Consider the following 225787-nt stretch of genomic DNA (forward strand, 5'->3'; position numbering starts at 1 on the left):
GGATGGCCTTCAATCGACCTGCATGCTTGAGCGACATGGCAGGGAACCCGCGGAAAGCCGGCAGCACATCCTCGGGGGCACGCCGAATCATCCACGCCAACTCATCCCACCAGGGCACGCCACCTTGATCTAGAAAACCCGTGCAAACAAAGAAGGTGGCAGGCAAGCCATGCGATTTCAATATCGGGAAAGCGATGTCGTGGTTATCGCGATAACCATCGTCAAAGGTCACCTGGACGTAGCGTCCCCGCCGATTTTGAATGTCAGGTAAATCTGTCGATCCAATGACATCAAACTCAGATTTGAAAAATCGCATCTGAGCATCAAAGGCTTCTGCCGATGCGCTGAACAAGTCTTTATCCCAGGGCGAGGACACCCAGTCCCCCACGCGGTGGTAATTGAGCACCAGCAGGCCATTCCAGCATCCCCAATGGCGAAGGAGCCCTCCGACACCGGATTGCTGCAATACACGCGCCAACAATTCTTTCTTGCTCATGAGCACTCCCGCCCGGCCTGGTTTGCATACGCAGGTCGGGTTTGTGTATTCAAAGCAATGTCAGATCGTGTTGTGCTGGTCAAGCGTTCCTTTTCCCGTCCCAGTTCCATGCCACGTATTTATTGTTTTGGCGCCGATAACTTGATCGACGCCAGTTTGTCGTTTGTTTATGACATGTTACTGCTCAAACGGGAATCGTTGGGGATCAGCGCCCCCACTGATGCGGGCGCCCCCCTGAAATGGATGAAACAATGGCAAAACGTGTCGGGTGTTTCAAACGGTAAGGCCACCTGAATAGCGGGGGAATTTCACGCCTGTTTCATAGGGGTTGGGGTTACACTTTTCCCACGATGAGCGAATTTCAAACCACTGCAATGCCTTCTGCCTTTGCGCCTACTGGCCCAGGCAGAACGTCGGCCTCCATGGGAGGCATGGGTGCCACGTCAGCGGCGGCCGCTGCACGTCCCAGCGTCATTCAGCTCGTTTTCCGAGAAAAGGGTGCGCTGTATGCGGCATACATGCCAGCATTGACAGATGGCGGCCTGTTCGTTCCCACCACACGTGACTACCTGCTGGGGGACGACATCTATTTGCTCCTGTCTTTGCCAGAAGACAACCAGCGCTACCCGGTTCAGGGCAAGATCGCCTGGATTACTCCGGCCAATGCCTCTGGCGGCCGCACTCAAGGTGTTGGCGTTCGCTTCCCGGCGGACGAGAAAACCCGCCTGTTGCGCTTGAAAATCGAAGAAATCCTGGGCACCGCGATTTCCTCACACAAGCCAACTCAAACACTTTGAGGCAAGATTCGCGGTTCGCTCACGTCCAACCGCGGTTTTGTCCTCATGTTTGTCGATTCGCACTGCCATCTCAATTTCCCCCAATACGCCGATCAACTTGATCAGGTCCGTGCCGAGATGGCACAGGCACAGGTAGACCGCGCCCTGTGCATCAGCACCACACTGGAAGAATTCCCTCAGGTTCACGCCTTGGCCACCCAGTACGACAACTTCTGGGCTACGGTGGGCGTGCACCCCGACAACGAGGGCATTCAGGAACCCACCCTGCAAGACCTGCTGGACCGCGCCAAGCTCCCCAAAGTGGTCGGCATTGGCGAGACCGGTTTGGACTACTACCGCCTGGAAGGCCGCTCAGTAGCTGACATGGAATGGCAGCGCAACCGCTTTCGCGTGCACATTCAGGCTGCGCTTGAGACCAATCTGCCCATGGTGATTCACACTCGCTCGTCCAGCGAAGACACCATCGCCATACTCAAGGAAGCCGGGCAGGGCAAAGCGCGAGGCGTGTTTCACTGCTTCACCGAAACCCAGGCCGTAGCCAAAGCCGCATTGGATCTGGGCTTTCTGATCTCGTTCTCAGGCATTCTCACCTTCAAGAACGCAGCCGACTTGCGCGAGGTCGCCGCCTTCGTTCCGCTCGATCGATGCCTGATCGAAACCGACAGCCCCTACCTGGCTCCCGCCCCATACCGCGGGAAGACCAACAGCCCGGCCTACGTGCCCTTTGTGGCCAAGCAACTGGCCGAGATCAAAAGGGTTTCCCCCGAGGAAATAGGCCGGGCAACCAGCCGCAACTTCGAGCAATTGTTCTCAGTTCCCGCCGCCGCATGATTGGCTAAGCACACTCAAAAACAACACCCTGTCAGACAATTTCTGACAGGCAGTTTGGTTGTGCGGCGACTATTCGCCCCGGCCTGTGAAGCCTACAGTGAACCCATCACGACGTAACTTTTTCACACCGGAGGCAATATGCAGAACCAAGGTCTTTACGCTAACCCGTTTGCTCTGATGATGGACCCCAAGGGTGTCCTGGAAGCCATGGAGCGCTCGGAGCGCCTGAACCGCCTGCAAAGCCGTGTGTGCCGTCCGCTGGACAAGCCCCTGATTCCTCTGGTCAACGGCGAAGCCGCTGATCAGGACCTCGATGACGTGTCTGACTCTGAATGAGTTGACGCAGCAGTTTGCGACAAAGCGTGCTTTTGATGCCCACCGCAAGGTGGGCTTTTTTTATTCCAGCTTTACCCTCGCTGCCAGCGCGCCTCCAGGCGCCGCCCCACCCAGGCCAAGCCCAGGCACAAGCTGGCATACACAGCCGCCACAAACAGGTAAGCCTCCAGATAGAAGGGGCGCCAGACAGGGTCGCCACCCAGGCCGAGAGACAAACCACCGGTCAGCTCGTGCAAGCCGATGACCATGACCAGGGACGTATCCTTGAGCAAGCCAATCGCATGACTGACCAAGGCGGGCAACACTGCGCGCAAGGCTTGTGGCCACACCACACGCCATTGTGTGCCCCAGAAACCCAGCCCCAGCACCTCTGCCGCCTCAATCTGCTCAGCCGGAACCGACTGCAGGCCTGATCGGATGATCTCAGCCAGATACGCCGCCGAGAACAAGCTCAGTGCGATGCCCGCCCGCCAGGCTAAAGGCATTTGCCATTCTGGTGGCAACACAGCGGGCAACAGATAGGCTGCCAGAAAGAGCAGGGCGATCAGAGGCACACCACGCACACATTCGATCCAGGTTCGGCACATGCCCGCCAGCCAGACACGATGCGAGCGGCGCCCATGCGCCAAGGCCAAGGCCAATGGCCACGAGACAATCCAAGCCCCCACTGCCAGCAGCAAAGTCAGAGGCAAACCACCCAGATGGTCTGTCGGATCCAGCCCCAACAGAATCGGCCGAGCTTTCTCGACCACGACACCCCAGCAGGCCCCGGCGTGCCCGACAGCCTGGCATGCCGACGCATCAGGCCTGAACACCGCCTGGAATACCGCCCAATCGAGGAATCGATACAAGACCCATGCGCTTAACAAGCCCATCAGCAACGAAGCGGGCTTGGACACAATGCCCCACAGGGCCGATGACCGGGCCCGCTTCATGGCGCCCCCCTGTCTGCCTGGCGCGCATTGAACCAATTCATCAACGCGGACGTCAGCAAGGAGAGGGTGAGATAGACCGCCATCATCACCAGCACACATTCCAGTGCGCGCCCGGTTTGATTGGCCGCTGTATTGGATACGGAGACGAGATCCGGATACCCCACCGCCACAGCAAGCGAGGAGTTCTTGATCAAGTTCAGATACTGATTCGTGGCGGCGGGAATGATGGTGCGCAAGGCTTGCGGCACCACAACCAGGCGAATGGTTTGCCACTTGGTCGCGCCCAGGGTTTGTGCAACTTCAGCCAGGCTGGCCCCAACGGACTCCAAGCCCCCGCGAATGACCTCAGCCAGAAAGGCCGAGGTATACAGGCTCAAGGCCACGGCCACGGCCAAGTATTCTGGCGTGACAGCGGCACCGCCGCTCACGTTGAAGGCTTCCTGAACGGGCAGGGCCCATTCGCCGGTTGCACTATCCCACCAAGGGAAGGCCAGCCCGCCTTTGCTCAGCCACACGCCGGGCAACAAACGCCACGCAGACGTGGTGTCTGGCAACCATTCAACCAGCAGGAAATACCACAGCAGCAGTTGCACCAACAACGGCACATTGCGAATGGCATCGGTATAGATCAGTGCGGCTCGCTGCCATGCAACCGAGCCTGATCGCCTGGCCAAGGCCACAGCGGCTCCCAACACCGTGGCCACCACGAGCGCAGGCAATGACACGCGCAGGGTGTTGCCTAAGCCCACCCAAAGCGCACGCCACAAGGGTTGCGACGAGTCAAACAGAACCAGCCCGGTTTCACCAATATCGAACCCGGCCGGTTGCCAGAGAAAGTCAGCGAATGGGAGGGGCATACACCAGTCCGCCCTGATTCCACAGCTTGTTCAAGCCTCGGGGCAGTTTGAGCAGAGACTTGGCGCCCACATTGCGCTCGAACACCTCGCCGTAGTTGCCCACGGCTTTGACCGCGCGTTGTGCCCAGGCTTTGTCCAACCCCAACAGCTTGCCGGTGTCTTCACTGGCCCCCACAAATCGCAGTACGGCTGGGTCGGTGCTTCTGGCGCCTTGGTCCACATTGGCTTGCGTCAGGCCCAGCTCCTCGGCTTCCTGCAGCGCAAACACCGTCCACTTGACGATGGCAAACCACTCGTCGTCGCCGCGGCGCACCAATGGTCCAAGCGGCTCTTTGGAAATCAACTCAGGCAGGATCAGATAGTCGTCAGGGTTGGAGGCTTCCTTGTTGCGAACACTGGCCAGCCCGGATGCATCGGTGGTGTAGGCCTGGCAACGGCCGGAAAACAGCGCTTTGAACGCGGCCTCAAAGGTGTCGAACACCACCGGCTTGATACCGAGATTGTTTGCCCGAGAAAAATCGGCCAGGTTCTTTTCGGTGGTGGTGCCGGCCTGCACACAGACCTGAGCGCCTTTGAGTTGCTTGGCCGAGGTCACCTTGAATTTCTTGGGAACCAGAAAACCTTGTCCATCGTAGTAAGTGATGGCGGCAAAGTGGAAACCCAAGGAAGCATCGCGGGTCAAGGTCCACGAAGTATTGCGAGACAACAAATCGACCTGACCTGATTGCAAGGAGGCGAAGCGCTGCTGTGCATTCAGCGGCACGAACTTCACCTTGTCCGGGTCTCCCAGCACGGCTGCGGCCACGGCGCGGCACACATCCACATCGAGCCCGGACCAGCGGCCCTTGCTGTCAGGTGCGGAAAAACCAGCCACCCCCGCGCTGACCCCACATTGAATGGCGCCGCGCTGTTTGATCGTGTCCAGTGTCTTTCCGGCCCAGGCAGATTGTCCCAGCAGGGTCAGCCCTGCCAGCGCCAGACTGCGTAGAACCATGGGTTTGACCAATTGCATGTGTGAACTCGGCTGTGATAGGAGTGGGTGGGGAATAGGGCGATCGCGTGCGCCAGCATAGCGCGAGAGCACATCAGAAAAGGGTATCTGCGTGGTCTGGCGCCCACGGCTCATACTTTTGCATGATGCGCTGGAATAGCGGCGATGCCAGCCATTCATCCAGCCAAGCTTGGACGCGCGGAAGTGGCGCTGACGCAAACCATGCAGCGTCGACCTGAGCGAACTGCCGCACGAACGGCATCAAAGCCACATCGACCAATGATGCGGTAGGCCCCATCAAGTAGCCCGTTTCTTTTAGCTGCAACTCCATGGGCCGCAACAGCGTCTGCGCGCCTTGATCGCGGTACTGCTCAGCTGTTGATTGTGGATGACGCTCAGGATACTTGTAGCGGTCCAGGTATTGCTTGAACGGGCCATCGTTCAAGTTCAGCCAACGCTGCCCAGCCTCGGTTTGGGCTGGACGAAGCCAGGCATCTGGATCGGCCTGATCGCAAGCCCAGCGCATGATGTCCAAGCTTTGGTCAATGACACGACCATCCGGCAAGACCAACACGGGCACGGTGCCTTTGGGCGAAGCTTCGAGCAACTGGGGTGGCTTGGCACGCAGCACGACCTCACGCAGCCGTAGTTAGACACCGGCATAGGCCAGCGCCATGCGTGCGCGCATGGCATATGGACAGCGACGAAATGAATACAAGATCGGCAATTGGGCTGGTGTATTGCTCACAGGTCGTCTTTCTCCTGGCACACATTGTCGGATGAGCGCAAGCATAGAGGGACTACGGGACTTGCGACGGCTGTCTGGCCTGCCCCCGCGCCCAATCATACTTGCCACGATGTATATTATGTCAACTACCATACCTGTCGTGACCCAGCCTCACTTGACCTATTCACAGCATCGATCTCCCACCTGCGTGCTATCTTGACTTCTCAGATCCACTCAAGACCCACGCTCCCATGGTGCTGACTCGCTTTGCGCTGGCCCTCTCTGGGCTGACTCTCTCATCCGTCTTGTGGGCGCAAACCACGCCCGCGGGCTCCTGGCTGACCTACGACGACAAAACCGGCGAACCAACCTCGCATGTTCGGGTCAGCGAAAAGGAAGGATCGTTGATGGGGGCCATCGAGAAAATCCTCGATCCAGCCAAGGCGGACGCCATATGCAACCACTGCGACGATGAGCGCAAAGACCAACCCATCTTGGGCATGGTGATCTTCAGCAACGTCAAGTTGAAAGACGACGCCCCGCTAACCTGGGACGGCGGCGACATCCTTGACCCGAAGAACGGCAAGATCTACAAGGTTCGCATTCGACTCGTGGACGATGGCAAAACCCTCGAGGTGCGTGGCTACAAGGGCTCACCCATGTTTGGGCGCACTCAGCTTTGGCATCGCATCGACACGGCACCAGCTACCGCGACCTCCTCGTCAGCGTCTACCCCGGCGGCTGGCACCAGCCCATAAGGCCTGCAAGGCCGCCTTGCGCCATGCGGGGCGGTCCACATCACTGGAAATGGTGGAGCCCAGATTGCGCAAAATGCCGTCGTGCACACCATAAATCAGTCCGTGTACTGACAGTGCTTGCCCACGACGCCAGGCCTGCAAAACGCTGGTCAAGCGACTGACTTGAACCACCTGCTCGATCACATTGATTTCGCACAGGCGGTCGGCTCGCTGCCTCGGGTCAGCCAGCGAATCGATGCGCTTGGCATGGATGTAGCGCAGGTCCTCCACGTGGCGCAGCCAGCCATCGACCAGGCCGAGTTCTTTGCGATCCAGCACGGCTTGCACGCCACCACAGCCATAGTGCCCTACCACCATGACGTGGCGCACCTTCAGCACATCAACCGCAAACTGAATCACCGACAGGCAGTTCATGTCGGTATGCAGCACGAGGTTGGCTACGTTTCGGTGCACAAAGACCTCTCCAGGGTCCAGGCCAATGATTTCATTGGCGGGCACACGGCTATCAGAACACCCGATCCAGAGATACTGGGGTGACTGCTGTTCAGCCAGGCGATTGAAAAAGTCCGCGTCGCGTTCGCGCATGCGAGCGGCCCAAGCCTGGTTGTTCTTGAAAATCTGGCCCAGACCGGAATCGTCGGTGTCATGAAGAATCATGGGACCGAATTTAGCAAAAATGCCTGCCCCCAATCATGACGGGCATCCAATGCCGTTGGTTTGATGTCTCCCGCCCGCTGCCCAGCCTCAACCAAAGTGCGCTGATAGACCTGCCAGCCATGGCGCACAGGCTGAACTTGTAGCGCCCCCAACTGCCCCAAGCGGCGACACGTTGCATAGTGATGTCCGGTGGCCAAATGCGATTCCAGAACTTGCCCAATGCGGCGCAACTGCCCAGCATTCAGGTCTGCATCCATGTACAACCGGTAGTGGGGTGATGCTCCGTGCACTGGGGCCAGCATGGCAAATCGCCAGTCGAGCCCCAATTGGGCTCGCGCCAGATTCAAGCCGGCCTCCACCTGGTTAGCATGGATTTTTTCACCACACAGGTCGCTGACGCGGTCAAGCTTTCCGGCGAAACGGACTCGAGGGGTGGCCTCTGCAAGCCCCACACACTCGATCACGTCTTTGAGGTGATAGCGATACAAGCCGCCGCCTGTACTGAGGATGGGGCTGTATACCCCCCCTGGCCTCAATTCATGCGCGAAGCGGGGGGTTTTGCCCGGGTGGTCAAGGTCGATGAATTCTAGAAAATGACTGCCGACAGCCAGAGGGCATCCCGCATCGTGTTGAGGCAACAATGGCGTAGAGACCACCCCTTCCGTGGCCAGCAACCCCTTGCCTTGCAATGGCGTATGGGGAAACCAGCGCTTCAATTCAGGAACGAACTGCGCGGCGATGCTGTCTGTCCAGCAAGAGATCAGCTTCAGGCGCGGCCAAATGGCCTCCCCTGTGACGCGGCCCTGCCCTTCGACTCGCTCCCGAATGTTCGCTGCACGGGCCGCCGGCAAAGTAGCCACCAGCACATCGAAATGGGTGGCGATATAGGCCATCAACAGAGACAGATACGTTGGACTCCATACGGAGATGAGCCCCAAATTCTCCGCGGCCAGCAAATGAATGGCCGTCTGCCAGCGCCACGTGTCCATGTCGGCAGCTTGCGCAACCGAGCTTGGCACCGCCATCATGCGGTTCAGAGCCCATCGCATCAACGGACTGAAGTACTCGGTGTCGTCGTCAAAGCCAATCGCGACACCTCCCTCGGTTCGCCGCATACCTTGCTTGGCCAAAGAAATGGACCAATAGCTCTGAGTGCCCTTCAGACCCGGAACCCGGGTATACAGGTCGTGTAGCCAGGGGTTGGTCGCGCGAGAAAAATCAGCAAGCAAGTCATCGGTGTACGGGATGAACTTGTTGGTCGAGGTTGACCCGCCCGATGGCTCGAGCATGCGCACGGGTGCGACGGTCAGGACACCTTGTTCACCTTGAGCAATCCGATCCACCCAGGGGCGAACCGCATCGTAGTCAACCACCGGAACTCGGCTTTGATACTCGGCCATGGTACGAATGCGATCGAACCCATGCTGCCGACCGTAGGCAGACGATGCGTTATCTTGCAATAGCCGCTGGAAGCGCAATTGCTGAGCCAAAGCCGGATTCTGGAAGGCGGACTTCTGGGCCTTTGCTGCTGCCCCCAGCGACCACACATGGGCTGACTGCAAGCCCCAAAGCAAAGCACTCACGCAGCGTGCTCCCGAGTTTGCAAAGGGCCGCGAACTTGGTGCGTCACGGGCCAGGCTTGCTCAACTGGCTGAGGGGGTGCCCACAGGGACAGATAAGTCGACAGATACCCTTGCATCGGCGCACTCTGGGCTACCAATGGCATATACAGCCAAGGCACATTAGGCTGGCGATGATGGCTGAGGTGATAGTTGAAGTTCAGGTAAAGCCACTGCAACGGTGCCCACAACTTGAGGTCATAGGCACCCTCAATCAGATGCCGCGGGGTGCGCACATGGTAGATGTACTGCTGGCTAGACCATGAAAAAGCGAAGGCGCCATAGCAGAACGCCACAGCTTGCCAGTTCAACTGCAGGGCCCACCACACAAGACCCCACAGAACCAGCACACACAAGGTCTCCACACGGACCTTGCTTGCCCCCGCACGCTGAATGAATGCAAGGTACCGCGCCACCGAGGTATTTCCCCCCGAGGCAAATGCCCGGCTCAGCAAGCTCGTCGGGGTCAGACAAATGACCAAGGTAACCACCGGCGCACTCAGCCAAATCAAGCCTGTGATCAAGGCATAAAACTGAACATGCTTGACCCAGGCCGATTCGCCCGGGCGGATGTAATCCACCAGCTCGGCATCCGAACGATTGACTTTGTGGTGATTGAGGTGAGCTACGGTGAGCAGTTGGTAGCTGCCAGGAAACATGGCCGCACAGAAAAAGCCCAACAGATCATTGACCTTGCGGTTGGAATGGAGCTTGCGGTGCTCTGCTTCGTGCAGCAAGGAAAAGCCCGTTTGCATCACAAACGAGAAAGCCAGGACAGCCCCACCCAAACACACCCAGGCCTTTGCGTTCCAGGCCCAGGAGGCTCCCCACAACAAGGCGACAGACGCCAGCAACTGCAGCGAGGTCACCGCAAGATTCAGGCGGTCGGGGATAGCAAAACGCCGCGAGGCCAAGGTCGAACCATGATTCATGCGCCGCCCCCCGACTCACCAGCCCTGCCCCTGCCGTTTGGCCGGGTACAGCTCAGGGTGGTTGTCCAGATACCACTGGCGCAGTTTGGGCAAGTTCTCCAACGCCACCTGAGGATGAAGGTGGTGGACGATGTGAAAGCCAATGTTTCGCGGCGCGAAGAACAGTTGCCCCAACCAGGTCAGGTTGTGGTCTACCGTCGTCTTCATGATGGTTTCCATCTTGCGATCAACCACAGGCTGATAGTTGTGCTCGACCAATACGCGATGCCCAGCAAACAAGGCTGCAACAAAAGCAGGCAAGAAATAGTGGAACCAGGCTGTTTCTGGCTGGAAATAGGTGAAGGTGAACAAGCCCGCATGCACGATGACCTGCCCCAACTCGGCTTTGCAGCAGTCAATCAGCTCCGGCAGGTTCGTCAGGTCCTTGCCTGATTTGTCTTGCAGAAACACTTTTGCATAGCTGTTGCGCATGCCTGGGATGGCGTAGGCCAGCAAACCGTAAGGCCCCCGAATCATCCACAGAGGAATCAGCAAGATGTGGCGCAACCAGATCAGGAAGAAGATGAACGGGCGCCCTGAGACGGTCGGCTTGAAATAGGGGTCTGTAGACATGCCACTGTCGCGATGGTGGCGGATGTGGTGGTAGCGCATGGCATTGAGGGTGGAAGCCATGGGGTAGCCGGCGAAGATCTCAACAAACCGGATTTGCCAACTTTTCTGTCGAATCGACTGATGGGTCGCGTCATGCAAGATGACCCCGAACGAGTGGATGCGCCCGGCAATCAACACCACCCACAGTGGGTAAGTCCAATAGGGGGTATGACTCATCGCCACCCAGCAGGCCACGATCCACAGCCAATCGATCAGGGTGTAGAGGACCAGCCGGTTGTTGTTGGCTCGCCCCAGCAGTTCGGCCGGCACCTTGCGCCGATCCAGACTCTTTTGGCCAGACCCTGCAGCCGCCAGGGCCGACTCCAGGTTATCGACCAGATGCAGGTCGTCGTTGCTGACCGTGGCAGACGATGCGGACATGAGAGACACCCTTCAAACAATCCAAAACGAATCAATACGAAAGAAGCGAATCGCTTACTCGAATGGGTTCGCAGTGTATTGAAACGAAAATAAAAAAGCATCCATCAATCAGCATTTACCCTCATTCAAGGGTTGATGCCTAGCGAGAAGGGCGTGCATCATCCGGTCCGTTGCGTTTCGAGACCGTTCCAATTGCTGAAATGTCTTTTTCGCAATACGCACACATGCGATTCGTGATGCATTCACGGATGTTCGCTTTGTTTGTTTCATGCGCGAAATGGGCGCCAGGAGTTGGGCTGTGCAAGGATTGAAACCCGGTCAAAGCAAGGTAGTGGCAGCGTCCGTAGATAGCCTGCTCCCCGAAACCGGGCGCATGGCGGCCCCCAACGGCAAGCTGGGTGCGCGCCGGGTGGCCGTCGGCGACCTGGAGCCCGACACCATTGCCCAGATGTGGACCGTGTTCCGGCGCTACTACGCGGACATCAGCCGTGATCGCTTCCTGGCCGACCTCAGTGAAAAGCAGTTCGTGATCGTGCTGTTTGATCGTGGCGACCAGACCGTTCAAGGTTTTTCGACCATTCAAGTGCTTCGCCGCACTCACAACGGCCGCCCCTACATTGCGGTGTACTCGGGTGACACCATCATCAACCAGGCCTACTGGGGGCAGACGGCTTTGCAAGGTGGGTTCTATCGATTCCTGATGGGCTTGATGCTCAAGAACCCGATCACGCCGATTTACTGGTTCCTGATTTCCAAGGGATACAAGACCTATCTATTGGTCAGCCGGGGCTGCCCAGATCATTGGCCACGGTATGACCGCCCCACCCCGCCTCGTGTGATGGGCATGATCGACCAGCTTGCCAAAGAGAAGTTTGGCTCCGACTGGAAGCCAGAGCTGGGCGTGCTTCAGTTCTCCACCCCAGCCGGCCGGCTCAAGGAGGGCGTGGCACCGATTGACGCTGCGGCCCTGAAGCACCCCGACATCCGCTTCTTCGCGCAACGCAACCCCGGCCACGAAAAGGGCGATGAGTTGTGCTGCCTGGCCGCCATCAACCTGAAATTGGGGGCGTTCTACATCGCCAAGTTGCTGCGCAAGAGCCTGCGCCGCCAGCTCAACAAATACAAGGCCTGATCCCATGACGACCGAACCCAAAGTCATCACCATCGTGTCTGCAGCCAGTCCATGCGCAGGTGCCCCATCGGTACAAAGCCAGGCTGTGCCCATGCGTGAAAGTTGCGGCGACCTGAAGAACTACTGGTACGCCGCAGCCCAGGCAAAAGACGTGAACGCGAAAAAGCCACTGAGCGTCGTGATCATGGAAACGCGCATCGTGCTGTGGCGCAATGCACAAGGCCAGGCTGTGGCCCTGCGAGACCGCTGCCTGCATCGCAACACCTTTCTTAGCCCTGGTGACATCACCGATCAGGGCATTAAATGCCCGTATCACGGCTGGACATTTGACGAACAGGGCGTTTGTGTGAACGTGCCCTCCGAAGGCGAAAACGGCAAGGCTTACCCCAATCGCAAGGTCGAAAATTTCCCGACCCAAGAGGCTTATGGCTTGATCTGGGTGTGGATGGGGGGCGGTGAGCCCGACCCGGCGCGTCAACCCTTCCCCATGCCGCATTACGACGAGAGTGGCTGGAACACCTATTACATGAAAACCCACTTCGACAACGGCGTGACCTCGCTGGTCGAAAACTTCATGGATGTGCCGCACACCGTGTTCGTTCACAAAGGCTGGTTCCGAGACCGCAAGAAGCTCAAGGTCGACTCCACAGTCGAACGCACCCCCAACAGTGTGCTGGTGACTTATCACGCCCAAGACGCCATCGGGTTCACAGAAAAGGTGCTCAACCCCAAGGGCTTGCCGATGCAGCACACCGACAAGTTCTACATGCCGAACAACACACGAGTCGACTACATCTATGGCGAAGACGAACGCGGCTTTGTCATCACCAGCACCTGCACCCCGATCAACGACCACGAAACCACGGTCTTCACCCTGATCAGCTACAAGTTTGGCTGGGCCAACGCCCTCTTCCGCACCTTTCTGCCTTGGTACACACGCCAGGTCATCCAACAAGATGTGGAAATCATGGCCAACCAGGGCCGCAGCTTCAAGGAGCAAGGGCCCGATTTCAAGAGCACACCGGCCGACACACTGCACGTCTTCATCGAATCGCTGCGAGAACATGCCCAAGCCAACGGGCTCGATGCCGACGGCAAGCCCGTGCCCGCACCTCGCCCCATGACGCGTGAAGTGGTCTTCTGGATATGAGCGCTCTGCTCTCCCCCTCAAGCGAGGTCATTTACCAAGGCAACGGCTGGCGCATGCGACTGGCCACCGAGGCCGACAACCAGCGCCTGTGCACCCTCTTCCGTGAAGTAGACATGTCTGCAGACCTGTGCCTGGCGGAAGAGCGTGACCCCGACTTCTTTGCGCTGCAACGCGCGCAATGCGACCAGGGTTACACCGTGATGCTGGAGGACTTGACCCAACCGGATCGGCCCGCATTTGGCTGCGCATCAATCCTGACCCGCGCGGCATGGGTTCGGGGCCAGGTGCGGCGCATTGGCTACGCTTGCGACCTGCGCATTGAGCCTGACTACCGACGCGGAACGATTTTCCCCACCGTGATTGCTCAGTTCATGGCCTACATGCAGACCCACAAAGGCATGGACATGATGTTCAGCGCCGTGCTCAGCAGCAATGTACGCGGGCGAAATGCATTGCTGAACCAAAGGGGCAAGCGACAAGGTCAACCACAGGCTCAAGTCATGACCGCCTACAACATGACATCGATTCAGTTCATGGGCTCCCGCAAAGCAAATGACCCCAGGGTGCAACGCGCCCAGGAAAGCGACCGCCCTGCGCTGATAGCCTTTCTGGCTGCCCAACAGCGTAAGCGCTTGTTTGGTGAAGTGGTTGACGAGGCCTGGCTCACACGCCGACTGGAGCGATGGCCAGGCCTGAGCCTTCACGACTTCTTCCTGCTCAAAGATGGCGATGGTCAAGTGCTGGCCTGTGCCGCGCCATGGGATACCGAAGCCGAGCTACGTCGGTCGCGGGTGTTGGCCTACCAAGGGAACATGCGCTGGCTGCGCACGCTCTACAACCTGGAAGCCCGCCTTCGCGGCATTCCGCGCCTACCCGACGAAGGACAGTGCTTTCACTTCGTCTACCTGACCCATCTGGAAGTTCTGGAGGACAACCCACAGTGGCTCAACGCCCTGCTGCGATCCATTTACAACCAATTGAATGGGCAAGCTTTTCACTTCATGAGCCTGATGGTGCCTCAAGGTAGCCCACTGGAAGACGGCCTGACAGGCTTTCGCATCCGTCGCATCCCCATGGAGCTGATTGCCTTCACCAACGAACGCTCCAGCCTGCATGGCCATACCTTGCACACACAGCAACCTGGCTTCGAAATGGCGCTGCACTGACCATGACCCCACAGCAATACAAAGACTTGCGCAAACAGTTTGCCCAGGCCGGTCTGCTTCAAGCCCACGATGGCTGGGGCCTGGCCACGGTCGCTCTCGAATCGCTGATTTTTCTGGGCGGCATCTGGCTTCTGACACAAATACAGCCATGGTCCTGGCCCTACGTGGTCGTGCAGATCTTATTGGGCAGTTCCATCTTCCGGTTCTTCGTACTCATGCACGATTGCGGCCACTACAGCCTGTTTCAGACACGCGGCCTCAACAATGTGATCGGGTGGCTTTGCAGCGTGGCCTGTCTGACCCCGTTGCTGGCTTGGCGACAGATCCATTTCGAACACCATCGCTGGGTGGGCATCAAAGATCGTGACCCCACTGCTGCCGGACTGATCACGTTCGAGCAACGCCAGCAGCACTCGCGCCCGACTGTGGCCCTACTGAGGCTGATATGGATATTGCGCCTTCCCGTGCCTGCCATCACCTTCACGGTCAATGTGCTGTGGCTGTACCCCTTGCGACTTTGGAAGCAAGGCCAAGCGCGACAGGCTGCCATCGTTGCCGCCTCTGGCCTGGCTGCAGCCTTGCCCCACGCGCTGGCCATCGGGTACTGGGGGCTAGCGGCCTATGCCAGCATCTACCTGCCCATTTTGCTGGCCTCATTCGTTTGGTATGAAACCATCAACCTGACCCACCATGCAGGCCTGTACAAACTGGAAGCGGCCCACCACCCTGATCCGCTGCCACTGTATGAGCAACAAAGCGTCAGTCGCTCTTGCTACATGCCCACCTGGCTTTCCGCTGTGCTGTGCTATCACTTCAACCTGCACGCCGAGCACCACTTGTTTCCCGCCATTCCGTGGCATCACCTCCCGTCGGTCAGACAGGCGTTGAGCCAGATCGGTGTGAGCAACTACATCGACGTCCCCTTCCCTGACTTCAACAACGCCCTGCGTAAAGAAGATCCGGTAGGGGTGCTGCTCAATCGCTTGTCGCCCCAGCTTGAACAAATGCAAAAGCCCCTGCTACGCTCGTAACAGGGGCCAGTAAGGCGGCGATGCGAATCAGGCGTGACGCGTGCGATGGTGGCTGAGCTTGAAGCGCCCCACCACCTGCGACAGGCGCACAGCCTGCTCGTACAGCGATTCGGCAGCCGCAGCAGATTGCTCCACCAGCGCCGCATTTTGCTGGGTCATCTGATCCAGTTGGCTGACTGCGGTGTTGATCTGGCTGATGCCATCGCGCTGCTCGGATGTGGCCATGGTGATGTCGCGAATGATCGCATTGACCTGCTGCACTGAGTTCACGATGTCATGCATGGTGGTCCCAGCCGATTGCACCAACTGTGAGCCCGACTCGACTTGATCGACTGACGCGTTGATCAACGCCTTGATTTCGCGGGCGGCATTGGCTGAGCGTTGCGCCAGGGTGCGCACCTCTCCAGCCACCACAGCAAAGCCACGGCCTTGCTCGCCCGCACGAGCGGCTTCCACCGCCGCATTCAGCGCCAGGATATTGGTCTGGAAGGCAATGCCGTCGATCACACCAATGATGTCACTGATCTTCTTGGAAGCCTGGTTGATGCCATCCATGGTGGCCACCACTTGCGACACCACCTCACCACCCCGTTCGGCCACACCAGCAGCCGTGTCAACATAGTGATTGGCCTCGCTGGCCGAATCGGCGCTTTGTCGCACTGAACCGGTGAGTTGATCCATGCTGGCTGCGGTTTGCTGCAGGCTCGCTGCAGTCTCTTCTGTTCGACTGCTCAAGTCACCATTGCCAGCGGCAATTTCCTTGCTGGCCTGGGACAAGCTGTCTGCTGCTTCATGCACTTCACGCATGGTCTGGGTCAAGTGCTCCGACATCTTGCGCATGGACTGCAGCAGCTGAGCGATCTCGTCGGTGCCTTTGACATCAATAGGCTGACTGATGTCGCCCTCGGCAATCGAGTCAGCCACACGAACCGCCTTGCGGATGCCGCGCTTGATGATGCGACTGACCAAGCCACCAATGAAGATGGACAAGGCCACGGCTCCGCCGAGCATGCCGCCCATCACCGTCAGGTGCTGAAAGAACTCGGCTTTCAGGTCATCGATGTACACACCGGAACCCACTACCCAGCCCCAAGGCTCGAAACCCGTCACATAAGACACCTTCGCAACGGGCTCGTCCTGACCCGGCTTGGGCCAACGGTAATAGACAAACCCGGCCTTGTTCTGGCGGACCGTGTCAACGAATTGAACGAACACCTTCGTGCCGTCCGGATCGGTCATGTCGCTCAGGTCTTTGCCGTTCAACTCTGGTTTGGTTGGGTGCATGACCATCTTGTGGTTCATGTCGTTCACCCAGAAGTATTCCTTGCCCGAGTAGCGGGCGCGGTTCAATGCCTGAAGCGCCATTTGCTGAGCCTTGTCGCGAGACACTTCCCCCGAGGTTTCCAGGGAATGAGCCCAATCGACAATAGCCAAAGCGGCTTCAACGGTTTGGCGGGTGGCCACTTTGCGGTCTTCGACGCTTTCGGTGTAAAGCCGCCAGACCATGAAGCCAGAAACCAGCACAAGCAGAACCAAGGGCACCAGCGACAGCAAACGCAGCTTGTTGTCGATGGAAATCCGGCGCAAGAGTTCAATCATCTTTTCATCCTTGTAGACATCAATACCCCTTTCCATCAAGGGTATCCAGGTCACTATCGGATAAATCTCCCTGAGCTGAAGGGGAGAAAAGAGATTGTTTGGAAGGATATTCCTACGCGTGTCAGACCGGGTCCAAATGGACCATCACGTCCAGCACAGGCAACTGTTGCATGACACGCTCACGGGCTGCCACAGCAATATCGTGCCCATGTTTAACGGTCAGCGATCCATCTACTTCCAGATGGGCATCGACCATGATCATGTCGCCCATCTTGCGGGTGCGCACATCGTGGACGCCATGCACGCCGGGGGTTTCTTTCAAGAGGACGATGATTTCTTCAATCTGATCCTGAGAGGCGGAGCGATCCATCAAGTCATTGAGTGCATCCCAGCCGAATTCCCAGCCCATCTTGGTCACCATCAGGCCCACGATCAAGGCGGCCACGGGGTCGAGCAGAGGAAACCCCATCAGGTTGCCCACAATGCCCAGAGCCACCACCAGAGATGAAGCTGCATCAGAACGGGCATGCCAGGCATTGGCCACCAGCATGCTGGAGCGGACCCGCTCAGCGGCGGCGAGCATGTAGCGGAACAGCAATTCCTTGGAAGCCAAAGCAATCAGAGCCACCCACAGCGCAACGGGTTTGACCTGGGGGATGACCTCCGGGTCGCTGAGCTTGCCTACGGCACCCCACAGCATCCCAACGCCGACCGTCAACAGCAGCGCCCCCAACACCAGCGACGCTGCGGTCTCATAGCGGTGGTGCCCATAGTGGTGGTCGTCATCAGCCTCCTTGTGGCTGTGTTTGTTGGCCACCAGCACCACGAAGTCGGCAATCAGGTCTGACAGCGAATGGATGCCATCTGCAATCAACGCCTGAGAATGCGCCAGCACACCAACCACCACCTGAACGGTGGTCAAGACCAGATTGACAATGACGCTGACCAAGGTGCTGCGCTGCGCCACCTTGTGGCGCTCGGGCGTATCCTGTTCGGGGTCGTCGTGCGGGGTGAGGTCGAGTTCAGCCATGCGTGCCACTCACAGCCAGTCGATCTGGTGGCCCAGCTTGTGCAACTTGGTTGCCAGGTAGCGTTCGTTTTCTGGCTGCGCATCGCTGCGCACGGGCACGCGCTCGTCCACTTCAATGCCATACGCCTTGAGAGCGGCAATCTTGTCGGGGTTGTTGGTCATCAGGTTGACCGACTTCACGCCCAAGTGCTCCAGCATCTGGCCGGCAATATCGAACTTACGCAGATCAGCCGGGAAACCCAGCTTCAAGTTGGCTTCCACGGTGTCCAGACCCTGATCTTGCAACTCGTAGGCCTTGAGCTTGTTGATCAAGCCAATGCCGCGCCCTTCCTGGCGCAAGTACAGCACGATGCCATTGCCAGCCTGGCCAATTTCCCGCATCGCAAAATCAAGCTGAGGACCACAATCGCAGCGCAACGAGCCGAAGACGTCACCCGTCATGCATTCGGAATGGATCCGAATCAGGGCATGCTCGGTGATGTCGCCCATGACCATGGCCACGTGTTCAACGCCAGAGCCTTGCTCCTGAAACACCTTCATATTGAAGGTACCGTACTTGGTCGGGATGCGAGCCTGCGCAACGAACTGAACCTGAGGCGAAACCTCGCCAGGCTGTTCGGAAGATTGGGCGGTTGGGCGGGTCGATTCCCCATGCATGCTGATGGTCCTTGGTGCCTCAATGATTGGCGCGACCCTCTATTTTGGCAGGAGTACAGGGTTTTTGCCCGGGCAACGGCTTTTTGCGCCCAATTCCGGTGCCAATCTTGCTCAGACCGTGAGCCTGGGCCAACGCGATGCCCCCAGAAGAAACGGGAATTCCCGGTGACAGGGTTGACGGAACGCAAACCGCGCTGTCAAACTGCACCGCATGGCAAAGCACATCAAACCCACCTGGCAACGACTAGCGCTAGCGCGCAAGCTGGCCTCGGTGGGCCGTGCTTGGCTGAGTGACCCCACGCATTAATTCACTCAGCTTCCTTTGCCCCCGAAACGCCAGCTCCACGCTGGCGTTTTGCATGGGGGGTTGTATTTGCTCATGCGGCGCCGGCCAGTTGACCTGGTCCTCTTCATTCTTTTCAGGAAGAAAGACGCCCCATGAGCATGATCGCCAACCCCGCCCAGAAGTACCGCGCTGCCCCATCGGTGGCCCTGAACGACCGCACCTGGCCGAGCAAGACGCTGACTCAGGCGCCCATCTGGATGAGCACCGATCTGCGCGACGGCAACCAATCGTTGTTCGAGCCCATGGACAGCGCAACCAAGTTGCGCTTCTTCAAGATGCTGGTGACCATTGGCTTCAAGGAAATCGAGGTCGCCTTCCCTTCTGCCTCGCAGACGGACTTTGACTTTGTTCGCCAGTTGATTGAAGAGGGCCACATTCCGGACGATGTCACCATCGAAGTCATCACGCAGGCCCGCGAAGATTTGATTCGACGCAGTTTCGAGGCTTTGCGTGGCGCCCCCAAGGCCATCGTTCATCTGTACAACGCCACGGCCCTCGCCTGGCGCGAGGTGGTGTTTGGCATGAGCCAAGCCGAGGTGAAGGACCTGGCCGTGCGCCACGCCGCATTGATGCGCGACTTGGCCGCACAGCAGCCCGAGACACACTGGACCTTTCAATACAGCCCGGAAACCTTCAGCACCACGGAGTTGCCCTTCGCCTTGGAGGTTTGCAATGCCGTGATCGAAACCTGGCAACCGTCTGCAGCCCACCCCGTCATCATCAACCTGCCGGCAACCGTGGAAGCCAGCACGCCCAATGTGTACGCGGACCAGATCGAGTGGATGCATCGTCATCTGGCTCGGCGCGACGCTGTGATCTTGAGCGTTCATCCCCACAACGATCGTGGCTGCGCGGTGGCGGCAGCCGAGTTGGCTTTGATGGCTGGGGCTCAGCGGGTCGAAGGCTGTTTGTTTGGCAACGGTGAGCGCACCGGTAATGTCGACATCGTGACCTTGGCCATGAACCTCTACAGCCAAGGCGTGCACCCTGGTCTCGACTTTTCCAACATGGCGTCGATTGCGCGCACTGTGGAGCAGTGCATTGCCCTGCCGGTTCACCCGCGCCACCCTTACGCAGGTGATCTGGTGTTCACGGCATTCTCTGGTTCGCACCAGGACGCCATTCGCAAAGGCATGGCCGCACAGCGCCCCGATCAACCCTGGCAAGTGCCCTACTTGCCGATTGATCCGCAAGATGTGGGCTGCAGCTACGAAGCCATTGTTCGGGTGAACAGCCAGTCTGGCAAAGGTGGCATCACCTATCTGCTCGAGTCTGCCAAGGGCTGGCACGTCCCGCGCCGAGTGCAAATCGAGTTCAGCCAAGTGGTTCAGGCCGTGGCAGACACCGGTGGCCGCGAGTTGAGCGCAAGCGAATTGACGGCATTGTTCGAATCACATTACTTGCAGCGCCGCACACCTTGGCAGATGGTGGATCACCGCCTCTATGAAGAAAGCGGCTGCACCCACATTGAGATGGTCATGCTCGGCTGTGCTGGCCAGCAGAGATGGCATGGACAGGGCAACGGCCCCTTGGATGCGGCATGGCAGGCCGTGATGGCCCAGCACATCGATGGCATCGACACCTCTGTGCAGCTGCGCGATTACAGCGAGCATGCGGTGAGCCAAGGCTCGGACTCGGCGGCCATGGCTTGGGTTGAGCTGGCACGCGATGGACAGGCCAAGGGCAGCTATGGCGCGGGGGTCCACGTCAACCTGGTCACGGCATCTTTGCAGGCCATGGTCCAGGCGATGAATCGCATGATTGGCGCAGCAGCCAGTGATGGGGGACAAGCACCATGACAGACAACCCCATGCCGCAGCAATGCCCGTTCTGCCAAGGTTCAGGCCCCTTTCGCCGACACGCCCTGAGAGAAACCTGGTGGCGAGATGTGCCCGCCGACAGCCGCCCACGTATTCGGCGAGGGCACATGGTTCGCTGGCGGTGCCTGAACTGCCTGCAGATCCACACGGTGCAGCCGCATTGGGCGGCCTCGCCCCGGCGCATGACCTTGGATCTGGCGCAGTGGATTGCGTCACAACTGGCGCAAGGCTTGCCAGTGAGCCACATTGCTCAGGCAACCGGGCTGGATGACAAAACCGTGAGATCGGTTCGAGCTTGCTTGACAATGCCGGAGCGGTCGCCTTGATCGCATCTGCCCACATGCAAGTCATGACCGTTACTCGCCAAGACCGTTATGCCCTCACGGCCGCGTTGGCCTTGTTAGCCTGCCTGCTGGTATCAGGTTGGCAGCCGTTCGACCGGGGGGTGTGGCTGATGGAGGTGGTGCCGGTCATCATTGCCCTGCTCTTGATGGCCATGAGCTATCGGCGCTACCCGCTCACCCCCTTGCTGTACGCCTGCATTTTTGTGCACAGCGTGGTGTTGCTGGTGGGGGGCGCCTACTCTTATGCCCGGGTGCCACTGGGCTTCGACATTCAGCATTGGCTGGATCTGAGCCGCAACCCTTACGACAAGATCGGTCATTTCATGCAAGGGTTCGGTCCTGCCATTCTGGCGCGCGAAATCTTGTTGCGGGGGCAGCATGTCAAGGGCCGCAAGATGCTCGTGTACGTGATTCTCAGCATCGTGCTGGCCTTCAGCGCGTTCTACGAACTCATCGAGTGGGGGGCTGCAGTGGCTTTGGGCCAAGGTGCCGATGAGTTTCTGGCCACGCAAGGCGATCCTTGGGATACGCAATCTGACATGTTGTTTGCACTCATTGGCGGGGTCTGCGCCCTGGTTTCGCTGAGCGCCTGGCACGACCGGCAGTTGGCGCGCTTACCGGTTCAGCCGATCCAGTCTTGATGGACTCATGGGGCGTCGACACCCCGCAGCAGTCTCAAGCCATTGGCCACGACCAGCAGACTCGCCCCCATGTCGGCAAACACGGCCATCCACATGGAAGCCTGCCCCATCAGGGCCAAAACCAGCACCGCGGCTTTGATACCCAGCGCCAGCGCAATGTTCTGCCAAAGCACGCTGTGCGTCTTGTCTGACAAGGCAATCAACTCAGGAATACGCCGAAGGTCATCATTCATGACCACCACATCAGCGGCTTCCATGGCGGTATCAGTTCCTGCCGCCCCCATGGCAATGCCGATGTCGGCTTGAGCCAGTGCGGGCGCATCGTTGATGCCGTCGCCCACCATGGCCACAGGGCCATGGGCTTGACGCAGGGCCTCCAGCTTGGACAGCTTGTCTTGCGGCAGAAGCTGCCCGTGTGCCTGCTGCATGCCAGCCTGCTGTGCCACACCTTGCGCAACACGCTCGTTGTCACCCGACAGCAGAGCGGTTTGAATGCCCTGGCGGTGCAAAGCCTCGACCGCCTCGCGAGCCTCGGGTCTGAGGGTGTCAGCCACCGCAAAAACACCCAGTACACCTTCATCGGAAGCCAGTACGGTCACGGTATGTCCCGCCTGCTGATGCCCATCGAGCACCGATTCCAGATAAGGGCTGCATTGCCCGCGCGACTCGATCAAGCGGTGGTTGCCCAGGACATAGGCCTGTCCATTGGCCTGTCCCTGAACCCCGTGGCCAGGCAAGGCCTCAAATGACTGCACCTCCAGCGTGTCGCCCCCCAAGCCCAGCGCGATGGCCTGGGAAACGGGGTGATCGGAGCGCGCAGCCAGACTGGCAGCCATTTGTGCCACCACCGGGCGGGCTTCGTCGTCATCAGCGGGCAGAGGATCCCATGCGACCAACTGCGGTTTACCCAAGGTCAGCGTGCCGGTTTTGTCCATGGCCACCGCGCGCAGTTCTCGGGCCTTTTCAAGGTACACCCCGCCCTTGATCAGCACCCCCCTGCGCGCGGCTGCCGCCAGCGCACTGACCACGGTCACTGGGGTGGAAATGACCAATGCACAAGGACAGGCAATCACCAAAAGCACCAGGGCTTTGTAGATGCCCTGCAGCCAGGTCCAGCCCAAAACAGGTGGCGCCAGCAAAGCCACCGCCAAGGCCACGCCAAAAACCGCCGGGGTATAGACGGCGGCAAACTGATCGACGAAACGTTGAGTCGGTGCGCGATTGCCTTGCGCGCGCTCTACCGCTTCGATGATGTGTGCCAGCGTGGTGTCTGCTGCCGTGGTGGTGGTGCGAAACAGCAGTTCTCCGGTTTGGTTGATCGTGCCGGCAAACACTTTGTCGCCCGGCGCTTTGTCAACAGGCATGCTTTCCCCGGTCACAGGGGCCTGGTTCACCGCACTGCGCCCCTCCTGCACCAACCCATCGAGCGGAATGCGCTCGCCAGGGCGAATGCGTACCACCGAATCCAAGGCGATGTCATCCACAGACTGGGTTTGCCAGGTTCCATTGCTTTGGCGAACCATGGCTTGTCGGGGGCTCAAGTCCAGCAAGCTGGAAATGGCGTGTCTGGCTCGATCCACCGACTTGGCCTCAATGAGTTCAGCCACGGCATACAGCGCCATCACCATGGCAGCCTCCGGCCACTGTCCGATGGCAAACGCCCCGGTCACCGCTACGGTCATGAGGGCATTGATGTTGAGCTTGCCCGCCCGCAGGGCCTGCAGCCCCTTTTGATAGGTATCGAATCCAGCCAAGGCAATGGCGACCACAGCAAGGGCCATGCTGGCACCGTGCCAGAGATCGGTGGCGGGAGCCCAGACGTCCAGCACCTCCACAGCGCAAGCCAGAACCAGAGCCCCGAGCAAACGGCCCCACCGGCCGCCCTCTGCAAGACCGTGCGCGTGCGACTCTGAAGGAGCCCCTACACCGGCTTGAGGCGATACAGGCTGTAGCGGCTGCGTTGCAAAACCCGCCTTTTTGATGGCCTGCAAAGCGGCATGGAGTGCCTCGTCTGAAGCCAGGATGGCCAAGGTTCGCGCCTGCAACTGAAAGCGCAGGCCTTCAATGCCAGGGATGGGTTCCAAGGCACGGCGAATTTCCCCCTCTTCCACCGCACAGTCCATGGAAGGAATCAGGAATCGGCTCCATCCAGGCACGGGTGCATCGGACCGGATGGACGGGTATGAGTCAAGCTTCACGCTGGGTGATCCGCATCCGCACGCACCGTCTTTGTCGCAAGCCGCACCTGAGCCCGATTCAGTTGGCGAGGAAGCCATGTTTCCGCTTTCATCTGTCCATTCGTCTGCGCCCATTATCGATGAACCCCTTGGCACGGGGCTGACTGAAGCAGACCCAAATCAACGCACTGCTGGCCGAATGGGGTTTGACGCATGGGCCAGAGGAATAATCGATCGGCAAGTCGGAAAATATCGCCTCGTATTTGTGGATCTATATCAAACGCAGTGAGTGTTGTGGATATATTCAAATGGGGCCATGAAAATGGTTTCCATTCATTCACATAAACTCACAGGGATCTGCCATGAAAAAATCATTTGGCGCTTTGCTACTTTCTTTGGCTTGCGTCGTAGAGGCCCACGCCTCGTCCGTTTTGCTGGATCAACTGACGGGCTATTCCACTGACATCGCCACCGAATCTATTTTGGGTGGTGGCGAATATGCTTCGCTGTTTTCGCTCAGTCAGGCCAGCCACATCGACGCCATCAACTGGGCTGGCCTGTTTGCCCGCACCACGCCACTGACCGCACCCGCATCCCTTGAGTTTGTGGTTCGCATTTATGACGACGCAACCAGTGGCCCCAACGCACTGATCAGCGAACAAGTGATCACCTCGTCGTTTGAACAAGAGCGCATCAACGAAAACTTCGACACCATTTCCTATAGTGGGCTTTTTTCTGGCGCCATGTCGGCCGACTTGAATCCCGGTCGTTACTGGATCTCCGTCTTAGCCAAACTCGACCCAGACACCAAGTGGTATGGCGCAGCCCAAGAGCCCAACGCGGTCGATATTTTTGGCTCTGGTGGCGCACTCAAGATCGACGCCTCATCGCCTTGGCAAGCTGTCAATGACGGCATCAGCCTTTATGAGGGGCGTGGCGTAGCGTTCTCGTTGCAAGGCACCGTCGCGGCTGTCCCTGAACCCAAAACCCAGCTGATGATGTTGCTGGGCTTGGGTCTCGTCGGCTTGGCAACAAGCCACCTGCGCAAAAAGTCAGCTGCGGCCTGAACTCAGGCACGACTTTGGGGCTGAAGAGGCTGGACAAATCCGTCCTCGGCCCCCAGAATACTGTATGTGCATACAGTACAAAAAACCTCTTCTGTCGATTTGCCTGAGCATCTGCGCCCGTCTGTCTGGACAGGCGCAGCGCTGTGCCGCACGCACAGCCTCACACTTTCCAGCGGTCACCCACAGCTAGACCCGCACCTGCCTGGCGGGGGCTGGCCCGTGCAAAGCCTGACAGAAATCCTGCAGGCGCAAGCGGGCCAGGGCGAATGGCGGCTGCTGCTCCCGGCCCTGAGACAACTGACTCGCCAGGGGGGCTCTATCATCCTGATCGGCCCCCCTCAAGTGCCCTACCTGCCTGGGCTGTACCGCGAAGGCATTGCCCCCGACAAGCTGATCTGGGTCGATGCTCAAACGCAAGCCCAGCGCCTGTGGGCCACCGAGCAGGCCCTGCAAGCCGCCTGCCTCACCGCCATCCTGAGTTGGCTGCCCCACGCACGGCCTGATCACATGCGCCGCCTGCAAAGCCATGCGGCCCGTCACCCCGGTTTGCTGTTTGCACTCAGGCCCTTGTCGGCTAGACATGAATCATCGGCCGCTCCCTTGCGCTTGGGGCTGCATCTCGGCCCACCGCAACAGGCGCTGCATGTGAATATCTTCAAACGCAAAGGCCCGCTGCTTGAACACCCGCTGACCCTGCCCATCTGGCATCAGGGTCTGGCCCATTTGATCGCCCCCGCACACCATGCCGCACTGGATGGCCTTGATACCCGGCAAGCCACCGAACTCGCCGTGCACTGAAGCGGCGAGCGAAGGAGTTGGGCTGGATGCCGTGCACCTGGGTTGGTGGGCGCTGCAGTTCACCCCCAGGGTGGCCCTGCTCGATGAAGCCGTGGTGGCCGAGTTGCAAGCCAGCCACCGCCTGTTTGGCGGGGCAGACGCCTTGGCCGCTCGCATCGCGACCGAGTCAGGCGCATTGGGATGCACCTCGACCGCGCGGGCCGACACCGCCGCCGCGGCACTCGCGCAGGCCCGCTATCCGGGGCGGCCTTTGCTGTCCTTGCCGTTGGCGGCGGTATCGGCCTTGCGCCCCCATCAGACCACGCTGTCGCAACTGGGCTGCCGCAACCTGCAAGATGTGATGCGCCTTCCCCGAGCCGGCCTCAGCCGCCGCTTTGGCGCAGGGCTGCTCCAAGCCTTGGATCAACTCAACGGTACGCAAGCGCAAGCCTTTGACTGGCTCAGGCTGCCTGCGGTGTTTGAGTCCCGGCTGGAACTACCCGGGCGGGTGGACACTGCTGCGGCGCTGGGCACAGGGGCATCGATCCTGATCGACCGCCTTTGCGCCTGGCTGGCGGGTCTGCAGGCCGGGGTACACGCCTGGACCTTGCAATGGGAGCACGACGCATTCCGCCAACGCGACGTCAGCAGCCAGGGCGAATGCACCATTCGCCTGGCCTCACCCAGCCGAGATCGCATCCGCCTGCAACGCCTGATGAATGAGCACTTGCAACGCATGACCTTGCCTGGCCCGGTCGATGCGCTCGCCTTGCATGCCCACGAAATCAGCGTACAGCAAAGCGACAACTCGCATCTGTTTCCCGAACTCAGTGGCGAAGCCCTGTCCATTCGACCCGATTCGCTCACATCACCTGCGGCGCAAAAAGCCCAGCGCGAGGCCCTCACTCATTTGATCGAACGTCTGGGCGCACGCCTCGATGCCGAGCGGGTCAAACAAGGGCAACTGCAGGCAGACCACCGGCCTGAACTGGCCTTGTCCTGGCATGCAGCCCCCATCAAGCCATCGGCTTCGGCTCAGGCCTTTCCGGTGCCCGATCTGCCCCTGCCCATCTGGTTGCTGCCCGAGCCCCAAGCGCTCAACACCATCGGATCTGGACCACAACAGCAAGAAGCGCCGTTTTACCAAGGAAGGCTTCAGCTTTTGCTGGGGCCACACCGGGTCGAATCAGGTTGGTGGGATGGCACCCCCGTGACCCGCGATTACTACCTCGCCAGCAGCGAACGCGCCGGTTTGCTGTGGGTGTTCCGCGACCGCCACCCCAACCTTGACGGGCGCAGCCCCTGGTATCTGCACGGGCTGTTTGGCTAAGGCGGACGGCCATGAAACTCCCCAACTACACAGAGCTGCACTGTGTTTCCAACTTTTCTTTCCTCAGAGGCGCATCACACCCTGAAGAACTGATTCGGCGCGCCATCGAGCTGGGCTACAAAGGGCTGGCCTTGACCGATGAATGCTCTGTGGCCGGGGTGGTGCGCGCGCATCAAGCCAGGCAAGACATGGAACTGGAATGCACCGCTGCCGATGATTTCAAACTCATCATCGGCAGCGAATTCCTCGTGCACGACAGCACCCCATTCCGTTTGGTTGTGCTGGCACGCAACCGCGAAGGCTATGGCCACCTGTGCGAGTTCATCACCCGACTGCGACGCGCAGTCGAAGGCAAAGGCCAAGCCCCCCTGACTCGGCAAGGCGTCAAACCCGAAGCCCTGCCGCATTGCCTGTTTCTTTTGCTGCCCGATCGTTCGGCCATTCGCGCTCGCGCCGCCCAGTGGGGGCCAGAACGAGCCGACCTGATCTGGTCTACCGCCTTGCAGCAGGCGCGCTGGCTGCAAGCTCTTTTCCCTCAGCAATGCTGGCTCGGGGTGACCCTGCTCAATGAACTCGACGATGCCTGGTGGCTTGAAGGTCTGCAGCAAATCGGTGAGCAATCAGGAATGCCTTTGGTGGCGGTGGGCGATGTACACATGCACGTCAGATCGCGAAAACCATTGCAAGACGTACTCACCGCCATTCAGTCTGGGCACCCAGTCGCCGAAACCGGGCTGGCTCTGCAGGCCCATGCCGAGCGTCATCTTCGCAGCCGCTTGCGGCTGGCGCAACGCTACCCGGCTGAACTGCTCGAAGCCACGCAAGTCATCGCGCAGCAGTGTCAGTTCTCGCTCAGCGAGTTGCGCTACGAATACCCTGAGGAGGTGGTACCTGAAGGTCAATCGCCTGCGTCGTATCTGGCGCAGCAGGCATGGGCTGGTAGTCAGCGACGCTATCCGAATGGGGTGCCCGACAAAGTACAAACCCAAATTGCGTCGGAACTCGAACTGATTTCCGATTTGAAATACGAAAAGTACTTCCTCACGGTCTATGACATCGTTCGCTTTGCCCGGTCACAAGGCATCTTGTGCCAGGGGCGAGGCAGCGCAGCCAACTCGGCCGTGTGCTACTGCCTGGGTATCACCGAAGTGGATCCGGCGCAGTCGACCCTGCTGTTCGAGCGCTTCATCTCCAAGGAACGCAACGAACCGCCTGACATCGATGTCGACTTCGAGCACGAGCGCCGAGAAGAGGTCATCCAGTATCTGTACAACAAGTATGGACGCGACCGCACCGCACTGACCGCCACCGTCATTTCCTACCGAACCCGCAGCGCACTGCGCGACGTGGGCAAAGCGCTTGGGCTAGCTCCAGATGTGATTGAAGGTGTGGCTCGCCATCACCAGTGGTGGGATGGCCAAGGCATACGCACCAGCAGGCTGGAAGAACTGGGCCTCAACCCGCAAGATCGGGTCATTCAGCAATGGCAAGAGCTGAGCCGAGCCCTGATGGGCTTTCCTCGGCACCTGAGCCAGCACACGGGCGGCTTTGTGATGGCAAAAGGCCCCCTGTGCCGCATGGTGCCGATTGAAAACGCAACCATGCCCCAGCGCAGCGTCATTCAGTGGGACAAGGATGACCTGGATGCGCTGGGCCTGCTCAAGGTCGATGTGCTGGCCTTGGGCATGCTCAGCGCCCTCAAGCGATCTCTGGCGTTCATCAGTCAACTCCAGCAACGGCGATTTCGCATGCAGGACATTCCCAGAGAAGACGCTGATACCTACGACATGATCTGCGCGGCTGACACCGTGGGGGTCTTTCAAATTGAAAGCCGTGCCCAGATGAGCATGCTGCCGCGCCTGCAGCCTCGGCAGTTCTACGACCTGGTGGTGCAGGTCGCCATCGTGCGACCAGGCCCCATTCAGGGCGGCATGGTGCATCCGTATCTGCAGCGGCGCGAAGAACAACGCCAACACCCGCAGCGCGATGTATCGGGCACCTACCCCGCCTTGGCTGCGGCGCTTCAACGCACCCTGGGCATTCCCATCTTCCAGGAACAAGCCATGCAAATTGCCGTGATCGCAGCCGGTTTCAGCCCGGGCGAGGCCGATGCCCTGCGGCGCTCCATGGCAGCCTGGCGTCGCAAGGGCGGTGTAGAGAAATTCGAAGAACGACTCAAGCTGGGCATGAAGGCCCGCGGCTATCCCACAAGCTTTGCTGACCAGGTCTTCGAACAAATGAAGGGCTTCGGCTCTTACGGCTTTCCCGAGTCGCATGCGGCCAGTTTTGCCATCCTGGTCTATCTCAGTGCCTGGATCAAACGCCATTACCCGGCGGTCTTCCTGGCCAGCCTCATCAATTCTCAACCCTTGGGTTTTTATTCACCCAGCCAACTTGTTCAAGATGCCAAGCGGCATGGTGTCGAAGTTCGCCCCCCAGATGTGTCTCACAGCGAATACGACTGCACCTTGGAACCCGCTGATGTCCCGCAGCATTCACCCCGCCACGCTCACCAAGACAAGGCTTGGGCTGTTCGGCTCGGGCTGCGCCTGGTGTCAGGCCTGTCCAGATCGGCCATTGAGCGGCTGGTGCAGGCACGCCAGCAACGCCCCTTCAGCCACACCGAAGACTTGGCCTTGAGAGCCCAACTGGAACAAAGCGATGTCAGGGCCTTGGCCGCGGGCGACGCCTTGCTCAGCCTGGCCGGGCATCGCCGCCAGCAAGTCTGGGACAGCAGCGCCCTGCATCGCGCGCCTCAGTTGCTGCGCGAAGCCCCCGTCAACGAAGACCGCTTGCAATTGCCACCGGCGCCAGAAGGCGAAGAAATCGTATTCGACTACACCTCGCTGGGGCTGACCTTGAGGCGTCACCCACTGGCCTTGTTGCGCCCGCAACTGGCTGCGGAAAGGCTGGTCACCGCCCAGGAACTGGCCACGTATCCCCATGGCCGACTGGCCAGGGCTTGCGGCATCGTCACGGTGCGTCAGCAACCTGAGACGGCGGGCGGGGTGGTTTTCGTCACGCTGGAAGACGAAACCGGCACCGTGAACGTGATCATTTGGAAACATCTTCGTGAGCGCCAACGCAGTGTCTTGCTGCAGTCCCGCTTGCTGGCGGTTTACGGTGTCTGGCAACACCAGAACCAGGTTCGTCACCTGATTGCGCATTACCTCAAAGATTGCACACCGTTACTCGGCCGACTGGCCACCACCAGCCGCGACTTCCACTGATCTTCCTAGAATGAAATAACAACAGATCAGACAAAGAGGACCCATGACCACACACCGCACACTTACCGCAAGGCTGCTGGCCTGTGTGTTACCTGTTGTATTGGTGGCATGTGGAGGTGGCTCCAAACCTGCGCCCCAAACCGATGCACTCAATACCAGCCAGGACACCTTGGTGCCGCCCCCTGGTAGCGACAACCAACAGCAGCAACCCGGCTCGTCAGTGGGCGACACCGACCCCACCGCTTGGCCACCTGCGGCCACGGCATCGCCTGCCACAGCCTGCTCTTCTGCGCTAACGGGATCACATCAAACCTACAACGTGGGCCCCGGGCAAACCTATACCGAACTGACTGATGTGCCCTGGCTGTCCCTTCAAGCGGGCGACGTGGTCAACATTCACTACCGCAACACGCCCTATCGAACCAAATTCGGCTTGCGCGCTCAAGGCACGGCCAATGCCCCCGTCATCATCAATGGCGTCACCGATGCGCAATGCAACCGCCCCGAAATTTCCGGCTTGAACGCCCAAACAGCCACCGATGCCCGTAACGCAGGCTTTGGCAATGGCTTTGAAGACTACACGCTCATTGCCATCAACCGAGGGCCCTCCGACGCGTGGGACACCTATACCCCCAAGTACATCACCATCCAAAACCTGAAGCTCACAGGCGCAAAGCGCGGCAACGCTTTCACCGGCTTGGGCGGCATCAGCCGCAGCTATGACTATTTCGCTGCCGCCATATATGCCGTTCGCGTCCACAACCTGACTGTGGAGAACTGCGAGATCACAGGCAATGGCCTGGGCATTTTCACCAACACCAAAGGCACCTCGGCAGACGACTACAGCGCCAACGTCATCATTCGCCGCAACCGCATCTACCTCAATGGCAACCCTGGCCGCCAGACCGAGCACAACCTCTACGTCCAGGCCAGGCGGGCTCTTTACGAAGGCAACTTCATTGGCCAGGCGTATGGCGGCTCTTCGCTGAAAGACCGCAGCAGCGGCACCGTGATTCGCTACAACAAGATCCTGGCCAGCGCTCGTGCGCTCGATCTGGTTGAAACCGAAGAAGAGAGCTTCAGCAACGTCAAGACCGACCCGCTCTACCCCTATGCCTGGGTCTACGGCAACCTCATCATCAACGACTACCAGGCCCCCGCCGGCTACGCAGTCAACATGGTGCACTGGGGCTTTGACAACAGCCAGGCCCACGCCCGAACCGGCACCCTGTTCTACTACGCCAACACCCTCGTCAACAACATTCCGCAGAACGTGTTCTGGTACGTGTCTCCCTTCCAGATCGGGCAAGATGGCCAAGCTGCCAGCAGCACCACCGTGGAAGCAACGGCCAACATCTTCTGGCAACAAGGCACATCGGAGTGGCGCTTCCTCAGCGCTCCAGCAGGCGTGCTGACCTTCCGCGGCAGTAACTATGTGCCCAGCACCTGGTATGGCACCAACCCCAACTACACCGCAGACGTTCGAACAACGGGTTCCACCTTGATCAGTGGCAGCAACCCCATGCTGGACGGCACGTTTTACCCACAAGCGTCCTCCCCCGTGCTCGATCAAGGCGGACTCGGGCCATCTTTCACCCCCACAGGCGCATCAACTCTGAACCTGACGCTCACGCATCAATACGAGGAAGCCCGCGGCATGGTGCCGCGCACCCCGCAAGGCACTGCAGCCGACCTAGGCGCATTCGAACGACCATGAGGCGCCCATCATGCCGCCGGTGCATGCCCCTCACCCTTGGGCCATCCCCTTCAGTTGCGCCAGTATTTCCGCAAACAAGGGGCGGCTGGGCACATGTTCGGCCATACAGGCATGCATGAGCTGCCGCAAGGTCTGTACCAGCGGCGAGTGGCGTGGATCGGCATCGCAACGGTCGAGCCATTCTTCCAGCATGCAGCCGAAAGCCCGCACCTCCAATCGCTGCAAAGCTTGCGAGACGTCACTGCCGGCTTGCCCATGGAAGGATGCGGCCCCGAAGTCACCCAGCAAGATCTGACCTTCGACGTTTTTGAGCAGGTTGTGGGCATACAGGTCGCCATGCATGATGCCGCGCTCATGTAAATGGGCCGCCGCCGAGGCCACGCCCTGAGCCATTCGAAACACGGTCGCCTCATCAAACCGGGCTTCTGAGGCATAGACGTCTCGCGTGCATGACTCAAAGCTGGGAGGACAGGCCAGATTCTGGTAGCCCGGCTCAATCAATCGCATGACCACGCCCTGCGCCCCATCGGGGTGCCCAGACACACGTCCTAACACCTGGGTGAGATTGGGGTGATCGCCCGCCGCCAGCGCTGCGGCCATCTCGGATGCGGGCAAACCATCACTGGTCACAGCCCCTTTGAACAGTTTCACAGCCACATCCAACTTGCGCGCCCCGTCGCACCACACCGCACGGTGGATGAAGCCCGAAGCCCCCTGCCCCAGTAACTCGCCCAGCTCAAGCGAAGCCCAGGCTATCTCTCGAATGGCGCCCAGGGCATGCAGGGCCTGGGTCTCCCACTCAGCCGCGAAAGGGTTGCCGGAATACGCCAACCAGGACAAGCGAGGCAGCGTCAACAACCACGCAGGCAAACTTGGCAAACGATTGGCGGCCAAGCGGAGCAACTCCAGCCGACTGCATGCAGCCATCGTTTCCGGCAGCGATCTGATCGGGTTGCCTGCCAGCATCAGCTTCTGCAACAGGGGCCGACGTCCCAATTCGTCTGGCAAGGTCTCAATGGCGTTGTCCGTCAGAATCAGCCAACGCAACTTGGCCGGCAGGGACTCGGCTGGCACTGTGGCGATGCGATTGGCTTTGAAGCCCACCATGCTCAACTCGGGGCACCGCCCCACAGCAGGAGGCAACACGGTAAACGGGTTATCTGAGCAAAACAGAATCCGTAGTCGCCGCAACTGTCCCAATTCAACAGGCAGATCCGTCAACTGATTCCCGGACAAGTCCAGGACTTCCAAAGTTTCAGCCAGATCCAGAATTTCGCGAGGAAACTTGGTCAAGCCACAAGACAGTTTCAAGACTCGTGCGCCAGCCAACTGACCGGAACAGAGTTGATCAAGCGTTTGCGATTGAGGTGTCATCAGTGGTGTACGGCCAGGGCATCGAGCACATTCATCAGATGCGGCAGGTCCAGCGGTTTAGGCAGATATGCATGAAAACCTGCCTGAAGCCCACGCTCGACCTGCTCTGGCATGGCATCGGCCGACAGCGCGATCACGGGAATGGATTGAGTCGCTTTATCAGAACGCAAGGCCTGCAAGACCTCGTAGCCATCCATTCCTGGCAGATGGATGTCCAGCAAAATGACATCGAGTGCTCGACTTTTCGCGATATCCAACCCAGCGGACCCCGTCTCGGCGGTATACAAATGCCAGCAGGGCCGCAAGGCAAACAAGCCATTGACAACATTGAGATTGGCTGGGCTGTCTTCGATGTACAGGACCTGCAGAGGATGCATTGGCAGATTGCTCTCGTCCACGCTCGGTGTGGCTCCAGCATCCTCATGCAAATCACGATGAGCCAGAGGCAACTCAAGCCAGAAGGTGCTGCCCACGCCTGGCTGGGAAGTGACCCCAATCTTGCCCCCCATCAACTCGGTCAACTGCTTGGACATGGCCAACCCTATGCCCGTCCCCTGAATGCCTGATCGCTCTGCGCCCAAGCGCTCAAAGGAACGAAACAGGAGTGGGATTTGCTCCGACTGAATGCCGTGCCCTGTGTCGCTGATGGCCAAGCGCAAGCCTTGCTGTTCTGTCGTGGTCGTATCAATGGTGATTCGACCCTGCTCACGATTGTACTTAGCAGCGTTGGTCAACAGATTCACAAGCACTTGCCTGAGGCGAACCGGATCGGCTTGAACACAAATTTCCGATGCGCAATGGTTCTCAACCTCAATGCGCATGCGATCAATGTGATATCTCGCCATGCTCAAGGCATCCCCAACCACATCAGACAATCTCACAGACGTGATTGAAAGCGATACCTTCCCTGATTCAACACGCGTCAGATCCAGCAGGTCATCGATCAGGGCCAGCAAGTGATGCCCAGCCCGCTGTATCTCCAAGATCATGCCCTTCTGTCTATCGGGCAGGTCCTGCATCAGCAGCAATTGAGAAAACCCCAGAATGGCATTCATGGGGGTACGAAGCTCATGGCTCATACCCGAGAGAAAGGTTGACTTGGCTGCACTTGACTTGCGAACCACATCCAGCAGATCCTGCAATTCGGCTGTGCGCTGGGCCACCAACTGCTCTAGTTGCGACGTCATCATCTCCCGGCGCTGAGCCAACTGGCGGCGCTCGGTGATGTCGAGACCCAAAGCACTGATGCCTTCCATTGTGGGCGTCACGGCGAGATCAAACCAGCGGACGCTGCCATCCGGGAAATGGAAGCTCACCTCTTGACGTCGCTGAATTCGCTCATCCATGACCTGACGGTACAGCGCATAGACATCCGACTGTTCGATGCCGGGAAAAACGTCTGTCAGTTTGCGCCCCATCAGATCAGCGCGCTGCTTCTGCGCATGCTGCGCTCCGGCTTGATTGATGTACAGAATGGTCCAATCAAAGCCAAGGAGCATGCAACCTTCCATCATCTCATCCAGCGCTCGGTTGAAGCGCTGCTCCGACTGGCGCAAGGCATCCTCGGCAAGTTTGCGCTGTGTATTCAGCAGCGCCAGATTCTCCTGCGTTGCCGACAGCCAACCCAGCACGCTGTCGGACATACCCCGTTCAACGGGAATAGTCCTGGTGAAGTCCCCTCGCCCAATGAGCTCGATGCTCTTGTACACCTCGGAAACGGAACCACCCAGAATCGCAAGCAAACTGCCGCGCACTCGCCAAATCAGCACCATGGGAATGGTGCCGATTGCGATCAGAAGTATCCGCATCCTGGTGGCGTTTGCCTCCTCATCTCGGACAGCCTGCAGGGTGCGCTGGGCCACCATGCTATTGAACTCGCTGATAGGCCGCATGATCCCAGCCTTGGCCTGTTGATAGGCAGCATTGGTCAACATGTCCAGCGCCCGAGCCCGATCCGCCTCTGAAACTGGCTTGCTAGCTTCCAGCAGAGCCATGGCTGCAAACTCGATTCTGGTCAATGCATCTGAATTGGCCTTGGCTCGCGCCAGTTTCGCGAATTCGGCTTGAGTGCAGCCTGCCTCTTGCAGCAACCTCAGGAAGGATATGGGAGCCCCCATGGGCCGAGGACGCTGGTTGTCTGGCGTAACCAGATCCCAGTAGACATTCTGGTAATCAATTGGGCGAGGTGTCTTGCCATCGCGAATACTCAGAATTTCCTGGTAGTACTGCTTATAGACAGGATTACCGGTTGCCACATAGACGCGCACCATGCGCGTCAGGTCATCAGATGATCTGCGCAGTTCCTCGGAAAGGGCCAATGTCTGGAAACGCACATCATTCGCGCGGTCAATTCGCTTTTCCGCTCCCACGTAAACCGCGAAGCAGACCACAACCACAGCAAACATGGCGATGGTCAGCCACACATACATCGAGAACCGAACAAGATTCGGCCTGGACGCTTGCATAGCCATGGTCATGTCTGCTGATGCCATAGGGCCCAAAAAGGATGGATGAAGCAACTAGCCTATCCGATTTCCCCATACAGTCACAGGCAGCGGTAGAGCCAACAACCCCGTATTGACCCTTTAATATTGACCCTCGAAAAAAAACCCCTCCTGATCAGGAGGGGTCTTCCAATCTAGCAAGGGGACTTCACCCAAGGGTGGCCCATCACTCCCACTCGATGGTGGCAGGCGGCTTGGAGCTCACGTCATACGTGACGCGGTTGATGCCACGCACTTCATTGATGATGCGACCCGAGGTGCGCTTGAGCATGCTGTAAGGCAGCTCGGCCCAGTCGGCGGTCATGAAATCAGACGTTTGCACAGCACGCAGAGCCACGACATAGTCGTAGGTGCGACCGTCGCCCATCACGCCCACGCTCTTGACCGGCAGGAAGACGGTAAAGGCCTGTGAGGTCAGGTCGTACCAGCTCTTACCGGTGGCCGGGTCGATGGTGTTACGCAGTTCTTCGATGAAGATGGCGTCGGCGCGGCGCAGCAAGTCGGCGTATTCCTTCTTCACTTCACCCAAAATGCGCACCCCCAGGCCAGGGCCAGGGAACGGATGGCGATAAACCATCTCGGGCGGCAGACCCAAGGCCACGCCCAGTTCACGCACCTCGTCCTTGAACAGCTCGCGCAGGGGTTCGAGCAGCTTCAAGCCCAGTTGCTCTGGCAAGCCACCCACGTTATGGTGGCTCTTGATGGTGGTGGCCTTCTTGGTCTTGGTGCCGCCAGACTCCACCACGTCAGGGTAAATCGTGCCTTGCGCCAGGAAGGTTGCGCCCTTGTGGCCTTGGCCGCTGGCTTTGAGCTTCTCGGCTTCGGCCTTGAACACGTCCACAAACAGGCCGCCGATGATCTTGCGCTTGCGCTCGGGGTCGGTCACGCCAGCCAATTGACCCAGGAACAGGTCAGAAGCATCGACGCGGATGACCTTCGCGTGCAGCTTGCCTTCGAACATGTCCATGACCATGTCGCCTTCGTTCAGGCGCAACAAACCGTGGTCCACGAACACACAGGTCAGCTGATCGCCAATGGCGCGGTGAATCAAGGCGGCAGCCACAGACGAATCCACACCACCCGACAAGCCCAGGATGACTTCTTCGTCACCCACTTGCTCGCGGATCTTGGCCACGGCTTCTTCGATGTAGTTGCCCATGATCCAGTCGCCCTGGCAACCCGCGATCTCGCGCACGAAGCGGTTGAGCATGGCTTGGCCTTGCACGGTGTGCGTGACCTCTGGGTGGAACTGCACCGCGTAGTAGCCCTTCTCTTCGTTGGCCATGCCAGCGATCGGGCAGCTGGGGGTCGAAGCCATCAGCTTGAAGCCCTCAGGCAGCTTGGTGACCTTGTCACCGTGGCTCATCCAAACCTTCAGCATGCCGTGACCTTCGGCGGTGGTGAAGTCGGCGATGCCGTCAAGCAGCTTGGTGTGACCATGGGCGCGCACTTCGGCGTAACCAAACTCGCGGGTATCCGACCAGCTCACTTCGCCGCCCAGTTGCACCGCCATGGTCTGCATGCCGTAGCAAATGCCCAGCACAGGCACGCCCAGATCCCACACAGCTTGCGGAGCCCGCAGTTGGTGGTCTTCGTAGGTCGAGGCGTGGCTACCCGACAGGATGATGCCCTTGGGGTTATACGACTTGATGAAGTCGTCGGACACATCGTTGGGGTGGATTTCGCAGTAAACGTGCGCTTCGCGCACACGACGTGCAATCAGCTGAGTGACCTGAGAGCCGAAGTCGAGGATGAGGATCTTGTCATGCATGTTGGAATCAGCTCCAGAAGATCAAGCCACGGCACGACGCCGTTGCTGGAAGTAGGAAATACCAATGAAAGCGGCGATGGCCTGCAGCCCCGCGCACAAATAAAACGGCGCCCCAATGCGCCAGTCACCCGCGCCAAAGTGGGACACGGCAGCCAGCACGGGAGCCCCCATCAAGGGCCCCAGAATGGCCGCCACACTGTTGATGGAAGAAATCGCGCCCATGGTTTCACCCTGACGATTGGAATCGACCGAGTTGGACACCACGCTTTGAATGGCCGGGTTAACGGTGTAACCAAACAGATTGGCGACGATCACGGCGTACATCATCCACCCAGCTGGCACAGCGCCATACGCCGCAAAGGCCAAGGTCGAGGAGATCAAACCGATCGTCACCAACCGATGCATCGGCATCGTCTTTTGCAACTGGCGCAACAAGCCACCCTGCACAATGACGGCCATGACGCCGACGGCAAAGAGCGACAGGCCATTGTCCTTGGGCGACCAGCCAAACTTGAACTCGGTGTAGAGCATCCAGCTGGTATGCAAAACGAATTGCGCCAGCGTAGACAGGCCGATGACCCAAAGCAAAGGCTCCAAACCGTTGAGCTGCCGCAAGCGATTCAATGTGGCCAATGGATGCGCCTGGGTCAGCCTGAAGGGACGACGGCGATCGGCAGCCAAAGACTCGGGCAACACCAGCCAGCCATACGCCGCATTCAACAGCGACAACGTGCCCGCCAGGAAGAAGGGCCAACGAACGTCGTGATCGCCTAGCAAACCGCCAGTGATCGGGCCGAGAATGAACCCCAGCCCGAACATGGCACCCAGCATGCCGTAGTTCCGCGCTCGGTCCTTCGGTTGGGTGATATCAGCCACATAGGCGTTGGCCACCGCCACATTCGCGCACAAGGCGCCACCGATCACACGCACGGTGAGCAGCATCCAGAACTCGGTAGCCAGGGCCGTGGCCAAAAAATTGACCGACATGCCCAGCAGCCCCAACAACAGGATGGGACGACGGCCATATCGGTCAGAGAGCGCGCCCAAGATCGGCGCGCTGATGAATTGGGCCAAGGCGAACGCGACCTGCACAGCGCCATACGCCAGCGAGGTGCTGACCCCGGAATCCATGAACCCGCCCACCAGCTTGGGCAGCACAGGCGAGATGATGCCGATCGACATCATGTCGAGCAGCACCGTCACCATGATGAAAGGCATGGCCGCCTGGCGGCCTCGGGACGTGCTCATTGGCGGTTCCTGGCCAGACAGCCCAGGAGTCAATGCCCTCTCGGGCATCACTCCATGCGGTAGTTCGGCGCTTCCTTGGTGATTTGCACGTCGTGGACGTGGCTCTCACGGATGCCTGCGGCCGTGATCTCGACGAACTCGGCCTTGTTGCGCATGTCCTCAATGGTGGCGCAACCGCAGTAACCCATCGACGCCTTCAAGCCACCGGCCATCTGGTACAAGATGGTCAAGACGGAGCCCTTGTAAGGCACACGACCTTCAATACCCTCTGGCACCAACTTGTCGGCGTTCGGGTTGGTGGTTTCGTCGTTTTCCTGGAAGTAGCGGTCAGCCGAACCCGCCTTCATGGCGCCGATCGAGCCCATACCGCGGTAGCTCTTGTAGCTACGGCCTTGATACAGAATGACTTCGCCTGGGGCTTCTTCGGTACCGGCAAACATGCCGCCCATCATCACGGCACTGGCGCCTGCGGCGATGGCCTTGGCAATGTCGCCCGAATAACGAATACCGCCGTCCGCAATCAGAGGCACACCGGTGCCTTGCAGCGCGGTGGCGACGTTATCGATGGCGGTGATCTGAGGCACGCCCACACCGGCAATGATGCGAGTGGTACAGATGGAGCCGGGGCCGATACCGACCTTGACGCCATCGGCACCGGCTTCCACCAAGGCCAGAGCGGCTGCACCGGTGGCAATGTTGCCGCCGATCACGTCCACCTGCGGGAAGTTCTTCTTCACCCAACGCACGCGTTCGATCACACCGTGGCTGTGGCCGTGAGCCGTGTCCACAATCAGGGCGTCCACACCGGCCTTCACCAGCAGTTCGACGCGCTCTTCGGTGCCCTCACCCACACCCACGGCAGCGCCAACGCGCAACTTGCCTTGGGGGTCACGGGCGGCATTGGGGAAATTGGTTTGCTTGTTGATGTCCTTGACGGTCATCAGGCCCTTGAGCTCGTTGGCTTCACTGACCACAACCACGCGCTCAAGCTTGTGGTGGTGCATCAAGGCCTTGGCTTCCGCAGGCGAAGCACCGTCCATGACCGTGATCAAGCGCTCACGAGGCGTCATGATCTCGCGAACTGGGGCATCCAGACGTGTCTCGAAGCGCAGATCGCGACCGGTCACGATACCGACCACCTTGCCATCGTCGACCACAGGGAAGCCGGAAATGCCGTGCTGTTTGGACAGCTCGATCACATCGCGCACTTTCACGCCGGACGAAATGGTGATCGGGTCACGCAAGACGCCCGATTCGTAGCGCTTCACGCGAGCGACTTCAGCCGCTTGCTGCTTCGCAGTCAGGTTCTTGTGGATGATCCCGATGCCGCCTTCCTGAGCGATCGCAATCGCCAGACGGGCTTCCGTGACGGTATCCATGGCAGCGGACACCAGCGGCAGATTCAGTTGAATGTTGCGGGACAGACGGGTGGCCAGCGAAGTGTCGCGAGGCAACACTTGAGAGTACGCGGGCACCAACAACACGTCATCAAACGTGAGGGCTTTACCAAGCAGGCGCATGAACAGGGCTCCAGACGCAAAAGCGGATTATACGCACAGGAAAGCCCTGACGTAAAACCGCCGAGATACGTGGCAGAGTGGACATATTCCCGCAGATCACGATTTATCGACAGGACTAAACTGCCCAGCATGAAATACGCCCGTGTGCTGCCATCCGTGCTTGTGTCCTCGCTCCTTGCTGGCGGGGCCATGCTGACCATCTCGTCGTCTGCTGTCGCAGGCATGCAATGGAAGTGGAAAGACGCTACAGGCGCTGTCCAGTACAGCGACCGTCCGCCGCCTGCAGGCACGCCTGAAAAAGACATTCTGAGCAAGCCAACCGGGGCGCGATCTCAGCCCGTGGCCGCCAAACCGGCTTCGGAGCCTGCCTCGGCGGCAAATCAAGCCAACGACGCGTCCAAGCCCGACGGCAAGGCAGTCGATCCGGAACTCGAAGCCAAGCGCAAGAAGGCTGAAGAGGAAAAGAAGGCCGCCCAAAAGGCAGAAGAAGAAAAAGCTGCCCGCAATCGGGCAGACAACTGCACCCGCGCCCGGAGCTACCAACGCACCCTGAGCGATGGCGTGCGCATCACCCGAAACAATGCCGCCGGCGAGCGGGAATACCTGGATGACAAAGCCAGGGCAGAAGAACAACGCCAGGTGGAAGAGGTCATTCGCAACAACTGCAAATAAGCCACGCCGCCCACCAATACAAGGCCTGATGCCAAAAGCATCAGGCTTGTTTTTTGGGCGACCGGTGAATGCCTTTGGGCAATTTTTCGCCATGCGCCCGGTAGCGGACACGGCGCGCTTCCTTGGGGTCAACCTTCAGCCCGCGGTAAACCTCGACCCGATCACGTTCTCTCAGAACGTGGTCGAGTTCAGCTCGACGCCCCCACACCCCGACGAACCACTGCCCGGTCGAGATGTTCGCCCAATTGGGGCCATTGGGCTGATCCAGCAGTCCGCTCAGTTCGAGTGCCTGCCGAACGGTTCCGCCTGCAGGCAACTGCACGGAATGCCTGGCAACCAGACGCGGCGCCATGCCCACCGCCACCTCGACGTTCAGCCTCAACGGCTGCGTGATGTCAGCGTGCGCCATAGACCTGCTCAGCCCGCTTCACAAAAGCATCCACAAACGTGTTGGCGATGCGGTCAAAAACGGGGCTGACCACCAACTCCAGAGGCCGACTGGAAAACGCATAGCTCAAGGAGAACTCGATCTTGCAAGCGGGTGAATCGGCCGGCGCCACTGCGCTGCCGCCAGCCTGCCCCGGCTTCTGCAAAGGCACAAAGCGCCAGGTGCCGGCCAGATGAGAGAATGGGCCATCGACCAGACTCATGGTCACGCTTTCGTTTTCCACGTTGGTATTGCGCGTGGTGAAAGCATGCTTCACCCCCGCAATGCCAAGGTGAAGACGCGCTGTAACGCCATCATCATGAGTTTGGACCACCTCGGCGCGGTCGCACCAAGGCAAAAACTTGGGATAGTCTTCAAACCCCGTCACCAACGCGTACATTTCGCGAGGTGAATACCAGAGCAAGACTGACTTTTGTACGTGCTTCATAGAATGTCGGTATTTTAAGGAGCACGGCACGTCTCGTACGTGTCATCGGGCACACTCAACAACATGACGATCGCAGAAAACCGGAAAGCCCATTTCAACTATCACATCGAAGAGCGCTTCGAGGCCGGCATTGTGCTGGAGGGCTGGGAAGTCAAGGCCATCCGCGAAGGCCAGGTGCAACTGACCGATGGCTATGTCGTGATCAAGGAAGGCGAGCTGTTTCTGATCGGTCTGCGCATCAATGCGCTGCGGTCGGCGTCCACTCACGTTCGGCCCGAGGCCGATCGCATCAAAAAACTGCTGATGCATCGTGCCCAGATCCGCCGACTGATTGGCAAGACCGAGCAAAAGGGCTACACCCTGGTGCCGCTGAATCTGCACTACAAGGCTGGCTACGTGAAGGTTGAAGTCGCGCTGGCCAAGGGCAAGGCCGAGCACGACAAGCGCAACACCGTCAAAGAACGCGAATGGGAACGTGAAAAGGGCCGACTGATGAGACACAAAGTCTCATCAGGTCCGAAGGACTGAGGCGCGAAGCGCCTGCTCTAAGTCAGCAATCAAATCCTCGGGTCGCTCCAAACCAATGGCGAACCGCACCAGGTTGCCTTGAATGGACGAATCCAGCGAGCGCATGTAGCTGAGCTTGTAGGGCACCACCAAACTCACGGGCCCGCCCCATGAGTAGCCGATCTTGAAAAGCCTCAGGGCATCGATGAAGGCGTCGATCTGAGTCGACGAAAAACGCTCGTCAAACACCACCGATACCAAGCCACCAGCCGCCTCACAGGTTTCCTTCCAATAGGCGTGCCCAGGAGAGTTCGCCAAAGCGGGATGCAAAACGTGGGTGAACTCGCTGCGCTGGCTGAGCCAATGGGCGACCTCACGCGTTGCCGCATCATGCGCGGCGTATCGCAAAGGCAAGCTGGGCAAGCCACGCAGGACGGCCTCAGCATCATTGGCGCCCACCCCTAGCCCCAAACGCATGTGCGCCAGCTTGATCTGCAGGTGCAATGCCTCGTCGCGCGTGACGACCGAACCCATGAGCACATCGGCCCCACCAGAGGGGTACTTGGTCAGCGCATGCACGCTGATGTTCACCCCTTTGGTCAGGCCCTCGCCCGGATCCAACTCGAAAGCGGACAAGGCCAGCCCCGCGCCCCAGGTGTTGTCCAACGCCACCTTGATCTGAGGATGCCGACGAACCACCCGCAGCAACCCCAGCAGATCAGGAAACTCCAGCGTGACCGAGCCTGCGGCCTCCAGCCAGATGAGCTGGGTACGGTCCGAGATCAATGCCGGCAGAAGATCGGCACGCAAGGGGTCGTAAAACCGATGGGTGATGCCCCAGTTGGCCAGCTCTCCGGATGCGAAATCTTTGTTGGGCCCGTAGGCGTTGTCTGGAATCAGGACTTCGTCGCCGGCCTTCAGCAAGGCCATGTCCACCAGCGCAATGGCTGACAGGCCACTGGGTGCCAGCACGGTTTGTAGCCCGCCTTCCAGCGTGGCCAGGCGCTCCTCCAGCACGAACGTGGTGGGGGTGCCATGCAGACCGTAGGTATAGCCGCTCTTGTCCTTCCACTGACGGGCACGCAAGGCCGCCGTGTTTTCGAAGATCACAGTGGAGGCCTTGTGCACCCCCGGCATCACCGCCTTGAAGCCAGCTGGGGCTTCATAGGGATGATGAATCAGCTCGGTCGAGGTGGGGGGCGTTGAGGGATTGAGTGGCTTGCTGTCTGACATGGCCAACCGGTCCACTCCTGGATCAGATCGGCATGCCGATCAGGTCATGCCCCTCAACCGCCACGATGCGCGCCTTGGTGAATTCGCCCACCTTCAGCGTCTTACTGGCTTTTTCTGGAGGCAGCAGGTGCACGGTGCCATCGATTTCAGGCGCATCTGCGTACGTGCGACCCACCCCACCCTTACGGCCCAGGGCCGGCGCGCTGTCTACCAGCACTTGCATGGTGGCGCCTACGCGCTTGGCCAGTTTGTTGATGGACACCTCTTCGGCCACAGCCATGAAGCGAGCACGACGCTCTTCGCGAACCTCGTCAGGCAAGGCGCCTTCCAGTTCATTGGCAGGTGCACCTTCGATCGGTGAGTAGGCAAAGCACCCGGCCCGGTCAATTTGCGCTTCACGCAAGAAGTCCAGCAGGTGCTGAAACTCTTCTTCCGTCTCGCCGGGGAAACCGGCAATGAATGTGCTGCGGATGACGATTTCGGGGCAAATCTCGCGCCACTTGCGGATGCGGTCGAGGTTCTTCTCGCCGTTGGCTGGGCGCTTCATGCGCTTGAGCACATCGGGGTGCGAGTGCTGGAACGGCACATCCAGATAGGGCAAGACCAGACCTTGTGCCATCAGCGGGATGATTTCATCCACGTGCGGATAGGGGTAGACGTAGTGCAGACGCACCCAGGCGCCATGCTCTTGGGCCATCTTGCCCAATTGCTCGACCAGGTCGTACATGCGGGTCTTGACGGGCTTGCCATCCCAGAAACCGGTACGGTACTTCACGTCCACACCATAGGCACTGGTGTCCTGGCTGATGACCAACAGTTCCTTGACCCCAGACTCGAACAGTGCCTTGGCTTCGGACAGCACCTCACCCACATTGCGCGAGACCAGATCGCCACGCATGCTGGGAATGATGCAGAAGCTACAGCGGTGGTTGCAGCCTTCAGAAATTTTCAAGTAGGCAAAGTGCTTTGGCGTGAGCTTGATGCCAGCCACGCCACGTGCCTCGGGCACCAGGTCAATGAAGGGATCATGGGGTTTGGGCACGTGGATGTGCACCGCATCCATCACCTCTTGCGTGGCATGAGGACCGGTCACAGCCAACACCTTGGGGTGCACACCTTTGACCAGGTTGCCACCACCGGCGTCGGCCTTGGCGCCCAGGCAGCCCGTCACGATGACCTTGCCGTTTTCGGCCAGGGCTTCACCGATGGTGTCCAGGCTTTCCTTGACCGCATCGTCAATGAAACCGCAGGTGTTCACGATGACCAGGTCGGCACCATCAAAGGTCTTGGAAGTTTCGTAACCTTCGGCGCGCAGTTGGGTCAGGATCAGTTCGGAATCCGTGAGCGCCTTGGGGCAGCCAAGAGAGACGAAACCGATTTTGGGGGCAACGCCCGCCGTCGTGCCGGCAGGCTGGGTATTCTGTTCAGAGCTCATGGGGCGACATTGTCCGAGAAATCCACGCGTTCGTGGGATTTCTCGCATTTCACAAGGTGATATGTTGTCAGCATGAAAGCCAACCTCTACCGCTTTTGCCCACAATGTTCGCAGCCTCTGGTCGAACGTGACCTGGGTGAGCAAGTTCGCAGGGCCTGTCCTGACCACGCTTGCGGCTACGTTCATTGGAACAATCCGACCCCGGTGGTTGCCGCGGTGGTGGAACATGAGGGCCACCTCATCCTGGCGCGCAACAGCTTATGGAAAGTGCCCTTTTACGCTCTGATCACAGGCTTTCTGGAAGCGTCGGACACCAGCCCTGAGGCAGCCATTGCGCGTGAGGTCGAGGAAGAGTTGGGGCTTCAAGCTCAGGCCACGAATTTCATCGGGCATTACAGCTTCGCCCGCCAGAATCAAATCATCATGGCCTTCCACGTACCGGCTTGCGGCACGGTATCGCTCAGCGAGGAACTGTCCGACATCATTCGGGTGCCGCCGGCTGATGCGAAATATTGGCCTGCCGCAACTGGGCTGGCCTTGCGCGATTGGTTGCTGCGGCAAGGGCATCAGCCAGAGGAAATGGCCATTCCAAAGCTTCAGGGCTGACGCGCCCGCAGTATCAATCCGAGCAGAAGATTCGGCACTTCTCTTTGAGCTTCATCTTCTTGAGAAAGTCTTCGAAGGTGAGCTGGTCACGCGCTGCGTAGTGCAGTTTCGGTGCGAGGTATCGAATCAACCAAAAGTCGCCCTCGTGCACCACGCCAATGGCCTGGCTGCGGTATTCGAGCCCCCAACTGTTGTAGCTGCGTGTTTCCAGTAAGAAGGCATCTTTGCCGTCCAGTTTGTACGGCTTGATGGCGACGCGCTCAGTCGTTCCTGCCAGTGGTTTGGCGTTGTTGACCGGGAACAGCGCCAGAACGCCCTTGGTCTCTGCCTTCTGAACCTGAACGTAGTCAGGCTCCTCTTCGCGCATCTTCTTGTATTGCATCAACGCGAGTTCTTGGGGCGGCGTTTCCGCTGAGACTTTCTTCCCCGGAAAAGCTTCATCGAGGCGCTCTCTGACCACACTGATCTGCTGCAGGAACAAGCCATCTCGGGTGATCAGAAGCACCTCGGGATCGGTCGGTGCACGTTTCCATTCAGAAGGCAAAACAGCCGTGTACGCCCGACTGGGCCCTTTGATGGTTTCCTCTTTCTTGAGGTTTTGCCAGTTTGGCGAGCAAGCTGACACCAGCACAGCCAGGATCAGGCAGAAGTGAATGTTGAGACGCATCATGATTTCTGTACGGCCTGCGCTTTCTTTTTCCGGGCCTGATGCAGGTATTGCTCAATGAATCCTTTTTCGTCCTCGTTCGAGGCCGCGTCCAGGGCCAACTGCAAGAACTCTTCGGCTTTCAGCGCGTCCCCCTTCTTCAAGTGGATCAAGCCGAGCAATTTCAGCCCTCGCGCGTCTTTGTCGTGGGATTGCACATATTCAAGTGCAACCGACTCCCCTTTGGCAACCAGCTTCGGGTCGGGCATGTTCCACAAACTTTCCGCCAGCACCAGTTTGAGCTGTTCGGGCATCGCAATACCATCTCGGGGCCGTTCAAGGCTCTTCACCACACGCGCCAGATGCCCGGCTTCCATCTCGGCCTCGCAAACCGACAAAGAGATGCCCCCCACGAGGTCAGCGTAGGTCTCGGGCTCGCGCCCCAGGACCGAATCCAAAGGACGTCCGCCGTCAGAATCATCCGCGCTCAGTTCGCCCACAACCACAGCTTTCACGGGCCCGGACTCTTCGATCACGATCGAGTCAGAAGCAACCTGCGCGGCCAAGAGGGCTTGAGGCGCAGCCGCTACTTCGGCGGAGACGGTGGGCTTGGCCTGGCTTGAATCTCGATTTCGCCTTTTCTGATCAAAATCAGCCTGGTTTTCCAGACGCGCCTTCATGCGAACTTCGTTGGCGTAGAACGCAGAAAACTTCTTTTCGTCGGCTCCTGCCTCGTCTGCCAGACGCTGCATGACCCGCTTGAAGGCCTCGGTGCGACCATAGATTCGGTCAAGTTGCAGCAAGGCGTATTCATCTGACTCGGACTCCAATGACTCGGAATAACCGAACAACGACGTCTTGACCATGGCTTCGAAACCGGTCGCTGACATGCGGCGCAAAAAGTTGTCGGCCATGGCATCGCGAATTCGACTCAATTGCGACTGCAAGAGAGCTTTGCCCCCGTCGGCCACCAACATCTCAGGCAAAACCTGGAAAGAACTCAGCACACTCACCGTGCTGACAAAGGAACTCGCATTGACCGCCGCCTGAAAAACGGTATTGGCCCCTGCCCCCAGGCGGGCTGCGTACACGGTGCGTACTGCGTGTCGCTTCATGACGTGACCAATCTCTCGCGCCAGGATCGATGCGATCTCCTCGTCGTTGTCCAACCTCATGAACAGGCCGGTACTGAGAATGACATCGCCGTTCGCACTCGAAAATGCGAAGACATCCGAGTTGTCGACAACATCGACCTGAATCTTGTCACTCAAATCAGGCCAATGTCGTTTGAGCAGCTTGCGCGCGTGGACGGCCAGCGCCTGAGCCGCAGGCGATGAAGCGCCTCGCACAAATTGATTCCGAGATACTTCGGCCTCCTGCCAGATTCGCTCCTCTAGCTCATCCACAGGTTTGACACTGGCTCCATTGGGGAAGTCGTCATAAAACAAGGCATGGGCTGTGCTCGCCCACACAAGCGCGCACACACCAACCCATGCAAAGCGCGATTTCATTTACCGCCCTCGCCAGCCAACTCTTGTCGTTTTTTGAGATTCCGTCGGAAATCCGTCAAAACGCTCTCGCCCATCGACTTGACGTCTGACTCGCTGGTCAGGGCCTTTCGGGTGGCCATTTCGTTGTCAAACATCAGGATGTTGCCGGTTTGCAGTTCAACAATGCCGACAGCGACCGCAGCGGGTTGGGCGCTCAAGGACTCCCCGACGGGTAAGACACTGGCAAAGGTGTCCAGAACTTTGCGCGACGTACTGCGCACCTTGTCTTTGCCAACAATGAAGATGGCTGTCTCCGCTCCTGTTTGGCTTGAGATGTCGCTCATGCCGCGCCCCAGGGAGTAATCGAAATATCGAAGCTTGTTGGACCAGACGTCCACGGCCTCCTCTTTAACCAACAGCAGCTGACTGACCATGGTTGCGAACAGCGCACGGTGCTGCAAGATCACATCTTGCTGAGGCTTGCTCAAGGATGCGAAGTCGACCATGGTGAAGGCGCTTTCCGTCTTACCAAGATCAAGAACGTGTTTAGCCAAAGTATCAGATGCTTGGCGCTCAGCAGCGACAACACGCTCTTCCGTTTTGCCGAACGTCACTTCGGTGATGACGAAATCAGCCGGCACAACCAACACTTTGCGAGGGCCGTCATTAGACCTGCCAGCAAACTCGCTACGAACAAGGCCTCGCGGGCCGCAAGCGGTCAGGGCAAGAGCCAAACCAAGAGCAACAGCAATGAAACGCATTTAGCAAGTCTTGAAAAACTTGGCCGGGTGTACGTTTCACGCAGATGCAAGCCATCCAGCTAGCTCGGCAGCGGAGCGCACGCCCAGTTTGGAAAACACCCTCGCTCGATGCACCTCAACTGTACGCACCGCAATGTGGAGTTCGTCGGCAATGACTTTATTCAATTTGCCCGCAGCCACACGTGTCATGACTTCACGCTCTCGGTCACTCAGGCTCGCCAAACGCGCCTTTCGCTCCGAAACCCGTGCATCGTTCACATATGAAGCCGCTTCCACTGCAAGCGCTTGTTCGATGCGATCGACCAATGTGTTGTCACTGTACGGCTTTTCCAAAAAATCGAAAGCCCCTTTTTTCAAAGCTTCGACCACCATTGGAATATCGCCGTGCCCGCTCAGAAACATCACGGGATTTCGGACACCTCTTTGCAGTAATTCGTCGTGCAGACGCAACCCGGACATCGGCTCCATCCGAACGTCAAGCACCAGTACGCCATGCAATCGCACCCCTTGATCAATTTGATCAAGCAATGCTTGTCCGCTTTCATAGGTGCGCACCAAAAGCCCGCGAGAGCCGAGCAAAAATGCGAGCGCGTCGCGCACGACAGCTTCGTCGTCAACCAAGTGAACTTCGCCTACCTGCTGAACGTTCATTCAGATGCCTCCCAAACTGGCAACGAGAACACAAATGCGGCCCCCCCCAGAGGGCTCTCCTCCACATCAAGCACACCGTGATGCAATTCAATGATGGAGCGGCAGATGGCCAAGCCCATTCCCATGCCATCCGGCTTGGTTGAAAAGAACGCGGCGCACAGTTGGTCTATGGTTTTGCCCCCCAATCCCGGACCGCTGTCAGACACCATGACCTTGACGAATCCCTGCTGAGGAATACGTGAAGCCGTGATCAGCAGGCGCCGAGGGCCAGACCGTCCGCTCATGGCATCGCAGGCGTTCCTCACCAGGTTGATCAGTACCTGCTCCACCAGAACTGGATCCGCCCTGACAGGCTCCAGATCTGGCGCCAGGTGAGCCGACCACTCCACATCCTGCTTCAACAACTCCCGTTGCAGCAATGCCATGCCGTCGAACAGAATGCGTCGCAAGTCGCTTCGCTCCAGTTCAGGCTCGCGGCGGGTCAAGAATTCGCGTATGCGTTTGACGATGCGGCCCGCATGGGCGGCCTGTTCCGCCATGCGCTGTAAAGGTTGAATCAGCTGTGACTGTGGCGGCTGAGCGCGCTCAAGCGCATTGAGCAAGCCGGTGTTGTAGCTCATGATCACAGACAGCGGCTGATTGAGTTCGTGAGCCAGAGTCGAGGCCACTTCCCCCAACATCGTCAACCGCGCGTTGTGCGCCATCGACTCCATCTGCCGGCGCTCACGTTCCTCCATTTGTTTGCGCTCCGTGATGTTCACGATAGACGCCATCCAGCCGATCTGTTCGCCACTGGAATCGACCAGAGGTGCCTCGTAGACCATCACATCGACCGCATGCCCATCCCGATGGCACCACTTGGACTCATAGCCCTCGCGCGGTGCCTGACCAGCCATGTTGCGCAAATGCTGAGACATGGTTTGCTCGATCTGGTCGGGCAACCAGTAAGGCATGGGAGGCAATTTGCCGACTAGCTCGTCAGGTGAGTACCCCACCATGTCTGCCAGAGCCTTGTTGACATAGACCAGTCGGCCATCCAGGTCGCGGGCCCGAATGCCAATCGCCAAAGAATCTTCCATGGCTTGCCGCCAGGCTGCTTCGGTTCGCCATGCCTCTTCGGCCAAAGACACACTGCGCATCTGTCGGCGCAGCATGAGTGTGGCCAAGACCACCAGCACCACGAAGACCCCCATGAGCGCAACAGGCAGCGACCGCCACCAAGGCCCGATTACCGTGCGTGCAGTGACTTCCAGCCAGGCATTGGGCATGGTGGCCCCCATTGAAACCCTGTACCAGGCTTGGTTTGGGGCGCGTTCCTTGTCTACCGTGGAGGCAATCACATCGCCCGCCACATCCACCAGGCGAATGTCGTACTTGCTAGCCAACCACCATGGCAATTTCTGGCGCAGGATGGCTGCGGCGGAGTAGCGGGCGATCAAGCTGCCCTTGGTGACACCGTCCTTGCTTGAAACCGGCACCATCAAGTGTCCTGACAGCCCCCCATCGTCGCCGGAACTTCTCACCGCATCGCGCCGTGCGGTGTCCTCCAGTGGCGCTTGCGCCTGAATTTGCCCCGCATCATCCAGCCAGGTCACATCAACCCAGAAGCGACGCAGACCGTCCAGCACCATGGCTTCCCGGGCAAACGAGCGCGGCGTGATGATGGCCTCGCCCATGGCATCGGCGAGGATTTTCAGTCGGGCTGTCTCGGCATCCAGGCGCCCACTGATTTGCGACTCCAGCGTCAGGGCATCGGCGATCATTTCCGCGCGCTGCGCATCGAGGTCCTGACGCTCCATGGCACGGAGCCAGAAAAGGACGCCGCCAGCAAATACCAGCGACAGGATCAAAGGCCAGGCCCAAATGGCAGGCCAAGCCGTTACCCAACGCCCCAACAGGGACATGCGGGGCTGCGGAGGAACGGCCAGGGTTGGACGCGAAGGGTGTGAAACCGGGCTACTCACACGACCAGTCTAGAGCCAAGCGGACCGGACAACGAGTGGCGAATCTGCGAAATGTGGAACTCCACAATTTCGGCCAAACGGCGGGCCACCAACAATCGAACCATAGAAATCGATCTGGAGCGCACGATGAGCCTGCCTATTCACCCCCCCATCCTCCGCCGTGGTCTGCTGGTACTTGCAGCGTCCATGGCCCTGGCATCTTCAGCATTGGCACAGGCCCCCATCATCATCAAGTTCAGCCATGTGGTGGCGGTGGACACGCCAAAGGGCAAAGCCGCCGAATTCTTTGCCAAGCGCGCAGCCGAATTGACGAAGGGGCGCGTGAAGGTCGAGGTCTACCCGAACAGCCAGTTATACAAAGACAAGGAAGAGATGGAAGCCCTGCAATTGGGCTCGGTGCAAATGCTGGCTCCATCTCTTTCCAAGTTCGCACCGCTTGGAGTCAAAGAGTTCGAGGTGTTCGATCTGCCATTCATTTTCGACGACTACAACGACCTGCACAAAGTGACGCAGGGCCCGGTAGGACAAAGCTTGTTGAAGAAACTGGAATCGCGCGGGATCACTGGGTTGGCCTACTGGGACAACGGATTCAAGGTGATGTCGGCCAACAGGCCCCTCAAGGCCGTAGAAGATTACAAAGGGCTGAAGATGCGCATTCAGTCTTCCAAGGTGCTCGACGCAGAAATGCGTGCTCTGGGCGCCCTGCCTCAGGTTCTGGCTTTCTCGGAAACCTACCAAGCGCTGCAGACCGGCGTGGTGGACGGCACTGAAAACCCACCATCCAACCTGTACACACAGAAGATGCACGAAGTTCAGAAGCATCTGAGCGTGACCAACCACGGCTACCTGGGCTACGCCGTCGTGGTCAACAAGAAGTTCTGGGACGGCCTGCCAGCAGACATCCGAACGGCTTTGAGCAAGGCCATGGTCGACTCAACCAAGGTGGCCAACGACGTCGCCTTCCAGGACAACAAGGAAGCGCTTGAAAAGGTCAAGGCATCCGGCAAGACCACGATCTATACGCCATCAATGGCAGAACGCTTCCTGCTCAAGAAGGCACTGGTGCCAGTGCACAAGCAAATGGCTTCTCGCATTGGAGAGGAAGTTCTGCAAGCCATCTACAAAGAAACCAATTTCGATCCCAGCAAGCTGTGAAGCGTGAGGGTTGAACACATCCAGCCCACGCGATGACGTGGGCTTTTTTGTACCGAGGAGAGCGCCATGAAATGGCTTGACCACTTAGAGGAATGGTTGATTGCAGGCTTCATGGGCCTGGCAACCCTGATCATTTTCGTTTCTGTGCTGCACCGCTACATGGTGGGCTTTCAGTCACCCATGCAAGATTGGCTGCTGACCCTGAATTTCGCCTGGGCACAGGAAGCCACCATCTACCTATTCGTGTGGATGGCCAAGTTCGGCGCTGCCTATGGCGTGCGCACTGGCATTCACGTTGGGGTGGATGTCTTGATCAACCAACTCGATGCCCCCAAACGCAAGTTCTTTGTGCTGTTTGGCCTCATGGCCGGTGCATTGTTCACGGGCACGATTGCGACCATGGGTGCCAACTTTGTCTGGCACAACGGCGCGAATTACGCCTACCACCAATTTTTCCATCTGGACATGACCGACCTGATCGAAGGCCCCACCACACCGGATCTCGAGTGGCCCACCTGGATCATCTACCTCGCCATTCCCCTTGGGTCATCCCTGATGTGCTTCCGCTTCCTGCAAGTAGCCTGGAACTTCGCACGCACAGGCGAACTGCCTCACCACGACCACGGCCACGTTGATGGCCTGGACGACGAAACCGCCAAGGCCTGAGGAGTTCCAAATGAACGGCATCATCATTTTCGGCGTGCTGCTGGCACTCATGCTCACGGGCATGCCCGTGTCCATTTCTCTGGGCCTGACAGTCCTGACCTTCATTTTTGGCTTCACCCAAGTCCCACTCGAATCGGTCGCACTCAAGCTTTTCACCGGCATTGAGAAGTTCGAGATCATGGCCATTCCATTTTTCATCCTGGCTGGCAACTTCCTCACGCACGGCGGCGTCGCACGGCGCATGATCAATTTCGCCACATCGATGGTAGGGCACTGGCATGGGGGGTTGGCATTGGCCGGGGTGCTGGCTTGCGCCCTGTTTGCAGCCGTCTCGGGCTCATCACCCGCCACCGTGGTGGCCATCGGCTCCATTTTGTTGCCAGCCATGGCCAAGGCAGGATTTCCCAACAAATTCGGCGCGGGGGTGATCACCACTTCAGGGGCGCTGGGTATTCTGATTCCACCGTCCATCGTGATGGTGATGTACTCGGTCTCAACCAACACCTCGGTCGGTGCACTGTTTCTGGCTGGCGTGATACCTGGGGCCGTACTGGCCCTGATGTTGGGGGTGACCACCTGGTGGCGCGCCAAGAAATTCGGCTACCCGCGCCAACCCAAGGCGACATTCGCTCAGCGACTCAAAGCCTTGAAGGATTCATTCTGGGGCCTTCTGCTGATCGTGGTGGTCATGGGGGGCATCTACACGGGCATCTTCACCCCGACAGAAGCGGCTGCCATGGCCGCGGTGTATGCCTTCGTCATCGCCGTGTTCGTCTACAGGGACATGGGCTTGAAAGACGTGCCACGCGTGCTGCTGAATTCCGCCAACATGAGTGCGATGCTGCTGTACATCATCACCAACGCGGTGCTGTTCAGCTTTGTTCTGGCCAACGAAAACATTCCCCAGCAGCTGGCGGATTGGCTCGTGGGCATGGGACTCGGACAGATCGCCTTCCTGCTTGTGGTCAACGTACTGCTGCTGGTGGCAGGCAACTTCATGGAGCCATCCTCGATCGTGCTGATCATGGCGCCCATTCTGTTCCCTGTGGCAACCAAGTTGGGCATCGACCCGATCCACTTCGGCATCCTGATCGTGGTGAACATGGAAGTAGGCATGTGTCACCCTCCTGTCGGGCTGAACCTGTACGTGGCGTCGGGCATCACCAAGATGGGCATCACGGAACTGACCATTGCTGTTTGGCCATGGCTGTTGACCATGCTTGGCTTCCTGGTTCTGGTCACTTACTGGCCGCCCCTGTCGCTGTGGCTACCGAACTTGCTGATGAAGTAAGTTCAAACCTGTCGAGCAGGACAATGGTGGGGCCGTACAAACTTGCAAGCCCCACCATTTGCAGGCATCAGCCGCCCACGGTGGCCGGGCTGTAACACAAGCGACTGGGTCTGATGCCCATGCGCACCAGCGAAATCAGGTAACTGATACCTGCCTGATTCGGGTCAATCACCGGCACATAGGTCTGCAGGCTCTCACTCAACATCAGCGATAGCTTTTCCGCCACGCCAACAAAGCCGGTACACCCCAGCAGCAAAGACTGCGCCCCGAGATCCTGGATCAAGTGCAGGGCAACAGGCAGCGACTTGGCCACCACCACATCCACGTTCGACAACTGATCAACGGGGCAGTTGATCGGTGCAATGCCAGCGAAGCTGTCCTGTAAGCCGTAGGTCAGCACATGTCCTTGCTGCATGGCCAATGTACTGGACAGAATGGTCAAGATGCCAAAGCGCTGACTCAAGCCCAAAGCAGTAAATGCCGAGGTGGGAAACCCGCCAATGATGGGAATATCGATCACTTCGCGAGCTGCTTCCACTCCGCACATATCAAAGTCGCTCAGCCAGATGCCATCGAAGCCAGCCTCTTGCAACTGTTTTGCCAACTCGACGACCGGGTAGCCGTTTTGCAACCAATCGGTTCGGTTCTGAATACAGTCGTGGCCTTGGGTGAGGTTGTGCACCGACACATCCACATCGGGAGGCAAAACGGGCTTGACCGACTGAAGCAGCAAATCGTTGAATTGCGCAGTATTCACCGGCGCAATGATGGCAATGCGCAATCGGCGGGACGTGTCAACCATGGCGCACCTCCTCCTGGGTCATGCCAACCAGTCTTTCAACTGGAACGTAAAGCCCTCGGTAACCCAGTTGATTGACTTGCTGCATGAAGCTATCGAGGATCAGACCGTCAGGCTGACGCAAATGACGGTCTGCAGCCAGGCCAATCAAGGTCACAGGTCGTCCACTGTATGCCGGGTTCAGACCTCCGCTGGCCAGCACAATGTCACCATTCGAGGCCACTGCATCGCCCTTGCCTTCGAAGAACCAGCAGATGCTGTCTGGCGCCATACACAAGGGCTGGGCCCGGTCACTGGCCCATGCCAGCAACGATTCGTTCTGGTAGAGCACCTCGGCTGTCTCTTCCCCGGCCTTGATCGTCACGGTTCCCAGATCAAATCCGCCAGAGGTATCCACCGCGGCGCCCTGCAACGCCCCCGTGGGCGCGAGGGTAAAACCATGCACATTCCAGCGCTCGCGCAGCGTCTGCAACAAGTCATCGACTGATTTGATCTTCCCCTCAGAGACGGCTCGGCCGAATTCCAACGCACGTGTCAGCGTGCCGGTAATCGGCAGGGCCTCTTTCAACTTGCCGGGGGTCATTACCCACATGGCCAGCCCCCCAAATTGCTTGAACTCAGGATCAGCCACGATGGGACGCATCATCTGCTCGACGATCACCGAGACATCGACTTGATGCTGGCGATCACCATGGGTGCCCTTGGCGGGGGTCACGTCCAACTCCACCGTCAGACCATCCTGACTGACCAGCACAGCAGGACGAGGATCCACATGCCGAGCTGCAAAAGTGAGCATGGGCAAAGAGGGTACCGCACGTCCAGCGCCGTCGCCGTCCACCACCGACAAGCCCAACTTGGCTGCCACCAGGCATGCCACGGTAAAGCCCAAAGCACCGCTTTCCGGTGGCACCACGTAAGCCAGATGGCGCCCTTCCTTTTTCAGCCTGGCTTGAATTTGCTGAACTGCCATCACAGGGCCGATCGGATAAGCAGCGCCATCAATGGCTTCCGGTGACCCCATGTAAGCCACCATCACGGCATCGCCTTCAGTGGCCTCGTCTTTAGAGACCACTCGCACCTTGTCAGTAGGGTAATAGGCCCCCTTTTCAAAGTGCTTGACCAGCCCTCGGGCCGACTCGATGGTGCCCCCACCTCCACTGCCAAAGAAGCAGCCGCCCAACAGCAGGGGCTCCAGGTCGCCCCGAACAAGTGTGTGTGCCATCACCCTCTCCTACACCCCAAGCTCCTGGGGTTGTTGCAAGAGGAGCTATGGTGTCAGTCGTTCCCGCAGCGCCAAGGCTCGATTTAGTCCACCAAAGCCGGTCATCTTGTCGAACGATCGGAGCATCTTGTCGAGCACGTCAAAGGCTGAGCGACGACGCCCAGATTGATCCAACAATTCAGCCAGATGGGTCGTAGCACGGATGCGAGCAGGTACAGCCCCCAGAGCCAAAGCGGTCGACATCGCGCTACGCATAGACTCTTCCGCCCCCTCAAGATCACCGAGAGCTTGGCGGGCACGGCCCTGTACGTCGAGCAGCTCGCCCAGATAGGCCCGATCCTGATGATCCAGGCACACGTCCATCGCTTGACTCATCAGGCGATCGCTATCTGCGGGGTGTCCAGCCTCCAGCAAGACCTCTCCCAACTTCCAAGCGTAGAACGAGTAGAACAACTTGCCGCCATTGCGCAGCATGTGTACTTCGAATCCGTCACGTATGGCGGTCTCTGCCTCGTCGGTGTGCCCCTCGGAGAGCAAATACACCCCACGGAAGATCTGACCTACGCCTCGGTAAAACACGAAGCCATGCCTTGCAGACAAGTTTTCCAATTCCGTGGCCAATGGCCCCAACGCCGCCATGTCTTCAAACAAGCAAGACAGCCAGGCCGCACCTTGCAAGGCAATCGCCTGATTGAAAGGATGCTCCGCGGTCTGCTCGGCCCGTGCGATCAAACGACGACGAGCAAGCTCGGCACGTTCGAAATCGCCCACCTGAAACGCCGCCAAGCCTTCGAAATTCAGGGCCAATCCGACCAAGTCAAAACCTTGGGTACGACAGCGCTCCTGATCCCCCACGGGCACCAAACCTCCGCGCCCGAGGCAAGCCAAGGCTTCGGCACTGTCACCGAGCCAAAACAGCGTATTGGCCATCGCAACATGGGCCTCTGCCACCAGATCAGCATCACCGCTGCCCTGCGCGCGCTGCAGCATCTCTTGAACGGTGCCGCGCGCTTTACCCAAATCCATGGCCATCAACTGGGCCGTCCAAATGCCAAACAGAATCGAACTGAGTTCAGCGTTGTCAACCAAGCCATCGCCGGCACGGAATGCTTCTTCGTATGCTTGCAGGGCATCGGCGCTCAACCACCCTTCCAGCGCGCGCAAACTCACACCCAACAAGCGATACAAGTCGTAACTCAAGCGTTGGGACTCGGGTGCCGGAGGCGCAAGCCGAACACGATCCAGCCCCATGCGAAGCAGGGGTACCGCCTCCTTGAAGGCAGCCGCTTGAATATGGCGCTCGGCTTCCTCCAGGCAATCTTGTGCAGTGCGCTGACGGTCGCTGCGCGCCGCCAGTCTGCGCTCCACCGCTTTGCGACTAACCCCCAACAAACGCGCAGCGGCAGATTTGTTGTCGTCACTGAGCTGCATGGCACGATCAATTAGCAGTTGCTCGGCCACGGCAAGCTTGTCTTCGCCTGGCAGCGCCAAAAGGGCATCGGCCAGAGACACCGGGTCAACATGTTCGGCGATGTGCTGCGGAGCAAGGAAACGCCCCACTTCATCCGCTGTGACGTGAGACTTCTCCGCCAACACGCCCAGTCTGTCGACCACGCTGCGCAACTGCCGGATGTTGCCTGGCCACTGATGGTTCTGTAGCCTCTGCAAGGCCCCATCACTGAAGGTCAGCGAGCGAGGCTGGAGCGACGCGAAATGCTTGACCAAGTCGGGGATGTCTTCCCGTCTTTGATCAAGCCCTGGCACTTCCAGAACAAACACCGCCAGGCGGTAGTACAAGTCTTCACGGAAGGTTCCTGCCTTGACGGCTGCCTCCAGGTTTCTGTGTGAGGCAGCGACCACCCGCCCCGAGAAGCGTTTGACTTCTGTTGACCCGAGCGGACGAAATGAGCGGGTCTCCAATACGCGCAGAAGCTTCGGCTGCAGCGGAAGCGGCAACTCGCCAATTTCGTCCAGAAACAGCGTGCCAGCCCCAACCCGCTCAAAGTATCCGGGGTGACTGGAAACGGCACCCGTGAATGCTCCCTTCGCATAGCCAAACAGCTCCGCCTCGACCAAGTGCTCAGGCAATGCCCCGCAATTGATGTCGAGGAACGGCGCCTCAGGCTGACGACTCCGATGATGGATGAGCTGAGCCATCACCTCCTTGCCCGATCCTGTGGGGCCGGATATGAGTACGGCTCGATCGGTATGAGCCACGCGGTCCAGCACATTCAACAAATGCTGGAAAGCCGGCGAATGGCCAACAACACAGGGTTCGGCAGGGGGATGGACAGAAGTCAGTTCTCGCATACGGCAATCATCTTCTCCAAGAACTGACATCGTACCCAAATCGTCCACAAGATAACCTTCAGATGGACGCTTTCGTCCACATAAAAAGACAATATTGGGAATATCGGCCCTCCAGCCCCGGCAATCAAACCTGGCACGCCAGTTGCAGAGAAAGCGGCAGTGCCAGACCCGGCATCCAGATTTGCTGGCGCGCTTTCTGGACAAACCGAGGTCACATCACAACAAGGCATCTGCTCGGGGAATCTGCGCCAAACCTGAAAAATAAGACCGCTCTGGAGTACCGGCCCAATGCAAAGCGCAACATCAACAGCGAGTCTTGCCAACCCACACGCCTTGGCATCGATCATGAAAGCCAGCGAAAGCTGTCAGATCGTCGCCCACGAGGACATCCTTGACGAAAACGGCGTCAAGCTGTGGGCCAAAAACCAGCCGGTGTCGCACGCTTTGCAGCAAAAGCTGCTGGAGCGCAAGCTCAGCCAACCGATCGAATCGTGCTTGAGAGCGGAAGATGGTGTTACCCATGTCGAGCTGGTCTCCGCCGCTCGGCGTCTGTACGATAGCCGCGCACTGCTCGCTAGTGCCATCAGCCCATGGGTCAAAGAGCTGCTCGACGACATTCCTCGTCTACCGCTTCACCCCGTGGCACAACTGCTACTGACCGCTGCGCGCAGCAGCTCACCACAGGCCTACGAGCACGCCGTCATGTCGATGATGATGGCTGGCGCCATGGCGATCTACTCAGGCTCAGATCGATACCAGCTGCGCATGAGCATGCTGGGAGGCCTGCTGCATGACATTGGTGAGCTCTACATTCAGCCTGATTACCTGACTTGCGAAGGCGCCCTGACACCGGAGGCTTGGCGCCACATCTGCGTCCACCCTCGCGTGGGCGCCATCTTGATTCAACAGCAAACCGACTACCCCGCCGAGTTGTCGCGTGCCATCTGCGAGCACCACGAGCGCGGCAATGGCTTGGGCTACCCAGCACAAACACGCCACCTGACCTCTTTTGGCAGCCGCCTGAGTGCGGTCGAAACGCTGATGGGCATATTGAACACGGACCGCCCCGACGCCTGGGAACAAGCCGCCTTGGCAGTGCGCCTCGTGCCCGGAGAGTTCGACCCCGTCGCTCTGGCGTTTGCCAGCCAGGCAGCCAATCGCCACCAGCAGACCTTACCCGCAGACGTTGAGGACGAAGCCGACGCCATTTGGGAACACGCGTTGAGCTATCAAGGTGGTCTGCAGGTGTCCCTCAGAGAAGCGGCTCGCTTGGCAGTCACGTCAAGCTCAGAGAAAGTACGCAAATTGGCTGGCGGCATTGCCAGTAGCGCAGAACAATTGCTGAAGGCGTGCAACGCCTTGGGGATCTGGGCCCCACGACATCTTGCAGGCAAGCAATTGCACGAACTTCGACTGGCCAACATGGAACTCGACTTCCGAGTGCAAACCATCCAGCGCAACGCGTGCTGGATGGATGACCATTGGCAACCGCAAGAACAGGAAGAGTTGGACCGCCTGTGGACGGCTTTGCGCAACAGCAACCTGTCAACACAAAGCTGATGAGCTTTACCGGACTCGGCCAAAAATCACAGCGCCCTGCGATGGTCACTGCTACACTCCGGGTTTGTCAGGAGAGAGCCACCCACCGTGTGTGAGGCGGCCGCCGAAGGCGCAGGGCCCATCAGCGAGAGTTGACCGCCCGAACGCTCAGGCAAAAGGACTGGCAAACATGGTGATTCGCTCACCATGATCCTCACTGGAGAGAGTCTGGGCGACTGCGCTGAACGGCGCCGTGAGCCAGGCCACCGAAGGGGCAAGCCCACAACGCGCCGGCTGAAGTCAGCGCGAGGGGTCAATCTCTCAGGTAAAGCGGACAGCGAGGGCAGCACCAGATGGTGTGCTCTGCCATGCAGAGACATCGTTTGGGTTCTTCAAGAATGCCCTCTCGCTGGCTTCGCCGCCGGCCGCTTGTCATGTCTGCTGACCAGTCCGCTCCTTTGCTGAAAACGCCCCTGCACGCCCTGCACATCGAACTCGGAGCCAAGATGGTTCCTTTCGGTGGCTACGACATGCCCGTGCAGTACGCCACCGGCATCCTGACCGAACACAAACACACCCGCACTGCAGCCGGTTTGTTTGACGTGTCCCACATGGGGCAGGTCCTGCTCAAGGGCGAAGGCGCTGACGCCGCACTGGAATCCCTGGTGCCTGTTGACATCGTCGATCTGCCCAAGTTCAAGCAACGCTACGCGCTGTTCACCAACGAGCAAGGCGGCATCCTGGACGACCTGATGGTCACCCGCCGCGAAAGCGATTTGTTCGTGGTCGTGAACGCCGCCTGCAAGGTGCAAGACATTGCCCACATGCAACAGCACATTGGCAACCGCTGCACCGTTCAACCCCTGCCAGACCAGGCTTTGCTGGCGCTGCAAGGCCCGCAGGCTGTGACCGCACTGGCCCGCTTGAACGCAGACGTGCAAAAGCTCACCTTCATGACCGGCGGCCACTTCGTGCTCGACGGCATCGACTGCTTCTTGACTCGCTCGGGCTACACCGGCGAAGACGGTTTCGAAATCTCCGTTCCCGCTGACAAGGCAGAGCAACTGGCCCGCGCCCTGCTGGCTCAGCCTGAAGTCAAGCCCATTGGCTTGGGCGCGCGCGACACCCTGCGCCTGGAAGCCGGTCTGTGCCTGTACGGTCACGACATCGACACCACGACCACCCCCGTGGAAGGCAGCATCACCTGGGCGATTCAGAAGGTGCGCCGCGCCGGTGGCGCCCGTGCCGGTGGCTACCCTGGCGCCAGCGTGATCGACGCCCAACTGGCCAATGGCGCAGCGCGCAAGCGCGTGGGCCTGATCAGCACCGAGCGCATGCCCGTACGCGAAGGCGCCAAGGTGGTGGACGCCAATGGCACCGACATCGGTGTGGTCACCAGCGGCTCACCCAGCCCCAGCTTGGGCCAACCGGTCGCTCTCGCTTACGTCACAGCTGATCAAGCAGCCGTGGGCACCCAGGTGTTCGCCATCGTGCGAGACAAACGTGTCGCCATGACCGTGACCACCCTGCCCTTCGTGCCCAACCGCTACTACCGCGGCTGATCTCCATCACGGCTGAGCGATACTCTCGGCCGTTCGGCAAAAACAAACAATTTCAATCATTTAGGACGTCCATCATGACCATCAAGTACACGCCCGACCACGAATGGCTGCAAATCAACGCTGACGGCACCGCCACCGTGGGCATCACTCACCACGCTCAAGATGCTCTGGGCGACGTGGTGTTCGTGGACCTGCCCGCTGTGGGCGCCACTTTCGCCCCCAAGGATGTGGCTGGTGTGGTCGAGTCCGTGAAGGCTGCCGCTGACGTCTACATGCCTGTGACCGGCGAAATCGTTGAAGTCAACGAAGCCCTGCGCGACGACCCTGCCCTGGCCAACAGTGACCCCACCGGTGCTGGCTGGTTCTTCAAGGTCAAGCTGTCCAACCCCGCCGAAATCGATGGCCTGCTGGACAAGACCGCTTACGACGATCTGCTGAAGAACGCCTGATGCGCCAAGCCGGAAGGCACTGGGCCCGAGCCCAAGTGCCGACCGGCTTTTTTCTTGCGCGCCCCTCCTGCTGCCCATCGCTTTGCCGCCGAACACCATGCCGAACACCGTCACGCCCACTCTCGCTGAACTCGAAAACGCGACCGAATTCCATGCCCGCCACCTGGGCCCTTGGGATGCAGAACAAGCCGCCATGCTCTCCGCCATTGGCGTGGCTTCTCGTCAGGCACTGATTGACGGCATCGTGCCGGCCTCCATCAAGCGCGGCAACCCCATGGACTTGCCCGCCCCCTTGACCGAAGCACAAGCTTTGGCTGAACTCAAAGGCATCGCACAGCAAAACAAGCTGATGCGCAACTACATCGGCCAGGGCTACTACGGCACCCTGACGCCCGGCGTCATCCTGCGCAACATCTTGGAAAACCCCGCCTGGTACACCGCCTATACGCCCTACCAGGCTGAAATCTCACAAGGCCGCATGGAAGCCCTGGTCAACTTCCAGACCATGGTGACCGACTTGACCGGCATGGCGATTGCCAACGCCTCCATGCTGGATGAAGCCACGGCCGCCGCCGAGGCCATGACGCTGGCCGCCCGTGGTGGCAAGAGCAAATCCACCCGTTTCGTGGTGTGCCACGACGTGCTGCCGCAGACCCTGGAAGTGATCCAGACCCGCGCCAAGCCACTGGACATCACCGTCGAGGTCGTGCACGCCGCCAAGCTGACCGAAGACCTGCAAACCAAGGACTGCTTTGCCGCTTTGCTGCAATACCCTGGCGTCAATGGCCAAGTCCGTGACCTGAAGCCCCTGATCGACGCCCTGCATGCCAAGGGCGCGATGGCCATCGTGGCCGCTGACCTGCTGGCCTTGACCCTGCTGACACCTCCTGGCGAGCTGGGCGCAGACATCGCGTGCGGCACAACACAACGCTTTGGCATGCCCATGGGCAACGGTGGCCCACACGCAGCTTACCTCGCGACCAAAGACGAGCTCAAGCGCTCCATGCCTGGCCGTCTGGTCGGTGTGAGCGTGGACAGCCATGGCAACCCCGCCTACCGCCTGGCCCTGCAAACACGCGAACAACACATCCGCCGCGAAAAGGCCACGTCCAACATCTGTACCGCCCAGGTGCTGCCCGCTGTGGTGGCCAGCATGTACGCGGTCTACCACGGCCCAGAAGGGCTCAAGCGCATTGCACTGCGCGTGGCCAGCTACACCGCCATCCTGGCTGAAGGCCTGAAGTCGCTGGGCTGCCAGCTGATTCACGACACCTATTTCGACACCATCCAGGTCTTGACACCCAACCGCGACGCCATCGTGGCTGCGGCTGAGCAAGCGGGCATCAACCTACGCTTGGCCAGTGACGACACCGTGTCCATCTCGCTGGACGAGACCGTGACCCGCCAGGACATCACCGACCTGTGGACCGTGTTCGCCAACGGCAAGGCCGTGCCCTCGTTTGCGGCTTTCGAAGCCGGCGTGAAGCTGGGCCTGCCCGAAGCGCTGCGTCGCACCAGCGGCTACATGAGCCACCCCGTGTTCAACACCCACCACTCGGAAACCGAGATGCTGCGCTACCTGCGCGCCTTGGCCGACAAGGATCTGGCGCTGGACCGCACCATGATCCCCCTGGGTTCTTGCACGATGAAGCTCAACGCGACCAGCGAGATGATTCCCATCACCTGGCCGGAGTTCGCGCACATCCACCCCTTCGCGCCCCGCGCGCAACTCAAGGGCTACGACCTACTCAATGATCAACTGTGCGCCTGGCTGTCGCAAGCCACTGGCTATGCCGGCATCAGCCTGCAACCCAACGCCGGTTCCCAAGGTGAATACGCCGGTCTGCTGATCATCAAGGCCTATCACGAAGCCCGAGGCGAAGGCCACCGCGACATCTGCCTGATTCCTGAATCGGCTCACGGCACCAACCCAGCCTCTGCTCAGATGGTGGGCATGAAAGTGGTGGTCACCAAGTGCGATGCCGACGGCAACGTGGACCTGGATGACCTGAAGGCCAAGTGCGAACAGCACAGCGCCAATCTGGCCGCGGTCATGATCACCTACCCGTCCACCTACGGCGTGTTCGAAACCCGCGTCACCGAGCTGTGCAAGCTGGTCCACGCCCACGGCGGCCGCGTCTACGTGGACGGCGCCAACATGAACGCCTTGGTCGGCTTGGCCGCGCCCGGTCAGTTCGGTGGCGACGTCAGTCACTTGAACCTGCACAAGACCTTCTGTATCCCCCACGGCGGTGGCGGCCCAGGCGTGGGTCCTGTCTGCGTAGTGGAAGACCTCGCCCCCTACCTGCCCGCACACCGCTCGGCCCAACGTGGCACGGAGCAACAAGTGGGTGCGGTATCCGCTGCGCCATTGGGTAACGCCGCCGTGCTGCCCATCAGCTGGATGTACATCCGCATGATGGGTGCCGATGGCCTCAAAACCGCCACCGAAGTGGCGATCCTGAACGCCAACTACGTGGCCGCCCGCCTGGCGGACCACTACGACATTCACTTCAGCGGCGGCAGCCAAACCATCAAGGGTGGCGGCGTGGCCCACGAGTGCATTCTCGACCTGCGCCCCCTGAAGGAAACCAGCGGCGTTAGCGCCGAGGACGTCGCCAAGCGACTGATCGACTATGGCTTCCACGCACCTACCCTGAGCTTCCCTGTGGCGGGTACCTTGATGGTCGAGCCGACCGAGAGCGAATCTCAAGCCGAACTGGATCGCTTCTGCGATGCCATGATCGCCATCCGCGAAGAGATTCGCCTGGTCGAACAAGGCAAGCTGCCGCAAGACGACAACCCACTGAAGAATGCGCCACACACCGCCGCCAGCCTGCTCAAGGCAGAGTGGAACCACAGCTATAGTCGCGAAGTGGCGGCCTACCCGGTGGCCAGCCTGCGCAAGCAAAAGTACTGGTCACCCGTGGGCCGGGTTGACAACGTTTATGGCGACCGCAACTTGTTCTGTTCGTGTGTTCCCGTGAGCGATTACGAATCCTGATTGCGTTTGCTCTTCATGCTGCTGCACTGCAGCATGAAAATAGTCTCTGCGCTTTCAATAAAGCCGCCCCCAGTGGGCGGCTTTTTCTTTGCCCAAGATGGCTGCAACCCCTGTAGACGTGACGCATTTAATGAGCTAAAAAGAACTCTCTGCCGGTGCGCGGTGGCCAAAAGCTGATGTTGCGCACACCATCCTGCCCTGAACGACCACGGTCCACGAGGTGCGCGCATGCGAGGTCATCCCGTTATCCCCACGGTTCCCCGCCAGGCGAAAAGCCCGAGCTCGTCAACCAGAGGCATTGCCTTGCCACTGGAGGGGCGCACGGTTCTTGACAACCGATCACTGCGCCTGCTGGATGCACTTCCTTCGGCTACCCTCCTGATACGCTCCGATAGCACCATTGCTGCAGCAAACCCCGCCGCCGCAGCGCTGCTTGGGTATTCGCCTGCTCGAATGACCGGCATGGCCCTGGAATCGGTGCTGCCTGAGGCGGGTTTGGGCCATACCTTGGTTGCGGATCAACTGACCCAAGAAGCCCCCGTTCCAACCTTTCCCCTGGCCCCTCCGAAACCCAAGCGTGCCAAAGCCCGACTCGCCGATGGCTCAGATCGCTTAATTGACCTGACCCTCAGCACCTTCTGGGACGGCCAGGAGTTACTCATGCTCGCCAGCTTGAGTGCGCCCAGCGCGGACCTGACCGGATACAACCAAGCGGCCATCGAAGAGCTTCAAAGTGCACGCGACGCAGCCCAAGCGGCTGTCGAGGCCAAGAGCGCCTTTCTGGCCAACATGAGCCACGAAATCCGCACACCACTCAATGCCATTGTGGGCATGGCCCAAGTCGGCGAGCGCAATGTCGCAGGCTCGCCTTCAGCCAAAACTTTTCATCAGATCCTGGAGTCAGGCCATCACCTCCTGGCACTCATCAATGACATCCTGGACTTTTCCAAGATGGAGGCCGGCAAACTCAGCATTCAAGATGACGTGGTCCAGACTGCGGAGCTGTTACGCCACCTCGTCTCGGTCTGCGCCACACGGGCGCAAGCCAAGGGGCTGACCTTCTCCATTGAAGAGTCGCCTGCCGTTCCGATCTCCTTTGTGGCCGACGAAACACGCTGCGCCCAGGTCCTGATCAATCTGTTGACGAACGCCATCAAGTTCACTTTGCACGGCTGCGTCAAACTCAAACTATCGGTGCGGGACGACCGGTTGGTTTTTGATGTCTCCGATAGCGGCCCCGGTCTGAACGACACCGAGCGGGCCCGACTATTCCAGCCCTTCGAGCAATTTCACACTCACCTGCAGAACATTGGGGGTGGAACAGGCCTGGGACTGGCCATCAGCAAGCGGCTGGCTGAGTTGATGGGGGGCGAGTTGCTGCTCCTGCGCAGCAGTCCACAGGGTTCGGAATTCCGATTCGTCATTCCTTTGCGTGCGGCGCAACCTGCCTGCTGGCATCAGTTGGTGTCCATCCATGCATGGGGTCTGGATCATGAATTGAACAACCTGACACCGGCTCTCGCGGATCGCCAATGTGCCATCCAGGCCATTCGCTCACTGGACGAGGTATCAGCCCATCAGATCCATGTGCTGCTGGCGTCGCCCAAGGCCATTCACCGAGCCGACCAGCCTCACCTCATTGAACTCATTCGCCGCGGAGTCAAAGTCATCATCGTCGGGCCCGAGAGTGACCTAGGACACCTGCCGGAAGACGTCTTGAGCATGGCTACGCAACTGGCACTGCCCGCCAGTCCGTTGCGGCTGCTGCATGTGATCGAACATCACCACACCCCTACACCCAGCGCGGCCATACCGAAGCGCTTGGCCGGCATCCGGGTATTGGCCGCCGAGGACAACCCCGTCAACCGCCTCGTTCTCGAACAAATGCTGCTGCAAGAAGGCGCACAAGTCGCCTTTGGCCATGATGGCGCACAGGCACTGGAACTGGTCCGCACCCACGGCGCGGGCGCCTTTGACATCGTGCTGTGCGACATCCAGATGCCGGTCATGGATGGCTTTGAGACCACGCTGGCACTGGCTCGCATTGCACCAGGCCTTCCCGTCATCGGCCTCACCGCCCATGCCTTCGAAACCGCCAAGGCCCACGCCAGAGAAGTCGGCATGGTCGACTATGTCACCAAGCCCTACATGCTCGACACCCTTGTCGAAGTCATCCTGAAACACGCCATCAAACGAGCGACTCGCCCTGAGATGCTGCTACTCACAAGCGCCAGCAAAGCGTCAACACAGCAAGCGACCGCATCCGTTGGCGATCTGGTCACCTCAGATTGGGAAGCCATGCATGAACACTTCGCGCCACATCCGGCGCTGCTCAACAAGCTCATGCAGACCTTGGCGGAAACCGGACATGAAATCTTGAGCAACCTCGAGCGTGCCGTTGAGTTACGCGACTTTGCCAAACTTCGCAGCGAGGCACACAGCCTCAAAGGGGCGGCCTTGAACCTGCATACCCCCTCACTGGCCAAACAAGCAGCCGAACTACAGAACCTCGCATCACTGCAGGCTCCCGCCGCTTTCAATCAGGCCAAAGAACTGACACAAAGCCTCAGCCGCTTCCTGGCGCACCTCAAATCGGCCACGCCAGCGAACTGACCAGATCACATGCCTGCCCAATCACTTCAGTAGATGAGGCGGTCGGGGCGGATGTCTCGCAAAATCGTCGTGGCGATTTCCTCGATCGACTTGTGCGTCGATGACAGCCAGGCAATCCCCTCTCGCCGCATCATCGATTCAGCCTGATTCACTTCGGCGCGACAACTCTCAAGGCTGGCGTACTTGCTGCCAGGGCGTCGCTCATTGCGAATTTCAGACAAGCGCTTGGGGTCAATCGTCAAGCCGAAACACTTTTTCTTGTACGGCTTGAGCATGCTGGGCAAAAAGCCTCGCTCGAAATCTTCAGGAATCAAAGGCACATTCGCCGCCTTGATGCCATGCTGCATCGCCAGGTACAAGGAAGTGGGTGTCTTTCCGCTGCGACTCACCCCCACTAAGACCACGTCTGCCAGCTCCAGATTCCGAGAAGACTGACCATCATCGTGTTCGAGCGCGAAATTGATCGCCTCGATCCGATCGTTGTATTCCTGATCCACGCTGGGATCGCTGAACCGCCCGACCCGGTGGTTGGACTTCATATTGAATTCCTCCTCCAGGGGCTCCACAAAGGTCTTGATCACATCAAATACCTTGCCCTGGCAGCCCTTGAGGATGTCCAGCACGTCATCGTTGGCCAAAGTGGTGAACACAATCGGGCGCTTGCCTTCGCGCACACCCGCCGCATTGATTTCACGCACAACCTGATGCGCCTTGTCGACCGTGTCGATGAACGGCCGGCGAACGTGCCGGGGCTTGATCGCAAACTGAGCCAGGATGGAATTGCCCATGGTTTCGGCCGTAATGCCGGTGCCATCAGACACAAAAAAGACGCTTCGATCAGACATAAGCTACGTCGGCCCCGCGAGGTTTGCACGCAAACCCCCACATGCAGGCCCAATGATTGGAGGAACGGTAACCCACGATCATAGGCCTGACCCTACAATTCGTCCAACCGATGTGCGCACCGCTCATCCGTCAGGCCCATAACAACCACCAAAGGCCTCCGATTGACGCCGCCCATCCACCCATTTTTTGACCATCCTGGAGCTTTTGATGACCAACCGCTTTGAGCCGACCGATCTGGTCGTGCCCTTCGAGCAATTGCGCATGTCCGACGTTGAAATCGTCGGCGGCAAGAACGCTTCGCTGGGCGAAATGATCTCCCAACTGCCCACCGGCCCTGACGGCGTGCGCGTGCCCACCGGTTTCGCCACCACCGCTCACGCCTTTCGCGAATTCCTGAAGCACGACGGCCTGTCCGAGCGCATCAGCCAACGCCTGGCCACCCTGGACACCGAAGACGTCCGCGCGTTGGCCCAAGCCGGCGCCGAAATCCGCGGCTGGGTGGAAGCCCAACCCTTCCCAGCCGACCTCGAACAAGCCATCCGCACGGCCTACGCCAAACTGGCGGGTGACAACCCCAACGCATCGTTTGCCGTTCGCTCGTCGGCCACCGCAGAAGACCTGCCCGACGCCTCGTTCGCCGGCCAGCAGGAAACCTTCCTGAACGTCGTTGGCATCGAAGACATCCTCCACAAGATGAAGGAAGTGTTCGCCTCGCTGTACAACGACCGAGCCATTTCCTACCGCGTCCACAAGGGCTTCGCCCATGACGTGGTGGCCCTGTCGGCCGGCGTTCAACGCATGGTGCGTTCTGACCTCGGCGCCGCCGGCGTGATGTTCACCATCGACACCGAATCAGGCTTCAACGACGTTGTCTTTATCACCTCCAGCTACGGCCTGGGCGAAACCGTGGTGCAAGGCGCCGTCAACCCCGACGAGTTCTACGTCCACAAGCCTGCCCTGAAGGCCGGCAAGCAAGCCGTTATCCGCCGTAACCTCGGCTCCAAGCTGATCAAGATGGAGTTTGCCTCGGCGGAAGAAAAGGCCGCCAGCGGCAAGCTGGTCAAGACTGTCGACACCACCGTCGAAGCCCGCAACCGCTACAGCCTCACCAACGAAGACGTGATGGAGCTGGCCCGCTACGCCCTCATCATCGAGCAGCACTATGGCCGCCCAATGGACATCGAGTGGGGCAAAGACGGCACAGACGGCCTGCTCTACATCCTGCAAGCTCGACCCGAAACCGTGAAGAGCCAGCAGCAAGGCAAGGCCGAGCAACGCTACAAGCTCAAGAGCACCGGCACCATCCTGGCTGAAGGTCGCGCCATTGGCCAGAAGATCGGCACCGGCCCCGTCCGACTGGTTCACTCCATCACCGAAATGGATCGCGTCCAGCCCGGCGACGTCCTCGTCACCGACATGACCGACCCCAACTGGGAACCCGTGATGAAACGCGCCAGCGCGATCGTCACCAACCGCGGCGGCCGTACCTGCCACGCAGCCATCATTGCCCGTGAACTGGGGATCCCCGCCGTGGTCGGTTGCGGTAACGCCACCGAGCGCCTCAAGGATGGCACCCTGGTCACCGTGGCCTGCTCAGAAGGCGATACCGGCTATATCTACGAAGGCCTGCTGGAAACCGAGGTCACGGAAGTGACCCGCGGCGAAATGCCCCACATCGGCCTGAAAATCATGATGAACGTGGGCAACCCACAACTGGCGTTCGACTTCGCGCAGATGCCCAACAGCGGCGTCGGCTTGGCTCGCCTGGAATTCATCATCAACAACAACATCGGCGTCCACCCCAAAGCCATCCTCGACTACCCCAACGTCGACAGCGACCTCAAGAAAGCCGTTGAGTCGGTGGCCCGCGGCCACGCTTCGCCCCGCGCCTTCTACGTCGACAAACTGGCCGAAGGCATTGCCACCATCGCCGCGGCGTTCTGGCCCAAGCCAGTCATCGTGCGTCTGTCTGACTTCAAGTCCAACGAATACAAGAAGCTGATCGGCGGCTCGCGCTACGAGCCCGAGGAAGAAAACCCCATGCTGGGCTTCCGCGGAGCCTCTCGCTACATCAGCGAAGAATTCGGCGAAGCCTTCGCCATGGAATGCGAAGCGCTCAAGCGTGTGCGCAACGACATGGGCCTGACCAACGTCGAAATCATGGTGCCCTTCGTGCGCACGCTCAAGCAAGCCGAGCGTGTCACCAACATGCTGGCCGACCATGGTCTGGTTCGCGCATCCAAGGGCGGTACCGACGGCCTGCGCATCATCATGATGTGTGAAGTGCCATCTAACGCCATCCTGGCCGAACAATTCCTCGAATATTTTGACGGCATGTCCATCGGCTCAAATGACCTGACCCAACTCACCCTGGGTCTGGACCGCGACTCCGGCCTGGAATTGCTGGCCCACGACTTCGACGAACGCGACCCAGCCGTCAAAGCCATGATTTCGCGTGCCATCGCCGCCTGTCGTGCAACCGGCAAGTACATCGGCATCTGCGGTCAGGGCCCCAGCGACCACCCCGACTTCGCCGATTGGCTCGCCGCAGAGGGCATTGTGTCGATTTCCCTGAACCCCGACACCGTGGTTGAAACCTGGCAGCGACTGGCCGCCCAGTAAGCGCTGGGCCTGGAAATCACCTCAATTGCCGGAAACCCGGTCAATTGAGGCCAGCCAAGGCAACAAACAAACGCCGCCGCCCTATCGCTGGCGGCGTTTTTCTTGCTACAATCGTAGGCTTTCCGTATGTTGCCTGGGTAATTTCTACCCAGTCAGCCCTTGCCGTATGCGGGTTTGACGCTTCGCAACGGCTTCCATCAACTGGAATCCACAAGGAGTTTCCATGCGTCACTACGAAATCGTCGTGCTGATCCACCCGGATCAAAGCGAACAAGTGCCCGCCATGCTCGAGCGCTACAAGACCCTGATCACCACCAACGGTGGCCAGGTTCACCGCGTTGAAGACTGGGGCCGCCGTCAACTGGCTTACCAGATCAACAAGCTGGCCAAGGCTCACTACCTGTGCCTGAACGTCGAAATCAGCAAGGAAACCCTGGCTGAAATCGAAACCGGCTTCAAGTTCAACGACGCCGTTCTGCGTCACCTCACCGTTCAGAAGGACAAGGCTGAAACCGCTCCTTCCGTGATGATGAAGCAAGTTGAGCGTGAAGAGGCCCGCAAGGCCCAGCAAGAGCAAGCCGCTGCCTGATTGATGCCGCAAGGCATTCAGGCGCACCGTCCGAAACCGGCCCACTCTCCATGAATCGCGTGCTGTTATCAGCCCAGATCCTGGAGCGAAAAGCCCTGAGATACACCCCCGCTGGTCTTCCGGCTCTCGATCTCGTGCTTCAGCACGAATCGCAAGTTGTTGAAGCGCAGTTGACCCGAAAGGTTCAACTGGAAGTCAGAGCGGTGGCCATCGGTCCGATTGCCGAGCAATTGAACCGTCAGGCCATCGGCGAACCCATCGCGGTCGCAGGCTTTCTGGGTGCCACTCGAACCGGACGAGGCGTGCTGCTGCACATCACCGAACTCAACGAATCGTTTTAATCAAATCCATCTGGATACTGAGAGGTCAATCATGGCTGCTCCCCGCTCCAAGAACGGCAAGTTCTCCAAAGACCGCAAGGGTAAGCGCAACACGCAATCCCTGCTGTTCCGTCGCAAGCGCTTCTGCCGCTTCACCGTCGCTGGCGTCGAACAAATCGACTACAAGGATGTTGACACCCTGCGTGACTTCATCGCTGAAAACGGCAAGATCATCCCCGCTCGCCTGACCGGCACTCGCGCGATCTACCAACGTCAGCTGACCACCGCCATCAAGCGCGCTCGCTTCCTGGCTCTGCTGCCTTACAGCGACCAACATCGCGTCTAAGGAGTACACGACATGCAAATCATCCTGCTCGAAAAAGTCGCCAACCTGGGTAACCTGGGTGACGTCGTCCGCGTGAAGGACGGTTACGCTCGTAACTTCCTGATCCCTTCCGGCCGCGCTCGTCGCGCCACCGAAAAGGCTGTGGCCGAGTTCGAAGCTCGCCGCGCCGAGCTGGAAAAGGCTCAAGCCGAGAAGCTGGCCGCCGCTCAAGCCCTGGGCGAGAAGATCAACGGCAAGACCATCACCATCAGCCAAAAGGCTGGCGTGGACGGTCGCCTGTTCGGTTCGGTCACCAACTTCGACATCGCCGAAGGCCTGAAGGCTGCTGGCTTCGAAGTGGCCAAGCAACAAGTGCGTCTGCCTAACGGTCCTCTGAAGACCGTCGGCGAACACCCCGTGTCTGTGTCCCTGCACACCGACGTGGTGGTCGACGTCACCATCGCTGTGGTTGGCGAATCCGAGTAATCGGCTTTTCACCACACCGCAAAGCCGACCTGCTGGTCGGCTTTTTTTTTGAAGTTGTCCACGCAAGTCCCCAGGATTTCCCACGGAAACTCACAGAGTTGTCCACAGGGCCTGATGGCGGCTGCTCTTATCATTGACGCATGTCTGCCGTTTTCCCCTCCCCTTTTTCCTCCTCGACCAGCAGCAACGACGAAGTTGCCAAACTGCGTGTCCCCCCCCACTCGATCGAGGCCGAACAGAGCGTGCTGGGCGGCCTGCTGCTCGACAACTCTGCATGGGATCGAGCCGCTGACTTGCTGGTGGACTCCGACTTCTACCGACACGAACACCAGCTCATTTACACCGCCATCCGGCAGTTGATCAACGCATCCAAGCCAGCTGACGTCATCACGGTGTTCGAACAACTCCAAACGCTGGGCAAGGCCAGCGATGTCGGGGGGCTGGCTTATCTGAACTCGTTGGCGCAATCGATGCCGAGTGCTGCCAACATCCGCCGCTACGCCGAAATCGTTCGTGAGCGTGCGGTGCTGCGCAAACTCGTCACAGCCAGCGACGAAATTGCCACCAACGCCTTCAATCCCCAGGGCAAAACGGTTTCCGACATCCTGGACGAAGCCGAAGCCAAGATCATGAAGATCGGCGAAGAAGGCAGCAAGAACAAGCAAGGCTTCTTCGCCATGGACGGGCTGGTCGTGGACTTGCTCGACCGGGTTCAGGAACTGGCCGACAACGGCGCAGAAGACGTGACGGGCGTGCGTACCGGCTTCATCGACATGGACAAGATGACGGCCGGCCTCCAAAAAGGCGACCTGATCATTCTGGCGGCTCGCCCCTCCATGGGTAAGACGGCCTTCGCTCTGAACATCGGCGAAAACGTGGCCGTCAATGAAGGGCTTCCGGTTGCTGTGTTCTCAATGGAAATGGGCGCTTCTCAGTTGGCCTTGCGGATGGTCGGCTCGATTGGCCGCATCAACCAACAGAACCTGCGTACCGGCCGACTGACCGACGACGAATGGAGCCGGCTGAGCGAAACCGTTGAAAAGCTGCGCACCGCCAACGTGTTCATTGACGAAACGCCAGGCCTGTCGCCCAACGAGCTGCGCGCCCGCGCCCGCCGACTGGCGCGCCAATTTGGCGGCACATTGGGTCTGATCATCGTCGACTACCTGCAACTGATGAGCGGCTCAGGCGGTAACGAGGAAAACCGAGCCACCGTGATTGGCGAAATTTCCCGGGGCCTGAAAGCGCTGGCCAAAGAACTGCAATGCCCAGTGATCGCGCTGTCTCAGCTCAACCGCTCTGTGGAAACACGCCCAGACAAGCGCCCCATGATGTCCGACCTTCGCGAATCGGGCGCCATTGAGCAGGATGCTGACGTCATCATGTTCATTTATCGTGACGAGTACTACAACAAGGAATCAAAGGTTCCGGGCACGGCAGAGATCATCATCGGTAAGCAGCGTAACGGCCCGGTGGGCAGCGTGCACCTGGCCTTCCTGAAGTCGAATACGCGCTTCGAAAATCTGGCTCCTGGCACCTATATTGGTGAAGGTGACCAATACTGATGCGTCAAACTCCCTGGCGCCCCAGCCAGGCCTGCAACTGCGGGCCTGACAGCGCGCCTGAGATTCGGTCGATCTCTCGCCCATGATGGAAAAGGGCCAAAGTGGGAATACTGCGAATGGCATAGCGAGAGCCCAAAGCCTGCTCAACCTCGGTATTCACTTTGGCAAAACGAACTCGGGTGGAAAACAAAGCAGCTTGCTGCTCGAAAATGGGCGCAAACATGCGGCAAGGCCCGCACCAGGGCGCCCAGAAGTCCACCAACACCGGTAGCTGATTGCGGCTGACGAACCGATCCATGGTCGAAGACGTCAAGTTGACCGGCGCGCGCGGCAAGACAGCTTGCCCACACTTGCCGCAGGCCGGATCGTCTCCCAAGCGCGCCTGAGGCACTCGGTTGATGGCGCCACAATGTGGACAGACCAACTCCAGGCTGCTAGTTGTCATGCTGAAATCTCCTACAACGGTTTGCCAACCCATTTCCAGCTAAAGCGGTGGCCATTCATTCGGCCATTACTCAAGGCCTTTCAGCCGCTCACAGCAGGTGGGGCTAGCCTCAGAGATTTCAACCCAATAAAAAACGGGGCCCAACTGGCCCCGTTTTCAATCTGGCTTGCTGCGCGCAAATCAAGCCGCGCCGCGCTCCGGGTCACTCACGATCCCCACCAGCAAACGCCATCAGCAACTGCAGCAGCGAACTGAATACGTTGTACACATCCAAGTAGATCGCCAAGGTCGCGGTAACGTAGTTCGTTTCCCCACCATCGATGATCTGCTTGAGGTCATACATGATGAACGCCGAGAACACCAACACGGCCATGGCCGAGATGGCCAGGTGCAAAGCAGGCATTTGCAGCCAGATGTTGGCAACGGCGGCGACCAGGATCACCACAGCGCCCACCATCAACCATTTGCCCATACTGGACACATCACGCTTGGTGGCCTGCGCCCAAGCGGCCATGGCGACGAACACCAGGCCCGTGCCACCAAACGCCAAGGTAATCAGTTGTGCCCCGTTCGACAGGTGCAAGGCCACGCCAAGCAGGCGCGACAACATCAAACCCATGAAAAAGGTGAAGCCCAGCAAAAGCAAAACGCCCACGCCAGAGTTCTTGAACTTTTCAATTCCAAAAAAGAACCCGAACGAGATCGCCAGGAACAGCCCAACTGCAATCAGAGGACTGCCCGCAAAGAAGCTGAAACCCACGCTCAAGCCAAGCCATGCTCCCAACACGGTGGGCACCATCGACAAAGCCAACAAGGCATAGGTATTGCGCAGCACACGTTGGCGGTCCACGCCAATTGCCGAGCCGTACACCACATCCAACGGTTTCAAGGAACGATCCATTGACACTCCATCCACATTGCGGGCCTAGGGCCCGATGAAAATATTCTAGGGCTTTCCACCCGCCTGCGCACACCCGAGCATCACAGGCCGGCTCACAGCCGCCTGCGCAGGGATTCGTAAAGAACCACAGCCGCGGCGGCCGCCACATTCAAGGACTCCTCGCCTCCCGGCTGGGGAATCGACACGGTGTACTGGCACTGCGCCATCACTGAGGCCAATACCCCCTGCCCCTCATGCCCCATCACCCAGGCACAAGGATCAGGCAAAGGCGCTTGGTGGAGCGAAAAGTCAGCATGAGAGCTCGTCGCGATCAAGGGCACCGCCAGCTCACTCAAGGCCTCTGGTTCGAACTGCTCCACCAGATTCAGGGCGAAATGTGCCCCCATGCCCGCCCGCAACACCTTCTGCGACCACAAGGCCGCCGTGCCCTTGAGGGCGACCACTTGCTGCACCCCCAAGGCCGAGGCGCTACGCAAAATGCTGCCCACATTGCCGGCATCCTGAAGGCGGTCCAGTACCACTGTGCGCAAACCGGGTTGAACGGCCATCCGCCCACCAGCGTCACCAGCCAATGCGTCCAGAGACACCAGGAATCCGATTCGCGCAGGTGATTCCAGTCCGGTGAACCCGCTCCACAGCGCCTGGGGCACCGCCACGATCTTTCGGGCCTGCCGAGCCAACTCGCTCAGCCGCACCGCTTCGGGATCGTGCGACGCCCCCTGCCCCCCCTCACCCAGCCAGGCGACATCTGCGATCACGGCCGTCGCCACGGCGACCTTTCGCACCAAAGCCGCAGAGCATAGATGATCCCCTTCCAGCCAGATTTCGCCCAACTTGCGATAAGCCGTGGGGTCCTGGCTCAGCTTGCGCAAGCGCTGGATCAAGGGGTTGTCACGCGAGGTGACGAGGGTTGCTTGAGACATCGTGACTCACGTTCGTGAAAACCGCCTTCAACCACGGCGAGCGCGTAGCTGAACCAGCGTGGGGTCGGGTGCCAAACCCAGAACCACCTTGACCGGGCCAAAACTACGTCGGTGCGCGGGTGTCACGCCATGCTGCTTGAGTGCGGCAACGTGGTCAGCGGTCGGGTAGCCTTTATGGCCGTCAAATCCGTATTGAGGATAAGCCTGGTGCAGCTCGTCGCACAAGCGATCGCGGTGCACCTTCGCCAGAATCGACGCAGCAGAAATCGCCGCCACCTTGGCATCGCCTTTGACAATCGCTTCTGCCGGCACCTTCAGCACGGGCAACCGATTACCGTCGACCTGCACCAAAGAGGGCTTCAGACGCAGCCCCTCGACCGCTCGACGCATCGCCAGCATGGTCGCCTGAAGAATGTTGATCTCGTCGATTTCTTCCACCGAGGCCTCGGCAATGCAACAGCACAGGGCCTTGGCACGAATCTCGTCATACAAGCGTTCGCGCTGTCTGGCTGACAGCTTTTTCGAGTCGGCCAAACCTTCGATCGGCTGCAACTCATCCAGAATGACCGCCGCCGCCACCACCGGACCAGCGAGCGGGCCACGCCCCGCCTCGTCCACCCCAGCAACCAGGCCGGTCACTGGACGGAAAAGCAGGTCGAGTTGTTCGGGCTCTGTCGAAGCCTTAGCGGCCTTCGATGACTTGGGCGATGGCATCGGTAGCGGCCTGCGCGGTATTGCAGCGCAAGACGTGGTGAAGTTCGGTAAAGCGTTGAACCACGGCCTGGGCCCTGGCTGGCTGATCCAGCCAGGCGAGCACATCGGTCGCGAGTTGCTCAGGGGTTGCATCATGCTGCAAGCGCTCAGGCACAACGAAATCGCGCAGCAAGATGTTGGGCAAGCCCACCCAAGGCAGATAGCCCATGCGCTTCATGATCTGCCAACTCAGACCACTGATCTTGTAGCTGATCACCATGGGGCGTTTGAACAGGGCCGCTTCCAGCGTGGCCGTGCCACTGGCAATCAAGGTCACATCACATGCGGCCAAAGCGTCGTGCGACTGCCCATCCAGCACCATCAACGGCGCATCGGGCGCCCATTGAGCCACCATGGGCTCGATCATCTGACGCAACCCTGGCACGACTGGCAACACGAACTTCAGCTCGGGTCGCTGACGTGCCAGCAAGGCCACAGCTTGCAAGAATGCAGGGGCGATGTGCTGAATCTCGCCTCGACGGCTGCCCGGTAACACGGCCACCACCTGAGCCGCCTCCGTCAAGCCCAGGCGTTGGCGGGCGGCTGCACGCGGCACGTCCATGGGAATCGCGTCGGCTAACGGGTGTCCTACATAAGTGGCAGCAATGCCCTTAGCGTGATACAGCTCGGGCTCAAAAGGAAACAGGCACAGAATGTGGTCAGCCGATCGATGAATCTTGTTGATACGCCCCCCTCGCCAAGCCCAGATCGACGGGCTGACAAAGTGAACCGTCTTGATTCCGGCTTCTTTCAGGCGCGACTCCAACCCAAGGTTGAAATCAGGCGCATCGACGCCCACAAACACGTCGGGGCGCTGCGCCAGCAAGCGGTCACCCAACTCGCGGCGAATCCCCCAGATCTCACGGAAGCGACGCAACACTTCCATGTTGAACCCGTGCACCGCCAGCTTCTCATACGGCCACCAGGCCTCGAAACCGTGTGCCGCCATCTTGGGGCCACCAATGCCATGAGAATGAAGGTCGGGCCAGCGAGCCTTCAGCCCGCCCAGAAGCAAGCCGGCCAGCAAGTCCCCTGAGGTCTCGCCGGCCACCATGGCCACGTTCAGTTGCTCAGACATGCTCAGCGAACAATACCGCGAGCGGCCTTCGACAAGAAGGTCACCATGTTGTCGATGTCAGGATCTGCTTCGGGCAACTGACCGCGCAAAGCCTCGATCTCGGCACGAGCCGCATCGAGCGTCAGGCCCTTGCGATACAGCAAGCGATACATCTGCTTGAGCGTGGCCAGACGTTCATTCGAATACCCCTGGCGACGTGGCCCCTCCTGGTGGGCGCTTTGTGCTTCGGCAGGGTTACCTGCGGCCATGACAAACGGCGGCAAATCTTGCGACAGACGCGTCTGGAATCCCAGCATGGCGTAGTCGCCAATGCGCACGAATTGGTGAATCCCGCTGATGCCGCCGATCAACGTGCGGTTACCCACTTCCACGTGTCCCGCGAACTGAACCGAGTTGGCAATCGTGTTGTGGTCGCCAATGACGCAGTCGTGCGCCACGTGCACATAAGCCATGATCCAGTTATCGTTGCCGATACGGGTATAGCCCTTATCCTGCACAGTGCCGGTATTGAAGGTGGTGAACTCGCGAATGGTGTTGCGATCGCCAATGATCAACTGAGTCGGCTCGCCCTTGTACTTCTTGTCTTGTGGGTCAGCACCCAGCGAAGCAAACTGAAAAATGCGGTTGTCGACGCCGATGGTGGTGTGCCCCTCAATCACGCAGTGAGGCCCGATTTCGGTACCTGCGCCAACGCGCACGTTGGGCCCAATTAGGGTGTAGGCGCCCACGATGACATCGTCAGCCAGTTGTGCCTGCGGATCAACAATCGCGGTTGGGTGAATCTTTGCCATGTTGATCTCAAGCCACCTTGCGCTTGGTGCACATCAACTGGGCTTCCACAGCCAGATCGCCATCCACAAAGGCCTGGGCGATGAACTTATAGATGCCGGCCTTCACCCGATCAACCTTCACGTCGAGCACCAACTGGTCACCAGGCTCCACGGGACGCTTGAAGCGTGCGCCATCAATGCCCACGAAGTACACGACAGAGTCGTCTTCCACGGTGGTCCCTTGAGACGAAAAAACCAGCAAGGCAGCGGCCTGGGCCAAGGCCTCAAGCATCAGCACGCCCGGCATGACCGGACGCTTCGGGAAATGGCCCTGAAAAAAGGGCTCATTGATGGACACGTTCTTGACGGCCTTGATCTGCACGTTGTCTTCGATCTCGAGCACGCGATCCACCAACAGGAAGGGATAACGGTGCGGCAGCTTTTCGAGAATCTTGTAGATGTCCATCTTCATTTGTTTTGCTTTTCCAATGCACGGATGCGATCACGCAATGCGTGCAGATGCCGAAGCGTGGCAGCGTTCTTCTCCCAGGACGCGTTATCGTCCAATGGGAAAAAGCCCGTGTACTGCCCCGGCTTGTGAATAGAACTGGAAACCACCGTGGCGGCCGAAATATGCACGCCATCAGCCAAAGTGAGATGCCCCAGCACCATGGCTGCGCCACCCACTGTGCAACCCGAACCGATGCGGGTGCTGCCGGCCACACCGACACAGCCAGCCATGGCGGAGTGGTCACCAATCTGAACGTTGTGTCCGATCTGGATCAGGTTGTCGAGCTTGACCCCGACGCCGATGATGGTGTCATCCAGAGCACCGCGATCCACGCAAGTATTCGCACCGATTTCGACATCGTTACCAATGCGGACCGCGCCCAACTGCTCGATCTTGATCCACTGCCCTTTTGAGGGCGCAAAGCCAAAGCCATCGGCACCAATGACAACCCCACTGTGGAGGATACAGCGCGCGCCAATGTGGCAGTCATAGCCCACGGTGACGTGGGCTGCCAGACGCGTTTGCGCGCCAATAGTTGCCCGAGCCCCGACCACGCAATGAGGCCCAACCACGGCCCCCGCCTCCAAGCGAGCACCGGCCTCCACCACGGCCAGCGGGCCTATGGTCACATCCGGTTCAATGTGCGCGGTTGGATCTACGACCGCGCTGGGGTGCACCCCTTGCGGCGCTTTCGGACGAAAACGAGCAGCCCACCATTGCGTGAGATATGCGAAGTACAGGTAGGGGTCGTCTGTGAGAATGGCGGACGGGCGAACCGCCGCCTCTTCACGCAAACTGCTGTGAACGATCACGCATTGAGCTTGCGTCGTTGCCAGTTGCGCACGGTATTTCGGGTTGCTGAGGAAGGCGATGAAACCCGGTTCATTCGGAGCATCCAGCGGTGCGATCCGGGAGACGACGGTGTCTGTCGCCCCAATCAACTCCCCGCCCAGATCGGCGACGATCTGGGTAACGGGAACAGCCTGCTGAATCACTTCACCGACCCTGAATTCAACGCACGAATGACTTTTTCAGTGATGTCGATGCGCGGGGCCACAAACACAGCCTCTTGCAAGATCAGGTCGTACTTGTCTTGCTCGAAAATCTGCTTCACGACGCGATTGGCACGATCCAGAACCGTGGAAAGTTCTTCGTTCTTTCGCTGATTCAGGTCCTCTTGGAACTCGCGACGCTTGCGCTGCAGTTCACGATCTTGTTCGACCAGATCACGCTGGCGGCGATTGCGCTCACTCTCGCTGAGCGTCAACGCATCTTTCTCGAACTTGTCCGAAGCGGACTTCAAGCGCTGCTCCAGCTCGACCAGATCCTTTTCTCGACGGCCAAACTCGGACTCCAGCTTGGCTTGTGCCGCCTTGGCAGGCGACGCGTCACGCAGTACCTTGTCCAAATTGACGTAGCCAATCTTGAGTTCTTGAGCCTGAACGCCCATCGAACCCAACACGAGGCAAGTGGCCGCCAGGGCCTTGGTGATCATTTTCATGGTCAAAACGCGGTACCGATCTGGAACTGAAGTTTTTGAATTTTATCTTGGTCGAAACTGCGAATCGGCTTGCCGTAACTCAATTTCAGCGGCCCCACCGGCGAGATCCAGCTAACCCCCACCCCCACCGAGGCGCGCAGGTCGGCCAGCTTGACGGTTTGCTGCTCCCCCCAGACATTCCCTGCGTCAGCATAGGCGAACATACGCAGGGTCCGGTCGTTGCCCGCCCCGGGGAACGGCACATAGAACTCAGTGTTGATATTGAAGCGGCGCGCGCCACCGATGTAGGCCCCCTCGATGTCAGCCGGGCCCAGAGAGTTTTGCTCGAAGCCTCGCACCGTGCCCAAGCCACCGCCATAGAAGTTCTTGAACACCGGATAGGGCTTGCCCGACAGGCCAGTGCCGTAGCCCAGTTCCGTGTTCAAGCCGATCGTAAGGCGGTTGGTCAGAGGGAAAAACTGCTGGAACTGGTAGTCGCTGCGCAGATAGCGTGTGTCACCGGCCACGCCGATTTCGAGATTCAAGCGTTGGTAACGGCCCTGGGTGGGCGCGATCACACTGTCACGCGCATCGCGTGCCCAACCCACGGTCAGCGGCACAGACAGGCTGCGCTCACCAAACAACTCGCGGTGAACCTTGTAGCTCACGGGCAGACCTAAATTACCCTTGATAGCGGTCTGCTCCGCCCCCAGGCCGAAAAACACCGTGTCGAATTCCGTGAACGGCACACCAAAACGCACTGCGCCGCCAGGGGTCACGATCTGGTAGTCCCCCCCCTGGGTGCTCAGGGGGCGCGAGGTGCGATAAAACACGTCGAACGAGCGGGAAATGCCATCGTCGGTGAAATACGGGTCCACCGTGCTGACCACCACAGTTCGGTTGTAGCGACTGGTGTTGACTTCCAGCCCCAGGTAATTACCGGTGCCGAAAACATTGTCTTGCTTGATCGACGCTGTCAGGGTCAGCTTCTCAGCGGTCGAGAAACCGGCCCCCACCATCAGGTTGCCAGTCGGCTTTTCTTCCACCGTCACGGTCAGGTCGACCAAATCCTGCGTGCCAGGCACTTCAGACGTTTCCACGTTGACTTGCTTGAAGTAGCCCAGGCGGTCGACACGGTCACGCGACAGCTTGATCTTCTGGCCATCGTACCAAGCCGACTCGAATTGGCGGAACTCCCGACGAATGACCTCGTCACGCGTACGCGAGTTGCCCGCCACGTTGATACGCCGAACGTAAACACGACGCTGTGGTTGCGCCACCAGCACGGCAACGACCTGGCCCTTTTCACGATCAATTTCAGGGCGCAAATCAACCTTGGCAAAGGCATAACCAAAAGCGGCAAACCGATCCGTGAATGCTTTGATGGTCGACGCGACATCGTCTGCGCGATAGGCCTCGCCCGGCTTGATGGTCACCAGGTTACGGAACGCCTCGTCTTTGCCGAGGTACTCACCTTCCAGGCGCACACCGGTCACGGTGTACTTGGGGCCCTCCGCCACATTGATGGCAATCGAAATATCTTGCTTGTCTGGCGAAATCGAAACCTGGGTCGACTCAACCTTGAACTCGAGGTAGCCCCGATTCAGGTAGTACGACTTCAGCGTTTCCAGATCGGCGTTGAGCTTGGAGCGCGCGTACTGATCAGACTTGGTGTACCAGGTGAGCCAACCGCCAGTGGTCAGGTCCATCTGCGACAGCAGCGTGCTTTCTGAGAAGGCCTGATTGCCGGTAATGCGGATGCTGCGGATCTTGGTTACATCGCCTTCGGTGACGGTAAAGGTCACGTTCACGCGGTTACGCTCAGTCGGGGTAATCGTGGTGACAATCTCGACACCGTAGAGGCTGCGCGACAGGTACTGACGCTTCAACTCCTGCTCGGCTCGATCGGCCAATGCGCGGTCGAAGGGCTGGCCTTCGCCAATGCCCACGTCCTTGAGCGACTTGACAAGTGCATCCTTGTCGAATTCCTTGGTGCCCACGAACTCGACACGTGAAATGACGGGACGCTCTTCGACCACCACCACAGCCACATTGCCTTCAATCTGGATGCGCACATCCTTGAATAGGCCCGTAGCGAAAAGAGAGCGCAAACTAGCAGCGCCTTTGTCGTCGGTGTAGGTGTCGCCCACGCGGAACGGCAGGGCTGCAAACACGGTGCCCGCATCGGCCCGCTGCAAACCCTCGACCCGGATGTCCTTGACAACAAAAGGTTCGACCGCCCATGCCGACGTCTGACACAGGACTGCGAACATCGCAGCCGCAAAGGTCGGCTTAAGCCGAGACACTGTCTTGGAAGGAATATGCATGCAATGCTTAGTGCGCGCCCAGCAGCCGCGCCAGATCGTTGTAAATAGCCAGCGACATCATGGCCAGCATGATGGCCACGCCACCACGCTGCAACCGCTCCAGCCACAGATCTGAGACTGGTCGGCCTGTCACCGCTTCGAAAAGATAATACATGAGGTGTCCGCCATCGAGGACCGGCAGAGGCAACAAGTTCAACACCCCCAAGCTGACACTGACCAGCGCCAGGAAACCGAGGTAAGCCACCCACCCCATCTCTGCCGACTTACCGGCGTAATCGGCAATCGTGATCGGACCACTGAGATTCTTGATCGACGCTTGACCAATGACCATCTTGCCCAGCATTTCAAGGCTCAGGCGAGAAACATCCCAGGTATGCGTCAAGGCGCGAGTCAGGCCTTCTAGCGGCCCGTACTGAACCGTGACCATGGCCGGCATAGCCCCCAAAGCGGCTTCAATGCGAGGCACTTGCTGGCCTTGGACCTCCTTGAAAACGGGAGTCACAACCACTTCTCGGACTTGGCCCGCACGTTCGACCTCCATCGTCAGGGACTGAATTCGCCCATCGACCGAGCTGGCGCGAATCCACTGACGCAACTGGGTCGCGTCAGCAGGCACCCGGCCATCCACACGCAAAACGCGATCCCCCTTCAACAAGCCTGCCTGAGCAGCCGGACCGCCAGGCACCACCTCGTCGATCAGCGGCTCGGCATAAGGACCATTTAGCCCGACACGCTCCAGCAAACGCGAGTCAACATCGGACACAGGGATTTCCTGCAAAGGCAAAGACAAATGTCGAACACCTGACCCGACGCTGCCATCGGGACGGCGCGTCTGAACCTGAAGCTCCAACGCCTGAGCACTCAATGCAACGCGGGTGATGTGCCATTGCAAATCGGCCATCGATCGCAAGGGCTGCCATGCGTCATCGTCAGAAGCCTTGATTGCAACGATGTCGTCCTGCGCGCGCAGGCCTGCACGCTCAGCGAGGCTGCCCACCTTGGGCTGCGCCATCCACGGACGCAGTTCATCAACACCCGACCAGTTCACCCCGGCGTACAGAGCCACAGCCAGAAGCAGGTTCGCGATCGGGCCAGCAGCAACCACGAATGCGCGCTGCGCCAGAGACTTCCGATTGAAGGCGCGATGGGCCTCCGCGGCGTCCACCACACCTTCGCGCTCGTCAAGCATCTTGACGTAACCACCAAAGGGCAAGGCACACACAACAAACTCAGTCTCGCCTTTCTGGCGAGACCACAGCACGCGACCGAAACCCACAGAAAAACGCAGAACCTTCACCCCACAGGCCACCGCGGCTCGGTAATGCCCATATTCGTGAATCACGACCAGAACGCCAATCGTCACCAAAAATGCCAGAAACGTGGTGGCCATGCTTTCTCCGTTCAGACAGCCAGATTGGCTGCAATCGTACGCGCGGCACGGCGCGCGCTGGCATCCAATTCCAACAAACCCTCCACACTTGCTGTGCTGCGGGCTTGAGGCAAACACACAGACAGGGTCTCGGCGTTCACGGCGTGAATTTGATCAAACCGGATCTGTCGCGCCAGAAAAGCTTCAACCGCCACTTCGTTGGCGGCATTGAGCACGCAGGTACTGCCCTCTGGCCCCTCAAGGGTCTCCCAGGCCAATTGCAAGCCGGGGTAGCGACGGGCGTCTGGCGTTTCGAAGGTCAACGCCTTCAGAGTGGAAAAGTCCAGCAAATCTGCACCGGACTCAATTCGTTGTGGCCACGACAAACCGTACGCAATCGGGACTCGCATATCGGGTGTGCCCATTTGCGCGAGTACCGAACGATCTCGGCACACCACCATCGAATGGATGATGCTTTGGGGGTGTATCACCACCTTGACTTGCGAGGGCTTCAGACCGAACAGCCACTTGGCCTCGATCACCTCGAGCGCCTTGTTCATCATGGTGGCCGAATCAACCGAAATCTTGCGGCCCATCACCCAATTCGGATGAGCGCACGCCTGTTCTGGCGTGATCTCGCGGAAGGTCTGTGGATCGCGCTCCCGAAAAGGTCCACCTGACGCCGTCAATACGATGTGATCGATCCGATCCAGCCAGGTAGCACGCTCTTCCGGCAGGCACTGAAAGATCGCCGAATGTTCGCTGTCGATTGGCAAAAGCGTGGCTCCACCCATCTTCACCGCATCGATGAACAACTGGCCTCCAACGACAATGGCTTCCTTGTTGGCCAACAACAAGCGCTTGCCGGCCTTGGCCGCAGCCAGGCATGGCGCCAGCCCCGCCGCACCCACGATCGACGCCATGACCATGTCAACGTCAGGATGCGTGGCGACATCAGACAAGGCCTGCTCACCCTCCAGCACTTCTGTGCGCAAACCTGCTGCCTTGACTTGTTGACGCAATTGCGCGGCCAAGGCCGCATCGGGCATGACCGCGAAGCGAGGCTTCCACTGCTGACACAAGGCAGATAGCTCCGCAACGCGCGAGGCGCCTGTCAGCGCAAAAACCTCAAAGCGGTCTGGGTGCCGGGCCAAGACATCAAGCGTATTCGAACCGATCGAACCGGTTGCGCCCAGAACACAGATTTGCTGGCGACCAGCACAAGCAGAATTAGCCATGACAGAGAGACATCAACGCCATTTCAATGGGCAGCACGGGCAACAAGGCATCAATGCGGTCCAGCACACCACCGTGCCCGGGCAACAACTGGCTACTGTCTTTCACCCCTGCCTGCCGCTTGATCAATGACTCGAACAAGTCTCCCACCACACTCATGCAAGTCAGGAACATCAACGCCACGGCCATCCCGATGGGCCCCAGCCCTTGCAGCAAATGGCTGTACATGCTGGGGGAATCAACCGACAAGGACTGATCCACCCAGATCCAGATCAACGCGACGAGCACTACCGTTGCGAAGCCAGACCACACCCCTTCCCAACTCTTGCCAGGACTGATGCTCGGCGCCAGCTTGCGGCGACCGAAGGCTCGACCTCCAAAATAGGCTCCTACGTCGGCAGCCCAGACCAGAAACAGCATGGACAACAAAAAGTTGACGCCATGCCCGCGGCCTTCTGCCATGGCCAACCAGGCCACAGCGAGCAACGCCACCCCCATGACCTGACGCAAAGACACGGGCAAAGTCCGCCACGAGGTCTGACCGAACTTCAAGGCCCACGCGCCACCGCAAACCCAAATCAACAAAGCGCCCCACCAAATCTGCGGCGAAACCGAAAAACCGACCAAGGCGTGCCCGATCGAATGCACATGCGGTACTGTGACTTGCGTCGGAAACAGGCCATGCCCCAGCCCTTCCACACCCATGAACTGGGCCAGCGCGCCGCCAAGCAACACCGCGGCCACACCGATCACCCACTGAATCGCCCCTTCTCGACCACACAAGCGCGACCACTCCCAGCCGGCGGCACCAATCAGCACCAAGGTGAGCGCAGCGAAGGGCCAAATGGCTTGCACAGACAAGGTGCCCACAAACGCGCCAAACAAAATCAATGCCGTTACCACACGCTGCCACAACATATCAGGCCTCCTCGCGTGTGTTGCTCTGATCCGCCGTCACACCGCCAAAGCGACGTTCACGTCGGGCGTACTCGGCCAAGGCGCGATCCAGTTCAGCCGCGTCAAAGTCTGGCCAAAGACATTCGGTGAAGACCAATTCGGCGTAAGCGCTCTGCCAAAGCAGAAAATTCGACAAGCGCACCTCGCCACCCGTGCGAATGAACAAATCGGGATCAGGGGCATAGGCCATGGCCATGTACTTCGACAAAGCAGCCTCGCTGAGATCGGCTGGCTCCAGACCGGCCTCCATCGCTTTGCGGCAAGCTTGAACAATGTCCCAACGACCGCCGTAATTGAAGGCCACCGTCAACACCAGTTTGCTGTTGTGCTCGGTTGCACGCTCGGCATCATCCAGGGCCTGACGCACCTTGTCCGACACCTGAGCAGAATCACCCACAACACGAATGCGGACGCCGTCGCTCTTGAGCTTGATCAGGTGCTTGGACAGCGCCACGATCAACAGATTCATCAAGCCAGAAACCTCTTCCTCTGGGCGCTTCCAGTTTTCCGAGGAAAACGCAAACACCGTCAGGTAAGGAATTCCACGATCGACGCAGGCGCGTACGACATTGACCAGAGAGTCGACCCCGGCCTTGTGGCCCACCCCCCGCGGCATGAAACGCTTGCTGGCCCACCGACCATTGCCATCCATGACGATGGCAACGTGACGCGGTATTGAAGAATCTGAAGAAGGCGTGGCGCTCATGAATGCGACGACCCGGAGAGACGGAGCGACTACGCCCCGCTTGAAATGAATCGAGGCGGTCACACCGCCTCGGACTGCATGGAAGTTTAAGACAAAGCGACCGTCAGACCGCCATGATCTCCGCTTCCTTGCCCTGAATGAGCTTGTCGATTTCTGCAATCGTCTTGTCAGTCAGCTTCTGGATCTCATCCTGAGAACGACGCTCGTCATCTTCCGTGATGAGCTTGTCCTTCTGGAGCTTCTTGGCTTGCTCGTTCGCATCGCGACGCAGGTTACGCACTGCAACCTTGGCATCTTCGCCAGCGCTCTTGACCACCTTGGTCAGATCCTTGCGGCGCTCCTCAGTCAGAGGAGGCATCGGCACGCGAATCAGATCGCCTTGGGCCGACGGGTTCAAACCCAAATCAGATTCGCGAATGGCCTTTTCAATCTTCGGGCCCAACCCCTTTTCCCAGGGCTGAACACTGATAGTGCGTGCATCAAGCAAGGTCACGTTGGCGACCTGACTGATAGGCACCATCGAACCGTAGTACTCCACCTCCACCTGATCGAGGATGCCAGGGTGAGCGCGGCCGGTGCGAATCTTGGCCAATTCGTTTTTGAACGAATCAACCGACTTCTGCATCTTCTGTTCAGAATTTTTCTTGATATCTGCAATGCTCATTTTTGACTCCAAAATCCTTCGGACATCCTGGCTCAAACGTGAACCAGCGTCCCTTCATCCTCACCCATCACCACGCGCTTGAGCGCACCGGGCTTGAAGATGGAGAACACTTTCAGCGGCAGATTCTGATCGCGGCACAAAGCAAAAGCGGTCGCGTCAAGAACCTGCAGGTTCTTGATCAACGCCTCATCGAATGTGATGGAGCTGTAGCGTGTGGCCGAGGGGTCCTTCTTGGGATCAGCGGTATAGACGCCATCAACCTTGGTCGCCTTCAACATGACTTCTGCGCCAATTTCTGCGCCACGCAATGCCGCTGCGGTATCGGTCGTGAAAAACGGGTTCCCCGTGCCTGCTGCGAACACCACCACCTTGCCCTCTTCGAGGTACTGCAAGGCCTTGGGACGCACATAAGGTTCGACCACTTGATCGATACTGATGGCCGACATGACACGAGCTGTCATGCCCTCCTGACGCATGGTATCGGCCAACGCCAACGAGTTCATCACTGTGGCCAACATGCCCATGTAATCAGCCGTTGCGCGGTCCATGCCAACCGATCCGCCCGCCACGCCGCGGAAAATGTTGCCACCACCGATCACCACGGCAACTTCACATCCGAGGTTCGTGACTTCCTGAATTTCCTTGACCATGCGAACGATGGTTGCACGGTTAATACCGTATGCGTCATCGCCCATCAAGGCTTCACCGGAGAGTTTCAGGAGGATTCGCTTATAGGCGGGCATGCAAACGTCCTTGTTCACTGACTTATCAACCAGCCTTAAAGATTAGCGCAACTTCCAGGCCAGTTTTGTTATAGATACAAATTCACCGGAAGGTTCCCCTCCGGTCGCACCGAAATCACGGCGCATAGCAAAAGGGGGCTCCAGGCCCCCTTTGCTTGCTTCAGGCTTATTGGCCCTTGGCTGCAGCCATCGTAGCGGCCACTTCAGCAGCGAAGTCGTCTTGCTTCTTCTCGATGCCCTCGCCCACCACGAACATGGTGAACGACTTGACAGTCGTGTTGGCCGACTTCAGGTACTGCTCCACGGTTTGCTTGCCGTCGGCAGCCTTCACGAAGACCTGGTTCAGCAGCGAGACTTCCTTCAGATACTTCTGAATGGAGCCTTCGATCATCTTGGCTGCGATGTCGGCAGGCTTGCCAGACTCGGCAGCCTTGGCGGTAGCCACGCTGCGCTCAGTTTCGATCAGGGCGGCAGGCACTTCAGCCGAAGACAGCGCCACAGGCTTCATGGCGGCAATGTGCATGGCGACGTCCTTGGCAGCAGTCGCGTCGCCGTCGAACTCAACAACCACACCGATGCGAGCGCCGTGCAGGTAAGCGGCCAAGTTGCCACCACCGCTGTAACGCTTGAAGCGGCGGATGGACATGTTCTCACCGATCTTGCCGATCAAGCCCTTACGCACTTCTTCCACGGTAGGACCGAAACCGTCTTGCGACAGCGGCAGTTCACCGATCGCGGCCACGTCAGCGGGGTTGTTCTTGGCGACCAACTCGGCAACCGACTTGGTGAAAGCCAGGAAAGACTCATTCTTGGAAACGAAGTCGGTTTCGCAGTTGATTTCAACCAAGGCGCCGGTGGCACCATCAACAGATGCGGACACCACACCCTCGGCGGTCACGCGGGAAGCAGCCTTCGAAGCCTTGCTACCCAGCTTGACACGCAGAATCTCTTCAGCCTTGGCCATGTCGCCATCGGCTTCGGTCAGGGCTTTCTTGCACTCCATCATGGGTGCATCAGTCTTGGCGCGCAGGTCGGCGACCATGCTGGCGGTAATAGCAGCCATTTGAATTCTCCGTTTGATTCATCGGCAGCGTCATCTCGCTGCCATAGAAAATTGTCTGAAAAAAAGGGGCTGAAATCAGCCCCTTCGTGCCAGGTTCAGGCCGATCAGGCAGCGTCGTTGACTTCAACGAACTCGTCGTCAGCGGCAGCGGCTTGCACCACTTCGTTGACAGCGTTGGCCTTACCTTCCAGGACGGCGTCAGCCACAGCCTTGGCGTACAGAGCCACGGCCTTGGAGGAGTCGTCGTTACCGGGGATCACGTAGTCGATGCCTTCGGGCGAGTGGTTGGTGTCAACCACGCCGATGACGGGAATGCCCAGCTTCTTGGCTTCGGCGATGGCAATCTTGTGATAGCCAACGTCGATCACGAACAGAGCGTCAGGCAGGGTGTTCATGTCCTGGATGCCGCCGATGTCTTTTTCCAGCTTGGCCAGTTCGCGTTGGAACAGCAAGCCTTCCTTCTTTTTCATGTTGTCCAGACCGGCCTCGGTCTGAGCTTGCATGTCCTTCAACTTCTTCAGGGAACCCTTGACGGTCTTGAAGTTGGTGAGCATGCCACCCAACCAACGCTGGTTCACGAAGGGAACGCCAGCGCGGCCAGCTTCTTCGGCGATGATGTCGCGAGCTTGGCGCTTGGTGCCAATCATCATGACGGTGCCACGACGAGCAGACAGTTGCTTGATGAACTTCAGAGCCTCTTCGAACGCAGGTTGCGTCTTTTCGAGGTTGATGATGTGAATCTTGTTGCGATGGCCGAAGATATACGGGGCCATCTTGGGGTTCCAGAAGCGGGTTTGGTGACCGAAGTGGACACCGGCTTCCAGCATTTCGCGCATGGACACAGACATGTAGTGCTCCAGAGGTTGGATCTAGAAGCCGACAGCGATCTTGACCTGAGGAAACCCTCAGAAGGCCAAAACACCTTGGATTGCCGGCTTCGCGGTTTCAAAAGTTTTTCCGAACCATTTCGGGAAAACTCTCGAATTCTAGCACGATTCCGTCGCTCGACTTAACGTCGAGCTCTTGGTGCCTTTTTGGCCGCCGATTTCTTCCCCCCGAAGCCACCACCAGAGCCCCCTCGCCCCGAATCACCACCCTTACCTCGAGCCGAGTCCTTGGCTGCGCGCTTGACCGCCCGATCCCTGGACTGAACCTCCATCAATTCAGCGACAGCCGACTCGCCACGACGCTTCCGGCCCGGCGCCGCACCAGGGACGGCATCCCCGGCCTCTTTCACCACTCGAAAATCGATCTTGCGCGTATCCAAATCAACTCGACTGACCTGAACACGAACTCGAGCCCCCACCCCATAGCGAACACCAGTGCGCTCGCCCCGCAACTCCTGTCGGGCCTCGTCAAATTTGAAGTACTCCCCACCCAACTCGGTGATGTGAATCAAGCCCTCTACAAACAACCCATCAAGCAAGACAAACAAACCGAAGCTGGTGACAGCACTGACCGTACCCGAATACTCATCACCCAAGCGCTCCCGCATGAACATGCACTTGAGCCAGGCCTCAACATCTCTCGATGCTTCATCAGCGCGTCGCTCATTGGCACTGCAGTGAATACCAACAGTTTCCCAGGCCGCAGCCTCTTGAGGCGATAGTTTGAGCTTCGACTTGGGCTTTGGCGCATCAGGTAAGCCCCTGGAGGCGGACCCCGGCTTTTTCTTGACACTGCCGACCGAGTGCTGCACCGGAGGCAAAACCAAGTCATAGCGCCCCGCCCCCAACAACGCCTTGATCACCCGATGCACCAGCAAGTCCGGATAGCGCCGAATAGGGCTGGTGAAGTGCGTGTAGGCCTCATACGCCAACCCGAAGTGCCCACTGTTGACGGGGGTGTATATGGCCTGCTGCATCGAACGCAACAGCATGGTGTGAATCTGGGTGGCGTCAGCACGATCCTTGGTCGCCTCGGCCAGAGCCTGAAACTCACTGGGAGTCGGCTCGTCGCTCAACCCCAAACCCAAGCCCAAAGCTTTCAAATAATTCTTCAACAGCGCGCGCTTTTCAGGCGTCGGCCCTTCGTGCACCCGATACAGGGAAGGATGCTTGGCGCGCTCAATGAAATCCGCCGAGCAAACGTTGGCTGCCAGCATGGCCTCCTCGATCAGTCGATGCGCCTCCGTCCGAACGCGCGGCACGATCTTGGCGATGCGCCCGTTGTCATCGCAGACAATTTGAGTTTCGGTCGTATCGAAATCCACCGCACCACGTCCACCACGGGCCTTGAGCAAGACCCGATAGACCTCATGCAGATGCAGCAGGTGCGGCACCAGTTCCGCCCTCCGAAGCGCCTCCGGCCCCTTGGTGTTGGCCAAAATTGCAGCAACCTCGGTGTAGGTGAAACGAGCGTGCGAGCAAATCACTGCCGGATAAAACTGATAGGCATGAATCTGCCCCTCTGCAGTGATCAGCATGTCGCAAACCATCGACAGCCGATCGACTTCCGGGTTCAAAGAACACAAACCATTGGACAGTTTTTCCGGCAACATCGGAATCACACGACGCGGGAAGTACACCGACGTTGCCCGCTCATACGCATCGCGATCCAGCGGCTCCCCGGGCTTCACATAATGACTGACATCCGCAATGGCGACCAGCAGCCGCCAAGCGTTGGGCACCTTTGAACGCCCAAGCTTGGCCGGCTCGCAATAAACCGCATCATCAAAGTCACGAGCATCCTCACCATCAATCGTCACCAAGGGGACATCGGTGAGGTCAATGCGATGACGCCGATCGGCTGGGCGAATTTTTTCCGGCAACTTGGCAGCCTGAGCCAACACATCATCCCGAAATTGATGCGGCACCTCGTACTTGCGCACAGCGATCTCGATCTCCATCCCAGGATCGTCGATGCCCCCCAACACCTCGACCACCCGACCGACCGGCTGCGCAACCAACGAAGGCTCCTCGGTCAACTCAACCGATACAACCTGCCCAGGCTCGGCCTTGCCGGTCGCCTTGGCAGGAATCAGGATGTCCCTGCCGTAACGGCGATCCTCAGGAGCGACAAGCCACACCCCCCCCTCATGCAGCAAGCGACCGATGATGGGCACCTTTCTGCGCTCGACAATTTCCAGCACCTGCCCCTCTGGACGCCCCTTCCGATCGAACCGGACCACTCTCACCTTGACGCGATCTCGGTGCATGACCGAACGCATCTCTTGCGGCGCAAGATACAAAGACACCTCGCCGTCGTCCGACTGGACAAAGCCATGACCGTCGCGGTGCCCTTGCACCTGACCGATCAGTTCACTCATGAGACTCACAGAAAATTGCTTGGGACTTGTCATGGGCTTTATTTTGATGCTAGAATTTCATTCTTCGCTGTTGAGACACGAATTAAATCTTGTCGCAACAGATGAATGCCCAGGTGGCGGAATTGGTAGACGCACTAGTTTCAGGTACTAGCGGGTAACTCCGTGGAGGTTCGAGTCCTCTCCTGGGCACCAGATTCAAGCCGCATGATGTTCTCATCATGCGGCTTTTGTCTTTTCTGACGGCGATTTGATGCATTGCTGTACGCAACACTTTGCACACTCCTAAAGGCGCCCCAGCAGCCAGACTACAGACTGATTTCGAAATGCAACCGGACACTCGCGCCCGGCCTGCAACCCTACTGGGGCCGCCTGTCTCAGAGTACCGCAAGAGGCAGCCCCACAGAACCTTCTCGCGAAACCAAACGGGAACTCGGCAACACGTGATGCACAAACACCACACCCATCGCCGACACGCAAAAACACCACAGCACTTGACTCACCCACAAAAAATACGCTATACTTTCAGCTTCAGCAGTTAGCAACAACTGTTAAACAAGTACCTGCCCAGGTGGCGGAATTGGTAGACGCACTAGTTTCAGGTACTAGCGGGTAACTCCGTGGAGGTTCGAGTCCTCTCCTGGGCACCAATTGAAAAGCCGACCAATTTCCATTGGTCGGCTTTTTCATTTCCGCTTCATTTGTGTTGAGCGCCCTCTCAAGCAAGAGCACCAAAAAAAAAAGAGCCAGACGAGCGGGCTTCACTCGTGCTGACTCGTCACTTCCGCCCCCCCCCTGAAAAGGGAAGCGCCAATCCATCACATCGTCTGATGCTTTTTGAGCAAGGCATCCGGCCTGAGGTTGTCGTACTCCTCAAATGGCTGATGGATCCAGGGACTGGTGGGCAAGGTTTCCACAAAATAGTCAGGCGTGTAGCTCGACACCCCTTTGACCCAGATAACAGCGGAGCGCAACTCAACAATCGCAGGCATGCTGCGCAGTCGATCCACTACAGCGCGGAGCGTGACCCCGGAATCTGCCAGGTCATCAACCAACAAGACTCGGCCCGCCAACTCACCTTTCGGCATGGTGATGTACTTGGCCATATCGAGGCGCCCTTGCAGCGTACCGCCCTCATCACGGTAGGATGAGGTCGACATGATGCCCAGCGGCCGATCGAAAATTCGTGACAGCACATCACCCGGACGCATTCCGCCTCGCGCCAAGCACAGGATCTGATCGAACTCCCACCCCGACTCATAAATGTTCAGGGCCAGTCGCTCAATCAATCGGTGATATTGATCCCAGGACGCATACAAATGCTTGCCGTCATCTGTCAACATTGAAAAACCTCCGCGCTGAAAGACGAGATCAACCTTTGTAGGGGTGACGCAGCAAAATGGTGTGATCACGATCCGGACCGGTTGACACCATGTCAATTGGCGCCCCGATGAAAGCCTGCACACGCTCCAGATAAGCCCGAGCATTCGCGGGCAGCTTGTCCCACTCGGTCACACCGAAGGTTGTCCCCTCCCAACCGGGGAAGGTTTCGTAGATAGGCTCACAGGCAATGATGTCGTCTGCATCCAATGGCAGGATGTCGACTCGCTCGCCACGCAACATGTAGCCAGTGCACACCTTGATTTCGCTGAGCCCATCAAGGACGTCCAACTTGGTGATGCACAAACCGGAAATACCATTGATCAAGACGGAGCGCTTCAACGCAGCCGCATCGAGCCAACCACAACGACGCGCGCGACCAGTGACCGTACCACGCTCCTGACCAACGGTAGACAGGTGGTAGCCGACTGTACCGGGAACATCCCAATCCAACTCGGTCGGGAAAGGACCGCTGCCCACGCGGGTGGTGTAGGCTTTGGTGATACCGAGGATGTAGTGCAGCTTGTCAGGGCCCACACCAGAACCGGCCGCGGCATTGCCGGCGACACAGTTGCTGGAGGTCACGTAGGGATAGGTGCCGTGGTCAATGTCGAGCAAGGTGCCCTGAGCACCTTCGAACAGAACGCTGCCACCCGCCACGTTGTGACCATGAATTCGAACGCCGACATCGGCCAGCATTGGCAGAATCTGTTCGGCAGCCTTCATGGCTTGATCGAAAATGGGCTGGAACTCCAACGCATCAGATTTGAGATAGCCTTCGAGGGCAAAGTTGTGCAGCGCCAGCAACTCCTTGAGCTTGGCAGCAAACCGTTCAGGATGCTTCAGATCCTGAACACGCAAAGCGCGTCGTGCAACCTTGTCTTCGTAAGCTGGGCCAATGCCTTTGCCTGTCGTTCCGATCTTGCCACTGCCACTGCTCTCGCGCAAAGCTTCACGCGCACGATCTACCTCGACGTGGAACGGCAAAATCAAGGGGCAGGACTCGCTGATGTACAGACGTGAGCGCACATTCAGCCCAGCAGCCTCGAGGCGCTCGATTTCAGACAACAGGTGAGTTGGATCAACCACCACGCCGTTGCCGATATAGCAAGCCACGCCGTCGCGCATGATGCCCGATGGAATCAGCTGCAGCGCAGTCTTTTTACCGTTGATGACAAGGGTATGGCCTGCGTTGTGCCCGCCTTGGAAACGCACTACCGCAGCGGCATGGTCTGTCAGCCAATCAACGACCTTACCTTTGCCTTCGTCACCCCATTGGGTGCCTACCACCACGACATTACGTGCAGAGTTTGCGTTCGCGGGGCGCACGCCCACAGAGCTGTTTTGCATGACTGAATCCTGTATTACCAAATGCTGAGTCAATCCGACCGGCCTCAGAGCGGTCGCACCACCCACTGTCCATCCACGAGCGCCAGCTCGCGATCGCAATCAAATTCCTGAACCTCGTGCTCGTGGCCAGGCAATACACAAACAACCGTCTGCCCCTGCTGACGCAGCTGACGAACGGCTTGACGCAAGGCAAGGTCTTCCCCCCAAGGCGCGCGCACCGCAGGACGAGGGGCAACACCCCGCTGCCCCAGAACCAGCTCAGCCAGAATTTTGAGATCCAGGCTGAAACCGACCGCAGGCCTGCGCCGTCCGAAAACGGCACCGACCTCGTCGTAACGACCGCCACGCAGCAACGCGTCCGCGTGCCCCGCGCCATACACGGCGAAACGGGCGCCACTGTAGTAGGCGTAACCGCTGAGATCACTCAAATCAAAGCCGACACTGACTTCCGGGAACGCAGCACGCAGACGCTGCGCCAGAAGAGCCAGATCATTCAAGGCCGAGTCAACGAGTGGATGCGCGGGCAACACGCTGCGAGCCTGCGACAGAACCTCGTCACCACCGTAAAGACGGGTCAATGCAACCAAGGCTGTTGCGGCAGCACTGCCCCAAGGCTGAGCCAACTCACGCAGGGTACCTGCATCTTTTGCGGCCAAGGCTCCCAGAAGCTGATCACGCTGAGACGCAGACAATTGCGCCTCGACACCCAGACCGCTCAGGACACCCTGTACCAGGCGGACGTCAGACAGGTCGAGAACCAAGCCCGAAACGCCAATCGCCTTGAGCCCCTCAAGAGCCAACTCCTGCACTTCGAGATCAGCTTCGAGGCCAGCATGGCCATAAATCTCGGCACCGAACTGAAGCGGCTCACGAGAAGCGTGAGGACTGTCTGGACGTGTGTGAAGCACTGGGCCGCAGTAACACAAGCGCGTGACGGACACTCGGTTAAGCAAGTGCGCATCAATGCGCGCGACCTGTGGCGTGGCATCGGCGCGCACCCCCAGGGTGCGACCACTGAGTTGATCGACGAGCTTGAAGGTTTTGAGGTCTAGCTCGTGCCCGGTACCCGATAGCAGGGACTCCAGATGCTCCAGCAAGGGAGGCATGACGAGCTCGTAGCCATAACCGCGCGCCACGTCCAACCAGACACGGCGCAACTCTTCGACACGTCGCGCCTGAGCGGGCAAGACGTCAGCAATATGCTCTGGCAATAGCCAAGCAGACGACATAGGAATCGGGAGGGGGGTTAAAACCGGGATTCTACCGGTGTCCGGCCCGCTTGCGCGACCTAATGTGCAACATCAGGCCGAAATGAGGTGCCTGTTACTGAAAAATCCAGAGGGTCAGCAGGCCAACCACCATGCTGAGCAAACCGACAAAGCGAATCTGCTCGTCACGCAACTGCAGCAGTTGCTCAAACATCCGACGCCAGGCGGCCGGGTTGATGGCCGGCATCAACCCTTCCAGAACCAACACCAGGCCACAGGCCAGCCAAAGGGCGTCAGACAGACTCATGCTGCTGAAAAGCGGCCAGACGGTGGATTACTTCTTGCCCGACGATGCGGCCGGCGCTCCGCGCATCACACGGAAGAAGTCGCTGCTCGGATCGAGAACCATGACATCGCTCTTGCTGCGGAAGGTCGCACGGTAAGCGTCCAGACTGCGATAAAACTGAGCGAATTGAGGGTCGCGACCAAAGGATTCGGAGTAAAGCGCAGAGGCCTTGGCATCACCCTCGCCCTTCAGTTTCTGGGCATCACGGTAGGCTTCGGCTACGATGATTTCGCGTTGGCGATCTGCATCGGCACGGATTTTTTCGCTCTCAGCCGCGCCCTGCGAGCGCAGCTCGTTTGCAACGCGCTTGCGTTCCGACTCCATGCGGCGATACACCGACTCGGTGATATTGGCGGAGAAATCCACGCGCTTGATGCGAACATCGACCACCTCGATACCAAAAGATTTGGCATCGTCGGCGAGACGGCGAATCACACCCTGCATCACTTTTTCACGCTCAGTGGACAGCACCGCACCTACAGTGCGCTTGGTGACTTCTTCGTTCAAAGCGGCCTGCACAATGGGGGCGAGACGGTTTTCCGCATTGCGAATGTCCACACCATTATTGCGAATGAACTGGCGTGGCTCGGTCACACGCCATTTGACCAGCCAGTCAATCACCAGGCTTTTCTTCTCGGCCGTAAAAATGGGGCGCGATTCCGGGCTATCCAGGGTCTGGATGCGTCGGTCTAGCATGACCACGTTCTGCAATGGCGCCGGAAGTTTGATCTTCAAACCGGGCTCACTGATGACTTCTTTGATCTCGCCCAATGCGTACACCACTGCGAACTGGCGTTGATCGACCACGTACAGAGTCGAGGCGGCGAGGACGATGGCGAGCAAAAAGCCCACCACGATGGTTCCAATGCGGTTCATGTCAGGTTCTTCCTAGACTGTTCGAGCCAAACTGATCAACGAGCGTCGCGTTCGCGGCTGCGCAAGCCATCGCGAGAACGAGGGTCAGAGTTGGAACTGGTCGCGGGAGTGGCTGGAGACGATGGTGCCTGCTCAGCACCGCCAGCAGTCGATGCGCCAGAAGCCTGTGTGCCCGCAGTTTGTTGCAGCAGCTTGTCCAGGGGCAGGTACAAGAGGTTGGAACCCTGCTTGCTATCGACCATGACCTTGGTGACGTTGCTGTAGACCTGCTGCATGGCATCGATGTAGAGCCGATCGCGGGTCACTGCAGGCGCCTTCTGATACTCGGCCAACACGGCCTTGAACCGCTGAGCATCACCTTCGGCCGTTGCCACCACTCGCGCGCTGTAAGCCGCAGCTTCCTCACGCAGACGTGCGGCCGTACCCTGCGCCTTGGGAATGACGTCATTCGCATACGCCTGACCTTCATTCTTCAGGCGCTCGCGGTCAGCGCCTGCCTTGAACGCGTCGTCAAAGGCCGCCTGAACTTGCTCAGGAGCTTGAACACTCTGCACGTTGACATTGGCAATGGTGACGCCCGCCTTGAGGCGATTCAATTGAGCCTGGATCGACTTGACCAACTCGGATGCGATGGCATCCCGCTGCTCGTACAGGACCGAATCCATTGTGCTGTTGCCCACGATTTCTCGCACGGCTGATTCAGCCGCCTGCGAGACGGCCTCGTCTGAACTGCGGTTTTCGAACAGGTACTGACGCGCGTCGGAGAGCCGGTACTGCACAGTGAAGCGAATGTCGACGATGTTTTCATCGCGGGTGAGCATCGACGAATCACGCAAACCCGTGGCTTGCATGACGGAACTGCTCCCGACGTCAACTGACCGCAGTTGAGTCAGGTTGACGATCTCGTGGCTTTGGAAGGGATATGGTGCACGCCATTGAAAACCAGCCTCAACGGTGTGGCTGAAGCGGCCGAAGGACATCACGACGCCTTGCTGACCTTCCTGAACGATGAAGAAGCCACTGCCCAACCAGATCAGGCCCGCAACCCCGGCAATCAAGCCAATCCCGACGCCGGCACCCTTTGGATCGGCGCCACCGCTGCTGCCACCAGATTGAGGCTCATCGCCGCGACCGCTGAACAAGTTGCTCAGCTTGCGATTGATGTCGCGCCAGAGCTCATCGAGATCAGGGGGTCCATCCTGACGGTTATTGAAAATGCCCAGAGGTCTGGCAAGAACGCCACCGAGCTTTGGCAAGAACCCTCGCGGCAGCTTGTTGGAATCGAAAGAATTCATGTTCAGGTTCTGACAGATGTTGGGTCTTTTTCGTCCGAGGTATTCCAGCGGACGTCGATTTCCTGATTGTGCCCGTCTGCAGCGGTTTCCGTGCGCGGTTCCAGAATTTCCTCACCGAGAAGTCCCTCGGTGGCCGCCTTGGCGAGTATGCCGCGCAACACATCAAGGCCTGCCCCTGTGAGAGCACTGACAAAAACTCGCGTACAGCGTCTACCGCCAGGCAACTCGAACAGGTCCTGCGCGTGATGCGGAGTCTGATGCGCTTCGAGTGCATCGCACTTATTGAACACCAGAACCTGAGGAATATCGCCAGCGCCAATGCTGTCGAGTACTCGCAGCACTTCTGTGATCTGGTCGAGTACCACAGGGCTTGCGGCATCGACCACGTGCAAGAGCACATCAGCGTCCGCGGCCTCTTGAAGCGTGGCCTCGAATGACTCCACCAAGGTGTGAGGCAGATCTCGAATGAAGCCAACGGTGTCCGAGAGGGTCACACTGCGCTCAGCTTCTGCCAGGTACATCTGCCGAGTGGTTGTGTCGAGTGTGGCGAACAATTGGTTGGCCGCATAGGTACCGGCCTTGGTCAAGGCATTGAACAAGGTCGATTTGCCTGCGTTCGTGTAGCCTACCAAGGAAACGCGGAATGTACCTGTGCGCTCGCGTGAACGGCGTTGGGTGCCGCGTTGACGCTTGACTTTGGCCAGGCGCTCTTTGAGCGATTTGATGCGCTGCTCGATCATGCGGCGATCGAGTTCGATCTGTGTTTCGCCGGGACCACCTCTGTGCCCGACCCCACCCCGCTGGCGCTCCAAGTGCGACCAACGACGAACCAACCGACTGGATAGGTATTCCAATCGGGCCAATTCGACTTGCAACTTGCCCTCGTGGCTACGTGCGCGGGCCCCGAATATCTCGAGGATCAGGCCGGTACGATCGAGCACCTCGACGCCAAGGTGGCGCTCCAGATTGCGTTGTTGCGCTGGGGAAAGCGCCTGGTCAAAGATCACTCCGTCTGCTTGGTAAAGCGTGATGAGATCTTTGATTTCGTCCGCTTTACCTGAGCCAACGAAAAAAGCGGCATCGGGGGCTCGCCGCTTGGCGGTGACCTTGGCGACGGGCTGGTCACCGGCCGATTCAGCCAAAAGTGCGAGTTCGTCGAGCGTGGGATCGAACGACGAACTCGGACCGAAGTCGACCCCGACGAGAATGACTCGGGGTTCAGAACGGTTGTTCAGCTCAGGCCTCGGCAGAATCGTTGGCGTGGAAGTTCACGGCGCGTCCCGGAACCACAGTGGAGATGGCGTGCTTGTACACCATCTGGGTGACCGTGTTGCGCAACAACACAACGTATTGGTCAAACGACTCAATGTGGCCTTGCAGCTTGATGCCGTTGACCAGGTAGATGGAAACCGGCACGTGTTCGCGACGCAGCAGGTTCAGGAACGGGTCTTGTAGGAGTTGCCCTTTATTACTCACGATATGCTCCGTGTTAAAAAAAATTTCGGATAAACGGACCATAACACAGCCAGAAGAACTGCGTCAGGCGGCGGGCCAAGAGACCCACCAATGCTTTTATTCTTTTTCGGTAAATGGATTCTGAGAAGACTTCATTTCAATGCGCAATGGAGTCCCAGTCAGCTTGAAATGTTCCCTGAATCGACCTTCTAGGAAGCGCTTGTAGGCCGAGGTGACGTGCTCCAGCGAGTTGCCGTGAATCACGATCACTGGCGGATTCTGGCCACCCTGGTGGGCATACCGCAGTTTGGGACGGAAGGCACCCGCACGCTTGGGCTGCTGGTACTGAACAGCCTCCTGCAGCAGTCGCGTCAGCACTGGCGTGGGCATCTTGCGGCAAGCCGCCTCCCAAGCGTCGCTGATGGCTTTCCACAGCGGGCCAATGCCCTGCCGCTTGATGGCCGAAATGTGCAACAAAGGGGCAAACTTCAGAAACGCCAATCGCTGATCAATCGAACGTTGCAACATTTCGCGCTGGTAGCTGTCTACGGCGTCCCATTTGTTGATGGCAATGACGACCGCCCGGCCAGATTCCAGAATGTAACCGGCAATGTGCGCGTCCTGATCCGTCACGCCTTGCGTCGCATCAAGCAACAAGAGAACCACATTGGCATCGGAGATGGCCTGAAGGGTTTTGACGACCGAGAATTTCTCGATGGCTTCAAAGACCTTGCCCTTGCGACGCAAGCCAGCCGTATCAATCAACTCGAAGCGCTGACCATTGCGCTCAAAAGGCACAGTGATCGCATCTCGAGTGGTACCAGGCATGTCAAAAGCCACCAACCGCTCTTCACCCAACCAGGTGTTGATCAAGGTGGACTTGCCCACATTCGGACGCCCGGCTACTGCGAGCCGGATGGGACGATCTTCCAGGTTCTCTTCGAGCTCGTCTTCATCCTCTTCAGAGAAGAATTCCGACAAAGCTTCATCGATCAGACTACGGACGCCCTGACCATGAGCGGCGGAAACGGACAAAGGCTCACCCAGACCAAGCTCATAGAACTCAGCGAGTTGAACACCCTGAGTCATACCCTCGGACTTATTCGCCGCCAGCAACACCTTCTTGTTCGACGTACGGAGGTAGTTGGCAATGTCGTGATCTTGTGCAGACACACCCGCCCGGGCGTCGACGACGAAGATGACTGCGTCGGCTTCGGCAACAGCTTGACGGGTCTGCTTGGCCATCTCTTTGAAGATGCCAGACGTGCAGTCGGGCTCGAACCCGCCCGTATCGATGACGATGAACTCGCGGCCACCAGCTCGCCCCTCGCCATAATGGCGATCGCGGGTCAAGCCAGCATAGTCCGCCACGATGGCATCTCGGCTCTTGGTCAGACGGTTGAACAACGTCGACTTTCCGACGTTGGGACGTCCGACCAGTGCAATGACAGGTTTCATGAATTCAATCAGTAATCAGTTGGAGCGCAACGCGTAGACGGTGCCACGGCGAGTTTGCGCGAACAACAAGCCATTCTTGACCGTGGGAGCGATTTCCAGCGGCGCATCCAGAGAGAAACGCCCCACAGTGCGTCCGTCGTCGAGGGCCAGGAGGTGGAGATAGCCGTCTGAATCGGCCACAGCCAGGAGATCACCCCAGATGGCCATGCCACTCAAACCGCGGTGGGTAAAGCGATCGACACGCCAGAGAATGTCACCGTTCGACGCCTTCCAGGCACTGACCCGGTCAGCACTGTCGGCACCGACCACGACGTCAGCATTGGCCGCAATGGCACGGGCACCAGCCTGGGGACGCGTCCAACGCACTGCCCCATTCGAGGCATTCACGCACCCAACAGTCAACTGGAAAGCTCGAACGCAGACATCACCGTCCACCTGCGTCGAAGGCCCCACTAAGTCAGCGAGACGTTCGACCTCATTGGAACCACGTGGCGTGCCCAGATTGGCCTCAAAACGAGGCGTACCCTTGACCGGGTCCAAGGCAATCAGCCTAGCTCCCTGCCCTACCAGCAATGTGTCGCGGTAGTTGGTAACCACGCCCGGAACGGCCAGCGACAGTGACTCACCACCTGCACGCTGGTAATTCCACAGCCACCGCCCATCCGCTGCATCGTAGGCACGCACCGAGCGATCAACGGCTTGAATGAAGACTCGTTCGCCTGCGACAAACGGCGCCGTGGCTACACGCCCGGGCTGACGCTCCCTCCAGACTTCCTTGCCCTTTTCAAACACGACCAACTCATTGCCTGTCGTGACGACAGCGGTGAAGCGCCCGTCACTGCCAGCCGCTGTAGCGAGGCGCGACCGAACGTCCAACTCCCATTGGCGCGCGCCGGTTTTGACGTCGAGCGCAACGATGTCGCCCCCCGCCGCTGCGGCAACGACCGTGTCGCCGGTAAAGGTCAGGCCTGCAGCCCCCTCGACCGAACCAAGCCCCTGAGACCACACAACCGAAACGGTGCGGGTGGGCTGCAGCGACTCGAGTGGCGCAGGTTTGGGTTTAGAGGAACCACATGCCCCCAGGGTCACAAGGAGACCGACCCCCAATGCCAACCCGAAAAAACGAGTCAAGCGAACCGGGGAACCAGGCGACTGCACGCGTGTTTGCTGCATGGGTGAAGAGTTGAATATGCGGAAAATTACTTGGCGGCGCTGGCGGCAGCATCAACAGCTGCAACTGGGGCGTGCCCCAAAGCAACCAGCTTACCTTCCACAAAGCGACGGTAGTCGACGGCAGGATCGATCTGCTTCCAAGCCTTCTGGTAAGCCTCGATGGCCTGATCCTTCTTGCCTTGAACCATCAAGATGTCGCCGCGACGATCATTGGCCAAGCCTTCAAATTCTTCTGGCAATTTGACACTCAAGGTCTTGATGGCGTCATCGTACTGCTTGGCATCCAACTGAACCCCAGCCAGGCGCAAACGTGCCACGGCAACCAGATCAACATTACGACCCTCGTCAACCAGCCACTGCAAGGCCGCTTTGGCTTGAGCTGCATCTTGATGATCGGCCGCGACTTTGGCTGCGAGCAACGCACCTTGCTGGGCAAAGGTCGTGCCTGCGTAATCCTTACGCAGATCGGCGAAAGACTGCGTCACTTTTTTCGTGTCGCCCTGCGAAGCAGCCTTGTCGAGCTCTTCGTACAAGCCCGCAGCCTTGGTAGCTTGCTGGCTTTGCCACCAGTTATAGCCGTTCCAGGCGGCAAAGCCAGACAGGACCAGCAAAACCAGCCAAGTCAGCAAATTGCCGTACTGCTTCCAGAATTGCTTGAACTGTTCGAGTTGCTCTTGTTGTTCGAGGTCGTATGTCGCCATGACAAGTCCGCCATTGAAAGAAAACAGGATTATGACCGGCGATGAGCCATCAGGCTGTCAGCCCAAGACTCTACGTCGGCGATGGAGCGCGAGGCCTGCTCGGACCCGTCGCGCAATGGCTTGACGGAAACCTGCCCCGCAGCCATTTCGTCCGGTCCAAAAACGAGTGCATATTGGGCACCACTGGCATCGGCCTTCTTGAACTGCGATTTCGGGCTGGCAGGCCCTTCTTTGCCCGCCGGGTTGACCACCACATTGACGCCCCTCGCCCGCAAACGGTCGACGGTGGTCAGCACCTGAGGCAATGGCGTACCAGCCATCACGACTGCAAACGCGTCGGGGGCGGCGGAGGGAGGCTCAATGCCCAGCTCTTGCAACAGCAACAGCAGGCGTTCCATGCCCAAACCCCACCCCACGGCGGGAGCCGACTTGCCGCCCAATTGCTCAATGAGACCGTCGTAGCGACCACCACCACACACGGTACCTTGCGCACCCAGTCGCTCCGTGACCCACTCGAAGACCGTCAGGTTGTAGTAATCCATGCCGCGCACCAGACGGGGATTGACCTCGTAGGGCACGCCAGCGGCGTCAAGAACCGCCTTGACAGCTTCAAAGTGGACCAGCGATTCTGCACCCAGGAAATCCATCAAACGAGGCGCAGCCTCAACCACGGGTTGCATGGCTGGATTCTTGGTGTCAAGAATGCGCAATGGGTTGCTGTGCAAACGACGGCGAGCGTCTTCGTCGAGCAACTCCTGGTGGGCCTCCAGGTGGGCGATCAAGGCCTTGCGATGTGCCAGGCGCTCTTCTGGCTGCCCCAGGCTGTTGAGTTGCAGACGAACATCGGTCCCGATCTGGATGCCCAGATCGCGCCACAGTGCTGCGACCATCAAGATCAACTCGGCGTCGACATCGGGGCCATGAAAGCCCATGGCCTCTGCCCCAACCTGGTGGAACTGTCGATAGCGCCCTTTCTGCGGACGCTCGTGCCGGAACATGGGGCCGATGTAGTAAAGACGCTTGCCACCTTCGTAGAGGAAGGTGTGCTCGTTGATCGCGCGAACGACCCCAGCCGTGCCCTCAGGCCGCAGAGTGAGCTTGTCTCCATTGAGGCTGTCTTCAAAGGAATACATTTCCTTTTCGACAATGTCGGTGACCTCCCCCAGGCCACGAACAAACAGCGCGGTAGGTTCGACAATGGGGGTGCGAACGTTTTGATAGCCATAACGACGCATGAGCGCACGCACGGTACTCTCGAGCCATTCCCATCTCGCCGACTCGGGCGGCAAGATGTCGTTCATGCCTTTGATGGCTTTGAGTTGTTCTGCCATGTTCTAAAAACTGCTGAGTGATGTCAGGACCAGAGCGGATCAGCCAAAGCGACGCTCGATGTAGTCCTCAACGATTTGCTGGAATTCTTCGGCAATGCGCTCACCGCGCAGCGTCATCGCCTTTTCACCGTCGATGAAGACGGGAGCAGCCGGGGCTTCGCCAGTGCCGGGCAAGCTGATGCCAATGTCGGCATGCTTGCTCTCGCCCGGGCCATTGACGATGCAGCCCATGACCGCGAGCTTGAGCTTTTCCACACCGGGATAGCGTTCGCGCCAAACGGGCATCTGCGCCCGCAGGAAGTCGTCAATTTGTTTGGCCAACTCCTGGAATACCGTACTGGTGGTACGGCCGCAACCTGGGCAAGCCGTGACACTGGGCACGAAGGAGCGCAAACCCAGGGCTTGCAGAATTTCCAATGCGACCACCACTTCCTGTGTTCGCGCTTCACCGGGTTGAGGCGTGAGAGAGACACGAATGGTGTCTCCAATGCCTTCTTGCAACAAGATGGACAGCGCGGCAGCCGAGGCCACGGTGCCCTTGGCCCCCATGCCAGCCTCAGTCAGCCCAAGATGCAAGGGGTAGTCGCAACGCGCAGCCAACCCACGGTACACACTGATGAGGTCCTGAACACCACTGACCTTGCACGACAGGATGATTTGCTCGGCAGCCATGCCAAGGTCACGTGCAGCCTGCGCCGACTGGAGTGCGGAGCTGATCAGTGCCTGGTACATGACCTGCTGAGCATCCCAGGGCTTCGCTCGCCCGGCGTTTTCATCCATCAGGGACGCCAGCAACTCCTGGTCGAGGCTACCCCAGTTCACACCAATACGCACAGGCTTGTTGTAGCGCATGGCCGCCTCGATCATCTGGCCAAACTGCTTGTCCTTCTTTTCGCCTTTGCCGACGTTACCCGGATTGATTCGGTATTTGGACAAGGCTTCGGCACAGGCCGGGACATCCGTCAGCAGACGGTGACCGTTGTAGTGGAAGTCGCCCACCAATGGCACATCAATCCCCATCCGATCGAGTTGCTCACGGATGTAGGGAACCGCTTGGGCCGCTTCGGGCGTGTTAACGGTGATGCGAACCATCTCCGATCCAGCCTGCGCAAGCTCCTTGACCTGAATCGCCGTCCCAACGGCATCAACCGTATCGGTGTTCGTCATGGATTGGACACGCACAGGCGCATCGCCACCGATGGTGACCACACGATCTCCCCACACCACTCGCGCCTGGAGAGACCGACGAGGAGCAGGCGAAGCGACAGGAATCAACGAATCAGTTTGCGAGTTCATTTCAGTTCGATACGGGCCACGTTCATGCGAGTCACCGAAGCCAAGTCTACCGGCTGACCATTGAATTGCATGGTCAAGGTGGGTGCATTGCCGGCGTGGACTTTAAATGGGGCACGGCCCTGCAATTCGACACGCTCTCCGGCCGTCAACTGACGAGAAAATATCTTGGCCCCGCTGGCATCGCGGATTTCCACCCAGGCAGCCTCCTTCGCGGACATCGCAATCCGGCTTCCCCCATCCACTGCAGCAGAAGCGACCGCCCCAGCGGGAAGCACAGAAGAAGCGACAGGCGCAGCCGACGACGCCGCAACCACGGGCGCCACCGCGGCGACAGCCACAGAACTCGACGCCGAGGCCGGCGCCGCAGGCGTGCTGACCGCACTCGCAGCCGAATCAGCCGCCAGCGGCCCTGCATCGGCCGGAGCAGCCACTTCAAGCTGAGGAGAGGATGCGTCCGAGAGAGCGGCCTGGGGCGCAGAAGCAGCTTCGACCTCTACTGGGGCGCGATTCGGCAACAAACCCTGCCAGTCGATGTCATCGGGAACCAAGTAGATACCAGCCGCCACCAGAAGCAGGACGAAAGGCGCGACAAAGGTTGACGACAGCCGTGGCAGCCGAAGCGACAAGCGAGGAGACCGCTCGAACGTCAGCCCGGTATGGCTGAACTCCTTGAAGGGCTGATTCAGCGGCTCCCGCCCTGCCCCCAGTGAAATCGTCACAGCAGCAGGCATGCGAGACATGATCTGGGTCGAATCGACTTTGAGTGCTCGACAAACCGTCATGGCCAACGCGCGCGCCAGATTAGGGTCGGACAGTGTCGTCCAATCTTCTGACTCGAGGGCCTGCAACTTGCCCACCGGCACCTTGATCACAGAGGCAAGGTGCTCCAAGGACATGCGCTGCGACTCTCGCGCCTGCCGCAGCAAAGAGCCGGCCGTCCCTTCTGGCATAGGATTCACAGCTTGGTTCTCACTCATCGAACCGCCCCAACTCAAGTGCAGTGGCTTCCTTGGTTCCCACAAAGCGACTGCGCAACTGGTCAGCCAACTCATCACGGGCGGACATATTGCCCATGCGGTTTTCTATGCGAATGGCCAGCCACAAGGACGAAGCCGAGATCTGAGCTGGCACGCCGTTGACTCGGCGAATATAGAACCGCGCGCGCTCCAGCTCGCCGCGGCGATATTGAACGGCGGCCAGGTTGTAGGCCGTAGCGGGATTGGACGGGTCCAGTTCGTACGACTTGAGCAAGGTCTTTTCGGCCTCAGGGAACAAGCCCGCGTTGATCTGGCACACGCCACGCGCCAGCAACGCTTTGCTGGTTGCAACAGTCTGAGGCAGGTTCACCGCGCGCTCGAACAAAGCATCGGCCGCGGCGTACTGACCATCACGACACAGAAACCAGGCGTAGTTGTGCAGCACGCTGCCATCGCGCTCGTTGAGGCTCAATGCCTTCTTGAAGCTGGCCTCGGCCATGCTCTTTTCACCCATGGCGTCATAGATCAGTGCCCGTAATTCATGGACGGCCGGCAAAGAGGGGTCAATCGCCACGGCTTGCTTGAGCTCATCCAATGCGGTGGAAAACTGCCCCTGCGAATAGTAGGTGGTGGCCAACTCGAGGCGAATGCGCGCACGCTTGCGAACCTCGGTGTCATCAGACTGCGTGGGCAGATCGGCTGAACGTGCACCAGGGCCTGTTCCAGGGGCGCAACCCGACAGAGGCACCGACAAAATGGTGCCCAATGCGAGTGCCAGAGCTGGCACTCGGGCCATGCGAAGTAAGGTCATCCAACGATCTCCTGCAGAGATGGAAGTGCGTGCGATCGCGTCAGTGCGAGTGACGAGAGCCACCTTCTGGTCGATGTACCGTCACAGGCACAGCGACAGGCTTGCGCAGCATCCGATTTTTGGCGTTGGTGCGATCCTGTACCTCGCCAGCCAATTGACCACATGCGGCGTCGATGTCATCGCCTCGCGTCTTGCGAACAGTGGTCACGATACCAGCGTCTGCCAGGATTCGAGCGAAGGCCTGCACACGTGATGCTTCTGAGCGACGCAATCCAGAGGCTGGAAAGGGATTGAATGGAATCAAGTTGAACTTGCAGGGAATCTTCCCTTTGACCAGATCAATCAGCTGACGAGCATGCAGATCTGTGTCGTTGACACCATCGAGCATGCAGTATTCAAACGTGATGAAGTCACGCGGTGCAGCCTTCAGATACTCGCGGCAAGCCTGCAGCAGCTCGGCAATCGGATATTTGCGATTGAGCGGCACCAACTCATCACGCAAGGCGTCGTTTGGCGCGTGCAGTGACACAGCCAGTGCAACCGGGCAGTCCACCATGAGCCGCTCTATCATGGGCACAACGCCCGATGTCGACACAGTCAGACGGCGACGCGACAGGCCGTAGCCGTGGTCGTCGAGCATGATGCGCAAGGCAGGGACCAGCGCGGCGTAATTCTGCAAAGGTTCACCCATGCCCATCATCACGACGTTGCTGATGATGCGGTCGGAACGACCGAGACGTTTGCGCAAGGAATGCTCGGCAAACCAGATCTGGGCAATGATTTCACCCGTGGTCAGGTTTCGACTGAAACCTTGGTGCCCGGTCGAGCAAAAACGACAACCTACTGCGCAACCAGCCTGTGAGGAGATGCAAAGGGTTGCCCGATCGTCTTCCGGGATGTAGACGCTTTCGACGGCGTTGCCGCCTCCCACGTCGAAAAGCCATTTGATGGTGCCATCGGCGGACACATGCTCGCTGATGACAGGCAAGGCAGAGATGGCTGCGACGCCTTGCAGCTTGGCACGCAAAGACTTGGCCAGATCAGACATCTGATCGAAGTCGGAGGCGCCTTTCTGGTGAATCCAGCGAAACAGCTGGGTGGCGCGAAAGCGCTTTTCACCCAGCTTCTCACAGAAGGCAGCCAACCCGTCGAGGTCGAAATCAAGGAGGTTGGCCACAGTCATGATGGATTAACGGCTGTAAACGTTCAGCGCGGGGAAGAAGAAAGCGATTTCCACAGCAGCGGTTTCAGCAGCGTCAGAACCGTGAACGGCGTTGGCGTCGATGCTGTCGGCGAAGTCAGCACGGATGGTGCCCTTCTCGGCCTTCTTGGGATCGGTAGCGCCCATCAGTTCGCGGTTCTTCAGGATGGCGCCTTCGCCTTCGAGCACTTGCACGAACACGGGACCAGAGATCATGAAGTTAACCAGATCCTTGAAGAAAGGACGCTCTTTGTGCACAGCGTAGAAAGCCTCAGCTTCAGCTTGCGACAGTTGCACCAGCTTGGCAGCAGCAACCTTCAGGCCAGCGCCTTCGAAACGGCTGATGATTTGGCCGATGACGTTCTTAGCCACGGCATCGGGTTTGATGATCGACAGGGTGCGTTCGATAGCCATTTAGTTCTCCTTGAGTCCAAAGATTTGACAAAACCCAGCATTCTAATGCCGGGCAATGACAGATTGACAAAAACCATGCATGAACCCCGGGGCGTCAAGTCGCGCAAACCCGGAATTCGTTCACAACACGTTCATCAACGGCGACCGCGACCGCCACCACCGCCGCGCCCATTTCGGCCGCCGCCACCGGTTTTACCGAAATAAGCGTCCGCACCGATGTACCCAACCGATGTCTGCAGAGGATCGGGTTGACGGGGGCCCTGCCCCTTCTTCTGCCCACCATGATCCTGGCCATGGTTCTGATCAGGACGACCGAACCCGGAAGTGATTCGCTTGGACCCCTTGGCGAAGCGTCGATCGAAAGTCTGCTCCAACGGGTTCGGAATTGGCCCGATGTTGTCGAGGTCATCGTCGTCGCGAGGTCCTTGATGGCGGTCAGACTGCTGGGGACGTTGAGCGGGACGATTGCCCTGCTGATACTGCGACGGCCCTTGAGGACCTCGGCCTTGCTGAGGACCGCGGCCTGGTTGCTGTTGACCACCCGGCTTGCCTTGGCGGCCACCTTGCTGCGACTTCTGTTGACCGCCGCGCCCACGCCCGCCGTCGACGCGATCCATGCCGGCCAGAGACTTCACGGCACGAACATCCGACTCACCCAACTCCACCCACACGCCACGCTTGAGGCCACGCGGCAGGACGATGGCGCCATAACGGACTCGAATCAGGCGGTTGACAGTCAGCCCCACCGCGTCGAAAAGCTTGCGCACTTCACGGTTACGACCTTCGGTGATCACCACACGATACCAATGGTTCACACCCTCTCCACCACCGTTCTCGATGGACACGAAAGAGGCCGTCTGCCCTTCGATTTCAACGCCCTCGAGCAGTCGACGGCGGGAAGATTCGTCGAGCGAACCCAGCACGCGAACCGCGTATTCACGCTCCACACCAAAACGAGGGTGCATCAACTGGTTGGCCAATTCGCCGGAATTGGTAAACAGCAGCAAGCCTTCGGTGTTGAGGTCAAGACGCCCCACGGACATCCACTTGCCGTTCTGCAAACGAGGCAACCGACGGAACACCGTTGGACGCCCTTGCGGATCGTCGTGCGTGACCACTTCGCCCACCGGCTTGTGATAGGCCAGGATGCGAGCAGGAGGCGGCGCAATGCGCACCTTGATCGGCTTGCCCGCCACGCGGACCTGATCCCCAAAGGAGATACGTTGACCGATGTGGGCGACCTGACCATTGACCTCGATCCGTCCATCTTCGATCATCTGTTCGATGTCGCGACGCGAACCAACACCAGCCTGGGCCAGGACTTTCTGCAACTTGGGGGCATCAGGCTCTGGGCGCAATACGCGCTTGGTGACTTCCGCCTCGTCGGCCTCCACCACCTCCTCGACTTGCTTGTCAAAGTCGCCAGACACGACTTCGGCAAACACTTCACTGGCCTGCTCCGCGACAATGACTCCGCGACGTGATGGACGCTCGCCTTCTTCACCATCGGAGACAGACTCCCCTTCGGCCCCACCTTCAACGCGCCCCTCGGAGTCAGCATGACGGGGTCGACGTTCGCCACGCTCACCGCGCTCACCACGACCAGGGCGTTGACGATCGCGACGGCCTCGGCCCTGACGGAACTCACCCTCTGGACCAGCGCCTTCGCCCTCACCCGCCTCGCGTGACTCGCCGACAGCCTCTGCATCGGTGGCATCGACAGCGACAACAACCTCTACCGGCACAACCGCATCTTGCGCAACCGGTTCGCGCGGCGCCTCAACCGGGGCCACATCCACTGCAGCCACTTCTTCTACCGCCACGACTTTCTTGCGAGGCGCACGCTTGGGCTTTTCAACCACAGGAGCAGCGTCGGCCGCAGCAACTGCAGCAGACACCCCTTCGGCTGATTCAACCGTCTCGACAGCCTTACGGCGGCGAGTTGCCTTCTTGGCTGCCGGGGCAGCCTCGGCCGTATCGACCGCGGCGGTCGACACGGCCTCAACGGGCTCTGCCGCCTTGGGGCGACGAGTCCGCTTGGGCTTCACAGCCTCGCCAGCTTCCGCTGCGGCAGCCTGGGGATTGGGGATGGAATCGTTTTCAGAGCTCATGAGCTGGAGGAGGAAGGGCCGATTCGGCCGGAAATTCGGAGGATTCAGTGAATTCGGAAGGGGCAGCCTCTGATGCCGCATCAGCTGCAGGCAGCAGGGCATCGGGTTCAACGCCGAGATCCAGCGGTTGCTGCTGGTCGTCGTGAGCCGTTGCATCGGTCTCATCATCTCCCTCTTGGGGAGGCGTGACCTCAGCATCCACCAGCCCCGGCAGCAGGTCTGCACTCACGGGCAAACTGTCCAGAGCGGGCAATTGACTCAAGGAGGACAGACCCATGTCGTCCAGGAAATGTTTGGTAGTGGCATACAAGCCTGGGCGCCCGGGCGCATCGCGATGACCGATGACCTCCACCCACCCGCGGTCTTCGAGCTGTTTGATGATCTGGGAGCTGACCGTGACGCCTCGGATGTCTTCGATGTCGCCACGAGTGACCGGCTGCTTGTAGGCAATGATCGCCAGCGTCTCCATGGTCGCCCGTGAATACTTGGGCGGCTTTTCAGGATTGAGCCGATCCAGGTGCTCCTGCACATCTGAACTGGTCTGGAAGCGCCAACCTGACGCCAATTCACGCAGTTCAACACCCCGCCCGCTCCACTGCGAAGACAGCTCCGCCAGCCACCCCCGAATGTCTTCGGCGGAAACTTCGTTGTCGAACAGCTGACGCAAATCACGCACCGACATAGGCTGGTGCGAGCAAAGGAGCGCTGCTTCTAGGATGCGAACCGCACCCTGAGGGTTGACGACTTCCATCTCTTCAATCGAAAAACCTGAACCAGGAGGCAAAGCGGAAGGCAGACCATCCGACGAGGTCGATCAGATTCCGCATAGCCAGGCTGGACTGGCGAACATGTTGGGAAAACCAGGCGATCCGGCCCGGGAATCATCAAACTGAATTGGGTGGACGCACGCAGCGTCAGGTCTTCACAGATACAGAGTCGCTTTGGCTGCGACATTTCTGTATTTGGACAGGGCATCAACAGGCGCCGATCATGTCAGCGCGGTTGCTGGGCACTCATTATGCACCACGAATCGGCATTTGGGGGGCACGCGACAACTCGGCCCATGCTTGGGCCATGTCGGGGGGCATCGGCGCCTCCCAGACCATGGCCTCGCCTGACACAGGGTGAACCAAGGCCAACCGAGTCGCATGCAGTGCCTGGCGCGTCATCCCAAGAGCCTGCGCCCCACCATACAAGGCATCAGCCACCAACGGGTGTTTGCGATGACTGAGATGAACCCGAATCTGGTGGGTCCGGCCGGTATGCAGCGTGCACCGCACCCCACTGATGGGCTGAGACACCCCAGTCACCTCCGCAGTCAAGAGGCACTCAACATCGGTTCGAGCCTCCTTGCCCGATGCCAGAACGGCCATGCGCACGCGGGTGACCGGATCACGACCAATCGGCGCATCGACTGTGAAACGCGCAGCGGGCGCCCCATGGACCAGCGCAAGATACTGACGACTGACCGTGCGGGCAGCAATTGCACGAGACAAGGCGGTCACCGACTGAATTGTCTTTCCGACCACCATGAGGCCGCTGGTGTCTTTATCGAGCCTGTGAACAATGCCGGCGCGAGGCAAATCGACTGCGCCTGCGTGGTGGGCCAGCAGCCCGTTCATCAAGGTTCCCGTCCAGTTGCCGGCAGCAGGGTGAACCACCAAACCAGCTGGCTTGTTGATCACCAGGATGTGCTCGTCTTCAAAGACGGCGCTGAGATCCATGGCCTCAGGCGTGAAAGCCTGACTCTGAGGCGTGGGCTTGAGTTCAATTTCAACGCGCTGCCCAGCCGACACCTTGCGCGAAGCCGAATTGACGCAAAGGCCATCAACGCAGACCAAGCCGGACTCAACCAATGTCTTCAGATAGCTACGGGAAAAATCCGGTGCCAAAGTGACGAGAAACTGATCCAGTCTCTGCCCGAGCGTACCGACCGGAACCACGGCCTGCCTGCGCGGCCAGTCTTGGCCGGATTCAGCGTCGTCCTGCCAATCATCGTCAACTGGATCAAAGGCGGGCGAGCAGGAGGGCGGAGGCGCCACAACTGGCACAGGGCTGGAACGTTTTCCCATCGGGTGCTTCTATACTGGTGCATCGGCGCGCGTTTGCGCCATTTTTTCGAGTGGAGCCCGGCTCCACCTACGATCACGTGAAATTGCTGAAGACGACTGTTTTTTCTCGCGCAACCAGCGCCTTGCTGCTGGTTTTGGCGACTGTACTGACCACGGGCTGCGAAACCACGCCTCAGGACGAGTATGCCGGCATCAGTCCTGACAAATTGTATGCAGATGCCAAGGAAGATCAGACTGACGGTAATTACGACACCGCCATCAAAAAATTTGAGAAGGTCGAAGCGCGTGCTTCCGGCACCTTGTTGGCCCAGCAAGCTCAACTGGATCTGGCCTACACCTACTACAAGACAGACGACAAGCCACAAGCTCTGGCCAAGCTCGACCGCTTCATCCGCTTGCACCCCACCAGCCCGGCACTGGATTACGCCTACTACCTTCAAGGCTTGATCAACTTCAACGACGACCTGGGCTTTTTTGGACGCCTGGCACGCCAGGATCTGGCTGAACGCGACCAGCAGGCGTCCAGAGACGCCTACGATGCGTTCAAGCAGTTGATTGACCGTTTCCCGAACTCCAAATACGCCCCAGATGCGCGCTTGAGAATGAACTATGTGGTCAATTCGCTCGCAGAGGGTGAAGTCTCGGTCGCGCGGTATTACCTGCGCCGCGGTGCCTATGTTGCTGCGGCAAATCGAGCACAACAGGCCGTGAAAGAGTATCGCCAGTCACCAGCGATCGAAGAGGCGCTGGCCATCATGGTCAAGAGCTACACCAAGCTGGGGTTGACCGATCTGGCTGACGATGCCCAGCGAGTCCTGAAGCAGAGCTTCCCCAACAGCAAGGCGCTTGAGCAATAAGAGCCCCACCGAGCGCATTCGGCCAAAAAAAGGCGACCCCACGGGTCGCCTTTTTCTATTCGAGCACGGAAGGACTAGTCGGATGAGGTTCCGCCCGTGGCAAAGCCACTCAAGACGCCTTGGTCGTGGATTTCTGCACCGACAGGACGAACATCAACCGGCTCCTCCACGGGAGCCACATCGGCATTGGATTCCACTGCCAACTTGTCCTTCTGAATCAGGTGAATGAAACGACGGGAGCGGTCGTAAGGAAAGACATCGTGCACGTAACCCGCCTTGATCCGTTCCTTGTGCTGTTGCCAGAAATCAGCTTCAAGCAAGTCGGCATGGTGTTCCATGAAGATCTTGCGCACACGTGGATCGCCCAGAAGGAATGGCCCAAAGGTTTCCGGAAAAACGTCGTGCGGCCCGACGGAATACCAAACCTCCCCGGACATCTCGTCTTCCTCGTTGCGAGGCGCGGGCACCTTGCGGAAATTGCAGTCGGTCACGTATTCGATTTCGTCGTAATCGTAGAAAACGACCTTACCGTTACGCGTTACACCAAAGTTCTTCCACAGCATGTCGCCCGGGAAGATGTTGGCCGCAACCAGATCCTTGAGCGCATTGCCATACTCGATGACTGCGTGCTCTAGTGCCTCGCCTTCGGCCTCCTGAATGTAAATGTTCAGCGGCACCATGCGACGCTCGATGTAGAGGTGCTTGATGATGAGGGCGTCGCCCTCCTCTTCGATGACGCTGGGCGCGAATTTTCGCAACTCTTCAATCAACTCATCGTCAAAGCGATGCCGGGGGAACGCGACGTTCGTGAACTCAAGCGAGTCGGCCATGCGCCCCACCCGGTCGTGCTGCTTCACCAACTGGTATTTGCTCATGATCATCGCCCGCGTGGTTTCCTTCTGGGGCGGGAAGTAATCCTTGATGACCTTGAACACGAACGGGTAAGACGGCAGATCAAACACCAGCATGACCATGCCCTTGATACCGGGGGCGATGCGGAATTTGTCGCTGGAGTGACTGAGGTGAAACAGGAAGTCGCGGTAGAACAGGTTCTTGCCGTGCTTTTGCAACCCCAAGGCACTATAGAGTTCTGCGCGCGGCTTGCGGGGCATCAGGCTGCGCAGGAACTGCACATAGGCTGACGGCACCTTCATGTCGACCATGAAGTAGGCTCGCGCAAAACTGAACAGCGCCAACAGGTCATCTTCACCGAACAACGCCGCATCGATGTAGAGGCGGTTGCGGGAATTATGAAGAATCGGGATCGCAAATGGCAGACTGCGGAAGCCATTGATGACCTTGCCAACAATGTAAGCCCCCTTGTTTCGGAAGAACAGAGACGACAGAACCTGAATCTGGAAATTGGTTCTCAGCCGAACATTGCCAACCTGCTCTTGCAGTGCGTCATACACAAAGCCGATGTCGCGATCGAGATCCTCAAAATCGATCTGCAGGCCGAAGTTCTGAACCATCGTCTTGAGCACTTCCCGCAAGTTCTCCTTGGTCGGGTAGTACGCAATGAAGGTAGCCTTGCCGTCCGCCTCGTCTTCAATGTATTCGGTCGATACCGCCGGACGCACGAAGATGAAGTCGTTCTGGTAGTACTTGCGATGCAAGATCTTGATGGTGACCGAGTTGAAGAACGTTTCGGCCAACTCTGGTTGGTGATGCCCGGTCAGCAAGCCAATGTAGAAAAGCTTGATCTGATGCCAGACCTCCATGGGCAGTGCACTGGCCTGATAGTCTCGCTCGAGACGCTCCACGGCTTCATCGACACGAAGGTCGTAGAACTCGATCCGTGCGCGCTGGGCCAGTTGCTGTCCATGCCAGTCGGCCGCTTCAAAGCGGCGCTGCGCCTGGGCGCTGGTTTCGCGAAAGATCTTGTAGTGCTTGTCAAAGCCGTCCTGCAAAGCGCGGGCAATTTCGAAGACACGTGGATCGGTTAGCTGTTGAGGAAACATGGTTCTACCTGTTGTGACCTATTGAGGATGCTCAAGCCCGTCCGTTGCGCTCGGCATAGCGCGCATGCAGATTGGCCAGAGCCTCGGCGTAAGCCCCTGCCAGAGCATCCGGCGATTTCACCGACATACGCAAATCGTTGATGAGACCGTTATGCAAGCCGTATACCCAGCCATGAACCACCACCTCCTGCCCACGAGCCCAGGCATCTTGCACCACCGTGGTCTGGCACACGTTCAGGCTTTGTTCCAGCACATTCAACTCGCATAAAGCATCCAGCCGCAAGGGCCCATCAGGCAAGCTGTAAAGCCATTCGCGATGCTGGTTTCGCACATCTTGCACATGTCGCAACCAGTTGTCAGCTATGCCTATGCGCTGGTTCTGCATGGCAGCCGCCACACCGCTGCAACCATAATGCCCGACGACCATGATGTGTTTGACCTGAAGCGAATCAATCGCAAACTCCATCACCGAGAGGCAGTTCAAATCAGAATGCACGACCACGTTGGCCACGTTTCGGTGCACGAACAGTTCACCGGGCAGCAAACCAACAATTTCGTTGGCAGGCACTCGACTGTCACTGCAGCCAATCCAGAGGTATTGGGGCGACTGCTGTTGCAACAGGCGACTGAAAAATCCAGGGGTACGCGCCTCAATGTCACGCGCCCACTCTCGGTTTTTCTCAAACAGGGTATCGAGCTTCATGACACACAGTGTAACGAGCCCTGTGCCTCTGCATGGCGGGCACAATGACTGCCTGACGGCACTAACCGAGTGAAGATGGCTATCGAGCTGCATTACCCCTGGCAAGACGCGCTACCCGCGACTGGCGACCGAATGACTCTGCGCCCCGGCATCCAATGGGTTCGTATGCCCTTGCCGTTCGCACTCAACCACATCAATCTGTGGATGCTGGACGACCGGCAGGAGGAGCAAACAGGCTGGTGCGTGGTCGACGCTGGTGTCGCCACCGAGACCATTCGCCATGCCTGGCAACGTCTTCTCGCCCCGAAGGCTTCCACAAGGCCATTGTTGCGCATTGTGGTCACCCACATGCACCCAGACCACATTGGCAACGCCCAGTGGTTGATCGAGCAATTCAGCCGCGCAAAGCACCCCGCCCGCTTGTGGATGAGCGCCACCGATCATCTGGCCGCCCAGCTGGCCTGCCAGGAAACCACAGGCTATGGCGGCGAACATGCTGTGCGGTTCTTTGCTGCGCATGGGCTGTCTGACCGAGACTCCCTGGAGAAAATCCGGCAACGCAACGGGTACTACGCATCCATGGTGCCGTCGGTGCCTCGCATTTACGCCCGACTGATGGATGGAATGACGGTGCGCATTGGGGAACGCGAGTGGCGTTGCCTGGCTGGATATGGGCACTCACCCGAGCACATCTCGCTCTTTGACGAGTCAGACCACACCTTGATTTCCGGGGACATGTTGCTGCCGCGCATTTCCACCAACATCAGCGTCATCAACAGCGAGCCCGAGGCTGACCCGCTCGGTCTGTTCCTGACATCGATCAAACGACTCAAAGCCCTGCCAGCCGACACATTGGTTCTCCCCTCCCACGGCTTGCCCTTCGTCGGCATCCATGCTCGCGTGGATCAATTGCTCGCACACCACGCAGCGCGACTGGAAGACATTCGCCAAGCATGCCTCCAGGCTCCTCAGACTGCCGCAGACTTGTTGCCAGTCCTCTTCAACCGGGCACTGGACCTGCACCAGACTACCTTCGCGATGGGTGAGGCAGTGGCACACCTCAACCACCTCTGGCTGACGGGCGAGTTGAGCCGACACGAAGATAACGGTGTCTGGCGATTCAGCGCCCGACGTTGAATCAATCAGGAATGGTGACGTGCTTGAGTTGTTCGCGCATGTCGGCGTACTCAGGCATGACGGAGCGAACCACATCCCAGAAACGCGGGCTGTGGTTCATTTCCCGTAAATGCGCCAATTCATGGGCGACCACGTAGTCGATGATGCTGACACTGAAGTGCACCAGTCGCCAATGGAGTCGGATGGAGCCATCGGCGCTGGCACTGCCCCAGCGGGTACGAGCAGACGACAAACTGATCTTGTTGACCTTGACCTGCAACTGTTGCGCGAAGTGTTGCACACGCTCGTGATAGACACGGCGCGCCTCTCTTTGAAGCCACGACTGGACAGCATCACGGATTTGCTCTGTGGTGGCATGCTGCGGCAGGCCCAGATGAAGCGCCTGGCGCACCATGCCCGGCAAGGTCGACTCCCCCGCCTTCAATTGGGCCCCTGACACCCGGGGATCCAGCACGAGAACCAGTTGCTCCCCCAGGAAGGGCACAAGGGCACCTTCCTTCCATTCAATTCGCGAGGCCTCGAGCTTTTGTGCTCGCTCACGCTGGTCAACCAGCTTGGCGCAAATCCAGCGCTCCTTGCTTCGCAAGGCAGTTTCGATGTCCGACCAAGAGGCCCATTTCGGTGCACGCACACTGAGCCCATCGACCGTCACCACCATGCCAATGCTACGACGCCGGGCGCGCTTGAACTCGTACGCGACCAGCGCCTGCCCAAACCTGATTTCGTGCTGTGCTTGCGGGTGACGAAACGCCGCCCTGGGCGACTCGGCACGGACCGACTCGGCCAGAAGGGTGGCTTGAAGCCTCGACTGGGGCACATCGGACAGGGCCACGTCGCCCATGGACGACGTGTCGTCCCAGGGCAAACCCAACTGCAGATCAGAATCAGACTGCGATTGATCCATGCTCAGGTGATTTCGCCCATGTGTGTCGCAACCGGGCTGTCTTCGCCGATGTCGCGGCGCCCCCGAAGAATCAGAAAATCAGCGAAAGCCGACAGGTCCGGATGGATCGTCAGGTCTGGTACTCGCTGACGCAATTCGACCAATTCGGCATCTTGCATTGTGGCCGCCTGCCCTGTGCGCACAAGGTGGGGCTCGCACCCCACAGATTGCGCCGCCAACACGTCGCGCGGCAGGTCCCCTACCATCGGCACCCCTGCCAGCGAGACTCCGAAACGCTGGCCAATGGCCTGAAAGAGCCCAGGCAAAGGCTTACGACACGTGCACTGGTCCTCTGGCGTATGAGGGCAAAAAAACACCGCTTCGACACGCCCACCGACGCGAGCCAGCATCTGGTTCATCTTGGCATGCATGGCATTGAGCGCCACCATGTCAAACAACCCCCGGCCAATGCCGGATTGATTGGTCGCCACCACCACATGCCAACCCGCATGGTTGAGACGAGCAATGGCCTCCAGCGCCCCGGGCAGCGGCACCCACTCGTCGCTGGACTTGATGTAGTCCTCGCGCTCGTGGTTGATGGTGCCGTCGCGATCGAGGATGACCAGTTTCATGCCCTCTCCGGATGAACGTGCGGAATACAGATCAAGCCGCCAATCTGGAAATATCTGCAACCTGATTCATGGCCTGATGCAGCGTCGCCAACAAGCCCAGGCGGTTGGCCTTCAAGGCAGGATCATCCGCATTCACCATGACGCTGTCAAAGAATGCATCGACCGGTGCCTTCAGCACAGCGAGGGCCTGCAGCGACGCAGTGTAGTCACCCTGCTCGAAGGCCTGTTGGGCCTGGGGTGCAGCAGCCTGCAGAGCTTCATAGAGCGACACTTCGGCAGCCTCTTTGAGCAAACTGGTGTCCACCCGAGCCTCGACCGCAGTATCGGCCTTTTTCAGGATATTGCCCACGCGCTTGTTGGCTGCAGCCAGCGAAGCAGCCTCAGGAAGTGCGGCAAATGCACGCACGGCTGCCAAGCGGCGTGGCACCTCGCCCAAGCGAGACGGTTGCAGCGCGAGAACAGCGTCAACTTCCTGCGCGCTATAGCCCTGCTCACGCAAGGACACGGCCAAACGGTCAGAGAAGAAGCTCAGCAGGTGCTCGGCCGGGTTGCTGATGAGCTCACCAAACGCGGGCAGAACAGCCTCGATCAGGGCCGGCAAGTCGAGCGGCAGGTTCTTTTCCACCAGAATGCGAATCACCCCCAAAGCATGGCGACGCAATGCGAAGGGATCCTTGTCGCCTGTGGGGAGTTGCCCAATTCCGAACAAGCCCACCAGCGTCTCGAGCTTATCAGCCAGAGCCACGACTTCGCCGGTGTGATTACGCGGCAGAGAATCGCCCGCGAAACGGGGTTTGTAATGGTCTTCAATCGCAATGGCCACGCCGTCGCGCAAGCCTTCATGACGGGCATAGTAGCCGCCCATGATGCCCTGTAGTTCAGGGAACTCGCCAACCATGTCAGTCAGCAGGTCGGTTTTGGCCAACCGAGCCGCTTCCTGGGCCTTGCTGTCGAGCACATCGAAATGATCTTTGTCGTCAACCGTGTAGGGCACAGTGCCCAGACGCAGTTGGTTGACGATGGTGTGCGCAATCGCGCGCACACGCTCGGCGCGCTCGCCCTGAGTACCGAGCTTGCCGTGATACACCACCTTACCCAACCCCGAGACACGAGACTCCAACGTCTTCTTGCGGTCTTGATCGAAGAAGAATTTCGCATCGGCCAGACGTGGACGCACGACCCGCTCATTGCCTTCAATGATGGCGCTGGGATCGACAGGTTGGATGTTGCTAACCACCAGGAACTGGTTGGTCAACTTACCCGACGCATCCAGCAGCGGGAAGTACTTCTGATTGGCCTTCATGGTCAGAATCAGGCACTCTTGAGGCACTTCCAGGAAGGCTGCCTCGAAACGCCCGATCAGCACGTTGGGGCGCTCGACCAAGGCGGTCACTTCATCGAGCAGCGCATCGTCATCGATGGGCTTGAGATCGTGACCAGCACGGCCAGCAGCAGCTGCCAGTTGTTCGGCAATTTCCTGACGACGCTGGCTGAAGCTGGCAATGACAGCCCCCTCTTCCAGCAATTGCGCCGCGTAGCCATCGGCATGGCGAAGCACGACCGGCGACACCTTGGCCTCGAAGCGATGGCCTTGTGTCTCGCGGCCCGATTTCAGGCCCAGCGCCGAAATGGGCACAACCTGGTCACCATGCAACGCAACCAAACCGTGAGCGGGACGCACGAAATTCACACTGGTCCAACCAGGCTGGAAGCCTTCACCGTCACCTTGTTCCAACTGATAGGTCATGACCTTGGGAATCGGCAGCTTGGCCAAAGACTCGTCGAGCGCCTTCTGCAGGCCTTCGGCCAATGTGGCGCCCGGCTTCACGCTGTCGAGGAACAAGGCCTCGGCCTTGCCATCTGGGGCGCGCTTGAGTTGAGGCACCACCTCGGGGCCGACGCCAAGAGCCGACAGTTTTTTCAGCAATGCGGGGGTGGGCTGGCCATTGGCGTCCAAAGCCACAGTCACAGGCATCAACTTCTGCTGGATGGCCTGGTCAGCCGCTTTGGTCGCCACACCAGTCACGTGCACAGCCAAGCGCCGTGGAGACGCAAAAGGCGTAACGGCGGCATCCGCACCAGCCAGCCCTTGGGCTTTCAGGCTGTCAGCCAATGCGCCCGCAAAGGACTCGCCCAACTTCTTCAGCGCCTTGGGCGGCAATTCTTCAACAAACAGTTCTACGAGGAGATTGGCGGTGCTCATGTTCAGGCAGCCTTCTTGTTATTGAGTTGTTCGATGACCTCATCAGCCCAGGCCTTTGGCGCCATGGGGAAGCCCAAACGAGCCCGGCTGTCGAGATAGCTGGCTGCCACGCTGCGCGCGAGGTTACGAATGCGACCGATGTAGGCTGCACGCTCGGTCACCGAAATAGCACCACGGGCGTCGAGCAAATTGAAAGTGTGGGCAGCCTTGAGCACCTGCTCGTAGGCAGGCAAAGCCAATTGCTGCTCCATCAAGTACTTGGCTTGCGTTTCATAGTTGGTGAACGCGCCCAGCAGGAACTCGACGTTGCTGTGCTCGAAGTTGTAGGTCGACTGCTCCACCTCGTTCTGGTGGAAGACATCGCCGTACTTCACACCAGGGGCGTAAACCAGGTCGTACACGCTTTCCACACCCTGCAGGTACATGGCCAGACGCTCCAGACCATAGGTGATCTCGCCGGTGATGGGCTTGCAGTCAATGCCGCCGACTTGCTGGAAGTACGTGAACTGGGTGACTTCCATGCCATTGAGCCAAACCTCCCAGCCCAGCCCCCAGGCACCCAGCGTCGGGTTTTCCCAATCGTCTTCCACAAAGCGGATGTCGTTCTTCTTCAGATCGAAACCCAGGGCCTCCAGGGAGCCCAGATACAGCTCCAGAATGTTGGCGGGAGCCGGCTTCAATACCACCTGGTACTGGTAATAGTGCTGCAAACGATTCGGGTTCTCGCCGTAGCGGCCATCCTTGGGTCGACGGCTGGGCTGCACATAGGCGGCCTTCCAGGGCTCTGGGCCCAGCGCGCGCAGGAAAGTAGCCGTGTGACTGGTACCTGCCCCCACTTCCATGTCATAGGGTTGCAGCAGAGCGCAGCCCTGGGCATCCCAGTAGCTTTGCAAACGCAAGATCAGTTGCTGGAAAGTCAGCATGTTGTTGCCTTTGTTGTATTGCTCGCGCCGTTTTTTTACCGACGCAAAACACCGATTCTATTAAATGGGACGGCCATCAGGAGAGCCAATGCGACCAAGGGCCACAAACCCAGGCGCCCCGCCCACCAGGCGTAGGCCGTCACCCCCGAAAAGCCCTGCACCGCCCCCACCAACACACCGCGCTGGTTGGACGCGAGCTGATGTGTCACACGACCGTCCGCATCAACAATCATGGTGGCCCCCGTGTTGGTGGCCCGAATGGTGGGAATCTGGAATTCCAGAGAGCGCATACGGGCGATCTGGTGGTGCTGGAAAATGGCCAACTCCTCGCCAAACCAAGCCAGATTGCTCACGTTCGCCAGAATCGTGGGAGCCTTGGCGGAATCCGTGAAGCGTGCCGCAATTTCCTCGCCGTACAAGTCTTCGTAGCAGATGGTGGGCGCCACCCTCTGGCCTTTCACGGGAAAAGAATCAGGCGCCAACGGCCCTCGGGAGAAGTCACCCAAAGGAATGTTCATCAACTGCACAAACCAGTGGAACCCAAAGGGAATGAACTCGCCAAAAGGAACCAGATGGTGTTTGTCGTATTGATAGTAGCCCTGCGGCAGCTTGGCTGCCGAAGCCGACAAACCAACCACCGAGTTGGTGTAGCCATGCTCGAAACTGCCCAGCGGAACGCCAAACAAGGCGTGCTTGTCTCCGCGACGAAAGCCGTTGAGCAAGCCTGCCCAGTAATCCTCGGGTAGCTGGGAAGGCAAGAGCGGCACAGCCGTCTCTGGCGCCACGACCAGATCGGCCGAAGAAGCCAGCAACTCACGTCCGTGCCACAGCAACATCGGCACTTGCAACTCGGGGACGAATTTTTCGTCTTGCGGAACGTTGCCTTGCAGCAAGCTCACGGTCAAGGGCTGCTCAAACGGCTTGGTAAACGCCCATAGAGGACGCTCCGGTTGATACGACACCGAGGCAAGCAGCAATGAGGCCGAAAGCACAGCAAGTGCGCCCTGCTTGGTACGCCATAGCAACACAACGCACGCCACAGCCCAGGCCCAGACCGCCCCCACGCCATAGACGCCAAGCCATGGCGCCAGCCAACGCCACGACACGTCCACCAGACCGTAGCCGCTCGCTGCCCAAGGAAACCCGGTCAAGACCATGGCACGGGCCAGTTCAGCCAAAAGCCACAATGCCCCAAAAGACAAGGCATCACGCCACCAGATCTGTCTACGCCAACGCGCCCAGCAAGCAACAGCCAGAGCCAGGTAAACCGACAAAAACAGCGACAGCAGCAAGACGGATAACGCCGCCAACCACGACGGCAAACCGCCAAATCGATGCAAGCTGACATAAGTCCAACCCGTTCCGCCGACGAGCCACATGCCTCCATAGAGCCAGGCCAACCACGCAGCCTGCCCTGGCCGCGTCACAACGGACAAGACCCAAAGCAAGGTCAGCAAACCGGCGGTTTGCATCCACGCCGACAACGGGGCCCACAATTGCGCAGTCCAGGGAGTCAGGGCCACAGCGTGCAGTGCACCCGCAGCCAAGACCACCCAGTGCTTGCCGCCATCCAGCCTGTAACGCAACCTCATGCTCGATCAACAGGCCGGCATCACGACTCAGCGGCGTCGGATGCCGCCGCCCGAGTCACTTTGAACCAACGAACCGCCCCACCGCGGCCGAGCATGACTGTGAGGGTCAAGCCCCCCACATCCACCGACTCTCCACGCCGAGGCACGCGCCCCAATTCGTGCGCGACCAAACCGCCAATGGTGTCAAAGTCTTCGGTCGGCAATTGGGCACCGAAGGCATCGTTGACATCGTCAATCGTGGCGTCGCCGGCCACTCGCTTGCTTCCATCGGCCAACGTGAAGATGCTGGACTGGGCGTCTTCTGCATCGAACTCATCTTCGATTTCACCCACGATTTCTTCCAGCACGTCCTCGATGGTCAGAAGACCGGCCGTCTTGCCAAACTCGTCGATCACGATAGCCAGGTGACTTCGATTCGAACGAAATTCCCGCAGCATTTGATTCAGCCCCTTGGATTCGGGCACAAACTCGGGGGCGCGCAGAAGGGTCCGCAAATTCAGTTCAGGCGCGCGCTGCAGCTTGAGCAAATCTTTGGCCAGCAAAATACCAATGATGTTGTCGCGGGTGCCTTCGAAAACTGGAAACCGGGAATGGCCAGTATTGATCACCTGCTGAAGAATCTGCTCGTACGGCGCGTCAATATCAAGCATGTCCATGCGCTTGACGGCCACCATCACATCGCCGGCGGTCATATCGGCCATACGAATGACGCCCTCCAGCATCACTCGGGATTCGGGTTCAATCAACTCCCGATGTTCAGCCTCAGCCAGGGTTTCAATGAGCTCGTCTGTCGAATCGGGGCCGGGCGAAAGAAATTCAACCACTCGTTCAAACAGACTGCGCTGATCACGCTCACGCGCAGACGCGGCACCGGGTTTATCGGTCGGCTTGGGGCGACTAGGGGAAGGTTCGGACACAGCAGGGGTGCCTTGGTTACGATGCCCCAAGAATACCCCATACCCATGTCAATTCCGTCACACCGCCCCTCGACGCCCGCGTTTACGGGGCTACACTCAACATATGAGCCAGATTCCAGTCACCATCCTTACCGGATTCCTGGGCAGCGGCAAAACCACCCTGCTCAAGCGTGTCCTGACAGAAGCCCACGGTCAGAAAATTGCCGTGATCGAAAACGAGTTCGGTGAAGAAAACATCGACAACGACATCCTCGTTGCCGACACCGAAGAGCAGATCATTCAGATGAGCAACGGCTGCGTCTGTTGCACGATCCGCGAAGACCTGCGAGAAACGTTGGCCGACTTGGCCAAGCAAAAGCGCGCGGGCACGCTCACCTTTGATCGCGTCATCATCGAAACCACCGGCGTAGCCGATCCAGGCCCTGTGGCCCAGACGTTCTTCATGGACGACGAAATCGCCGAGCTGTACCTGCTCGACGCCATCGTCACTCTGGTCGACGCCAAGCACGCCGACAAGCAACTCGATGATCGTCAGGAAGCTCGCCGTCAAGTCGGCTTTGCCGACCAGATCTTCATCAGCAAGACCGATCTGGTTACGCCTGCCGAGGCGGATGCACTGGCGCATCGACTCAAGCACATGAACCCTCGCGCCCCTCAAAAGCGGGTTCACTTTGGTGAAGTACCACTGCAAGAGGTGCTGGATCTGAAGGGATTCAACCTCAACGCCAAGCTCGATATCGACCCCGATTTCCTGAACGAAGGTGGCCACCATCACGATCACCATCATGATTGCGGACACGATCACGCGCACGGCGATCACTGCGACCACCCGCATCATCACGCTCACGACGACGACGTGAAGTCATTTGTCTTCAAGTCAAACCGTCCGTTTAACGCCACAAAGCTGGAAGATTTCCTGGGCTCGATCGTTCAGATCTACGGCCCCAAAATGCTGCGTTACAAAGGCGTTTTGTATGTCTCAGGCATGGACCGCAAGGTCGTGTTCCAAGGTGTTCACCAGTTGATGGGCAGTGACGTTGGCCCGAAATGGGCCGCTGGCGAAACCAAGAACAGCAAGATGGTGTTCATCGGCATTGACTTGCCACAGGACCTGTTCAAAGCTGGACTGGAACAATGTTTGGGGTGAAACCAATGGTTACCCCGGAGCCTCGCGCCTGAAAATTTCCCGCAAGCGTGGCTACAATCCGCGCGCTTCTGGGATCAGGGCGAGAGCTCTCCCCCGAATTTCAAGAACAGAATCTGGAAGGACGGCGATGGTGCAGTTTCAGGCCATGCGTCAACATATCGACAACCTGTCTGTGGATCTCGCATTGAATGAAGGAGGATCCTGTGACCAAGTCTCCGACCCTCGCCAAAGCCACCGCCTCCGCGGCGAAAACTGCCAAGCCGGCTACCAAAAAGGTAAGCACCTCAACCAGTTCCCCCGCTGAATCCCGCAAGCCTGCGTCTGCGAAGACTCAAGCTTCCGCCAAGACTGCCGAAGCTGTCGTATCAGCCAAATCAGCGGCACCAGCACGATCGTCGTCTCCCATCAGTAAACAAGACAACATGCCTACCCCCGCAACCAAGGTTGACCCCAAACTCGCCAACGCCTGGAAGACCAAGTCTGGTCGCGAATTGACCGAGGCTGAACTGCTGGCCATGCCAGAGGCCGAGTACATGAACGAGAAGCAGCTGGATTTTTTCCGCGCGCAACTCGAGGCTCAAAAGGAAGACTTGCTGTCCAACGCGGGCGAAACCACCGAACACCTGCGTGAAGACACCTCGATCGTGCCCGACCCGGCCGATCGCGCCACCATCGAAGAAGAGCACGCGCTTGAGTTGCGCACGCGCGACCGCGAGCGCAAACTGCTCAAGAAGATCTCACAAGCCCTGGCTCGCATCGACTCTGGCGAGTACGGCTTTTGCGACGAAACCGGCGAGCCCATTGGCCTGGGTCGCCTCATTGCTCGCCCCACGGCGACCCTGTCGCTGGAAGCGCAGCAACGCCGTGAGCTGAAGCAAAAGATGTTTGGCGATTGATTCAACCGCTGAGGACAAACGTTTGACCTTTACCCTCCGCCCCCAGGAATCATGAGCAAGGACTCTGGCAGCTTTTTGCGCAAAGTGGTGAGATTCGTCGCCAATCCGACCACGGATTGGACCGAATTGGATGCCCCTGCGTCGGAAGATGACCGCGAAAGCGAATACGCCAAGAGTGAAATCAAGGCCATGATCGAGCGCAAGCGGCGCAATGACTTCGTGCGCAAGCGTGAACTCGACATGCTCCGTAAGATTCGCCGTGAGGGGCTGAGTCAAGACAACGCCTTGCTGCTGGGTTCCGCCTCGCGGCTGGACCCAGACTCGCGCCCCCAAAATGGCGCACGCTCCGACATCGCGGTCAAGGCCAAGATCGACGAGATTGAAATGCAGATGGTGGGCGATCCTGCCGCTCGCTTGATGCGCCCGCCTGCGGCAGTGGTTTCCGGTCATGGCCGACTGACCGAATTGAAACAACCCAAGCCGACCGTGTCACCGGTAGCCCCGACCCAACCGTCGGTTCTGCCTTCGGCCATGGACTCGATCCCCCGGGTCACGCAATCGGTCAACGAACCGCTTGATTTTGATCTGGCCGCTCAACCGGCCCCGACGTCTGTCCCCGCCCCCCCCGCCGAAGCACCTGTAGCCGCCCCCATGGCTGCTCCATCGGGTTTCCTGAACCCTCACGCTTTTGACGTGGCGGAGGTGGTACATGATCCGGAGTTGGACGAGGCCGTGATTGCGTTTGCCAACGCCGATTTCGACCTGTGCGAACGCTGCCTGCTGGACTTGGTGAACCCCGGTGGCCCGCGCCATGATCAAACCGAGACCTGGATGGTCCTGTTTGACTTCTACCGTTCTCTGGACCTGCCCGAGCCGTTCGAGAACCTGGCCGTGTCGTTCGTCCACAAATTTGGCCTGTCGGCACCTCAGTGGTATTCACTGCCACAACGCGTAGCTGATCATCTCGCAGCGAAGGCAGCGGCGAGCCCCGCCAGCCCCGAAGCGGAGCAACCTGCCGCGGCCCCGGCCGTCGAAACGCAAGAAGATGAAGGCCAGACCGTCAAGACGCTGGAGGGATGGATCTCCCCTCGCCTGCTTGATACGGAAGCCGTTTCGCAGCTTCGGGTGGAAATCCTGCAAATGCCCCGCCCATGGACCATGGACTGGAGTGACGTCGTCCGCGTCAGCCCCGAGGGCGCTGCCGGTTTGACCCAACTGATGCAGCAATGGGCCAAGGAAAAGCAGGACATCAACTGGATCGGCGTCGAGAATTTGCTCAACATTCTGGCCGACACCGCCCCAACCGGCGTTCGTGATGCCGACCCAGCCTGCTGGATGCTGCGGCTGGAAATGCTTCGCCTTTGCAATCGCCCAACCGACTTTGACGAAGTCGCGATTGACTACTGCGTCACTTACGAGCTGTCGCCCCCTTCGTGGGAAGCCGCTCAGGCGCGTGTCCGCGTCCTCGACGACTCCGTTAGCCCCCTCTCACGGCCACTGTCTCATGTCAGTGAAATCTCGACCAGCTTTGTGGAATCACAAATGCACAACGAGATCGAGTTCGTGCAAGTGGCGTCGCTTGAGTTGTCAGGCCAATTGATCGGCGACATTGGCAACACCCTGAACGAGCTGGACAGCCAGTTGGGTGAAAGCGTCTCGCTGGACATTGACTGCACCTATTTGCTTCGGGTCGACTTCATCGCTGCAGGCGACCTCCTCAACTGGGTCCTGGCACGCCGCGCCGAGGATCGTGGGGTGAACTTCATCAATCCCCACCGCTTGGTCGCCTTGTTCTTTGGTGCCATGGGCATCAATGAGCACGCCCGCGTCAAACTCCAGTTGGTTTAAAGGGGCTTGAAACCCCGCTGCCAGCCCTCATCTGGCAGCAAACTCAACTGCGCCCCGCCTTCAGCGGGCCCCTTACATGGACTCATACCACGGCACGACGATCGTCAGCGTTCGTCGGCAAACGCCCACCGGCTGGGAAGTCGCCATGGGCGGCGACGGCCAGGTCACCCTGGGCCACATCGTTGTCAAAGCCAGTGCCCGCAAAGTACGCAAGCTCTACCGAGAACAGGTACTGGCCGGCTTCGCTGGCGCAACCGCAGACGCGTTTACGCTGTTCGAGCGGTTTGAGGCAAAGCTTGAAAAACACCAGGGCCACCTGGCCCGAGCAGCCGTTGAACTGACTCGAGACTGGCGCACCGATCGTGTGCTGCGCCGCCTGGAGGCGATGCTGGCGGTGGCCGACCGCGAAACCTCACTCATCATCACCGGCAATGGCGACGTTCTTGAACCCGAGCACGGCATCATCGCCATTGGCTCGGGTGGCGCCTATGCTCAGGCGGCCGCACGCGCGCTTCACGCCAACACCACGCTGACTGCGGCCGAAATGGTCAAAAAATCGCTGGAGATCGCTGGCGATCTGTGCATTTACACCAATCAGAACCACCTCATCGAGACCCTGTCATGAGCATGACTCCCCAGGAAATCGTCAGCGAACTGGATCAACACATCATCGGCCAGAAGCAGGCCAAGCGAGCCGTCGCCATTGCCTTGCGCAATCGCTGGCGCCGCCAGCAAGTTGATGCGCAATTGCGCGGCGAAATCACGCCCAAAAACATCTTGATGATTGGCCCGACCGGCGTAGGCAAAACCGAAATTGCCCGCCGCTTGGCCAAGTTGGCTGACGCACCGTTCATCAAGGTCGAAGCCACCAAGTTCACGGAAGTCGGCTACGTGGGCAAAGACGTCGACACCATCATCCGCGATCTGGTCGAGTCGGCCATCAAACAGGAACGCACGCGGCAAATGAAACTGCAGCGAGCCAAGGCGGAAGATGCGGCAGAAGAGCGCCTGCTCGACGTGCTGGTCCCCCCTCCGCGCAGTGAATTCGGCCTCGCCCCGTCTGCCAGCGCCAGCGACAGCACCGCTCGCCAAGTCATGCGCAAGCGCTTGCGTGAAGGCTCACTGGACGACAAGGAAATCGAGATCGACTTGGCCGAGAACCGCTCGCCTGCGGTAGAAATTCTGAGCCCAGCCGGCATGGAAGACATGGCCGAACAATTGCGTGGCATGTTCTCGCAAATGGGACAGAACCAGCGCAAAACCCGCAAGGTCACGGTCGCAGACGCACGCACCCAACTCATCGAGGAAGAGTCTGCCAAACTGCTCAACGAAGACGACGTTCGCACCCGCGCACTGGAACGCGCCGAACAGAACGGCATCGTGTTCATTGACGAAATTGACAAGGTGGCGAGCCGCTCCGAGGGACAAACTGCAGAGGTGTCTCGCCAAGGCGTTCAGCGCGATCTGTTGCCCTTGGTCGAGGGCACCACGGTCAGTACCAAATACGGCATGGTCAAGACAGATCACATTCTGTTCATTGCCTCGGGTGCCTTCCACCTCAACAAGCCGAGCGACCTGATTCCAGAATTGCAGGGGCGCTTCCCCATTCGGGTGGAGTTGTCGTCGCTCTCTGTGGACGACTTCGAGGCCATTCTGACCCAGCCTACAGCCAGCCTGATCAAGCAATACCAGGCCCTTCTGTCCGCAGAGGGCGTGACCTTGAGCTTCACGCCCGACGCCATCAAGCGCCTGGCACAGATCGCCTACGAAGTAAACGAACGCACTGAAAACATCGGTGCTCGCCGCCTGTCGACTGTGATGGAGCGACTACTGGAGGAGTTGTCCTTCAACGCCCCTAATCTCAGTGGCCAGACTCACGAGGTCGACGCGGCTGAGGTGGATCGTCGCCTGGCCGAGTTGGCTCACAACGAAGACCTCTCCCGCTTCATTCTGTGACAGCAGACTCGGCCAGCGTCAGAAGCCCTTCGAAAATCAGGTTTTCAACGATGCTGCCGGGCAACTCTTCTACGTGAGACAGCCTTGAGACGGCGCCGCCAGACATGATCAACATCGGCTGGCGGCCCGTTTTCTTGGCCAGACGCCGCAGACTGCGCTCAATCGCACCGGCAATGGCATCGGTGCCCCCACTCATCAGTGCATCACTGGTGTTTGTAGGGAAATCGCGCACCTCACCCGTCGGCACCTTCAGGCCCGCTGTACCGCTTTCGAGTGCGCGATACATCAAACCGAATCCGGGCATGATCAAGCCCCCCAGGAAGCGACCATCCTGATCGACAGCGTCGACTGTGACCGCCGTTCCGACCATCACAGCCAAAACCGGTGGAGGGTTGCCGGGCTGGCTCGAGATGGCGCGCTGACGTGCCCCGATGATGGCCGCCCAACGGTCTGAACCCAGACGTTGTGGATGCTCGTAGCCGTTGATCACACCGCCTGCCTGAGCCCCCGAAACCAACCAGCGCGGCTTCAAGCCCCAGACCGACAACTGCTCCTCGACCCGACGCTTGATGACCTCACCCGCTACCACGCAACCCAGCATGGCCTGAGGTCGAGGCAAATCTTTCCAAGCCGTGTCCCAGAGGTGATCGATGTCCTCCAACACCACGGCCCCATGTGCCATCAAGGCAGCGCCAGGTGAGGCTTTTTCGTAGAGACCCCACTTCAGGCGGGTATTGCCAATATCGATGACGAGGAATGCCATGCAGTGCTCTTTCTAACGGTTCCGTGATTCTGCCTGCAAGCGAGCACTCAAACGCGGGATTCGTTGCCTTTCCGCCCCTCAAGCGGAGGGCTTCCCCTAGGGTTGCCCCAATTGGAGAAGGCGATTTTTGCGCTATGGTCGTCAACTCGAAGCAGGTAGCCACGTTAATAAACCTGCCATTCCCCTTTTTTCGGAGAGAAAGCAATGAAATCGTTCGCACGCTCGTTGATCCTGGCCGCCGCTGTCGCTGCCATGCCCGCCCTGGCCGCCGTTCAAGTCAAGAGCGCCAAATTTGAAGACAACCTGCAAGTGGCTGGCCAGAACCTGGTCCTCAACGGCGCAGGCGTTCGCGTCAAGATCATCGTTGACGTGTACGCTGCTGGCCTGTATCTGCCTAGCAAGGTGTCCTCCGAAGGCAAGGCACTGAACACCGCTGGCGCCAAGAGCATGCAGATCGTTTTGCTGCGCGAACTGACCGGCGAGAAGTTCGCTGAGGCCATGATCGACGGCTTCAAGGCCAACAACAGCGACGCTGACATCGCCAAGTTCCAACCCAAGCTGGACCAACTGCGCAACCTGATGCTGACCTTCGGTACCGTCAAGGAAGGCACCGTGATCCACATGACCAGCGTGCCTGGCGTCGGTCTGCGCGTGTCGGTGAATGGCCAACAAAAAGGCAGCGAGATCTCCGGCGACGACTTCTACAAGGCCATGCTGAAGATCTGGCTGGGCGAGAAGCCTGTTGACTCCGACCTGAAGTCGGCTCTGCTGGGCGGCAACTGATCGCCGCGAGCTTGAACTGTGGCCAACTTGACACGATTTATCGTGAAAAGTTGGCCCTCTTCATGCAGCAAAGCACAAACCGCGGGTGCGCCCTGATTTGTCACATCGCGGTTTGTGCCGATAAACAGATCATGACAGGCGCACCACATTGCAGCCCATGATCGACGAACCACTTTCATCGTTACGAGCCTGGACCCAGGCGTTTTCTGACGCTGAAATTCCCGTGCTGCCCGGCTCTGTCGCCGAAATGGCCCAACTTCATGCGATTGAAGAGGCCAACGGATCAGTTGATGCCCACACCTTGGCAGACAGTTTCGGCAATGACCCATTGATGACCCTGAAGGTCTTGGTGCATGTCTCTCGGATGTGCATGCGCCAGAGCATCGAGCCCCCAGAAGCACTGGTCGGGGCGATCGTGATGCAGGGGGTCGGGCCGTTCTTCAAAGCTTTTGCCAGCACCCCCGACGTGCTTTCTTGGCTGCGCCCCTACCCTGAGGCTCTCAGCGGCTTATTGAAAGTCATCACGCGTGCGCGGCGGGCATCCAACTTTGCGCTGCGGTTTGCCGTGCACCGCCAAGATGAAGACGTGATGGTCATGCAAGAGGCCGCCCTGTTGCACGACTTCGCCGAAATGCTGTTGTGGTGCCATGCCCCCAAGCTGGCCACGGAAATGGCACGGCGCCAGAAAGCAGATTTCCATATTCGCTCAGCCGACATCCAGAACGAGGTCTTGGGCATCGAGCTGGTCGACCTCGGACAATCTCTGATGCAACACTGGCACCTGCCCGAGTTGCTTCGCCAAACCACCGATGACCACAACGCCCACCACCCCAAGGTGCGCACCGTGATGTTGGCGGTTCGTCTCGCCCGTCACACGCAATACGGCTGGCAGGACCCCCATGCCTTGGCCGCACTGCCAGATGACATCGCGGACATCGCGCAATTGTTGACGCTGTCCAACGACGCCGCTCGACGCCTCGTAGAAGGGCTGGATAACGTCCAGCCCTCGGTGAAGCCTATTCAGTGAATCGAAGCGGATGAGCGTGCGGCACGAACCGCACCGGCGCCAATTGCCGCCCCAAATCGCTTGGCAAGACGCTCTGCGAGGTTTTCCTTCAGGGTGTAATCCACAATGTCTTCGGCCTTGACGATGTCACGGGCCACCTGATCGAGGCTGCCCAGGCCATCAGCCAGACCCAACTCAACCGCGTTCTGGCCATTCCAGAACAACCCGGAGAAGGTCTCGGGTGTTTCCTTCAAGCGCTTGCCTCGACCTGCGCGCACCACCTGGATGAACTGTTGATGGATTTGATCCAGCATGGACTGGGCAAAGCCATCCTGCCTGGGATTCCGGGGAGAGAACGGGTCGAGCATGCCTTTGTTTTCGCCTGCGGTCATCAACCGACGTTCGATACCAAGCTTGTCCATGATGCCCACGAAGCCGAAGCTGTCCATCAGCACCCCAATGGAACCGACCAACGAAGCCTTGTCGACATAGATCTGGTCCGCCGAAACCGCGATGTAGTAGGCCGCTGAGGCACACATTTCCTCACACACGGCGTAGACCTTCTTTTTATGCAGCGCCTTCAGGCGCCGAACCTCGTCGTTGACCAACCCTGCCTGAACCGGGCTACCGCCCGGCGAATTGATCCGCAGCACAACGGCACGCGCGCCCGCATCCTCAAATGCGCTGCGCAATGCTGTCATCAAGCTGTCGGCGCTGGCATCGGTTTCCGCAGCAATTTCCCCGCGAATTTCGACCAACGCAGTGTGAGGCTTCACAGGTGCCGTGGCGGAAGGCACGCTCTCGATGGTCGCCCAGATCATGCTGGCCGCAACCAGCAACCAGACCGAGCGCCAGAACCAACGCCAACGCTGCTCCCGGCGCTGCTGGTCCAGGTAGGCCCGCGCGAATTGGCTCAACAATGCATTTTGCGTCGCAGACAGGTCGACGGATTTGGAATCTTGATCGCTCATCAGATGACTCTAGATCGACTGGATTTGATTAAAAAACGGGTTGAAAACGATCTGTGGGGCGCCAGAACACCTCGCCCCCCTCTTCTTTCAACTCAATAGACAGGAGACGTGCTCCCGGACAGGGACCAGCCACGCAGCGTCCGTTCAATGGCTCATACATCGCGCCATGTATCGAACAGATGATGAAGCGCTTATCCTGGTCAAAAAATTGCCCCTCCTGCCAATCCATGGCTGTAGGGACATGCGCACACCGGTTCAGATAAGCCACCGCGACATTGTCATGCCGTACCGCAAAGGCCTGAACCGTATGCCCGAACTCGATGACATCAAACAGAACCGCGCGCCCAGACTCTTCCAGGTCGCTTGACTGGCAAAGCGGCTGCCAAACCATATTCAGTTCAGGCATGCTCGATCAACCACTGATGCAGATCAGCCATGGAGTGGGCAACATACCGCGGGCTGAACGCGGCAAACGTATCTGGCTGATGTGCCCCATAACTGACCGCCACGCTGTGTGTGCCGGCATTTGCGGCCAACTGCAGATCATGCGTGGTGTCACCAATCATCAAAGTTCGATCGGGCTCGACACCGAATTCCGCCATCAACTCTTGCAACATCATCGGATGAGGCTTGGAAGCGGTTTCGTCCGCCGTCCGGGTGCCATCAAACACGCCCTTGAGTTCGACATGGGTCAGCGCCTCATTCAAGCCTTGACGAGACTTGCCGGTTGCCACCGCCAACCAATGGTTACGAGCTTTGAGTGCGGCCAACAAATCGAGCGTGCCTTCGAACAAGCTCAGTTCGTGCTGGCTCGCGAAATAGTGATGCCGGTAGCGCAGCCCCAATTCAGGCACACGCTCAGGTGGCAGCGTGGGCGCCACGTGGGCCAACGCGTCGTGCAATCCCAGTCCAATCACGTAGGCGGCCTCTGAGCGCGGCGGAACGGGCAGACCGAGGTCCGCACAAGCTGATTGAATTGCCTTGACGATCAGCGCCGTAGAGTCGTAAAGCGTACCGTCCCAGTCAAACACCACCAGATCGTATTGACGCGGTCGCAGGACATCATTGGAAGCGGTGTTCATTGCGTAAGTACTCAAGAAAGGGTATCAAGCAAGGCTTGGCAATCCGGCGGAATAGGTGCCTCAAGCACGAGATCTTCCCCGGTCACAGGGTGAGGCAATCGAAGATACCGCGCATGTAGAAACATACGGACAAAACGGGCATCGCCCTTGGCCAACTGCTTGTTGAGCGCAAAGTCGCCGTATTTGTCGTCGCCCACAATCGGATGCCCCTCGTGCGACAGGTGAACGCGGATCTGGTGGGTCCGACCTGTTTTGATCGTGACGTCAAGGAGGGAATACTGCTCGTAACGCTGAACCACGCGCACGATCGAAATCGACCGTCTGCCGGCATCATCATCTTGCGCGACCGCCTTCACCCGACGCTCGCCCTCCGCCGTCAAATACTTGTGCAAGGCCACATCGATGACCTTTTTCTGCTCCGGCCAAGCGCCGATCACCAAGGTGGCATAGGTTTTGTGGGCTTGACGATGCCGAAAGTAATCCTGCAAAGCGACCAGAGCCCCCCGTTTCTTGGCAATCAACAAGATTCCCGAGGTTTCCTTATCGAGTCGGTGCACCAACTCCAGGAACTTGGCCTGAGGCCGAGCTCGTCGCAACTGCTCGATCACGCCATGACTGACGCCACTTCCTCCGTGTACGGCCACCCCGGCGGGTTTGTTGATGGCCAGGAGGTACTCATCCTCAAACAAGACCGGGAATTCTCTCGCAGGTGCGACGTTCTCGGTTTTCTCGGTCAAGCGCAGGGGTGGCACCCGCACCTCATCGCCAACCTCCAACCGGGTGTCAGCGGCCGCTCGCCCCTTGTTGACACGAACCTCGCCACTGCGAATGATCCGGTACACCAAGGTCTTGGGGGCGCCCTTGAGCACCTTGATGAGGAAATTATCCAGGCGCTGGCCAGCCCCACCCTCATCCACCGTGAGGTGTTGCACAGCCGCAGAGACCTGGGTTGGCGCAGCCTTAACCGCTGGCGCGGGCTGGGATTTCCCGGTTTTTTTGGCGCGAGAAAGTGCGGATTTCGCACCTATAATGGGCTGAGCCACGTTATGAAATGTATTGTTTGTTGATATTGCCTGCGCGATATCGGCAGCAAGAAACGGCAAAGCCAGACCGGAGTTTACCTTTTGAGATGGTCTGACTGAGCAAACATGACAAGGCTCGGCGGGGAGTCCCGCCAAAATCGATGGTGATGCAACAAGGGTTGCCGAGTCGGAGAAGACCACCCAAGGTGTGGCCTTGCCTTCTTGCAGCGCTTGTCAGAGCCGACGTAGATCGAACCACGAATCAAGGTTTTTCTGAGACCAGCGTGCCTAGCGCTGGTTTCTGTGTCGAGTGACTGCCCACGTGCAACGGCCCATCCTGTATCCGAATCTGCCTAGCCTGCCGCGCCCTGACACCCAGAAGGTGTCACGCAGCGCTTGCTATCGCGTCTCTGGATCGGATCTGATAGATGCGCCCGCTTCTTCCACCCCCTACGCTAGCTCAGCCGCCCCATTGGTTTTCGGGTGGCTATGGTGCATGGAGTGGCAACAGCCCCGTGTCCAAGTCTCGACGCGCGCGCCCCTGCGTCATTGACCCTCTCGGGTCTGACGCATTCACGGCAATTCCTTCCCGGTTCAACTTCGTTGCTCGTGCATGAAGCTGCCTCTGGCTGTAAAGCCTGGGGTGATTTGAGGCTGCGCCTGCGCCATCCAGGCGCGGTCTCGAACGAACTGTGGAGACCACATGAAGCGCATGCTGATCAACGCCACGCAGCCGGAAGAACGGCGCCTGGCCATTGTTGACGGACAAAAACTGCTCGATTTCGAAACTGAGATCGAGGGCCGAGAACAACGCAAGGGCAACATTTACAAGGCTGTTGTCACCCGCGTTGAACCCTCTCTGGAGGCCTGCTTCGTCGATTACGGCGAAGAGCGCCATGGCTTCTTGCCATTCAAGGAAATTTCACGTCAGTACTTCAAGGATGGCGTCGAAGTCCGCTCGGCGAAGATCCAGGACGTCATCAAGGAAGGCCAGGAACTGCTGGTTCAGGTGGAAAAGGAAGAGCGTGGCAACAAGGGCGCAGCTCTGACCACCTTCATTTCCTTGGCTGGTCGATACCTGGTTCTGATGCCCAACAACCCTCGTGGGGGTGGCGTGAGCCGTCGCATTGAGGGCGACGAGCGCGAAGAACTCAAGGAAGCCATGGATCAGCTCGAGTACCCCAAGGGTATGAGCCTGATCGCCCGCACCGCCGGCATTGGCCGCACCCCTGCCGAGTTGCAGTGGGATTTGAACTACATGCTCAAGCTGTGGACGGCCATCGATGAGGCCGCACAAGGCAGCAAAGGCGCCTTCCTGATTTATCAGGAATCGTCCTTGGTCATCCGCGCCATCCGCGACTATTTCACTGCGGATATTGGCGAAATCCTGATCGACACGGACGACATCTACGAGCAAGCCAAGCAGTTCATGCTGCATGTCATGCCCGACACAGCCAACCGCGTCAAGCGCTACCGCGACGACGCCGCACTGTTCGCCCGCTTCCAGATCGAACACCAGATCGAGACCGCCTTCAGCCGCACGGTGAACCTGCCTTCCGGTGGCGCCATCGTGATCGATCACACCGAAGCACTCGTGTCGGTTGACGTGAACTCGGCGCGCGCCACTCGAGGCGGCGACATCGAAGAAACCGCTTTCCGCACCAACCTGGAAGCGGCCGACGAAATTGCCCGTCAGATGCGTCTGCGCGATCTGGGTGGCCTGATCGTCATGGACTTCATCGACATGGAGGACAGCAAGAACCGCCGTGAGGTGGAGCAGCGCCTGCGTGACGCCCTGCGCTATGACCGCGCGCGCGTGCAGTTCAGCTCAATCTCGAAGTTCGGCTTGCTGGAAATGTCGCGTCAGCGTTTGCGCCCCGCCCTGTCGGAAGGCTCGCACATTACCTGCCCGCGCTGCAACGGCACCGGCCACATCCGTGATACCGAATCGTCGGCGCTGCAAATCCTGCGCATCATTCAAGAAGAGTCCATGAAGGACAACACCGCCGCCGTGCACGTCCAAGTGCCCGTGGAGGTAACCTCCTTCCTGCTCAACGAGAAGCGCACGGAAATCACCAAGATCGAACTCAAGCAGCGCGTCACTGTGCTGCTGGTGCCAAACAAGCACCTCGAGACCCCGAACTACAAGCTGGAACGCCTGCGTCATGACGACCCTCGCCTGGAAAACATCCAAGCGAGCTACACCATGATCGAAGAACAGGACGACGAAGTCGGCATCACTCGTCGCGAGAAAGCCAAGCCCAAGCAAGAGCCGGTGATCAAGGGCGTGCTGCCCGATCAACCTGCGCCAGTGGCGCCGGCCAAGCATGAGCCAGCCCTGGAGGCTCCCATCGCTGTGGCCCCACCCGCAGCCCCAGCTCAAGCCAAGCCCGCTACCGGTGGCTTCTTCGGTTGGCTCAAGCGCCTGTTCAGCGGTGCGAGCGCAGCCCCTGCCGTGGCCGCCCCCACGCCCGAACCCAAAACCGAAGCCAAAGAGGCCGAGAGCACCAAACCCGGCAACCGTGGCGGCAACAGCCGTCGTGACGGCCAACGCCGCAATGACCGTGGCGAACGCGGTGAGCGCGCTGAACGCGGCGGTGAGCGCAGCCCCCGAGGTGAACGCGGTGGCGAAGGCCGTCAAGGTCGCCGCAACCAACGCGAAGACCGCCAACAGTTGGCGACCAGCGAAGTCGGTGCGCAAAGCCAGAATGGCGACGCCCAACGCGACGAATCGACCAACAGCCGTAACGACGGCCGTCGCGGTCGCCAGCGTGGTGAACGCACCGAACGCCCGAACCGCGAGGCCCAGGCCGCAGCAGAGACCAGCCTGACCACCGCTTTGACGAATGAGCCTAGCGCCGACAGCACCACCGACACCAACGGTGGTGAGCGCGGTGATGGCAACCGTCGTCGCCGTCGAGGCGGTCGTGGTCGCGGCGAGCGCGAAGAGGGCCAGAACACGGTTGAAACCACCGACATCGGCTCTGAAGCAACTGGCGCCGCCGCAACCGAACAAGCCCCCGTCTCGAGCGACGAGCGCACAGAAGAAGACGGGCGCGCTCGTCGTAGCCGCGATCGCTATCGTCGCGACCGACGCGAGCGCACCGAGCAAGGCGAAGCCAACGTTGAAAGTGCCACGCAAGATCAGGGCACACCAGCGACTACAGAAGTCGAGGCAGCAGTTCAGGCGTCCGTGACCGAAGCCGCCGCCAACACCGCTGTTGCACCCGCTCAGCCTGATCTGGTGGCTCCCGCTGCGACGGAACCCGCTCCTGCGCCCGCCCCGGTGGAGCAAGCGCCTGCTCCTGCAGCAGTTCGCGCTGAGCCATATGTGCTGCCACTGCAAGAATTGCACGGCATTGCTCAGTCCGCCGGCCTGGAATGGGTGAATTCGGATGCGGACAAAATCCGTGCCGTGCAGGAAGCCATCGCCAACGAGCCCAAGCCCGTTCATGTCCCGCGCGAACGCAAGCCCGTTCAAATCGTGGATGAAGGCCCGCTGGTTCTGGTCGAGACGCGCAAAGATCTCAGCCACATCACCTTGCCCTTTGAGCGCCAACACTGAGCGCCCGAGGCAACAAGGTAAAGCAGAAAGGGGACCTGACGGTCCCCTTTCTTCATTGGGCGCGATGCATCTGACTCGCCCCAAGACCTGCTGTGAACAGCAGGTCAGCTCAATCAACCTTACCGAGGCAATTTGCTCAGCGCCTGCTGGTAGACCGGGCTGTGCATCAGCTCGTCCCAGGTCATGGGAGCCGTCTGCGGCAACAGATCGAGGCGGCGCGCCTCGCTATCAGGGCTGGCAACCCAATCGCCAGCAGCCAGCGCCTCGGTCAAGCCATCCAGCAACGCGTCGACCGCTGCGCCACCGTTGAGGGATTGATTGCACAGCAAGACCATGTCACACCCTGCGTTGAGCGCGGCAATCGCGCCCTGGGTATGGCTGCCCGCCACACTGGCGCCTTCCATGCTCAAGTCATCACTGAAGATCACGCCAGTGAAGCCCATTTGAGCTCGCAGAATGTCTTGCAACCAACGCTGCGAGAACCCTGCTGGCTGACTGTCCACCTTCGGATAGATCACATGCGCTGGCATCACGCTGGTCAGCGAGGTGCTCATCCATTCATAGGGCTTGGCATCGTCTTGCAAAATGGCTTTGAGGCTGCGCTTATCGACTGGAATGTCGACATGAGAATCAGCTTTCACGTAGCCGTGCCCGGGGAAATGCTTGCCACAATTGGCCATGCCAGCCTGCAGCAGTCCATGCATGACGCTCTTGGCCAGCACGGTAACCACTTTGGGATCGCGGTGGAAGGCACGATCGCCAATGACACCGCTTTCGCCCCAGTCCAGGTCGAGCACAGGAGTGAAGGTCAAATCGACCCCACAGGCACGCAACTCGCTGGCCAGAACATAGCCGCAGGCGGTTGCAGCATCGGTAGCGGCCATGGCACCGGCCCCCTCGCCGCCCTTGCCATCATTCATCCACATCTCGCCCAGGCTGCGCATGGGAGGAACATGGGTGAACCCGTCCGTCTTGAATCGTTGCACGCGCCCACCTTCGTGGTCCACGCAAATCAGCACATCCGGGCGAATGGACTTGATTTCCGTGCACAGTGTGGTCAGCTGCGCCCGGTCCTTCCAGTTGCGGGCAAACAGAATAAGGCCACCGGTCAAGGGGTGCATCAAACGGCGCCGATCATCGTCATTCAGGGTCAAGCCTTCGATGTCAAGCACCACTGGGGCGTGCGAGACGGCCATAGCCAACTCGCTCGTACCTTTGCTCTGAGATCTTTTCTTTTTGCTCATGTGATCAAACCGTTTCAATCAGGACAAAAGCCAGCGCATGAGCCCCTTCGTCGGAAACACTGACATGCGCTCGCCACTTTTTCTCGTTAAACCAATACGCCAGATCCCCACCCAAAACAAACGCAGGTTGACCTGACTCCTCGTTCAATAGCTGGCAGGAGTGCCACCCCATGGGATGCACCATGCCCAAACCGATGGCTTTCGAAAATGCTTCTTTGGCCGCGAAGCGAGTACCCAGAAACCTCAGGCCTCGCTCAGGGGCACGAACGACTCGATCCTGATAGATCGCCCATTCGTCATCGCCCAAAATCTTCCGCGCAAACGCGTCGCCGTGTCTAGCCAAGGCCTTGGCTAGGCGACCGGTATCGCACAGATCGGTTCCGATACCGACAATCAACTGCGCACCTCTCAGCCCACCATCGCAGCAGCGCGTCGGGCTCGGATGGCTTCAGCCTTGAAGTCAGCGATGGCCTGTCGCATGCCGACGAAAACCGAGTGCCCAATCAAGGCGTGGCCAATGTGCAATTCAGCCACCTCAGGCAAAGCTGCAACCAAAGCCGTGCTACTCACCCCTCCCGACACAGCGGAAGCACTCAGTGCATTGGACAAGGCCAACCCATGCCCTGCATGTGTTCTGAGTCCCTGGGCCCTTGCATGCTGCAAACCGGTTCGCAGTCGCGCCAGTTCCGCCTGCACTCGGGCCTCGTCCTTGTCCCACCAGGCATGCGCGAGCGGGCCTGTATGCAACTCCACACAGGTCGCCCCAGCCTTGGCTGATGCATCAATTTGGGCAGGATCGGCGCCAATGAACAGTGACACGCGACACCCAGCCTGAGCCAGCCTCGAACAGGCTCCTTGAACGCGAGCAAACTGGCCCACGACATCGAGCCCCCCTTCGGTGGTGACTTCCTGGCGCCGTTCGGGCACCAGGCAAACGTGTTCGGGGCGAGTGTGCTCAATGATGTCGAGCATCTCGTCCGTCACGGCCGCTTCGAAGTTCAGCGGCACTTGGATCTCAGCCTTGAGCCTGACCACATCTTCATCCTTGATGTGACGACGGTCCTCACGCAAGTGGAAGGTGATGATGTCAGCGCCCGCCTCCACCGCCAACTGAGCCGCAGCAATGGGATCCGGGAAATAGCCGCCGCGGGCATTGCGCAGTGTGGCCACGTGATCAATGTTGACCCCCAGCAGGGGCGCATCCATTGAGGTCAATTGAGAACCAGAAAATGTCATGGTTGTTGGAGTTCGATCATCAACTGCCGCGTGCGAAGCGGCTGCGAACCAAGATGATAGTGAATCAAGGCCCGAGAAATGGCTTTGAGCTCAGCCAAAACCGGAACGCAAACCGCCATCAAGCCCGGGAATGTTCGCACCGGAGACTGAAGGGCCAGTTCCAACTGCGACAAGGTGTCGCCACCCAGTGTCACCGGCTTGTTCTCGTCGTCGCCCCAGCGTGCAGCGACCACGCCGAGTTGCGCATGTAGCTCGTAGGCTTGCTCGGCACGAACCGGTGCGTGAGAAACGGTCTCAGCCCCCAGATCCGGAAGATGCCCCAACTCCCGAAGCATGAGCAACTCAAAGGCGCGCAGGGCCGCCTGAAGCAACGCCGGCTCACGCATGGCTTGCAGTGCCTGAGCATAGGCATCAAACAGCGCAGGGTGAGGATCGTGACGCGCGGTCAAGCGCATGATGAGCTCATTCAAATAGAACCCTGGCAGCAAAGCAGCGCCGCCAGGCCACGCCGCACCACCCGCCCACTCGGCGTGCCGCAGCAGCCAGACCTCGGCGTCGGTCGTCCGCTTGGCACCGAACGCAACATGAAGTTGCTGAAATGGCATCAGAACAGGGCGAAGTTGGGAATAAGGTCTCTTGGCCCCTTTCGCCACAGCCACAACCCGACCGTGATCGCGCGTCAACAACTCCAGAATCAGGCTGGATTCACTCCAATCATGGCTGTGCAAGACAAAGGCAGCTTCCCCCTGCCGACTTGCTACCTTGGCCACACCCTTCGCCCTGATTACTCGTAGCCGTAGGTGCGCAGGCGAGCGTCGTCATCGGCCCAGCCAGAGCGAACTTTCACCCACACTTCCAGAAACACTTTGGTTCCCAGTAGGCGCTCGAGCTCGGTGCGAGCTTCGGTACCAATGCGCTTGAGGCGCTCGCCCTTGTCGCCAATCACCATGCCCTTATGAGGCTCACGCTCGACAATGATGGTGGCAGCAATCCGGACCAGACCCGTCGCCTTCGGCTTATTGGGCGGCGGAGGCTCCTCCGCATAGGCGTCGATCACCACCGTGGAGGTATAGGGCAGCTCATCACCGGTGAGGCGAAAGAGCTTTTCACGGATGATCTCGCTGGCGAGAAAGCGGTCTGTGCGATCGGTCAGGGCATCAGCGTCGTACCACCAGCCCTGCTCAGACAGGTAGGGACGGACGATATCAAGCAAACGCCGCGTGTCCGCCTCTTTTTGGGCTGACAGGGGAATGAACTCTGTAAAGGGGTGGTGCTGCTGCATAGACTGCAGCCAAGGGAAGAGGTCTTCGCGTCGATGCACCAGGTCCAGCTTGTTCGCCACGAGCATGACGGGCTTGTCCTTGGGACACAAGGCCAGAACCTTCGCATCGTCAGGCCCGAACCGCCCCGCCTCTACCAGGAAAAGCACGACATCCACATCGGCCAAGGTCGCCTGAACCGTCTTGTTCAGGTTCCGGTTGAGTGCGGCCGTGCCTCGGGTGGTGTGACGGGTTTGAAAGCCAGGCGTATCGACAAACACAAATTGTGCGGAACCCTCGGTGCGGATGCCTGTGATGCGATGCCGGGTTGTCTGGGCCTTGCGCGAGGTGATCGACACCTTTTGCCCAACCAATGCGTTCAGCAAAGTCGACTTACCGACGTTGGGGCGGCCAATGATGGCGACCATACCGCATCGTTGCGCCTGCTCAGGCGCAGCGACCTCACCGCCCCCTTTGCGCGCCATGGCCAGGCTGGCCAACATCTCATCGAGCGATGGGTTGAGTTCATCGCCAGATGCACTGGCTGGATCCACGGGCTTACGGGTCATGAAAATCAGTTCCTGGGAGACTTGGCTGCTTTACGCGCGGCCACGGGCGGCTTGATATCGGGCATTTGCATAAGCTGTTCGAGCGCCAGCTTCGCGGCGGCCTGCTCGGCCGCGCGACGCGACAGACCTTCACCCAGAACAGATGCCGGCAGCACCTGCACATCACAGGCTACGACGAACAGCTGTTCGTGGGCTTTGCCACGGGTCTCGACAATGCGGTAGGTCGGGACTGGCATCTTGCGCCCTTGCAACCATTCCTGCAAGGCAGTTTTGGCGTCTTTACTCCAGCCTTCCAGTGTGGTTTGGGCCACGACGGGCTCAAACAAGCGAATGACAAGTTGGCGCGCCGATTCAAACCCGGCATCGAGGTAGACAGCGCCGATCAAGGCCTCCAAGGCATCGGCCAGAATGGATGGGCGCTGCGCCCCTCCTCCTTTGGCTTCGCCTTCGCTGAGCCTCAGAACATCGGGCAAGCCGAGGGACACAGCCAGCTTGTGCAGCATGTCCTGACGAACCAAGTGAGCACGCACGCGCGTCAACTCACCTTCGTCACAACGATCAAACCGAGCGTAGAGCAGATCGGATACGCCCAGATTCAAAACCGAGTCGCCGAGAAACTCCAGGCGTTCGTAATGGTCGGAGCCAAAGCTTTTATGGGTCAGCGCCCGTACGAGCAAGGCTGGATTGGCAAACTCGCACCCAATGCGGGTCTGCAGCGCTTTCAAAGAAGGAGACAAAACCATCAATTGCGGCAGCTCAACGAGACTGCCCTTCGAACTTGATCAAGAGGTAAACCGGCTCGATCAACGGAATTTCCTTGTCATAGGCAAACTTGATGACGATCCTGTCGTCTTCCTTCGAAATATCGAGATCGCGACCTGTGACCGAGGTGACGCCATATTCGACCGTACGCGCTTTCTCGAACGCAGCACGAATTTCGGGAACGGAAGCTGCGCCTGTCTGAGCGATCTTGTTGACCATCGACTGGATGGTCCGGTATTCGTTGATGGCGGGGAAGACCTTCATCGCCACGAGCACAACCGCGCTGAGTAAAACAGCCCAAAAGATCAGGCCCAACAGCGTGATACCAGACTGAGACTGGCGCTTAGAACGATCACCGAACTTCATGGTCATGTCGTCTCCTGACAGCAAGCATTACTGGAAAAAGCCCAAGCGCTTGAGGTTGCCAAAATTCATCCAGATGACAAAAGCCTTACCCACGATATTTTCGTCGGGAACAAAGCCCCAGAAACGGGAATCTTGGGAATTGTCTCGGTTGTCGCCCATGACGAAATAGTGTCCGGCTGGGACCTTGCAGACAACGCCCTCACCGCTGTAGCGGCAGTTTTCATCTTTGAATGCAAACTGCTCGACGAACTGTTGAGGGATGTAGGGGGGACGGTTCTTGTCAATCAGTAAGCGATGGGTCACAGCATCGACCTTCTCGGAATACTGCATGAAGTAACGCATGGTCTCGTCGTCGTAGAAGTCCTCCAAAGGCGTGGACTCCACCGGCTTGCCATTGATGGTCAACTTCTTGTTCAAGTAAGCGATTTCATCGCCTGGCACACCAATGACCCGCTTGATGTAATCAAGGCTGGGGTTGACGGGGTAGCGGAACACAATGACATCCCCGCGCTTGGGGTCGTGATTCGGAATGACCTTCTTGTTGATCACCGGCAAGCGGATGCCATAGTGAAACTTGTTCACAAGAATCAGGTCGCCCACCAGCAAGGTCGGCACCATCGAACCTGATGGGATCTTGAACGGCTCGAACAGGAACGAGCGCATCAGGAACACGGCACAAATGACGGGAAAGAGACCCGCAGTCCAGTCCAGCCACCAGGGTTGCGCCAACAGCTTCTCACGGGCTTCAGCCACATTGCTGTCGACCTGCGCAATACCTTGGCTGGCCAGTTGCGCACGACGTGCTTCATCTTGCGCAACCAGATTCGCCGCAGCGGCTTCACGCGCCGGACGGAACTTGAACCGCTCAGCCAACCAGTAAGCCAAGGTCACCAAAGTCAGCAACAGCAATAGCAGCGAAAAATTGCCTTGCCATTTACCCACATACCAGCCGCCCAGGTAAACAATCAGGACGGCGTACAACGCACCAGTAATGAAACTCATCAGTCTTCCACTTGGAGAATGGCCAGGAATGCTTCTTGTGGCACCTCGACGGCACCAATTTGCTTCATGCGCTTCTTGCCGGCCTTTTGTTTTTCGAGCAGCTTGCGCTTACGGGTGATGTCACCGCCATAGCATTTTGCCAGCACGTTCTTGCGCAACGCTTTGATGTTCTCGCGAGCGATGATGTTGCCGCCAATCGCCGCTTGAATGGCCACGTCGTACATCTGACGAGGAATCTGCTCACGCATCTTGGCGGCCACGGCGCGACCACGGTACTGCGCCTGTGTACGGTGCACGATGATGGACAAGGCGTCCACGCGATCACCGTTGATCAGCAGGTCGACCTTGACCACGTCAGAGGCACGGTACTCCTTGAACTCGTAGTCCATCGAAGCATAGCCACGCGACACTGACTTGAGCTTGTCGAAGAAGTCGAGCACGATTTCAGCCAAGGGCATTTCGTAGGTCAACATGACCTGACGACCGTGGTAGGCCATGTTCATCTGCACGCCACGCTTCTGATTGGCCAAGGTCATGACCGGGCCGACATAGTCCTGTGGCATGTACAGGTGCACAGTCACGATGGGCTCGCGAATTTCACGAATACGCCCCACGTCCGGCATCTTGGATGGGTTTTCCACGTCGATGACCGTGCCATCCATCAACTCGACTTGATAGACCACGCTGGGAGCGGTGGTGACCAAGTCTTGATCGAACTCGCGCTCCAGACGCTCTTGCACGATTTCCATGTGCAACAGGCCCAGGAAGCCGCAGCGGAAGCCAAAGCCCAGCGCTTGCGAGACTTCCGGCTCGTATCGCAGCGAACTGTCGTTGAGCTTGAGCTTCTCCAGCGCGTCGCGCAACTGGTCGTATTCAGAGGACTCGCTGGGGTACAGCCCTGCGAACACCTGCGGTTGAATTTCCTTGAAGCCAGGCAGCGGCTGCTCAGCAGGCCCCGCATTGTTGGGCAGCTTCTTTTCAACGGTGATGGTGTCACCCACCTTGGCTGCGGCCAGTTCCTTGATACCGCAGATGACAAAGCCCACTTCGCCTGCGTTCAACTGAGGCCGGTCAACTGACTTGGGCGTGAACACGCCAAGGTGGTCGACAGGGTAGACCGAGTTGGTCGCCATCAGACGGATGCGCTCGCCCTTCTTGAGCGAACCATCGACCACGCGCACCAGCATGACCACGCCCACGTAGTTGTCGAACCAAGCGTCGATGATCATGGCTCGCAAAGGGCCATCGGCGTTGCCCTTGGGGGGCGGCATCTTGGCCACAACCGCTTCCAGAATGTCTTCCACGCCCATACCGGTCTTGGCAGAGCACGGAATGCCGTCGGAGGCGTCGATGCCGATCACGTCTTCGATTTCAGCCTTGGCGCGATCAGGGTCCGCCTGCGGCAAGTCCATCTTGTTGAGCACCGGCACCACTTCCACACCCAGATCAAGCGCGGTGTAGCAGTTGGCCACGGTTTGGGCTTCGACCCCTTGGCTCGCATCGACCACCAGCAAAGCGCCTTCGCAAGCAGACAAGGAGCGGCTGACTTCGTACGAGAAGTCAACGTGCCCAGGCGTGTCAATCAAGTTGAGGTTGTAGACCTTGCCGTCTCGGGCCTTGTATTCAAGGGCCGCTGTTTGCGCCTTGATGGTGATGCCGCGCTCTTTCTCGATGTCCATCGAGTCGAGCACCTGCGCCTCCATTTCACGGTCGCTGAGACCGCCACAGCGCTGAATGATGCGATCGGCCAAGGTGGACTTACCGTGGTCGATGTGAGCAATGATCGAGAAATTACGAATGTGGTTCATAAAAAAAAGGCACGTCAAAATCAATGACGCGCCTTCCAACAAAAACGTATGGCAACTGCTTGTTGGACTTTCATTGTAGCCAAAAGGCCCCGAATGGAAGTCGGCCGTTGCCCTTGTACAAGCCGTTGCAGGCCGCCAACATCCAAGTTATCAACAACTTATCAACAGGTGGTTGTGGGTAACTGAATGCGCGAAATTGGAAGGTTTTCGCCGAAAACCGCCTTCAATGCATGTCTGGGCTTTCAACGAAAAGTCCCGTGATTGTATCCAGATTCGGCCCCCGACTGGCCGAGTTATCAACAGTAGGTCGCCTGAAAAAGCGGCCCTGCAACTGTTACAAAATAAGGGTTTTCACCAAGAAAAACCCCGACCGATCACAGGGATTCGGCCGGGGCGACTCGGCCGTCAGGCCGACTTCATCCCAATCAAAGTCACTTCGTCGTTCACTTCACCACAGGTCGAATCACCGCATACTGGGCCCATTCGCCGCGCCGCACCAGCACACTCACAGGCTTGGTTTTGTCGAGCTTGGACAAGATGGCGTCGAATTGCTTGATGTCGGCGATCTGGATATTGCCAATCGCCAGCAACACATCTCCAGCGCGCAGCCCTGCTCGGGCAGCGGGCCCCTCGACTGCATCGACACGAGCCCCCCCCGTGAGTTTGAGCTCCTGCTTCTGCTGATCGGTCAGATCCACCAAGGTCAGACCAAGGGAGGTCGCAGCGAGCTTGCCGCCGTCTGCTTTGGCCGTCGCTTTGGGTTTGTCTGCATCCAACTCAACCACAGTCAGGGTCAGATCCTTGTAAGCACCGCGACGGAACACCTGCAGAGTCGACTTCGATCCCGGCTTTGTCCCTCCGACCAGGCGAGGCAGGTCAGAGACCTTCTCGATGACCTTGCCGTCGAACTTCGTGATGATGTCACCCGCCTCGACCCCAGCCTTGTCTGCCGGACCGCCCGCCTCCACCATGCGAACCACAGCGCCCTGAGCCTTGTTCAAGCCCAGTGAGTCGGCCACGTCCTTGGTCACCGGTTCGATCTGAACCCCGATGCGACCACGCACCACCTTGCCAGCAGCACGCAACTGGTCGGCCACCTTCATGGCATCGTCAATCGGAATAGACAGCGAGATACCCATGAAGCCACCGGATCGGCTGAGAATCTGCGAGTTGATGCCCACCACTTCGCCGCGCATGTTGATCAGCGGGCCTCCAGAGTTGCCAGGGTTCACCGCCACGTCTGTCTGAATGAACCGAATTTCTTCGCCGGTGTCACGGGCCTTGGCACTCACGATGCCCGCCGTGACGGTGTTTTCCAGACCGAATGGGGTGCCAATTGCCATGACCCACTCACCCACCTTGAGACGGTTGACGTCGCCAATGTGAACGGCAGGCAAAGCCGAGGCTTCGATCTTGACCACAGCCACATCGGTACGCTTGTCGGCACCAACCAGCTTGGCCTTGTATTCACGCTTGTCTGTCAGAGTGACATAGATCTCGTCAGCCCCGTCGACCACGTGAGCGTTGGTCATGACGAAGCCATCCTTGCTGACGATGAAGCCCGAACCGACACCGCGAGGACGTTCTTCGCTTTGCTCGCCACCCTTCTTGGGGGCGCCACGACGCGGGTCCTGCTTGGGAATGGGTGTGCCAAAAAAGCGGCGGAAAAACTCACGCATCTGCTCATCGGCCTCGTCGCCCTCCTCACCCTCGGCAGACACGCGCTGGGTGGTTCGGATGCTCACCACAGATGGCCCAACTTGGTCGACCAGTTCGGTGAAATCAGGCAAGCCTTTGACCAACAAGGGCGCCGCATCGGCGGCAGGAGTGGGGGGCGCCGTTTGCGTTGCAGAGGCGGCTACCACCAGTGCCGGCGACTGCTGAGCCTGCGAGTTATGAGGAAACAAGCTGGAGCTGAGCAACAAGGCCACAGCTGAGACCACTCCCCCCACAACCAGGGTACGACGAACGATGGACGATGCGGAAGAATCAGACTGATGAGACGACGCCATTGATGAACCCTTCAACAAGAAGAAGCAGACTATCGGTATACAACCGTCAACGTTCGAGCCTGCCCGCTGGACGACAGTTCACTGCGCCACCCCAGGCAGATCGTAAATGTGCGTAAAGAAGGCCACCGCCTGATGCAGGCGGATTGAACTGGCAACAACGCTCAGGGCTGCTCGACCACTGCAGCGCGAGCCAAGCCACCTTGGCTGGCAAAGCTGGTGTCTGCGCCGCCATTGGCGTGACGCGGCAAGGTCGCCAGCAACTGATCGACCTGCGGGTCGCGAATCAGGATGGGCGCAGCGGGATCAGGGCGACTGAATGAAGCGCCCTCCACACTGACATTGCCGCTGCTTTGGGTTGGCAACCCTGCAACCGATGTGCTGGACGCCAAGGCCAGGGAAGACTCTGGTGAAGACGCAGCCGCGATGCCACGATTCACCACTGCGGATCCTTGTGCCATTTGATTGGAAGACGATTCAGCGGAACCCCCCATCTGGAGCGAAACCACCGCCCCTAGAAGCATCACAAAGGAGGCCGCCACAGCCATCGGCCCCGCCCAGGCGCGACGCTTGAGGGTAACAGCCACCTCACCAATCGGGGCGACCTGACGGTCCGCCACACTTTGGGCTGCCACGGGCGCCAGGACCACAGGCTCTTGCGCCAGACGACCACGGAGCTTGTTCAGGAAATCGCCATCCCCTGAGGCTCGCACCAGATCATCCGATCGCATGACATCGCCAATGAGGTGATAGGTGCGCCATGCCTCTTTGGCTTGAGCATCATCTCGCCAAGCTGCACACGCTCGAGCCACATCGGACGAATGAGCCTCACCATCAGCCAAAGCGGACAGGGCCTCACGGGCCGCCTGAGAATCATTGAATCGGTCGTTCATGCGCAAAGACTCCTGCTTGTGCAATCGCTTGTCTGGGAGTGTAGAAAAGCCGTGTTCTGGTAATGGATCTGCGCACTGGCAAAAAGTTCACTGAACTTTACAAATTACCAGCGCTCGCCTTGACGGGTATCGAGCAGAGGACGCAAGCGAGTCGCGATCGCCTCACGGGCCCGGAAAATTCGCGAACGAACTGTGCCAATCGGACAGTTCATCAATTCTGAAATTTCCTCGTAACTCAAGCCCTCGATTTCACGAAGCGTGATCGCCTGGCGAAGGTCGTCCGACAGAGCCTCGATGGCCTGGTTGACCGTTTCGGCAATCTGCCGACTCGCCAGAACCGACTCGGGGGTTTCGCCGTCACTCAGTTCATTTTCGACGCGCGAGGCGCCATCATCTTCTTCCGCCGAAGCCAGAGCAGCCTCGGTCACCAGGGGATCTCGCTTGAGGTTGAGCAAGGCCTTCTTGGCCGTGTTCACACCAATGCGGTAAAGCCAGGTGTAGAACGCACTCTCGCCACGAAAGTTTGGCAGCGCCCTGTAGGCTCGGATGAAAGTTTCCTGAGCGATGTCCTCAACCAGATCGACATCGCGGACCATCCGGGCAATCAGCCTCTCAATTCGGCGCTGGTATTTGACAACCAGCATTTCAAATGCCCGCTGGTCTCCACGCTGAACACGCTCGACCAACGCAGCATCCACATCCACGATCGCTGTCGCCGCAGAATGCACCGCATTCACGGGTGAAGCCGCATCATCAACAACATGGCCGAGGCTGCGCTCTACCGGTACAGGCTGGTCAGGCAAATCGATGGGGTCTTTCGTCATGTCCGCCGGCCTTCCCGCTGGGAGGAGCGAATGGCGGGCAAGTCGGCCAAGGGCTCGGCCCTGGGCAACCACTGCGTTGGAGGGAACTCGGTCGCGGACCATGGATGTGCGTGCTCGTTCTGTTGCGCAACGCCAGAAGAAGATGTGCCGGTTCGAGATCGTTGAAATACGGAGCGGAACAAAGAATTTCTTCCAGAAGTTTTGCCCACCGCAGATGATGCCAGCGATCGATTGCCAGTCTGTGAAATGGGAGACTCGCCCACAGGGGTGTCCGCGCCCATTTCCAAGCCGCTTTTTCGATACAACAAGGCCCGTAAGCGGTGAGACGTCGCAACGGGGGTTTCCAATTCCCAGGAGCGGCCATCGTCTTTGCCAGGCACCCACGACCATACAGAACGAGAAGCTCGCCCATGCAGCTGACTGGATTTCACTTCAAGCAACATCCAATCTTGCAAGTCACAGGCAATTCGCACTGTGACAGGCTGATCCCATTCAATCACACGCCAGTGAGGTGACTCGGCGACATCCCCGGTCCAGTGCAAGCGCAAAGGCGCTGCGATCTGAGACCAGTTACGCCAAAGACGACCGACCTGAAAACACCATGCCAGACACCCGACCACCAAGGCGGGTATCGCGACATAGCGCCATGGATGGAACCACAAATCGCGACAAAGTTCCGCAGACCAGGCGACGGCCACCGAGGCAGACCCCAGAAGAAACCCTTGTCCGATACGGCGAATGAGGGGTGCCCCGGACGCCCCCTCAGGCAACGCCCAGACTCCGGCCTGCTTGGTCAAAGAACTACCAGCCAAGACAACCGCCCCTCAAAAGGGAAATCAGGCGCGCTTGAAGACGAGCGATCCGTTGGTACCACCAAAACCGAAGTTGTTCTTCAGTGCAGCTTCAATCTTGAGGTCACGAGCGGTGTTGGCGCAGTAGTCCAGATCACACTCGGGGTCTTGGTTGAAGATGTTGATGGTCGGAGGGGACACCTGGTGATGAAGCGCCAGCACGGTGAACACCGACTCAATGCCGCCAGCGCCGCCCAGCAAGTGCCCTGTCATCGACTTGGTCGAATTGACCACGAGGTTCTTGGCGTTGTCACCGAAAGCCAGTTTGATGGCATTGGTTTCGTTGACATCACCCAAGGGGGTGGACGTACCGTGGGCATTCAGATATTGAATCTGATCCGGATTCAGACCCGCATTGCGCAGCGCTGCCAGCATGGAGCGCTTGGGGCCGTCGACGTCAGGGGCCGTCATGTGATAGGCATCGGCGCTCATGCCAAAACCAGCCAGTTCGGCATAGATCTTGGCACCGCGCGCCTTGGCGCTTTCGTACTCTTCCAGCACCATGACACCAGCGCCCTCACCCAACACAAAACCATCGCGGTCTTTGTCCCAAGGGCGAGAAGCGGTTTTGGGATCGTCGTTACGGGTGGACAGGGCTCGCGCAGCGGCAAAACCACCGATTCCCAGAGGGGACACGGTGGACTCGGCACCGCCAGCCACCATGATGTCGGCGTCACCGGACTCGATCATGCGGGCCGCCAGACCAATCGCATGCAGACCAGTGGTACAGGCGGTGACCACGCCAATGTTCGGGCCCTTGAAGCCGTAATGAATGGACACGTGACCGGAGATCATGTTGATGATCGAAGCCGGCACGAAAAACGGCGAGATCCGGCGGGGACCACGCTCGCAATAATCTTTATGGGTCTGCTCGATCATGGGCAGACCACCAATGCCAGAGCCGACGATGACGCCAATGCGTTCCGCCAACTCAGGAGCCAGGGCTTCGCCCGTAGGCAAACCGGCATCCTGTACCGCCTGCATGCTGGCAGCCAAGCCGTAATGGATGAAGGTATCCATGTGGCGGGCTTCCTTGGCAGGAATGTAGTCTTCGATGTTGAAGCCTTTGACTTCACCTGCGAATTGGCAGGCGAATGCGGAGGCATCAAACTTGGTGATGGTGTCGATACCGGACTTGCCAGCAACCAGGTTGGTCCAGGATTCTTGCACGGTGTTACCCACGGGGGTAACGAGGCCTAGGCCGGTGACGACAACGCGACGACGGGTCATACAGGATGCGCGGATAAAAATTGAAATGCCGACAAACAAGGCCCCGAAGGGCCTTGAATTCGCTTAGGCCTTGGCGTGGGCCTTGGCGTAGTCGATCGCCAACTGAACAGTGGTGATCTTCTCAGCTTCTTCGTCGGGGATTTCGATGCCGAACTCGTCTTCGAGGGCCATCACCAACTCGACGGTGTCCAGGGAGTCAGCGCCCAGGTCGGCCACGAAAGCCTTCTCAGGGGTGACTTCAGACTCTGCTACACCGAGTTGTTCGGCAATGATCTTCTTGACGCGTGCTTCGATATCGCTCATGACTCCTCCAGGAGGGTTTGCAAACAAACCAGGGATTTTACCGGCACAGTTGTGTCAAAACCGTTGATGCCGAAAAAACGAATTTGAGATTCCCTAGTTAACGATCTCAATTCATGAACATGCCACCATTGACATGCAATTCGATGCCGGTGATGTAACCGGCTTGAGGGGATGCCAGGAAAGCCACCGCATCGGCGATGTCCTGAGGCTGACCAAGGCGGCCCAACGGGATTTGTGCCTTCAAGGCCGACTGCTGCTCTTCGCTGAGGCTGCGGGTCATGTCGGTGTCAATGAAGCCCGGGGCCACGCAGTTGACGGTGATGTTGCGACTACCCAGTTCGCGCGCCAGCGCACGTGTCATGCCCGCCACACCGGCCTTGGCGGCAGCGTAGTTGGCCTGCCCTGGGTTGCCGCTGGCACCCACCACGGAGGTGATGCTGATGATGCGACCGTAGCGCTGCTTCATCATGGGGCGCATCACGCCACGCGCCAGTCGGAACACCGCCTTGAGGTTGGTGTCGATCACGGCATCCCAGTCATCGTCCTTGAGACGCATGGCCAGGTTATCGCGGGTGATGCCGGCGTTGTTGACCAGGATATGAATGCCACCGAATTCCTTGACGATGGCATCAAGGGTAGCGTCAACGGCAGCGGCATCGGTCACGTTCAGAACGAGCCCACGGGAAGCACCAAAGCCTTGAAGCGCCTCGGTGATGCCTTGTGCACCCGACTCGGTCGTGGCTGTGCCCAGCACGGTGACACCGCGACGCGCCAATTCCAGCGCGATGGCACGGCCGATGCCGCGACTGGCGCCCGTGACCAGGGCGATCTGGGTGTTCATGTCGGCGCTCATGCCAGCAAACCTTTCACTTCGGCCAAAGAGGCCGGATCAAAAACAGTGCCTGTAACCAGGTCAGCCTCGATGCGCTTGACCATGCCGGCCAGCACTTTACCCGGACCACATTCGATCACGTGGGTCAAACCGCGAGCCTTGAGCGCCTGAACGGTCTCAACCCAACGAACCGGACCAAAGGCCTGACGGTAAAGGGCATCACGGATGGCATCAGGCGAAGTAGCCTCTGCCACGTCGATGTTGTTGATGACAGCAATGCTGGGCACCGCAAAGGTGGTGGCCGCCAGTTTTTCGCGCAGGCGTTCAGCCGCTGGCTTCATGAGACTGGAATGAAATGGCGCGGAGACAGGCAAAGGCAAAGCTCGCTTGGCACCCGCCGCCTTGAGCAGCTCGCAAGCCTTTTCGACACCAGCCTTGGTGCCCGCGATCACGGTTTGCTTCGGGTCGTTGAAATTCACGGCCTCAACGGCCTCTCCCGTTTCGGCAGCAGCCTGAGCACACCCAGCCTTCACGCCTTCGGCGTCCATGCCGAGAATGGCGGCCATGCCGCCCACCCCCACAGGCACGGCCTCTTGCATGGCTTGTGCACGGAAACGCACGAGAGGCAAAGCATCCTTCAAAGACAGGGCACCTGCGGCAACCAAGGCGGTGTACTCGCCCAGAGAGTGCCCTGCCACGACGGCGGGCTGCAAGCCGGTTTCAGCCAACCAGGCACGCAAGCAAGCCACCCCGGCGGTCAGCATGACAGGCTGGGTGTTGGTGGTGAGGTCCAGCGCCTCTTTCGGACCCTCTGCGATCAGGCGGGCCACATCTTCACCCAACGCGTCGGAGGCTTCGACCAATGTGTCTCGAACTGCGGCATGACCTTCCCAGGCATTGAGCATGCCGACGGACTGAGAGCCTTGCCCTGGAAACACAAATGCAAACGCTGTCATTTACAAAAATCCTTCAATAGTCGATCAAAACGGCGCCCCAGGTGAAACCACCTCCGACGCCCTCCAGCAACAGAGACTGCCCAGGCTTGACCGTGCCGGAACGAACCGCATGATCGAGAGCCAAGGGAATCGATGCCGCCGAGGTATTGCCATGCTGGTCTACCGTGGTGACCACGCGGCTGTTGGGCAACTTCAGCTTGCGGGCTGTGCCCTGCATGATGCGAATGTTCGCTTGATGTGGCACGAGCCAGTCGATGCTATCAGGGGTCCGCCCAGCCGCATCGAGCACTTCGTGCGCTACTTGATCCAGCACATGCACGGCCAACTTAAAAACAGCCTGGCCATCCATTTTAAGAGTGGGATCTCCCAGAACTTCCCCGCCGCGAAACGCACCCGGGGTGCAGAGAATATCCGAATACTGCCCATCGGCGTGGAGTCGAGACGCCACGATGCCCGGCCGATCAGACGCCTCCAGCACCACGGCGCCAGCCCCATCACCAAAAAGCACGCAGGTGGTCCGATCGTTGAAATCCAGGATGCGAGAAAAGACCTCGGCCCCGATGACCAGCGCGCGGCGCGCACTGCCGGCCCGAATCAGGGCATCAGCCACGGTCAGGGCGTAAACAAAGCCCGAGCAGACCGCTTGAACATCAAAGGCGGGACAGCCATGAATGCCCAATTTCTTCTGAATCAGGCAGGCCGTGGACGGGAACACCATGTCGGGCGTCGACGTGGCGCAAATGATCAGATCGATGTCAGCAGGCTGACAACCGGCCGCGGCAAGCGCCTGCAGCGATGCCTGCACACCCAGGTCACTGGAGGTGACATCGGGATCGGCAAAATGGCGCGCCTCGATGCCGGTGCGATCGACGATCCAGTCGCTGGAAGTTTGCACCCCACGCTCGGCCAACCAGGCAACGAACTCGTCGTTGCTCCAGCGTTTGGGCGGCAAATGGCTGCCCGTGCCAGCGATCCGTGCATAGATCGGAGAGGCTACGCCTCCGGAGGTGGAAGCTGGCGCCTCGTGTCTTGATGACATGTGTGGGGGACCGACGCCCCCAACCTTCATGCAGCGCTGCTTTGGGAATCCTGCGAGGGCAGGCTTTCCAGAGTAGCAGCGATGCGATCGTGGACGCGATCTAACAAACGATGACGGGCCGCATCATAAGCCCGATTGAGGGCATTCTCAAACGCGAAGGCATCGGCTGAGCCATGGCTTTTGAAAACGAGTCCACGCAAACCGAGCAAAGCTGCACCGTTATAGCGACGGTGATCGACCCGTTTCTTGAACTGATTGAGCACCGGCATGGCCACCAACGCGACCATTTTGGTCAGTGCGTTGCGGGTGAATTCCTGCTTGATGAAATTGGCAAACATGGTGGCCAGACCTTCCGCGGTCTTCAGCGCCACGTTGCCCACAAAGCCATCGCACACGACGATGTCGGAAGTGCCCTTGAAAATGTCATTGCCCTCCACGTTGCCATAGAAGTTGATCAGGCCACGACTGCCCGCGGTGCGAAGCAATTCACCGGCCTTCTTGATGACTTCGCTGCCCTTGATGGCTTCTTCGCCAATATTGAGCAAGCCGACGGTGGGGTTGTCTTTGCCTTCCACGGCGGAAACCAAAGCGCTGCCCATCACTGCGAACTGCAGCAGATGCTCAGCGGAGCAGTCGACGTTGGCTCCGAGGTCGAGCACCGTGGTGTATCCATCGCGCTGGTTGGGCATGACCGAGGCAATCGCCGGGCGATCAATGCCCTCCACTGTTTTGAGCAGGTAGCGGGCAACCGCCATGAGCGCACCAGTGTTTCCGGCTGACACGCAAGCGTGAGCGACAGCGGGCTGATCCGCTGACGCCTTGACCTGATTGATGGCCACACGCATGGACGAATCTTTCTTCTTGCGCAGAGCGACCTCAACGGGGTCATCCATGGTGACCACTTCGGAAGCATGCACCAAGGTCACCCGAGCCCAGTCTTTGGCGGGAGCCAAGGCCTCAGGCAAGCCAACCAGGACCAACTCGGCCTCGGGATGCTTGTCGAGGAAGGCGCGACAAGCAGGCAGAGTCACTGACGGGCCGTGATCACCCCCCATGCAATCAACAGACAGACGAACGGGCGAAACGGTAGCGTGGGATCCGGAAGCAGTCATGAAATCAGGCGCGAGTACACAGCGCAAAGAAAGAGACCCAATGACAAAAGGGCTGGAAACCGAGGGAATCGGTCAATCCAGCCCGCTTGATGGCGTATTGAGCCCAACCGATGAGGTCAGGCCATGACGACTTACGCGTCAGCCTTGGTCTTCAACACCTTGCGGCCACGGTAGAAACCGGTGGGGCTGATGTGGTGACGCAGGTGCACTTCACCGGTGGTGGACTCAACGGCGGTACCTGGGGTGGTCAGCGCGTTGTGCGAACGGTGCATGCCACGCTTGGAAGGCGACTTTTTATTTTGCTGAACGGCCATGATGGACTCCGAAAGCCGGGCTCAGGGCCCGTATGGTTGCCAGACCACACCGTTGCCAGCCAACTCGAATCCGAAAAACGGAACGGTTTGAAACCAGCCGCTTGCAGTCCGCAAGTGTTAAAAATTACTCGAACACAGGCCCAAACCGCTTGTTTGCGCAGAACCTATACCCGGAAAACTCGCGATTCTAGCACGGCTATACCGCGCAATTCAAATCGCGCTTCAGTTTTGATTCTTTTTCAGGGCCGCCAAAGCCGCAAAGGGATGAGGTTTGCCACCCGCATCGGAACCGGATTCGGGCGCTTCTGGCTCGTCCGGATCGAAAGAGCGCATGTGGCGCTCGACATCGGTGGGGCACTGCTCGTGTCTCGGCACCAGGGGCTGCGCCATGATCAGCTCGTCTTCCAACAAAGCGAGTAGATCAAACACACGACTGACGGCCAGAACGTCATCGTCGCTGTCGGCATCGAGGGCTGCAGCGGCGGCTTCGTCGTCGACAAAGCGAATCGAGCGAGCCACTTCGATGGGCAGGTCTACCGAATGAAGGCAGCGCTGGCATTCCCAGGGAAATGTGCCCTTGACCTCGACATCAAGCCACCGGTGAGGCTGGCCCACGCGTTGTTTCACAAGCCGCCCCTGTACGCGCCACTGAACCGGAGGCAGAGCAGCGAGGTCGGCCTGGGCGTAGAGGCCTTCTGCGAGGCGCTGCAGATCGGCCACCGACTGGGTGCCCTCCAGAACTTCGCCTGAATCGATGAAAGCCCCGATATCCAATTTACGGGGCACAAAGGTGCGTGGTTTCATGTCCGCAAGTGTAGAGCCACGCTGCCATGCGGCGACAATTCAGGCATGGCTGTTTTGAATACTTCGCACCCCGCATTGATTCTGGGGTCTACATCTCGCTATCGACAGGAGCTACTCTCCCGTCTACGCCTGCCTTTCCTCTGCCAGGCACCCGAAGTGGATGAAAGCCCCCTGCCCGGAGAGGCGCCTGCTGATCTGGCCAACCGGCTGGCCCTGGCGAAGGCAGAAGCGGTGGCGCAGGCCACGCAACAACCTCAGCCACGGGATGTGATCGTGATTGGCTCAGATCAGGTAGCCGACTTGAACGGCCTCGCGATTGGCAAGCCGGGTGGGCACGAGCAGGCCTTGCGCCAGCTACAGGCGATGCGCGGGCAAACCGTGGTGTTTCACACCGCTGTGGCGGTGATTCGGCCTGCCACGCACTTTCGGCAACAGGCAATGTCGAGCGTGCGCGTGACCTTCCGCGCCGATATCAGCGACGAAGAACTCGACCATTACCTGCATCTTGACCAGCCCTACGACTGTGCCGGCAGCGCCAAGGTGGAGTCGCTGGGAATCACGCTGCTGGAACGCGTGGACTCAGACGACCCGACCGCCCTGGTGGGCCTCCCCCTGATCGCAACCTCTCGCCTGCTGCGCGCTGCAGGCCTGCCTCTTTTCTCTGGTATCTCCGCATGACGTCACCCCACACGAAGGCCGACAAGGCTGAACAGCCTCAGCCCCCCAATCAGCCCCCAAAAGGCCGCTTGATTCTGATCCCCAACACCCTGGATCTGGGCTGCGTGGGGGGCGATGGGCAGCCTCCGGCGCCAGATTTGCGCGATGTCATCCCCTTGGGAGCCCTGCAAGCCGCGGCGCGCCTGCGCCACTGGATTTGCGAAAATGCCAAAACAACACGCGCTTTCCTCAAACGCGTCAACGAAATCACCCCTCTGGTGGCCCCTTTGCAGGAACTGGATCTGCAAACACTGCCCCGACCGAACAAAGGCGGTCAGCACACCAAGGGCCAACCCAATCAGGAGCAGGCCGCCATGTCTGCCCTGCTCGCCCCCGCCCTGCAGGGGCATGACATCGGACTGATTTCCGAAGCAGGCCTGCCAGCGGTGGCCGACCCGGGAGCCGCCGTGGTGCTGGCCGCACACCGGGCCGGCATTTCAGTTCTGCCGCTGTCCGGACCGAGCTCGCTGGTGCTGGCCTTGGCTGGCAGCGGGCTGCATGGACAAAGCTTTGCGTTTGTGGGCTACCTGCCCACGGACGCAGTCCAGCGCACGCAACGAATCAAGGAACTGGAGCAACTGTCGCGGCGCCACCACCAGACGCAGCTTGTGATCGAAACGCCCTACCGCAACCAGGCCTTGTGGGACGCCCTTCTGGCGCAACTGCACCCCGACACGCTTTTGAGTGTGAGTTGTGGCTTGACCCTGGAGAGTGGTTTCAGCCGCACCGACAGTGTGGCGCACTGGCGAAAGCAAACGTTGACGCTACCGAGCGACACCCCTGCGGTCTTCTCATGGCTGGCACACTGAACGCGCGCCTTCTTGCCACAATGGACCCCAACACCGATCACATGTCTGACCAAGGTTTTTCCGTGACCCACGACCCGAACCCACTGGCCCGCAAATTGGGCTATGCCGGCATCTTGCCCTTCCTGGGCTGCACTCTGTTCATCTGGCTGCTCATTGACCGAGTTGACCCGGATGTGATCGTTTTTCTGGCGCAAGCACTGGCCGCCTACGGAGCGCTGATCGTGTCCTTTCTGGGAGGCACCCTGTGGGGCTTGGCGATGCCGGGTGGCGACTACCATCAGGACCCAGCCGACGCCCAGCGTCATGCGCAATGGACCGGCATCAGCTACAGCCTGGCAGCTTGGGTAGGGGTGCTGATGCCCCCGCATGCCGGCCTGGTGTGGCTGGGCGTGCTGTTGATCGTTTGCTATGTGTCTGACCGCAAGCGCTTCCACGAACTGCACATGGAGGGGTGGCTGACCATGCGGTTCCGCCTGACTGTGGCAGCCAGTTTGTGCTGCTTCCTGTCTGCCGCACAGATCTGACCGCGCCACGCCCATCCTCCACCCATTCGATTCAGGCTCTGCCGTATCCACATGATTCAACATCGCATCGAGGTTGCCGACGCACACGCGCATCGATATCTGGTCACCTTGAAGGTGGATCGGCCCACTCAAGTGCAGCGCGTGTCGTTGCCCGTCTGGATTCCTGGCAGCTATCTGGTGCGGGAATTTGCCCGCCACTTGTCACCTCTGCGCGCCAGCCAGCAAGGCCATGCCTGCGAGGTCACGGCGGTTGACAAATGCACCTGGGACATTCATTGCCAAGGCAGCGCCGCCCTGACGGTGCAATACGAGGTGTATGCGTTTGACACGTCGGTGCGCGCCGCATTTCTGGACTCACGCCGCGGCTTCTTCAATGGCACCAGCGTTTTCCTGAAAGTGGAAGGCCGCGACGAAGAGCCCCAGCAATTGCGCATTGCCAACCTACCCAAAGGCTGGGAGGTGGCTACCGCATTGAAAGCCGTGAAGGTAACCCGAGCGGGGACGGGGGATTACGAAGCCCCCTCTTACGACGACCTGGTGGATCACCCTGTCGAACTGGGGACGTTCTGGCGCGGTGCCTTCACCGCGCGTGGTGTGAAGCACGAGTTTGTGGTGGCCGGCGCACCCGCCGACTTTGATGGTGAACGCCTGTTGGCGGACACGCGCAAGATCGTCGAAGCCCAGATTCAGTTCTGGCACGGCAAGCGCAAATGCGCGTTTGACCACTATGTTTTCATGCTCAATGCGGTGGAAGACGGCTACGGCGGGCTGGAGCACCGGCGCAGCACGGCTTTGATCTGCAGCCGCAAGGATCTGCCGCGCGTGGGCAACGGGGCCAAATCAGATGCCTATGTGACCTTGCTCGGCTTGATCAGCCATGAGTATTTCCATACATGGAACGTCAAGCGGCTCAAACCGGCCGAATTCGCCCCGTATGACTTCACCGGCGAGAACCACACGCGACTGCTGTGGTTCTTCGAAGGCTTCACCTCGTACTACGACGACCAGTTCCTGCTGCGCACCGGACTGATCGACGCAGCGACCTATTTGAAGCTGCTGGGCAAGACCATCAACCAGGTCTGGAGCACACCGGGACGCCATGAGTACAGCGTGGCGCAAGCCAGTTTCGATGCCTGGACCCGGTACTACCGACCGGACGAGAATTCAGCCAACGCCACCGTAAGCTATTACACCAAGGGCAGTCTGGTAGCGCTGGCGCTGGATTTGAGCCTGCGGCAACTGCCCCCCGTTGAGGGCCATCAGCCCACGCTGGACGGTGTCATGCTGAAGCTATGGCAGCTGGCTCGGCCCATTACCCACGCTGACATTGCCAAGGCGCTGGCCGATGAAGCTCAGCAGTTGCCGCCCAAAGACCTCCCCTTCCAGGCACGCAACGCCAGTGGCGCGTGGGCTGAAGTACTGCACGCCTGGACAGAGACGACCGTGGAGTTGCCGCTGCCCCAACTGCTGCTGGGCGCCGGTGTGGCATGGAACGCCAAGCCAGCCCCCCTGGCTCAACGGCTGGGCGTGAGGCTGAGCGAAAGCGCAGGCACCCTGAAGGTTCAGGCCGTGATGCGCCACAGCGTGGCTGAACAAATGGGCTTGAGCGCAGGAGACGAGCTATTGGCCCTGGACCCATGGCGATTGCGGAAAGTGGAAGACCTCCAGACCTGGCACACCCCCAAGGCTGACCAGCGCCTGCTGATCTCGCGCGATCAGATTGTGATGACCTTGACCTTGCCCGCACTGGATGCCCAGGCTCAAGGCAAAGGCAGCCGCCGCGCCGCATCGGCACCCATGATGGGCGCAAGCATTGAGCTGATTCAACTGCTGCCAGCCACCAATCCTGAACCGGGGGCGACACAACTTCGACAGGCATGGCTGAGGGCATGAACCCAACACAGACCTCACGCCGCCGTCGACAAGGCTGGGTGCTGGCGGGTTTGACTGCGGCATCGGTGCTATTGCATTTCCTGGTCACCGACCAGGTGGGGCGAACTTTACCCACGACGGAAGATGCCAACGAATCGAAGATCAAGCGGATGGAAGCGACCTACGTCAAGGAGGTCAAGCTGACCGCTCCGCCTGTCGGCGTTGCACGCCCCGCGCCGGCCCCTCAAGCGCCTGGCGCATCTGGCAAAGCAAAAAAGCGGAAAGTGCTCCCTCCCGCCAAGAAGGCCTCACAAGAGGAAGACAAGCCTGCCGTCGTGGCAGAAGCGGCATCGGCCGCGTCCGCAGCTGACCCAGCTGCCTCGGCCCCCACGAAAGTGGCTGAAGCCCCGCCGGCACCTGCTTCCACGCCAAGCAGCCCAGCGAAGGGGCCAACATTTGAATGGCCCAAAGCCACCAAGGTCAGCTTCAAGCTGGATGGCTACTTCCGCGGCCCCATCACGGGCACCTCGGCCGTGGAATGGCTTCGTCAGGACAACCGATACCAGGTCCACATGGACATTCAGGTCGGTGGCGGCCTCTTCACCGTTCAAGCCACCAGCGAAGGGGAGATCACACCCGATGGGCTTTACCCCACCCGCAATGAGGCCAAGGGGCGCCGCATGTTCATTGACGCTCCCGTGCGATCCATTGTTTTTGACCGCGACGAAATCACATTTGCGAACGGCGACAAGGCACCCCGCCCCCCGGGCGTTCAGGATCTGATCAGCAACATCATCCAGCTTGCATACCGGTTCACTTTGGACCCGAGCCTTCTGAAGCCCGGCAACTCGATTCCCGTGAAGGTGGCGACAGCCAAGCAATTGGAGGACGTTGTGCTGGACATCGTGAATGAAGAGACGATCGATTCACCCATGGGGCCGCTCAACACATTCCACGTCAAGCCACGCAAGCTGATCGACACCGGCAGCCCGTTGCCCCCGATTGAAATCTGGTTTGCACCGAATCTGCAATATCTGCCGGTGCGCATCTATGCCGAACGCAAAGACGGACCGCGTGACAAACAGTTCACCATGGACATGCAGATGGAGCGCCCGCCTCAGCAGGTAGGCGCTCAGGATTGAATGTAGGAATAGGAATGGCTCAATTCGAGCCACTCACCTCATTCATTTGGTCGCGGCTCTCACCAAGCGCTGCTCGATGACCGAAGCGGCAGCCGCACCACCAATGCGAGTGCCGTCTTCAAAGAAGATCGCCGGCGTGCCGCGAATGCCCAAGCGCTGTGACAAGGCCAGGTTGCGCTGAGCGGGCGAAGCGCACATGCCGAAGCTGCGCGCCGGCTGAACACCTGCCAGCATCCAATCACGCCACGCCTGAGTGCGGTCTTGCACGCACCAGATGTTGTCGAGCTTGACTTTCGAGTCGTCACCCAGAATGGCCACCATGAAGGTGTACACCGTCACATCCTTGAGTTGCTGCAGGTCTTTTTCCAGGCGTTTGCAGTAGCCGCAGTTGGGGTCAGCAAAGACGGCCAAGCGGCGCTTGCCCGTGCCGGTTTTCCAGACGATGGCATCACGCAGGGGCAAGGTGTTGAAATCAATGCGGCTGATTTCTTCGATACGGGCATCCGTGAGGTCCCTGCCCGTGCGGGTTTCGATCACATGACCTTCGATGAGAAAATCGCCGCTCGCGTCGGTGTAGTAGATGTTGTTGCCCGAACGCACTTCGATCAGCCCGGCAAACGGCCCCGTCTGCGCGCCATCAATGGGCGGCGCATCAGGAAGGCGCGCCAGCTTTTGCTTGATCGCAGCCAACTGGGCCGCAGGCAGCTCTCCGGCATGAACCGACCAGGCACAACATGCGGCAGCCAAAGCAACAGACCATTTGGCAAAGCGCCCGACAGCTTGGCGACGAAGTGAAAGCACTGACATGGATACCCTTTTCAGGAAGCGTCCAACGCTCGCCCAACCAGCCACTGCTTGATCGGCGTCGCGCGCTGAACCATGGACATACCGAGATTGCGCAGGTCTTTGACAGGACCACGCGAGTCGGCAAACAACTTGAGCAAGCCATCGGTCAGACCTTGCATGGCCTGAGTGGGCAACTGACGCTGACGCACATAACGATTCAAGGTGCGCTCATCACCGGGTTGACGCCAAGGCTCACGCTTGCGGGCGTCGGTCAGCACGGATACCAGGGCATCGACGTCGGCCAAGCCCAGATTCAGACCTTGACCGGACAGAGGGTGAACCTGATGTGCGGCATCGCCCACCAGAACCCAGCCGGCTCCAGCCCATCGATTGGCTTTGGCCAAGGCCAACGGCCACCCAGCCACGGACGAAGTCAAAGACAAGGCCCCCACCCGCGCGGCCAGTTCGCTGTCTGACTGATAGATGGCGTCGTTCAATTCACGCTCGAAGTCCTCGGGGGCCAAGGCCAACAGGTGCTCGGCCCGTGCTTTAGGCACAGACCAGACCAGGCCGTAAGAAGCCAAGGGATCAGGGTCGTTGAAAGGCAGCAAAGCGAGGATATCGGGCGAGCGAAACCATTGACGCGCCACGCCATGATGGGGCTGTGTGGCCTTCAAGCGGGCTGCCACGCCCCAATGGCCATAATCTTGGCGGGTGAATTCGACTCCAAGCGCAGCGCGTGTGGTGGACTGTTTGCCCTCGCACACCGCCAGCAAGTCTGCCAGCACTGACGGCCCCTTCTCGGTCACAGGAGGAACCACCTCAACCCGAGGCGCGAACTCCAGCGCCTGACCCAGCAAGCGCTCCAAGGCACCGGCATCGACAATCCATGCCAGCTCACTGACCTTTTGCTGCCAGGCCGAAAACGTCAGGGCGCCGGACTCGTCACCGCGGATGTCCATTTCCAGCACCGGAGCAGACCACTGTTTCAAAGCTGGCCAGACCCGCAAACGCTCGAGCAAAGCGATCGAACGGGCGTTGAGGGCGTAGGTTCGGATGTCGGTCGACCCCGTCGGCACGACTTGGGGCGATTTGGCCCAGGCCACGCTCCACCCCTCGCGAGACAGAGCCAGCGCCAGGCTCATGGCCACGGCACCAGAGCCGCTCACACACACATCGAATTGATTCGCCGACATCACGCTTACCCACACCGCAAGCCCAACAGGGCCGCTCATGAAAACACATCCTGACACCGCAAGATGGCCACCCGCTAATCTAATATGGTTTTGTGTCGTTACACCGAAATGAGCCAGCCATCATGGGCACCACCGCCAGCCACCAGCGATATCTGTCGCTGATCGAGCGCAAAACGCTGTTGCGCTTGTACCTGATCGCCTCAGTGGCCACCATGGCGATGTGGATATTCGAAGGTCTCTTCGAAGTGGCTGCCCCGCATGATCGCTGGGCGCAGCCGCTGTTTGCACTGGTCATGCTTGGGCTGTATGCCGGCCTGAAGCGCTACCCCGACGCCATGGTGACCACCCAGAGAATTGGGGTCTTCACATTTGCGGCCTACTTCGTCGCCAGTTCGGTCAGCGTGCTGTTCATGGGGACAAGCACCCCTTCGCCCTACTTTCTGGTCAACAACCTGATGTGGATGCCGGTGATCGCCCTGGCGTTTCAACTGGCCTTTCCCTGGCGTTGGGCCGTGGCCCTGTCGCTGGGTCTGTTGGTGCTGGTCGCGTTGCCTGCGGCCTTGCTGGAGTCGATTCACGGTGACCCCGCCTGGCGAGACGCCATGAAGTCGTTCATGATCAATGGCGCCTTGATGCAGTTGACCTTCCTGCTTTGCCTGACCAGCGTGGACCGACTGAAGAACGGCATTGGCCTGATCGTGGCTGGACGTGAGGACGGCACGCAAGACGCCCGACAAGCGCTGGAGCTCTGGGTTCAAGATCGCACCGATGAGCTGGCACAGGCCAAAGAAGCGGCTGAGGCAGCCTCACAGGCGAAAAGTCGTTTTCTTGCCGTCATGAGCCATGAACTGCGCACGCCGCTGCATGCCATGCTGGTCTCGGCTGATTTGCTTTCTGACCGAGAAGGACTGCCGCCCGATGAGGCTCGAGACAAGAGACTGCTGGACACAATCCAGACCAGTGGGCACCACCTGCTCAGCCTGATTGACCAGATTCTCGACCTCTCGCGCATCGAATCAGGCCAATTGACACCCCAGGTCCAGGTTGTCGATCTGGAGCAGGTCATGCGAAAGGCGTGCGATGCCGTCAAACCCATGATCGAGGCCAAAGGCCTGCGCTTGCTAACGGGACTGCCCGAGCACTTTGCCCGCACCCGCATGGGTGACGAGTTGCGCCTGACTCAGATTCTGATCAACTTGCTGGGCAACGCCAGCAAGTTCACCCAGCAAGGCCATGTGGCCGTGTCGATTGGCCCCACACCGGAAGGCGACGAGAACACCAGATCGGAGCCAACCAGCCAATGGGTGCGATTCAGTGTCATCGACACCGGCCCCGGAATGGATCAAGCCCACCAAGGCAAGGTATTCGAGGCGTTTTACCAGATCGACAGCGCCAGCACACGCAAGAACTCGGGCGTGGGCCTGGGGTTGACCATTACCAAAGAACTGGTGGCGCTGATGGGCGGCCACCTGAGCTTGCGCAGCACACCTGGGCTGGGTACTCGGATCGACATTGACTTGCCCCTGCCGGAAGTTGCGTCATGCGCCCCCCCCTCATCGCCCTCCAGCGAGGCAACGCTGACCACCTTGCGTGGCCACACGGTGCTGGTGGCCGATGACGATGAGCTCAATTGCATGCTCGCCAGCGACGTCCTGACACAGGCGGGTGCCTTGGTCCACACCGTCGCATCTGGCGCGGCTGCCCTGGCATTTCTGAAGTCTCACCGCCCCTCGGTGGTGCTGATGGACTGGCAAATGCCCGACATGGACGGGCTGGAGGCCACACGACACCTGAGAAACGGTGAAGCCGGTGAGCTGTCACGCGATGTGCCGGTGGTGGGATTGACCGCCAACGCCTTCCCGCAAGACCGACAACAGTGCCTGCAGGCTGGCATGAACGCCATCCTGACCAAGCCCGTGAACCGACAACAATTGCTGCGCGAACTGGCGCAATGGGCGGTGCACGCACCTTTGAGAGACACACCCGAACCGGGTAAGCCAGGGGGGGCGTAAAATGCCGGGTTTTGAATCCAACCCCCTCAGGAACATCCATGAGCCTCAAGTGCGGCATCGTGGGTCTGCCCAACGTCGGCAAGTCCACCCTCTTCAACGCCCTGACCAAGGCCGGCATCGCGGCTGAGAACTATCCCTTCAAGGGCTAAGGCCAAAAGTTCCTTTTAAATCAGTCACTTACGTGCTTTCACAAGCATTTCCAAAGCAAGACTGAGACAAAAACGACTCAGGTAAGTCTACATCTGCGATGGAAGCAGAAGGCCGCGACATCCTTGAGGCCCGCCATGAATCGATGACGTATTGCTGTCAGCGGTGACCACGCCCAAGTTTTGGGCTTCCGAAATTGTGACCGATTGACCTAACTGTCCGAATTCCTCGTTCACGATGGACAACATGCATCTCTGCCGCACGCGGCCAGTATTGAACTAAGTAAATCGTGAATGACAATTCACCCTGAAACGCAATATTTATGCATCCCCAATAGTTGGGTCAGGGCAAAAAAAGATGTCAGAGTTCAACGCTTTACTGCTGGATGTCAACAAGATCGAAGGGGCCATTAGAGGCTTTCCTGGAGTAAAAAGTGTCAATGGCCCTACATCCACCCTTGACGGGAGGGGACAAACATACGAAATCGAACATCAGGATGGCGCAGTCGCTCTACTCATGGTTTATCTGAGAGGAGATGGTCGGACCACGCTTCAATACAAGGTCGGGAAAAATCAAGCGTTGTCGTTGTCCATCGCCGAACACGTTCGCCAAACAGCAGCAAAAATTCAGTTTGACCCTAAACCGCTCGCGCTGAAATTTATTTCTAAGGAAGATTGGGACTATCTTAGAGAGGCCCTGGCTGCTGACGGTTTAACCCTATCGGCAGAGGCGCTCGCCCATGGTGAGCGCTACAAAGTGACAAGCAGTGGAACTGATTGCGTTTACGTTCATCGCTACAACACTGGCAAATTTCTCATGCAAGGGCGTCCTCACAACGCCTACAGCAAAGTGGTTGATTGCCTAAGCTACATCTCATCAGAGAAGAAGGAGCTCATCGACGCTCAGCTGGCCACTGTAGAGATCACATCAATAGACAGCACGGGGCTGTTACGCGAGCTAGAACAGAGACTACCATCAGCATGTAAGCGAATGGATGAGACATTGAAGTTCATCCTCGCGCCGGCTCTCGCAGTTCAAAAAATTTCCATAGATTTGCCAGATTACAGCCTGGTTGCATTCCCCGCCTTAAGGGGGCTTGAGGGCTGCATCAAGCACTTATTTGCGTCTCGGGGCTATAGTCTCGGCACGAAGCTGAACATTGGCGATCAGTTCGACAGCAACAGAAATCTGAAACCGTCTGTGCAAGCAGCGCTGAGCTGCACAGCTACGTCGGCATCAATTGAACTACTCTATGCCAACTTCAGCAAACATAGAAACAGCCTAATGCATGTTGACAGCTTTGTTCCGATGACGAGAATTATTGAGAAGCAAAGCGAAGCTATCGGAATCGTGGATAGCGCTCTGTATGTGATCGAAAAAGCCTACTCAAACATTCCGTAAAGCAATAACATGGCCAAGCCGTTTGAAGTCAAAGCAGTAAAAGCAGGTCGCTTTCAAGCGGTCAGCTTTTCGCTCGACTCAACGCGGCCGGAAGAGTATTTTCATAGCTTAGAAAGCACGCTCAGCCGTATGAAGGTAGACGGTGACGTGCTTCTGGATCTGCTTGCGTGCAACGGCCAGACGACTCGACGCTTTTTCGCCGTTCATTTTGATGGGCGAAAGTTGCTTTTCCATACCATGCGTGTTGAGAGAGCACCCCTGCTAGATCCTGCTCTTCTAGATATCTGCGGTTCGTTCTACGCGAAGAACAAATCCAAGCTATCTAATAGCGTTTTGTCCTCTATGGCTATTCAGAAATTGGGATCGACTGCTCATTGACGAGCACGATTTGCAATCGGCACTAGGCGATATAACGAGGCCCCGCGAGGGTCATTTTTGCGCGTGTCTTATGCTCCGTTTACATTGCTAGCTCTTCTTGAATTGCGTGCTTCTTCAAGCGCGCTTTAGAGGTGATGCTCTTTGCCAGTAACCGCTGTAATGGCGACTTCATCAATACTTTCAAGTAAAACTGAGGCGGCTGAAAGTTTTGAGACAGTTCTCTCAACTCAGTCAGTTTTATGGGCGTTTCCAATGCTCGTGGGTTCTTCAAACCTAACGCGAACGCCTTGGTGGAATCAGCAAAATAAGATTTGAACTCTTTGTAGTGCAGCCCAGTCACTCCGCCCAGCTTCCTCCAAATCGTGGACGGCGCGGCGTATTGATGGTCGCTCACTTCGGCATACCCGACGACAGCGGCAATCGGTGTCTTAACGTAGAGCCAAACAATGGCTCCTTCTTCAACATGCATCTTTCGGCGGCGTAACTCAACTGTCTTCTTACCAGAGAGGATGTTGTTCGCATGCCTTTCTTCAAGCGAAATGAGAAGCTGGTTGCTGTTGTCCATGAATGCCTTTACCGATAATCGCCTGAACTTGGTCAGAAGAAAGTCTCTGCGTTGAAATCAACTGATGAGCCTCCCCACATCCTATTTCTTTGAGCGCGAGTTGGCTCACTGGATGTGAGAGTCTGATCAAGTTGTCGAAGGCCGTGATTGTCTTAGTCTTTGATGTGCCAATCGCATTAAGTTCGCGGATCGAAAGCACAGATCCGGCTACGTCCTCTTCACTTGCCTCTGTCGCCTGCAGCACGTAGCAGCTAGTCACGCGGCCTACTGCGATCACCGCCCCTCTTCCTCTTCGCTTTCCTGATTCGTAGAAAAAAATCAGATCGCCTTGGGCAAATTTCCGTAGCGTGCGAGAGTCGCTTATGTATTGTCGCTGAGGCGCAAGTTGTGCCTTGTTCATCGGGAGCAATGAGCCTTGGGGAGAATCATGAAATAGCTGCTCGGCGAATGGACGCAGTATAGGAACAAGCACTCCGGATCGACCGGGAAGACAAAACAGAGCCGGAGCCAGGAGCGATTCGAGACGCGTTAAGGAGATATGCGCTTGCTCACCATCTACTCGTTTGACCGGTAGCTCCTGTTCGGGGCCTCGGTAGCTTCTAGGACAGTCAGGCAACAGAATGTCGCACGCCAAGTTCAAGTCATGCCTTACCTGCTCCCAGTTTGACGGCGTTATCAAACGTCGAACCACGATCTTCTGCATCTCGTTGGGGCGACTTGCTGACTGTGTATAGCCAAATCCCACCGCAAGCTCTTTAACCGACACTTGTTTGTCGGCGCAGATAAGCCGAATGCGTGTTATGTGTTCGTCAGCCGGCTGAGCTTGCAGGTGTATGAGCATCGCGCGAATGCCGTCTGCACCGCCCTCGCTTTTCTCTGATGACGCTATATGCGCCCAGATCTGATCCGAGGAGATGCTCCGAGTCCAGGACATGTAGCCAAGTAGCGCCCCGTCGCAGCGGGTCACCATTCTAGCGACCACGGAACTATCTCCCCCGAATGCCGCCCAAGGGCCAGCTTGCTCTGACTTTGGTATACCAACATCCGTCAACAATGATTGGATTTCACGCTCATCCTCTACCGTGGCGCTTTCAAGGGTAATCAGATGAGCATCAGACGACTCGAGAGCAGAAGCGGCTCCACGGTCCTCCTCCGATATTTGAAAGGCCTCAGGAGAGATCGCCTCAATGCCAAACTGCTTACGCAACTGAGGCGAGCAATCTTGAATCCGTCGCTCATTGGTGACAAGCCCCGGCAGCTTGTGGTAGATGGCCGTAGCAAGGTGACGCAGGTCTGATTTATCGTTAGAGGTTAGCCTGTTACCCGAGGCTCTCTCAGGAAAAACTATCAAAGCCAAGCGCGGGAGAAGATCATCTAAAAAGCTTTGATCCGGGATAGGGAATTTTGGGAGCGTGCCTGCAAGCGCTTGCATGGGATCAGTCTTGCCAGCGTAAGCATGCCGCTTAAGTTCAACATCGATTTCCGTGCTAACAGCCAGTGAACACGCCTGGATCCTCTCAGCTTTAAAAATGGACACCGCGCTTTCGTGTCTCGGTCGCCTTGGACCTAGATCGAAAAGAACGTTGAGGTCAAGAAGGTATTGCGGCGCCCCTTCGACGTCATTGAACGTCAATCCAAGAGGGTTCGCACTATCGATGCCGCTGGTCGCAAACAGTTGCAAAGTGGGGAGCTCGTGAGCGCGAACATGAAGCATTCGCTTTCGTGCAATACCGCCCTGGGTGACTCTCTGTGTATAGAAACCTTGACTCTCCCAAAAGACGTTTGCGCCACGCAAGTCGTCAGCCACTCTTGCGTAGATGGAGATGTAGTTCAGATCGGCCAAGTGCCTTTTGAGGGCATCAACGAGTGCTCGCCCTACACCTGCAGATCTTTGCGTAGGCAGCACGAACAACTGTCGGACAGTTGCCTTTGGGGCGCTTGCGCTAAAGAGCAAATGTCCGGCGTAGGCTTCGGTGTTATCTGAGGCTGAGTGGATAAGCGCTACCAGTAACTGCTCTTTGTTTGCGAACTCTCGATAGACCGCGCTGGGGAAAAAGCCCAGTGAGTCCTTATCGCTATCCGCTGCCTTGTTTACTTCGTCAACCCATGGCTGCACGTCGTTACGGCTGATGACTATCCGAAAACCTGTATTGTTGAGACTCATGCACGCCCCTGATTGCTTATTCCTTCATCAACGCCTGGACACATTCACGTTGGCTTTTATCAGGTAAATATAAGGGGTTAACAGCGGAATGTTCAGCCTTACAAGGCAGCCATCACAGACACACTGTCCGCTCAGAGCCAAGAATTTACTTTGACAGCGTTGACAACGGCTCTCCACTCCGCCTAGGCCATTGCATGGCTACCGATCTGCAGAGGTCGCAAACGTGACGGATATCGCCCGACTGCTTAACCAAGGTCTACTGGAATGGCGGCTTGGCAGGCACACCGACACTTCAAGATCAAAGCCAAATCATCAACGCCTCAAATGCACTCCTGAGGATTGGCACTTCCGCGTTGGTTTCTGACAAATGTGCTCACGTAGTCGCGCACCATGGGCTTTTCCCGTTCACTGGAAGGCAAACGACAGAACTTACGGTAGCGAACCAGCTTGTCCTCGGTGTTGCGAATGGATGCCTCTGGCCCCCAACGGCCACCGACCATCTTGTTGTATCCATTCAGATGCTCCAATGCATCCCAGGCCAAGATGAGCATTCGCTCAAACCGACGGCGGGTTGCCACGCTGCCTTTCACTGGCTGTTCATAGAAAACGAATGCACCGGCACCAAAGGCAACCCAGTCCTGCTGCAAGCGAGGAAGGTGGAAATGATCCCCTGCACGGAGGCGTGCTTTGTGCTCTCCGATGCGCTTATTTAGGTCTGCAGATGAACCAACGTAGATCTTTCCATTCGCCAGGCACCGGATCGCGTAGACCCCTGACACAGGCTTGGCATTTTTAGTGCGACTAGCCATCACAAAGTCCATCTGATTACGAACAAAAAGCACGTTCAACCAAACGCTGGACTTGACAAAGTGACCAGCATCCACCGCGCGGAGCCTTGATGCCAAGCTCATTCAGGTGCGACACCATCCCGCGTCTCGTCAGGCCTTGCTGTGACATCCCCACGACCAAAGGCTTCAAGCGCGCAGCAAAAGCCAAGGCGTCTGCGGCACGTGCATCAAGGTGTGGACGCAAGTTCTTTGGACCAGACACACCCAACACGACACCCCGAGCCTTGGCCGCAGCCAACGCTGCCTTGGTTCGCTCGCTGATCTGGTCACGCTCCCACTCCGACATGACCGCGTGCATCTGGATCATGACCTTGTTGGCTTGGGGCATGTCAGCCGCGACGAAGTCGACACCTGTCTCAATCAAGCCCGATACGAAATGCACGTTGCGGGCCAAGCGGTCCAGTTTGGCAATCAGCAACGTGGCCCCCTGCCGCCTACACAGATCCAGCGCCTTACGCAGCTCAGGACGTTTCTGAAGGGCGTCGGCACCCTTCCCTGTCTCAACCTCAACAAACTCAGCCAAAGCCGTTCTACGGCCTTCCGAGAGGTATCGGCACACCACCTCACGCTGCGCATCCAACCCCAAACCGGATTGCCCTTGCCGTTGAGTGCTTACCCGGTAATAACAAACGAACTGCTTTTCCATACCCCCACCCTTTTGTTCACATTTCAGAACCACCGTTCAATATGTGAACAAGCATAGGAGCTCGCCGCTTGCAACGCACAGCAACATGTTGTTTTGGCGAGGACTGCCATACCGGGCTTGACGCCGATGGAGCGACGTCCTAGGTGGATTCAAGACTGATTAGGGGTGCCCGTTATTCAACTGGATGAAGGCCACGAGGCTCTTATACAGGCGGAGATTTTGGTTGAAATAAGTTGTATGTAAGTTGAGTGATTTCCGCCTTAAAAAACTCTTACAGCTCAACTTTCTTAGAGCTTTTATAAGAGATCACTGCGGACAACCTACTCTGTTCTTTGAATAGCCTCTACCACCGAGACTCTTATACAAGGCTCCACTCGACCTAACCATCCAATTAATGTTACGCCTCACTATCTAGGCTATCTAGGCTATCTAGGCTATCTAGGCTATCTAGGCTATCTAGGCTATCTAGGCTATCTAGGCTATCTAGGCTATCTAGGCTATCTAGGCTATCTAGGCTATCTAGGCTATCTAGGCTATCTAGGCTAGCTAGGCTAGCTAGGCTAGCTAGCACCCCTAGTAGCAAGGCGCTGTTCGCGCATACTGTGTGGGACCACCGTCCGTCTACCTCACCCGGTTACTCATCCCGTTTCGCGGCCGACTCGGCCGCAGTCATCTGGCGAGTTGAACGGCTCTCAATGAATGTAGCCAGAGCCATCTCAATCAATTGATCCAACGATGTGCTTTGGGCAACAAACAGCATGGCTTTTTCCAATAGGTCGTCCTCAATATCAACATCCACTTCCATGTCATCCTCCGCTTCAAAAGCTCGTCTGTCCGGTCATCATATTGACGCAAGCGGATCCAATGACGTCATGGCTGCGCTTGCGCAGCCATCTTCAACACCGAACCGATGGGGGTGAGCCGAAGTCTCTCTCCCGGCGTGGGTCCTAAAGACACAGAGAAATCAATGGGGAGCGAAGCTCCCCAACGCCGTCTGCGTTAGCAGCGGCGTAAGGCTTCGCCCTTCAACTTTCAAAGTTATTCACTACTGACTTACATCTTATGGCGGGAGTGAGCCACGCAGCGCATCAGCAAGTGATTGATTTCAATAGCCTTTTTCCACACCGCCTGATTTGAAGTCCCCGCGAAGTGCCTGCGGGCTAGCCACACCCAAGCCTTCGACGTAATCCAAGATGTGCCGCTGAATGTTTTTCAGCTTGCATCGAATGGTCTTGTCATCCAATTGCGGCAGGCCTTGCATCAGGGAAGCCAGTTCCCCGATCTGACGCATCGATGCAGATGCGCCAAGGTATACCGCAGCGCGCCAAACTGCTTCATAGCCACGCCGGTGAGCGTAGATACGGCGATCACGTTCACACCAAGCGTTGAGGCCCTGAATGAAGAGAGACAACGGAGCTGGACGAAAGTGGCCATCCTTCCGGGATCCTTTCTCGATACTTTCAACTTGGCATTTCAACTTCGATTCGCGAAGCGCCAGAAGCTGAATTTGTTGCAGCCTCGTCAACCTCAACATGTCAACCACCCGGTGATCAGATTTCCATTTCTCTTTGGCAAAGTCCCATGCCAAAGCAATTGGAAACGCCCTGTCGTGACAAAAAAGCGGCTTGTATTCGATGTCCTTGGGGCGCAAGACGATGCTTTGTTTGGTGGAGTGCAACCAGTGACAATCGATCACGATCTGGTCTCGATGGATTTTGTTAAAAACATCATCACCTTTTTTTTTGCCTGTAAACAATGCCGGGCGGAAGGCTGGGGCCATGACGCCTTCAAGGTTCATAAGAAGTGACAGGCGGCAATATTCGGCACGCACCTCGGCGTAATCGCCGTGCTTCGCAAGATCTTCTACCAAGACACTCATTCGCCCGTAAAGATCATCAACCACGGGAATCTCACTCACATCCAAACAAGGGAAAGTGTTGAATTGCTTTGAAGTTCTCAAAGCGCGGGCCGCTCGAACAGCCAGCGCATCGCGTTCCGTAGGTTCGTCAGAGAGCTGACTCAACAGAGCCTCCGTATCTGGATCCAGAGGTTCATCCTGGTTATCTGGCCTAGCAAACTGCAGTTCACTGGGACAGTGTTGAGCGGCATCTTCGTTTTTTTCAATCATTGCGCATCTCCTATATGGCGTTTTGATCCAATAGGTATAGAGGGCAAAAAATTATTGGGCACAAAAAGGTGTAGGCAGTTTTGGCCCAAAAGCCTCAGTCATCTCTCATCCGGCAAAGATGGAGCAACTGACCTTGGATGCGACTTAGTCCGTCCGCAACGTCTGTGGTCGTCAGCTCCACATAGTGCCGATACATGACGTCCGTTCTGGGTGGCGTGTGGTTCAAGATGCGGCGCATCACGGCGTCGGTAACACCCATCTTTTGGCCGGTGGTGGCCAACAACTTACGCAGGTCATGGAGCATGAACTTAGGCGCACCAGCACGCTGTGCCATCTGCGCAGCATGGTCAGCACTCACTCCAGAAAAGACTTGGTCAGTCGGCTTCAGAGAAGCACATAGAGGCTCCAGAAGTGATCGTAGGACCTCTGATATGGGTAGGGAGTGTGACCGTCCGTTTTTCGTCTCAGGAGCCGTTAAAACGAGTTCGTGCAGGTCTACGTCGCGACGTGTGAGTCCACGAACTTCGTTCTTGCGCATCCCGGTCAACAGCGTGACAAGCAGATAGGCGCGAGGTCTTTGTTCCAGCCTGTCCAGCGCTGCAAACCACACAGGAAGAGACTCAACCTGAAGCAGCCTCGGCCTCGGCTTGGCTCGATCCGGCAAGAGTCCAGCACTGGCTAGCCGATCAAACGGCGATGCCAGCTTCAATCCATAAACGGCATTGATGTAGCGAATCAGGGCTCCGATCAGGCCACGAATCAACTCAACCACTGCGGCGCCCTTAGTTTGGCCCAGCTGCTTGCAGTGCTCGCCAAACTTCGGTGTGCTCATGACATCGACTAGACGGTCCTGCCAATCGGTGAAGTGGACGCGAAGAACGGACTCATAACGCCTCTTGCTGGAATCCTTGATTTTCTTGGCCTTGCAGTAGTCCGGCAGCAGCTCACGAAGCGTCGGCAGCGTTCGCTGAACAGAAGTCACGGGGCGCCTTCCTGCCCGGCATTCACGCAGCACAGCCATAGCTGCCACCCTGGCCTCATCCACGCTCATCAATGGCCAATGACCAAGCGTCATCCGGAACTGCTTTCCAGCGACGCTTGTGGCCACCATGAATGTGCGACGACGCGCGCGCAAACACACACAAAAGCCGCAAAGCATGCGGTCGCGAAGGATTCGACCGTCCGTAGCTCGCTCTCTAAGTAGAAGCGCCTCGCTGATCATTACAATCGGCATCTAGAAACCGGGACAAAACTGGAACAAAACTTTGCGAAAAGTTCGCAAAACGGCTTTGAGTCGTTGTTTTGTCCGCCCGGCCCGAATACACACCGATCAGGCACTTCCACCACGCCCACATTGGGTTCGATGGTGCAGAAGTCTTTGATTTATAAGGAATTTTCATGAGCCTCAAGTGCGGCATCGTGGGTCTGCCCAACGTCGGCAAGTCCACCCTCTTCAACGCCCTGACCAAGGCCGGCATCGCGGCTGAGAACTATCCCTTCTGCACGATCGAACCCAATGTGGGCGTGGTGGAAGTGCCCGATCCGCGCCTCGACAAGCTGGCCGAGATCGTCAAGCCCGAGCGCATCCTGCCCGCCATCGTGGAGTTTGTGGACATTGCGGGCCTCGTGGCCGGCGCGTCCAAAGGCGAAGGTCTGGGCAACCAGTTCCTCTCGCACATTCGCGAAACCGATGCCATCGTCAATGTGGTTCGCTGCTTCGAAGATGACAACGTGGTGCACGTGTCGGGTAAGGTTGATCCGATTGCCGACATCGAAGTCATTCAGACCGAACTGTGTCTGGCCGACCTGAGCACAGTGGAAAAGAGCCTGGTGCGCTACAACAAGACGGCGCGCGCTGGCGACAAGGAAGCCCAGGCCCTGGTGAAGGTGCTCGACAAGTGCCAAGCCGCCTTGAACGAAGCCAAGCCCGTGCGCTCGATCGATTTCAGCAAGGAAGAACTCGCCCTGCTCAAGCCCCTGTGCCTGATCACGGCGAAACCGGCCATGTTCGTGGGGAACGTGTCGGAAACCGGGTTTGAGAACAACCCACTGCTTGACCGCCTGAAAGAATATGCGGCAGCCCAAAAGGGTGAAGTCGTGGCCATTTGCGCCAAGACCGAGGCCGAACTGGCTGAAATGGAAGACGAAGACCGCGCCATGTTCCTGGCCGAGATGGGCCAGGACGAACCCGGTCTGAACCGCCTGATCCGCGCCGCGTTCAAGCTGCTGGGCCTGCAAACCTACTTCACCGCTGGTGTGAAGGAAGTGCGCGCCTGGACCATCCACATTGGCGACACAGCACCGCAAGCCGCCGGGGTGATCCACACCGATTTCGAGCGTGGTTTCATCCGCGCCCAAACCATTGCGTATGAAGATTTCATCCAGTACAAGGGTGAAGCTGGCGCCAAAGATGCCGGCAAGATGCGCGCAGAAGGCAAAGAATACGTGGTGAAGGACGGCGATGTGCTGAACTTCCTGTTCAACGTCTGATCTGCTTTCAATGAATTCCGGCCACATAGCGTGGCCGCCGTTAAGCCCAGCTTCGCAAATGCGAACTGGGCTTTTTTCATGGGATTCACTGCGGTTGTGCGCCTTAAGTCGGCTTTGAAAATGCCGAAACGCCAGGGGTCAAGGTGTCCTGACTGGTTTGGGCATCGAGTGCACGAGCACAGCTTTACCGGAAGATCGTCATGAATTTCTCTCGAATCATGCGTGGGTTCACCATCCAGACCCGCATGTACAGCGCCATCGGTGTCGTCCTGAGTCTGCTGGTCCTGGTTGGCGGCGTTGGGGTCGTCGGCATGAGAGTCAACCACCAGACCGTCGCCGTTTGGCAAGAGGCCGCGACCGAAGCGCAAACCATGGCCACGCTGCATGCAGCCGTGGGTCAGATGCGGATGCACGAAAAGGACATGGTGCTCAATGCAGGCCATGCAGCCCAAGTCGACACAAGCCACAAGCTCTGGCAAGCCGATGTTGCACGCATCCAGAGCATCGCGGCCAAGATGCTGGAAGGCGAAGAGGACGAAGACAACCCACTGGTGAAGTCGGCCATGGCCCAGCTTGATGAATACCGTCAGGGCGTATCGGCGCTGAGTGGCCAGTTGGCGCAAAGCGATATCACCATTCAGGACGCTGCGTCGCGCATGGCTCCTTTCGCGAAATTGGCCAACAAATTCGACGAACAACTGGAAGGCGTCGACAAGATCGTCAGCCAGGAGTTGCAGACCTCCGCACAAGCCGAGGCCAACAACCTGAATGCGACCATGGCTTGGTTCGTGGCTTCAGTTGTTCTGGCCATCGCGGTGGTGGCGCCAACAACCATCCTGAACCAGGTGTCGATCTGCCGCCCCATTGAACAAGCTCGTCAGATGGCCTTGGGCATTGCACGAGGCGATCTGGGCCAGAGAGTTGAGGTCATCGGGGAAGACGAGCCTGCTGAGCTGCTTGCCGCACTCAATGACATGCAGGAGTCGCTGAAGGCCATCGTAGGAGAAGTTCGTCGCTCGGCAGAGTCGATTTCGATTGCCTCCACAGAAATCGCCAGCGGCAACATGGATCTGTCGAATCGGACCGAAAGCACCGCTTCGAGCCTGCAGGAAACCGCGTCGTCTATGCACCAGTTGACTGAAACCGTTCAGCAAAGTGCAGACTCGGCCAGCCAAGCCAATGTGCTGGCCAGCGGTGCCGCAACGGCGGCCGAACGTGGCAACGCCATCGTGTCCGAGGTGGTCGCCAACATGGGCGAAATCGACAGCACCAGCAAGCGCATCAACGACATCATCAGTGTCATCGACGGCATTGCATTCCAGACCAACATTCTGGCTCTCAATGCTGCCGTTGAAGCCGCGCGTGCCGGCGAACAAGGACGCGGCTTCGCCGTGGTCGCCGGAGAAGTGCGCAGCCTGGCACAGCGCAGCGCTTCGGCCGCCAAGGAAATCAAGCAACTGATTCTCGCTTCGGGAGAAAAAGTGGAATCGGGTACCCGCCTCGTTCACGACGCTGGGGCCGCCATGCAAGAGATCCTCAGCAGCGTACAGCGAGTCTCCGACATCATCGGCGAGATCACCAGTGCTTCGAACGAACAAAGCCATGGGATCAACCAGGTCAACCAGGCTGTCACAAGCCTCGACCAGATGACCCAGCAGAACGCCGCCCTGGTTGAACAGTCGGCCGCAGCGGCCGCCAGCTTGAAAGAACAGGCTGGAAAATTGACTCAGTCTATGGCGGTGTTCCGAGTTTGAATGCCCAATGCTTGCGAGGAATACAAAATGAGAAGCATTTTTATTTGCATCGCAGGCGCTTTATTGGCCAGTCAGGCCAGTTGGGCCGCGCGCCCGTTTACGGCTGAAGACGCGGCAGTGGAAGACCCAGGTGTATGCCACCTTGAGGCTTGGATCGACCACGCCGCCGAATCTCAGCACAACCACGTGGCCCCGGCCTGTGGGCTGCCCCACGGCCTTGAACTGGTTCTAGAGCTGGACGCCCCCTCTCAACACCGCACCGAAGTCCACGCCATTGCATCGGCGTTGCGCTGGGCACCGGAAAGCTGGGTCTGGCAGGGCTGGCGCTTCGGGGGCAAGTTATCGAGCGCACATGAACGCGCCCCGGGCGACGGCAAACACCACTACGCTGGCTGGAGTGCCTTGGCCATCGCGTCTCACGCCTGGAACGATCAATGGAGCACGCACCTGAATCTGGGGCATGCACACGATCGGATCGGCCGCGAGGATGCCACCGTCTTCGGCGCAGCGCTCACCTATTCGCCTCATGAACGGGTGATGCTGTTTGCCGAGATCAACGGTGACAACCACTACACGCCCACACAGGCGGCCGGCATGCGCTACTGGCTCATTCAGGATGTCCTGGGCCTCGATGCCACGGTGTCCAAAGCCAATGCCACACCCAATAGCACCACGTGGGGTATCGGGTTTGGCTGGTACGGCTTGCGGTTCTGAGTCCCATGGTCACGGGGAACAGAAATCGGAGCCATTGCCCCTTAAGTTTTCCCGCACCAGACCGATAGTCCTACTGGAAAGTCAAACACGGTGTGCGCCCCGCTCGGCGCACGACGATTGAATCGAGGACGAGCATGGAAGCCCTAAAAGAAGCCCCCACCAAGGCACCCGCAGTATCCGGGGTTGCCCCGCACGGTTTCGGTGCGCGAGCCAATCAGGCACGCCAAGTCCGTCATGCGGCATCCGGTCGCGAATACCTGACCTTCCGCCTCGGTACCGAAGAGTACGGCATCGACATCCTGAAGGTGCAGGAGATCCGCTCGTACGAGCCCCCCACCAAGATTGCCAACGCCCCGTCCTACCTGAAGGGCGTGGTCAACCTGCGCGGCGTGATCGTTCCCATCGTCGACCTGCGCGTCAAGTTCAACTGCCTGAACGAAGATGGTCAGGCTGGCATTGACAGCTTCACCGTGGTGATCGTGCTGAACGTGCGTGGTCGCGTGGTCGGCGCTGTGGTGGATTCGGTCAGCGACGTGATGCAACTGGCTGAGCAAATGGTGCAGCCCGCGCCCGAAATGAGCACTTCGGTGGTGGACACCACCTACATCACTGGCATTGCCAATGTGAACGAACGCCTGCTGATCTTGATGGACATCGAGTCTTTGATGAGCAGCTCGGAAATGGGCTTGATCAACAGCCTGGCTGATCACTGATCGGACTCAGTCTGCGCGGCGCAGCACGGTCATGACTGGCCGCTGGAGCACACCGCGCAGACTCCACCAACCTGCCCCCCCGGCCAGGATGGCACCCACCAAGGCCCCCAGGATGGGCCACCACCACTGAGCATGCCACTCGAATTCGAACACCTTGGCAGCCAGTGCCCAGCCGATGATCAGCGACGCTGATGCGGCCAGCGCGCCAGACAGCGCCCCCAGCATCCACAATTCTCCCCACTGAACACGCGACAACAGCCCCTGCGTGGCCCCCATGGCGCGCCAGATGGCCCAGTCAGCAGCACGCCTTTCGCGCGTGGTCAGCAGCCCAGCCATGAGCACGATCAGGCCGGCGGCCAGGGTGAAAGCGAACAGAAACTCCACCGCAGTGATGACCTGCCCCAGGATGGCCTGGATCTGCGCGAGCGTGGCCGATACATCCACCACGGTCAGGTTCGGGAAGGCCTGCACCATCTGGCGGTCCAAGGTGCCGCTGGCAGGTGAACGAAACGCGCTGATATAGGTGATGGGCCACTGCGGCATCTCGGCCTGGGGCGCAATCACAAAGAAGTTGACCCGCATGGAGGACCAGTCGACCTTGCGCAAACTGGTGATCCGCCCTTCCTGCACCTGCCCGGCGAAGTCGAAGCGCAAACGATCGCCCAGTTTCAGCCCCAGGGTTTTGGCCAACCCTTCCTCCACACTGAAGGCGTCGGGTTCGTTGGGTACATAGCGCCCTGCCACCACTTCGTTGTGCGTGGGTGCCTGCGCCGCGTGGCTGATGTTGAACTCGCGCTCGACGAGGCGTTGCGCCCGATCTTCGCTGTAGTCGGTGGCGTGCACGGCTTTGCCGTTGATCGCCACCAGGCGCCCTCGCGCCATGGGGTACCAGTCAAATTGCTGAACGCCCCCGGTTTTCAGCATGGCCTTGAAAGCCTCTTGCTGATCGGGCTGAATGTTGATGACGAAGCGATTCGGCGCGTCAGGTGGCGTGGCGTTGCGCCAGCTGTCAATCAGGTCAGTACGAAGCAACACGAGCAGCATCAAAGCCAGCAGACCAATGGCCAGCGCAGACACCTGCACCATGGTTTGAACAGGTTGAGCGGTGAGTTGCCGCACAGACAAGGCCCAGGCCGTCGCCCCCGCAGTCCACCGCTGGCTCCAGCCTCGCAGCAAATACACCAGCAGCCAAGTCAGCAAGGCAAAGACCAGCACCGCGCCAGCAAAGCCCCCCAGGGCAATGCCGCCGAGCTTCCAGTCTCGGGCCACCAGCAACAGCAGGCCGGTCAAACTGGCCAAGCCCGAAAACCAGGCCAGCAGCGACAAAGGTTTCAAGCCTCCCAGATCACGTCGGATGACGCGCAAAGGCGGTACCTGAGCCAACTGCAGCACCGAGGGCAGGCCAAAGCCCAGGGTCAGCAATATGCCCACCCCAGTTCCCACCGCAAACGGACGCCAGGTGGGGCCAGGCAAGCTCACGGAAACCAGGTTGGCCAACAGGGCCACAAACACCTGGTGGCAGAACCAGCCCAGAACCAGGCCGACTGCGCTGGCCAACACCCCCACCAGAAGGAATTCGACGGTGTAGATGCGGGCCATCAAGCCTTGGGGCACGCCCAACACACGCATCAAGGCACAATCGTCCAGCCGGTTTTGCGCGAAATCGCGGGCCACCATGGCAACCGCTACCGCCGACAACAAGCCCGCCAGCAAGGCCACCAGCCGCAAAAACAGCCCCGCCCGGTCCAGGGTGGTGCGCATTTCCGGTCGGCCCTGATCCATGGTTTCAACCCGCACGCCACGCAAGTTCTCCACGGCCTTCTGCGTGTCCGACACAAACCGATCAATGGCCTCCTTGCGGTCAGGCTGCAGCAAGGCATCCGGCCTGAATCCGGCATCCTGCGAGCGCGCCGGGCCAGCGGTCAGCAAGCGATAGGTCACACGACTGGCAGGCTGAACCAGTTGCGTGGCTGCCAGATCGCCCAGGCGAATCATGACGCGGGGCGCGAAGGTCATGAAGCCTGCGCCGCGATCGGGTTCCGTTGCAATCACGGCCTCAATGGGAAATGACTTGTCACCCAACCACAGGCTGTCGCCCACCTGGAGATTCAATGCCAGCAAAACACCGGCATCCACCCAGGCTTTGCCAGGTGAAGGCCCCCCCACCGGGGCCACGCGCTCGGGCTTGACCGTGCCGTCAGGCAGCACAGAACCCAGTTGCAGGCGCCCTCTCAGGGGGTAGACCGAATCGACCGACTTCAGTGCCACCAGTTTGCTGTCGCCGCCTTTGTCGTCTGGCGCACGGGCCATGCTGGCCAGCACCGCAGTATGTGCCACCCGCAACCCCGCCTGACGGGCGCGCTGTACGATCGAATCTGGCACGGGCTGGTCGGCCACCACCACGGCATCCCCCCCGATCAACTGAGCGGCGTCGCGGGCCAACCCGGCTTCAATGCGATCGGCAAAGAAGGCCACCGCGCTGAGGGCTGTGACGGCCAACACCACCGAAACCAACAGGAAGCGCATGCTGCCCGAGCGCCAGTCACGCCGCATCTGTGTCCAGGCCCAACGCCAAACAGAGACTTTCACCCCAATGAAATCACTCATGGAAACCTTGCTGACGCCGCAATTTCGGCGATGATGGAAGCGTGATTGTGACGTCACCCGATCAGCCCTGCCATGCCTGTTGATTACCTGAGAACCCTGACCGCACCGGAGCGCACACGCCGCACCAACATTCACCTGGGCACTTCCCTGGCGTTCATTGCAGGCGCCACCAACGCGGGCGGATTTCTGGCAGTGGGGCAGTACACCTCGCACATGACAGGCATGGTCTCGAGCTTTGCCGACGCCCTGGTCATGGGTGACACCTCGTTGCTCAAGGCCTGCGTGGTGGCCATGGTGGCCTTCATCAGCGGGGCCGCCACCTGCGCCATCATGATCAACTGGGCACGCAGACAAAAGAGTCGGCACGAATACTCCATGCCCTTGCTGGTTGAAGCCTTGTTGCTGCTGGCCTTTGGCCTCCTGGGCGATGATTTCAACGACCATGGGTTTTCCGCCACCGTTTACTGGACGGTGGCGCTGCTGAGCTTTGTCATGGGCCTGCAAAACGCCATGATCACCAAGGTTTCCAACGCCGAGATTCGTACCACCCATGTCACCGGCATGGTCACCGACATCGGCATCGAGATCGGCAAGCTGCTGTACTGGAACAGGTCGTCGCCCTACCCTGATGCCCCCAAAGTTGAGGTCAACTGGACACGGCTGGGCTTGCACTCACTGCTGGTGGGGTCATTTTCGATCGGCGCCATGGTGGGCGCGTTTGGCTTCAAATACGTGGGTTACGGGGCCACCGTTCCACTGGCCATCGCTCTGGCCGTGCTGTCATCGGTGCAGTTTTTGCCTGCCAGCCCACCCAAATTGATCGAATAGATCGTGCCCATGCCTGATCACCTCCGCCCCACCCTGTTTCTATCGCATGGGTCGCCCATGATGGCCTTGGAGCCTGGCGCTGCCGGCCTCTTCTTGCACCGTCTGGGCCCTCGCATGAACGAGATCTGGGGTAAGCCCAAGGCGTTTGTGGTCGTGTCGCCGCATACGGCCACCATGGCGCCTGTGGTGTTGGGTGCCAGCCGCCACGAAACCGTCCATGACTTTGGCGGTTTCCCGGAAGCTCTCTACCATGTTCGCTACGACACCGCTGGCGAGCCCGATGTGGCCAGACGCGTGGCCGAACTCATGGCCGGTCTGCCAGGAGGCTGCCGCTGGCTGGACCGAGGCGGTCTGGATCACGGCATCTGGACTTTGCTGATGCACCTCCACCCAGCGGGCGATGTGCCCGTGGTGCCCTTGTCATTGACACCACGGGCGACACCCCAGCAGTTGATGCAACAGGGGCAAGCTCTGCAAGCCCTGCGGGCAGAAAACGTTCAGATCATTGGGTCGGGGAGCTTGACCCACAACTTGCGCCGCTTCTTCGAGTCACCCGAACCGGTCGATGCAGACGAAGACGATGACTGCCTGGCTTTCCGCGAATGGGTTCGCGAGAAAACCGAAGCGGGCGACTGGGATGCCCTGTTTCATTACCGATCTCGGGCTCCGTACGCGACGGAAATGCACCCCACCGACGAACATTGGCTGCCGTTTTACCTGGCGGCTGGCGCAGCCTGCAATCCAGGTGAAGCGACGCCGAACGTGGCCCGCCGCATTCACTCAGGCGTCACCCACGGCCATTTGGCCATGGATGGCTATGTGTTTGCGTCAAGCAGCGAAGCGCTCGAAGGTCTCGTCTAGGCGACGAATCCACTCCGCCTTTTCCGCAGCCGAGGCAAAACTGGCCTCGAAGCTGTTGCGAGCCAGCACATAGGCGTCCTGGGCGTTCAAGTCGAGCGCCTGCGCAGTTTCCACCAGGTTCTGGTTCAGGTAGCCACCAAAGTAGGCCGGATCATCGGAATTGATGGTGACCTTCACACCTTGGTTCAGCAGCGACTTCAGGTTGTGCGAACGCAGATCCTTGAACACGCACAGCTTCACGTTGGACAGGGGGCACACAGTCAAAGCCATGCCCTCGCGAGCCAGGCGCTGGACCAATGCGGGGTCTTCCACACAGCGCACACCGTGGTCGATGCGTTCCACCTTCAACACATCCAAGGCGTTGTAGATGTACTCGGGCGGGCCCTCTTCGCCCGCGTGGGCGACGAGGTGCAAGCCCAGTTCCTTGCAACGAGCAAAGACCCGGGCAAATTTTTCGGGCGGGTGGCCGCGTTCGCTCGAATCCAGTCCCACGCCAATGAACAAGTGTCGATAAGGCAAGGCTTCTTCCAGCGTGGCCAGCGCGGATTCCTCCGACAGGTGCCGAAGGAAGCACAGAATCAACGCTGCACTGACACCCAGCTCAGTACGCGCACGCTCGCAAGCCGAAGTCAGCCCCTTGATGACGACCTCGAACGACACCCCGCGATCGGTGTGAGTTTGCGGGTCGAAAAACATCTCGGTGCGCAAGATGTTTTCCTGCTTGCAGCGGGTGAGATAGGCCCAGGCCATGTCGTGGAAGTCCTGCTCCTTGAGGAGAACCGAGGCACCGGCGTAGTAAATGTCGAGAAAGCTCTGGAGATCGGTGAAGGCATACGCCGCCCGCAGGGCATCCACCGAGGGGTAACTCAGTGAAACGCCATTGCGTTGGGCCAGGGCGAAGATCAACTCAGGCTCAAGTGAGCCTTCGATGTGCATATGCAGCTCGGCTTTGGGCATGGCCTGCAACAACGCAGGCAGCTTGTGCGAGTCAATCTTGGCGGCGGATGCGATCCCCATGCTGTCTCCTGGCCTTGGGCTTTACTTGCTGGACGGGATCGACCCTTCGACCCCTTGAACGTACACATGCAGATCCAGCAGGAATTTGTCGTCGGCGACCACATTTTGCGCCAGCAAGTCCTTGCCATCCTGTGCCTTGATCGGCCCCTTCCAGATCACGAAGCTGCCATCTTTCAAACCCGCCTTGATGGTGTCGATCTTGGCCTTGACCTCAGCAGGAACGCGATCGGCGATGGACACCACATCGATGGCGCCTTCCTTCACGCCCCACCACACACCACCGGTTTTCCAGGTGCCTTCCAGGACATCTTTGGTGGCCTTCACGTAGTAGGGCCCCCAGTTGATGACGGCAGAAGCCAGATGAGCCTTGGGTCCGAACTTGCTCATATCGGAATCCCAGCCGAAAGCGAACTTGCCGGCCTTCTCGGCGGTTTGCAGCACCGCGGGCGAGTCGGTGTTCTGGAACAGCACGTCAGCACCCTGGTTGATCAGGCTTTGCGCACCTTCGGTTTCCTTGGGCGGATCGAACCAACCGTTCACCCAGACCACCTTGGTCTTGATCTTCGGGTTCACGCTTTGCGCGCCCAAAGTGAAGGAGTTGATGTTGCGGATGACCTCTGGGATGGGGATGGAGCCCACCACGCCCAAGGTGTTGGACTTGGTCATGCTGCCGGCAATGACGCCGGCCATGTAGGCGCCTTCATAGGTGCGCGAGTCATAAATGCGCATGTTGCCGGCGGTCTTGAAGCCAGTGGCATGCTCGAACTTGATGTCCGGGTGGTCTGCGGCGACCTTCAGCATGGGCTCCATGTAGCCAAAGGTGGTGCCGAAAATCAATTGGTTGCCCTGCCCGGCGAGGTCGCGAATCACGCGCTCGGCATCGGGCCCTTCAGGCACCTTCTCCACGAAGGTGGTTTTCACCTTGTCGCCAAACTCCTTTTCGATGGCTTGGCGACCTTGGTCGTGCGCATAGGTCCAACCAGCATCACCCACAGGGCCCACGTAGGCGAACGCGATCTTGAGTTGCGCAGGCGCACTGGCAGCTGCGGTGGCCGATGCCGCTTCCGAGGCACCCTCGGCAGGGGCTTCCGCCTTCTTGCCACAGCCCACCAGCGCGGCGGTGGCAGTCAAACCAGCCAAACCGGCCCACTTCAACCAGGCACGTTGAGACACCAAAGAAGCCATGTCATCTCCAATCCAAGTTTGATTCCAACACAAAACAGATAACAGCCGTTCAAGCCCCAGGGTGGAAAGGCTTTCCAAGCGAGGCCGGCATATTGATGCGGATCCACAGCGGGTTGCGAGAAATCAGCACCAACACCACGATGGTGGCCAGGTAAGGCAGAGCCGTCAGCAACTGGCTGGGCACATTGATGCCCTGCCCTTGCATCTGGAACTGCAACATGGTCACCCCACCGAACAACAGAGACCCAAGCAAGACACGGGCCGGACGCCAGGTGGCAAAGGTGGTCAAAGCCAGCGCAATCCACCCCTTGCCTGCGACCATGCCCTCCACCCAGAAAGGGGTGTAAACCAAGGACAGATAGGCCCCTGCCAAACCACACAGGGCCCCACCTGCCATCACTGCCGCCAGTCGAATGCGGCGAACAGGATAGCCCAGTGCGTGGGCAGACTCAGGTGCTTCGCCCACCGCTCGCAAGACCAAGCCAGCACGAGAGCGGTACAGGAACCAACTCAAACCCAGCGTCAAAAGCAAACTGCCGTAAACCAGCGGATGATGCTGGAAAAAGGCCGGCCCGACAAATGGCAGATCGCTCAGGTACGGAACGGCGAAATGCGCGCGCTCCCCCAATTTCTGCTGCGTATAGGGCAAGCCCACAAACGCTGACAGGCCCGCACCAAACAGACTCAAGGCCAGCCCGGTGGCGTATTGATTGGTGTTGAGGTAGATGGCCAGCAAGCCGAACAAAGCCGCCATGACTGCCCCGGCCCCGGCTCCAGCCAGAAAGCCCAGGCTGTCACTTCCCGTATGGACACCCGTGGCAAAACCGGCAACAGCGGCCACCAGCATCATGCCCTCGGCCCCCAGGTTGACCACTCCGGACCGTTCGTTGAGCAACAAACCCAGCGAGGCCAGCGCCACCACGGTGCCGGCCTGCAAGGTGGCCGACAACAACAGCGCGGCAGATTCAATTGGCAGCACGCTCATGAGGCTCGCCCCCAGCGCAAACGTTGATGAATGAAGGTGTCGCAAGCCAGCAGGCTGAACAACAGCAGGCCCTGGAAAACCCCTGTGAGGGCTTTGGGCAAACCGAGGCGCGACTGGGCCAATTCGCCCCCGATGTAAAACATGCTCATCAACATGGCTGACAACACGATGCCCACCGGGTTAAGCCGCCCCACAAATGCCACGATGATGGCGGCAAAACCATAGCCCATCGGCACATAAGGCGTGAGTTGCCCCTGGGGCCCCGCCACGTCCAGCGCCCCAGCCAGACCCGCCATGGCGCCAGACAGCAGCATGCCCGTCCACAAGGCCCGGCCAGACGAGAACCCGGCATAGCGCGCAGCAGCGGGGGCCAAGCCACCTACCTGCAATTGAAAACCGGCATAGGTTCGGTACAAAAACACCATGAACCCGACGACCGCCACGCCAGCCAGCAACAAACCGATGTGAGCGCGGAAGCCCGGCACCAGACGTGGCACGCGAGCCGCCTCCAGGAAGGTGATCGTTTGCGGGAAGTTATAGCCGTTCGGATCTTTCCAGGGCCCGTAGACGAGGTAGCTCAACACCATCTCGGCCACGTACACCAGCATCAGGCTGACCAGAATTTCATTGGTGTTGAAAGACTGGCGCAGCCACGCCACCACCCCACCCCACACAGCGCCCCCCAGTGCGCCCGCCGCCAGCACGCCCAACAGCAGGACAGGACCTGATGTGGGTGTGGCCTGCATAGCCACCCAGCCGGCAAAGACCGCCCCCATGACGAACTGCCCTTCTGCCCCGATGTTCCAGAGATTGGCCCGAAAGCAGACAGCCAGCCCCAAGGCAATCAACACCAAGGGCGTGGCCTTGACACTTAGCTCAGACCACGCATAGGCCGAGCGAACAGGCTCCCAGAAGAACATGCGCAAGCCCTGCACTGGGTCTTTGCCCAACAGCGCAAAAAGCAAGGTCCCTATCAGCACGGTCACAGCCAAGGCCAGAAAGGGCGAAGCCACCGCCAACCAACGCGAAGGCACGGGCCTGGGCTCAAGCCTGAACATGGGCACCTCCCGCGTTGGAGGGCCACAGGCCGCTCATCCACACGCCGATCTGGTCGACCGAGGCCTGTTCGATCGGGATACCAGGTGACAAGCGGCCCTTGGCCATCACCATCAGCCGGTCAGAAATCGCAAACAACTCGTCCAACTCCTCGCTGACCACCACAATGGCGCAGCCTGCATCACGCAGGCGCAGCAACTCGCTGCGAATCTGCGCCGCGGCGCCCACGTCGACCCCCCAGGTGGGTTGAGAGATCAGCAGTACCTCGGGCTCGGCATCGATCTCCCGGCCCACGATGAATTTCTGCAAATTGCCCCCCGACAAGCTGCGCGCAGGGGCGTCGGGTCCACTGGCCTTGACCTGAAAGCGTTCGATGAGCTCCTGCGTCATGCCACGCACGCCTCGCAAGCGCAGCCAGCCTCCGGGGCCGATGGCGTCGGTGCGGGTCAATAAGGTGTTTTGCGCCAGCGACAGGGTGGGCACAGCCCCCCGCCCCAAACGTTCTTCGGGCACGCTGTTCAGACCCAGATGACGACGCGCACGAGGCGCAGCTCGGCTGACGTCGTGATCGAACAGGCGAATTGACCCAACCGGGGCTCGCAAGTCTTCCCCGCTGAGCAGGGCCATGAGGGCTTGCTGACCGTTGCCCGACACACCAGCAATGCCGAGAATTTCACCGGCGCGCACTTCGAACGCAATGTCGCTCAGATCCACCCCGAACGGGTCGTGCCGAGGTACCGTCAGCCCACGAACAGACAGGGCCACTTCACCCAAGGTAGGCGCGGCCCGCTGCAACTCCTGGGGCTCGTGCCCGATCATCAGCCGCGACAGGCTGGCATCACTTTCCTTGCGAGGATCGACTTCACCCGATACGCGCCCCCCTCGCATGACGGTGCACCCCTCACACAAAGCCCGAATCTCATCGAGCTTATGGCTGATGTAGAGAATCGAGCAGCCCTGGGAAGCCAACTGTCGAAGGGTCACGAACAGCTTTTCGACGGCTTGCGGGGTGAGTACCGAGGTGGGCTCATCCAGAATCAGCAACTGGGGGTTGGTCATCAAGGCCCGCACAATTTCCACGCGCTGGCGCTCCCCCACGGTCAAAGCGTGCACCGGTCGGTCTGGGTCCACCTCCAGGCCGTAATCGCCCGAGACAGCACGAATTCGGCTGGCCACATCGTTCAAGGTGTAGCGTTGGTCCAGCCCCAGCCAGACGTTCTCTGCCACGGTCAGCGTGTCGAACAGCGAAAAGTGCTGAAACACCATGCTGATACCCAGCGCGCGGGCCTCTTGGGGCGAACGTATCTGCGTGGCTTCGCCGTTGAACAGCATGTAGCCGGCATCGGGCTTGACCGCTCCGAAAATGATCTTCATCAGGGTGGACTTGCCTGCCCCGTTTTCGCCCAGCACGGCATGAATCTCACCCGGTTTCACTTTCAGATCGACCGCATCATTGGCCACCACGCCAGGGTAGCGCTTGGTGATGCCCTTCAACTCCAGTCTGTACGTCATGCAGCAGATACCTCCGAAGAGGAGGCCATATAGACCGGTTGCCCAGCCACCCAGGTTGAAACCAGATTGCGTTCGTCGGCCAGGGTCATCCAGGCGAACACTCGTTCATGCAGCACATCACGTGCCAGCGCATCGCGATGCTCGGCCACCGGCCCCACCGCCCAGCGCCACACGGCCAGATCAGCCATGCAACCCGGTTCGATGCGCCCGATCTCCTGGCTCAGCCCCAAGTGGCTGGCCGCGCCCAGCGTGGCGGTGTACAAGGCTTTCCAGGCTGTCAGCCGCGTGCCCTGCAAGGCCTGAATCTTGTAGGCCTCGGCCATATTGCGCAGCAGGCACAGACTGGTGCCACCGCCCACATCGCTAGCCAGGCTCACGTTCACCCCATCGCCCTGGGCCTGGGCCCAGTCAAACAGGCCACTGCCCAAGAAGAGGTTGGACGACGGGCTGTGCGCGATTTGCGCCCCCCGCTCTCGGAGCACGGCGCGGTCACGTTCATCCAACCAGATCCCGTGCGCCAGAACCGCTCGCGGGCCTATCAGTCCGTCACGGTCGTACACGTCCAGATAGCTTCGAGCGGTTGGGAACAGTTCGCTCACCCATTGCACTTCAGCGCGGCTTTCGGCCACATGGGTCTGCATATAGGTTCCGGCATGGCTGGCACACAGAGCGCCGGCCATGGCCAGTTGCTCGGGTGTGCTGGTCACGGCAAAGCGCACCGTCACGGCAAAAGCCTGCCGCTGCTTGCCATGCCATTGGGCAATCAGATCGACGCAATCACGTTCCGCTTGTGCCACGTCATCTCGCAGGCCGTCGGGGGCGTGGCGATTCATGAGAACCTTGCCCGTGATCAGGCGCATCTGCACCTGCGAAGCTTGTTCAAACAAGGCTTGCGCACTGGTTTTGTGCACGGTGGGGAATACCACTGCGCTGGTGGTGCCATGCGCCCACAAAGCGTGCAGGAAACGCGCAGCCCCTTGGCGCGAGACCTCGGGGTCGGCATACCGCTGCTCAGCGGGAAAGGTGTAGGTGTTGAGCCAATCGAGCAGCTCAGTGCCAAAACTGGCGATCACATCCAGCTGAGGGCAGTGAACATGCGTGTCAATGAACCCCGGCAGAATCAACCGCCCCCGATGGTCAGCGACCGGCACGTTTTCCCAAGCGGGGGGCAGTGGCTGCGAAGCAGACTGGACCGAGTCAATTCGCCCCCGTTCAATCAGAACCAGGTGGTCCGACCGAAAGCGCACGCCCTGCGCCTCGTGGGGCGGCGCAAAACCCGGGTCCTGAACAAAGTCCAGCAGGTCGCCACGCAGAATCCGTTTGTCGCTCATGTCGTTCATCGAACCCAGTTGGAGTTTTCAGAAATGGGTGGGGCGCTGTACACGATGGTAGTTCATCAAGCAGGCCAGCTGAGAGACCGACCCAACAGGATGTGAGACCTGTGGCGCATACCCCGCACTCGCGGTGCGCTCTTTTGACCCCAAACCCGGCACGCGGTACAAACCTTGCGTAGTCCGCTTGCATTGGAGCCTGTCGAAATGAGCGAATCCTTGTTGACCTATCCTCCTCGCCCGATCCGCTTCGTGCACCGAGGGCAGGTGCAGCAGGTTTCGGGCCTGCCCCCCACCACCAGCGTCCTGCAATGGCTGCGCGAGCACGCTCACTGCACCGGTACAAAGGAAGGCTGCGCCGAAGGCGACTGCGGGGCCTGCACCGTGGTGGTCGGCGAACTGGATGATGAAACTGGGCAACTCCGCACGCGCACCGTCAACAGCTGCATTCAGTTCCTGCCCACGCTGGATGGCAAGGTGCTCTACACCGTAGAAGACGTGGCCCAGGGATCCGAACTGCACCCCTGCCAACAGGCCTTGGTGAAAGAGCATGGCTCGCAGTGCGGTTTTTGCACGCCCGGCTTTGTGATGTCCTTGTGGCATCTTTACGAAACCCACACGGAAGCACCACCCCGCTCGGAACTGGCTGATGCCCTGGCAGGCAATCTGTGCCGCTGCACAGGTTACCGCCCCATTCTGGATGCCGGGCAAGCCATGTTTCAACTTCCGCGGGTGCCACGAGATCACTCAGCGGACATCGCCCAGCTCCAGGCCCGTCAACCACATCAGGATGGCCCCCTGCTCTATGTCGGGCCCAGCGCCATACATGGCGGCCACGCGCAGCGGTTTGTCGCGCCTCGCACGGTGGACGAGGTGGCCTACTGGTTGGCCCAGTGGCCCCATGCACGGCTACTGGCGGGCGGCACCGACGTCGGTTTGTGGGTGAACAAGCAGTTCAAGGATCTGGGCGACATCATTTACCTGGGGCAGGTCAAATCGCTGGCCCGCGTTGCCACCACCGCCACCCATCTCGAAATCGGCGCCACGGCCTCGCTGGAAACCGCCTGGGCTGCGTTGGTTGCGACCTGGCCCACCCTGCGCGAGATCTGGCTGCGGTTTGCGTCACCGCCCATTCGGCATGCCGGCACCCTGGGCGGCAACATTGCCAACGGCTCACCGATTGGCGATGGCGCACCCATCTTGCTCGCCCTGAATGCGTCCGTCGTGTTGCGGCACGGGCAACACCAGCGAGAGGTGCCCTTGTCAGCGTTCTACGTGGACTACATGCGCAACGTGATGACCCCAGGAGAATGGGTGGAATCCATTCGTGTGCCACTGCCGCATCCGTCCCGACCCGACACGGTTCGGGCTTACAAGGTCTCGAAACGGCGCGACAGCGACATTTCTGCCGTGTGCGCCGCCTTTGCCTTGCAACTCGACGGCCCCACCATCGTGTCAGCCCGCTTGGCATGGGGGGGGATGGCTGCCACCGCGAAGCGTGCGCCGCTTGCGGAAGCGGCCCTGCTGGGCCAACCCTGGTCCGAGGCCACCATGCGGCAAGCCCAATCTGCCCTGGCTCAAGACTTCACACCACTGACCGACTTGCGAGCCAGCGACCGACACCGCCAGCGCGTGGCCGCCAACCTGCTGGAACGATTCTGGTTGGAAACGAGGCCCGATGCGCCCCTGGAAGCAGAGCAGGTTCAGGTCTGGCCAGCCAGTGTCTCGGGAGCCAACCCATGAGTGCAGGCCGCCCCACACCGCATGAATCGGCTCACCTGCATGTGCAAGGGCAAGCCACCTATGTAGACGACCTGCCCGAACTGGCGGGCACCTTGCACGCTGCATTGGGCTGGTCGCCTGTGGCGCATGGCACGCTCCACGCCATCGACGTGGCGGGTTTGCGAGCCCAAGCGGGTGTGGTAGCCGTGCTGACGGCGGCCGACATTCCTGGCCTCAATGACTGCGGCGCCATCATTCACGACGACCCCATCCTCGCTGACGGCGAAGTGCACTATCTGGGTCAACCCCTGTTCGTGGTGCTGTCGGCTCACCGAGACACCGCCCGCCGAGTGGCCGCACGGGCCCAAGAGTTCGTCACCATCACCCCTCTGCCCGCCTTGTTGACTCCTGAACAGGCCCACGCCGCAGGACGCCACGTGGTGCCCCCCATGCATTTGCGCAGGGGAGACCCGGATGCCGCGCTCAGCAGCGCCCCCCACCTGCTGGCTGACAGCCTGCACGTGGGAGGGCAGGAGCAGTTCTACCTGGAAGGGCAGATTTCCTATGCCGTTCCCAAAGAAAACGACAGCCTGTTCGTGCATTGCTCCACCCAGCACCCCAGCGAGATGCAGCACGTCATTGCCAAGGCCTTGAACTGGCACGCCCACCAGGTGCAGGTGGAGTGCCGTCGCATGGGCGGTGGCTTTGGGGGCAAGGAATCGCAATCGGCCCTGTTTGCCTGTGTTGCGGCCGTGGCAGCCTGGCGGCTGAAGCGACCCGTGAAATTGCGTCTGGACCGCGACGATGACTTCATGATCACCGGTCGCCGGCACTGCTTTGTGCACCAGTACCGCGTGGGCTACGACGAAGCAGGCCGCATTCAGGCCGCCCGGATAGACATGATTTCCCGGGCGGGGTTTTCGGCCGACCTGTCGGCCCCCGTGATGACCCGGGCGATGTGCCACTTCGACAACGCCTATTGGCTGCCCCATGTGGACCTGCATGGCTTTTGCGCCCGCACGCACACACAGAGCAACACCGCCTTTCGCGGCTTTGGCGGTCCCCAAGGGGCCTTGGCGATTGAATACATCCTGGACTCGGTCGCCCGCCAGCTGGGGTGTGACCCGCTCGACGTGAGGCTGGCCAATCTGTACGGCCAAGATGAGCGCAACACCACTCCTTACGGCCAACTGGTGGACGACAACGTGTTGCCCGCCCTGCTGGATGAACTGGTGCAGAGCAGCCAATACCGCGAGCGCCGCCTAGCGGTGGCGCAATTCAACGCCAACAGCCCCGTACTGAAAAAGGGCCTGGCGCTGACGCCGGTGAAATTCGGCATCTCTTTCAACGTGGTTCACCTCAACCAGGCCGGGGCCCTGGTTCATGTCTACAACGACGGCTCCATCCTGGTGAACCACGGCGGCACAGAGATGGGCCAAGGGGTGAACACCAAAGTCGCGCAGATCGTGGCCCAAACTTTGGGCGTGTCGCTTGACCGAGTTCGCGTCACGGCAACAGACACCAGCAAGGTGGCCAACACCTCGGCCACGGCAGCCTCGACCGGCTCTGATCTGAATGGCAAAGCCGCCGCCGATGCGGCCGCCCAGATTCGCGAACGTCTGGCCGCGCACCTCGCGGAGGTGCATCACACCTCCGCGGCAGACATCGTGTTTGAAAACGATGCCGTGCATGTGGGAGGCGGCTCGGATGCCACCAGCCTGCGATTTGAAGACGTGGTCATGAGCGCCTACACCGCGCGAGTGCAGTTGTGGTCGGACGGCTTTTACGCCACCCCCGGCCTGAGCTGGAACCGCGAAACCATGCAGGGCCGGCCGTTTTACTACTTCGCCTACGGCGCGTCAGTCAGCGAGGTTCTACTCGACACCCTCACCGGCGAATGGAAGCTCTTGCGCACCGATCTCTTGCACGACGTGGGCCGCTCCATCAATCCGGCCATCGACATTGGTCAGATCGAAGGCGGCTTCATCCAGGGCATGGGCTGGTTGACCAGCGAAGAGCTGTACTGGCACCCCACCACGGGGCGGCTGATGACGCACTCGCCTTCCACCTACAAAATTCCCACAGCCAGCGATTGCCCCCCCGATTTCCGCGTCAAGCTGTTCGCCAACGAAAACCGCCACGACACCATTTACCGCTCCAAAGCGGTGGGGGAGCCCCCGCTTCTGCTGGCTTTCTCGGTGTTTCTGGCTCTGCGTGACGCGGTGGCCTCTCTGGCCGCACCTGGAGTGGCGCCCCCCTTGCGCGCCCCCGCCACCCCCGAGGCCTTGCTCGATGCCATCGAAGCGGTTCGCCAGACATGACACCCAAGCAGCAGCTTTTCCTCGCACGCGAATGGCTTGCACAAGCCCGCCCCGCCTACGTGGTCGAGATCGAACAGGTTCGAGGCTCCACCCCCCGGGAGTCGGGCGCCCGGATGCTGGTTTCCTTGCAAGATGTGGTCGGCACGATAGGCGGCGGGCACCTGGAATGGCAAGCGGTGACCATGGCTCGCCAGGCGTTGGCTGAATGTGCACAACACCATCGCCCCCTCACCGCCTGGTCGCACGACTTTGCCTTGGGCCCGTCCTTGGGCCAATGCTGTGGCGGAGCCCTGCGCCTGAGTTTTCAGCCTGTGGATGCCGCTTTGCTGGAGGCCTGGGCCCTTCGATTGCCCCGGCCCCGCTTTCACCTGGAACTGCACGGAGCCGGACACGTGGGGCAAGCCATCATCCACATCCTGCGCGACATTGACTGCACGGTTCGATGGATCGACGAACGTGATCCCCCATCGAGGCAGCACGAGAGCGACCACCACAGCAGACAGGACACCTCAACGATTGGCCTGCCGTCTCCAGACACCCTGGTCTCTCTGCCCGATCACATCACCTGGTGCCCGACCGACGATGCTGAGGCCGAAGTCGCTGTGGCGCCACCAAACGCATGCCATCTGGTGCTGACTCACCGGCATGACCTCGATTTGCGCCTGGTTCACGCCATCCTGAAACGCGGGGGGGCCAGCTTCGTCGGCATGATCGGCTCGAAAACCAAACGCGCGCAGTTCCGCAAACGGCTCGCCGAGCGAGGCCTCCCTGAGGCAGTCGTCGACCAACTTCACAGCCCGATTGGCTTACCCGCCATCGAAGGCAAAGAGCCGGGCGTGATTGCTGTTTCCGTTGTCGCGCAACTGCTCAGCTCGCAGCCACGTCCGACGCAGTGACCGTGCGGTTGCGCCCATCTGCCTTGGCGATATAGAGCGCCTTGTCGGCTCGCTCAATGGCCTGCTTGACCTCGGAATGCTCATCGTAGGCAGCCATCCCGGCAGAGAAAGTGATCCGAAGATGAGGCACCGACTCACTGACCTGGGCGTCGGCCAGCTTGGCACGCAGGCGCTCCAACCCGGCATGAGGATCGTGCGGCGGCACAGACAGCATCACGGCCAGAAACTCCTCGCCCCCCCAACGTCCAATGACATCAGTCTCGCGCAGCACGCTTGCGGCCATCTGCGCAAAACTGCGCAGCACCTCGTCACCCACGTGGTGCCCCCACGTGTCGTTGACTTGCTTGAAATGGTCCAGGTCAAGCACGGCCACCCAGAACTTGACCACACCGCGGTTACTACGCGCCGCATGCTCGCCCAGCACCTGGGTGATCTGCCGACGGTTGTACAAGCCCGTCAACTCATCGCGAGTGGCCAGTTCCTGGATCCGCACCACCGCCGATTCAAGCTCCCGCTTCTGCTCTTTCAAGCGCCCTCGCATGCTGTTGAGCTGCGTGGCCAGTTGAGAAATCATGGGCATGACGGTGACGACGAACACGAAGTACATCAGCTCGACCTTGGCCGGATAGTGCAGTGGGTCGGTCACCGATTTGAAAAGCATGGTTCCGCCCATCGCCACAATCGCATACAAGGTGGACAAGCGGGCCCGCCGCGCATTCATGTTGAAAATGCCAAACACCAGGACCAGGGCAAACAGAATCAAGGTGCCGCCGTGGCCTTCGTTCGTGATGGCATAGGCGCCACAGATCCAGGTCAGCGCTGCCACAATTTGCGGCAAGGTCAATGAGGGATCGGAAAAGCGCTCGTTCCAGCCGCTGCGCAAGGCAACGTAGAAAGCGGTGCAGGACACCGCAATCAGCCCGGCCAACACGCCCCCATGGGCAGGGTTCATGATGCCGATGATCGAGCAGTACACGATCAACCCGACACACACCACAAACACCAGTGCCGACATCAGTGAGCGGACAATACGCAGCCGCTGCTTCGGGTCTGTGGACAAAACCCGATCCAGAAACGATGCCCACAGCGACGCTGGGGCCGAAGCGTTATCGGTGAGGCTCAAGACAACTCAACAATGCAAAAAATGAACATCAGTGCGCAATGTAGCGATTTCATCGCAATTGCCCGCACCTAAGAGCGCGGATTCGCCCTTACCTCGCATCAGGATGCCGCTTGCTGAGCACAAATACCGGTATCACCTCAAGGCGAGGTCGGCGCCTTCAGCTGCGCCCCGGCCCACCGTGCAATGAGCTCGCGCTCGGCCGGGGTCATTCGCGTGGCATTGTTCATCGGCATGGCCTTGAGCACGACCACTTGTTGGTAGACCCTTTGAACGTGACTGGTCAGCAACTCAGGGCTGTCAAGCGCCACCCCCTTGTTCGGTGCGGCCGAGCTATGACACACCACACAGCGCTCCTTGACCACCACCAGAACCTGGGGCAACAGCAAGGAAGCGTTGTCTGCCGCCCCCGTCTGGCGCACTCCGTCAGGCACTTGGGGCGCGCTTGCGGTGGGCGCCTGCCAAACACCTACAACCACAAGCATGGCCACCCCTGCTGCGGCCCAGCCCCAAGGGGCGGCCTGCCCAGCCAGTCGCGCCTTGTGGCGAGCCACAAAGCTGTGCCGAATCAACGCTCCCGCCAGCATGACCGCCACCAACACCAACCAGTTGTGCCGGGCCCCGGTCAGGAACGGATAATGATTGCTGAGCATGGCGAACAACACCGGCATGACGAAATAGGTGTTGTGAACGCTGCGCTGCTTGCCACGCAGGCCGTGGTTCGGGTCAACGGGCTCACCAGCACGCATGGCCGCAACCACTTTGCGCTGCCCTGGAATGATCCAGAAAAACACATTCGCGCTCATGGCTGTGGCGATCATGGCGCCCACCAGCAAAAACGCCGCACGCCCGGCGAACCATTGACAGGCCAACCAGGCCGCACCCGCCACAACAGCGGCGACCAGCGCGCCCAAAAGGCGCTCCTGCCCAGGTCTGCGCCCCACCGTTCGGCACAGCAAGTCATAAACCAACCAGAACCCGACCAGGAACCCCAAGGCAGCGCCAACGGCTGAGGCGGGTGTCCACGCCTTGACCTGTGGGTCAATCAGAAACGTACCGGCGTTAAACAAGTACAAAGCGGTGAACAGCGCAAACCCGGTCAGCCAGGTGGAGTAACTTTCCCAGTAGAACCAATGCAGTTGATCAGGCAAGCGCTTGGGCGCCCCCAGATACTTCTGCGGGTTGTAGAAGCCGCCTCCGTGAACGGCCCACAACTCGCCGCCCACGCCCTTTTCTTTCAGCGCCTCATCCTGTGGCGGCGTCAGGTTGTTGTCCAACCAGACAAAGTAGAAAGAGGACCCCACCCAGGCAATGGCCACCACCACATGCGCCCAGCGCAGCAGCAGATTGGCCCAGTCCAGGGCGTAGCCAAGCCACGGTCCCCAGTCGGCCATCGTCAGCTGCCCCGATAAGTGGAGTAGACCCACGGACTGATCAACAGCGGCACATGGTAGGCCATGTAGGGCTGCGCCACACCGAAATCGATGGGAACCAGACTCAGGAATGCCGGCTCCGGCATCTCGACGCCCTTGGCCCGGAAATAGGCTTCGACGTCGTATTCGAGTCGATAGCGACAGGCTTTGAATTCAGGCCCGGACAGCAGCGGCGAGTCCGTGCGCCCATCGGCATTGGTCTGCACCTGTTTGATCATCTGCCATTGCCCGTTCCACTCGTAAAGCGTCACGGTCATCCCGGCGGCGGGGCAGCCGTGCATGGTGTCGAGCACGTGGGTGGTCAGCTTGCCTGTATGGCTCATGGTTGTCCTTGCGTCCCTCTCGCGAAACTGTATACACTTTACCCACGATGCGTGCCCGCCGCAAGACTGCCAGCCCGACACCTCGTCTTCTCAAGGTGGATGCTGCTGCATTCGCCACAGACTTGTCAAAGAAAACTGAGGCGGCCGTCGCCGATCTGCACACTGCCACTGATCAGATTGTGGGCGCGGTGATTCAAGCCATCGTCGAACACCGACTGAAGCCCGGCACCAAGCTGGTTGAACAGACTCTGGGCAATCGTTTCGGTGTGTCGCGTACCGTGGTTCGCCAGGCCCTGTTTCGACTGCAGCAAATGCGTCTGGTCACGCTCGAGCCCGCCCGCGGTGCCTTTGTCGCTCAGCCCTCCGTCACGGAAGCGCGCGAGGTCTTTGCCGTTCGCCGCATGCTGGAAGGCCAATTGCTGCAGTCGCTCGCCGGTCAATTGCAAGGCACATCTTCTCAACGCTTGAAAGCCCATTTGCGCGCCGAGCAAGACGCGGTTGCCCGAATCGATGTCGCCGCGCGAACGCGCTTGCTGTTTGACTTCCATGTGCTGTTGGCTGAACTCAGCGGTAACACGGTGTTGACTGAACTGATGAAGGAACTGGTGTCGCGCTGCGCCCTCATCAGTCTGATGTACCAATCGGCCTCGCACGCCGGTCAGTCTCATGCCGAGCATGTGGCCCTCGCGGCCGCCCTGGAAAGAGGCGATGGCGCCGAAGCCCTTCATTTGCTCGATGCCCACCTGTCGGGCCTCGAGCACCAACTGACCGCGCACCCCCGCGTGCCCAACTGACCATGCCGACACGTTCACCCACACCCAGCCCGGTTTCACACTACCCACGCGACCTGGTAGGTTACGGTCGTACACCACCCCATGCGCGCTGGCCAGGTGGGGCGCGCATTGCCGTTCAGTTCGTCTTGAACTACGAAGAAGGTGGCGAAAACTGCGTTTTGCACGGCGACGCTGGCAGCGAGCAGTTCCTCAGTGAAATGGCCAACCCGCCCGCCTTCCCGGACCGACATCTGAGCATGGAGTCGATTTACGAATACGGCTCTCGTGCCGGGGTGTGGCGACTGCTGCGCGAATTCGAACGCCGCCGCATGCCCTTGACGGTGTTTGGCGTGAGCATGGCCCTGGCGCGCCACCCGGATCTGACCCAAGCCTTCGTAGAGTTGGGCCATGAGATTGCCTGCCACGGCTGGCGCTGGATTCATTACCAGCAAATCGACGAAGCCACCGAACGCGAGCACATGCGCATTGGCATGCAGATCATCGAAGAGCTGACCGGCCAACGGGCCCTGGGCTGGTACACCGGTCGAGACAGCCCCCACACACGCCGACTGGTCGCTGACTACGGCGGTTTCGAATACGACAGTGACTACTACGGCGACGATCTGCCGTTTTGGACCACAGTCAAACGCAGCGACGGGCAATCGGTGCCCCACTTGATCGTGCCCTACACGCTCGATGTGAACGACATGCGCTTCAGCCTGCCGCAAGGGTTCAGCCAAGGCGACGACTTCTTCACCTACCTGCGAGACACCTTCGATGTGCTCTACGAAGAGGGCAACCCGCAGGGTCTGAACGCCCCCAAGATGATGAGCATCGGCATGCATTGCCGACTACTAGGCCGCCCTGGCCGCATGCGCGCCTTGCAACGATTCCTGGATCACATCGAGCGCCACGACGGGGTTTGGGTGGCGCGTCGCATCGACATCGCTCGACACTGGCGCGCGTGTCACCCCTACTCTGCCTGACTCAACTTGGGAATACCGATGGCATCACACTCGTCAGCGACCCAATCCGCATCAGCCGTGACACTGACCCAACTCAATGCAGCAGACCAGGCCGAGTTCACCCAACTGCTTCACGGCATCTACGAGCATTCGCCCTGGATTGCCGAACGCACCTGGGCAAAGCGTCCGTTTCAAACGCTGGCCCAACTCAAATACGCGCTGGCTGAAACGGTGCGAATCGCCTCGGCAGTTGAACAGGTGGACCTGATTCGCGCTCACCCTGAACTGGCGGGCAAAGCCGCCATTGCCGGTCAACTCACCACCGAATCCACGCAAGAACAAAATCAGGCGGGCCTGACCCATTGCACCCCGCAGGAATTTGAGCGCCTGCAGGAACTCAACGCTGCCTACAAGCAGCGCTTTGGCTGGCCCTTCATTCTGGCCGTGCGGGGCCCGCGTGGGCTGGGCTTGAATCGCACCGAGATCATCGATACGTTCGCGCGCCGGTTGCGCAACAGCGCTGAATTCGAACGGGCCGAATGCTTGCGGCAAATCCATCGCATTGCCGAAATCCGCCTCAACGATCGGTTTGGCGTCGTCCCCACACTGGGCAACCAGGTGTGGGACTGGGCAGCCGATCTGGCTCGGTTCACTGACGCCCCCCCGTGTGATCAAGGCACAAGGCCGTTGACGGTGACCTATCTCACCCCAGCCCACCAGGCCTGCGCACGCCAACTCAGCGACTGGATGCGGGCGTGCGGATTCGATGAGGTGCGCACCGACGCGGTGGGCAATGTGGTGGGCCTTTATCACGGTGAAACCGAAGGCCAAAGTCACGGCGCCGAGTCCAAGGCCCCACGCTTGCTGACCGGCTCCCACTACGACACCGTGCGCAACGCCGGGCGATACGACGGTCGACTGGGCATTCTGGTTCCCATGGCTTGTGTTCAACAACTGCACCAGCAAGGCCGCCGCCTGCCCTTTGCCATCGAAGTGGTGGGGTTTGCTGAAGAGGAAGGGCAACGGTACAGCGCCACCTTCCTGGGCTCCAGTGCCCTCGTGGGCGACTTCAACCCAAGTTGGCTGGATCAGACCGACGCCGATGGCGTCAGCATGCAGCAGGCCATGCGTGAGGCGAACCTGCCCGGCACACTGGACGCCATCAGAACTGAAAAACGAGACCCAGCGCAATATCTCGGCTTTGTAGAACTCCACATCGAGCAAGGCCCTGTGCTCGATGCGCAGGACATGCCCTTGGGCGTGGTCAGCTCGATCAACGGCAGCACACGCTATGCCCTAGACATCATGGGCACGGCCGCACACGCTGGCACCACACCCATGCCCTTGCGACACGATGCAGCCACGGCCGCCGCCGAGCTGATCTTGTACGTGGAGCAGCGCGCACAGGCCGATGCCGACAGCCCCCATGGTCCCTCGGTGGGCACGGTCGGCATGCTGCAGGTGCCACAGGGGTCGATCAATGTGATTCCAGGCCGTTGCCAACTCAGTCTGGACCTGCGCGCCCCTGTCGATGCCCAACGCGAAGCACTCACCCGCGACGTGCTGGCCCAGTTGGATGCCATCTGCCAACGCAGAGGCGTGCAATACGAGGCCAAACACCTCCTCACCGCGCCCGCCGCGCCGTGTGATGCACGCTGGCAAACCCGTTGGCGCCAGGCCGTTCAGCAATGCGGACTGCCTCCATTCACTTTGCCCAGTGGGGCTGGGCACGACGCCATGAAACTGCACCAGATCATGCCCCAGGCCATGCTGTTTGTGCGAGGCGGCCATGCCGGCATCAGTCACAACCCGCTGGAAAGCATCACCAACGACGACGCCCAGTTGTGCGTCGAAGCCTTCACACACTTGCTGCACAAGCTGGCCCTGGGAGCCTGACATGGATCGAAACGCTGCCTACGCCGCGGTAGACGCCTGGATTGAGTCGCACTTTGACGAAGAGGTGCGGTATCTGCAGGAATTGGTGCGCGTGCCCACCGACACCCCACCGGGCAACAACGCCCCACACGCTGAGCGAACCGCCGAATTGCTGGCTGCCATGGGGCTGAATGCCGAAAAGCACCCGGTACCCGCCGCACAGGTTCACGCATACGGCCTGACCAGCCTGACCAACCTCATCGTGCGCCACCGGTTTGGCGATGGACCCACCGTGGCCCTCAATGCCCACGGCGATGTGGTGCCCCCGGGCGAAGGCTGGACGCACCCTCCCTACGGTGGCGAAGTGGACCAAGGCAAGCTCTATGGCCGCGCCGCGGCTGTCAGCAAAAGCGACTTCGCCACCTACACCTTTGCGCTGCGCGCACTGCAATCTCTGGCTGCCCAAACACCCGGACTGGCCTTCAAAGGCAGCGTGGAGTTGCACTTCACCTACGACGAGGAGTTCGGTGGCGAACTGGGGCCAGGCTGGCTACTGGCCCACAAGCTGACCCAGCCTGACTATCTGATCGCAGCAGGATTCAGCTACCAGGTCGTCACGGCACACAACGGCTGCCTGCAAATGGAAGTCACCGTGCATGGCGTGATGGCCCACGCCGCCATTCCCCACACCGGCGTCGACGCCCTGCAGGGCGCGGTATGCATCCTCAATGCCCTTTACCAGCAAAACGAACGGTATCGCTCGGTGCGATCGGCTGTGGCGGGCATTGACCACCCTTACCTGAATGTGGGGCGCATCGAGGGCGGCACCAACACCAATGTGGTCCCGGGCAAAGTCGTGTTCAAGCTTGACCGGCGCATGATCCCCGAGGAGAACCCCGTCGAGGTGGAGCAACAGATACGGCGGGTCATTGAAGACGCTGCCGGCCAATACCCCGGTATTCGGGTCGAGATCAAACGCTTACTTCTGGCTCACCCCCTGCGCCCTCTGCCGGGCAACGCCCCCTTGGTCTCGGCCATTCAAAAGCATGGCGAAGCCGTGTTTGGTGAACCCATCCCAGTCAGCGGCACGCCGCTGTACACCGATGTGCGCTTGTACAGCGCCCACGGCATTCCGGCGGTGATCTATGGCGCTGGCCCACGCACCGTGCTCGAATCCAACGCCAAGCGCGCCGACGAACACCTCGTTCTGGCCGATCTGCGGCGCGCCACCCAAGTCGTTGCCCGTTCCCTAATAGACTTGCTGACTTGAACAAGATCAACCAGTCAGGGAACGCCACATGACCGTCAAACACATTTTCTGGGGCCTGCTGCTCATGGTGCTGGCCAGCATGGGATGGCGCTACAAGAACGCCGATGCCGTGCAAAACCTGGTCAACCCACCCCCCAGCCCGGCGGCCGCCATTGAGTTTGACAACATGCCGCCCCCCAGCGCAGGGCCAGCGCCCGCCACCGGCGAATCGCTCGCACCCCGGCCTCCAGTCGTGACCCGTGTTGCAGGTGCCATGCGCAAGTGCAAAAAGGGACGCGAAATCACCTACACCGATGGTGACTGCCCCGCTGGCAGCAAGGAATTCGGCGTGCAAGGAGGCTCGGTCACCGTGGTACCAAGCCCCAGCGCCACCGCCGCACCTGAAAAAGACGGTGCCCCGCGAGCCAATGTACGCAACCTGCTGGTAGACCCCGAAAAAGACGCCGAACTGCGCAACAAGCGCATGGACCGCATCGTGAACCCCTGATTCACCGCCATGAAGCGCCTCCCCGGCATCATTCTGGCTCTGGTCGCCAGCCTGTTGATGGCAGGCTGCGCCCAGAATCTGTTTTATCAGCCAGATGACATCCTGTACGACGTTCCCACCCACTTGGGCTTGAACTTCGAAGAGGTCACCTTTCACAGTGCCGACGGAACTGCCCTGACGGGCTGGTTCATTGCGGCAACAGGCGTCAGCGATCCGAAGCAGGCCAAGGGCACGGCCATCCACTTCCATGGCAACGCCCAGAACATCTCTGCGCATTGGCGCTTTGCACAATGGTTGCCCCAGAACGGCTACAACCTGTTCGTGTTCGACTACCGCGGCTATGGCACGTCCAAGGGCCGCCCTCATGTCAAAGGTGTGTTTGAAGACAGCCGTGCCGCCATTGACTACATTCGCCAGCGCCCCGATGTGAATCCGGATCGACTCGTCATCTTCGGTCAGAGCCTGGGCGGTGCCAATGCCATCGCGGCGGTGGGCTCAGGAGATCGAAATGGCGTGCGCGCCATGATCATCGAGGCCACTTTTACCGGCTACTCAGACATTGCCAGCGAGAAAGTGCCTGGCGCCGGCCTGCTGATGAACGATGACTACAGCCCCACTCGCTTTGTGGGGCGCATCAGTCCGATTCCGCTGTTGCTGATTCATGGCACGGCCGACAAGGTCATTCCCTACTCGCACGCACAACACCTGTTCGAGCTGGCAGGCGAGCCCAAACAACTGATCACGGTGACCGGTGGCGAGCACATCCAGGCCTTTGCTCCCCGATTCGGCTCAACCTATCAAAGCGAGGCGCTGCGCTTTCTGGACCAAGCGCTGAACACCCCAGTCACTTCCAGCGCGTCCGCAGCAAGCCCTACTCCATCCAGCCCGAACCGCCAGAGCATCATTCAGCCATGAATCGCAAGACCCTCGCCACCTGGGCCTCGGCCCTGTCCATGCTGCCAGCTTTCGCTGCGCCCTCGGCTCACGCGGCAGAGAAGTTCACCTACCTGACCAACTGGTATGCCGAAGCCGAACACGGCGGCTATTACCAAGCCCTCGCCACCGGCTTGTACAAGCAAGCGGGGCTGGATGTGACCATCAAGATGGGCGGCCCGCAAATCAACATCATGCAAGTCATGATGGCGGGCCAGGCCGACTGCATCATGGGCTACGACGTTCAAACCATTCAAGCCTGGGAACAGGGCATCGACGCCGTCACCGTGGCCGCGGCGTTCCAGAAGGACCCCGTGGTGCTGATCGCCCACCCCGATGTCAAACAGTTCCAAGACCTCAAGTCGCGCACCCTGTTCATTGGCAGTGCAGGCATGGTCACCTACTGGCCCTGGTTGAAATCGAAATTCGGTTTCAGCGATCGCCAGATGCGCCCCTACAACTTCAACATCCAACCCTTCCTGGCCGACCCCAAATCAGCCCAGCAGGGCTATCTGGCGTCGGAACCCTTCAGCATCGAGCAACAAGCCCACATCAAGCCGTCGGTGTTCATGCTGGCTGATCAAGGCTGGCCCCCCTACGCCATGACGATTGTGTGCTCCAGCAAAACGTTGCAAGCCCGCCCTCAGGCGGTGTCGGCGTTTGTCAAAGCATCCATGCAGGGCTGGAAAAGCTATCTCACCGGTGACCCCAGCCCCGCGCATGCTCTTATCAAGAAAGACAACCCCGCCATGACCGACGCCTTGCTGGCATACGGCATCCGTACCATTCGCGATTCGGGTTCGGTGCTGGGGGGCGATGCGGCCCGCATGGGCATTGGCACCATCACCGAAGCACGCATGAAGCAAACCTACGATCTGCTGGTGGCGCATCGCTTGCTCGACCCCAAGAAAGTCGATTTCAAGAAGACCTTCACGACCCGCTTTGTGCAAGATGCCAAGGTCATGCCTTGAGCTCAGCCATTGTCCTGAAGCACCGACAAACTGATGCCCGCCTCACTCGATTCCACTGCCGGCCCATCCACAACCGCGATCGAACTGCAAGGCGCAAGCCTGACCTATCCCAACGGCACCATCGCCCTGGCAGCCACTGACCTTCGCATCGAACCCGGCCAGTTTGTCAGCCTGCTGGGCCCATCCGGGTGCGGCAAGAGTACTTTGCTCAAGCTGATGTCGGGTTTGCTGGCACCCAGCGCCGGCCGTGTGCACACAGCCGCAGGCCCCGAGGCGCTTTCCTATGTCTTTCAGGATGCAACACTGATGCCCTGGACAGACGTCTGGCATAACGTGCGGCTCCCACTCGATCTGGCGGGCACGCCGAAAAGTCAGGCCAACGAACGGGTACACGAAGCCCTGAAGCTGGTGGGCCTGGACGGGTTTGCCCGCCACAAACCGCATCAGCTGTCTGGCGGCATGCAAATGCGTGCCTCCATCGCCCGCGGGTTGGTAACCCGCCCCAAGTTGTTGCTGATGGACGAGCCCTTCGGGGCCCTCGATGAAATCACCCGCCACAAGCTTGACAGTGACCTTCATCGCCTTTGGCTGCGCGAGCCCGAGCTGACCGTCGTTTTCGTGACCCACTCGGTGGCCGAGGCGGTTTACCTGTCACAGCGGGTCATTGTGATGGGCACGAAGCCGGGGCGCATCGTCGCTGACTTGATCATCGACGAGCCTCATCCGCGTGAAGCCGATGTTCGCACCAGCGCCGCCTTCAATGAGCGGGTCAGAACGCTGCACCACCTTCTGAACAAACCATGACCACCCTTGCCACTCGTTCCTGGCTGTTCCGCTTGCTGCCCTGGTTGGTTTTTCTGGCCCTCCTGGGGCTGTGGCAAGCGTGGACCACCCTGGCCGACATCCCCGCCTACCTGCTGCCCTCGCCCTGGCTGATTGCGCAAACCCTGCTCAGCGACTGGCCCATGCTTCAAGACGCATGGTGGTCCACCTTGTCGATCACCCTTTGGGCCTTTGTCGGTGCGGTTGTTCTGGGGACGCTGCTGGCCTTTCTGATGGTTCAAAGCCTTTGGCTGGAAGCCGCCTTGCTGCCTTACGCCATCTTGCTGCAAGTCACCCCCATCGTGGCCATTGCCCCCTTGATCATCATCTGGGTCAAAGAGCCGCAATCGGCCCTGGTGATCTGCGCCACGGTCGTCGCCTTGTTTCCCATCGTCTCCAACACCACGGTGGGCCTGCGCAGTGTGTCGCCCGGCTTGCGCGACTACTTCCGCCTGCAAAGGGCCAGCCGCCTGCAAACCCTCTGGCGCTTGCGACTGCCCAGTGCCCTGCCCTATATGCTGGCCGGCTGGCGCATCTCCGGCGGACTGGCCCTGATCGGCGCCATCGTGGCCGAGTTTGTGGCGGGTACCGGTGGCACGCAATCTGGGCTGGCCTATCAGATCCTGCAGTCTGGTTACCAACTCAACATTCCACGTCTGTTCGCGGCCCTGACCCTCATCACCTTGACTGGCGTCCTGATTCACACAGCCCTGAGCGCCCTGACCCGCTGGTCTCTGGCCGGTTGGCACGAAAGCGAACGACATGGCCACTGATCCCACGTGGCGAGGAAGCTGGTCGGGTAGCGAAATCCGCGAGGTCAAACTCAGCCCGCAGGGGCAGTTACAGGTGATGTTTTCAGTCGTCACGGCCCAATCTCCCAGCGGCGTCGATGGTTATCTGACCAGCGTGGAGCTGACCTTGCACACCAGCGCCCCGCCCACCTGCATCGATGACCATGGCCACACCCTGGCCCTGAGCGAACTCCTGGGCGCCATCGCCAGTGGCCATGCCCTCATCGCAGGCAGCCCGAAGCTGCAACACCATGTCGACATTCCGACATGCCACGACGCCGCAACCCTATCGTGGCAACTGATATCCGGCTCTTCGCTGGAGGTTCAGGGCACGCACCTTCGAATCACCTTGTGCGATCAAGGCCAGTTCCATGAGTCGTTCAACTGCTGAGTTCACAGGCCCCTGGCAGAACGGCGGCAAACTGAAGAACTCAATTGAAGGCATTTCGTGAGCTTGTTCCTCGCCTGAAAGCGAGCAGGCCTCTACGATTTGTCTACGTTGTTGTACTGAATGGATCTGGCCCATGCGTGCTGTTTTGACGTCTGCCCTGGCCCTGGCATTTGCCAGCCCCTCCGCCTTCGCCTCCTCGGGCTCGCTCGAGCAGTTCAGTTTTCATATGAGCACCGCCTCGCAGGTTTTGGCTGGCTTGGCCACACTGGCCTTGCTGTACGTCGTGAAGGCACGCCCGCAACGTGTGGTCAAACTCGATGCACCTGGCCGACGCTACGATCCAACGGTACGCGGCCTGTTCGAAGACTGAAACTCTTTTGATCCCTCGCTCAAGCCGCCATGCGCGGCTTTCAGTGCTATTGTCGACAGCATTGACCAGACCAAGGAGCAAAGGGTGACCACCCGCGCATTGACCGCCATCGAGGCCCGCGTGCTCGCGGTCCTTGTTGAGAAACAGCACACCGTCCCAGACAGCTATCCCCTGTCGCTCAACGCCCTGACCCTGGGGTGCAACCAGAAGACTGCGCGTGAGCCAGTCATGAACTTGAGCGAAGCCGACGTCCTGCAGGCCATCAACGGTCTCAAGGAACTCAGTCTGGTCACCGAAGTCAGCGGCAGCCGTGTCGTCCGGTTCGACCACAACGCCGCCCGAGGCTTGGGCATACCGAGCCAATCCGTGGCGCTGCTGACCTTGCTGATTTTGCGTGGCCCCCAAACCTCTGCCGAGTTACGCCTGCATACCGAGCGACTGCACCGCTTCGCGGACATCTCATCGGTGGAAGGCTTTCTCAACGAACTCGCCGAGCGCGAGCCGCATCGTGTCGTTCGGCTCCCCCGTGCCCCCGGAGAACGCGAAGCTCGTTGGGCTCATCTCTTGTGCGGCGAAGTTCAAACGGCTGCCCCTGCGCCGTCTGCAACAGGGTCCTCGCCCGGCAGCGCTGAGGCGCAGGCGGAGATGCGCGAGGAAATCGACTCACTCAAAGCCGAGATTGCCCAGCTGAAATCGCTGGTTCATCGTCTTGCTGCCGAACTGGGCATGCCAACCGACACCGACCCACAGGCATGAGCTGGCACGGACACCTCGATCTTCACTACCAACGCCAAGGCCACCGAACCACAGCGCTCGATCGTCATGATGGGCCCTTGCGTGTGTTGCAACGTCTCTACCCTGAAGGCGACGCCATTTGCCACCACGTACTGGTTCACCCACCTGGCGGTCTGGTAGGCGGCGACACGCTGGAGTTGGCTGCCCGGCTGGACACCGGCACCCATGCGCTCATTACTACGCCTGGCGCCACCCGTTACTACCGAAGCGCCGGTGGCGAAGCCACGCAGTTCGTGCATGCCACCCTGGCAGACAACGCGCGCCTCGAGTGGCTGCCTCTGGAATCGATCGCCTATCCGGCTTGCCAGGCCGTGAACCGCATGCGCTTTGATCTCGCCCCCAGCGCACAAATGATGGGCTGGGACATCGTTGCCCTGGGTCTGCCCGCGGCTGGGCAGGAATTTGACGGCCCCAGCGCCGCGCCCGGGCATTTCACCCAGGAAATTGAACTGCCTGGCGTCTGGCTGGAACGTGGAACGATTCGCAGCCAGGACAGCCTGTTGCTAGACAGCCCCGTGGGGTGGGCGGGTAACCGCGTCATGGCCACCCTGTGGCTGGCAGCGGGCTCCGCTGTAGAGCGCCCTCTGGCACACGCCCTGCTCGAGGCCAGCCGTGAACTGGTGGTGCAAAGCCCTTTAGCCAGCACCGGCGGCTGCACCCAGCCTCATGATCAAGTCCTCGTGGTGCGCGTACTGGCCGACCGAGTCGAGCCAGCCATGGCACTGCTGACCCGCATCTGGGCGTCATGGCGCACCCTTGCATGGGGGGTGCCTGCCTGCCCACCGCGAGTGTGGCGCACCTGAAACAGCCCTATCATCGCCCGTTCACCGACCAACAAAAACTCAGCCAGGAGAACGCGGCCATGAAAGTGCTGCTGATTGACGACCACCCCTTGATTTTGTCTGCCCTGAAATCCGTGATCCAGGGGCTTGGCCAGGGCATTGAGGTCTCTTCAGCCGAAAGTGGTCAAGCCGCCCGCGCGGCCCTGAAGGCTGACTCCGGCTACGACTTGGTTCTGCTCGACCTGCATCTGGGCGACACCCATGGGTTTGACCTGCTGGCTGAATTGCGTGAGGTCTACCCCGCCATTGCCGTTGTGGTCATTTCTGCATCCGACCGCACCAGCGACGTGATTCGAGCCATTGACATGGGCGCCATGGGCTTCGTGCCCAAGCGAGCCAGCAACGAAACCCTGGTGGCGGCACTCAAGCAGGTGATGTCTGGCGGCGTTTACGTTCCGCCCATGACCATGGGCTCAGAAAGCCAAGCCACCGCGGCGGCCCCTGCGAGCAACATGAGCGACGACCTGCACGCCGCCATTCATCTGCCGCAATGGGGCCTCACCCCGCGCCAGACGGACGTCCTGGCCTCCTTGCTCAAGGGCCACCCCAACAAGCTCATTGCCCGCGAATTGAACCTCTCGGTTGAAACCGTGAAAGACCACGTTGCAGCGGTGTTGCGCGCACTGGGTGTCAGCTCGCGTACCCAGGCCGTGATTGCCGTGAGCCAGGCACTACAGAAGCAACAAAACGGCTTTTCGGCCTGGCGTCCGGCGTCGCGCTGATCACCAAGTGGCCACGGCCTGTTTGGCAGCGTCGTACTCGGCACGCAAACGGGCCACCAACTCAGCGGTCGACACCACCTGCTTGACCGCGCCAATGCCCTGCCCACACCCCCAGATGTCCTTCCAGGCCTTGGCTGGTGTCGCGCTGCCAAAGCTCATCTGGCTAGGGTCGCCATGGGCCAGGTTGTCAGGGTCCATCCCGGCCGCCACGATCGAGCCCTTCAGATAATTGCCATGCACCCCGGTGAAGAGACTCGAGTAGACGATGTCTTCACTGCTGCTGTCGCAAATCATCTGCTTGTAGGCATCTGCCGCCCTGGCTTCATGGGTGGCGATGAACGCCGAGCCCATGTAGGCAAAGTCGGCGCCCATGACCCGCGCCGCCAGCACAGCCCGTCCGGTCGCCATCGCCCCTGACAGTGCCAAAGGGCCATCGAACCACTCGCGGATTTCCTGAATCAACGCAAACGGGCTGGTCGTGCCAGCGTGCCCGCCTGCCCCGGCGGCAACGGCAATGAGGCCATCAGCCCCCTTCTCCACCGCCTTGCGTGCGAACTTGTTGTTGATCACATCGTGGAGAACCACACCACCATAGCTGTGAACCGCATCGTTGATGTCGGTGCGTGCGCCCAGGGAGGTGATGATGACCGGCACCTTGTACTTCATGCACAAGGCCATGTCCTGCTCCAGGCGGTCATTGCTCTTGTGCACGATCTGATTGATGGCAAACGGCGCCGCCGGGCGATCTGGATGAGCCGCGTTGTAAGCCGCCAGCGTTTCCGTGATCTCTGCCAGCCATTCATCCAACTGCGATGCCGGACGAGCATTCAATGCCGGCATCGAGCCCACCACCCCCGCCTTGCATTGTTCGATCACGAGCTTGGGGTTGCTGATGATGAACATGGGGGACGCAATAACCGGAAATGGCACCTTCTGCAAAACCGCTGGCAACATGAACGCTCCTTCCATACTGGACGGCGTTCAGCATACAAAGAAACCGACGCCAAAAACAAAAAAGCCACCCGAAGGTGGCTTGTATCTGACAGAACAGGACTGCGTCCTGCTCGATCAATCAGGCTCAGAAAGCCTCAACAGGCAAGGCCGTCACGCTGTCACCGCCAGCCAGAATCATTTCGCGCAGCGAAGCGATGCGAGGCAGGATGTGGTCGCCGTAGAAACGCACGGTGGCGATCTTGGCCTTCATGAATTCAGCGTCTTCACCAGCAGCCAGCTTGTCTTCGGCCACGATCAGGGCACGACCCATCTGCCAGCCAGACACCAGGTTGGCGGCCAGCATCAGGTAGTTCACCGAACCGGCAAACACGGCATTGGGGTTGCTCTTGACGTTGGCCAACACGAAGTCGACCACTTGCAGGAAGGACTCGCGGCCAGCCTTCAACTGAGCTGCGTACTTCTTGCAGACATCGCCACGGGCAGCCAGTTGGCCTTCCAGATCGGCGATCTGACCTGCGATGGCCTTGGCCACAGCGCCGCCGTCACGGGCGGTCTTACGACCGACCAAGTCGTTGGCCTGAATGGCGGTGGTGCCTTCGTAAATCGGCAGAATGCGCGAATCGCGGTAGTACTGAGCTGCACCGGTTTCTTCGATGAAGCCCATGCCGCCGTGCACCTGCACGCCCAGCGAGGTCACTTCAACCGAGTTTTCGGTCGAGAAGCCCTTGATCAGCGGCACCAGGAACTCGTAGAACGCTTGAGCCTTCTTCGCTTCTTCCTTGTTGGGGTTGAAGTGGGCGTTGTCGTATGCGGCAGCACCGACCAGAGCCATGGCGCGTTCACCTTCGATCAGGGCACGCATGGTCAACAGCATGCGCTTGACGTCTGGGTGGTGAATGATGGCCACGGATTCCTTGGCGGAGCCGTCCACAGGGCGCGATTGCACGCGGTCCTTGGCGTAGTTCACAGCGTGCTGGTAAGCGCGCTCGGACACGGCAATACCTTGCATGCCCACGTCGTAGCGAGCCGCGTTCATCATGATGAACATGTACTCGAGGCCGCGGTTTTCTTCGCCAACCAGGTAGCCGATAGCACCGGGGCCGACTTCGCCCTTGTCGTCACCATAAACCAGCACAGCGGTAGGCGACGCCTTGATGCCCAGCTTTTCTTCGATCGAGGCGCAGTACACGTCGTTGCGCTTGCCCAGCGAGCCGTCTTCATTGACCATGAACTTGGGCACGACGAACAGCGAAATGCCCTTCACGCCTTCAGGCGCGTCGGGGGTGCGAGCCAGCACCAGGTGGACAATGTTTTCCACCATGTCGTGCTCACCGTAGGTGATGAAGATCTTCTGGCCAGAGATGCGGTAGGTACCGTCATCTTGCTTGACAGCCTTGGAGCGAACCAGGGCCAGATCCGAACCGGCTTGGGGCTCGGTCAGGTTCATGGTGCCGGTCCACTTGCCGGAAACCATGTTGGGGATGTAGCGGGTCTTGAGCTCATCGCTGCCAGCGGTCAGCAGGGCCTCGATGGCACCACCGGTCAGGATGGCGCACAGCGAGAAGCTCAGGTTGGCAGCCATCATGTGCTCAACGCAAGCAGCACCGATGGACTTGGGCAGGCCTTGGCCGCCGTATTCGGCAGGTTGACCCAGACCTTGCCAGCCGCCTTCGGCCAGCGCAGCGTAGGCTTCCTTGAAGCCCTTGGAGGCGCGCACGACGCCGTTGTCCCACGAACCGTGATCCTGGTCGCCAGACCAGTTCAGAGGAGCAACGACGCCCTCATTGAACTTGGCCGACTCTTCCAGAACGGCTTGAGCGGTTTCAAAACCAGCATCTTCAAAGCCTGGAATGGTAGCGACTTGGTCGATGCCAGCCAGTTCCTTCAAAACGAACAGCTGGTCTTTGACGGGGGCACGAAAACTCATGTGTGTTCTCCGATAAACGACAAAGGGGGCGCCTCGAAAGACGCCCCCGCAGGCTCAAATGTACAGACCGGAATCTGTCATCTTGCCCAAATTACAGAGCCTTGACCAGTTCAGGAACAGCGGCGAACAGGTCAGCTTCCAGACCGAAATCGGCCACTTGGAAGATGGGGGCTTCTGGATCCTTGTTGATGGCCACGATGACCTTCGAATCCTTCATACCGGCCAAATGCTGGATGGCGCCGGAGATACCGCAAGCCACGTACAGCTGAGGCGCAACGATCTTGCCGGTCTGACCGACTTGCAGGTCGTTGGGAGCGTAACCAGAGTCCACGGCAGCGCGCGAAGCACCGATGGCGGCGCCCAGCTTGTCGGCCAGGGGGGTCAGGACTTCGTTGAACTTCTCAGCAGAGCCCATGGCACGACCACCAGACACGATGATCTTGGCAGCAGTCAGCTCAGGACGCTCGGACTTGGTCACTTCGCGACCCACGAACGAGGACTTGCCGGAGTCAGCCACAGCAGCCACGGTTTCCACAGCAGCGGAACCACCGGTGGTGGCTGCAGCGTCGAAAGCGGTACCACGAACGGTCAGCACCTTCACAGCATCAGCGCACTGAACGGTGGCGATGGCGTTACCAGCGTAGATGGGACGCTCGAAGGTGTCAGCAGAGATCACCTTGGTGATTTCAGACAGCTGAGCGGAATCCAGCTTGGCGGCCACGCGAGGAGCCACGTTCTTACCAGAAGCGGTCGCGGGGAACACGATGTGGCTGTAGCCCGAAGCCACGGCCAGCACTTGAGCGGCCACGTTTTCAGCCAGGCTGTCAGCGAATTGAGCGCCGTCAGCGTGCAGCACCTTGGTCACACCAGCGATTTGAGCGGCAGCAGCAGCGGCGGCACCGGCGTTGGAGCCTGCGACCAGCACGTGCACGTCGCCACCAGCAGCCTTAGCAGCGGTCACGGCGTTCAGGGTTGCACCCTTGATGCTGTTGTTGTCGTGTTCAGCAATAACGAGAGCGGTCATGCGTTATCTCCTCAGATCACTTTGGCGACGTTCTTCAGCTTGTCGACCAGGGTGGCCACGTCGGGCACCTTGATACCAGCAGAACGCTTGGCGGGTTCAGCCACGCTCAGGGTCTTGATACGGGGGGCCACGTCCACACCCAGGTCAGCCGGCTTGACGGTTTCCAGGGGCTTCTTCTTGGCCTTCATGATGTTGGGCAGAGTCACGTAACGTGGCTCGTTCAGGCGCAGGTCGGTGGTCACCACGGCAGGCAGAGCCAGCTTCACGGTTTCCAGACCGCCGTCGACTTCACGGGTCACAGCGACCTTGCCGTCGGCCACTTCCACCTTGGAGGCGAAAGTACCTTGGGGCAGGTCAGCCAAAGCAGCCAGCATCTGGCCGGTTTGGTTGCTGTCGTCGTCAATGGCTTGCTTGCCCAGGATGATCAGATCGGGCTTTTCCTTGTCGACCAGCGCCTTCAGCACCTTGGCCACGGCCAGAGGCTGCACTTCAGCGTCGGTTTCAACCAGGATGCCACGGTCTGCACCGATGGCCATGGCGGTACGCAGGGTTTCCTGGCACTGAGCCACACCGATGGACACGGCGACGATCTCGGTGACCACGCCCTTTTCTTTCAGGCGAGTGGCCTCTTCGACGGCGATTTCGTCAAAGGGGTTCATGGACATCTTGACGTTGGCGATGTCGACACCAGAGCCGTCAGACTTCACGCGAACCTTCACGTTGTAGTCCACAACCCGCTTGACCGGAACCAGAACCTTCATGCGTTGTTCTCCTGCGTCATGAGGAAGAGTTAGTAGGGAAATTGCCGCGCCAAAAAAGCACGATCGTTCGATTCTAGCGCGAGTTCGAGGGGTGTACACCCCCCTGTTTGCGCAAAACGCAGACAATAAGCGACTTCTGCCTGTTTGGGCCTGATTCGCTTCAATTTTTTCTGGCATGTCCACGCTTTCTGCTCACTACGACACACCTGTCTCCACAACTGGTCAGGGGCTTCGGATCGGCGTATTCGATTCAGGCGTGGGCGGGCTGTCGGTGCTGCGAGCCATTCGCGAGGTGATGCCGCAAGCCGATCTGGTCTACGTGGCCGATTCGGCAAATGCCCCCTACGGTGAACGCAGCGACGCCTTCATCCAGGAACGCAGCCGAGAAATCAGCCATTTCCTGAAAAATCAGGATGTCAACGGCATCGTGGTGGCATGCAATACGGCCACCGCTGTCGCGGTCCAGGAATTGCGACAGAACCTCCCTCAGCTGCCAATCATCGGGGTTGAGCCAGGAATCAAACCCGGCATTGCCCAGTCGCAGAGCAAGCGCGTGGGTGTCCTGGCCACACCAGGAACGCTGGCCAGCCAGAAATTCAAGTCGCTGGTAGCGCGACACGGGGGCGACGCCGACTTGTTTCTGCAGCCTTGCCCCGGTTTGGCCAAGGCGATTGAAGCAGGCGACCTGAACCGGCCTGAATTGCTCGACCTGGTGGACCATTTCTGCGCCCCCCTGAAAGCCGCGAAGGTCGACACGGTGGTGCTGGGTTGCACCCACTACCCGTTCATTGCGCAGCAATTGCGAGCGGCATTGGGCCCCGACGTCGAACTGCTGGACACAGCCAGAGCTGTAGCCCGCCACACAGCGACCCTGCTGGGCGGTCTTCACGATGCAAAAAATCCGGTGCGCGCCACCCATGGCTCGGTCGAGCTGTGGACCACCGGCAGCCCGGAACATTTGCAACGGGTGGCTCAAAGCTGGCTGGGCTGGCCATTGGCTGCGCGGGTCATGCCACATTCCTTGCCGGCAAAGTGAGGCGGCACGCCTCCACATGGGCCGTCACCAGACATAAGCAGCCCCAGCCCGTCCGACCGAGCCAGCCGTGAGATTCGCCTGACATCACTGCGTCAGATCCCCTTCCATCGCCAATCCACACCGATTTGACGTGATCTTCATCACGAAATTCGGGGGGCCAGACCCACTGTGTAAACAGATTGTGAAGTCAAGTCTGCATAGCGCGCACCGATAAATCCGTAGATCTGGAGGAAAGGGCTCGGGCCAGCGCGTGGATGTGATGCCGGCACAGGCCTTTTTTCTCCCCTTTGGTAGCAAGGACAAGTCTTTAGCCTCCTTCTACCGTCGAGTTTCTCTGTCAGTCGAGCGCAGACGCCGCCTGGCAGATATATGGAGTTAGAACATGGCCTCACTGATCCCAATGCTGTCGACCACGCAAGTGGCCTCGCTGTCGACCACGACCATTGCCGGGCTGACCACTGCCGACTGGGCCTTGTTCACCACGGCACAGATCCAGGCTCTGACGACGGATCAGATTCAAGCCATTGAAGTCGCCGATGTGCGCGGCCTGACGACCACGTCGATGTCGGCGTTCAAGACAGACCAGATTGCCGCCCTGACTTCGGCTCAAATCGGCAACTTCACCTCGACCCAGGTCGCAGCGCTGAGCAGTTCGCAGGTGCAGGCCATCGAAACCAGTGACATCGTCGGTCTGAACACCGCCGACCTGCGAGCGCTGAGCAACACGGTGGTCGGAGCCATGACGACCGATCAGATTGCCGCCTTGAGTTCCAGCCAGATGGGTGGACTGTCTTCGACGCAAATGAGCGCGTTGAGCACCACACAGATCCAGGCAATTGAGACGACAGACCTGGCCGCGCTGACATCCACACAATTCGGCGCACTGAACACGGCACAGATCCAAGCCCTGACAACAGCGCAAATTGGTGTCCTCAACTCGAGCGCCATCCGTTCCCTGAGTACCGCTGCGGTCGCCGTGCTGACGACCGATCAGATCGACGCGATGAGCACGACGCAGATTTCTGCGCTCGACACACGCCAGGTCGGCGCACTGAACACGGCACAGGTCACCGCGATCGACACCACAGCCATTGGTGCATTGAGCACCGATGGCATTCGTGCTCTGAGCACCGCCGCTGTGGCAGTGCTGGGCACAGACCAGGTCGCCGCCCTTAACACCGCGCAAGTGGCCTCGCTGAGCACGCGCCAGGTGGCTGTACTCAACACCAATCAGGTCTCGGCAATTGAAACGGGTGACCTGGCCGCGATGACCACGGCTCAGATCGCGACCTTGAATACGGATCAGGCCGCCTCGCTCACCACCGCCCAGATCGGGGCGTTGAACACGGCTGATGTTCGTGCTTTCAACACCAGCGTGATCAATAACCTGACGACCGATCAGATCGCAGCGATGAGCTCGAATCAGATCGGCGCGCTGAGCAGTACGCAAGTCGGGGCGCTGAAGGCCACCCAGGCCGCAGCCATCGAAACCACCGACGTCGCTGCGCTGAACACCTTGGCCGTTCGTGCAATGAGCACCGCAGCCGTTGCCGCGCTGAGCACCGATCAGATTGCCCAACTGAACACCAACCAGGTCGGTGCATTGGCCAATAACCAGATTGGCGCACTGGACACCAACCAGGTTCTGGCACTGAACTCCAATCAGGTGGGCGCCCTGAGCTCAGCTCAGATTGGCGCACTGAACACCGCACAGGTTGCCACTCTGGAAACCGGTGAAATTGGTGTGCTCAACACCTTGGCCATACGCGCCTTCAATACGGCCGCCACCGCGGCTTTGACCACCGACCAGATTGCGGCGATGAACTCGGCGCAAATTGGCGCGCTGAGCACCACCCAGGTGGGCGTTTTGAATACGGCACAGGTTGCCGCCATTGAGACCACTGACCTGGGTGCGATCAACTCTGCCGGTGTGCGCGCACTGACCACCGCAGCAGTGGCTGCACTGACGACCGACCAGGTTGGTGTGCTCAACACCACTCAGATTGCGTCCTTGAGCACCAATCAGATTGGGGCCCTGAACTCCAGCCAGATCGCAGGTCTGAGTTCGGTCCAGGTTGGCGCCTTGACATCAAGCCAGGCTGGCGTGCTCAACACGAACCAGGCCAGTGCCATCGAAACCACCGACATTGGTGCTCTGAGCACATCTGGCATTCGCTCGATGAGCACCGCCGCAGTGGCTGCACTCGACAGCAACCAGATTCAGGCGCTGAACTCGGCTCAAATCGGGGCGCTGAGCACCACACAAGTCGCCGTTCTGAACACGAATCAAATCGGTGCCATCGAAACGACTGACATCAGCGGGTTGAGCACGGCTTCCGTTCGCTCGCTGAACACCGCAGCCGTGGGTGCCCTCTCGACGGCCCAAATTGGCGCACTGAGTACCGCTCAAATCGCTGCGCTGAATACCGCCCAGGTTGCCAATCTGAATACCGATCAGATCGCCGCATTGACGTCGACGTCGTTTGCCGCTCTGGGTTCCACTCAGATCGCCGTTCTGAACACAGCGCAGGCTGCCGCCATCGAAACCACCGACATCTCGGGGATTTCAACCGCCGGCATCCGCGCTTTGAGCACCGCTGCGGTCAATGCACTGAACACCGAACAGATCGTGGCACTGAACTCGGCGCAGGCCGCTGCGCTGTCGACCAGCCAGGTCGCGGCCATGACGACCGACCAGATCAACGCGATTCAGACCGCTGATTTGCGCGCCATGGGCACCGCTCAAATCGGTGCACTGAACAGCACTCAAGTCGCTGCCCTGAACACGGACCAAATTGGCGCGCTGAGCACAGCTGCCGTTCGCGCCATTTCGACGACTGGCATTGCAGCCATGAGCAGCGATCAGATCGCAGCCATGGATTCGGCCCAGATTGGTTCATTGAGCACCACGCAAGTGGCTGCCATGAACACGAATCAGGTCGCCGCCATCGAAACCACCGACATCGCCGGGTTGAACACCGCAGACATGCGCGCGCTGAACACCAATGCGCTGACAGCACTGTCTTCTGAGCAATTGGGCGTTCTGAACACCGCGCAGGTGTCTGCCTTGAGCAGCACCCAGGTTGCCGCACTGACCACAGACCAGATTGCTGCGCTGAATTCGGCTCAATTCGCCGCATTGAGTTCTTCGCAAGTCGGGGCGTTCAACACAGCACAGGCCGCGGCCATCGAGACGTCAGACATTGGCGCGATCTCGACATCAGGCATTCGCGCTCTGAATACCGCCGCCGTGGCGGCTCTGAGCACTGACCAGATCGCGGCGCTGAGCTCGACTCAAGTCGGCGCACTGAGCACCACACAAGCCGCCGTCATCAATACGGCTCAGGCCGCGGCCATTGAAACCACCGACATCGCCGGGCTGAACACCGCCTCGATTCGCTCGCTGTCGACTGCTGCTGTCGCCGCCCTGACAACCGACCAGGTTGGTGTGCTGTCGACTGCTCAGGTCAATGCGCTGACGACCGCCCAGGTGGCCAATCTGACAACCGATCAGATCGCCGCACTGAACTCGGCCGATGTAGCCGCACTGGCGACCGCACAGGTCGGGGCTTTGACCTCGACGCAGGCCGCAGCCATCGAGACGAATGACATTGGAGCCCTGACCACAGCGGGTGTTCGCGCCTTGAGCACCGCTGCAATCGCCGCGCTCAATAGCGATCAGATTGCCAACCTGACCTCGACACAAGTTGGCGCCCTGAGCACCACACAGGTCGGCGTGCTCAACACGGATCAGGTTTCTGCCATCGAAACCCGCGACATAACGGCTCTGGGAACGGCCGCCGTGCGTGCACTGACCACCGCAGCGGTGAATGCCATCACCACCGATCAAGTCGGGGTATTGACTACAACACAAGTCGCCGCGTTCGGTACCGATCAAATTGCCAATCTGAACACCAATCAGATTGCTGCACTGAACTCGGCTGATGTCGGTGTACTGACTTCGACGCAGGTCGCTGCACTGAACACCAACCAGGTTCTTGCGATTGAGACCACCGACATCAGCGCACTGAGCACCGGTGGCGTGCGTGCCCTGACTACGGCTGCCATCAATGCGATGAGCACCGACCAGATCTCGGTGTTGCGCACCACCCAGATCGGCGCTCTGAGCACCGCTCAGGTCGCGGCCATGAACACCGATCAGGTCGC

The 225787-nt window shown here is 59.3% G+C and carries 202 protein-coding genes, 2 tRNA genes, 3 pseudogenes and 2 riboswitches; of the genes and pseudogenes, 79 read left to right on the forward strand and 128 right to left on the reverse strand.

All coding sequences use genetic code 11. The annotated features are described in order from the left end of the window. Positions 1-496: polysaccharide deacetylase family protein (locus VFW72_RS11980; RefSeq protein WP_329674531.1), on the reverse strand; the 496-nt coding region annotated here is incomplete at its 3' end. A gap of 431 nt (positions 497-927) precedes the next feature. Here VFW72_RS11980 and VFW72_RS11985 point away from each other — a divergent pair. The 3 genes from VFW72_RS11985 to VFW72_RS11995 all read left to right on the forward strand — a co-directional run bounded on the left by VFW72_RS11985 (position 928) and on the right by VFW72_RS11995 (position 2460). After that, a complete protein-coding gene (locus VFW72_RS11985; protein WP_329674532.1) occupies positions 928-1293 on the forward strand; it encodes a PilZ domain-containing protein in 366 nt (121 codons plus the stop codon). A 45-nt stretch (positions 1294-1338) separates the two neighbouring features. After that, positions 1339-2124, forward strand: a complete 786-nt coding sequence (locus VFW72_RS11990; RefSeq protein ID WP_329674533.1) for a TatD family hydrolase — start codon at positions 1339-1341, stop codon at positions 2122-2124. Positions 2125-2262: 138 nt separating this feature from the next. After that, positions 2263-2460 (forward strand): hypothetical protein, encoded by a 198-nt coding sequence (locus VFW72_RS11995; RefSeq protein ID WP_329674534.1) that lies wholly within the window; start codon positions 2263-2265, stop codon positions 2458-2460. A gap of 71 nt (positions 2461-2531) precedes the next feature. Here the strand turns inward: VFW72_RS11995 and VFW72_RS12000 are convergent, their stop codons facing one another. The 4 genes and pseudogenes from VFW72_RS12000 to VFW72_RS12015 all read right to left on the reverse strand — a co-directional run bounded on the left by VFW72_RS12000 (position 2532) and on the right by VFW72_RS12015 (position 5931). Continuing rightward, complete coding sequence (locus VFW72_RS12000; protein WP_329674535.1) at positions 2532-3395, reverse strand: amino acid ABC transporter permease; 864 nt, start codon at positions 3393-3395, stop codon at positions 2532-2534. Further along, complete coding sequence (locus VFW72_RS12005) at positions 3392-4252, reverse strand: ABC transporter permease subunit (protein WP_329674536.1); 861 nt, start codon at positions 4250-4252, stop codon at positions 3392-3394. Before VFW72_RS12005 ends, VFW72_RS12000 begins: the two co-directional genes overlap by 4 nt. Beyond that, positions 4233-5246: an amino acid ABC transporter substrate-binding protein gene (locus tag VFW72_RS12010; protein WP_329674720.1), complete on the reverse strand. Its 1014-nt coding sequence runs from the start codon at positions 5244-5246 to the stop codon at positions 4233-4235. Before VFW72_RS12010 ends, VFW72_RS12005 begins: the two co-directional genes overlap by 20 nt. A 91-nt stretch (positions 5247-5337) precedes the next feature. Continuing rightward, positions 5338-5931: pseudogene (locus VFW72_RS12015) on the reverse strand (glutathione S-transferase). Between the two features lie 290 nt (positions 5932-6221). Here VFW72_RS12015 and VFW72_RS12020 point away from each other — a divergent pair. Further along, entirely contained in the window at positions 6222-6728 is a 507-nt protein-coding gene (locus tag VFW72_RS12020) for a DUF2147 domain-containing protein (RefSeq protein ID WP_329674538.1), read from the forward strand. On the opposite strand, the gene can (VFW72_RS12025) is transcribed toward VFW72_RS12020, so the two are convergent. Genes can (VFW72_RS12025) through VFW72_RS12040 form a run of 4 tightly spaced genes read right to left on the reverse strand, consistent with a single transcriptional unit; the run spans position 6693 to position 10968 of the window. Continuing rightward, complete coding sequence (gene can / locus VFW72_RS12025; protein WP_329674539.1) at positions 6693-7385, reverse strand: carbonate dehydratase; 693 nt, start codon at positions 7383-7385, stop codon at positions 6693-6695. The two genes, VFW72_RS12020 and can (VFW72_RS12025), sit on opposite strands and share 36 nt — an antisense overlap. Further along, positions 7382-8968: a GH3 auxin-responsive promoter family protein gene (locus VFW72_RS12030; RefSeq protein ID WP_329674540.1), complete on the reverse strand. Its 1587-nt coding sequence runs from the start codon at positions 8966-8968 to the stop codon at positions 7382-7384. Before VFW72_RS12030 ends, can (VFW72_RS12025) begins: the two co-directional genes overlap by 4 nt. Beyond that, positions 8965-9936 carry a fatty acid desaturase family protein gene (locus tag VFW72_RS12035; protein WP_329674541.1) on the reverse strand — a complete coding sequence of 324 codons (972 nt, stop codon included), beginning with the start codon at positions 9934-9936 and terminating at the stop codon, positions 8965-8967. The genes VFW72_RS12030 and VFW72_RS12035 overlap by 4 nt, the downstream gene beginning before the upstream one ends. Before the next feature lie 15 nt (positions 9937-9951). Beyond that, entirely contained in the window at positions 9952-10968 is a 1017-nt protein-coding gene (locus tag VFW72_RS12040; RefSeq protein WP_329674542.1) for a fatty acid desaturase family protein, read from the reverse strand. A gap of 298 nt (positions 10969-11266) precedes the next feature. Between VFW72_RS12040 and VFW72_RS12045 the strand changes: the two genes are divergently transcribed. The 4 genes from VFW72_RS12045 to VFW72_RS12060 are packed head-to-tail and all read left to right on the forward strand — an operon-like array spanning position 11267 to position 15447. Continuing rightward, positions 11267-12100, forward strand: coding sequence for a hypothetical protein (locus VFW72_RS12045; RefSeq protein ID WP_329674543.1), 834 nt, complete (start codon positions 11267-11269; stop codon positions 12098-12100). A 4-nt stretch (positions 12101-12104) separates the two neighbouring features. After that, positions 12105-13250: an aromatic ring-hydroxylating dioxygenase subunit alpha gene (locus tag VFW72_RS12050; protein WP_329674544.1), complete on the forward strand. Its 1146-nt coding sequence runs from the start codon at positions 12105-12107 to the stop codon at positions 13248-13250. Continuing rightward, a complete protein-coding gene (locus VFW72_RS12055) occupies positions 13247-14416 on the forward strand; it encodes a hypothetical protein (protein WP_329674545.1) in 1170 nt (389 codons plus the stop codon). Before VFW72_RS12050 ends, VFW72_RS12055 begins: the two co-directional genes overlap by 4 nt. A 2-nt stretch (positions 14417-14418) precedes the next feature. After that, entirely contained in the window at positions 14419-15447 is a 1029-nt protein-coding gene (locus VFW72_RS12060) for a fatty acid desaturase family protein (protein WP_329674546.1), read from the forward strand. A gap of 27 nt (positions 15448-15474) precedes the next feature. On the opposite strand, the gene VFW72_RS12065 is transcribed toward VFW72_RS12060, so the two are convergent. The 3 genes from VFW72_RS12065 to ribA form a co-directional block, all read right to left on the reverse strand. Continuing rightward, positions 15475-17046, reverse strand: coding sequence for a methyl-accepting chemotaxis protein (locus tag VFW72_RS12065; protein ID WP_329674547.1), 1572 nt, complete (start codon positions 17044-17046; stop codon positions 15475-15477). A 121-nt stretch (positions 17047-17167) separates the two neighbouring features. Beyond that, positions 17168-18076, reverse strand: a complete 909-nt coding sequence (locus VFW72_RS12070; protein WP_329674548.1) for a cation diffusion facilitator family transporter — start codon at positions 18074-18076, stop codon at positions 17168-17170. Between the two features lie 9 nt (positions 18077-18085). Further along, on the reverse strand, positions 18086-18733 hold the full coding sequence (gene ribA, locus VFW72_RS12075) for a GTP cyclohydrolase II (protein WP_329674549.1): 648 nt from the start codon (positions 18731-18733) through the stop codon (positions 18086-18088). 444 nt (positions 18734-19177) lie between these two features. On the opposite strand from ribA, the gene leuA reads away from it, so the two are divergent. The 3 genes from leuA to VFW72_RS12090 are packed head-to-tail and all read left to right on the forward strand — an operon-like array spanning position 19178 to position 21884. Further along, a complete protein-coding gene (gene leuA / locus VFW72_RS12080) occupies positions 19178-20878 on the forward strand; it encodes a 2-isopropylmalate synthase (protein WP_329674721.1) in 1701 nt (566 codons plus the stop codon). Then, positions 20875-21225: a helix-turn-helix domain-containing protein gene (locus VFW72_RS12085; protein WP_329674550.1), complete on the forward strand. Its 351-nt coding sequence runs from the start codon at positions 20875-20877 to the stop codon at positions 21223-21225. Before leuA ends, VFW72_RS12085 begins: the two co-directional genes overlap by 4 nt. Before the next feature lie 23 nt (positions 21226-21248). Then, entirely contained in the window at positions 21249-21884 is a 636-nt protein-coding gene (locus VFW72_RS12090; RefSeq protein ID WP_329674551.1) for a DUF2238 domain-containing protein, read from the forward strand. Between the two features lie 5 nt (positions 21885-21889). Here the strand turns inward: VFW72_RS12090 and VFW72_RS12095 are convergent, their stop codons facing one another. Continuing rightward, complete coding sequence (locus VFW72_RS12095; RefSeq protein WP_329674552.1) at positions 21890-24082, reverse strand: cation-translocating P-type ATPase; 2193 nt, start codon at positions 24080-24082, stop codon at positions 21890-21892. A gap of 341 nt (positions 24083-24423) precedes the next feature. Here VFW72_RS12095 and VFW72_RS12100 point away from each other — a divergent pair, with 341 nt between their 5' ends. The 5 genes from VFW72_RS12100 (at position 24424) to VFW72_RS12120 (ending at position 32182) form a co-directional block, all read left to right on the forward strand. Beyond that, positions 24424-25128, forward strand: a complete 705-nt coding sequence (locus VFW72_RS12100; protein ID WP_329674553.1) for a PEP-CTERM sorting domain-containing protein — start codon at positions 24424-24426, stop codon at positions 25126-25128. 66 nt (positions 25129-25194) lie between these two features. Beyond that, positions 25195-25926: a translesion DNA synthesis-associated protein ImuA gene (imuA, locus tag VFW72_RS12105; protein ID WP_329674554.1), complete on the forward strand. Its 732-nt coding sequence runs from the start codon at positions 25195-25197 to the stop codon at positions 25924-25926. Beyond that, positions 25883-27235, forward strand: a complete 1353-nt coding sequence (locus VFW72_RS12110; protein ID WP_329674555.1) for a DNA polymerase Y family protein — start codon at positions 25883-25885, stop codon at positions 27233-27235. The genes imuA and VFW72_RS12110 overlap by 44 nt, the downstream gene beginning before the upstream one ends. 11 nt (positions 27236-27246) lie before the next feature. Further along, on the forward strand, positions 27247-30465 hold the full coding sequence (locus VFW72_RS12115) for an error-prone DNA polymerase (RefSeq protein ID WP_329674556.1): 3219 nt from the start codon (positions 27247-27249) through the stop codon (positions 30463-30465). A 43-nt stretch (positions 30466-30508) separates the two neighbouring features. After that, positions 30509-32182: a right-handed parallel beta-helix repeat-containing protein gene (locus VFW72_RS12120; RefSeq protein WP_329674557.1), complete on the forward strand. Its 1674-nt coding sequence runs from the start codon at positions 30509-30511 to the stop codon at positions 32180-32182. A gap of 30 nt (positions 32183-32212) precedes the next feature. On the opposite strand, the gene VFW72_RS12125 is transcribed toward VFW72_RS12120, so the two are convergent. From VFW72_RS12125 to guaB, 5 genes are all read right to left on the reverse strand, one after another. Then, positions 32213-33556: a leucine-rich repeat-containing protein kinase family protein gene (locus tag VFW72_RS12125; protein WP_329674558.1), complete on the reverse strand. Its 1344-nt coding sequence runs from the start codon at positions 33554-33556 to the stop codon at positions 32213-32215. Next, on the reverse strand, positions 33556-36027 hold the full coding sequence (locus VFW72_RS12130) for a PAS domain-containing hybrid sensor histidine kinase/response regulator (RefSeq protein WP_329674559.1): 2472 nt from the start codon (positions 36025-36027) through the stop codon (positions 33556-33558). The genes VFW72_RS12125 and VFW72_RS12130 overlap by 1 nt, the downstream gene beginning before the upstream one ends. A 199-nt stretch (positions 36028-36226) precedes the next feature. Beyond that, positions 36227-37831: a glutamine-hydrolyzing GMP synthase gene (gene guaA / locus VFW72_RS12135; protein WP_329674560.1), complete on the reverse strand. Its 1605-nt coding sequence runs from the start codon at positions 37829-37831 to the stop codon at positions 36227-36229. A gap of 21 nt (positions 37832-37852) precedes the next feature. Next, positions 37853-39079, reverse strand: coding sequence for an MFS transporter (locus tag VFW72_RS12140; protein ID WP_329674561.1), 1227 nt, complete (start codon positions 39077-39079; stop codon positions 37853-37855). Between the two features lie 47 nt (positions 39080-39126). Continuing rightward, entirely contained in the window at positions 39127-40599 is a 1473-nt protein-coding gene (gene guaB / locus VFW72_RS12145; protein WP_329674562.1) for an IMP dehydrogenase, read from the reverse strand. A 129-nt stretch (positions 40600-40728) separates the two neighbouring features. On the opposite strand from guaB, the gene VFW72_RS12150 reads away from it, so the two are divergent. Beyond that, positions 40729-41271, forward strand: a complete 543-nt coding sequence (locus VFW72_RS12150; protein WP_329674563.1) for a DUF4124 domain-containing protein — start codon at positions 40729-40731, stop codon at positions 41269-41271. A gap of 40 nt (positions 41272-41311) precedes the next feature. Here the strand turns inward: VFW72_RS12150 and VFW72_RS12155 are convergent, their stop codons facing one another. Both VFW72_RS12155 and VFW72_RS12160 read right to left on the reverse strand, forming a co-directional pair. Further along, entirely contained in the window at positions 41312-41680 is a 369-nt protein-coding gene (locus VFW72_RS12155) for an RnfH family protein (RefSeq protein WP_329674564.1), read from the reverse strand. Then, on the reverse strand, positions 41667-42146 hold the full coding sequence (locus tag VFW72_RS12160; RefSeq protein ID WP_329674565.1) for a type II toxin-antitoxin system RatA family toxin: 480 nt from the start codon (positions 42144-42146) through the stop codon (positions 41667-41669). The genes VFW72_RS12155 and VFW72_RS12160 overlap by 14 nt, the downstream gene beginning before the upstream one ends. Before the next feature lie 63 nt (positions 42147-42209). On the opposite strand from VFW72_RS12160, the gene smpB reads away from it, so the two are divergent. Then, positions 42210-42674 (forward strand): SsrA-binding protein SmpB, encoded by a 465-nt coding sequence (smpB, locus tag VFW72_RS12165; RefSeq protein WP_329674566.1) that lies wholly within the window; start codon positions 42210-42212, stop codon positions 42672-42674. Here smpB and VFW72_RS12170 read toward each other — a convergent pair. Both VFW72_RS12170 and rimO read right to left on the reverse strand, forming a co-directional pair. Next, complete coding sequence (locus VFW72_RS12170) at positions 42657-43886, reverse strand: PLP-dependent transferase (RefSeq protein ID WP_329674567.1); 1230 nt, start codon at positions 43884-43886, stop codon at positions 42657-42659. The genes smpB and VFW72_RS12170 overlap by 18 nt on opposite strands. A gap of 22 nt (positions 43887-43908) precedes the next feature. Beyond that, positions 43909-45321 carry a 30S ribosomal protein S12 methylthiotransferase RimO gene (gene rimO / locus VFW72_RS12175; protein ID WP_329674568.1) on the reverse strand — a complete coding sequence of 471 codons (1413 nt, stop codon included), beginning with the start codon at positions 45319-45321 and terminating at the stop codon, positions 43909-43911. A gap of 72 nt (positions 45322-45393) precedes the next feature. Between rimO and VFW72_RS12180 the strand changes: the two genes are divergently transcribed. Then, complete coding sequence (locus VFW72_RS12180; protein WP_329674569.1) at positions 45394-45927, forward strand: NUDIX domain-containing protein; 534 nt, start codon at positions 45394-45396, stop codon at positions 45925-45927. A 13-nt stretch (positions 45928-45940) separates the two neighbouring features. Here the strand turns inward: VFW72_RS12180 and VFW72_RS12185 are convergent, their stop codons facing one another. From VFW72_RS12185 to VFW72_RS12205, 5 genes are read right to left on the reverse strand one after another with little or no spacing between them, the layout of a single operon-like run. After that, the gene (locus tag VFW72_RS12185; protein WP_329674570.1) at positions 45941-46597 is read right to left on the reverse strand and encodes a hypothetical protein; all 657 of its coding nucleotides are present in this window, start codon (positions 46595-46597) and stop codon (positions 45941-45943) included. After that, a complete protein-coding gene (locus VFW72_RS12190) occupies positions 46594-48084 on the reverse strand; it encodes a M48 family metalloprotease (RefSeq protein WP_329674571.1) in 1491 nt (496 codons plus the stop codon). The genes VFW72_RS12185 and VFW72_RS12190 overlap by 4 nt, the downstream gene beginning before the upstream one ends. Then, positions 48081-48824: a hypothetical protein gene (locus VFW72_RS12195; protein ID WP_329674572.1), complete on the reverse strand. Its 744-nt coding sequence runs from the start codon at positions 48822-48824 to the stop codon at positions 48081-48083. Before VFW72_RS12195 ends, VFW72_RS12190 begins: the two co-directional genes overlap by 4 nt. 36 nt (positions 48825-48860) lie before the next feature. Then, the gene (locus VFW72_RS12200; protein WP_329674573.1) at positions 48861-49475 is read right to left on the reverse strand and encodes a response regulator transcription factor; all 615 of its coding nucleotides are present in this window, start codon (positions 49473-49475) and stop codon (positions 48861-48863) included. Beyond that, on the reverse strand, positions 49472-51379 hold the full coding sequence (locus VFW72_RS12205; RefSeq protein ID WP_329674574.1) for a PAS domain S-box protein: 1908 nt from the start codon (positions 51377-51379) through the stop codon (positions 49472-49474). Before VFW72_RS12205 ends, VFW72_RS12200 begins: the two co-directional genes overlap by 4 nt. Before the next feature lie 186 nt (positions 51380-51565). Here VFW72_RS12205 and VFW72_RS12210 point away from each other — a divergent pair, with 186 nt between their 5' ends. The 3 genes from VFW72_RS12210 (at position 51566) to VFW72_RS12220 (ending at position 54551) form a co-directional block, all read left to right on the forward strand. After that, positions 51566-52594 (forward strand): TRAP transporter substrate-binding protein, encoded by a 1029-nt coding sequence (locus VFW72_RS12210; protein WP_414638797.1) that lies wholly within the window; start codon positions 51566-51568, stop codon positions 52592-52594. A gap of 66 nt (positions 52595-52660) precedes the next feature. Then, entirely contained in the window at positions 52661-53260 is a 600-nt protein-coding gene (locus tag VFW72_RS12215; protein ID WP_329674575.1) for a TRAP transporter small permease, read from the forward strand. Positions 53261-53270: 10 nt separating this feature from the next. Further along, on the forward strand, positions 53271-54551 hold the full coding sequence (locus VFW72_RS12220) for a TRAP transporter large permease subunit (RefSeq protein ID WP_329674576.1): 1281 nt from the start codon (positions 53271-53273) through the stop codon (positions 54549-54551). A 67-nt stretch (positions 54552-54618) separates the two neighbouring features. Here the strand turns inward: VFW72_RS12220 and VFW72_RS12225 are convergent, their stop codons facing one another. Genes VFW72_RS12225 through VFW72_RS12240 form a run of 4 tightly spaced genes read right to left on the reverse strand, consistent with a single transcriptional unit; the run spans position 54619 to position 59229 of the window. Next, positions 54619-55353 (reverse strand): aspartate/glutamate racemase family protein, encoded by a 735-nt coding sequence (locus VFW72_RS12225; protein ID WP_329674577.1) that lies wholly within the window; start codon positions 55351-55353, stop codon positions 54619-54621. Further along, positions 55346-56572 (reverse strand): DUF917 domain-containing protein, encoded by a 1227-nt coding sequence (locus tag VFW72_RS12230; protein ID WP_329674578.1) that lies wholly within the window; start codon positions 56570-56572, stop codon positions 55346-55348. The genes VFW72_RS12225 and VFW72_RS12230 overlap by 8 nt, the downstream gene beginning before the upstream one ends. A 45-nt stretch (positions 56573-56617) precedes the next feature. Further along, complete coding sequence (locus tag VFW72_RS12235) at positions 56618-58912, reverse strand: sigma-54 dependent transcriptional regulator (RefSeq protein WP_329674579.1); 2295 nt, start codon at positions 58910-58912, stop codon at positions 56618-56620. Then, positions 58870-59229 carry a hypothetical protein gene (locus tag VFW72_RS12240; protein WP_329674580.1) on the reverse strand — a complete coding sequence of 120 codons (360 nt, stop codon included), beginning with the start codon at positions 59227-59229 and terminating at the stop codon, positions 58870-58872. Before VFW72_RS12240 ends, VFW72_RS12235 begins: the two co-directional genes overlap by 43 nt. On the opposite strand from VFW72_RS12240, the gene VFW72_RS12245 reads away from it, so the two are divergent. From VFW72_RS12245 to VFW72_RS12265, 5 genes are all read left to right on the forward strand, one after another. After that, a complete protein-coding gene (locus VFW72_RS12245) occupies positions 59228-60442 on the forward strand; it encodes an HD-GYP domain-containing protein (protein ID WP_329674581.1) in 1215 nt (404 codons plus the stop codon). The two genes, VFW72_RS12240 and VFW72_RS12245, sit on opposite strands and share 2 nt — an antisense overlap. Before the next feature lie 58 nt (positions 60443-60500). Beyond that, positions 60501-60615, forward strand: a riboswitch (glycine riboswitch). Positions 60616-60628: 13 nt separating this feature from the next. Then, positions 60629-60769: riboswitch (glycine riboswitch) on the forward strand. An 86-nt stretch (positions 60770-60855) separates the two neighbouring features. After that, positions 60856-61983 carry a glycine cleavage system aminomethyltransferase GcvT gene (gcvT, locus tag VFW72_RS12250; protein WP_329674582.1) on the forward strand — a complete coding sequence of 376 codons (1128 nt, stop codon included), beginning with the start codon at positions 60856-60858 and terminating at the stop codon, positions 61981-61983. A 74-nt stretch (positions 61984-62057) separates the two neighbouring features. Next, positions 62058-62432, forward strand: a complete 375-nt coding sequence (gene gcvH / locus VFW72_RS12255) for a glycine cleavage system protein GcvH (protein WP_329674583.1) — start codon at positions 62058-62060, stop codon at positions 62430-62432. Between the two features lie 97 nt (positions 62433-62529). Then, positions 62530-65436 (forward strand): aminomethyl-transferring glycine dehydrogenase, encoded by a 2907-nt coding sequence (gene gcvP, locus VFW72_RS12260; protein ID WP_329674584.1) that lies wholly within the window; start codon positions 62530-62532, stop codon positions 65434-65436. Positions 65437-65664: 228 nt separating this feature from the next. Continuing rightward, entirely contained in the window at positions 65665-68049 is a 2385-nt protein-coding gene (locus VFW72_RS12265) for an ATP-binding protein (RefSeq protein WP_329674585.1), read from the forward strand. 26 nt (positions 68050-68075) lie between these two features. Here VFW72_RS12265 and ppsR read toward each other — a convergent pair whose 3' ends face one another. Further along, positions 68076-68894 (reverse strand): posphoenolpyruvate synthetase regulatory kinase/phosphorylase PpsR, encoded by an 819-nt coding sequence (gene ppsR, locus VFW72_RS12270; protein WP_329674586.1) that lies wholly within the window; start codon positions 68892-68894, stop codon positions 68076-68078. A 208-nt stretch (positions 68895-69102) separates the two neighbouring features. On the opposite strand from ppsR, the gene ppsA reads away from it, so the two are divergent. The 6 genes from ppsA to dnaB all read left to right on the forward strand — a co-directional run bounded on the left by ppsA (position 69103) and on the right by dnaB (position 74802). Beyond that, complete coding sequence (gene ppsA, locus VFW72_RS12275; protein WP_329674587.1) at positions 69103-71517, forward strand: phosphoenolpyruvate synthase; 2415 nt, start codon at positions 69103-69105, stop codon at positions 71515-71517. A 223-nt stretch (positions 71518-71740) separates the two neighbouring features. Further along, entirely contained in the window at positions 71741-72106 is a 366-nt protein-coding gene (gene rpsF, locus VFW72_RS12280) for a 30S ribosomal protein S6 (protein WP_329674588.1), read from the forward strand. Between the two features lie 50 nt (positions 72107-72156). Continuing rightward, positions 72157-72447: a primosomal replication protein N gene (gene priB, locus VFW72_RS12285; protein ID WP_329674589.1), complete on the forward strand. Its 291-nt coding sequence runs from the start codon at positions 72157-72159 to the stop codon at positions 72445-72447. A 31-nt stretch (positions 72448-72478) separates the two neighbouring features. Then, positions 72479-72772: a 30S ribosomal protein S18 gene (rpsR, locus tag VFW72_RS12290; protein ID WP_058086160.1), complete on the forward strand. Its 294-nt coding sequence runs from the start codon at positions 72479-72481 to the stop codon at positions 72770-72772. Positions 72773-72784: 12 nt separating this feature from the next. After that, positions 72785-73237: a 50S ribosomal protein L9 gene (gene rplI, locus VFW72_RS12295; protein ID WP_329674590.1), complete on the forward strand. Its 453-nt coding sequence runs from the start codon at positions 72785-72787 to the stop codon at positions 73235-73237. A gap of 140 nt (positions 73238-73377) precedes the next feature. Continuing rightward, the gene (dnaB, locus tag VFW72_RS12300; RefSeq protein WP_329674591.1) at positions 73378-74802 is read left to right on the forward strand and encodes a replicative DNA helicase; all 1425 of its coding nucleotides are present in this window, start codon (positions 73378-73380) and stop codon (positions 74800-74802) included. A gap of 4 nt (positions 74803-74806) precedes the next feature. Here dnaB and trxC read toward each other — a convergent pair whose 3' ends face one another. The 19 genes from trxC to rnr form a co-directional block, all read right to left on the reverse strand. Then, complete coding sequence (gene trxC, locus VFW72_RS12305; protein WP_329674592.1) at positions 74807-75247, reverse strand: thioredoxin TrxC; 441 nt, start codon at positions 75245-75247, stop codon at positions 74807-74809. 202 nt (positions 75248-75449) lie between these two features. Continuing rightward, positions 75450-76148, reverse strand: coding sequence for a Bax inhibitor-1/YccA family protein (locus VFW72_RS12310; RefSeq protein ID WP_329674593.1), 699 nt, complete (start codon positions 76146-76148; stop codon positions 75450-75452). Positions 76149-76240: 92 nt separating this feature from the next. Next, complete coding sequence (locus tag VFW72_RS12315) at positions 76241-77071, reverse strand: RNA methyltransferase (protein WP_329674594.1); 831 nt, start codon at positions 77069-77071, stop codon at positions 76241-76243. 27 nt (positions 77072-77098) lie between these two features. Beyond that, positions 77099-77785, reverse strand: coding sequence for a ribonuclease HII (rnhB, locus tag VFW72_RS12320; RefSeq protein ID WP_329674595.1), 687 nt, complete (start codon positions 77783-77785; stop codon positions 77099-77101). Continuing rightward, positions 77754-78902, reverse strand: coding sequence for a lipid-A-disaccharide synthase (gene lpxB, locus VFW72_RS12325; RefSeq protein WP_329674596.1), 1149 nt, complete (start codon positions 78900-78902; stop codon positions 77754-77756). The genes rnhB and lpxB overlap by 32 nt, the downstream gene beginning before the upstream one ends. Positions 78903-78904: 2 nt before the next feature. Beyond that, positions 78905-79693: an acyl-ACP--UDP-N-acetylglucosamine O-acyltransferase gene (lpxA, locus tag VFW72_RS12330; RefSeq protein WP_329674597.1), complete on the reverse strand. Its 789-nt coding sequence runs from the start codon at positions 79691-79693 to the stop codon at positions 78905-78907. A 7-nt stretch (positions 79694-79700) separates the two neighbouring features. Then, positions 79701-80138 carry a 3-hydroxyacyl-ACP dehydratase FabZ gene (fabZ, locus tag VFW72_RS12335; protein ID WP_329674723.1) on the reverse strand — a complete coding sequence of 146 codons (438 nt, stop codon included), beginning with the start codon at positions 80136-80138 and terminating at the stop codon, positions 79701-79703. A 2-nt stretch (positions 80139-80140) separates the two neighbouring features. Next, positions 80141-81178: a UDP-3-O-(3-hydroxymyristoyl)glucosamine N-acyltransferase gene (gene lpxD, locus VFW72_RS12340; protein WP_414638798.1), complete on the reverse strand. Its 1038-nt coding sequence runs from the start codon at positions 81176-81178 to the stop codon at positions 80141-80143. After that, the gene (locus tag VFW72_RS12345; protein WP_329674598.1) at positions 81175-81684 is read right to left on the reverse strand and encodes an OmpH family outer membrane protein; all 510 of its coding nucleotides are present in this window, start codon (positions 81682-81684) and stop codon (positions 81175-81177) included. Before VFW72_RS12345 ends, lpxD begins: the two co-directional genes overlap by 4 nt. A 2-nt stretch (positions 81685-81686) precedes the next feature. After that, complete coding sequence (gene bamA, locus VFW72_RS12350; RefSeq protein ID WP_414638799.1) at positions 81687-83990, reverse strand: outer membrane protein assembly factor BamA; 2304 nt, start codon at positions 83988-83990, stop codon at positions 81687-81689. A gap of 7 nt (positions 83991-83997) precedes the next feature. Continuing rightward, positions 83998-85380: an RIP metalloprotease RseP gene (gene rseP / locus VFW72_RS12355; protein ID WP_329674600.1), complete on the reverse strand. Its 1383-nt coding sequence runs from the start codon at positions 85378-85380 to the stop codon at positions 83998-84000. Between the two features lie 11 nt (positions 85381-85391). Then, positions 85392-86597 carry a 1-deoxy-D-xylulose-5-phosphate reductoisomerase gene (ispC, locus tag VFW72_RS12360; protein WP_329674601.1) on the reverse strand — a complete coding sequence of 402 codons (1206 nt, stop codon included), beginning with the start codon at positions 86595-86597 and terminating at the stop codon, positions 85392-85394. Continuing rightward, positions 86590-87513: a phosphatidate cytidylyltransferase gene (locus VFW72_RS12365; RefSeq protein ID WP_329674602.1), complete on the reverse strand. Its 924-nt coding sequence runs from the start codon at positions 87511-87513 to the stop codon at positions 86590-86592. The genes ispC and VFW72_RS12365 overlap by 8 nt, the downstream gene beginning before the upstream one ends. A 1-nt stretch (position 87514) precedes the next feature. Next, a complete protein-coding gene (gene uppS, locus VFW72_RS12370; protein ID WP_329674603.1) occupies positions 87515-88258 on the reverse strand; it encodes a polyprenyl diphosphate synthase in 744 nt (247 codons plus the stop codon). Between the two features lie 103 nt (positions 88259-88361). Next, on the reverse strand, positions 88362-88922 hold the full coding sequence (frr, locus tag VFW72_RS12375; RefSeq protein WP_329674604.1) for a ribosome recycling factor: 561 nt from the start codon (positions 88920-88922) through the stop codon (positions 88362-88364). Between the two features lie 32 nt (positions 88923-88954). Further along, the gene (gene pyrH, locus VFW72_RS12380) at positions 88955-89665 is read right to left on the reverse strand and encodes a UMP kinase (protein ID WP_329674605.1); all 711 of its coding nucleotides are present in this window, start codon (positions 89663-89665) and stop codon (positions 88955-88957) included. 166 nt (positions 89666-89831) lie between these two features. Further along, complete coding sequence (tsf, locus tag VFW72_RS12385; RefSeq protein ID WP_329674606.1) at positions 89832-90728, reverse strand: translation elongation factor Ts; 897 nt, start codon at positions 90726-90728, stop codon at positions 89832-89834. A 104-nt stretch (positions 90729-90832) separates the two neighbouring features. Then, a complete protein-coding gene (rpsB, locus tag VFW72_RS12390) occupies positions 90833-91576 on the reverse strand; it encodes a 30S ribosomal protein S2 (protein ID WP_329674607.1) in 744 nt (247 codons plus the stop codon). Positions 91577-91737: 161 nt separating this feature from the next. After that, entirely contained in the window at positions 91738-93996 is a 2259-nt protein-coding gene (rnr, locus tag VFW72_RS12395; RefSeq protein WP_329674608.1) for a ribonuclease R, read from the reverse strand. 107 nt (positions 93997-94103) lie between these two features. Between rnr and VFW72_RS12400 the strand changes: the two genes are divergently transcribed. Both VFW72_RS12400 and VFW72_RS12405 read left to right on the forward strand, forming a co-directional pair. Beyond that, positions 94104-94188: transfer RNA gene (locus VFW72_RS12400), tRNA-Leu, on the forward strand. Between the two features lie 370 nt (positions 94189-94558). Further along, positions 94559-94643: transfer RNA gene (locus VFW72_RS12405), tRNA-Leu, on the forward strand. A gap of 168 nt (positions 94644-94811) precedes the next feature. On the opposite strand, the gene VFW72_RS12410 is transcribed toward VFW72_RS12405, so the two are convergent. From VFW72_RS12410 to VFW72_RS12505, 20 genes are all read right to left on the reverse strand, one after another. Next, positions 94812-95336 carry a phosphoribosyltransferase gene (locus VFW72_RS12410; RefSeq protein ID WP_329674609.1) on the reverse strand — a complete coding sequence of 175 codons (525 nt, stop codon included), beginning with the start codon at positions 95334-95336 and terminating at the stop codon, positions 94812-94814. A gap of 28 nt (positions 95337-95364) precedes the next feature. Next, entirely contained in the window at positions 95365-96723 is a 1359-nt protein-coding gene (locus tag VFW72_RS12415; RefSeq protein WP_329674610.1) for an adenylosuccinate synthase, read from the reverse strand. Positions 96724-96767: 44 nt separating this feature from the next. Continuing rightward, a complete protein-coding gene (locus VFW72_RS12420; protein WP_329674611.1) occupies positions 96768-97952 on the reverse strand; it encodes an ATP phosphoribosyltransferase regulatory subunit in 1185 nt (394 codons plus the stop codon). A gap of 94 nt (positions 97953-98046) precedes the next feature. Then, on the reverse strand, positions 98047-98238 hold the full coding sequence (locus tag VFW72_RS12425) for a DUF2065 domain-containing protein (RefSeq protein ID WP_329674612.1): 192 nt from the start codon (positions 98236-98238) through the stop codon (positions 98047-98049). Positions 98239-98265: 27 nt separating this feature from the next. Next, entirely contained in the window at positions 98266-99153 is an 888-nt protein-coding gene (hflC, locus tag VFW72_RS12430; protein ID WP_329674613.1) for a protease modulator HflC, read from the reverse strand. A gap of 35 nt (positions 99154-99188) precedes the next feature. After that, the gene (gene hflK, locus VFW72_RS12435) at positions 99189-100448 is read right to left on the reverse strand and encodes an FtsH protease activity modulator HflK (RefSeq protein ID WP_414638800.1); all 1260 of its coding nucleotides are present in this window, start codon (positions 100446-100448) and stop codon (positions 99189-99191) included. Between the two features lie 2 nt (positions 100449-100450). Beyond that, on the reverse strand, positions 100451-101683 hold the full coding sequence (gene hflX / locus VFW72_RS12440) for a GTPase HflX (RefSeq protein WP_329674726.1): 1233 nt from the start codon (positions 101681-101683) through the stop codon (positions 100451-100453). Between the two features lies 1 nt (position 101684). Beyond that, positions 101685-101924: an RNA chaperone Hfq gene (gene hfq / locus VFW72_RS12445; RefSeq protein WP_329674614.1), complete on the reverse strand. Its 240-nt coding sequence runs from the start codon at positions 101922-101924 to the stop codon at positions 101685-101687. Between the two features lie 96 nt (positions 101925-102020). Then, a complete protein-coding gene (der, locus tag VFW72_RS12450) occupies positions 102021-103361 on the reverse strand; it encodes a ribosome biogenesis GTPase Der (protein ID WP_329674615.1) in 1341 nt (446 codons plus the stop codon). 15 nt (positions 103362-103376) lie between these two features. Then, positions 103377-104534 (reverse strand): PQQ-binding-like beta-propeller repeat protein, encoded by a 1158-nt coding sequence (locus VFW72_RS12455; protein ID WP_329674616.1) that lies wholly within the window; start codon positions 104532-104534, stop codon positions 103377-103379. A gap of 26 nt (positions 104535-104560) precedes the next feature. After that, positions 104561-105235 carry a tetratricopeptide repeat protein gene (locus VFW72_RS12460; protein WP_329674617.1) on the reverse strand — a complete coding sequence of 225 codons (675 nt, stop codon included), beginning with the start codon at positions 105233-105235 and terminating at the stop codon, positions 104561-104563. A 29-nt stretch (positions 105236-105264) separates the two neighbouring features. Beyond that, complete coding sequence (hisS, locus tag VFW72_RS12465; RefSeq protein ID WP_329674618.1) at positions 105265-106566, reverse strand: histidine--tRNA ligase; 1302 nt, start codon at positions 106564-106566, stop codon at positions 105265-105267. 39 nt (positions 106567-106605) lie between these two features. Next, entirely contained in the window at positions 106606-107862 is a 1257-nt protein-coding gene (gene ispG, locus VFW72_RS12470; RefSeq protein ID WP_329674619.1) for a flavodoxin-dependent (E)-4-hydroxy-3-methylbut-2-enyl-diphosphate synthase, read from the reverse strand. After that, positions 107859-108839 (reverse strand): helix-turn-helix domain-containing protein, encoded by a 981-nt coding sequence (locus VFW72_RS12475; protein ID WP_329674620.1) that lies wholly within the window; start codon positions 108837-108839, stop codon positions 107859-107861. The genes ispG and VFW72_RS12475 overlap by 4 nt, the downstream gene beginning before the upstream one ends. Then, positions 108832-109650: a type IV pilus biogenesis/stability protein PilW gene (gene pilW, locus VFW72_RS12480; protein WP_329674621.1), complete on the reverse strand. Its 819-nt coding sequence runs from the start codon at positions 109648-109650 to the stop codon at positions 108832-108834. The genes VFW72_RS12475 and pilW overlap by 8 nt, the downstream gene beginning before the upstream one ends. 40 nt (positions 109651-109690) lie before the next feature. After that, positions 109691-110833 (reverse strand): 23S rRNA (adenine(2503)-C(2))-methyltransferase RlmN, encoded by a 1143-nt coding sequence (gene rlmN, locus VFW72_RS12485; protein ID WP_329674622.1) that lies wholly within the window; start codon positions 110831-110833, stop codon positions 109691-109693. Between the two features lie 6 nt (positions 110834-110839). Further along, a complete protein-coding gene (gene ndk, locus VFW72_RS12490; RefSeq protein WP_329674623.1) occupies positions 110840-111265 on the reverse strand; it encodes a nucleoside-diphosphate kinase in 426 nt (141 codons plus the stop codon). Between the two features lie 134 nt (positions 111266-111399). Continuing rightward, on the reverse strand, positions 111400-113376 hold the full coding sequence (gene rluB / locus VFW72_RS12495) for a 23S rRNA pseudouridine(2605) synthase RluB (protein WP_329674624.1): 1977 nt from the start codon (positions 113374-113376) through the stop codon (positions 111400-111402). Continuing rightward, positions 113366-114127 (reverse strand): SMC-Scp complex subunit ScpB, encoded by a 762-nt coding sequence (scpB, locus tag VFW72_RS12500; protein ID WP_329674625.1) that lies wholly within the window; start codon positions 114125-114127, stop codon positions 113366-113368. Before scpB ends, rluB begins: the two co-directional genes overlap by 11 nt. Positions 114128-114392: 265 nt before the next feature. After that, entirely contained in the window at positions 114393-115448 is a 1056-nt protein-coding gene (locus tag VFW72_RS12505; protein ID WP_329674626.1) for an RluA family pseudouridine synthase, read from the reverse strand. A 77-nt stretch (positions 115449-115525) separates the two neighbouring features. On the opposite strand from VFW72_RS12505, the gene VFW72_RS12510 reads away from it, so the two are divergent. Further along, complete coding sequence (locus tag VFW72_RS12510) at positions 115526-116305, forward strand: outer membrane protein assembly factor BamD (protein ID WP_414638801.1); 780 nt, start codon at positions 115526-115528, stop codon at positions 116303-116305. Between the two features lie 74 nt (positions 116306-116379). Here VFW72_RS12510 and aceK read toward each other — a convergent pair whose 3' ends face one another. Together aceK and can (VFW72_RS12520) are read right to left on the reverse strand one after the other, a co-directional pair. Then, positions 116380-118266, reverse strand: coding sequence for a bifunctional isocitrate dehydrogenase kinase/phosphatase (gene aceK / locus VFW72_RS12515; protein ID WP_329674627.1), 1887 nt, complete (start codon positions 118264-118266; stop codon positions 116380-116382). A gap of 31 nt (positions 118267-118297) precedes the next feature. Further along, entirely contained in the window at positions 118298-118969 is a 672-nt protein-coding gene (gene can / locus VFW72_RS12520) for a carbonate dehydratase (RefSeq protein ID WP_329674628.1), read from the reverse strand. A gap of 75 nt (positions 118970-119044) precedes the next feature. Between can (VFW72_RS12520) and VFW72_RS12525 the strand changes: the two genes are divergently transcribed. Continuing rightward, positions 119045-120106, forward strand: coding sequence for an MBL fold metallo-hydrolase (locus tag VFW72_RS12525; protein WP_329674629.1), 1062 nt, complete (start codon positions 119045-119047; stop codon positions 120104-120106). A gap of 1 nt (position 120107) precedes the next feature. On the opposite strand, the gene VFW72_RS12530 is transcribed toward VFW72_RS12525, so the two are convergent. From VFW72_RS12530 to VFW72_RS12555, 6 genes are read right to left on the reverse strand one after another with little or no spacing between them, the layout of a single operon-like run. Continuing rightward, positions 120108-121010 carry a SprT family zinc-dependent metalloprotease gene (locus VFW72_RS12530; protein ID WP_329674630.1) on the reverse strand — a complete coding sequence of 301 codons (903 nt, stop codon included), beginning with the start codon at positions 121008-121010 and terminating at the stop codon, positions 120108-120110. Between the two features lie 2 nt (positions 121011-121012). Then, positions 121013-121621 carry a D-glycero-beta-D-manno-heptose 1,7-bisphosphate 7-phosphatase gene (gmhB, locus tag VFW72_RS12535; protein ID WP_329674631.1) on the reverse strand — a complete coding sequence of 203 codons (609 nt, stop codon included), beginning with the start codon at positions 121619-121621 and terminating at the stop codon, positions 121013-121015. Positions 121622-121652: 31 nt separating this feature from the next. Continuing rightward, complete coding sequence (gene glyS / locus VFW72_RS12540) at positions 121653-123824, reverse strand: glycine--tRNA ligase subunit beta (RefSeq protein WP_329674632.1); 2172 nt, start codon at positions 123822-123824, stop codon at positions 121653-121655. 2 nt (positions 123825-123826) lie between these two features. Next, on the reverse strand, positions 123827-124747 hold the full coding sequence (gene glyQ / locus VFW72_RS12545) for a glycine--tRNA ligase subunit alpha (protein WP_329674633.1): 921 nt from the start codon (positions 124745-124747) through the stop codon (positions 123827-123829). A 35-nt stretch (positions 124748-124782) separates the two neighbouring features. Continuing rightward, the gene (lnt, locus tag VFW72_RS12550) at positions 124783-126339 is read right to left on the reverse strand and encodes an apolipoprotein N-acyltransferase (RefSeq protein WP_329674634.1); all 1557 of its coding nucleotides are present in this window, start codon (positions 126337-126339) and stop codon (positions 124783-124785) included. A 20-nt stretch (positions 126340-126359) separates the two neighbouring features. Beyond that, positions 126360-127256 (reverse strand): HlyC/CorC family transporter, encoded by an 897-nt coding sequence (locus VFW72_RS12555; protein ID WP_329674635.1) that lies wholly within the window; start codon positions 127254-127256, stop codon positions 126360-126362. A gap of 103 nt (positions 127257-127359) precedes the next feature. Here VFW72_RS12555 and VFW72_RS12560 point away from each other — a divergent pair, with 103 nt between their 5' ends. From VFW72_RS12560 to hslU, 5 genes are all read left to right on the forward strand, one after another. After that, on the forward strand, positions 127360-128403 hold the full coding sequence (locus VFW72_RS12560) for a GTP-binding protein (protein WP_329674636.1): 1044 nt from the start codon (positions 127360-127362) through the stop codon (positions 128401-128403). Between the two features lie 188 nt (positions 128404-128591). Continuing rightward, on the forward strand, positions 128592-129299 hold the full coding sequence (dksA, locus tag VFW72_RS12565) for an RNA polymerase-binding protein DksA (protein ID WP_329674637.1): 708 nt from the start codon (positions 128592-128594) through the stop codon (positions 129297-129299). Positions 129300-129350: 51 nt separating this feature from the next. Further along, the gene (locus tag VFW72_RS12570) at positions 129351-131147 is read left to right on the forward strand and encodes a hypothetical protein (RefSeq protein WP_329674638.1); all 1797 of its coding nucleotides are present in this window, start codon (positions 129351-129353) and stop codon (positions 131145-131147) included. 76 nt (positions 131148-131223) lie between these two features. Next, positions 131224-131772: an ATP-dependent protease subunit HslV gene (gene hslV / locus VFW72_RS12575; RefSeq protein ID WP_329674639.1), complete on the forward strand. Its 549-nt coding sequence runs from the start codon at positions 131224-131226 to the stop codon at positions 131770-131772. Beyond that, positions 131769-133103 (forward strand): ATP-dependent protease ATPase subunit HslU, encoded by a 1335-nt coding sequence (gene hslU / locus VFW72_RS12580; RefSeq protein WP_329674640.1) that lies wholly within the window; start codon positions 131769-131771, stop codon positions 133101-133103. The genes hslV and hslU overlap by 4 nt, the downstream gene beginning before the upstream one ends. Here hslU and VFW72_RS12585 read toward each other — a convergent pair. Beyond that, positions 133093-133866: a type III pantothenate kinase gene (locus tag VFW72_RS12585; RefSeq protein WP_329674641.1), complete on the reverse strand. Its 774-nt coding sequence runs from the start codon at positions 133864-133866 to the stop codon at positions 133093-133095. The two genes, hslU and VFW72_RS12585, sit on opposite strands and share 11 nt — an antisense overlap. A 204-nt stretch (positions 133867-134070) precedes the next feature. Between VFW72_RS12585 and VFW72_RS12590 the strand changes: the two genes are divergently transcribed. Together VFW72_RS12590 and VFW72_RS12595 are read left to right on the forward strand one after the other, a co-directional pair. Continuing rightward, on the forward strand, positions 134071-134649 hold the full coding sequence (locus VFW72_RS12590; protein ID WP_329674642.1) for a chalcone isomerase family protein: 579 nt from the start codon (positions 134071-134073) through the stop codon (positions 134647-134649). A 157-nt stretch (positions 134650-134806) separates the two neighbouring features. Beyond that, entirely contained in the window at positions 134807-135676 is an 870-nt protein-coding gene (locus VFW72_RS12595) for an HDOD domain-containing protein (protein ID WP_329674643.1), read from the forward strand. On the opposite strand, the gene VFW72_RS12600 is transcribed toward VFW72_RS12595, so the two are convergent. Genes VFW72_RS12600 through VFW72_RS12615 form a run of 4 tightly spaced genes read right to left on the reverse strand, consistent with a single transcriptional unit; the run spans position 135670 to position 138640 of the window. Continuing rightward, a complete protein-coding gene (locus VFW72_RS12600; RefSeq protein WP_329674644.1) occupies positions 135670-136626 on the reverse strand; it encodes a S49 family peptidase in 957 nt (318 codons plus the stop codon). The genes VFW72_RS12595 and VFW72_RS12600 overlap by 7 nt on opposite strands. A gap of 28 nt (positions 136627-136654) precedes the next feature. Then, the gene (locus VFW72_RS12605) at positions 136655-137032 is read right to left on the reverse strand and encodes a Rieske (2Fe-2S) protein (protein ID WP_329674645.1); all 378 of its coding nucleotides are present in this window, start codon (positions 137030-137032) and stop codon (positions 136655-136657) included. Then, positions 137025-137708, reverse strand: a complete 684-nt coding sequence (locus tag VFW72_RS12610; RefSeq protein ID WP_329674646.1) for an HAD-IA family hydrolase — start codon at positions 137706-137708, stop codon at positions 137025-137027. Before VFW72_RS12610 ends, VFW72_RS12605 begins: the two co-directional genes overlap by 8 nt. 11 nt (positions 137709-137719) lie before the next feature. After that, positions 137720-138640, reverse strand: coding sequence for an RluA family pseudouridine synthase (locus VFW72_RS12615; RefSeq protein ID WP_329674647.1), 921 nt, complete (start codon positions 138638-138640; stop codon positions 137720-137722). 793 nt (positions 138641-139433) lie between these two features. On the opposite strand from VFW72_RS12615, the gene VFW72_RS12620 reads away from it, so the two are divergent. Further along, positions 139434-142295 carry an Rne/Rng family ribonuclease gene (locus VFW72_RS12620; protein WP_329674648.1) on the forward strand — a complete coding sequence of 954 codons (2862 nt, stop codon included), beginning with the start codon at positions 139434-139436 and terminating at the stop codon, positions 142293-142295. A gap of 119 nt (positions 142296-142414) precedes the next feature. On the opposite strand, the gene nagZ is transcribed toward VFW72_RS12620, so the two are convergent. The 20 genes from nagZ to VFW72_RS12720 form a co-directional block, all read right to left on the reverse strand. Then, a complete protein-coding gene (gene nagZ / locus VFW72_RS12625) occupies positions 142415-143491 on the reverse strand; it encodes a beta-N-acetylhexosaminidase (RefSeq protein WP_329674649.1) in 1077 nt (358 codons plus the stop codon). 52 nt (positions 143492-143543) lie between these two features. Next, entirely contained in the window at positions 143544-143936 is a 393-nt protein-coding gene (gene acpS / locus VFW72_RS12630) for a holo-ACP synthase (RefSeq protein ID WP_329674650.1), read from the reverse strand. A gap of 11 nt (positions 143937-143947) precedes the next feature. Then, entirely contained in the window at positions 143948-144745 is a 798-nt protein-coding gene (locus VFW72_RS12635; protein WP_329674651.1) for a pyridoxine 5'-phosphate synthase, read from the reverse strand. A 26-nt stretch (positions 144746-144771) separates the two neighbouring features. Continuing rightward, on the reverse strand, positions 144772-145545 hold the full coding sequence (recO, locus tag VFW72_RS12640) for a DNA repair protein RecO (RefSeq protein ID WP_329674652.1): 774 nt from the start codon (positions 145543-145545) through the stop codon (positions 144772-144774). Positions 145546-145559: 14 nt separating this feature from the next. Further along, positions 145560-146537, reverse strand: a complete 978-nt coding sequence (gene era / locus VFW72_RS12645) for a GTPase Era (RefSeq protein ID WP_414638804.1) — start codon at positions 146535-146537, stop codon at positions 145560-145562. A 71-nt stretch (positions 146538-146608) separates the two neighbouring features. Then, positions 146609-147346, reverse strand: coding sequence for a ribonuclease III (rnc, locus tag VFW72_RS12650; RefSeq protein ID WP_329674653.1), 738 nt, complete (start codon positions 147344-147346; stop codon positions 146609-146611). A 13-nt stretch (positions 147347-147359) separates the two neighbouring features. Then, positions 147360-147737, reverse strand: coding sequence for a DUF4845 domain-containing protein (locus tag VFW72_RS12655; protein ID WP_329674654.1), 378 nt, complete (start codon positions 147735-147737; stop codon positions 147360-147362). A 21-nt stretch (positions 147738-147758) separates the two neighbouring features. Continuing rightward, on the reverse strand, positions 147759-148733 hold the full coding sequence (lepB, locus tag VFW72_RS12660; protein ID WP_329674655.1) for a signal peptidase I: 975 nt from the start codon (positions 148731-148733) through the stop codon (positions 147759-147761). Further along, positions 148733-150541 carry a translation elongation factor 4 gene (gene lepA, locus VFW72_RS12665; protein WP_329674656.1) on the reverse strand — a complete coding sequence of 603 codons (1809 nt, stop codon included), beginning with the start codon at positions 150539-150541 and terminating at the stop codon, positions 148733-148735. The genes lepB and lepA overlap by 1 nt, the downstream gene beginning before the upstream one ends. A gap of 443 nt (positions 150542-150984) precedes the next feature. After that, positions 150985-152553, reverse strand: coding sequence for a Do family serine endopeptidase (locus tag VFW72_RS12670; RefSeq protein WP_329674657.1), 1569 nt, complete (start codon positions 152551-152553; stop codon positions 150985-150987). Between the two features lie 161 nt (positions 152554-152714). Further along, positions 152715-153443 carry a sigma-E factor negative regulatory protein gene (locus tag VFW72_RS12675; RefSeq protein ID WP_329674658.1) on the reverse strand — a complete coding sequence of 243 codons (729 nt, stop codon included), beginning with the start codon at positions 153441-153443 and terminating at the stop codon, positions 152715-152717. 104 nt (positions 153444-153547) lie between these two features. Next, positions 153548-154267: an RNA polymerase sigma factor RpoE gene (gene rpoE, locus VFW72_RS12680; protein ID WP_329674659.1), complete on the reverse strand. Its 720-nt coding sequence runs from the start codon at positions 154265-154267 to the stop codon at positions 153548-153550. 836 nt (positions 154268-155103) lie between these two features. Then, entirely contained in the window at positions 155104-156348 is a 1245-nt protein-coding gene (gene fabF / locus VFW72_RS12685) for a beta-ketoacyl-ACP synthase II (protein WP_329674660.1), read from the reverse strand. Between the two features lie 63 nt (positions 156349-156411). Continuing rightward, the gene (gene acpP, locus VFW72_RS12690) at positions 156412-156651 is read right to left on the reverse strand and encodes an acyl carrier protein (RefSeq protein WP_329674661.1); all 240 of its coding nucleotides are present in this window, start codon (positions 156649-156651) and stop codon (positions 156412-156414) included. Positions 156652-156757: 106 nt separating this feature from the next. Further along, positions 156758-157504 carry a 3-oxoacyl-ACP reductase FabG gene (fabG, locus tag VFW72_RS12695; RefSeq protein WP_329674662.1) on the reverse strand — a complete coding sequence of 249 codons (747 nt, stop codon included), beginning with the start codon at positions 157502-157504 and terminating at the stop codon, positions 156758-156760. After that, the gene (fabD, locus tag VFW72_RS12700) at positions 157501-158439 is read right to left on the reverse strand and encodes an ACP S-malonyltransferase (protein WP_329674663.1); all 939 of its coding nucleotides are present in this window, start codon (positions 158437-158439) and stop codon (positions 157501-157503) included. Before fabD ends, fabG begins: the two co-directional genes overlap by 4 nt. A 13-nt stretch (positions 158440-158452) precedes the next feature. Then, on the reverse strand, positions 158453-159478 hold the full coding sequence (locus VFW72_RS12705) for a beta-ketoacyl-ACP synthase III (RefSeq protein WP_329674664.1): 1026 nt from the start codon (positions 159476-159478) through the stop codon (positions 158453-158455). Positions 159479-159504: 26 nt separating this feature from the next. Continuing rightward, positions 159505-160590: a phosphate acyltransferase PlsX gene (gene plsX / locus VFW72_RS12710; RefSeq protein ID WP_329674665.1), complete on the reverse strand. Its 1086-nt coding sequence runs from the start codon at positions 160588-160590 to the stop codon at positions 159505-159507. A 131-nt stretch (positions 160591-160721) separates the two neighbouring features. Continuing rightward, positions 160722-160904 (reverse strand): 50S ribosomal protein L32, encoded by a 183-nt coding sequence (gene rpmF, locus VFW72_RS12715; protein WP_329674666.1) that lies wholly within the window; start codon positions 160902-160904, stop codon positions 160722-160724. A 222-nt stretch (positions 160905-161126) separates the two neighbouring features. Continuing rightward, on the reverse strand, positions 161127-161708 hold the full coding sequence (locus tag VFW72_RS12720) for a YceD family protein (RefSeq protein ID WP_329674667.1): 582 nt from the start codon (positions 161706-161708) through the stop codon (positions 161127-161129). 45 nt (positions 161709-161753) lie between these two features. Here VFW72_RS12720 and VFW72_RS12725 point away from each other — a divergent pair, with 45 nt between their 5' ends. The 5 genes from VFW72_RS12725 to VFW72_RS12745 are packed head-to-tail and all read left to right on the forward strand — an operon-like array spanning position 161754 to position 166772. Further along, a complete protein-coding gene (locus VFW72_RS12725) occupies positions 161754-162386 on the forward strand; it encodes a Maf family nucleotide pyrophosphatase (protein WP_329674668.1) in 633 nt (210 codons plus the stop codon). Further along, entirely contained in the window at positions 162383-163234 is an 852-nt protein-coding gene (locus VFW72_RS12730) for an SAM-dependent methyltransferase (RefSeq protein WP_329674669.1), read from the forward strand. The genes VFW72_RS12725 and VFW72_RS12730 overlap by 4 nt, the downstream gene beginning before the upstream one ends. A 41-nt stretch (positions 163235-163275) precedes the next feature. Beyond that, complete coding sequence (locus tag VFW72_RS12735; protein ID WP_329674670.1) at positions 163276-163758, forward strand: DUF3429 domain-containing protein; 483 nt, start codon at positions 163276-163278, stop codon at positions 163756-163758. A gap of 51 nt (positions 163759-163809) precedes the next feature. After that, on the forward strand, positions 163810-165651 hold the full coding sequence (locus VFW72_RS12740) for a peptidase M61 (protein WP_329674671.1): 1842 nt from the start codon (positions 163810-163812) through the stop codon (positions 165649-165651). After that, a complete protein-coding gene (locus VFW72_RS12745; protein WP_329674672.1) occupies positions 165648-166772 on the forward strand; it encodes a DUF3108 domain-containing protein in 1125 nt (374 codons plus the stop codon). The genes VFW72_RS12740 and VFW72_RS12745 overlap by 4 nt, the downstream gene beginning before the upstream one ends. A 42-nt stretch (positions 166773-166814) precedes the next feature. On the opposite strand, the gene VFW72_RS12750 is transcribed toward VFW72_RS12745, so the two are convergent. Together VFW72_RS12750 and VFW72_RS12755 are read right to left on the reverse strand one after the other, a co-directional pair. Next, complete coding sequence (locus VFW72_RS12750; RefSeq protein ID WP_329674673.1) at positions 166815-167579, reverse strand: DsbC family protein; 765 nt, start codon at positions 167577-167579, stop codon at positions 166815-166817. An 11-nt stretch (positions 167580-167590) separates the two neighbouring features. Beyond that, the gene (locus VFW72_RS12755; RefSeq protein WP_329674674.1) at positions 167591-168793 is read right to left on the reverse strand and encodes an FAD-dependent monooxygenase; all 1203 of its coding nucleotides are present in this window, start codon (positions 168791-168793) and stop codon (positions 167591-167593) included. Between the two features lie 83 nt (positions 168794-168876). Here VFW72_RS12755 and VFW72_RS12760 point away from each other — a divergent pair, with 83 nt between their 5' ends. The 4 genes and pseudogenes from VFW72_RS12760 (at position 168877) to VFW72_RS12775 (ending at position 172692) form a co-directional block, all read left to right on the forward strand. Next, a complete protein-coding gene (locus VFW72_RS12760) occupies positions 168877-170766 on the forward strand; it encodes an ATP-binding protein (RefSeq protein ID WP_329674675.1) in 1890 nt (629 codons plus the stop codon). A 38-nt stretch (positions 170767-170804) separates the two neighbouring features. Then, positions 170805-170906: pseudogene (locus VFW72_RS12765) on the forward strand (GTPase); the annotation flags it as partial. Between the two features lie 364 nt (positions 170907-171270). After that, on the forward strand, positions 171271-172314 hold the full coding sequence (locus tag VFW72_RS12770; RefSeq protein WP_329674676.1) for an RNase LS family HEPN domain-containing protein: 1044 nt from the start codon (positions 171271-171273) through the stop codon (positions 172312-172314). A 9-nt stretch (positions 172315-172323) separates the two neighbouring features. Then, positions 172324-172692 (forward strand): type II toxin-antitoxin system RnlB family antitoxin, encoded by a 369-nt coding sequence (locus VFW72_RS12775; RefSeq protein WP_329674677.1) that lies wholly within the window; start codon positions 172324-172326, stop codon positions 172690-172692. Between the two features lie 79 nt (positions 172693-172771). Here the strand turns inward: VFW72_RS12775 and VFW72_RS12780 are convergent, their stop codons facing one another. The 8 genes and pseudogenes from VFW72_RS12780 to VFW72_RS15920 all read right to left on the reverse strand — a co-directional run. After that, complete coding sequence (locus VFW72_RS12780) at positions 172772-173257, reverse strand: hypothetical protein (RefSeq protein ID WP_329674678.1); 486 nt, start codon at positions 173255-173257, stop codon at positions 172772-172774. After that, positions 173223-175421: a GNAT family N-acetyltransferase gene (locus VFW72_RS12785; protein ID WP_329674679.1), complete on the reverse strand. Its 2199-nt coding sequence runs from the start codon at positions 175419-175421 to the stop codon at positions 173223-173225. The genes VFW72_RS12780 and VFW72_RS12785 overlap by 35 nt, the downstream gene beginning before the upstream one ends. Positions 175422-175741: 320 nt before the next feature. Continuing rightward, positions 175742-176263 carry a GIY-YIG nuclease family protein gene (locus tag VFW72_RS12790; protein WP_329674729.1) on the reverse strand — a complete coding sequence of 174 codons (522 nt, stop codon included), beginning with the start codon at positions 176261-176263 and terminating at the stop codon, positions 175742-175744. Continuing rightward, entirely contained in the window at positions 176247-176915 is a 669-nt protein-coding gene (locus tag VFW72_RS12795; RefSeq protein ID WP_329674680.1) for a recombinase family protein, read from the reverse strand. Before VFW72_RS12795 ends, VFW72_RS12790 begins: the two co-directional genes overlap by 17 nt. Positions 176916-177549: 634 nt before the next feature. Further along, entirely contained in the window at positions 177550-177720 is a 171-nt protein-coding gene (locus tag VFW72_RS12800) for a hypothetical protein (RefSeq protein WP_329674681.1), read from the reverse strand. Positions 177721-178020: 300 nt separating this feature from the next. Beyond that, positions 178021-179043, reverse strand: coding sequence for a hypothetical protein (locus VFW72_RS12805; protein WP_329674682.1), 1023 nt, complete (start codon positions 179041-179043; stop codon positions 178021-178023). 94 nt (positions 179044-179137) lie between these two features. Next, entirely contained in the window at positions 179138-180025 is an 888-nt protein-coding gene (locus VFW72_RS12810; RefSeq protein WP_329674683.1) for a tyrosine-type recombinase/integrase, read from the reverse strand. Continuing rightward, positions 180026-180277 (reverse strand): annotated as a pseudogene (locus tag VFW72_RS15920) (integrase arm-type DNA-binding domain-containing protein); the annotation flags it as partial. It lies immediately after the preceding gene. A 164-nt stretch (positions 180278-180441) separates the two neighbouring features. Here VFW72_RS15920 and ychF point away from each other — a divergent pair. The 4 genes from ychF to VFW72_RS12830 all read left to right on the forward strand — a co-directional run bounded on the left by ychF (position 180442) and on the right by VFW72_RS12830 (position 184714). Continuing rightward, on the forward strand, positions 180442-181533 hold the full coding sequence (gene ychF, locus VFW72_RS12815; RefSeq protein ID WP_329674684.1) for a redox-regulated ATPase YchF: 1092 nt from the start codon (positions 180442-180444) through the stop codon (positions 181531-181533). A gap of 200 nt (positions 181534-181733) precedes the next feature. Further along, complete coding sequence (locus VFW72_RS12820; RefSeq protein WP_329674685.1) at positions 181734-183287, forward strand: methyl-accepting chemotaxis protein; 1554 nt, start codon at positions 181734-181736, stop codon at positions 183285-183287. A 27-nt stretch (positions 183288-183314) separates the two neighbouring features. Further along, complete coding sequence (locus VFW72_RS12825; RefSeq protein WP_329674686.1) at positions 183315-184001, forward strand: hypothetical protein; 687 nt, start codon at positions 183315-183317, stop codon at positions 183999-184001. 134 nt (positions 184002-184135) lie between these two features. Further along, positions 184136-184714 carry a chemotaxis protein CheW gene (locus VFW72_RS12830; RefSeq protein WP_329674687.1) on the forward strand — a complete coding sequence of 193 codons (579 nt, stop codon included), beginning with the start codon at positions 184136-184138 and terminating at the stop codon, positions 184712-184714. A 6-nt stretch (positions 184715-184720) separates the two neighbouring features. On the opposite strand, the gene VFW72_RS12835 is transcribed toward VFW72_RS12830, so the two are convergent. Then, complete coding sequence (locus VFW72_RS12835) at positions 184721-187321, reverse strand: ABC transporter permease (RefSeq protein WP_329674688.1); 2601 nt, start codon at positions 187319-187321, stop codon at positions 184721-184723. Between the two features lie 72 nt (positions 187322-187393). On the opposite strand from VFW72_RS12835, the gene VFW72_RS12840 reads away from it, so the two are divergent. Together VFW72_RS12840 and VFW72_RS12845 are read left to right on the forward strand one after the other, a co-directional pair. Continuing rightward, the gene (locus VFW72_RS12840) at positions 187394-188149 is read left to right on the forward strand and encodes a YoaK family protein (RefSeq protein ID WP_329674689.1); all 756 of its coding nucleotides are present in this window, start codon (positions 187394-187396) and stop codon (positions 188147-188149) included. 9 nt (positions 188150-188158) lie between these two features. Continuing rightward, positions 188159-189010, forward strand: a complete 852-nt coding sequence (locus VFW72_RS12845) for a class III extradiol ring-cleavage dioxygenase (protein ID WP_329674690.1) — start codon at positions 188159-188161, stop codon at positions 189008-189010. Here VFW72_RS12845 and VFW72_RS12850 read toward each other — a convergent pair. The 6 genes from VFW72_RS12850 to guaD are packed head-to-tail and all read right to left on the reverse strand — an operon-like array spanning position 188978 to position 196096. Then, complete coding sequence (locus VFW72_RS12850; protein ID WP_329674691.1) at positions 188978-190027, reverse strand: adenosine deaminase; 1050 nt, start codon at positions 190025-190027, stop codon at positions 188978-188980. The two genes, VFW72_RS12845 and VFW72_RS12850, sit on opposite strands and share 33 nt — an antisense overlap. 21 nt (positions 190028-190048) lie before the next feature. After that, on the reverse strand, positions 190049-191212 hold the full coding sequence (locus VFW72_RS12855) for a BMP family ABC transporter substrate-binding protein (protein ID WP_329674692.1): 1164 nt from the start codon (positions 191210-191212) through the stop codon (positions 190049-190051). Between the two features lie 49 nt (positions 191213-191261). After that, positions 191262-192182, reverse strand: coding sequence for an ABC transporter permease (locus tag VFW72_RS12860; protein ID WP_329674730.1), 921 nt, complete (start codon positions 192180-192182; stop codon positions 191262-191264). 11 nt (positions 192183-192193) lie between these two features. After that, positions 192194-193255 carry an ABC transporter permease gene (locus VFW72_RS12865; RefSeq protein ID WP_329674693.1) on the reverse strand — a complete coding sequence of 354 codons (1062 nt, stop codon included), beginning with the start codon at positions 193253-193255 and terminating at the stop codon, positions 192194-192196. Beyond that, a complete protein-coding gene (locus tag VFW72_RS12870; protein WP_329674694.1) occupies positions 193242-194765 on the reverse strand; it encodes an ABC transporter ATP-binding protein in 1524 nt (507 codons plus the stop codon). Before VFW72_RS12870 ends, VFW72_RS12865 begins: the two co-directional genes overlap by 14 nt. After that, positions 194762-196096: a guanine deaminase gene (gene guaD, locus VFW72_RS12875; RefSeq protein WP_329674695.1), complete on the reverse strand. Its 1335-nt coding sequence runs from the start codon at positions 196094-196096 to the stop codon at positions 194762-194764. The genes VFW72_RS12870 and guaD overlap by 4 nt, the downstream gene beginning before the upstream one ends. A 207-nt stretch (positions 196097-196303) precedes the next feature. Here guaD and xdhA point away from each other — a divergent pair, with 207 nt between their 5' ends. The 3 genes from xdhA to xdhC are packed head-to-tail and all read left to right on the forward strand — an operon-like array spanning position 196304 to position 201035. Beyond that, positions 196304-197839: a xanthine dehydrogenase small subunit gene (gene xdhA, locus VFW72_RS12880; RefSeq protein ID WP_329674696.1), complete on the forward strand. Its 1536-nt coding sequence runs from the start codon at positions 196304-196306 to the stop codon at positions 197837-197839. Next, the gene (xdhB, locus tag VFW72_RS12885) at positions 197836-200139 is read left to right on the forward strand and encodes a xanthine dehydrogenase molybdopterin binding subunit (RefSeq protein WP_329674697.1); all 2304 of its coding nucleotides are present in this window, start codon (positions 197836-197838) and stop codon (positions 200137-200139) included. Before xdhA ends, xdhB begins: the two co-directional genes overlap by 4 nt. Next, positions 200136-201035: a xanthine dehydrogenase accessory protein XdhC gene (xdhC, locus tag VFW72_RS12890; RefSeq protein ID WP_329674698.1), complete on the forward strand. Its 900-nt coding sequence runs from the start codon at positions 200136-200138 to the stop codon at positions 201033-201035. Before xdhB ends, xdhC begins: the two co-directional genes overlap by 4 nt. Here the strand turns inward: xdhC and VFW72_RS12895 are convergent. The 3 genes from VFW72_RS12895 to uraH form a co-directional block, all read right to left on the reverse strand. After that, on the reverse strand, positions 201007-202158 hold the full coding sequence (locus VFW72_RS12895) for a GGDEF domain-containing protein (protein ID WP_329674699.1): 1152 nt from the start codon (positions 202156-202158) through the stop codon (positions 201007-201009). The genes xdhC and VFW72_RS12895 overlap by 29 nt on opposite strands. Positions 202159-202295: 137 nt before the next feature. Further along, positions 202296-203549 carry a urate hydroxylase PuuD gene (locus VFW72_RS12900; protein WP_329674700.1) on the reverse strand — a complete coding sequence of 418 codons (1254 nt, stop codon included), beginning with the start codon at positions 203547-203549 and terminating at the stop codon, positions 202296-202298. 2 nt (positions 203550-203551) lie between these two features. Beyond that, a complete protein-coding gene (gene uraH, locus VFW72_RS12905) occupies positions 203552-203911 on the reverse strand; it encodes a hydroxyisourate hydrolase (RefSeq protein ID WP_329674701.1) in 360 nt (119 codons plus the stop codon). Between the two features lie 122 nt (positions 203912-204033). Here uraH and VFW72_RS12910 point away from each other — a divergent pair, with 122 nt between their 5' ends. The 14 genes from VFW72_RS12910 (at position 204034) to VFW72_RS12975 (ending at position 215918) form a co-directional block, all read left to right on the forward strand. Next, positions 204034-204705, forward strand: a complete 672-nt coding sequence (locus VFW72_RS12910) for a GntR family transcriptional regulator (RefSeq protein WP_329674702.1) — start codon at positions 204034-204036, stop codon at positions 204703-204705. Positions 204706-204707: 2 nt separating this feature from the next. Beyond that, positions 204708-205670, forward strand: coding sequence for an allantoinase PuuE (gene puuE, locus VFW72_RS12915; protein WP_329674703.1), 963 nt, complete (start codon positions 204708-204710; stop codon positions 205668-205670). A gap of 18 nt (positions 205671-205688) precedes the next feature. Further along, positions 205689-207545 (forward strand): 2-oxo-4-hydroxy-4-carboxy-5-ureidoimidazoline decarboxylase, encoded by a 1857-nt coding sequence (gene uraD, locus VFW72_RS12920; RefSeq protein ID WP_329674704.1) that lies wholly within the window; start codon positions 205689-205691, stop codon positions 207543-207545. Between the two features lies 1 nt (position 207546). Continuing rightward, positions 207547-208794 carry a M20 family metallopeptidase gene (locus VFW72_RS12925; protein ID WP_329674705.1) on the forward strand — a complete coding sequence of 416 codons (1248 nt, stop codon included), beginning with the start codon at positions 207547-207549 and terminating at the stop codon, positions 208792-208794. Positions 208795-208822: 28 nt separating this feature from the next. Then, a complete protein-coding gene (locus VFW72_RS12930; RefSeq protein WP_329674706.1) occupies positions 208823-209281 on the forward strand; it encodes a hypothetical protein in 459 nt (152 codons plus the stop codon). Positions 209282-209290: 9 nt separating this feature from the next. Beyond that, positions 209291-210196, forward strand: a complete 906-nt coding sequence (locus VFW72_RS12935) for an alpha/beta hydrolase (protein WP_329674707.1) — start codon at positions 209291-209293, stop codon at positions 210194-210196. Next, positions 210193-211185 (forward strand): ABC transporter substrate-binding protein, encoded by a 993-nt coding sequence (locus tag VFW72_RS12940; RefSeq protein ID WP_414638802.1) that lies wholly within the window; start codon positions 210193-210195, stop codon positions 211183-211185. Before VFW72_RS12935 ends, VFW72_RS12940 begins: the two co-directional genes overlap by 4 nt. Before the next feature lie 33 nt (positions 211186-211218). Continuing rightward, positions 211219-211989 (forward strand): ABC transporter ATP-binding protein, encoded by a 771-nt coding sequence (locus VFW72_RS12945; RefSeq protein ID WP_329674708.1) that lies wholly within the window; start codon positions 211219-211221, stop codon positions 211987-211989. Continuing rightward, entirely contained in the window at positions 211986-212780 is a 795-nt protein-coding gene (locus VFW72_RS12950; RefSeq protein ID WP_329674709.1) for an ABC transporter permease, read from the forward strand. The genes VFW72_RS12945 and VFW72_RS12950 overlap by 4 nt, the downstream gene beginning before the upstream one ends. Next, positions 212770-213189 carry a hypothetical protein gene (locus VFW72_RS12955; protein ID WP_329674710.1) on the forward strand — a complete coding sequence of 140 codons (420 nt, stop codon included), beginning with the start codon at positions 212770-212772 and terminating at the stop codon, positions 213187-213189. Before VFW72_RS12950 ends, VFW72_RS12955 begins: the two co-directional genes overlap by 11 nt. A gap of 133 nt (positions 213190-213322) precedes the next feature. Next, positions 213323-213559 (forward strand): hypothetical protein, encoded by a 237-nt coding sequence (locus VFW72_RS12960; protein ID WP_329674711.1) that lies wholly within the window; start codon positions 213323-213325, stop codon positions 213557-213559. A gap of 84 nt (positions 213560-213643) precedes the next feature. Continuing rightward, on the forward strand, positions 213644-214315 hold the full coding sequence (locus VFW72_RS12965) for a YceH family protein (protein WP_329674712.1): 672 nt from the start codon (positions 213644-213646) through the stop codon (positions 214313-214315). Next, positions 214312-215157 carry an urease accessory protein UreD gene (locus VFW72_RS12970; RefSeq protein WP_329674713.1) on the forward strand — a complete coding sequence of 282 codons (846 nt, stop codon included), beginning with the start codon at positions 214312-214314 and terminating at the stop codon, positions 215155-215157. The genes VFW72_RS12965 and VFW72_RS12970 overlap by 4 nt, the downstream gene beginning before the upstream one ends. A gap of 59 nt (positions 215158-215216) precedes the next feature. Then, a complete protein-coding gene (locus VFW72_RS12975; protein ID WP_329674714.1) occupies positions 215217-215918 on the forward strand; it encodes a response regulator transcription factor in 702 nt (233 codons plus the stop codon). On the opposite strand, the gene VFW72_RS12980 is transcribed toward VFW72_RS12975, so the two are convergent. The 4 genes from VFW72_RS12980 to VFW72_RS12995 form a co-directional block, all read right to left on the reverse strand. After that, positions 215919-216872 carry a nitronate monooxygenase family protein gene (locus VFW72_RS12980; RefSeq protein ID WP_329674715.1) on the reverse strand — a complete coding sequence of 318 codons (954 nt, stop codon included), beginning with the start codon at positions 216870-216872 and terminating at the stop codon, positions 215919-215921. It lies immediately after the preceding gene. Positions 216873-216996: 124 nt separating this feature from the next. Then, positions 216997-218799, reverse strand: a complete 1803-nt coding sequence (locus tag VFW72_RS12985) for an acyl-CoA dehydrogenase (protein WP_329674716.1) — start codon at positions 218797-218799, stop codon at positions 216997-216999. A gap of 91 nt (positions 218800-218890) precedes the next feature. Beyond that, entirely contained in the window at positions 218891-219823 is a 933-nt protein-coding gene (locus VFW72_RS12990) for an electron transfer flavoprotein subunit alpha/FixB family protein (RefSeq protein WP_329674717.1), read from the reverse strand. Positions 219824-219834: 11 nt separating this feature from the next. Further along, the gene (locus tag VFW72_RS12995) at positions 219835-220584 is read right to left on the reverse strand and encodes an electron transfer flavoprotein subunit beta/FixA family protein (RefSeq protein ID WP_329674718.1); all 750 of its coding nucleotides are present in this window, start codon (positions 220582-220584) and stop codon (positions 219835-219837) included. Positions 220585-220759: 175 nt separating this feature from the next. On the opposite strand from VFW72_RS12995, the gene murI reads away from it, so the two are divergent. Together murI and VFW72_RS13005 are read left to right on the forward strand one after the other, a co-directional pair. Continuing rightward, a complete protein-coding gene (gene murI, locus VFW72_RS13000; protein WP_329674719.1) occupies positions 220760-221620 on the forward strand; it encodes a glutamate racemase in 861 nt (286 codons plus the stop codon). A gap of 382 nt (positions 221621-222002) precedes the next feature. After that, on the forward strand, positions 222003-225787 hold a 3785-nt coding region (locus VFW72_RS13005; RefSeq protein WP_414638803.1), incomplete at its 3' end, for a beta strand repeat-containing protein.

Origin of the sequence: Aquabacterium sp. (assembly GCF_036273115.1) — a bacterium.
Lineage (GTDB): Bacteria > Pseudomonadota > Gammaproteobacteria > Burkholderiales > Burkholderiaceae_C > Aquabacterium.

Excerpts from the sequence above, each read along its gene's own strand:
- VFW72_RS11985 (WP_329674532.1), top strand. The coding sequence starts at position 928 with ATGGGTGCCACGTCAGCGGCGGCCGCTGCACGTCCCAGCGTCATTCAG.
- VFW72_RS11990 (WP_329674533.1), top strand. The coding sequence starts at position 1,339 with ATGTTTGTCGATTCGCACTGCCATCTCAATTTCCCCCAATACGCCGAT.
- VFW72_RS11995 (WP_329674534.1), top strand. The coding sequence starts at position 2,263 with ATGCAGAACCAAGGTCTTTACGCTAACCCGTTTGCTCTGATGATGGAC.
- VFW72_RS12000 (WP_329674535.1), bottom strand. The coding sequence starts at position 3,395 with ATGAAGCGGGCCCGGTCATCGGCCCTGTGGGGCATTGTGTCCAAGCCC.
- VFW72_RS12005 (WP_329674536.1), bottom strand. The coding sequence starts at position 4,252 with ATGCCCCTCCCATTCGCTGACTTTCTCTGGCAACCGGCCGGGTTCGAT.
- VFW72_RS12010 (WP_329674720.1), bottom strand. The coding sequence starts at position 5,246 with ATGGTTCTACGCAGTCTGGCGCTGGCAGGGCTGACCCTGCTGGGACAA.
- VFW72_RS12020 (WP_329674538.1), top strand. The coding sequence starts at position 6,222 with ATGGTGCTGACTCGCTTTGCGCTGGCCCTCTCTGGGCTGACTCTCTCA.
- can (WP_329674539.1), bottom strand. The coding sequence starts at position 7,385 with ATGATTCTTCATGACACCGACGATTCCGGTCTGGGCCAGATTTTCAAG.
- VFW72_RS12035 (WP_329674541.1), bottom strand. The coding sequence starts at position 9,936 with ATGAATCATGGTTCGACCTTGGCCTCGCGGCGTTTTGCTATCCCCGAC.
- VFW72_RS12040 (WP_329674542.1), bottom strand. The coding sequence starts at position 10,968 with ATGTCCGCATCGTCTGCCACGGTCAGCAACGACGACCTGCATCTGGTC.
- VFW72_RS12050 (WP_329674544.1), top strand. The coding sequence starts at position 12,105 with ATGACGACCGAACCCAAAGTCATCACCATCGTGTCTGCAGCCAGTCCA.
- VFW72_RS12055 (WP_329674545.1), top strand. The coding sequence starts at position 13,247 with ATGAGCGCTCTGCTCTCCCCCTCAAGCGAGGTCATTTACCAAGGCAAC.
- VFW72_RS12060 (WP_329674546.1), top strand. The coding sequence starts at position 14,419 with ATGACCCCACAGCAATACAAAGACTTGCGCAAACAGTTTGCCCAGGCC.
- VFW72_RS12065 (WP_329674547.1), bottom strand. The coding sequence starts at position 17,046 with ATGATTGAACTCTTGCGCCGGATTTCCATCGACAACAAGCTGCGTTTG.
- VFW72_RS12070 (WP_329674548.1), bottom strand. The coding sequence starts at position 18,076 with ATGGCTGAACTCGACCTCACCCCGCACGACGACCCCGAACAGGATACG.
- ribA (WP_329674549.1), bottom strand. The coding sequence starts at position 18,733 with ATGCATGGGGAATCGACCCGCCCAACCGCCCAATCTTCCGAACAGCCT.
- leuA (WP_329674721.1), top strand. The coding sequence starts at position 19,178 with ATGATCGCCAACCCCGCCCAGAAGTACCGCGCTGCCCCATCGGTGGCC.
- VFW72_RS12085 (WP_329674550.1), top strand. The coding sequence starts at position 20,875 with ATGACAGACAACCCCATGCCGCAGCAATGCCCGTTCTGCCAAGGTTCA.
- VFW72_RS12090 (WP_329674551.1), top strand. The coding sequence starts at position 21,249 with ATGACCGTTACTCGCCAAGACCGTTATGCCCTCACGGCCGCGTTGGCC.
- VFW72_RS12100 (WP_329674553.1), top strand. The coding sequence starts at position 24,424 with ATGAAAAAATCATTTGGCGCTTTGCTACTTTCTTTGGCTTGCGTCGTA.
- VFW72_RS12110 (WP_329674555.1), top strand. The coding sequence starts at position 25,883 with ATGGCCTTGATACCCGGCAAGCCACCGAACTCGCCGTGCACTGAAGCG.
- VFW72_RS12115 (WP_329674556.1), top strand. The coding sequence starts at position 27,247 with ATGAAACTCCCCAACTACACAGAGCTGCACTGTGTTTCCAACTTTTCT.
- VFW72_RS12120 (WP_329674557.1), top strand. The coding sequence starts at position 30,509 with ATGACCACACACCGCACACTTACCGCAAGGCTGCTGGCCTGTGTGTTA.
- VFW72_RS12125 (WP_329674558.1), bottom strand. The coding sequence starts at position 33,556 with ATGACACCTCAATCGCAAACGCTTGATCAACTCTGTTCCGGTCAGTTG.
- VFW72_RS12130 (WP_329674559.1), bottom strand. The coding sequence starts at position 36,027 with ATGGCTATGCAAGCGTCCAGGCCGAATCTTGTTCGGTTCTCGATGTAT.
- guaA (WP_329674560.1), bottom strand. The coding sequence starts at position 37,831 with ATGCATGACAAGATCCTCATCCTCGACTTCGGCTCTCAGGTCACTCAG.
- VFW72_RS12140 (WP_329674561.1), bottom strand. The coding sequence starts at position 39,079 with ATGAGCACGTCCCGAGGCCGCCAGGCGGCCATGCCTTTCATCATGGTG.
- guaB (WP_329674562.1), bottom strand. The coding sequence starts at position 40,599 with ATGCGCCTGCTTGGTAAAGCCCTCACGTTTGATGACGTGTTGTTGGTG.
- VFW72_RS12150 (WP_329674563.1), top strand. The coding sequence starts at position 40,729 with ATGAAATACGCCCGTGTGCTGCCATCCGTGCTTGTGTCCTCGCTCCTT.
- VFW72_RS12155 (WP_329674564.1), bottom strand. The coding sequence starts at position 41,680 with ATGGCGCACGCTGACATCACGCAGCCGTTGAGGCTGAACGTCGAGGTG.
- VFW72_RS12160 (WP_329674565.1), bottom strand. The coding sequence starts at position 42,146 with ATGAAGCACGTACAAAAGTCAGTCTTGCTCTGGTATTCACCTCGCGAA.
- smpB (WP_329674566.1), top strand. The coding sequence starts at position 42,210 with ATGACGATCGCAGAAAACCGGAAAGCCCATTTCAACTATCACATCGAA.
- VFW72_RS12170 (WP_329674567.1), bottom strand. The coding sequence starts at position 43,886 with ATGTCAGACAGCAAGCCACTCAATCCCTCAACGCCCCCCACCTCGACC.
- rimO (WP_329674568.1), bottom strand. The coding sequence starts at position 45,321 with ATGAGCTCTGAACAGAATACCCAGCCTGCCGGCACGACGGCGGGCGTT.
- VFW72_RS12180 (WP_329674569.1), top strand. The coding sequence starts at position 45,394 with ATGAAAGCCAACCTCTACCGCTTTTGCCCACAATGTTCGCAGCCTCTG.
- VFW72_RS12185 (WP_329674570.1), bottom strand. The coding sequence starts at position 46,597 with ATGATGCGTCTCAACATTCACTTCTGCCTGATCCTGGCTGTGCTGGTG.
- VFW72_RS12190 (WP_329674571.1), bottom strand. The coding sequence starts at position 48,084 with ATGAAATCGCGCTTTGCATGGGTTGGTGTGTGCGCGCTTGTGTGGGCG.
- VFW72_RS12195 (WP_329674572.1), bottom strand. The coding sequence starts at position 48,824 with ATGCGTTTCATTGCTGTTGCTCTTGGTTTGGCTCTTGCCCTGACCGCT.
- VFW72_RS12200 (WP_329674573.1), bottom strand. The coding sequence starts at position 49,475 with ATGAACGTTCAGCAGGTAGGCGAAGTTCACTTGGTTGACGACGAAGCT.
- VFW72_RS12205 (WP_329674574.1), bottom strand. The coding sequence starts at position 51,379 with ATGTCCCTGTTGGGGCGTTGGGTAACGGCTTGGCCTGCCATTTGGGCC.
- VFW72_RS12210 (WP_414638797.1), top strand. The coding sequence starts at position 51,566 with ATGAGCCTGCCTATTCACCCCCCCATCCTCCGCCGTGGTCTGCTGGTA.
- VFW72_RS12215 (WP_329674575.1), top strand. The coding sequence starts at position 52,661 with ATGAAATGGCTTGACCACTTAGAGGAATGGTTGATTGCAGGCTTCATG.
- VFW72_RS12220 (WP_329674576.1), top strand. The coding sequence starts at position 53,271 with ATGAACGGCATCATCATTTTCGGCGTGCTGCTGGCACTCATGCTCACG.
- VFW72_RS12225 (WP_329674577.1), bottom strand. The coding sequence starts at position 55,353 with ATGGTTGACACGTCCCGCCGATTGCGCATTGCCATCATTGCGCCGGTG.
- VFW72_RS12230 (WP_329674578.1), bottom strand. The coding sequence starts at position 56,572 with ATGGCACACACACTTGTTCGGGGCGACCTGGAGCCCCTGCTGTTGGGC.
- VFW72_RS12235 (WP_329674579.1), bottom strand. The coding sequence starts at position 58,912 with ATGTCAGTTCTTGGAGAAGATGATTGCCGTATGCGAGAACTGACTTCT.
- VFW72_RS12245 (WP_329674581.1), top strand. The coding sequence starts at position 59,228 with ATGAAAGCCAGCGAAAGCTGTCAGATCGTCGCCCACGAGGACATCCTT.
- VFW72_RS12240 (WP_329674580.1), bottom strand. The coding sequence starts at position 59,229 with ATGATCGATGCCAAGGCGTGTGGGTTGGCAAGACTCGCTGTTGATGTT.
- gcvT (WP_329674582.1), top strand. The coding sequence starts at position 60,856 with ATGTCTGCTGACCAGTCCGCTCCTTTGCTGAAAACGCCCCTGCACGCC.
- gcvH (WP_329674583.1), top strand. The coding sequence starts at position 62,058 with ATGACCATCAAGTACACGCCCGACCACGAATGGCTGCAAATCAACGCT.
- gcvP (WP_329674584.1), top strand. The coding sequence starts at position 62,530 with ATGCCGAACACCGTCACGCCCACTCTCGCTGAACTCGAAAACGCGACC.
- VFW72_RS12265 (WP_329674585.1), top strand. The coding sequence starts at position 65,665 with ATGCGAGGTCATCCCGTTATCCCCACGGTTCCCCGCCAGGCGAAAAGC.
- ppsR (WP_329674586.1), bottom strand. The coding sequence starts at position 68,894 with ATGTCTGATCGAAGCGTCTTTTTTGTGTCTGATGGCACCGGCATTACG.
- ppsA (WP_329674587.1), top strand. The coding sequence starts at position 69,103 with ATGACCAACCGCTTTGAGCCGACCGATCTGGTCGTGCCCTTCGAGCAA.
- rpsF (WP_329674588.1), top strand. The coding sequence starts at position 71,741 with ATGCGTCACTACGAAATCGTCGTGCTGATCCACCCGGATCAAAGCGAA.
- priB (WP_329674589.1), top strand. The coding sequence starts at position 72,157 with ATGAATCGCGTGCTGTTATCAGCCCAGATCCTGGAGCGAAAAGCCCTG.
- rpsR (WP_058086160.1), top strand. The coding sequence starts at position 72,479 with ATGGCTGCTCCCCGCTCCAAGAACGGCAAGTTCTCCAAAGACCGCAAG.
- rplI (WP_329674590.1), top strand. The coding sequence starts at position 72,785 with ATGCAAATCATCCTGCTCGAAAAAGTCGCCAACCTGGGTAACCTGGGT.
- dnaB (WP_329674591.1), top strand. The coding sequence starts at position 73,378 with ATGTCTGCCGTTTTCCCCTCCCCTTTTTCCTCCTCGACCAGCAGCAAC.
- trxC (WP_329674592.1), bottom strand. The coding sequence starts at position 75,247 with ATGACAACTAGCAGCCTGGAGTTGGTCTGTCCACATTGTGGCGCCATC.
- VFW72_RS12310 (WP_329674593.1), bottom strand. The coding sequence starts at position 76,148 with ATGGATCGTTCCTTGAAACCGTTGGATGTGGTGTACGGCTCGGCAATT.
- VFW72_RS12315 (WP_329674594.1), bottom strand. The coding sequence starts at position 77,071 with ATGTCTCAAGCAACCCTCGTCACCTCGCGTGACAACCCCTTGATCCAG.
- rnhB (WP_329674595.1), bottom strand. The coding sequence starts at position 77,785 with ATGCCATCGCCCAAGTCATCGAAGGCCGCTAAGGCTTCGACAGAGCCC.
- lpxB (WP_329674596.1), bottom strand. The coding sequence starts at position 78,902 with ATGTCTGAGCAACTGAACGTGGCCATGGTGGCCGGCGAGACCTCAGGG.
- lpxA (WP_329674597.1), bottom strand. The coding sequence starts at position 79,693 with ATGGCAAAGATTCACCCAACCGCGATTGTTGATCCGCAGGCACAACTG.
- fabZ (WP_329674723.1), bottom strand. The coding sequence starts at position 80,138 with ATGGACATCTACAAGATTCTCGAAAAGCTGCCGCACCGTTATCCCTTC.
- VFW72_RS12345 (WP_329674598.1), bottom strand. The coding sequence starts at position 81,684 with ATGAAAATGATCACCAAGGCCCTGGCGGCCACTTGCCTCGTGTTGGGT.
- bamA (WP_414638799.1), bottom strand. The coding sequence starts at position 83,990 with ATGCATATTCCTTCCAAGACAGTGTCTCGGCTTAAGCCGACCTTTGCG.
- rseP (WP_329674600.1), bottom strand. The coding sequence starts at position 85,380 with ATGGCCACCACGTTTCTGGCATTTTTGGTGACGATTGGCGTTCTGGTC.
- ispC (WP_329674601.1), bottom strand. The coding sequence starts at position 86,597 with ATGGCTAATTCTGCTTGTGCTGGTCGCCAGCAAATCTGTGTTCTGGGC.
- VFW72_RS12365 (WP_329674602.1), bottom strand. The coding sequence starts at position 87,513 with ATGTTGTGGCAGCGTGTGGTAACGGCATTGATTTTGTTTGGCGCGTTT.
- uppS (WP_329674603.1), bottom strand. The coding sequence starts at position 88,258 with ATGAGCGCCACGCCTTCTTCAGATTCTTCAATACCGCGTCACGTTGCC.
- frr (WP_329674604.1), bottom strand. The coding sequence starts at position 88,922 with ATGAGCATTGCAGATATCAAGAAAAATTCTGAACAGAAGATGCAGAAG.
- pyrH (WP_329674605.1), bottom strand. The coding sequence starts at position 89,665 with ATGCCCGCCTATAAGCGAATCCTCCTGAAACTCTCCGGTGAAGCCTTG.
- tsf (WP_329674606.1), bottom strand. The coding sequence starts at position 90,728 with ATGGCTGCTATTACCGCCAGCATGGTCGCCGACCTGCGCGCCAAGACT.
- rpsB (WP_329674607.1), bottom strand. The coding sequence starts at position 91,576 with ATGTCTGTGTCCATGCGCGAAATGCTGGAAGCCGGTGTCCACTTCGGT.
- rnr (WP_329674608.1), bottom strand. The coding sequence starts at position 93,996 with ATGAGTGAACTGATCGGTCAGGTGCAAGGGCACCGCGACGGTCATGGC.
- VFW72_RS12410 (WP_329674609.1), bottom strand. The coding sequence starts at position 95,336 with ATGTTGACAGATGACGGCAAGCATTTGTATGCGTCCTGGGATCAATAT.
- VFW72_RS12415 (WP_329674610.1), bottom strand. The coding sequence starts at position 96,723 with ATGCAAAACAGCTCTGTGGGCGTGCGCCCCGCGAACGCAAACTCTGCA.
- VFW72_RS12420 (WP_329674611.1), bottom strand. The coding sequence starts at position 97,952 with ATGTCGTCTGCTTGGCTATTGCCAGAGCATATTGCTGACGTCTTGCCC.
- VFW72_RS12425 (WP_329674612.1), bottom strand. The coding sequence starts at position 98,238 with ATGAGTCTGTCTGACGCCCTTTGGCTGGCCTGTGGCCTGGTGTTGGTT.
- hflC (WP_329674613.1), bottom strand. The coding sequence starts at position 99,153 with ATGAACCGCATTGGAACCATCGTGGTGGGCTTTTTGCTCGCCATCGTC.
- hflK (WP_414638800.1), bottom strand. The coding sequence starts at position 100,448 with ATGAATTCTTTCGATTCCAACAAGCTGCCGCGAGGGTTCTTGCCAAAG.
- der (WP_329674615.1), bottom strand. The coding sequence starts at position 103,361 with ATGAAACCTGTCATTGCACTGGTCGGACGTCCCAACGTCGGAAAGTCG.
- VFW72_RS12455 (WP_329674616.1), bottom strand. The coding sequence starts at position 104,534 with ATGCAGCAAACACGCGTGCAGTCGCCTGGTTCCCCGGTTCGCTTGACT.
- VFW72_RS12460 (WP_329674617.1), bottom strand. The coding sequence starts at position 105,235 with ATGGCGACATACGACCTCGAACAACAAGAGCAACTCGAACAGTTCAAG.
- hisS (WP_329674618.1), bottom strand. The coding sequence starts at position 106,566 with ATGGCAGAACAACTCAAAGCCATCAAAGGCATGAACGACATCTTGCCG.
- ispG (WP_329674619.1), bottom strand. The coding sequence starts at position 107,862 with ATGAACTCGCAAACTGATTCGTTGATTCCTGTCGCTTCGCCTGCTCCT.
- VFW72_RS12475 (WP_329674620.1), bottom strand. The coding sequence starts at position 108,839 with ATGAGTGAGAACCAAGCTGTGAATCCTATGCCAGAAGGGACGGCCGGC.
- pilW (WP_329674621.1), bottom strand. The coding sequence starts at position 109,650 with ATGACCTTACTTCGCATGGCCCGAGTGCCAGCTCTGGCACTCGCATTG.
- rlmN (WP_329674622.1), bottom strand. The coding sequence starts at position 110,833 with ATGACTGTGGCCAACCTCCTTGATTTCGACCTCGACGGGTTGGCTGCC.
- ndk (WP_329674623.1), bottom strand. The coding sequence starts at position 111,265 with ATGGCTATCGAACGCACCCTGTCGATCATCAAACCCGATGCCGTGGCT.
- rluB (WP_329674624.1), bottom strand. The coding sequence starts at position 113,376 with ATGAGCTCTGAAAACGATTCCATCCCCAATCCCCAGGCTGCCGCAGCG.
- scpB (WP_329674625.1), bottom strand. The coding sequence starts at position 114,127 with ATGGAAGTCGTCAACCCTCAGGGTGCGGTTCGCATCCTAGAAGCAGCG.
- VFW72_RS12505 (WP_329674626.1), bottom strand. The coding sequence starts at position 115,448 with ATGGGAAAACGTTCCAGCCCTGTGCCAGTTGTGGCGCCTCCGCCCTCC.
- aceK (WP_329674627.1), bottom strand. The coding sequence starts at position 118,266 with ATGTTTCCTCAACAGCTAACCGATCCACGTGTCTTCGAAATTGCCCGC.
- can (WP_329674628.1), bottom strand. The coding sequence starts at position 118,969 with ATGAAGCTCGATACCCTGTTTGAGAAAAACCGAGAGTGGGCGCGTGAC.
- VFW72_RS12525 (WP_329674629.1), top strand. The coding sequence starts at position 119,045 with ATGGCTATCGAGCTGCATTACCCCTGGCAAGACGCGCTACCCGCGACT.
- VFW72_RS12530 (WP_329674630.1), bottom strand. The coding sequence starts at position 121,010 with ATGGATCAATCGCAGTCTGATTCTGATCTGCAGTTGGGTTTGCCCTGG.
- gmhB (WP_329674631.1), bottom strand. The coding sequence starts at position 121,621 with ATGAAACTGGTCATCCTCGATCGCGACGGCACCATCAACCACGAGCGC.
- glyS (WP_329674632.1), bottom strand. The coding sequence starts at position 123,824 with ATGAGCACCGCCAATCTCCTCGTAGAACTGTTTGTTGAAGAATTGCCG.
- glyQ (WP_329674633.1), bottom strand. The coding sequence starts at position 124,747 with ATGCTGACTTTCCAGCAACTGATCTTGCGTTTGCAAAGCTACTGGGAT.
- lnt (WP_329674634.1), bottom strand. The coding sequence starts at position 126,339 with ATGAGGTTGCGTTACAGGCTGGATGGCGGCAAGCACTGGGTGGTCTTG.
- VFW72_RS12560 (WP_329674636.1), top strand. The coding sequence starts at position 127,360 with ATGAGCCAGATTCCAGTCACCATCCTTACCGGATTCCTGGGCAGCGGC.
- dksA (WP_329674637.1), top strand. The coding sequence starts at position 128,592 with ATGAAGGAGGATCCTGTGACCAAGTCTCCGACCCTCGCCAAAGCCACC.
- VFW72_RS12570 (WP_329674638.1), top strand. The coding sequence starts at position 129,351 with ATGAGCAAGGACTCTGGCAGCTTTTTGCGCAAAGTGGTGAGATTCGTC.
- hslV (WP_329674639.1), top strand. The coding sequence starts at position 131,224 with ATGGACTCATACCACGGCACGACGATCGTCAGCGTTCGTCGGCAAACG.
- hslU (WP_329674640.1), top strand. The coding sequence starts at position 131,769 with ATGAGCATGACTCCCCAGGAAATCGTCAGCGAACTGGATCAACACATC.
- VFW72_RS12585 (WP_329674641.1), bottom strand. The coding sequence starts at position 133,866 with ATGGCATTCCTCGTCATCGATATTGGCAATACCCGCCTGAAGTGGGGT.
- VFW72_RS12590 (WP_329674642.1), top strand. The coding sequence starts at position 134,071 with ATGAAATCGTTCGCACGCTCGTTGATCCTGGCCGCCGCTGTCGCTGCC.
- VFW72_RS12595 (WP_329674643.1), top strand. The coding sequence starts at position 134,807 with ATGATCGACGAACCACTTTCATCGTTACGAGCCTGGACCCAGGCGTTT.
- VFW72_RS12600 (WP_329674644.1), bottom strand. The coding sequence starts at position 136,626 with ATGAGCGATCAAGATTCCAAATCCGTCGACCTGTCTGCGACGCAAAAT.
- VFW72_RS12605 (WP_329674645.1), bottom strand. The coding sequence starts at position 137,032 with ATGCCTGAACTGAATATGGTTTGGCAGCCGCTTTGCCAGTCAAGCGAC.
- VFW72_RS12610 (WP_329674646.1), bottom strand. The coding sequence starts at position 137,708 with ATGAACACCGCTTCCAATGATGTCCTGCGACCGCGTCAATACGATCTG.
- VFW72_RS12620 (WP_329674648.1), top strand. The coding sequence starts at position 139,434 with ATGAAGCGCATGCTGATCAACGCCACGCAGCCGGAAGAACGGCGCCTG.
- nagZ (WP_329674649.1), bottom strand. The coding sequence starts at position 143,491 with ATGGCCGTCTCGCACGCCCCAGTGGTGCTTGACATCGAAGGCTTGACC.
- VFW72_RS12635 (WP_329674651.1), bottom strand. The coding sequence starts at position 144,745 with ATGGATGCGCCCCTGCTGGGGGTCAACATTGATCACGTGGCCACACTG.
- era (WP_414638804.1), bottom strand. The coding sequence starts at position 146,537 with ATGTTGGCCAGCCTGGCCATGGCGCGCAAAGGGGGCGGTGAGGTCGCT.
- rnc (WP_329674653.1), bottom strand. The coding sequence starts at position 147,346 with ATGGTTTTGTCTCCTTCTTTGAAAGCGCTGCAGACCCGCATTGGGTGC.
- VFW72_RS12655 (WP_329674654.1), bottom strand. The coding sequence starts at position 147,737 with ATGACCATGAAGTTCGGTGATCGTTCTAAGCGCCAGTCTCAGTCTGGT.
- lepB (WP_329674655.1), bottom strand. The coding sequence starts at position 148,733 with ATGAGTTTCATTACTGGTGCGTTGTACGCCGTCCTGATTGTTTACCTG.
- lepA (WP_329674656.1), bottom strand. The coding sequence starts at position 150,541 with ATGAACCACATTCGTAATTTCTCGATCATTGCTCACATCGACCACGGT.
- VFW72_RS12670 (WP_329674657.1), bottom strand. The coding sequence starts at position 152,553 with ATGGCGTCGTCTCATCAGTCTGATTCTTCCGCATCGTCCATCGTTCGT.
- VFW72_RS12675 (WP_329674658.1), bottom strand. The coding sequence starts at position 153,443 with ATGAACGACCGATTCAATGATTCTCAGGCGGCCCGTGAGGCCCTGTCC.
- rpoE (WP_329674659.1), bottom strand. The coding sequence starts at position 154,267 with ATGACGAAAGACCCCATCGATTTGCCTGACCAGCCTGTACCGGTAGAG.
- fabF (WP_329674660.1), bottom strand. The coding sequence starts at position 156,348 with ATGACCCGTCGTCGCGTTGTCGTCACCGGCCTAGGCCTCGTTACCCCC.
- acpP (WP_329674661.1), bottom strand. The coding sequence starts at position 156,651 with ATGAGCGATATCGAAGCACGCGTCAAGAAGATCATTGCCGAACAACTC.
- fabG (WP_329674662.1), bottom strand. The coding sequence starts at position 157,504 with ATGAGCGCCGACATGAACACCCAGATCGCCCTGGTCACGGGCGCCAGT.
- fabD (WP_329674663.1), bottom strand. The coding sequence starts at position 158,439 with ATGACAGCGTTTGCATTTGTGTTTCCAGGGCAAGGCTCTCAGTCCGTC.
- VFW72_RS12705 (WP_329674664.1), bottom strand. The coding sequence starts at position 159,478 with ATGTCATCAAGACACGAGGCGCCAGCTTCCACCTCCGGAGGCGTAGCC.
- plsX (WP_329674665.1), bottom strand. The coding sequence starts at position 160,590 with ATGACTGCTTCCGGATCCCACGCTACCGTTTCGCCCGTTCGTCTGTCT.
- rpmF (WP_329674666.1), bottom strand. The coding sequence starts at position 160,904 with ATGGCCGTTCAGCAAAATAAAAAGTCGCCTTCCAAGCGTGGCATGCAC.
- VFW72_RS12720 (WP_329674667.1), bottom strand. The coding sequence starts at position 161,708 with ATGAAACCACGCACCTTTGTGCCCCGTAAATTGGATATCGGGGCTTTC.
- VFW72_RS12725 (WP_329674668.1), top strand. The coding sequence starts at position 161,754 with ATGGCTGTTTTGAATACTTCGCACCCCGCATTGATTCTGGGGTCTACA.
- VFW72_RS12730 (WP_329674669.1), top strand. The coding sequence starts at position 162,383 with ATGACGTCACCCCACACGAAGGCCGACAAGGCTGAACAGCCTCAGCCC.
- VFW72_RS12735 (WP_329674670.1), top strand. The coding sequence starts at position 163,276 with ATGTCTGACCAAGGTTTTTCCGTGACCCACGACCCGAACCCACTGGCC.
- VFW72_RS12740 (WP_329674671.1), top strand. The coding sequence starts at position 163,810 with ATGATTCAACATCGCATCGAGGTTGCCGACGCACACGCGCATCGATAT.
- VFW72_RS12745 (WP_329674672.1), top strand. The coding sequence starts at position 165,648 with ATGAACCCAACACAGACCTCACGCCGCCGTCGACAAGGCTGGGTGCTG.
- VFW72_RS12750 (WP_329674673.1), bottom strand. The coding sequence starts at position 167,579 with ATGTCAGTGCTTTCACTTCGTCGCCAAGCTGTCGGGCGCTTTGCCAAA.
- VFW72_RS12755 (WP_329674674.1), bottom strand. The coding sequence starts at position 168,793 with ATGAGCGGCCCTGTTGGGCTTGCGGTGTGGGTAAGCGTGATGTCGGCG.
- VFW72_RS12760 (WP_329674675.1), top strand. The coding sequence starts at position 168,877 with ATGGGCACCACCGCCAGCCACCAGCGATATCTGTCGCTGATCGAGCGC.
- VFW72_RS12770 (WP_329674676.1), top strand. The coding sequence starts at position 171,271 with ATGTCAGAGTTCAACGCTTTACTGCTGGATGTCAACAAGATCGAAGGG.
- VFW72_RS12775 (WP_329674677.1), top strand. The coding sequence starts at position 172,324 with ATGGCCAAGCCGTTTGAAGTCAAAGCAGTAAAAGCAGGTCGCTTTCAA.
- VFW72_RS12780 (WP_329674678.1), bottom strand. The coding sequence starts at position 173,257 with ATGGACAACAGCAACCAGCTTCTCATTTCGCTTGAAGAAAGGCATGCG.
- VFW72_RS12785 (WP_329674679.1), bottom strand. The coding sequence starts at position 175,421 with ATGAGTCTCAACAATACAGGTTTTCGGATAGTCATCAGCCGTAACGAC.
- VFW72_RS12795 (WP_329674680.1), bottom strand. The coding sequence starts at position 176,915 with ATGGAAAAGCAGTTCGTTTGTTATTACCGGGTAAGCACTCAACGGCAA.
- VFW72_RS12800 (WP_329674681.1), bottom strand. The coding sequence starts at position 177,720 with ATGGAAGTGGATGTTGATATTGAGGACGACCTATTGGAAAAAGCCATG.
- VFW72_RS12805 (WP_329674682.1), bottom strand. The coding sequence starts at position 179,043 with ATGATTGAAAAAAACGAAGATGCCGCTCAACACTGTCCCAGTGAACTG.
- ychF (WP_329674684.1), top strand. The coding sequence starts at position 180,442 with ATGAGCCTCAAGTGCGGCATCGTGGGTCTGCCCAACGTCGGCAAGTCC.
- VFW72_RS12820 (WP_329674685.1), top strand. The coding sequence starts at position 181,734 with ATGAATTTCTCTCGAATCATGCGTGGGTTCACCATCCAGACCCGCATG.
- VFW72_RS12825 (WP_329674686.1), top strand. The coding sequence starts at position 183,315 with ATGAGAAGCATTTTTATTTGCATCGCAGGCGCTTTATTGGCCAGTCAG.
- VFW72_RS12830 (WP_329674687.1), top strand. The coding sequence starts at position 184,136 with ATGGAAGCCCTAAAAGAAGCCCCCACCAAGGCACCCGCAGTATCCGGG.
- VFW72_RS12835 (WP_329674688.1), bottom strand. The coding sequence starts at position 187,321 with ATGAGTGATTTCATTGGGGTGAAAGTCTCTGTTTGGCGTTGGGCCTGG.
- VFW72_RS12840 (WP_329674689.1), top strand. The coding sequence starts at position 187,394 with ATGCCTGTTGATTACCTGAGAACCCTGACCGCACCGGAGCGCACACGC.
- VFW72_RS12845 (WP_329674690.1), top strand. The coding sequence starts at position 188,159 with ATGCCTGATCACCTCCGCCCCACCCTGTTTCTATCGCATGGGTCGCCC.
- VFW72_RS12850 (WP_329674691.1), bottom strand. The coding sequence starts at position 190,027 with ATGGGGATCGCATCCGCCGCCAAGATTGACTCGCACAAGCTGCCTGCG.
- VFW72_RS12855 (WP_329674692.1), bottom strand. The coding sequence starts at position 191,212 with ATGGCTTCTTTGGTGTCTCAACGTGCCTGGTTGAAGTGGGCCGGTTTG.
- VFW72_RS12865 (WP_329674693.1), bottom strand. The coding sequence starts at position 193,255 with ATGTTCAGGCTTGAGCCCAGGCCCGTGCCTTCGCGTTGGTTGGCGGTG.
- VFW72_RS12870 (WP_329674694.1), bottom strand. The coding sequence starts at position 194,765 with ATGACGTACAGACTGGAGTTGAAGGGCATCACCAAGCGCTACCCTGGC.
- guaD (WP_329674695.1), bottom strand. The coding sequence starts at position 196,096 with ATGAGCGACAAACGGATTCTGCGTGGCGACCTGCTGGACTTTGTTCAG.
- xdhA (WP_329674696.1), top strand. The coding sequence starts at position 196,304 with ATGAGCGAATCCTTGTTGACCTATCCTCCTCGCCCGATCCGCTTCGTG.
- xdhB (WP_329674697.1), top strand. The coding sequence starts at position 197,836 with ATGAGTGCAGGCCGCCCCACACCGCATGAATCGGCTCACCTGCATGTG.
- xdhC (WP_329674698.1), top strand. The coding sequence starts at position 200,136 with ATGACACCCAAGCAGCAGCTTTTCCTCGCACGCGAATGGCTTGCACAA.
- VFW72_RS12900 (WP_329674700.1), bottom strand. The coding sequence starts at position 203,549 with ATGGCCGACTGGGGACCGTGGCTTGGCTACGCCCTGGACTGGGCCAAT.
- uraH (WP_329674701.1), bottom strand. The coding sequence starts at position 203,911 with ATGAGCCATACAGGCAAGCTGACCACCCACGTGCTCGACACCATGCAC.
- puuE (WP_329674703.1), top strand. The coding sequence starts at position 204,708 with ATGCCGACACGTTCACCCACACCCAGCCCGGTTTCACACTACCCACGC.
- uraD (WP_329674704.1), top strand. The coding sequence starts at position 205,689 with ATGGCATCACACTCGTCAGCGACCCAATCCGCATCAGCCGTGACACTG.
- VFW72_RS12925 (WP_329674705.1), top strand. The coding sequence starts at position 207,547 with ATGGATCGAAACGCTGCCTACGCCGCGGTAGACGCCTGGATTGAGTCG.
- VFW72_RS12930 (WP_329674706.1), top strand. The coding sequence starts at position 208,823 with ATGACCGTCAAACACATTTTCTGGGGCCTGCTGCTCATGGTGCTGGCC.
- VFW72_RS12935 (WP_329674707.1), top strand. The coding sequence starts at position 209,291 with ATGAAGCGCCTCCCCGGCATCATTCTGGCTCTGGTCGCCAGCCTGTTG.
- VFW72_RS12940 (WP_414638802.1), top strand. The coding sequence starts at position 210,193 with ATGAATCGCAAGACCCTCGCCACCTGGGCCTCGGCCCTGTCCATGCTG.
- VFW72_RS12945 (WP_329674708.1), top strand. The coding sequence starts at position 211,219 with ATGCCCGCCTCACTCGATTCCACTGCCGGCCCATCCACAACCGCGATC.
- VFW72_RS12950 (WP_329674709.1), top strand. The coding sequence starts at position 211,986 with ATGACCACCCTTGCCACTCGTTCCTGGCTGTTCCGCTTGCTGCCCTGG.
- VFW72_RS12955 (WP_329674710.1), top strand. The coding sequence starts at position 212,770 with ATGGCCACTGATCCCACGTGGCGAGGAAGCTGGTCGGGTAGCGAAATC.
- VFW72_RS12960 (WP_329674711.1), top strand. The coding sequence starts at position 213,323 with ATGCGTGCTGTTTTGACGTCTGCCCTGGCCCTGGCATTTGCCAGCCCC.
- VFW72_RS12970 (WP_329674713.1), top strand. The coding sequence starts at position 214,312 with ATGAGCTGGCACGGACACCTCGATCTTCACTACCAACGCCAAGGCCAC.
- VFW72_RS12975 (WP_329674714.1), top strand. The coding sequence starts at position 215,217 with ATGAAAGTGCTGCTGATTGACGACCACCCCTTGATTTTGTCTGCCCTG.
- VFW72_RS12980 (WP_329674715.1), bottom strand. The coding sequence starts at position 216,872 with ATGTTGCCAGCGGTTTTGCAGAAGGTGCCATTTCCGGTTATTGCGTCC.
- VFW72_RS12985 (WP_329674716.1), bottom strand. The coding sequence starts at position 218,799 with ATGAGTTTTCGTGCCCCCGTCAAAGACCAGCTGTTCGTTTTGAAGGAA.
- VFW72_RS12990 (WP_329674717.1), bottom strand. The coding sequence starts at position 219,823 with ATGACCGCTCTCGTTATTGCTGAACACGACAACAACAGCATCAAGGGT.
- VFW72_RS12995 (WP_329674718.1), bottom strand. The coding sequence starts at position 220,584 with ATGAAGGTTCTGGTTCCGGTCAAGCGGGTTGTGGACTACAACGTGAAG.
- murI (WP_329674719.1), top strand. The coding sequence starts at position 220,760 with ATGTCCACGCTTTCTGCTCACTACGACACACCTGTCTCCACAACTGGT.